The sequence below is a fragment of the Scopulibacillus daqui genome (genome assembly GCF_016908855.1).
GTDB classification, from domain to species: Bacteria; Bacillota; Bacilli; order Bacillales; family Sporolactobacillaceae; genus Scopulibacillus_A; species Scopulibacillus_A daqui.
This window is the reverse complement of the sequence record NZ_JAFBER010000002.1, coordinates 1-230,686: the sequence shown is the minus strand read 5'-3', so window position 1 is coordinate 230,686 and position 230,686 is coordinate 1. Positions and strand designations below refer to the sequence as shown.

Here is a 230,686-nt window from a genome sequence, read left to right as displayed (position 1 = left end):
AAAGATATTAAGTACATACCACTTAACGTTTGTTACCCCAGCAATTGCTGGGTCGGTGGCTATATTGCCTGTTTTCAGAGTATTAGGTTTGTGCCTTTATAAGGGGAATAATGTCATAAGTTGACCTGCATGTTGGCTTAAAAGCCTATAGAAAGTTCTATCAGGAATAGCTTATGAGTATTATCCTTGATCCCCATATGCTTCCACCTGCACCTTTCTATTTACTTTAGAAATCAAAATATAAATCTTCCTATGATTTTTTTGGAGAAATCCGTATAAAAATAATGTATGCATCGGCGTAAATTCATAATCTGTAAACTCAACTTCAGAACGTTCTTCCTTCATCATAAATTTCTCCGCCGCTTTTTCTGCTTGAGCTGCTGTTTCTCTTTCACCTTGTTTATGCTTCAAATAAACACCTTCAATCAAAATGATGAAACTAAAACAACAATACCAATAGTTATCCATAGTTTCTTTTTAATCGTCTTCCAACACCTTTTATTGTGAATTAGTTAATTTTACCATTTATTCCAATTTAACTAAAAAGCATTTTTGTGAATTAAAAAAAACAGCCGAGGGATTATTCCTCGACCTTTTCTCCTTACCGCTCGGCCTCTTTACTTGTTCTTATAACGTTGTACAATCAGCAATTTATTAAAAAACTTGAAAAAAACAGCACCAATACTATAATGGTTGAAGAGAGGTGAATTGGCAGGGAAAAGTAAAAAACCGCCCTAATGGGATAAGTTCAATTAAAAAATGCTCGAACATAACGGATACATAATGGCAAGAGTTAGAGGCTCACACCATCAAATCCAAAATCGACACGACAATACAAAGAAAAACCCCCATTAAAACGGCGTACGTAAAAGAAGCATTAGATAGGATTTAGAGGAGATAAACTCCCTTTGCTTAATATAATAATATTCCTGCTATAATAAAATGACAAATAAAAATTTGAACTACTACATGAATCTTCCCTATTCAATTATTATTAAACGCGTAAATGATGAAAGCGGACGATATTATTTCGCTGATATACTGGAATTAGATGGATGTCATAGCCATGGGAATACACCGGAGGAAGCATACAAGAATGTACATGAAGCAATGGAAGGATGGCTTAAAACCAAGTTAGATTTTGGCGATCCGATTCCAGAACCTAAAGAGGAATACAGCGGCAGAATTAACCTAAGGATGCCTAAATCTTTGCATCAAAAATTAGCCATTCAAGCTGAGATGGAAGGCGTTAGCTTAAATCAATATATGATTTATAAGTTAAGTCAATAATTAAATGCCGCCCATTTAATTGGTATATTGCAGGAAATAATAAGTGCTCCGCAGCCTAAACTGCGGAGCAGTCGTTACCCAGATTTATTATCCTTATCTTTCTCCCTAAGTATATCCATAATAACGATAGATAATAACGTTAAACCAACAAATGTAGCCGTATTTTCCGGTTGATCTTTAAATAAAATTGGTAATACAAAAAAATTACTAACAAAAATCGCCATCGCTAATACAACAAGTAATTTATTAACCATTTATTGTTCTCCTTCCACTATTTGTTACGCATGGTATTTTCAATGGTATAAGCCTTATATCCCTGCTTTCAAAATAATAAAAAACGTTATGGGAATGTTCATAAAATGTTTTAATCAAAATAGGAATATCCGTCCATTTTTGAACCAACTTTCCGCTGCCAAAGTAAATAATGATTTCATCCTCATAAAACGAAATTTCATTTTTCACTTTTAACGCTATATAAAACAGCATACTTACCATTCATTTATAAGCTCAAAATCTATTGATTTCCAATTAATTATGATATTGTATTTCTTAGTTCATTGCTAACAGAATTTCTTCCATAAGGCAATCAACTTATAAATCAACGGCATTATCTAAATATTTAGCAGTGGCTTATTGTTCTCAAATTGATTGTTTCACTTGAAGGAAGAAAATCTTAGAGTGATTGTGCCTATATGTATAATGGTTTTTGGGTTTAATAGAAATAATAACACCTCCCTACTCGCTTTTACATTTCACTCTTTTGTTTTTTATTTTTGGGAATTATCAATTTTTATTGATTAGATTTCTACGATTTCTATAATTTACGTAATTTTAGTTTTTTGATATTAATTTTTTATTAAATTGTATAAATACTTATAGAAAACAGCCGAGGGTGTCATTCCTCGACTGCTTTATTTCCTTATTTTTAGGCTCCCCGCCAACTTCATGTTTCGCTGTGTCGTTATAGACGTGTATTTCCAGACATTCTTACAAGGCCTTTTTTGATTCATTGGTCAAATTCACCATTCTTAAATTGTTTTTTCATCGTTCTTATTTTTCATAAATCTTTCCCAAGGCAACAATGAGAGCACTAAAATAATAAGAGTTAAAATATCCAGCCAAGAAATTTTAGAATTTGCAAAAATGGAATAAATAATGTCAAAGACTTTCAATATTAGCAAAATGACAACTGCGTAAAACCATCTTTTTCTTGAATCTGCCAAAAGGAATCTCTCCTTAAACCTAATTTCTTCATCTTTTTTAGAATCTATTAATCAGCATAGGTTTTCTGCTAGGTTAAATGTCCTTATAGTCCTTTCACCTTCTTATTTATTCTTGATCCGCTTGTTCGAATCGAGCTGCTGCATCTTTTAACATCTGCGACTGTTCCTGAATTTTTCCGTATGAAAATATTGAACACTTTTAGCCGATCGGATTGGTCATGTTTAAAAAAACTAGCTTGAAAGCCGCTTTCTTTGTCTTTCGGGAGCCATTTTTTTTATTGGCCCCAATCTTTTTTTATGAATAACACTTATATTATTCGACATATATTCCTCCTCTATTTAATTATCAATTCCATATAAACCAACTTCATACCTAGACCCATTTTTCATCACTTGAATATTAAACTTTCTTTTCTTATCTCCCTTAACATACCCAAATAAATGAATTCCCCCCATTGGCGTGATTTCATAATTAGTAACAACAATATCAACCTTTTTTTCCTTTTTTATATAATCTTTAGCAACTTTTTCTGCCTGCGCAATCATTTCTCTTTCACCTTGTTTATGCTTTAAATAAGTACCGCCTATCAAAATGATGAAAGTTAAAACAACAATACCGATAGCTGCCCATAGTTTCTTTTTATCCTTCATTCATTAAACACCTTTTTATTATCATTAAGTTAATTTTACCATTTGTTCCAATATAGTCAAAACAGCTGCTATCCAGTATCCAGAGTGACTACTGATATTTGTTGTAAAAGAAACATCTTAAGGAAACGTTGTTGAATTATTTCTAATCATGTTTCGATATTTTCAGATAAAAAACCGCCAATTTTGGCGGTTAATCCGCCGGGCTTTGCACGAACAAAACTAAGTATTCTTATTGTTCACCTTCCAAAACCATATCTTCCTATAGAGAAAAGAATCGGTTCAATTTCCAAAATGATATATTAATATTTTTCTTTATTGAAAAATACAAACAGCAGCCACAGTTCCAATAAAAACTATAACCAAAACCGTCATTAATTTAATAAAACCTTTCTTAGTAAGGGATTTGTCTTGATTAAAATCCTTTCTAATAAATAAGTATAATAGTATAAATAATGTTAAGAATATAAGAAATGCGTAAAAACTCCCCATTAACAGACCGCATCTTCCAGATAATTATTATAAATGTCTCTTTTAATAAATTTTTGATAATACAACCCATGATAAAAAAACAGTAATGATCATTAAACTTACGATGATATCAAGAACCTGCATTGCAGATAAATCCAAAAAACCAGATTCAATAAGAAAAGACAAGATTAAGCAATAAATTAATATAGCAAAGTAAGAAATGTACATACCTTTCTGTCTAATTAGTTTTGTACGCTCATCATTTTGTTTAAATTGCGGGAATAAATAGCTTAAACAAAATCCCATAATAGCTAGTGCAAAAAAGATATATGATTGTGATGGCGGCATTTCTTTTACCATCATTGAAGACATAATTTCAATTCCACTCATAAAAATAAACATAATGCCTACGATTAGATAAGCAATTCTAGAATACACTTTAAACACGCCCTTTCGTATTGGACTTTAAATCACTATCCTCAAGTATAAAGATATTTTCTATGGCAACATCAAAAATCTTACCGATTTGTAGGGCTAGGGGAAGGGAAGGATTGTATCTGCCCTTCTCAATTGAAATAATTGTTTGTCTTGAGACCCCAAGCCTTTCTGCTAGTTCATCTTGAGACAACCCTTTCATTTTCCTATATTCCATTAATTTATTTTTCAATTTTACCCTCCCCTTATCCTTTAACATTATTTATTAACATTGTAATGTACAAAATTAACATATATAAAACCAAAAACTTGTTGAATCCTCAAATTGGAGAATCAACAAGTTTTTGATTTAAGCCTGACTAATAAACAACCAATAATTGCACCGCCGCCCGTTTTAAAATTTTTCGAAATTTTTTCGGTCAAATTTCGGTCGTTGAAAATATAATATTAATTTATAAGATATTGTCCAAAAAATATAAACCCCTCAACACCACTGGTATCAAGGGGTTCAGCTATTAATACGTGCTCATATATTGTTCGCGTTCCCAAGGATGAACTTGTGTGCGGAACATATCCCATTCAATCTCTTTCGCTTCGATAAAGTGAACTAGCGCATGTTCGCCTAACGCGTCTGTGATAACTTTATCTTTAACCATGACATCTAATGCTTCTTTCAGCGTCGCTGGAAGATCGTGAATGCCTTCTTTTTCGCGTTCTTCTTTATCCATGACATAAATATTTCTGTCAACCGGTGCCGGCGGCGTTAATTTATTTTTAATGCCGTCTAATCCGGAAGCAAGCATAGCAGCCATTGCCAAATACGGGTTAGCTGATGGATCGGCGCTTCTTACTTCGATTCTCGTGCTTACGCCGCGGGAAGCAGGGATGCGGATTAATGGACTTCTGTTTCTGAGCGACCATGCGACATAACAAGGCGCTTCATAACCTGGCACAAGACGTTTATATGAATTTACTGTCGGGTTAGTCAGCGCAGTAAATGCACGTGCATGCTTAGTGATCCCTGATAAGAATTGCAGAGCAGTCTCGCTTAATCCGTTTTCTGCTGATTCGTCGTAGAACGCATTTTCCTTGCCTTTAAATAATGACATATTAGCATGCATGCCTGAACCATTGACACCAAATAAAGGTTTTGGCATGAAAGTCGCATGAAGACCATGTTTGCGGGCAATCGTCTTAACGACCAATTTAAAGGTTTGGATGTTGTCGCATGTTGCTACTGCATCTGCGTATTTAAAGTCAATTTCGTGTTGGCCGGGCGCTACCTCATGGTGGGAGGCTTCGATTTCAAACCCCATATCTTCAAGCTCAAGAACGATGTCGCGGCGGCAATTTTCTCCTAAATCGGTAGGCGCTAAGTCGAAGTAGCCGCCCTTATCATTAAGTTCAAGCGTCGGCTCGCCTTTTTCATCCATTTTGAATAGGAAAAATTCCGGCTCCGGACCGATGTTAAAATGAGTAAAGCCAAGTTTCTCCATTTCTTTGAGCTGGCGCTTAAGAATATAGCGAGGATCACCTTCAAACGGTGTGCCGTCCGGATTGTAAATATCACAGATCAAGCGGGCAACCTTGCCTTTTTCTGAAGTCCACGGAAAAACAACCCATGTATCAAGGTCAGGATACAAATACATATCGGATTCTTCAATTCTCACAAAACCCTCGATGGACGATCCGTCAAACATCATTTTATTGTCTAAAGCCTTAGGCAATTGGTCGACCGGAATTTCAACGTTCTTAATAATTCCCAGCAAATCTGTGAATTGCAAGCGGATAAAACGCACATTCTCCTCATCAGCCATTTTAATAATGTCATTGCGAGTGTATTTAGCCATCTAAAAAGCTCCTCCCCAAACCTTCTTATTTTATGGGTGTTCAAAAATTCCGGCAAATCCCTATGCAGAGTCTCCTCGCGGTTTCCGTGATTTGACTCGTCTGCCCTTATTTTGAACACAATGATATATACAAAAGGGGATCAATGGAAAAATCGTGAAAGTTCCCCTTGTATTAACGATGATTTGCCATACTTGCCGGCCTCAATAAGTTCTGTTTTCAAATATTTCATAACGTCTGCATTAGATAAATCTTTTTTCGGATGCTCACTTCTAGAAGAGGGATGCTCATTCTCGAGCGGTTTCATATTTAATACATGCTTAATTCCTGCCAAATTCACGCCTTCATCTAACAAAGATTTGATTTCAAGAAGTCTTTCGACATCATTGAGCGAAAACATGCGTCTGTTTCCTTCTGTTCTTTCTGGATGAATTAATTGATGCTGTTCGTAATAACGAATTTGACGGGCGGATAAACCAGTTAACTTTTGTACAATACTCATTGGAAATACAGGCATTGTACGGCGTATTTCTTTATCCATTGCCATATCCCCCTTTCTTTCCTCTTCAGTTTATTATATGGAATTATAAATGTCAAGGCATGTTAGGATTTCTTACATCATTTTTTTATAAAATATAGGCATATCTGACGGCATTTTATATTTAGACTTTTAAACAGCCTCTTATGACGTATTGCTGTTAAAGCATTAACCATATGATTATTCAAAAAAGAGTTTGATAATGAAAAACCCGCCAAATGGCGAGTTTTAAACATGCACAAGTTTTTTATCTATTAATGCATCCAACGCAGATAAGACAGCCGCTTTTACATGAGCAAATGTCAGTCCGCCTTGGACAAAGGCTGTATACGGCGGCCGTATGGGTCCGTCCGCTGATAATTCAAGGCTGGCGCCTTGAACAAAAGTTCCAGCGGCCATGATGACTTTGCTATCATACCCCGGCATGTCGCTTGGATATGGCTTAACGTGCGAGTTAATCGGAGAAGCTTTTTGAACTTCCTGGCAGAACAGCACCATTGCTTCCGGGTCTTCAAAGGTAACTGATTGGATCAGATCGGTACGGTCAGCATCCCAGGACGGCGTCGTTCTCATTCCCAGCTTTTCTAATAATGCAGCGGTAAATACAGCGCCTTTTAGCGCCTGGCCTGTGACATGGGGGGAAAGAAAGAAACCTTGGTAAATATCTAACAAATGCCCCATCGTCGGACCGACTTCCCTGCCGAGGCTTGGCGCTGTTAATCGTTCGGCGCATTGGTCAACAAGCGTTTTATTCCCTACTATATAGCCGCCCGATTTTACAAGGCCGCCGCCGGGATTTTTAATTAAAGACCCCGCCATTAAATCCGCCCCAACTTGAGTGGGTTCCCTATCTTCGGTAAATTCGCCGTAGCAATTATCGGTAAATACAATGATATCCGGGTGAATGGATTTAATTTTACGAATAGCCTCGCCGATTTCTTTAATGGAAAATGATGGACGCTTATCATATCCGCATGACCTTTGAATAGCTATCATTTTGGTTTTGCTGTTAATAGCTTGTCCAACACTGTCAATATCAATCTTGTTTTCTTTAAGAGGGATGACTTTTGCAGTAATGCAGAAATCCTTTAAAGACCCGCTGCCGCTGTCATTTAATCCGATAACGCCTTCGAGCGTATCATAAGGTTTTCCTGTTATATAGATCAATTCATCGCCTGGCCTGAGAACCCCGAACAATGCCGTTGTTATGGCATGTGTCCCGGAGATTAATTGGGGACGGACAAGCCCGGCTTCCGCTCCGAATACATCCGCGTATATCGCTTCTATCGTATCCCTGCCGAAATCATCGTAGCCATAGCCTGTTGTTCCATGAAAGTGCGCATCTGAGACTTGATGCTTTTGAAAACTTTTTAAAACTTTAAATTGATTGGTCTCAGTAATCCGATCAATTTTGCGGAAAACAGGCTGAATTTGTTCCTCTATCTGTTCAGCAATCTCTTGCAATTTGGCTCCGTGTTTTAATTGTTCATACATGCTATCTTTACTCCTTTAAATTGTTGCTGTCAATGATTGTGTTCAGCAATGGCGACTTCTCTGAGATATACCCTTTATATTCATAACAATCATCAATTTCATTATAACGGTTTTCTATGACAATGGTTTGTGTTTTAAGCAATGACATCAATTTGCCGTTTTGGGCACTGATTTGCGTTTGATAAGGGATCATTTCCTCGGTGATTTTTTCTTGAATGGCCATCCGGACCGTTTCTAAGTCGGTATTATCAAACACTGATACAAGCAAGGCATTTTTCGGCGTTATAAAGCTTTCAGTTAATAAATCTCTTTTATTATAAATAATCAGCTGCGGAATATGCGAAGCCTCAAGGTCACTCAAAATGTTGTTGACCGTTTTTTCATGTTGACGATGGTCCGGGTGGGAAACATCAATAACATGAATGATCAAATCAGCTTGTCTGACTTCTTCTAAGGTTGAACGAAAAGCCGCAACAAGCTGGGTCGGCAAATGCTGAATAAAACCGACTGTATCGGTTAATAACGGGATGAACCCATTCGGCAATTTGCATTTTCGCGTCAATGGATCAAGAGTGGCAAACAATTTATTTTCTTCAAGTGATTCTGCCGCCGTTAATCTATTAAACAAAGTTGACTTTCCGGCATTCGTATAACCGACGAGAGCCATTTGAAATTGCTCTAAGTTCTTGCGGCGTTCCCGGTACCGCTCACGATGTTGAACGATAACCTCCAATTGTTTTTTTATATCTTCTATCCGTCTGCGAATATAGCGGCGATCTGTTTCCAATTTGGTCTCCCCGGGGCCTCTTGTGCCTATGCCGCCCCCAAGGCGGGATAAGGAAACACCTATCCCGCTTAACCTTGGCAGCATATATTTTAGCTGCGCAAGCTCAACTTGCAGCTTTCCTTCTCTTGATCTTGCTCTCATCGCAAAAATATCCAAAATCAATTGCGTACGATCAATGACTTTGGCTTCTAATTGTTTGGATAATTGCAGATGCTGGCTTGGAGAAAGTTCATCATTAAAAATGATTGTATCTGCTTCAACTTCTTGTTCAAGCGCTATCAGTTCGTTTATCTTCCCTTTTCCTATGTAAGTGCCGGCTTCAATGCGTTCTCTTTTTTGCGTAACAGCTGCCAGCACCATGCCGCCTGCAGTTTCAGTTAATGATGCTAATTCATCCATGGAAGAATGAAAAACATCATCATTGACATGCCGCAGTTGGCAGCCAACCAGTATTACTTGTTCCATGTCATCCCTGCCTTTTAAGAAGATGTTTAAAATATCCGTAAGAATAGCGTACCCGGGCGCTTATGCTAGAGAAGCCATTCCATTTATCGCCGCAGCCCCGAGCAATATTTAGTGTTTCACTACTCGGTGCTTCTGCGCAATGAAGTATAGGGGTCTTGCTTTCATCCAGCAGCGATTCTGTTTGCCTTCCCTTTTTAAACACGCCCATAATTATCTTTCAGCTCTTTCTCCTCAGTCACAAGGTCAGAGGCCCGCAGCGTTAATAACGATTCACGGTCATAAGAGCCCTCCCTCAAGAGCCTTACTGCTTGCTGGCGTATCATTTTTTCTATAAGGTTTCTGACATAGCGGCCATTGCTGAAAGAATGATCGCATTCACTGACCTTTTGCTTTAAGTGTCTGGCTAGTTTCCGGTTTGCCTCAGTCGTTAACTTATAATCACGCTCTTGCAGCATCTGTTCAGAAATTGTCATTAATTCAGTTTCAGTATAGTTTGGAAAAGAAATAATGATCGGAAACCGGGATGGCAAACCGGGATTAAGACTTAAAAATTCCTCCATTTCATCGGAATAGCCAGCGAGGATAAGTACGAATTGATCTTTCTTATCTTCCATTTGTTTCACTAACGTATCGATTGCTTCCTTCCCAAAGTCCTTCTCGCCGCCGCGTCCCAGTGAGTAAGCCTCATCAATAAACAAAATGCCTCCGAGTGCCTTTTTCACTAATTCTCTCGTTTTTTGTGCTGTTTGGCCAATATACTCGCCGACAAGATCGGCGCGTTCCGCTTCAATCAAATGCCCCTTAGGCAGTATCTCCATATCCCTGAATAATTCGCCTAACAGACGGGCGACAGTAGTTTTTCCGGTTCCGGGATTGCCTTTAAAAAGCATATGCAAAGAATGAGCGTTTACTTTCAAATGCTGTTCTTTTCTTTTTTTGCAAATATACAGCCACGCGTAAATTTCTTTAACCGTGCGTTTTACCTCATCTAAACCAACCAGCCGGTTTAGCTTAGCTTCCATTTGCTCAAGGGGCTGATGATTTGTTCTGTCTTCTTTAGGCGAAAAAGGCATGTCGATTTCTTTTTCTTTCTTATGGCTGAAAACCACGTTAATTTGGCCCTTTTGCTTAAAAGTATAGGTTCCCGACACTAAGCTCACCTCACTGTTCCTTTGGTATATTATACGCTGTGAAATGATCTTTCGTGACAAACGCCTATAAATAATAGCTATTATCCTTTATAAATTGGCAATTTTATTGTAAAACATGTTCCTTTGGAAGGTTCGCTTTCAATATGTATTTTCCCATTCATAGACTCAACAATTTGGTAGCATACCATTAAACCAAGCCCTGTTCCCGATTCTTTTGTTGTATAAAACGGCATGCCCGCTTTTTCAATCTGATCTCTGGTCATTCCTTGTCCATAATCTCTAATCTTTATTAAAATATGCTTTTTTTCTTTTAGAATGTCTAAGTCGATGACACTTTCTTTAGGCGATGCTTCAATTCCATTTTTTATAATATTAACCAATAGCTGCTGTGTTTTTTCAATACTGCCCTTAACATAATATGATTCTTTCACACGGCAATTAAGCCTCATATCATTAATGACTGCGTAAGAATGCAATGTATGGCATACAGTATGAAGCTGTTCAGTGATATTAATGATTTTCGCCTGGCCCTCTTGAGGTTTTGCCAGCGATAAATAATCATTAATGATGCCCGTCGCTCTATCAAGTTCTCTCTCCATTGTTTGCAAATAATCGTGATAGCGCCCAGATAATTTCTCATCATGCTGTATTAATTGCATAAACCCTTTGACTACAGTAATCGGGTTTCTCACTTCATGAGCGACGCTGGCAGCTAATTGGCCGACGATATGTATCTTTTCCGAACGGGCCATTTCTAATCTGAATTTATCGTTGGCTTGAATCGCTTCAATTAAAAAAATAACCAGCCAATTTGCAAGCACCGGGATAATAACAATCGCGGCAATAAGCCACTTTGAATTTATAAGCAATTCCCGATGATTTATATATATTACAAAAAGTGTAAAAGCATCATAAAGTAAAATGATACAGGTCGTACATTTTAACTTATTAAAATAACTGTTATTTTCGAACCTATTCTTAATCAATAAAATGAAGATGAGCATCATCGTATATAATATGACGGCATAACCAATTCCCATTTGGCTATCAAAAAGTTCGTAGATAACCATGACTAGCGTAACAGGAATGCCTACAGAAAGCCCCCCGTATAAAAACGACACTATCCATGGAATCACTCGTAAATTGATAATGGGATCTGAATGATATGTAACCGGAAATGACATGCATAAAATGATAATTAAGCTGTTAAAGAAAAACAAAAAAACGAGTTTCTTCTTTGTTAACCTTGGATGGAGCCTTGTCCAAGCAAGGTATAAACTGAGTATCGTAAGCACCAAAAAAATTTGAATACAAAATTCCACAAACATCGGGTATCCTCCTGACCAACACTTGCAATTAAGGATCTTCCATTAGAACGGCTCACCTCACTCGTATTTTCCTATCCAATCATATCATAATACAAGTCAAAGAATGACGATAGTAGAACTTTAATGCAAAAAATAAAAACCGGACAAAGAAGAACGCCCGGTTTTTACCTGCCATTCAGTCTTTCAGCTAAGTCCACAAAAAATTCCAGCGAATCCGGATTGCTCAGCGACCCTTGATTAACGGCTTTTTCAAGCGGTGTACCCATAAGAATTTTTTTAACTGGAACTTCTAATTTTTTGCCATTCAAAGTTTTTGGAATATCTGCGACTGCAAAAATATCGTTCGGTACATGGCGCGGCGAACAGTTTTCCCTGATACGATGTTTAATTTTATTTTTTAATGATTCGTCTAATTGTACATTTTCTCGCACAACAATAAATAAAGGCATAAAAGATTCACCATCAGCATTTTGAACGTCAACCACCAAACTGTCGGCCACCTCTTCGACCCCTTCAACAGCATGATAAATTTCGCTTGTCCCCATGCGGATACCGCCGCGGTTAATCGTCGCATCTGACCGTCCATAAATGATACATGACCCGCGGGATGTGATTTTAATAAAATCACCGTGGCGCCAAATGCCCGGATACATATCAAAATAGCTGTCCCGATAACGCTTGTTGTCAGGATCGTTCCAAAAATAAATCGGCATGGAAGGCATCGGTTTTGTGATCACCAATTCACCGACAGCGTCAATTAAAGGCCGTCCGTTGTCATCAAAAGCCTCTACTGCCGCACCTAGTGTTCGGCATTGGATTTCTCCCGCATGGACGGGCAGCAGCGGCGACCCGCCGACAAAAGCTGTGCATAGATCAGTCCCGCCGCTTACTGATGCCAGCCACAAATCTTTCTTCACATGCTCATAAACCCATTGAAAACCGTTGACAGTCAAAGGCGAACCCGTTGTGCCCACGGCTTTTAGGCTTCTGAGGTCAAATATTCTCCCCGGTTCAACCCCCGCCTTTGCACAAGATGACAAATAGCTGGCACTCGTGCCAAAATAGGTCATACCGGTCTTTTCTGCAAATTTCCATAATGTGTTCATATCTGGATATCCAGGATTGCCGTCATAGAGGAGAACCGTCGCTCCTGCAAGCAGACCGCTGACGAGTACATTCCACATCATCCATCCGGTTGTCGTAAACCAAAAAAACCGATCATCCTGATTCAAATCCATTTGCAGCGCAATCGATTTTAAATGCTCAAGCAATATGCCGCCCTGGCTTTGAACGATTGCTTTCGGTATACCCGTTGTACCTGATGAATACAAAATCCATAATGGATGATCAAAGGCTACCTGTTCAAACGATAATGGCGCGTTCCGATGCTGATGAACCACCTTTTCCCATTTTATAACATTTTTCAATCCGCTTATATTTAAATCAGGATGATCATTAAGGCAAGGAATAACAATGGTATGATTTAGCGTCGGTATAGCTTTTTGTATATTTGCAACGGTTTTCAATCGATTGTAGCTTTTTCCCCCGTACTTATAGCCGTCAACGGTAAACATCACTTTCGGTTCGACCTGATTAAACCGATCTATGACGCTTAAATCGCCAAAGTCCGGGGAACAGCTCGACCAAACAGCGCCAATGGATGCACAGGCAAGAAAAGCAATCAGTGTTTCAGGAATATTCGGTGCATAACTAACGACTCGATCCCCGGGTTTAACGCCAAGCTGTTTTAAGCCTTCGGCTATGCTGGCTGTCTGTTCATAGAGATCCTTCCAAGTCAATGCACCATCAGCCCTAGATTCTGAAGCGTGAATAACCGCCGTTTTTTCTTTATTAATATGGCGGAAAATATGTTCGGCATAATTTAATTTTGCTCCTTTGAACCATTTAGCGCCAGGCATATCAGCGTCTTCTAATACAGTTGTATAAGGAACTGACGCCTTTACATCAAAGAAATACCATATCGATGACCAAAAGTCCTCCAGGTGTGTGACAGACCATTGCCATAACTCATCATAAGAAGAAAATTGATACCCTCTATTTTCTTTTAGCCAATTCATATATCGCACCATTGCAGATTGCTTTATTGCATCTTCAGGCGGTTCCCATAAAAGGTTCCCTTCTTTAATCGTTGCTGCCATTATTTCTCCCCTCCCATTAACAGTGATTTGGAATCGTTTAAACAATCCCTTATTTTATATTATAGATAATATTCTATATATTAAAAACCCAAAGGGACATTTTAACATCACATGAGCTTGGCAACACAGATGCCGCGCCAAGTTTGTTTCTGCCATCATGTCCCTTAAAAAGCGTTTAATATTCAATTTCCTCATAATCTTTAGGCTGCGGCAAAGGCCTTTGTTCCTTTGAGATCATATTGTTTTTTGGGGATTTAGCATGGTTTTTATTTTCTTTAGCCGCCTTCTTCTTTTCCATTATATCACCACCTCTTAACTTAATTTTTGATAAGATTAAATTTTTATACGCATAAGTAACATATGGTTGAATATTTCGACAATGATGCAGTTCTTTTTTATGTTATTTGTCGACTTATGCGCTTGCCGGGGAAATATTTATATTAGTGTTTAAAAATGTTTCCCAAAAAAGAACCTCCTAATCATTGGCGATCAGGAGGCGGCATTGATTCAGAGACTTCAAAGTTCCTTATTCTTTATTCTTCTTGTACATTCAAATTGACAGGACGTGCTGGAGAAAAAGTTGATATCGCATGCTTAAATATCAATTGCTGCTTGCCATCTGTTTCAATAAGCACGGTAAAATTATCAAAAGCTTTTATTGTTCCTTTTAATTGAAATCCATTAAGAAGGAAAACCGTTACAAATGTTCCTTCCTTACGCAGCTGGTTCAAAAACGTATCTTGAATATTAATGCTTTGTTTCATGGCCATGATCCTCCTCTTTTTCTCTATATCAGTTATTTCGACTCTTTTGCAAACTTTCCTGCTACAAACGCAAGGATTTCTTGCGCTTTTTGTGAAAAATTCGATTGATAATCTGTCATATCAAACCATGTGATATCCATTTGGCGCTTAAACCATGTAAATTGCCGCTTGGCAAATCGCCTTGAATTGCGTTTAAGCAGGCGAACAGCCTCATCTAATGAACATTTGCCGTCAAAATAGAGATAAAGCTCTTTATACCCGATGGCTTGAACTGACTGGGTATTCTTAATGCCAAGGTCATACAAGTGTCTGGCTTCTTCAATCAACCCTGCTTCAATCATTTCGTCGACACGTTGATTAATTCGTTCATAAAGCATGTCTCGATCCATCGTTAAGCCAACAAGCACCATATTATAAAGCGGTTTCGGCTTTTCATTTTGCTGATGCCGGCTGAATGGGACGCCCGTAGTATAGAAAACTTCTAACGCCCTGATCACCCGCTTGACATTGTTGGGGTGTATTTTTTCCGCTGAAACAGGATCGACGTCTTGCAGTTTATGGTACAAAGACTCAGCCCCTTCTATACGTGCAGTATATTCGAGTTCTTGCCGCAGCTCAGGCTGTGAGTCAATGTCAGAGAACTGATAATCATATAAGGCTGCTTTTATGTATAACCCTGTCCCGCCAACAAGAACAGGCAGCTTGTTTTGTTCATTAAGCTTATGAATCCATTGCCTTGCACCAGCTTGGAAATCAGCTACTGTATATGAATGATCAGGAGGCAAAAAATCAATGAGATGATGAGGAATGCCCCGTCTTTCATGAATGGGTATTTTGGCTGTTCCAATGTCTAAACCTTTATAGACTTGCATAGCATCCCCATTGATAATTTCTCCATTCAAGCGAGCCGCAAGCTCTAGGCTCAGAGCTGTTTTTCCGACAGCTGTCGGCCCGACAACAGCAACAACTTTCCCCTTTTTTTTCATTGCTTGATTCATGTTATTTACCTTTCTCTCCGATAATCTTCTCTTCTCTATCATAACCCGGGGAACATTCATTTAAAAACGGCCTGATAAAGCGCCGTCAGTTTTTATTAGGGTTCCCCTGTCTCAATGGGCAGAGCCGGATCGCTGCTCCATTCATACCATCCGCCGTCAAAAATAGAGATATTATCCCATCCCATTAAATAAGCGCAAAAGAATGCCACACTTGCTCTCCAGCCTGTCCCGCAATAGAAAATGACTTGTTTATCGGGGGTGATACCCCATTTTTTCCAATTGCCAGCCATTTGCTGAGGATGGCGCATTTTTCCGTTTTTGTCATGATAGTCTTGCAAATGATAAGCATCTGAGCCAGCGTGTCCCCATTTTGCTCCTTTAATGCGGCCTCTCTTATTAATATAACTATAGCCGCTTGTTTCCCCAATATATTCCTGCCAACTTCGTATATCACTAAGGACGGTCTCAGCATTATCATAACAGCTTTTAAGTTTGTCTATACTTGTAAAATAGTTTGGACACGCAGGCATGCCCTCCCCGAAATCATTCACTGGTTCGGGAAAATGCGGTATGTTATCAATTTTATATCCTTCAGAAACCCACGCCGGATAGCCGCCGTCTAATAAGCGGACATCCTTAACACCCGCATACATGAGTATAACAGCCGCACGAGCAGCTGCCATCGTATTTTTACTGTATAAAATCATTGTCTGATCGCAGGTCATTCCGTTCTTTTCAAAAACTCTTTTGAGTTCTTTATCTGACTTGCGGTTCCAAAGCGGTTTCTCTTCAATCTCATTCGTATCTAAATAAAAAGCTCCGGGGATATGGCCCTGATGATAACTATCTAAACCTTGCCAACCGACTTCAAAAATCTTAAAGCCGTGACATTGACTATCAGAGTTTTTATCCTCGATGAACTGTTTGAGCTGGGATGGCTGAAGCAATTTCTCATCGAGCGGCAGAGGTGTTCTTAAGGATTTCCTATTCTTATCCAATCTTAACTTCCCCTATTTTTCATCATGAAAGCGATCTTTAAAATTCTGCGAGTGGTTGATGTAAAACGTTTTAAATGATTCTATTTCATAAGACGGCATAAAGCTTAAAAAGTTTGATTTAAATGATTTTCACCGAGAGGAATATCATAACAATAACATGATGCCGCGTGTTTTTACAACTATATGCGGCAAAAATGGACAGCTGATAAAGAAAGAGCCTCTTGGTTCAACTACAGGACCGTTTTCTATTTTCCCAAGGCATATAGCATCGCTTCACAGTATATTTCTTATTCATCATAACCATGCAGAACAGCAGCAGGACTCAGCATTATAAAAACAGGACTCTAAAAAGAATCCTGTTGTTTTTAACACTTGCATAATATCAGTTATATCATATTAATCTTCCATGAATCCGTCATGGCTTACGATTTTCTTCTGCGCTTTTCTTCCTCTTCAGCTTCCGCTTCAGCAGTTGTGCTGTTATTGATACGAATATTGACACGGGAATTTCCGCTTTGAATAACTTCAGCTGTATTTTTATTTTTGTCAGTCATAGTGTTCTTTTTTTCCTTTTCTTTCATTGTTGGTTTTTCAGCAGACTTGTGACAATTGCAGCTTTGATGTCCCATCACTTTCCCTCCTTAAAAAATATATAATATTTATATTCTCTTTTTAAAAGAAGGGAATGTATCAATATATTAATATATTAGACTTAATTTTTTCAGGTAGAAAAAGGAAAAATTTACAGCTTATATAAACGTATCGACAGCTGGATGATGATCAGAGCTATTAAATTAAACGCCTAATAATGAAAACAAAATAATAATCTCGGCAATACGAATGATTAGCCGGCGCAATCGGCCGTTAGTGCGGACCTGCAAAACAAGCGCATCATCGCCGACAGCTAACAGTTTACCAGTGTAATTTCCGTTTTCAGTGATCACACGAACCTTTTGTCCAATTAAGTTTTTCGCCTCGTGAACGAAATCAATCATTTATAACTCACCCTTCATAATCTTTAGTTTCCAGTCTAAAAATTTTCTAATCTTTCATCTTCTTGATCGAAAGTATTATTTTCTTCATAGCTGTAAACTTCTTCATAGCATCCGTCTGTTAATACGCGCAATAGTGCAACGATCAGAGCTAGACGAATGATAAATCTAAAAGTACGATTTCGTATTCTTACACGCAAAACTAAGAAGTCATCGCCAACAGACTCTAAAATCCCCGTCACTGCGCCAATAGTAGTAACTACTTTTACACGGCTGCCAACGAGATTATTGGCTTCTCTTTTAAATTTAGATTCCATTTAATGCGGCTCCTTTTTATAAATGTCTTTTTGTTAATAGTAAATGTACAAAGCGCTGTTTTTGCAACGGACAATTATATTCAGTTACATAACACGTTCATTTAAAGGTCAAATGAGCATTCATTCTCCTCTTTTTAGCGATTTTCAGCTCATAATTGAATAATCTATCCTTTTCACTGCAAAAAAAACTGCCTCTATACTGCAGAAAACAGTACCGAGGCAGTTATGTATCCAAAGGATTTATAGATTTAACCATAATATTTAAGGGAAGCAAAAGGAATATAAGAAATCGAACGGCAATAAGGCAGACAAATTTACAATCAATGAGGGTATTGATTCGGTTATAAAGAAAAACGGCAAAATGCTGGAAAATAACCACGCTAATCCCCATTACATCACGCGTTTAAACAGCTTTTCCATTTCATAGCTCGAAAAATGAACAATAACAGGGCGGCCATGCGGGCATGTGAACGGATCTTCCGCCAGTCTTAACTGTTCCAGCAGGGCTTCAATTTCATCATCGCGCAAATATTGATTGGCCTTGATTGACTTTTTGCAAGACATCATGATCGCTAATTTTTCTCTTAATTTTTTTATAGATACATGATTATTTTCCAAAAGCTGTTGGACAATATCTTCGATGGTCTCCTTTTCTTTTCCTTTTGGAAACCATGTTGGATGTGACCGAACAATAAAAGAATGCTGGCCAAAAGGTTCAAAGTCCAATCCCAGTTTTTTTAAATAATCATGATATTCTTCAATAATGGCATATTCTTTCGCGGTAAATTCAAATGTTATGGGCACGAGGCATTCTTGAACTTCATGTTCGGTTTGCGCTACTTTTTCCCGGAAAAATTCATACTTTATTCTTTCTTGAGCCGCATGTTGATCGATGATATAAAGTCCGTCTTCATTTTGGGCAAAAATGTAAGTGCCATGCATTTGACCGATTGGGTAGAGCTTCGGCATCCGCTTCTTATTTGGAGAAACCAATGCCGGATCTTGCGTCGCTTCTTCCGGCGCAGCAGGCTCCGGTTCGTCAGCCGGAGGAATCACCTGATCATTGTGATGAACGGTGATTTCATTATTTAATGACAATTTCTCAGTTTCCGCAGTTTCTGGATGATGACCCGGTTCACGAATAACTTCCTGAGTATGCCGGGGCTCCTCATAATGGGCGCTGCCGCTCTCTTCGCCGGCATGATTGTCCGTTGCATTCAAAGCATCTGTTTGTTGATCGTGAGAAACTGTTTTTAACTCGGAATCTTTTGCCGGCTGTCTTTGCGAAAATAGAGGTTCGCTGAAATCAAACATTTGTTGGTCTGATTTTAATCTTTCAGGTTTATCTGTTTTCTTAACTGCAGGAATCAGCCGCTCTTTGTGAAACGTTTCTTTAATCGTTTTCTCAATGAGTCCGCACAGTTCCTTCTCTTTGCTTATCCGCGCTTCGAGTTTGGCGGGGTGGACGTTAACATCAATTAATGTTGGATCCATTTCAATATGAATAACGGCGATTGGATAGCGGCCGATTGGCAGCAAAGTATGACATCCATTAATAATAGCATTGAATATCGGATAGTTCTTGATATACCTGCTATTAATCAATATATAGACATATTGTCTGCCGGCTCTTGTAATTTCTGGTTTCACAATACGGCCATAGATTTTAAAGTCTAAAGATTCGCCGCTGAAAGGCAATGAGAGTTTGGCTGTTTGCATGCCATAAATGGCTGCAATCACTTGCCTTAGATCGCTTTTGCCGTTTGTGTTTAATAGCGTTTTATGATTATGCGTAAGATGAAATCGCACATCTGGATGCGCGAGTGCTAACTTATTCATCGTATCGGTTATATTTCCAAGTTCCGTATGAATGGTTTTTAAATGTTTTAAGCGCGCCGGTGTATTGTAAAAAAGGTTTCTCACTGTAATTTCAGTACCGCGGCGGCTGTCTGTATGCCCTTGCTGGATCACGTGGCCGCCTTGTAAAATTAAGTGGCTCCCAGGGCCATCGCCAGTGCCTGTCTTCAATTCGACATGTGAAACGGAGGCGATGCTTGGCAGAGCTTCTCCGCGAAACCCAAGCGTGCGTATATGAAACAGATCGCTTTCTTCTGATATTTTACTCGTGGCATGACGTTCGAAGGCGATACGGCAGTCTTCAGGCGCAATGCCGTGACCATTATCAGTAATTTTTATTTTGCTGAGACCGCCCTCTTCAACATCAACCTGAACCTTAGTGGCCCCGGCGTCTAATGAGTTTTCTACTAATTCTTTTACAATTGATGCCGGCCGTTCAACGACTTCTCCTGCAGCTATTTTATTAGCCAGCGGCTCATCCAGTTTGATTATTTTTCCCATAGCGGCCCTCCGTATGGTTATTTTTTCAATAATGTCTGCAATCTATAAAGCTCGTTCATCGCTTCCATAGGATTCATAGCTAGAAGATCAATGGATTTCAAGGCTGTTATGATTTGCTTTTCCTTTGAGTCGGCTGCCGGCCTTTCTTGTTTATTAGACGTCTCATTTGCAAAAAAAGCCAGCTGTTCACTGTTCTCAGATATTCTATTATGGGACGGTATAGGCAAAGTTTTTTCTTCTTCTTTTCCTTCTAAATCATTTAATATCACATTAGCTCGGTCAATCAATGCGTCTGGAAGGCTGGCCAGCTTGGCCACATGAATGCCGTAGCTTTTATCGGCTTGTCCTGGCAATACTTTATGCAAGAAGACAACCTTGCCATCTTCTTCCATAGCAGTGACATGAACATTTTTTAATCGGGACAGCTGCTCTTCTAATTGCGTGAGCTCATGATAGTGGGTTGAAAATAATGTTTTCGCAGATATATGATCATGGATGTACTCAACGATGGCCTGAGCAATGGCAATCCCGTCATAGGTCGATGTCCCTCTTCCTATTTCATCTAATAAAATTAAACTATTTTGTGTCGCGTGCGACAAGGCGTACTGGGCTTCCATCATTTCAACCATGAAGGTGCTTTGTCCGGAGACAAGATCATCAGCCGCCCCAATCCGGGTAAAGATCTGATCAAATATCGGGAGCACGGCATGTTCAGCAGGGACAAAGCAGCCCATTTGCGCCATGATAGCCGACAGCGCCACCTGCCTCATAAACGTACTCTTTCCGCCCATATTCGGTCCGGTAATCAAGAGCATATCACAAGATTCATCCATTGATAAATCATTTGCTACGAACACATTATTTTCTATTACTTGCTCTACAACCGGATGACGAGATTCCTTAAGCTCAATCGTTCTATCGTCTGAAAAAACCGGCTTCGTATATTGATTATTTTCACTTACGACAGCGAAGCTTTGCAGAACATCAATCCGGCTGATCAGCTGTGCCAATTCTTGCAGTCTTATTGAATGCTCTTTAATAAGGCTTCTAATCTCTTGAAACAGTTCATATTCCAAATCAACCATTTTCTCTTCAGCTTCTAGAATTAATTTTTCTTTTTCCTTCAGCTCCGGAGTGATGAACCGTTCAGCATTTGCCAGCGTTTGTTTTCTTTCATAGCGGCCCTCAGGCAAATACTTCAAATTAGCTTTCGTGACTTCAATATAATAGCCGAATACTTTATTATAGCCGATTTTTAATGACTTAATTCCTGTATTTTCACGCTCTGCTTGTTCAAGTTCGGCAATCCAAGCTTTACCGTTTTGACTGATATCGCGATATTGATCCAGCTTTTCATGATATCCGCTTTTAATAATTCCGCCGTCAGTAATCGAGATCGGCGGATCATCAATGATCCCCTTTTCAATGATCTCTTTCACGTCAGCACACGGATCCATTCTTTCCGCCAATTGTTTAATGACATCATTGTCAATATCATTTAATGCCTGAATAACTGCAGGCACTTGCGCCAATGATTGCTTTAATTGAATTAATTCGCGGGCATTAACATTGCCAAAAGCAACACGGCCGACAAGCCGTTCTAAATCGTATACTTTCTCTAAACTCTCTCTGACCGTTTCCCTTTCAAAATAGTGATCTATCAATGATTCGACACAAGAAAGTCTTTCATTTATTTTTTCTTGATTTAAAAGGGGCTTCTCAATCCATTGTTTGAGCTTTCTTCCGCCCATTGCCGTTTTTGTTTTATCCAAAAGCCATAATAACGATCCAAATTTCTTCTTTTCTTTCATAGTGGCTACAAGTTCAAGATTGCGTCTTGAATTCGGATCAATTGCCATATAATCTTGCACCGCATAAAATTCAGCGGGCTGCAGATGGTCTAAAGAGCGCTTTTGCGTTTTGACCAAATATTGCAGCAAGCGCCCGAGAGATTTTTGCATCTTTGCTTGGTCAATCGCGTCAGCCAATTTCTTTAAAGCATCTGGAATCTCTTCATTTTCTTCAAATGAGACGGTGACGCTTAGTCTTTGTTTCAATTCATCCAATACAGTTTCATCAAAGGAGGGAGCAACAACAACTTCCTTTGATTCATAAGCCGCAAGTTCTTGAATGACACTTTCCCAGCTGGCAATACTCGTTACCTTCACTTCGCCGGTTGTGAGATCACAAACGGAAAACCCAAATGTATGATCACTAAATGCCGATATTGAGGTAAGATAGTTATTCTCCTTAGGGGTCAAAGACTGGTTATCCATCACCGTTCCTGGTGTAATTAGTTGGATAACTTCTCTCTTGACAACACCCTTTGCGGATTTCGGATCTTCAACCTGTTCACAAATGGCAATCTTATAACCTTTTTCTACTAGAACTTTAATATATTGATTCGCAGCATGGTAAGGCACGCCGCACATCGGTATTCTTTCATTTTGCCCGCCGTCCCGCGAAGTTAACGTTATTTCTAATTCGACCGACGCCTTTTTCGCATCCTCAAAAAACATTTCATAAAAATCACCGAGGCGAAAAAATAAAAAGGCATCCGGATATTGTGCCTTAATCGATAAATATTGCTGAATCATTGGAGTATATGCCATACTTTTTTTGTCCACTCCTAACAGTGACTATATTCGACAAGTATTATATCATAAGATGCCGGTTATAAGACAAAGAAATGGGAATCATGAATTTTAGAAATAAATGATCAAAACATAGAGGGCCAATTAAAAAAACAAAACGAGGAAGAAGATCCTCGTCTTCTCCCCCGCGGTATTATTCTTCTATTTCGCCGACCAAAAAGTCAGAATCTAAATCTTCAAAGGCTTCCTCTAATTCGTCTTCCCAATCATCGTCTTCTTCAAACAAATCATCTTCGTCAACTTGAACTCTTACTTTTGTTTCACCAATCACCTCAACCAGGAATTCCCTTTCTACTTGAGCAACAATTTTATTGCCGTTTGGAGAAATGTTGGCTTCCAGACAATTTGGCTCTTGCAGAGTTCTTGCCGCCACTTCAAGGTGATCTGAAATGACTTTTTTATCTTTTATCGTTAATGCAACTTGATCACGATATGTTACTGTTTCAGTCACTACCTCTGTTTTCGTATTATTGCTGTAAGAATACCAAATGTTCACATCATAAGAACCTTCTACGATAACGCAATCCTTTTGATAATGGGTTTTATATTTATGATTGATCACCCAACAACCAAGAATACTAGAAGGTTTATGTGATGGTGAAATAGTATGTGCTGTTTGACTGAACTTTTTCCCTTTGCCGCAAATAGCCTTTGTTATAATTTCTCTATAGCCGTTTTCAGCCACGAGTCCAAACCTCCTCTTTGCCTTCTTCTCTGTCATCGTATGCGGGACGAATGACCAGTGTGCTAAAATTTATTGCTTTTGTCCCGAGATACTTTCTTATACAGACTATGAATCGCAAAGGCGGTTTGGCACTAACCACATTTTAGTTTACATAATATAATTATAGGTGATTAATTTCTTAACAATCTTAATATAATATCTCAAAACAAAAAAACTGCTGACCACTCATGTCAGCAGTTTTTTTTCGCTTCTAATGCGGAGCCGGTTTGTCCCGTCAATAAATCTCCGCCGGTTGATTTAATGATTGCTTCGGTGACTTTGTTGGAAATCGTATTGGAAATTAATTGCAATAGATCATTGACATCTTCTTGAGATTGTTTAAATGATTGAACAACCGGAATACTGTCAAGCTCTTTTAAGAGTTTGTCAATTTTTTCTTCATTTTTCTTTAATGCTTCATGTTTTTGATAATGCTGTAAGTTAACGGATTCTTTTTGGTAATGTTTAATTTGCGCAATGAGATTTTGAACCTTTTCATTCTTATTGATTTTCTCTTCTGCGCGTTTGAAAAAATCGACTTCCTCTGTTGCTGCAATCATCTGGGCAATTTCTTGGGCCTTTGCAATAACTTCCTCCCTCGTATATTGTGTCATTTGACACTTACACCCGCCTTCTCAACAAATTCACCATCTAACGTCCACGTTTTGGTCTCAGTGATGCGAACATTAACCAATTCGCCAATCAGCGATTTTGGACCGCGAAAATTAACCACTTTATTTGTTCTTGTATGCCCGGACAGCACTTCAGGATTCTTTTTGCTTGTACCTTCAACAAGCACTTCTACGACTTGATCTTGCAATTTCGCATTGCTTTTTGCCGCAAGCTCATTAACAAGCGCATTTAAACGCTGGAGCCGTTCCTTTTTCACTTCCATTGGAATGTTGTCTTCCATTCTAGCCGCCGGCGTACCTTCGCGCGGGGAATAAATGAACGTGTATGCCCCGTCAAACTGACATTCGCGAACTAAGGACATCGTATCTTCAAACTGCTCGTCTGTTTCATTTGGGAAACCGACGATGATATCAGTTGTAAATGAGGCATTCGGAACAGCTTCTTTAATTTTATAAAACAATTCCAAATATCTCTCTCTTGTATATTTCCGTCCCATGATTTTCAATATATCTGAGTTCCCGGACTGAACCGGCAAGTGAATATGCTCGACAAGGTTTCCGCCTTTTCCAAGCACTTCAATAAGGTGATCATCGAAGTCTCGCGGATGGCTTGTTGTAAAACGGACACGCGGAATATCAATCTTGCGAATTTCGTCCATTAAATCGCCTAAACCGTAATTTTCAACGGAATCTAGGTCCTTCCCGTAAGCATTAACGTTTTGGCCGAGAAGCGTAACTTCTTTGTATCCTTGACGGGCAAGCTCACGAACCTCGTCAATGATTTCTTTTGGATGACGGCTTCTTTCCTTGCCGCGCGTATAAGGGACGATGCAGTATGTGCAGAATTTGTCGCAGCCGTACATAATATTAACCCATGCTCTAATATTGCCCTTTCGCATTCTAGGCAAGTTTTCAACAACATCGCCTTCTTTTGACCATACTTCCATAACCATCTCTTTACTTAAGAGCGCCTCTTTCAATAACTGAGGAAGACGATGGATATTGTGCGTACCAAATATTAAATCCATATGCTGGTGTTTTTCTAATATGCGGTTAACAACAGATTCTTCTTGTGCCATACATCCGCAAACACCAAGGATTAAATCAGGATTCTCTCTTTTTAAATTTTTAAGGTGGCCGATTTCGCCAAACACTTTATTTTCCGCGTTTTCCCTGATTGCGCAAGTGTTTAATAGGATGATATCCGCCTCTTCTTCTTTATCTGTAGCTGTATAACCGATCTCGCTTAAAATACCTGCCATGACTTCTGTATCATGTTCATTCATTTGGCATCCGTAGGTGCGGATCAAAAACTTTTTGCCTTTGCCGATACCTTTTATATCTTCAGGAATGCTGAAATCATTTATAATTTGGATAGTTTTTTTTCTGCGCCTTCTCGCTTCTTTTAATGAAGGCGGCTTAAAAGTCGTTTGAAAGTATTTAGAATAATCCTTTTCGGTTTTATTATTTTCTTTAGTCTGACTCATGTTTTAGAAGCCTCCTTTCAAAGGTCTCAGTTCATCATGGTAACTTGTTTATTATAGCAAAGATTAGCTTTATAGAAAAGGCTATTACAGCGTACTTGCGGATTGCAGCCTGCTCTATACTATCTAAAATCGGCCGCTGAAAACACGCTTAACGTATATTGAAATCCCCCTCAAAATATTTTTGAGGGGGTTTTATTACATAAATTCTCCGACTAACGCTTTGAATTGATCTTCTGTTAACTGTATATTGGTGTCGGCAAGGGGCTCTTGACTATATCCCGGAGCAATGTCTTGATAAGACTTTTTCTCATTGTCTTGATAGATCAGCCCCTTAACAAGCCCGTTATGTGCCATTAACGTTTGCATCGCTGCCACTCTATTATGCGGATCATAGTCTTCAATATCATTAAGGTCGATCAAATGTTCTTTAAACCAGTCATACGTGTTCACCTTGTTATACGTGACGCAAGGACTGAATACATTAATGAGGGAAAAACCTTGATGCTGAATGCCTTGTTCTATAAGAGAAGTCAAGTCTTTCAAATCACTTGAGAAACCTTGAGCGACAAAAGTTGCACCGGCAGTCAATGCCATTTCCATAATCGAAAGCGGCGATTCAACGGAGCCGGCCGGTGTGCTTTTGGTTTTAAAGCCCATGTCGCTTCTCGGTGATGTTTGCCCTTTCGTTAATCCGTAAATTTGATTATCCATGACAATATAAGTAATATCGATGTTCCGGCGAATCGCATGAATCGTATGGCCCATGCCAATCGCAAAACCGTCGCCGTCACCGCCGGCGGCAATCACGGTTAAATCACGGTTGCCCATTTTTACCCCTTGGGCAATCGGCAATGCCCGTCCGTGGATGCCGTGAAAGCCGTAGGAGTTGATATAACCGGATATTCTCCCGGAACAGCCGATGCCGCTGATGATAGCGAGCGAGTCAGGGGTTAATCCTAAATTCGCTGCGGCTCGCTGGATTGACGCTTGGACGGAGAAATCCCCGCACCCTGGGCACCAGTTCGGCCGAACCTTGTTGCGAAAATCTTTAAACGTGACTGGCATGACTAACAACTCCTTTACACTCTTTATACACTTCTGCCGGCTTAAATGGGTTGCCGTCGTATTTAAGAACGCTGGATATTTTATCCCTGCCGCCGACGTTAAGTTTGACCAGACCAGCCAGCTGCCCTGTCGCGTTTTGTTCAATGACAACCACGTGACGGGCTTTTTCAATGAGCGGTTTCATCTCTTCAGCCGGGAACGGATGAAGCAGGCGAATATGAGCGTGGTTAACGCTGACGCCCTCATTTTCCAGTCTCATCATAGCTTCTTCAATGGCCCCGCGAGTGGATCCTATGCCGATTAATAACAGGTCGGGACGTTCATGTTTGGCATCTATATGAACAGGTGTTTCAAATTTAAGATGACGAAGCTTTCTTAACCGTTTATCCATTTGGACTTTGCGGTTATCTGCCGTCTCAGACGGTTTGCCGGTTTCGGCATGCTCGACGCCTGTTACATGGTGCAGGCCGTTTTTCATGCCTGGAAGCGTCCGCGGGGAAATACCGTCCGGTGTATTTTCATAGCGTTTAAAGCCTTCGTTTTTATCGATTTCAGGCAGCGATTCATTCATTAATTTGCCGCGGCGAATCTCAATTCGATTATAATCAAACGGATCAACACTTTGCTTGCCTAAAGAAAGCTGCAAATCAGACAAGAGAATGACCGGACATTGATATTCCTCGGCAATATTGAACGCTTCAACCATATCATAAAATGCTTCTTCAACAGTGCTTGGCGCCATAACGACTTTCGGGATTTCCCCGTGAGTGCCGTAGATCATCGCCATAATATCAGATTGTTCCTGTTTTGTCGGAAGACCGGTGCTTGGACCGCCGCGCTGTGTATCGACGACAACGAGCGGGGTTTCTGTCATACCGGCCAAACCGATGGACTCGGCCATTAGCGACAAGCCTGGTCCCGCAGAAGCCGTAAATGCCCGGACGCCGCTGTAATTAGCGCCGATGGCCATCGTCGCGGCAGCGATTTCGTCTTCCGTTTGGATAACCGTGCCGCCGAATTTCGGCAGTTTATCAATCAGGTATTCCATAATTTCACTTGCCGGTGTGATCGGGTAAGCGCTCATGATGCGGACGCCTGCGGCAATAGCCCCCATAGCAATCGCATCATTGCCGATCATATACATCCTTTGCTTGCCGTCCCCCGGCGCCAAAGTAAAGTCGTCAATAGGCCCGCCGGCTTCACGATTGAAATATTCAGCGCCTTTTTCAATCGCTTGAATATTGCTCTCTACGACTTTGTCGCCTTTACGTCCGAAAATCTCTTTAACAATAGGATGATAGTTTTCTAGAGGAATGCCCAAAGCAGCACTGGAAGCGCCGACGGCGACCATGTTCTTCATCAGCGATGTTCCAAGTTCTGTTGCAATCTTTGTAAACGGAACGACACATAGCTTGGCCTTCGTGTCGTCAGGATTGACAGGTTTGAATTTTTCATCAGCAATAATGATGCCGCCTTGACGCAATTCTTCAAAGTTAACATCGATGGTTTCTTGGTCAAACGCAACTAAAATATCCAAGTCGTCCGACACAGAACGGATTTTTTCGGTGCTGACCCGGATTTTATTGTTGGTATGACCGCCTTTAATACGTGAAGAAAAATGACGGTACCCATACAGATGGTAACCTAGGCGGTATAAAGCTTTGGCGAAAATTTCGCCGGTGCTTTCAATGCCTTCCCCCTGTTGGCCGCCAACTTTCCACGAAAGTTGATTGATCATTTATCTTTCATCCCTTCTTGACTTCGGTAGGTACATGAATGAATGGTTGGTATAGCAGGATTATCCTTATATTAAAAATGATAAATCTTTTATTCGTACCACCTTTAAAATGTAACCCTTTGAAAAAATTTTTTCAAGTTTATTGAGGCAATGCCCGATAAAAATGCTCAAAGAAAAATCCCCGTACAAGCTTTTCCGGATAATATTTCAAACAAGCCTCTGCTAAATAATGATAATCCGCAAAAGATCTCAGTTCTTTTGGTGTTTCGCTAATGCCGTCAAAGTCGGAGCCAAAAGCTATAATATTCTCTCCGCCCAGTTCACACACATGTTCAACGTGTCTGAGAATATCGTTAATATCAGCTTCAGAACGATCTGTCAGAAAATCAGGAACAAAAGTAATTCCCATGACGCTGTTCTTATCAATAAGCGCTTTGATTTGTTGATCCGTTAAATTTCTTGGGTGATCGCAAAGTGCCCTGGCATTGGAATGGGAAGCGATCGGATAATCCGCTGTTTCAATAACATCCCAAAAACTTCTCTCTGAAAGATGGGAGACATCGGTCCAAACCTTATGAAGATTATTTTCCTTAACAACTTCAAATCCAAATCCGGTTAATCCCCCTGCTCTTGGTTCAGTTGCACCATCGGCCGCTGCGTTAGCATGATTCCAAGTTAAACCGACAGATCTTACGCCCAATCGAAACAACGTACGCAATTTAATCATATCCTTGCCAATGGCATCACAGCCTTCAAGCGTTAACAGCGCCCCAGTTTGCCCTTCTTTTAAACGATCAATGTCTTGCTTTGATTTGACAAAAACCATATCATCGTAAGGTTCTATCACTTGCTTATGAAAGATATCAATCATTTCTAACACCGCTGAAAATCTGGATTCCTCAGGTACATCGTCGCTGACGAACAAGGCAAAACACTGCACTTTGCCCCCTGACTTTTTCAGCTTTTCATGCGTAATATGTAACCCATTATCTTTAGCAAATGATAAATGACGCTCAGCTTTCAGCCTGTAAAGCACATCACAATGACCGTCAAAAATTTTCATCGCTTATCTCCTCTCATGCGAAAAGCCTGTCTGTTCTTTTAAGAACAAACAGGCCGCGTTTCTATCAACTTGTTATCTCGGCTCTACAATTAATTTAATAGCCGTTCTTTCCTCACCTTCAATCATGATATCCGTAAAGGCTGGAATACAAATAAGATCAACTCCGCTCGGTGCAACAAATCCTCGCGCAATAGCTACCGCCTTGACCGCTTGGTTTAAGGCACCTGCACCAATCGCTTGAATTTCTGCTGATCCTCTTTCGCGAAGGACACCAGCAAGTGCGCCAGCTACAGAGTTAGGGTTTGATTTTGCTGAAACTTTTAATATATCCATTTCTGTACCTCCTTATAGATTGTCATCCCATACTAAATATATTCCCTACTCATGCTGGTATTCCTTCTATTTAAAAATAATTTTCTAAGAATTCAAAAACACTAATCATAAAATGGGTGGTCATCATTAATGAGCCTTCTTTGAATATGTGTGGCTTTGCCCGTTTGCTCGTCAATATCAATAATAACGCTGCTTAACTGGCCGCGGCCTTTTTCACTTTCAAACCGAACAGGCAGATTCGTTAAAAATTTCTTGATGACAGCTTCGCGCTCAACGCCGATAATGCCGTCGTAAGGACCTGTCATCCCTACATCAGTTAAATAGGCTGTACCTTTAGGTAAAATTCTCTCATCTGCTGTCTGAACATGGGTGTGTGTGCCTACGACAGCTGATACACGTCCATCCAAGTACCACGCAAGCGCCATCTTCTCACTTGTTGTCTCAGCATGAATATCCACAAAGATCATCGGTGTTCTTTTTCTTGCTTCTTCAATCAGATGATCAGCAGTCCGGAACGGATCATCAAGCGCAGGAAGAAAAGTCCTTCCTTGCAAGTTAATAACCGCCATCTCCAACTGATTTATTTTTAAATACTGCATACCGACACCTGGTGTTCCTTCTGGGAAGTTAGCAGGACGAACAATCCGGTTGACATTGTCAATAAACTCGAAGATATCCCGATTGTCCCATGTATGATTTCCCATCGTGATCATATCTGCGCCTGAATCCATCATTTCCCGATAGATTTTTTCGGTAATGCCTTTTCCATGGGCCGCATTTTCGCCATTTACGATAGTAAAAGTCGGTTTATAGCAGGCTTTTAATTTTTGCAAATATTCCTTAATCATTGTCCTGCCCAATTTACCGTATACATCTCCAACAAACAAAATTCTCATGATGATTCTCCTTAACATGCTAAGTGTTACTTTATAAGATGTTCAAAAAGTCCCTGAAAAAAGTTTTCCTTTTGAATACATCGATCATCCGCTTAACCTTATCAACAAATATGAAAAAAAGTGGCGAAAAGCGCCACTTTTTATTTTGCATATTCAACAGCTCTTGTTTCACGAATAACAGTTATTTTGATATGTCCTGGATAATCCAATTCGTTTTCAATCTTTTTCGTAATCTCACGAGCAAGTTGATAGGATCCAGCATCATCAATTGTATCCGGTTGAACCATAATGCGAATTTCCCTACCAGCTTGTATAGCGTAAGACTTTTCTACGCCCTCAAAGGATTCAGAGATTTCCTCCAGTTTTTCCAGGCGACGAATATAAGTCTCAAGCGTTTCCCTTCGCGCTCCAGGTCTCGCAGCTGATAAAGCGTCTGCTGCAGCAACAAGTGTCGCAATAACGGATGTTGCCTCTGTATCACCATGGTGCGAAGCAATACTGTTAATGACAACAGGGTGTTCATTGTACTTCGTCGCTAATTCAACGCCGATTTCAACATGACTTCCTTCAACTTCATGATCAATGGCTTTGCCGATATCATGAAGCAATCCGGCACGGCGGGCAAGCGTCACATCTTCACCAAGCTCAGCCGCCATCAGCCCAGTTAAAAATGCGACTTCTACTGAATGTTTAAGCACATTCTGTCCATAGCTTGTTCTAAATCGAAGACGTCCAAGTATTTTGATCAAGTCAGGATGCATGCCATGTATGCCCACTTCAAATGTTGTCTGTTCGCCGTATTCACGAATCATTTCATCTACCTCTCGGCGAGACTTCTCGACCATTTCTTCAATTCGCGCAGGATGAATGCGTCCGTCTTGAACGAGTTTCTCCAAGGCCACCCGGGCAACTTCCCGTCTAATTGGATCAAACCCGGATAAAATAACAGCCTCAGGCGTATCATCTATAATAAGGTCTATACCAGTCAGGGTCTCAAGAGTACGAATGTTTCGTCCTTCGCGTCCTATAATACGGCCCTTCATCTCGTCATTTGGAAGATTTACAACTGAAACAGTTGTCTCGGCGACATGGTCTGCTGCACATCGTTGTATTGCCAGCGAAAGAATATTCTTTGCCTTCTTATCCGCTTCTTCTTTAGCGCGGGTTTCGATTTCTTTTGCCAGCTGTGCTGCTTCGTGCGCGGCTTCCTGTCTGACTTGATTAAAAATAATCTCCTTGGCTTCTTCATTGGTTAGACCGGAAATGCGTTCGAGTTCCGCTTGGTGCTCTCGCAGCAGTTCCTCCACTTTGCTTTCCATCTCTTCAATTTGTCGTTGTTGCTTTCTAAGAGAATCCTCCTTTTTATCCAGTGAGTCTTCCTTTTTATCAAGCGTTTCACTTTTACGGTCAAGCAAATCTTCTTTTTGAACAAGTCGATTTTCTTGTCTTTGAAGTTCATTTCGACGCTCGCGTATCTCGCTTTCGGCCTCAGTACGCAATGTATGAATCTCGTCTTTTGCCTCAAGAAGGGCTTCCTTCTTAGTTGCTTCCGCATCACGTTTTGCGTCTTCAATAATATGCTTAGCCTCATTCTCAGCAGTTGCAATCTTGGCCTCTGCGATCGACTTTCTAATAAAATAGCCTATAAAAAGACAAACTATAGAGATCAGCGCAATGGAGATGATTAACCATACAGTCATCATATTCACCTCCTTGCTCCCACAAGTTCAGTTTAAAAAGACATGCAGAAGTCTCAAACGACTTCTTTTAAAAGCTTTTCAAAATGTCATTGATTTTTAAAGAAAGGTTAAATATACAACTTAATTGTATATTTGGAAAAAACGCTTGTCAACCTAACGGCCCGCTATATTATAAAAAAGAAGGTGTCCATCAAAAGCTAGGCTTTTGGGACACCCTCCTTTTTATAATAGTTCACTTTGCTCATTATCAGATTCTGTTTCAGGTTCTGTTTGCTCATTTAAATTGTAGTGGTTCCTGATCTGCTGAATAATTTCATCACGAATGTCTTCATTTTCCTTTAGGAATTGCTTGGCATTCTCACGACCTTGGCCAAGCCGTTCTTCATTAAATGAATACCATGCACCGCTTTTTTGAATAATATCAAGCTCTGAACCGATATCGAGAATTTCGCCTTCTTTTGAAATGCCTTCGCCGTACATAATATCGACCTCAGCTTGTTTAAACGGCGGCGCTACTTTATTTTTCACAACCTTAATTCTTGTTTTATTCCCAACCATGTCGTTGCCTTGCTTTAATGATTCGGCGCGGCGCACTTCCAGCCGGACTGATGAATAGAATTTGAGCGCCCGGCCGCCTGGTGTCGTTTCCGGATTGCCAAACATAACGCCTACTTTTTCGCGCACTTGGTTAATGAAAATAGCCGTTGTTTTTGATTTGCTGATTGCGCCTGAAAGTTTCCTTAATGCTTGAGACATTAAACGCGCTTGCAAACCAACATGTGAATCGCCCATTTCTCCCTCTATCTCAGCTTTCGGTACAAGTGCAGCAACAGAGTCAATGACAATAATGTCAACCGCCCCGCTTCTAACAAGCGCTTCAGCAATTTCCAATGCTTGTTCTCCTGTATCAGGCTGTGAAAGAAGCAGCTCATCTATATCAACACCGAGCTTTTCCGCATAAACAGGGTCTAAAGCATGTTCAGCGTCTATAAATGCAGCTTGTCCGCCGCCTTTTTGCGCTTCGGCAATAGCATGAAGGGCAACGGTGGTTTTACCTGAAGATTCCGGTCCATAAACTTCAATAATCCGCCCGCGCGGGTAACCCCCGACGCCTATAGCAATATCAAGCGCCAAAGATCCGGTGGAGACAGTGGATACCCTTTGCTCAGCTTGTTCACCAAGTTTCATTATGGAACCTTTTCCAAATTGCTTTTCTATTTGTCTTAACGCCATATCTAAGGCTGCTTTGCGATCGCTCATGAAATCACTCCTTTAAGGGATCGTTTAAAAAGTTAGGGAACCCCCGTCCTTTTTAAACGCACATTTGATCTATTTATTATCATAGCTTTTTTTTGTGGTTTTGCCAATAGGTTTTGCGAACATTTATTCGTCTTTTTTCAAAACGCTTTGGAAGCTGGAAAGCTTTCTCTAAATAAGCGCTCTGGCTTGCCTTTTAACGTAATATTAGGTCAAAAGCAAGCGCCGAATGAGGTCGAAACCCGTCTTGGCGGTTTTTGCCCGAATAGCCGCGCGTGTGCCGCTGAATTGATATTTAAAGCTTTTGACTTGGTTTTGATCAGCTAAACCAATATATACCGTACCCGGTTCTTTTCCTTCGCTTTTATCAGGTCCGGCTACTCCTGTAAAGCTTATGCCAAGATCCGAGCCGCAAAGTTCCCTTATATTTTTGGCCATCGCTTCCGCACAAGCCTTGCTGACGGCCCCTTCCGACTCCAATAAAGGACGCGGAACATTCACTTGCGTTTCTTTCACTTGATTGGTATAACAAATGACCGAGCCGTTGAGCACGCTTGAGGCGCCGGGTAAGTCTGTTATCATTTTGCTGAATAATCCACCGGTTAAACTCTCGGCCGCCGAAAGCGTCTGATTGTGTTTCTTTAAGAGCTGAAAAGCAATCTCATGTAATTGAACGTCTCCGTACCCGTATAAATATTGGCCGACACGCTCTTTAATTAAAGCTTCTGTTTCATTTATCAAGCGTTCCGCTTCTTCCTTTTTCTGATGCTTAGCCGTTAATCGAAGCGTCACTTCGCTTTCTTTTGCCAAAGGGGCAATCGTCGGATTCGTTTGATTTTCAATTAAATCGATAATTTTTGTTTCTAAAGCTGATTCGCCAATGCCAAAAAACCTTAATACCCTTGAGACAATATGTTCTGAATAACGCTTAGATAAGTAAGGATTTACAAAATCAGTATACATCGGCCTCATTTCAGACGGCGGGCCTGGAAGAAGTATGTATGTTCTGCCCTTGGCCTGGATGATCATTCCCGGCGCCATGCCGCGGCGATTTTCCAGAACTTGGCTGCCTTCAATGACAAGCGCCTGTTTTCGGTTATTTTCCGTCATGTCGCGTCCTGTTTTTTTAAAATACTCTATAATGCTGTCTAACGCACTTAGATCGTAAACAAGGGGTTTCCCTACTATTTCGGCTATGGTTTCCTTTGTTAAATCATCTTTGGTAGGACCTAATCCGCCTGTGAAAATAATCAAGTCGGCGCGGGATTCCGCTTGCTTAACAGCCATTTTAAGCCGTTCGGCATTATCGCCGACAACTGTATGAAAATAGACATTTATTCCTAGAGCGGCTAGTTGTTCCGAGATAAATTGCGCGTTTGTATTGGCTATCTGGCCCAGCAGCAGTTCAGAACCTACAGCTATTAATTCCGCATTCATATCATTCACCCCAATTTTTAAAGCCCTTTGCCGGCTGAAAAATTATTTTGACCTTAAAATAATCTCACGGTTTTTATAAAAATAATCCCATCCGGATATAATTGTCATTATAACGGCTAGCCATAATAAGATGTCTGCCAGCGGGAATCCATGTAAACCAAACGGTAAATTATTAAACAAATAAAAAATAATGGCGAGCATTTGAAAAGTTGTCTTCCACTTAGCCGCCTTGCTCGCAGCAATCACGTCTCCTTCGCCTGCAGCCACCAAACGAAGCCCGGTTACAGCAAACTCTCTTGCCAAAATAATAATAACCATCCAAGATGGAATGTAATGGAAACCAACGAGCGAAATCAAAGCGCTTGTAACAAGCAGCTTATCCGCTAACGGATCAAGAAACTTCCCAAAGTTTGTCACAAGATTGTACTTTCTTGCCAGGTAACCATCAAGCCAATCCGTGCATGAGGCTAGGATAAAAATAATGCCGGCGATAAATTGGCTGACCGGAATTTTGGCGTGCCATATTGTAATAGTGCCCAGATGCATCGGAACAAGTAAAAAGATGAGAAACACAGGAATCATAATGACTCTTGATAGTGTTATTTTATTTGCTATGTTCATTTTAATACCTCCAGATGAATAGAAAAGAGTCACCATGATGATGACTCTTAGGTGAGATGCTAATGTTGTTTACGCTTTTTTAAATGTAATATAGATCGTTTGTGTTGTTGTGCTTTTGTTTGGCAGCTCTAAAGTTTTTCCATTCACTTTGATTTCTGTATCAGGAGCATTGCCTGCTTTAATATAAAGCTTTTCGGTATTCGAAGCATCAAATTTAAATTTATTTTCTTTTGAACCGTTTTGGGCTATGCCATAAGCAAATTTTTTCCCGCTTTGGCCGCCGTCCCTTGCCTCGATCCACGTTTGTTTCTTAGGCTTGGCTGATATTTCAACATTAAATTTATTGGTGCCTGACAAAGTAAAATATGACGTATTTCCTTGTGACTTATCCATTGATAAGTGCTGCTTTTCATGAGCCTTGTCTTTTTTGGACTTTTGATCTTTTTTGTTATCCTTTGTTTCTGATTTTGCTTTTTGATCTTTCTGTTTCTTTTCGTCCGCTGCGCTCTTTCCTGAGTTATTTTCATCCTTTTTATAAACAACATCAGGGCTTGTATGATTTGTCACGGCCGATTTATCGCTTGATTTAAAATGTTGAGCTAACAGCCAAATGCCGATTAAAATCAATAAAAGAACAACAATAATGATTATTTTCGGCAATAAAGAATTAAATTGTGAATCGGTTTGCCGTCTCTTTGCTGATTTAAATGACAAACCGGCACTTTGCCTTGTTCTTGACGGCAGAATAACTTGCGACGGCTCTTGGCTGCTTTTTGGGATCTCATGACCGTATTCATTTAAAAGAACATTAGGGTCAAGTCCAACCGTTTCAGCATAATTCTTTATGAAAGCCCTTGTATAAAAATTGCCGGGAAGTTGATCAAACTCTCCTTCTTCAATTGATTGGAGATAGCGCTTTTGAATTTTTGTTTTGCTTTCAATATCTTCTAATGTCATCCCCTTTTCTTGACGCGCTTGTTTCAACGCTGTTCCTAGTTCACTCAATGCTTAACACCTGCCAATAAGATTTAGAGGATGTTCAAAAAAACACTGTTTTCCTCATTTTGAACAACCAGTTTAAAAGTCAAACGGAGACATTTCATCCTCTTCCACGATATCGTAGACGATTTCTTCGTCGCGGTCATTTCGAAGTTCAATAATATAATCAAAGTCATCAAGACAGTACTCCGTGCTTTGAACAAAGACATCCGGATGTTCGACAACTTTGGTTACCGGCATTCGCATAACCTGACGCAAGAGCTCCCAGTGACGATCCGATGACCGCTTTGTCGAAACAATACCGTCAATAATAAATATGTGTTCATCAGAAAATTCATCTTCTGCCAATTGGCTTCGAACCGTCTGCCTTAATAATGTGGAAGAAATAAAAAGCCAGCGTTTATTCGCACAAACACTAGATGCGACAATCGATTCCGATTTCCCGACGCGCGGCATGCCTCTGATGCCGATTAATTTATGGCCTTCTTTCTTAAATAATTCAGCCATAAAATCGACAAGCAGACCTAATTCGTCTCTGACAAATCGGAATGTTTTTTTGTCATCTGCATCTCTCTCAATATAGCGGCCGTGGCGAACGGCCAAGCGGTCGCTTAATTTTGGTTCTCTTAATTTGGTTACATTAATATTATCCATTGTTTTCACAATGGCGATAAGCCGTTCAATTTGGGCATCGTCTTCTGTCCGCAAAAGCATGCCCCTTCGTTCATTATCAACACCGTTAATGGTTACAATATTAATTCCCAGCATACCTAATAACGAAGCGATATCACCCAATAATCCGGGGCGGTTTCTATGTATTTCATATTCCAAGTACCATTCTTTCTTTTCCATAGCATAACCCCTTTTGAACACATATCATTATAAATTTATAATAAATGATAATATCTTTCAAGAAAAGGTACTTTTTTGCGGAACTTTTTCCCTAAAGCAAAAAGGAATGCCTTTGTGACATTCCCTTCCATCATTTATTGCGCTTATGCTATATTTTTTATTGTTTGTTTGTACCGTTGTTTTCCACAAGTTTTATCATCATATTGGCAATCGCGTGCTGTTCGTCTTTATTTGCAACACTCCACAAATCAGAAAGCACTCTTTGCTGTTCGTTTTTTGGATCAACTTTATCAGCAAGATATCCGCCAATTTCTGTTGCGAAATCGGCAATAGCATTTTGGCTGACGCCTTTGGCTTTTGCTTTATTCAAACGATCGCCAAGGAAGCTCTTCCAATCATCCCAATTATTTAAAACAGACATTGTGATTCCTCCTTTTTGTCTTACACAATTTAGGATGCGCGCGGCGCAAAAAAATATGCATGGCATTTAACAATGCCATGCACCATTAATGGATATCACCTGTCCGTTAATATAATCTGATTTTGGAGAAGCTAAAAATCCGATTAAGTCGGCAACTTCTTCAGGGCGGCCAAGACGTCCCATCGGAATGCCCTGTTTGATATACTCAATTTCTTCCTCGCTGAATTCAGACATCATTTTCGTGTCTACCGCACCGGGAGCAACGGCATTTACGGAGATGCCGCTCGGCGCCACCTCTTTGGCAAGAGCTTTAACAAAACTATTTTGCCCGCCTTTGACCGTTGAATACAGAACTTCCATCGATGAGCCTGTCACGCCCCAAATAGAAGTAACAAAAATAACTTTTCCCTTCCGCTGATTAATCATGTGAGGAAGGAAATGCTGAACGATCTGAAAAGGACTGGCTATATGCAGCTGCATAAAACGATCAAGTTCAGATTCCGGAACTTCCGTTATTAATGAAATCAAACTCTTGCCGCTGTTATAAACAATGCAATCAAGAGGATCCCCGATTTGTTCAATCAGTGAATGTACGCCTGTTTTTGTTGTCAAATCAGCCTTGACGGATGTAAATTGTTGATCAGGATACTGATGGCTTAATTCAGTTACAAGGGTGTCAATGTTTTCTTGGCCTTCGTTATAGTGCAAATAAAGCGAATAGCCGTCTTCGGCAAGGCGTTTTGAAGCAGCTTGGCCAATACCGCCGCTTGCGCCTGTGATAAGTGCAATATTCATTTAAACCACCTTACTTTTTAACAACAGCACACATTGTCATCGCTTCATCGCTAAAATGCTCGTGAAGCGTTTTATGAAGAGATTCTGTTGTTAATGATTCTAATACAGGTATAAGATCGAAGAGATTTGTCTTATTAAAATAATACCGCGTAAATTGGTTTGCAATAAATTCTGGAGAATTAAAGGCTCGAAGCAAGCCGCCGATGCGTTTCTTGCGGGCCCGTTCCACAGCTTCTTCATCGAGTCTGCCCGACTTATATTCATCGATAATTTGTTTTAGTCTGTTTTGAAGCCTTTCCGGCTCTTCTGTATTCCCCCCTATCGCTGAAAAACCAAACTCATATTCCTCAGTATATTCAAAAGAAAACGTTTCATCAATTAATCCGTCTTCAATTAAGGATTTGTAATTCTCGGTCCCTTTGCCGAACATGAGCTCCAAAAGCAGCTGCACTGAAAGCTCATGTTCCATAAATTCTTTGCCGGAGCGGTGAACACGGCGTTCTTTAAAGCCGATTAAACTTTTCGGCGTTTGAACACCCATTTTAATAACAGATGATTTTTCGGAAACACCCTCTGGCTCCTTGGGATATTTTCTTTCAATAGGCTGTTGATCGGTATAGCTTTTGTCCGCCTGATTTTTTACAACAAGCTCCATGATTTTATCGGGATTTTCAGGCCCGACGATAAATAGCATCATATTGCTTGGATGATAAAATGTTCTATAACAATCATACAGTAAATCGGCAGTGATATGACTGATTGATTCAATCGTTCCGGCAATATCAATCTGGATCGGATGATGGTGATACATATTGCCGATTAAACCAAAATAGACCCGCCAATCAGGCGTATCATTGTACATGCGAATCTCTTGCCCTATAATGCCTTTTTCTTTTTCAACGCTTTCTTTTTTAAAAGAAGGCGTTTGTACAAAATCAATAAGCGTTTCTATATTTTTTTCAACATTTGATGTACTGGAAAATAAATAAGCGGTTCTTGTAAAAGACGTAAAAGCATTTGAGGATGCCCCTTGATTTCCAAATGCTTGAAACGCATCGCTCCCGTCAGGCATCTCAAACATTTTATGCTCAAGGAAATGAGCAATACCATCAGGAACCTTTAACCAATCTTTTTGATTGAGCGGTTTGAAATGGTTATCAATTGAACCATAATTTGTTGTAAAAATAGCATAAGTTTTATTGAAGCCTTTCTTTGGCAAAATAAAAAGCTCGAGCCCATTATCACATTTATGATGATATACTGTTTCTTGCAATTGGTCAAAATAAATTTGCTTCATTTTACTCGGCCTCCTCACCTTGTAAAAAATATATGGTGTCCAGCGTTGTTTTTTCAGCAACTTTGATAATATCTTCTTTTCGGACTTGGTCAATCGCATGAAGCCAGTTTTCCGCGGTTACCGGCTGGCCTGTTAATACTTGGCGATAAAGAAAATCTGTCAGTGATGCCGGATTATCTAATGCTTCCAAAACTGCATTTCGCAATAACGCCTTTGTTTGATCAATATCATGTTCGGTAAAATCGCCGTTTTTCACTGCCTCCAACTGTTCTTTAATAATATCGACAGCTTTATCATAGTTTGAAAATTCTATTCCGCTCATCACAATCATTAATCCTTTGTAGCTTTCATAACTTGAGGAAGCATAATATGCAAGACTTTCTTTTTCCCGCACATTCATAAATAATTTCGAATGCGGAAACCCGCCGAACAACCCATTAAAAACTTGGGAAGCGTAATATAGAGGGTCCCCGTAAATGATATTTGTCCGGTATCCTAAATTCAATTTCCCCTGCTCAACGTCTTGATTTTCTTTAACAACTTTGATCTCATTTGGAATAACCGGATTAAAATTGATGCGTATATCTCTTGTTTTATTTTGCCGCTTATCGAACGGCAATGCCGATTGAATCGTATTTAAGATATGACTTTGTTTTTCTTGAATATCGCCAATGATATAAAGATCAACTTGATCCTCTGCCATCATTTTCTTGTAATATTCAAATAAACCATCCGCTGTCACCTGATCGAGTTCTTCTGAATACCCGTATGTATGTAGCCTGTAGAGTTCATGCTGGCACATTTCATCAATTAACCTTTGGCTCGCATAGCGCATTTTATCATCATATATGGACTCGAGTCGGGCTCTTAGTGACCGCTTTTCCCTCTCAACAATTTTTTCATCAAATTGGCGATCGGATGCCGCCGGCTCAAAAACCGCTTCAGACAAGAGCTTTACAGATTCATCAAATAACTTAGCAGAAGCCCCTGAGATAAACCGTTCATTGGCAGCGGTCATGTATAATGTCAGAATATGATAGTCCCCTTTTTTAGATAGCATCGATGCAAAACTTGCTCCGTACAAATCATCTAACCTTTTTTGCAAGTCTTGAGCTGAAGGCGAATGTTTAGTTGAACTCTTAAGAACATAAGATAAAAGCGCACGCTTAGTCACGTCTTTCTCGTTAAGCGGTGAACAAAATTGCAAAAACATGGTTACTGTCTTAAATTTATCGGTCGGTATCAAGTGTACTTTTAATCCGTTAAATTCATGGATTTGTTCATTGATGTACGGCATGTTCTCAACCCCTTTTTCTATCATAAATTCTCTCTTTCATTGTACCCTATCCCCTGAATCCCTAACCAGCCGCAAGGTATGCCGGAATAAAATAAAAATGGACAAAAGCCGGCCGCCTTTGTCCAATTATTTTATGCGTATATCATGCTTTGTAATACTTATTTATCCGTTTTCTTTATAGGTTAGAATGTTTAGATTGGCAGCAAAGCTATAACATGAAACAGCAGCTTTGCGGCGAGAAGGGGATATGCTTCCATGAGTCTTCTTCGGCGCAGGAGCACACTTACTATCTTGCGCGTTAGGCTCGCCAATCGGCAAGTATTCTTTATTGTGATGATGCTTCATCATCTTGGTTGCTGATAAGAACCGCCCGAGGCTTGCTGCCTTCATAAGGACCGACAATATTCCGGTCCTCCATGGCATCAATGAGCCTTGCCGCCCTTGTATAGCCAATACGAAAACGCCTTTGCAGCATTGAAACGGACGCTGTTTGCATTTCAATAACTAACTTAACGGCTTCATCAAACAGTTCATCGTCAACCTTATCGACCGGCTTTTCCGCTTCATCAGTTGGTATCATGTTCTCCTGATATTGAGCCTTTTGCTGGCTGACACAGAAATCAACGACTTTCTCAACTTCATCATCTGAAAGAAAAGCTCCTTGTATCCTTGTCGGTTTCGATGCACCGATTGGCAAAAATAGCATATCGCCCTTACCTAACAGTTTCTCAGCGCCTCCCGTATCCAAAATGGTTCGCGAATCCGTCTGCGAAGAAACACTGAAGGCAATTCTTGAAGGAATATTAGCTTTAATAATACCAGTGATAACGTCAACCGACGGCCGCTGTGTTGCAATGATTAAATGAATGCCTGCAGCCCTTGCCATCTGCGCCAGTCTTGTAATCGCATCTTCTACATCTTTTGAAGCCACCATCATAAGATCAGCAAGCTCATCAATAATGACAACAATATACGGCATGTATGGCTGATTATCGTCATTTTCTTCATTATAGCGGCGAACATAATTATTATAGCTTTCTAAATTGCGCGTACCGCTCTCGGAAAACAGTTCATAACGCCTTTCCATCTCGCCGACAACTTTCTTCAAAGCCTGCGAAGCCTTTTTTGGATCGGTAACGACAGGAGTTAATAGATGGGGCACCCCATTATAAACGTTTAATTCAACCATTTTAGGGTCTACCATCAGCAATTTAACTTCATGGGGCTTTGTTCTCATTAAAAGGCTTGTAATGATACCGTTAATGCACACACTTTTGCCGCTCCCGGTTGCTCCGGCAACGAGCAAGTGAGGCATCTTGCTTAAATCGGTGAGAACTGGTTCTCCGGATATATCCCGGCCTAAACCAATGGCCAACTTAGATTTTTGCCTTTGGGCAAAATCAGATTCTAAAACTTCCCTTAAGCTGACCATCGCCACCTCTTTGTTCGGAACTTCAATGCCGACCGCTGATTTTCCGGGAATCGGCGCTTCAATTCGGATTTCTTTTGCTGCCAAAGCAAGGGCCAGATCATCGTTAAGGTTAACAATCCGGCTCACTTTTACGCCGACATCAGGATAGACTTCATATCTCGTAACAGCGGGTCCTAAATGGACTTTTTTTACTTTGGCTTTAACGCCGAAACTTTCAAAGGTTTTCTCCAATTTGCGGACATTGTCAGCGATATGCTTTCGTTCATTAGACTGAGAATTAGATTTCGACCGTTCCAACAAATCAACCGGAGGCAGCTGATAATCTTCATTCTCTATTTCCGGCGTTGAAAATGAAGGCTGTACTTGTCCCTCATTCTCTTCTGATTTATCATCGATAACTTCTTCTCGGTGTTCTTCCGGCTGGCCATCTTTAGGATAAGGCAATTGCTCCGGCTGATGTTCATTAAAATCATGAATAATAGGTTCTGGTTCCATATCATCGTAAAGATCATTCTCAGCTATATGTTTTGCTCTTTCAGCCTCATTTTGTTCCTTGCGCGATTCTTTCTTTTCATTGACAGCTTCTTTAATCTTTTGCAATTTTTCTTTCTGGATATTTGCCATGCCTTGTCCAGCCTTTTTGAAGCGGCCCAATATTTTATTCATTGAATCCCGCAATGATTTTCCGGTGATCAGTATAAGGGAAACAATAATAAGAAACACGGCCATAAACATCGTGCCGGTCGCAGAAAATAATTTATAGAAAAACGCGAAACCGACAGCACCTATCATTCCTCCGCCCAGCTGATCGCTGGAAATTGCGCCTGAAACTTGTCCGTTATACAAAGCCAGAGTGTTGGTAATCACCGAAGCGTTTTGCCATCTATTATGCTGCGATAAATCCTCAAAAAGTCTCACGTGGCTTAATAAAAGCAGGGCAAAAACAAATAAATAAACACCAACTAAACGCCTTGTAAAGTAAGAGGGCTGCTGACGCATCCATATGTAATAGATTGATAGAATAAGAGTCCCAAGAAAAATAAGCATATACCAGTTTCCTGTTAGAAACCTTGCCGCTTCGACTAACACTTCCCCAACAATGCCAAGCTGTGAAATAGCAATGCATGTAAGTGAAAAAATCAACAGGCCGGATATTTCATAAATAAGCGTTTCTTTCCAGCCTTTCTTCTTTTGGCTTTTTCTTGTTTTTTTCTTTGCCATGGTGTCACCTCGAAACCCATTGAATAGATAACAAGCAGCAATATTGCTGCTTGTTAAAATCATAATGATAAAGCAGTATTCTTATCCTTTGATGGTACAGTTAATTATAATGTTACTCAAGTTGCTGATGGGAGTAAAGGTTTCATTGTTAACTTTTCGCCGGGTTGATACCGGGTGTCCAAGAAATGCTGCGGGTCAGAACTGATTAACTGGATAATTTCATATTCATTAACCCCTGATTCTTCCACAATCAGTTTCACACCGTTTATTTCCATTGTTAACTTTTTGTCGTTTTTTTTGTTTTCTTGCTCTAAGACATCTTCTAAAGGGCAGATGGTGTGCAGAATCATTGAACCACCTTCTGTTCTCTGTTATGGCCTTTATGTTCCTCTATTAATTCATTTAACTTGGACAAAGCTTGGCCCAGACCGCCTAATTCATCAATGAGACCGTATTTGACAGCATCTTTTCCTACTACATTTGTACCAATGTCCCTGGCAAGATTCCCTTGGCTGAACATCAGCTCTTTAAATTTTTCTTCGGAAATATTTGAGTTTCTCACAACAAATTTGGTTACACGATCCTGCATTTTATCCAAGTATTCAAAAGTTGAAGGTACGCTAATGACTAACCCGGTTAAACGGACAGGATGTATGGTCATTGTTGCCGACTCAGCGATAAAGGAATAATTAGAAGCCACAGCAATCGGTACGCCAATGGAATGCCCGCCTCCTAAAACAAGCGACACTGTCGGCTTTGAAAGGGTTGAAACCATTTCAGCAATGGCCAAGCCTGCTTCGACATCTCCCCCCACCGTATTTAAAATAATAAGCAGCCCCTCTATTTGATCATTTTGTTCTACCGCAACAAGCTGGGGAATCAAGTGCTCATATTTTGTTGTTTTATTTTTGGGCGGCAGCGCCATGTGCCCCTCAATTTGACCAACAATGGTTAAACAATGGATATTTGAAGGCGCTGCTTGAGGGATTTTTGTTTCACCCAGGTTTTGAATATCATTCATCATTGTCTTTTGCTGTTCGGTTTCTTGTTGTTCTTGTTCAAAATCAGTTTGTTCGTCAGTCATCACTTTCTCTCCTTTCATTTATAAAGGATGTTCAAAAAGTCTGGGAAACAGTCGGCCTGTTGTCCTTCTTTTTGAACACGCATTATTGCTCATTAGTATTTGAAGGAGAGAGTCATTTGATGCAAAAGAAAAAAGCTATCATCACCCAAAGGTGATGCCAGCTTTTTTATATTTCCATAATAATTGGTAATATCATTGGACGGCGTTTTGTTTTATCATATAAATATCGGCTTAAAGAATCTCTTATATTATTTTTCAGGGAAGACCATTCTGAAATATTTTGCGTTAACGATTGTGATAACACTTCTGAAACAATATGATTAGCATCTTCGATGAGTTCTTCAGATTCCCTAACATAAACGAATCCGCGCGTAATAATTTCAGGCCCTGATAAAATTTTCTTTGATTGTTTGCCAAGGGTGACAACAACAACAAGTGTTCCGTCTTGGGCAAGCAAGCGGCGGTCACGCAATACAATATTTCCGACATCACCAACACCCAGCCCATCCACAAGCACTTGCCCGGCAGGCACTTTTTCGGTTTGCCTTGCTTCGCCTTTTGTAAAGGATACCACGTCACCCTTATCTAACAGGAACACATGATGAGGTTCCATGCCAGTGGCGACCGCAAGATCTTGATGGGCTTTGAGCATTTTAAATTCACCATGAATCGGAATGAGATATTTCGGCCTGGTTAATTGAAGCATGAGCTTAATTTCTTCTTGCTTCGCATGGCCGGATACATGAACACTGTCGCCATATATCACTTTAACTCCGATTCTCATGAGGGAATCAATCGCTTTTGTAACGCTTTTCTCATTAACAGGTGTAGATGAAGCCGCAAAAATAAAGAGATCATTTTCTTTAAGTGAAAGACGCTTATGTGAATGATTAGCAATTTTAGTAAGGGGTGTCATTGGGTCGCCTTCGGGCCCTGATGTCAAGATGGCTATTTCATTTTCATTTCTTTTGTTGATTTTTTCTAAACTTGTAAAAGTGCCTTTTGGTACTTGGAGATAACCTAATTTTGTTGCCATACCGATCACACGTTCAAGAAAGCGGCCGTCAATCGCAACTTTGCGTTTATTTTGAATGGCTGCGTTGATCACTTGTTGAATCCTGTGAATATTGGTTGCGTATACAGCCGTAATGACTCTTCCTCTGGCAAAGTAAAAGATATCGTCTAAGTGTTCGCCAACTTCCTTTTCTGAGCGTGCTTTACCTGGGAATTCAGCATTTTTGCTGTCTGACAGCAAACAGAGAACACCCCTGTCGCCAATGCGAGACAGCTTGCTGATATCCGCTTTCTTATTGTCAACAGGTGTATAGTCAAATTTAAAATCCCCGGTATGGACAATTGCACCTTGAGAGGTATAAATAGCCAAACCAATAGAGTCGGGAACGCTATGATTTGTTCTGAAAAATGTAATCGTTCTGTAACCGATCTTTAAATCTTTTCCCGGCTCAATAACATTAAGCTTAGCTTTCTTTAATACACTCTTATCTCTGATCATCTCTTCAAGGAGAGCAAGCGTGAACTTTGTACCATAGATTGGTGCACGCAGCTCCTTGATTAAATAAGGTAGTCCCCCAATATGAGCGAAATGACCGTGTGTGAGGAAAATAGCCTTGATACGATCCTGATTTTCAACCAAATAAGATGTATCTGGAATAACAGTATCAACGCCAAGCATATCATCTTTTGGATGCATTACCCCAGCATCGATAATAAATATTTCATTATTAACCTCAATGACTGTCATATTATTTCCAATTTCGCCAACGCCGCCCATTGCATAAACCTTAACCTCATCTTCTTTACGTTGTTGCAATGAGCATTCCTCCTATTTAATTAAACAGCCATCAATTCACCCGAACTAATCATTTCTTTTATTATAACCGATCTAATTAAAAATTTACAAGTTGATTTTTCCAAAGAAACTTTATCGAGATTTTATAATGACTTATTATCTGTTATTTTATTAAAGAAAAACTCGCCAATTTTGGCGAGTTCTTCTCCTTAAAGTTCGTTAAATATTTTTGTTAACGATGCTTTCTCTTCTTCCGTTAATTCGACCATTGGCAGTCTGACGGGACCTGCATTAACCCCTATTTCAGTTAACAAAGTTTTAACGGGAACCGGACTTGGCGCTCGGAACAATTCCCTCATGATAGGAAGGTATTTCAGATGAAGCTTTGCAGATTCGGTGTGATGACCTGAAGTAAAGGACTGAATCATATGTGACATCTCTTTGCCGATAACATGCGAAGCGACGGAAACGACACCGTGGCCGCCGATAGAAAGAACCGGCAAGGTCAGACCGTCGTCACCGCTGTATAAAATAAAGTCATCACTTGTCCCTGCTATAATGGATGCCATTTGATCGAGATTGCCGCTTGCTTCTTTGACAGAAGTAATATTATCAATTTCAGAAAGACGAATGATTGTTTCAGCGCTTATATTCACTGACGCCCGGCCGGGAATATTATAGATCATGACTGGAACATGCACATTCTCGGCAATCGTCTTGAAGTGTTGATATAAGCCTTCCTGATTAGGTTTGCTGTAATATGGGGAAACAACCATGATTCCGTCGACACCCAAGGCTTCCGCTTGACGGGAAAACTCAACGGATTCGGCCGTGTTATAACTTCCTGTTCCAGCAATAACAGGAATACGGCCATCAACGATTTTAACAACATGCTCAAATAGCTTAAGCTTTTCATCTTTTGACAGTGTCGGCGATTCTCCTGTTGTCCCTGCGACAACCAGTCCTTCTGTTTGATGTTCAATTAAATGTTCAACGAGTGCTGTTGTTCTTTCTAAGCTGAGTTCACCTTTATCATCAAAAGGTGTTACCATCGCTGTTAATAATCTGCCGAAATCGGCCATGTCTACCTCTCCTTTAAATATGTGTTCATAAGGTTTTTGAACATCTATTATAACTGATCAGCTATAATTTCATTATCCTCTTTCTCTAATTCAAAAGCCTTGTGTAAGGCAATGACGGCTTGTTTTAATTGGTCTTCCTTAACAAGCACCCAGATGGTTGTATGAGAATCTGCGGATTGCAAAATTTGAATGCCTTCTTGAGTCAAGGCATTAACAATCTTAGATGTTACGCCCGGAACACCTGTCATGCCCGCGCCAACTACTGATACTTTGGCACAACCTCTAAACACCAAAGGATCATAACCTAAAGATTGAAGGGTTGATACGGCAAGATCAGTCATTGATTCGGTAACGGTATAAATCACGCCTCTTGGGCTGATATTAATAAAGTCAACACTGATTTGATTTTCTGCCATTGCTTTAAAGACTTTGGCTTGAAGATCATAGTCGTCTTTTTTTGCTTGGACTTTTATTTGCGAAACATTTTGGACATAAGCGATACTTGTTATTAAACGCTCTTGTACGTCCTGGCCTTTATTTTTCTTTTTTATCGATGTAACGAGCGTACCGACATCATCCGTATATGTGGAACGGATGCGGAGCGGTATTTTGGCGTTCATCGCAATTTCCACAGCTCTAGGATGAATAACCTTGGCTCCTTGATAGGCCATGTTGCAAACTTCATTATATGTTAAAACAGACAACTGGCGCGCATCAGAAACAATTCTCGGATCAGCTGTCATGACACCTGTAACATCAGTAAAGATATCAATCCATTCAGCATCCAGAGCGGCACCCAGCGCAGCAGCCGAAGTATCGCTGCCGCCGCGGCCGATTGTTGTTATTTCACCGGATTTTGATTGTCCTTGAAAGCCGGCAACGACAACAACATCAAGTGTATTAAGCATTTTTTTAATTCGATCACATTTCATCTCAAGAATGCGCGCTGAATTAAATACTTCATTCGTACGAAATCCCGCTTGGCCCCCGGTCAACGCTTCCGCTTTGATGCCGGCTTCCTTCAGCAAGCTGGAAAAAACAATTGAAGACATGATCTCGCCGCAAGACATAAGCAAATCGGTTTCTCTGCTGCTTACATATTCGCGGTTGACAAGACTAAGTAAAGTGTCAGTTGCATAAGGATCGCCCGTACGTCCCATAGCTGAGACTACAACAACGACTTTATACCCTTCCTCTACAGCTTTTATCACATGTTTTCTGGCACGAATCCGATCTTCATTCGTTTTAACGGATGTTCCTCCAAATTTCTGGACAATAACTTTCATTAATGAACGCCTCACTTAAGTTTAAGAATACCAAGTTTGACTAGACTTTCGGCTATTTGAACCGAATTCCACGCTGCACCTTTTAACAAATTATCAGAGACAATCCATAGGTGGAAACCATTTTTGACATCAGGATCACGGCGAATGCGTCCTACAAACACATCTTTCTTCCCTACTGAATCTGTAGGCATTGGATAAATTTGATTTCCCGGATCGTCTTGCAAGGTGACTCCAGGAGCCTCTGATAATATGTTTCTCAAATCATCTGATGACACATCATCGCTGTCTATCTCAATATATACAGATTCCGCATGACCAGTGACGATTGGCAAACGAACACATGTCGCAGCCACATGAATATTAGAATCATCCATGATTTTTTTTGTTTCGTTAATCATTTTCATTTCTTCAAAAGTATAATCATTATCTTGGAATTTATCAATTTGCGGAATCGCATTAAAAGCAATTTGATAATGTTTCTCATCGCTTTTAACAGGTAAAATCTCAGGTTTAACAGCTTCATCGTTCAGCAATTGCTGCGACTGATGACGAAGCTCTTCCACAGCAACAGCTCCCGCCCCGGAAACGGCTTGATACGTTGATACAATGATGCGTTTCAAACCAAAATGCTTTCGAATCGGCTCTAGCGCTGCAACCATTTGGATCGTTGAGCAGTTTGGATTAGCGATAATGCCTTGGTGGTCAAATAGAGCCTGCTCATTAACTTCCGGCACGACTAATGGCACATTTTCGTCCATGCGAAATGCACTTGTATTGTCAATGACAATCGCACCTCTTCTGGCAGCTTCGGGGGCAAGTGCTTTTGAAACTGAACCGCCGGCGCTGAACAAGGCAATATCTACGCCTTCAAATGCTTCTGGCAGGGCTTCTTTAATGACAATTGTTTCCCCTTTAAATGCAATAGTTTGTCCCGCTGACCTTTTCGAGGCAAGGCATGTGAGTTCTCTAATAGGCAGCGCCGTATCCTTTAACATAGTTAGCATTTGTTGTCCTACAGCGCCTGTCGCTCCGACAACAGCTACATGAAAACCTTGATCATTATTCAATTTACGGTTCCTCCTAATCTCATCTGTGTACTTTAATCTAAATTTCTAAAATGCATTTAGTGTTAAATTTTAAAAGAAGGAGAAACCAAAGAAATTTCCCCTTCTTAAACTTTTGCTTACTATTTTATCATACTATGTTTTTTTAGGAAGATGAATGGGTTAATGTCGGAATTTCTCAATAAGTATGGGTTGGCATTGTTTTCCATCTAATGCTGCTTCGACAGTTTCTTTCATGAGCGGCATATGCGAGACAAGCGACGTTGGTTTTCCTTCGGGATCATCTTGGCCAAATGGAATAAAGTAAATGTGTTTCGAGGAAAGCAGCCTTGCAATATTAGTGCCGTTGAGACCTAAGCCGTCGTTTGTTGAAATGCCTAAAACGACTGGACGGCGGTTTCTTAATGTTGCTTTGGCCGCCATTAATACAGGGCTGTCAGTCATGGCGTTCGCGAATTTGCTGATAGAATTCCCCGTCAATGGCGCAATCACCATACAATCGAGAGGGGTTTTTGGTCCGAAGGGTTCTGCTTCAACAATGGAATCTACAACTTTATTTCCGGTTATTTCTTCAACTTTATTAACCCAATCTTTTCCGTCTCCGAAACGAGTCGCTGTATTTTTAACCGTATAAGTAACGAAGGCTGTAACTTTCGCACCTGCATCAAGCAATGATTGAATATGAGGGACAACTTGATCATACGTACAGTGTGAACCCGTAATGCCTAGTCCGATATGCTTGCCGTTAAGATCCATCGGCTACTCATCCTCCCCAGAAAATTTATCTAATAATAATTCTGATAAAACATTGGCAATGATTCTTCCGGCTGATTTAGGTGCAACCATGCCCGGCAGACCAGGCGTCAGCAATGCTTTAATACCCCTTTTCTCAGCATATCGAAAATCTGTGCCGCCTGGTTTTGAAGCTAAATCAACAATCAGCGCATTTACGGGAACATGAGATAAAACTTTGCTGCTCAACACTTTGGCAGGGACGGTGTTAATGATAATATCAACATCTTTAATATGCTTTTCTATATCTTTCATATAAAATGGTTTTAAGCCCATTTCAGTGATTCTTGCAATATGTTCGGGTCTTCGTGCGCCCACTTTTACATAAGCCCCTAATGCATCGAATGTTCGGGCAACAGACATTCCCGTTCGCCCTAATCCCAATACTACGACATTGGATTTATGGATAGTAATGTCAGTATTTTGGATAACGATCATAACGGCGCCTTCAACAGTCGGCACGGAATTATAAATGGCAACATCATCACGTTCAAATAATTTAATGAGTTCTTTATTGCATTCTTTAATTAAAGCATCCAAAAAAGGTGTGCTGATCCCGCTGTAAATTGTACAATGATCCGGAGTTTTAGCTAACCAATCCTTCGATACTTTAATCGTTTTATTTGAAAAAATAGTTTCAACAACACCGTCTTCATTAGCTCCGGAACTTGGTAATATAATGCTGTCAACACGCGAAAAGTCAATCTCATCTAAATCAACTTTTGACGTGCCCGTTAAATGCTGATCCAATTGATCAAAGCCTACTAATGAAAGTTGGGCGTCAAGTTCATTTAATTTCTTAATAACTTCCAGTTGCCTTGCATCTCCGCCCAAGATTACAAGATGCTTTCCAGTTAACATTTCAAGCACATACTCCCCTCCGTTTGATATAAATGATTGAGGGGCTTTCGCCCAATTCCTAGGTTATCTTATGACGGTAAGGCTAGTATGGTGAAAATAATAAAGAAACCCGCCGATCGGCGAGTTTAAAGTATGATGATATTCATTGGGTCAAATGTTAAATGGTTGAGCGCTTCAGCGGTTTTGGAATTTCTCCTTTTGGGCTAATGACTGAGCATGAAAAGTCTTGGGTAAACAAGACTTTTGTCAATTGATGGATATCGCTTAAAGTCACTTCATTAATTTTTTTTATCATTTCATCTAAAGAACGATGCCGGCCAAGAAGAAGCTCATTTTTTCCGTTCCGGCTCATCCTGCTGCTTGTACTTTCAAGGCTTAGCATCATATTGCCTTTTATTTGTTCTTTGCTATTCTTTAATTCTTTTTCTGTTAGACCATTTTCAACAAGGTCATCTAAAACATGTAAAATCGTGCTTGATAACTTTTCAACCTGATCGGCGCCCGTTCCGCTATAAATCGTTAGCATACCGCTGTCTTTGTAGGACGTATGGTAAGAAAAAACAGAATAGGCCAATCCTCTTTCCTCTCTGACCTCTTGAAAAAGCCGGCTGCTCATGCTCCCGCCTAATACATTATTCATAACCATTAGCGGATACAGCTGCTCATCTCCGATAGACAGGCCCTTAAATCCAATGCACAGATGGGCTTGTTCGGTATCTTTTTTGCGCGCCAGTTTCTCATAGTGATATTCCGGAACGTCAAAATTAGGTTTGCAGCCGTTCACATGGTAACTTGAAAAAATATGATCGACAGTTTCAATCAATGATTCATCAACATTTCCGGCAATAGAAACCACGATATTTTCCGGCCGGTAGTGATCATTCATATAAGATCGCAAATCATCGGGCTGAAAAGTTTCGAGAGTACCCTCTTTCCCAAGGATAGGGTAGCCGAGCGGATGGCTCCCAAAACTCGCTTCGCTCAATAAGTCATGAACGAGGTCATCCGGAGTATCTTCATACATTTTAATTTCTTCATAGACGACTTGCTTTTCCTTTTCCAACTCTGTTTGGTCAAATATTGAATGAAATAGCATATCGCTTAATACATTGACTGCATACTCGGCGTGTTCATCTAACACTTTAGCATAAAAACAAGTGTATTCTTTTGAAGTAAAGGCGTTTACTTGACCGCCGATCTGATCAAAAGCTTCGGCAATTTCCCGAGCATTCCTAGTTGCCGTGCCTTTAAAGAGCATGTGCTCAATAAAGTGTGAGATCCCATTATTTTTCTCTGTTTCATGGCGCGAGCCTGTACCAACCCAAATACCGATCGTCGCAGAACGTACAGATGGTATTTTCTCTAAGATGATACGTACGCCATTTGAAGCGGTGTGCTTTGTAATCAAAGATGTCTCCTCCATTCTCAAATCTCCGACTATGGAATACTATAACATTTAATTATTGTAACGACAATTTAAGAGGAAGGCCAAAAGAGTCCGGGAAAAGCTGCCGCTATATCCGTTATATCACCTGTCATACAGGTGTCGCAGTGATTGATTGTCATTATTGTGTCACTCTTTCCCGCCGATAATTGAAGTTTTCCAAGAAAGCGGCGATCATTTTAATGGGTCGATACGTTTTTCGCTCATTAATTGAGATACAGTGCCAAACTTATATCCTTTTTCTTGAATGCCGTTAATGATTTGTTCTAGCCCTTCGGCAACAGGTTTTGTCGGGTGCATTAATATCATCGTCCCAGCTGTGGTTCTAGGAACGACGCGCCTTACCATTTCCATCGTTTGCGGTTTTTTCCAATCAACTGTATCTACTGTCCATAGAATTGTTTTCATCCCTAATTTATGGGCAACATTGACCGTTTGCTGTGTAAAGCTGCCGCTTGGAGGCGCAAACCATTTTGGCTTAACATCTAACGTGGCTTCAATGACATCATTTGTTTTCTTTAATTCATTAAATGTTTCTTGCTCAGATCGCTGTTTTAAATCTGGATGACTGTATGCGTGATTGCCGATTTCATGACCTTGTTCACTTATCATCATTGCCAAATCAGGGTATTTTTTTACCCAGCTGCCATCAAGAAAAAATGTTGCTTTTATATTATACTTATTAAGCACCTTTAAGATTTGCGGTATATATTCGTTCCCCCAAGCCACATTGATAAGCAAGGCCACCATCGGCTTCTTGGGATTGCCCCGATATATAGGTGAAGGCGGCAAATCGCTCAAGCTTTTCGTTGGAGGGACCTCCTTATAAACAATATCATTCTCATTAAATTTATGCTTCGCTTTCATTTTTTGATAACTGGCATTAATATCGACAGCTAATCCGTTATAGCCGGGCGTCGCCTTCCAAACTCTATCATTGACTGCATCAATAGGTTTAATTTCATGTTTCTTTGAAAATACTTCAATTTTCTTTAAGAGTGAATCTTGATGATTTCCTGCCGATACAGCAGGCACTGCAGCCGGAGTTGACTTAGGCGTTAAAAAAGCGTTCATATACGGATTTTCCATGATCGTGCCAAATGTTAACATTAATAAACAAACAAAAACGATAAAATGCCATTTTTGCTTTTGCATGACAAGCCCTCCCCCCTTGTACAACTTATGCATTGTACTAAGGAAGGTAGAACTTAAGTTTAACAGTTGATGCTAAAGAGGCAGCGCAAAACTTCAAAGGCTGTTAAAGACATAAAAAGAAGCGGGTCAGTTTTTGACCTGCTTCTGTTCTTAGTCTTTCGCTTTTTCTTCTTTTTCGCTATTTTGATCTTTGATCGCTTGTTTTCTTGATAATTTAACTCTTCCTTGCTTATCAATATCAATGACTTTAACCAAAACTTCATCACCAATATTCACAACATCTTCTACCTTATTCACACGTTTTTCATCAAGCTCGGAAATATGAACAAGACCGTCCTTTTGGCCAAATAACCCAACGAAAGCGCCAAACTTTTCGATGCGTTTTACTTTACCTAGATAAATGTCGCCAACTTTAACTTCACGAACGATATCTTCAATAATCTCCTTCGCTTTCTCATTCATAATTGGATCTGTTGAAGCAATAAAGATCGTGCCGTCTTGTTCAATATCAATTTTGACGTTTGTTTCCTCAATGATTTTATTAATGACTTTGCCGCTTGGGCCAATGACATCTCTAATTTTCTCAGGATCAATCGCCATGGTTAAAATCTTTGGCGCAAACGGTGAAAGTTCCTGTCTTGGGACGTTTATTGTAGAAAGCATATGTTTAAGAATGGTCATACGCCCTTCACGAGCCTGCTGAAGCGCAGTCTCTAAGATTTCACGGTTAATTCCCGAAATCTTAATATCCATTTGCAGCGCTGTCACACCTCTCTCAGTGCCGGCTACTTTAAAGTCCATATCTCCCAATGCATCTTCCATACCTTGAATATCAGTTAAGACGACAACATCATCTTCGTGTTTGACAAGCCCCATCGCAATACCGGCAACAGGTGATTTAATCGGAACACCTGCATCCATCATGGCCAATGTACTGGCACAAATGCTTGCTTGCGATGTTGAACCATTTGATTCTAAAACCTCTGAAACTAAGCGAATCGTATAAGGAAAGTCTTTTTCAGATGGTATAACAGGTTCAAGAGCGCGTTCGCCTAAGGCTCCGTGGCCAATTTCCCGGCGTCCCGGGGCTCTCATTGGGCGTGCTTCACCGACACTGAATGGAGGAAAATTATAATGATGCATAAATCGTTTTGATTCTTCAATGTCCAATCCATCGAGAATTTGAACATCACCGAGCGCACCCAGCGTACAAATGCTTAAAGCTTGGGTTTGTCCGCGTGTGAAAAGGCCGGAACCATGTGTTCTCGGAAGCAAACCAACGCTTGAGGACAGCGGTCTGATCTCGTTAATCTTTCTGCCGTCGGGGCGAATTTGATCAACGACAATCATGCGTCTGACTTCTTCTTTTACAATTTTATGTAAAACTTCTTGAACGAGCGGGACTTTTTCCGCCTCTTCCTCATTCTCCTCAAAGACTTCCACAACGGTTTGCTTGACAGCTTCAATAGCTTCTTCGCGCGCTTGCTTGTCTTTCGTAAAAATGGCTTCTTTCATGCGTGAGCCAACCATATCGCGAATACGCGCCTCAAGTTCTTCTTCAGGTTTGAAAAGAACAACTTCCATTTTTTCTTTGCCGATTTCATCAGCAATTTTTTCTTGAAAAGCAACAAGCTTTTTGATTTCTTCATGCCCGAATAGAATCGCATCGAGCATCACTTCTTCCGGTACTTCATCCGCACCGGCTTCAACCATATTAATGGCGTCTTTTGTTCCGGCGACAGTTAAGTGAATATCACTTTTTTCAGCTTGCTCAACCGTTGGGTTAATGACAAATTCTCCATCTACGCGGCCAACGATGACGCCGGCAATCGGTCCTTCAAATGGAATATCTGAAATACAAAGAGCCAAAGATGAACCAAACATAGCCGCCATTTCTGAAGAACAATCCTGGTCAACGCTCATAACCATGCTGACAATTTGCACTTCGTTTCTAAATCCTTCTTCAAATAACGGACGAATCGGCCGGTCTATTAATCGGCTGGCAAGAATCGCTTTCTCGCTTGGGCGTCCTTCTCTTTTGATAAATCCGCCGGGTATCTTGCCAACGGCATAAAGCCTTTCTTCGTAGTTAACCGTTAACGGGAAAAAAGGCAAATCTTTAGCATCTTTTGATGCAGTCACAGTTGATAATACTACCGTATCACCATAGCGGACTAAAACTGAACCGTTAGCTTGCTTGGCCAATTGGCCGACTTCAAGGGTTAACGGTCGCCCAGCCCAATCCATGGTAAACACTTGCTTTGTTTCTTCCATGATTATAGGTACCCCTCTCATTAAATTACTGCTTGAGGATGTTCAAACAAGATGAACACGTATGTCGTGACCAAATCATGATCTATAAAAATTCTGATCATTTATGGCTAACAAAAAAGCGGGTGCTTCCCCGCTTTTTGACTCATATTATCGACGTAATCCAAGCTTATTAATAAGCTCGCGGTAACGCGTAACATCCTTATTACGCAAGTAAGTAAGAAGATTTCTACGCTTACCGACCATCTTAAGCAGACCACGGCGTGAGTGGTGATCTTTCTTGTGTGTACGTAAGTGATCGTTTAACGTGTTGATTTGTTCTGTTAGGATAGCAACTTGCACTTCTGGAGAACCAGTGTCGCCTTCATGAGTTTTGTATTCGTTAATTAATTCATTCTTACGTTCTTTAGTTAAAGCCATCCTTTTCACCTCCCTATTCAAATCCCCGCCAGCCCAGCGAACCGCCGGTGAAATCTCGTGTTGCCAAGCTGCGGTTTTACGTACAAAAATAAGCATACATGTTTTTAATATAAAATTCAAGTTGTTTTATCCGCGAGCTGCGAAAAATATTCAATCGTTTGCTGTTTGTCTTTTTCAATTTGAGCGACTAACGCATCAATACCTGAAAATTTCTTTTCATCACGCAGTTTTTTATGCCAGACAATTTTAATATCCTCATCATAAATATCGCCATCAAAATCAAGCAAAAAAACTTCGACGGTAATCGGCTGTTCATTGTCATAGAATGTTGGGCGCTGGCCAACGTTGCAAACGCCATTGTACCAGCCGTTTTTCAATTGGCACTGAACGGCATAAACGCCTTTTGCGGGGTAGACGTATGGTTCATCGCATTTGACATTGGCTGTTGGAAATCCAATTGTTCTGCCTCTTTTATCACCGTGAACAACCGTGCCCGAGATTTGATAATGCCTTCCTAAGCAGCTGACGGCATCATCAACTTTCCCTTCCGATATAAGCGATCTGATTTTTGTTGTACTGACTTTTTCGCCAAGGCACTCTACTTTCGGAACAACCGTGTAAGTGAACATCTTTCGGGAATACTCATCGAGATTATTCATCGTGCCTTGGGCCATCCGTCCATAAGTAAAATCAAAACCAGCAACAATATGTTTGGCATGAAGTTTAATAATGTATTCATCAATGAAGCTTTGTGGAGACAGCCGGCTGAATGCCTCATCAAATTTAACCAGATATAATAAGTCGGCGCCAAGCTCTTGAATAAGTTCAGCTTTAGCCTCCGGCGGAGTTAAATAATTATCCCTTTTCTTTAATTGCTTTAAAACAACAGACGGATGCGGGTGGAAAGTCATGACAGCCGCTTCAAGCCCTTTTTCTCTTGCGTAGTTAACAGCTGTTTTTATCACTTTTTGATGACCGATATGTACGCCGTCAAAATAGCCTAAGGCTATGACCTTTTCTTTGGCATCCTTATTTCCAATCTCAGGTGGATGCGTTAAAAATATCTTTTCCATAGATGCCACCTTCTATTAGTTATTAGCTAAAAAAATAAATCACAACGCGATCAAAAAGACAACTATTATATAAGTACTTTTACTGGTTTGATATACTGCTTCTTTTTAGGATGCTGTTTATAAATGGCTAAACAATCGCCAAATCTATTATAAACGGCAAAGACATCATTTTGAAAGTCTTTAGTTTTGGGCAATACAGCCCCGTTTGCTACAAGATCCGCCGTTTTATCATCAACAACCCAAGACGCCATGAATGCTAAACCTTTGCCAATGCTCGTTAAAATGCTTTGCACGTTATTTTCTTCTGCCGCTTTTTCTATCCTATCAAAAGTATAGCATTCTTTTAAATGAAAAGGACCTGAGCGCGTTCTGGTCAATTTGGCAAGATGCGCCGGATAACCGAGTGACCTGCCGATATCAACCGCTAATGTTCTGACGTAAGTCCCCTTACTGCAATCAACAAAAAAAGGAATCTCTTTCTCAAAATAGTCTTTTTCATTATCTGTCATCTGCAATTGGTAGATCGTGACGCTTCTGACCGGACGTTCTACTTCAATGCCTTCCCTCGCATATTCATAAAGTTTTTTCCCTTTAACTTTAACAGCAGAATACATAGGCGGCTGCTGTTCAATATGGCCTGTAAACTGTTTGAAAACATCTTCAACTTTTTTCCGCGGGATTGGTTCGGCAACATTTTTTTGTTCAATAATATCTCCCGTTTGATCCTCTGTCGTGGTTGCTGTTCCAAGACTAATCACACCATCGTAGCTTTTGGGATAGGCTGTTAAATATTCACTTATTTTCGTTGCCCGTCCAATACACATTGGCAGGACACCATCAACTTCCGGATCTAACGTACCGGTATGACCGATTTTTTTTGTATTCAGCAATTTGCGCAGTTTAAATACACAATCATGAGATGTCATTCCTTTTGGTTTATAAAGCGGAAGAATACCATGGTAATCAGTCAACGGTCGTGCTCCTTTCAATAAATATAAAAAAGGCCGAAAAGCTTAATCTTCTATATTTCAATATCAAATTCATAGTTAAAATAACCTTAGAAAATGAAAAGGATAGACAAAAACATGCCTATCCTAGTTACATTGTTAATCATTATCATTGTTTAAATCATGTAATAGGCGGTTGATACGATTACCATATTCAATCGAATGATCAAACTTAAAGTTAATATCAGGCGTTTTTCTCAAGCGAATCCTTTTTCCAATTTCGGATCGAATAAATCCCTTCGCTTTGAGAAGGCCGTCAAGTGTTTCAGCTTTTTTCTCGTCATCACCCAGAACAGTAATATATACCGTCGCTTGCTGCAAATCGCCGGTAACATCCACACCGGTTATCGTTACAAAACCGATGCGCGGATCTTTTAATTGATTATTAACAATGTCGCTCAGCTCTTTTTTAATTTGCTCAGCAACTCGATATGCACGTACATTTGACATGGTGCCACCTCACTTTACAACCACTCAAAAACAGTATCTGTTCTTTCTATTCCATCATGTTGATCAATAAGAGACAGTGAACGCTGCAATTCACGCTCGACAAACACTTTTGAATGTGATACGGCTGCAAAAGCCAGCTCGGTCCGCTGCCAAACGTCTTGATAGCCGATCTCGCTGGCAGATACATTAAAGCGCTGCTTTGCTTTTGTTAGAATGCTTTTAATAACAGCACGTTTGTCTTTCAGTGAATGTGCATGATATATAAAGCATTCACATCTTACAACACCGATGATCACCGCTTAACTTCTTCCATGATAAAGGCTTCCATTTCGTCGCCTTCTTTGATGTCATTGAAGTTTTCTAGAGTTACGCCGCATTCATATCCAGCAGTGACTTCCTTAGCATCGTCTTTAAAGCGTTTAAGCGTATCTACATGTCCTTCATAAATGACAACGCCGTCTCTAATTAAGCGAATCCCTGCATCTCGGGAGATTTTACCGTCAGTTACATAACAGCCGGCGATTGTTCCTACTTTTGATACTTTAAATGTCGTACGCACTTCTACGTGGCCGATAACGGATTCTTTGTATTCAGGATCCAGCATGCCTTTCATTGCAGCTTCCATTTCATCGATGGCATCATAGATGACCCGGTATAGCCGGATTTCAACTTTTTCAGCCTCTGCAGTTTTCTTAGCATGACTGTCTGGACGAACATTAAAACCGATAATAATAGCATTAGAGGCTGATGCCAGGATAACATCAGATTCAGCAATAGCTCCGACACCGGTATGAATAATGTTAACTTTAACACCTTCTACATCAATTTTGCGAAGCGAGCCTGCAACAGCTTCAACAGAGCCTTGGACATCCGCTTTAATGATCACATTGATTTCTTTCATATTGCCTTGTTGAATTTGTTGGAATAGATCATCCAAGCTAACTTTGGATGATTCGTTTCGTTCAGCTGCAAGCTGCCTTTCAGCCCTGGCTTCTCCGACTTGACGGGCTTTCTTCTCATCTTCAAACACCTTAAATTGATCGCCGGCATTTGGCACATCATTTAAACCGGTTATTTCAACAGGCGTTGAAGGAGATGCCGATTTCACGCGGCGTCCCAAATCATTAACCATTGCTCTGACACGGCCAAAAGTATTGCCGACGACGATAGGATCGCCGACGTGAAGCGTTCCGTTTTGAACAAGCAATGTTGCGACAGACCCGCGGCCTTTATCAAGTTGCGCTTCAATGACAGTTCCCCGAGCTTTTTTATCAGGGTTTGCTTTGTACTCGCCCATTTCAGCAACAAGGAGAATCATTTCAAGGAGCTCGTCAATGCCCTCGCCTTTGATAGCTGAAAGTTTAACAAAGATCGTATCTCCGCCCCAATCTTCCGGAACAAGTTCATGTTCTGTCAATTCTTGCATGACCCGATCAGGGTTTGCACCTTCTTTGTCCATCTTATTGACAGCAACAATGATAGGAACATTGGCAGCTTTGGCATGATTAATGGCTTCTACCGTTTGCGGCATCACACCGTCATCGGCAGCAACAACCAAAACCGTAATATCCGTAATTTGAGCGCCGCGCGCCCGCATTGTTGTAAAGGCAGCGTGACCTGGCGTATCCAAGAAAGTAATCTTCTTGCCATTATGATCAATTTGGTATGCTCCGATATGCTGAGTAATTCCGCCCGCTTCTCCTGCTGTAACCTTTGTATGGCGAATGGAATCTAGCAACGTCGTTTTCCCATGGTCGACGTGGCCCATGATTGTAACAACAGGCGGTCTTGTAACTGCTGTTTCTTCATCAATTTCAATATCGTAATCTTCGAATGATGTTTCATCGAAAACAATTTCTTCTTCAGCTTGAACGCCGTAATCATCCGCAATAAGCTCGATGGTGTCTTTGTCAAGGTCTTGGTTTCTCGTAGCCATAACGCCTAAAGCCATCAGCTTTTTAATAATTTCTGTAGATTCCCTGCCAAGTTTATCGGCAAGTTCTGCAACTGTTAAAGAACCTGTAAAAGTAATTTTTTCAGGCAATTTCTTTTCTTTTCGCTGCTGCGGCGGATTTTTATGTTGATTGTTTTTATGGCCTGAATGAGCATTTTTATTTCTTGATTTTTTCTTAGGCTTAAAGTTTGAGTTTTTCTTTTGGTTGTCCCGAGTGCTTTTGTCGTCATTTTTAACATTCTTATGTTTGTTTCTTGTATCTTCTTTCACGTGTACCCCTTCATCTGCTACCTTTGGTTTGCTGTTATTTGATTTAAAGCTTTTCGCTTTATTAGTATGGCTGTTTTGGTTTGAATGATTTTCTTTATTTTGCTTTTGTGGTGATTTGGACTCTCGATTGTCTTTCTTTCGATTGTAGCTATTGTTTAATTTATTGACTTGATCATTATCAATAACCGCCATATGACTTGATACTGTGTATCCTAAATCTTTTAATTTTGAAATGACTTCTTTACTTGTCAATTTATTTTGTTTAGCGAATTCATAGACACGCATTTTACTCAATACGTTCACCCCCGTAGTGATTGATCTATTAAAGCGATCAATTTATCACCAAAGCCTTTATCCGTGACCGCCACAATGACCCGTGCCGGTTGGCCGATCGCTTGACCAAGCTGCCGGCGGTCTTCGACAGTGCGAAGCGGTACGTTATAGTAGCGGCATTTATCGGTGATAGTCTTCCTTGTACGTTCTGATGCATCAGCGGACAGGATGACAACCGCTGCTTTATTCTGACGTACAACCCGTAAAACAGTCTCTTCTCCCGAAACGACTTTTCTTGCCCGGTTTGCCAACCCCAGAAAGGATGCCCATTTTTGATTAGCCATTCTCAGATGGATGCTCCTCTAAATAAGCAAGCATTTCTTCAAAAACTTGATCATTAACATCTACTTGCAGGTGACGAGACAATAAGTTTTTATCGCGGGCTTTTTCTATACATGCTTTATTTTTTGATAAATAAGCGCCTCTGCCGTTCTTTTTACCGGTAAGATCTAATGAAACCTCCCCTTCAGGAGAGCGAACAATTCGGAAAAGAGCCTTTTTTTCTTCTGAATTTTGACAAGCGATACACTTACGCATTGGAATCTTGCGTTTCTTCATGCGCATACACCTACCCTATTCATTATTTTCTTCAAGCTCTTTTAATTCTTCAAATGTTTCGCTTTCTGTTTCAACCTTGCGCTCTTCTGTTAGTTCTTCATTAAAATCCGCTTGTTCTTGCGGTTCTATTTCATCGAAAGTATTTTCATCTTCTTGGCCAAGCAGAAGGTCTCCTGCTTCAGACTCGCTTTTAATATCAATTTTCCAACCTGTTAATTTGGCTGCCAGCCTTGCATTTTGACCTTTCTTGCCGATGGCAAGCGACAGTTGGTAATCAGGAACAACAACAGTTGTTGCCTTCTCCTCTTCATCAACAAGGACTTTAACAACCTTAGACGGGCTTAGTGCATTTGCCACATATTCAACAGGGTCGCTGGACCAGCGGACAATATCGATTTTTTCACCTTTCAGCTCGGTTACAATCGCTTGAACGCGCGAACCTTTTTGACCGACGCATGAACCAACAGGATCGACTTCCGGATCTTCAGCGTAAACAGCTATCTTTGAACGGTCGCCGGCTTCCCGGGCAATTGATTTAATTTCAACAGTCCCGTCATAAATTTCCGGAACCTCAAGCTCAAAAAGTCTTTTGAGCAGGCCGGGATGGGTCCGTGACACCATCACTGACGGTCCCTTCGTCGTATTTTCAACCTTTGTAATATATACTTTAATACGATCATGCGGGTGATATTGTTCATTCGGCATTTGTTCAGATGCTGGAAGGAGAGCCTCAACTCGTCCCAAATCAACGTAAATAAACCGATGATCAATTCGCTGTACAATACCTGTCATGATATCATCTTCGCGATCAATGAATTCTGAATAGATAACGCCCCGTTCAGCTTCGCGCACACGCTGGGTAACGACTTGCTTAGCCGTTTGCGCAGCAATGCGGCCAAAGTTCTTAGGCGTTACTTCTATTTCAACAATATCGCCTATATCATACTGCGAATTAATCTCCTTTGCCTGCTCCAAGGAGATTTGTAAGCGGGGATCGACAACTTCATCAACGACGTCTTTACGGGCAAGTACTTTAATGCTTCCCGATGCTTCATTAATGTCGACACGCACATTCTGTGCTTGATTAAAATTTCTTTTATATGCTGAAATTAACGCAGCTTCTAAAGCGTCTATCAAGACCTCTTTACTAATTCCTTTATCTTTCTCCAGTGCCGAAATAGCATCTAAAAGGTCACTAGCCATTTTATTTTATCTCCCCTTCTTATATAGAAAACTTAACTAAAAACGGCTTCAAAAAAAGGGGGGCGTCCCCTTAGTTTTGAACACCTTAAAAAATAATTGCAAGACGTGCGCTTGCAACCTTTTCAAATGGTATTTCTACCGTTTCAACTTTGTTTTTTTTCTTGATCGCAAGCACTATTTGATTATCGCTTACTTCAGTAAGCTCTCCCTCAAACGCTTTTTCGCCATTAATGGGTTCGTAGGTTGTGATGCGGACATTTTTATTCACAGCCTGCTTATAATCTTTTAAATTTTTTAAAGGTCTTTCGGCCCCTGGAGATGATACTTCAAGATAATAAGGCTCCTTAATCGGATCTTTCTCATCTAAAGTTTCACTTAACCTTTCACTGACAGCTGTGCATGTGTCCAAATCCACGCCTTCAGGCGAATCAATAAATACACGAAGAAACCAGTTCTTACCTTCCTTTACATACTCAACATCGACAAGCTCTAGATCAAGGTCGCTGAGTATCGGTTCAACAAGTTCTTTGGTTAATTCTGCAACTTTACTGGCCATAAAAAGCCTCCTTTCACGAAAAACGAAAGAGTGGGAAAATCCCCACTCTTTGGTAACGACCTATTCACTAGTATCTCCAAATTTAATATATCATACCCTATTGTGTAAGGCAACATTTTAGAATTTGTTGAACGCGGCTGAAATTTTACCGTTCAGCTTTATTTAGTTTGGCTATGACGCATCACTTTAGAATAGCGAAAGTTGATTAGCCTCCGGCATCCCTTCTAAACAGCCGTGTTGATCAAGATATTCGATAACTGTCCTTGAGAGCTTCGCACGTTTTTGCAAATCTTCTTTGGATAGAAATTCACCCTCTTCTCTTGCTTTAACAATATTAATGGCCGCGTTGGTTCCTACACCTTGCAAAGCATTAAACGGAGGAATAAGCGAATCTCCATCGACGACAAACTCAGTCGCTTTTGACCGGTACAGATCGACTGATTGAAAACTGAATCCTCGTTCACACATTTCCAGAGCCAGTTCTAAAACAACTAACAAGTTCTTTTCTTTTGGAGAAGCATCTAATCCTTTGCCTTCAATTTCATCCATTTTTGCTCTTATAGCGTTAGAACCCCGACGCATCACATCTATATCGAAATCATCAGCCCTTACCGAGAAATAAGTTGCGTAAAATAATATTGGATGATGAACTTTGAAATGGGCAATTCTTACTGCCATGAGCACATACGCTGTGGCATGGGCTTTCGGGAACATGTACTTAATCTTTAAGCAAGAATCAATATACCAGTCAGGAACATGATGCTTTTTCATTTCTTCGATCCATTCATCAGTAAGGCCTTTGCCTTTCCTTACAGATTCCATAATCCTAAAGGCAAGAGACGGTTCCAAACCTTTATGCATTAAATAAACCATAATATCATCCCGACAGCCAATCACGTCTTTTAACACACACGTCCCATTATTTATCAGTTCTTGAGCGTTTCCTAACCATACATCCGTTCCGTGCGACAATCCGGAAATTTGGACAAGTTCGGCAAATGTTGTCGGCTTCGTATCCTCAAGCATTTGTCTGACAAATCGCGTACCAAACTCAGGAATGCCCAGCGTACCCGTTTTGCAGCGGATTTGCTCTTCTGTTACACCAAGAGACTCTGTTGAACTGAAGATTTTCATCACTTCGGGATCATCAGTAGGAATCGTTTTCGGATCAATTCCGCTTAAATCTTGCAGCATACGAATAACGGTCGGATCATCGTGACCCAGAATATCTAACTTCAAAACATTGTCATGGATAGAATGGAAATCAAAATGAGTCGTCCGCCATTCAGAGGTTTTATCATCCGCTGGGTACTGAATAGGCGTAAAATCATGAACATCCATATAATCAGGAATAACAATAATACCGCCCGGATGTTGTCCAGTTGTTCGTTTGACACCTGTACATCCCGATGCCAGCCGGTCAATTTCTGCGCCGCGGAAGTGAAGGTTATGGTCGCCTTCATACCCTTTCACGAATCCATACGCTGTTTTATCTGCGACTGTGCCTATTGTTCCAGCTCGGTAAACATAATCTTCACCGAATAATTCTTTGGTATAGGCATGGGCGGTTGGCTGATATTCACCTGAAAAGTTCAAGTCAATATCCGGTACTTTATCACCTTTAAAGCCTAAGAATGTTTCAAATGGAATGTCATGACCGTCCTTTTTATAATCAGCCCCGCACTCTGGACAAGCTTTGTCAGGCAAGTCAAAACCGCAGGCAACCGATCCGTCTGTAAAAAATTCAACATGATGACATTTAGGACATACATAATGAGGCGGCAGCGGATTAACCTCGGTAATATCCATCATCGTCGCCACAAATGAAGACCCTACAGAACCTCTGGATCCAACAAGATAGCCATCTACAAGTGACTTTTTAACAAGCTTGTGAGAAATAAGGTAAATGACGGCAAAGCCGTGGCCTATGATGCTCTTCAGTTCTTTTTCCAAGCGCTTTTCAACAATCTCGGGAAGCTCGTCGCCGTAGATAGAACGGGCTTTCCGATAACTCATATTCCTAACTTCATCATCGGCGCCTTCAATTTTCGGCGTATATAATTCATCAGGTACAGGGGCTATATCATCAATCTGATCCGCAATATGATTAGGATTTGCAACGACCACTTCTTTTGCCTTTTCTTCACCTAAGAAACTAAAACACGCCAGCATTTCATCAGTCGACCGGAAATGAACTTGCGGCTGTGTTTGCCTGTTTAAAGGATTGCCGGCTTGCGAAGCTATTAATATTTTGCGGTACAAATGTTCATGGGGATCAATGTAGTGAACATTCCCTGTCGCGACGACCGGCTTATTCAGCTTTTCGCCGAGTTTAACGAGATTGCCGACGATTTGTTTTAAAGCCAACTCGTCGTTGACCAGTTCTTTTTCAATAAGATGAGCATAATTAGCCAGCGGCTGAATTTCGATGTAATCATAAAATTTAGCGGCATCTTCTGCTTCATCTGCTGACTTTTGCATCATCGCTTCAAACACTTCGCCCTTATCGCAGCCCGAACCAATCAACAGCCCTTCCCGATGCTTTTCCAGCTGCGACCTCGGTATTCTTGGCACACGGTAGAAGTACTGAACATGCGAAAGCGATACAAGCTTATAAAGATTTTTCAAGCCTGTCTGGTTTTTTGCAAGTATAATCACATGACTCGGCCTTACCCTCTCGAAGTTGCCTTGCCCCATATTATCATTAAGCTGATCATGATGGGTAATGCCTTTCTCTTGAGCATCGCTGATCATTTTCCAAAGTAAGTAACCTGTCGCTTCTGCATCATAAATCGCACGGTGATGCTGGGTTAAATCAATATTAAAAGCTTTACACAATGTATTAAGCCGGTGGTTTTTCATATCAGGATATAAAAACCGGCCAAGCTCTAGGGTATCGATAACCGGATTTGTTAATTTCTCATAGCCGATCCGTTCATAATTGGCATTCATAAATCCCATATCGAAGCTTGCATTATGCGCAACAAGAATAGAATCACCAATAAATTCATAAAAATCCTTTAGCACCTCTTCAATTTCCGGCGCATCTTGAAGCATGTCATCCGTAATGCTGGTTAGTTCAATAATTGTTTGCGACAGAGATTCATGCGGGTTAGCAAACCTTTCAAACCGATCAATGATTTCTCCTCTTCTTACCTTTACAGCTGCCAATTCGATAATTTTATGGTAAACCGCTGAAAGACCTGTCGTCTCAACATCGAAGACAACATAAGTATCGTCGTTCAGAAGCCGATGACTTTCATTGTAAGCAATCGGCACACCATCATCTACCAGATTCGCTTCCAATCCATACAGCACTTTCACGCCATGTTTTTTCCCGGCGGCATATGCTTCAGGAAATGATTGGACAACACCGTGATCAGTAATAGCGATCGCCTTATGTCCCCATTCACCTGCCCGAGCGACGAGCGACTCAGCCGAAGCGACGGCATCCATTTGGCTCATAGCGGTATGAGCATGCAATTCTACACGCTTTTCGCCTTCTGGTGCTTGATCTTGCCTTCTTTTTGGCTGGATTTCTTCAATATCGTTGGCAATCATTACTAAATCTCTGACAAATGTGTCGTTTTGAACACCGCCGCGAACCTTAACCCATATTCCTTTTTTAAGGGCAGTGATTTTTTGCGCGTCTTCTTTATCTCTTGAAAAATATTTCACTAAAATAGAACTTGTATAATCTGTTATTTTGAATAAAAGCAGCGTCCGGCCGCTTCTTAGTTCCCTTATATCAACATCAAACACGTAACCCTGAACAGCAATGCGCCGTTCTTCATCTTCAATTTCTTTCAATGTAACAGGCTCGTCCTTAATTTGATAACCGATTAATAACGGCCCTTCTTGCGGTGCTTCTTGTGACTTTTCCTGTTTTTGCTTTTTCAGTTTTTCCTGTTCTTCCATTGCCGCAATAACTTTTAATTTATCTTCTTCATCACGCTGCTTTTTAAATTGCTCATAGGCTTGTTCAGGCTCTTCAACACGGACCTCTAAATCAACGCACGGCAGCCCAAAATCTGAAAGGTATTCTTTGAGACTTGAAGCTAGTTTTCTTTTTACAATCATTGCTTCCGCATTATTTTTCACCGACATTATGATTGAACGATTTTCAATAACCGGCTTATGATTTTTCAAGAAGTTTTTAAAAGCTTCGGATATGCCTTCAACCTTTTCAATGAGCTTTTCCCAATATTCAATAATGTAGTGAATATCATCATCCGCATGCCGGCTTTTGATTGAAAATGATACTTGAGCAATATGTTGAAAATGATGTATCAATTGTTTTTCCAGCCATTGATAAACATGCAAGGGCAGGCAGTGATCGAACAAAAAAGTAAAATGCCAACGGCGCTCTTTCTGGTGTACAGTTAACCTTTCAATTGTGCCATTAGCCATATATTTTTCAAGCAACTCATCAGGTGTCTCTATTTGTTCGAGAAGAAGCATGAACCGTTCTTGTCTTGATTTGCCTTCAACCACGGGTTATTTCTCCTCTCATCACTATCTTTCTAAAGTATACATCTATCAGCTGTACTCATCCATAACAAAATTTTCAAAGAAAATGGCACTCCGTAAAAGGAGCACCATATTTCTTTTTAATCATTTAGATGAGCGGATATCACGTGATCTAACTCATCAACCGAACATTCGATCACTTCACCGGTTTTTCTGACTTTAAGTTCAACAACACCATCTGTTGCTTTTTTTCCGACTGTAATGCGTAAAGGGCAGCCGATAAGATCCGATTCAGCAAATTTAACGCCTGCACGTTCTTTACGGTCATCAAGCAGCACTTCGTAACGTGCGCTGTACTTTTCATACAATCGATCGGCCAGCGTCATTTGTTCTTCATTTTTTGCATTGACTGCAATAATATGCAGCTCAAACGGCGCAACGGATACAGGCCAAATTAAGCCGTTTTCATCATGGCATTGTTCAGCGACAGCTGATAGTGTTCTCGAAACACCAATGCCGTAACAACCCATGATTAATGGTCGAGATCTGCCGTTTTCGTCTAAGAAAACAGCGTTCATAGATTCACTGTACTTCGTTCCCAGCTTGAAGATTTGTCCAACCTCAATGCCGCGGGCGAATTTAATGCGCCCCTTCCCATCAGGAGATGGATCACCTTCTTTAATAAATCTCAAATCGTGGTAAACGCTGACGCCTAGATCGCGTTCTGGATTAACATTAATATAATCCTTGTTTGTTTCTTCAACATGTAACGTCCCGTTAACGACGTTTTTGACCCCATTGTCAGCCAGAATAATGGTTTCAGAATCCGATTGGAATGGATCAAACCCTGTTTCTGCTCTCTCTTGATCGCTTAATACTTCAATCATATCAGCTTCTAAAACATTTTTAACTTTTACATCATTAATCTCATCATCTTCGCGAACATAGACGACAACCAGTTTCTCGTTTGCTTTAAAGCATACATATTTTAGACCGGTGCGCTGCCCGTTATCTTTGCCTTCAGTTAAAGGAAGCATGTCAACATTCGGACGTTCATCGGCAGTTATTACTTCAGCCATTTCAATGTTAGCTGCATAATCTGACGAGTCGGAATAAGCAATGAGATCTTCGCCGACAGAGGCTAAGGCTTGGAATTCATGTGTATCTTTACCGCCCATAGCTCCGGAATCGGCAATAACTGCGCGAAATTCGAGACCGCATCTTTCAAAAACTTTTGTATATGCATCGTACATGATCTGGTATTGCTTGTCCAAATCCTCTTGATCAGCATGAAAAGAATAGGCATCTTTCATGATAAATTCCCGGCCTCTTAACAATCCGAATCTTGGCCGCTTTTCATCACGGTATTTAGTTTGAATTTGATATAATGTCATCGGCAATTTTTTGTAAGAATTTAATTCATCGCGGACATTGCTTGTAATCAATTCTTCATGGGTAGCGCCAAGAGCAAAATCACGGTTATGCCTGTCCTTCAAGCGCATTAGCTCAGGTCCATAAACATCCCATCGGCCTGTTTCATGCCAAAGTTCAGCTGGCTGAATTGCCGGCATTAACAGTTCTTGAGCACCGGTACGGTTCATTTCTTCTCTAATAATCTTTTCTATCTTTTGCAGCACTCTTAAACCTAATGGCAAGTAAGAGTAAATACCTGAAGCATTCTGACGAATAAACCCTGCACGAAGCAAAAGCCGGTGGCTGGCAATTTCGGCATCGGCAGGCGTTTCCTTTAATGTAGGAATTAACATTTGACTTTGTTTCATCCAAAGAACACCCCCATTGCACAATGATAATCTTTCAAAATCTACAACAGGAGGACAAATCAATTGTCCTCACTCTTGATCATTTACAGAAAAATCTTTTGGATATCATTCCATGTAACGACAATCATCAATAACATCAATAAAGCAAAGCCAATAAAATGAACCAATGATTCCCGTTTTGGATCGATCGGCTTGCCCCTTAATGCCTCAGCGATAATAAAGAGAAGACGGCCGCCGTCAAGAGCCGGAAGCGGCAATAGATTAATAATGCCCAGGTTGACACTTAATAGAGCCGTCCAGCTAAGTATCATTAGAAAACCATGTTTGACAAACTGGCCTGTCATTTGATAAATGCCAACAGGCCCTGACAGCTGATTAATGCCTAAAGCTCCTGTAACAAGCATTTTTAAAGCAATGAGCTCTTGTTTAATGAAGAAGAATGTCTGCTGAAAACTGTTCGTGACAGCGCCCAGGAAGGATTTTTTCGTTGGTCCATAAACGCCGATATAACCTTCCTTGCCGTCTTTTTCAACTTTTCGCTCATTGGTCATGACAGCAACTTGCTTAATTTGGCTGTTGCGCTGAATCGTAAATGTTAATGATTCTTTCGGGTGGTCACTCACATAAGTCTGAACATCTTTCCATGAATGAACTGAATGGCCGTCTATCTTTAAGACACGGTCTCCTTGATGCAAGCCGGCAGCAGCAGCGGGATCACCTTTGACTATTTGACCCAGCTTAGGCGCATCGGAGGGAACACCTTGTATCATAAAGAAAATGATGAAAATGATAATCGCCAGCAAAAAGTTCATAAATGGACCAGCAAAAATTGTCAAAAACCGGTCTAATATTGACTTTGAACCGAATTGCCGATCAAGCGGCGCAATTTGATAAGCTTGTTCGTCAACGACATAGTCGGCTTCTCTGTCCAAATCATAGGTTATTAATTCTCCATCTTCTTGTTCGTAACCTTTAATAAATAAATCTTTTTCTATATCAGCCTCTTCAACCGTGACTATTTTTGCATTAGGATATTTTTCAAGATGATTAATAATAATCTTTGAAACAAGACCATGTGAATTAAATATCAGCCCGACGCGGTGTCCTGGCTTAATTTCAATAAGCTCGGGATCTTCTCCGGCCATTCTGACGAAACCGCCGATCGGCAAGAGACGAAGTGTATAGACCGTTTCTTTCTTTTTAAATGAAAATAATTTCGGACCGAATCCTATAGCAAATTCCCGGCACAATATACCAGCTCTTTTGGCTAAGAGTAAGTGTCCAAGTTCATGAAAAGATATAAGCAGTCCAAAAATAATGACGACTGTAATAAATGTTTCCACTTTGTAACCACCTCTTTTGTTCATTCACTTGTTTTTTGAAAGAGGATGTTCAAATATTGTCATCCTTCTTGAACATATACGCTAGGTTAAATGTCAGCAGCTTTATCATTGATGAAGCGGCGAGTTTGGCTGTCAATTTCTTCTATCGTTTCAAGATCAGGGTTCTTAATGACTTTATGTGCTTCAAGCGCTGATTCTACAAGTGACTCGATATCAAGGAAGGCAATTCTGCCTTTTAAAAAGTGCTCGACAGCCGCTTCATTGGCTGCGTTAAGTACGGTAGGCAATGATCCCCCGGTTCGTCCGGCTTCGTAAGCTAATGCCAAGCTTCTAAACCGGTTCATGTCCACTTTTTGAAAATGAAGGGTACCTGCTTCCCATAAGTTTAACCTTTTTACATCTTTAAGTTCAAGTCTTTCAGGATATGACAAGGCATATTGAATCGGCCCTTTCATATCCGGATTTCCCAGCTGGGCAATGACGCTCTTATCATAATATTCAACAAGTGAATGAACAATGCTCTCTTTATGGATTACCACATCAATCTTTTCATAAGGCATATTAAACAGCCAATGAGCTTCAATAACTTCTAAGCCTTTGTTCATTAAAGTAGCGGAATCAATGGTTATCTTTGCACCCATTGACCAGTTTGGATGGTTCAAAGCATCCTGAACGGACACATCCTTTAATTCTTCTCGTGTACGATCCCGAAAACTGCCTCCCGATGCTGTTAAAATCAACCTTGACACATCTTCGCAGCGATGGCCTTCAAGAGATTGAAAAATTGCAGAATGTTCACTGTCAACCGGAAGAAGACGGACACCTTTTTCGTTAGCTTTCTCCATAACAAAATGTCCGGCAGTTACTAAAGTTTCTTTATTAGCAATCGCAATATCTTTTCCGGAATGAATCGCAGCCAGCGTCGGTTTTAAACCAACGCTTCCCATCACAGCGTTTACTAAAATATCAGCGTTCGGATAAGTGGCTGCCTCAATTAATCCTTCTAACCCCGATACAACACGAATATTATGTAGAGATAAGGCATGAAGAAGCTCATCTTTGACTTGTTCATTTTTTACCGCAACAAGCTCCGGTTTAAATGCTTTAATAATGTCTATACCGCGTTCGATATTTTGTCCAAAAGAGATTGCTGCAATATTAAAACGGTCAGGATGTTGTTTTACAACTTCCAGTGTTTGAGTGCCGATTGAACCGGTCGCACCAAGAAGAGTAATGTTCTTCATTTTTTAGTACACCTTTCATTAACCAATCACATTAAAAATAAATAAAATTGGCAGGATAAAAATTAAACTGTCAAAACGATCCAGCAGGCCTCCGTGACCTGGTAAAATATTTCCCGAATCTTTTACACCGTAATATCGTTTTATCGCGGATTCCACCAAATCGCCGAGCTGACCAAAAACGGAAATGACCACACTTATACCCAATAGTATTCCCCATGATGGAAAGAGCGAACCGGGAACGATCAACTCAATGATAATCGCTGCTATCGCTGCTATAACGACCCCGCCTATCGCGCCTTCAACTGATTTATTTGGGCTTATATGCGGCGAAAGTTTCCTTTTGCCCAGTTTTCTTCCGACAAAATATGCGCCGCTGTCTGTACACCAAATTAAAATCTGCACGAAGAATACTTCAGCTAAACCGCTGTAGCGAAGTTGAACGAAAAGGTAAAAGGAGAATCCGATATAAAAAGCTGCTAAGAAAATATGTGCCGCCTGATCGAAGCTGAATCTATTTTTGGAAAATACCATATAAATCAGCATAATAATGATAAAAATAGCTGATAGTCTAATCAGCGGCAAATACTTAACGAATTCAAATAGGCTTGCCTGCAAAACAAACATGACAACGAACAGCGCTCCGATGATTGCAGGCACGGATGACGGAGATATCTTCTTCATGGCACAAAGCTCCATGAATGCTATTGCGGCAATTAACGCGATAAATAAAGCAAATGGGAATGAGCCAATTAATATAAAAATGATATAGAGCGCACCAAACCCAATTGCCGTCAAAATTCTTTGTTTCATTTTATCCTCCTTTAAACCCCTCCATAACGGCGTGTACGTCTGCTAAAATGAGCAATCGCTTCGTGTAAATGTTCTTCATTGAAGTCGGGCCAATAAACATTGGTAAACCACAATTCTGTATAAGCGAGCTGCCATAGCATGAAATTGCTTAAGCGAATTTCGCCGCTCGTTCTTATCAGCAAATCAGGATCAGGCAATGCACTGGTTAATAAATAATTTGAAATGACATCCTCAGTTATATCGTTAACATTTAAATGGCCTGCCAAAATATCTTCAGAAATATTTTTTAAAGCCATTGTCATTTCATAGCGGCTCCCATAATTCAGGGCAAAATTAAGAATCATGCCATCGTTGTCTTTCGTGCGTTCTTTGGCAATATTGACAGCTCTTAATGTATGAGGAGGAAGCTGCTTCGTATCTCCCATAATCCGAACTTGCACATTATTATCTATTAATTCCTTTAAGTACGTCGTTAAAAATTGTTCAGGAAGCTTTAAAAGAAATTCGACTTCATCCTTGGGGCGTTTCCAATTTTCTGTAGAAAAAGCGTACATGGTCAAAACTTCTACACCAAGGCGGCTCGCTTCCCTGACAATTTTTTTGACAACCTTCATGCCTTCGCGGTGACCGGCAACTCTCGGCAATCCACGTTCTTTTGCCCATCTGCCGTTGCCATCCATAATGATTGCGATATGTCTTGGAATGTGAAGTTCGCTTTTGGCTGTATCCTTATTTAAATCGTTATCCCGCTTATTTTTTTGTTTAGCGCCTTTAAAGGAAAATTTTTCGAACATTTTGTTTCCTCCATTATTAGTGGCGTTCAAATCGAACAACCCCTATTAGACTTAACAAAAAAACCCCCTAAATAAGAGGGTATCTTCACTTATTTTACATTGAAACGCGCTAAACTTCCATGATTTCTTTTTCTTTATTAGAGACAATGCTGTCAATGTTGGAAATATACTGGTCAGTGAGTTTTTGCACTTCATCTGTTGTACGATGCAATTCGTCTTCGGTCATTTCACCGTCTTTTTCAAGCTTCTTAAGCTGATCATTAGCATCACGGCGAATATTTCTAACTGCTACCTTTGCATCTTCAGCAACTTTCTTAACTACCTTAACAAGTTCTTGACGGCGTTCTTCCGTTAGGGCTGGAATAGTAATGCGGATGACCTCACCGTCATTCGTTGGTGTAATGCCTAAGTCAGACTTTAAAATAGCCTTTTCAATATCAGCTATTGCCGATTTATCATAGGGGCTGACTACAAGCAGACGAGCTTCCGGCGTCGTAATATTGGCCAACTGATTAAGAGGCGTCGGCGCACCGTAATAGTCAACTTGAACTTTGTCTAAAAGCGAAGGATTTGCCCTTCCCGCACGAATCGTAGCGAGCTCTTTTTTTAGAGACGCGATGGCTTTTTCCATCCTGGCTTTTGTATCATTGATTACTTCGGTTGTCATTTTCATTTCCCCCTTACAATTGTTCCAATTTGTTCACCAAGCACTACGCGTTTGATGTTTCCTTTTTCTGTGAAAGAAAAAACAATAAGCGGAATGTTATTATCCATGCATAGTGATGAAGCTGTAGAATCCATCACTGCTAAACCTTCATTCAATACATCCAAATAGGAGATCTCTTGATATTTTGTAGCGTTTGCATCAATCTTTGGATCCGCACTGTAAACACCGTCGACATTATTTTTTGCCATAAGGATAACTTCCGCTTCAATTTCGGCAGCTCTCAAGGCTGCAGTTGTATCTGTAGAGAAATACGGATTGCCTGTTCCGGCAGCGAAAATAACGACGCGTTTTTTCTCAAGATGGCGAATCGCTCTTCGGCGAATATATGGTTCGGCAACTTGACGCATTTCAATTGACGTTTGAACACGGGAATCTACACCTATATTTTCTAAGCTGTCTTGAATGGCAAGTGCGTTCATCACAGTAGCCAACATACCCATGTAATCGGCTGTCGCACGATCCATTCCCATTTCGCTTCCTGTTTTTCCTCTCCAAATGTTTCCTGCGCCTACAACAACGGCAACTTCAACATTCAATTCAACGATTTCTTTGATTTGTTCTGAAATGGAATGAATGATTTTTGGATCAATGCCAAAGCCCGCCTTTCCGGCCAACGCCTCACCGCTGAGCTTTAGAACCACTCGCTTATATTTTGCTTTTTGTGACATGCTCATCTTCGCCCTCTCATGTATATCTTAAAAGAGGGACACTTTTTGGTGTCCCTTTATTTGTACTATCAGCAATTATATCTTAGCTACTTGGAAGAAGATTTGGCATAGATGCTAAGATCAAATTGATAGCATATGCACAACCAGCCTAATCGCCGCCTTTTTAAAAGGCTTGCCGATCGGCAGGTTTTCTTTATACTGTCAAAAGCATATCCCGACAACCGAGAAATCGGTTCAATGGGTTGTCTAAGATAAGGCAGACAATATAAGTGCCGCTAGAGCGATCCTGGGCCGGCGCTATTCAGCGGCGCATCTCCGATTTCCCCTCGGCAAAGCGATCAAGGGGCTTCTCTAAACGTCCGCTTCCCTTTTCGCGCCTTTTCAGGATTGCCAATCAGCAAGTTTCCATTATTTTTTCATTTGCGCTTTAACTTCTTCAGCGAAATTATCTTCGCGCTTTTCCATGCCTTCGCCGACTTCATAACGAACGAAGTTCTTGATCGTTAAGCCTTTATCACCTAAATACTTTTTCACTGTCATATCAGGATCTTTGACAAAAGGCTGTTCAACAAGGCAAATTTCTTGGAAGAATTTGTTCAAGCGGCCTTCCACCATTTTTTCAACAATCTTTTCAGGTTTGCCTTCATTTAGGGCTTGTTGCTTAAGCACTTCTTTTTCATGCGCAACTTCAGATTCCGGCACTTGGTCTTGAGAAATATATCTAGGGTTGACAGCGGCGATATGCATAGCAACATCTTTTGCAGCAGCTTCGTTATCGCCTTCAAGCTGTGTCAATACGCCGATGCGGCCGCCCATATGAAGGTAAGCGCCGAATGTTTCGTTATCAGCTTTTTCAAGAATGGTAAAACGGCGCAATGAAATTTTTTCTCCGATTTTAGCAATGGCTTCATTAATATATTCGCTGACTGTTGCATCCGTACCATCTAATTTTTGTTCAAGGGCTTCTTCAACAGTCGCTGGAGTTGTACTTAACAAGTGTTTAGCAATACTGTCAATCAGATTAATAAATTGCTCATTTTTTGCAACAAAGTCTGTTTCTGAGTTAACTTCTACGATAACAGCTTTATTTCCGTCAATTTTAATTTGAGCCAAACCTTCAGCAGCAACTCGGTCAGCTTTTTTCGCTGCTTTGGCGATGCCTTTTTCTCTTAAAAGGTCAACGGCTTTTTCAATGTCTCCATCAGTTTCTGTCAGTGCTTTTTTGCAATCCATCATACCTGCACCTGTTTTTTCACGTAGCTCTTTAACAAGTTTTGCGCTAATAGCCAATTTACTTCCTCCTTAAATTATGTAATCTATAGTTTTATATTATCAAGATAACTCAGCTTATATCAGCGAGTAACCGATGCACAACTATCGGTTAAACTTGACAAGCATTCAAAATGCCATGCTGATAGTGTAAAAAAAGTGATAAGGGTTGATCACCCCTTATCACCCTATTTTTCACCAAAATTATTCTGCAACTTCTTCTGCTTCTTGTTCTTGCACTTCTGCAGTTTTCTCTTCAGCAGCTGCTTCAGCTACTTCTTCGCCTTGATTAGCTTCAAGCGCAGCATCAGCCATTTTACTTGTAAGAAGTTTTACCGCGCGGATAGCATCGTCATTACCAGGGATGACAACATCAACTTCGTCAGGATCACAGTTCGTATCAACGATAGCGATAATCGGAATATTTAATTTGCGCGCTTCAGCAATAGCGATACGTTCTTTGCGAGGGTCAATAACAAACAATGCATCTGGAAGGCTTTCCATATCTTTAATGCCGCCCAAGAATTTTTCAAGTCTTTCAAGCTCTTTGTTAAGACCAACGACTTCTTTTTTCGGAAGAACGTCGAAAGTGCCGTCTTCGCGCATTTTTTCAATTTCTTTCAAACGGTTGACACGTTTTCTGATTGTTTGGAAGTTAGTTAATGTACCGCCTAACCAGCGTTGGTTAACATAATACATCCCTGAGCGGATCGCTTCGCTTTTCACAGATTCTTGCGCTTGTTTTTTCGTACCGACGAATAAGATTTTACCGCCGTCAGCAACGATATTTCTTACAAAGTTAAAAGCCTCTTCAACTTTCTTTACTGTTTTTTGAAGGTCGATAATATAAATACCGTTTCTTTCAGTAAAGATATAAGGCTTCATTTTTGGGTTCCAACGGCGTGTTTGGTGACCGAAGTGAACACCAGATTCCAAAAGTTGTTTCATTGAAATAACTGCCATTTTGTTTTTCCTCCTAGTTTGGTTTGTTCCACCGCTCGTATCATTTTCAAGTACGACTGTTTTGTGACAGCACCAATACTTGAATTAACGAACGTGAGTAATGACACCATGGGTAAATATATCATAAAGCTTACCCATTGACAAGATCATAATAAACATTTTATAAGGGGTGTTGAAAAAGTTGTTCCTATTTAAATTCGCATTGAAGCGTTTATCTTTAGAAGAAAGTCTATTTCTCCCTTGCTTCTATTCAATTTTTTCGCAATATCATCAACATTATACCCCTTTTTTTTCAATTTAAGCAGTTGGGATGTGAGCGTTTCTTCGTAAACATCCCCAATACCCTCAAGGCAATAAGCTATCCGAATGCGGTTCCTCTTATTATTCTTTTTAAGGCCGGCTTTTTGTTAAAAACCTTCCTTATTAAAGCAGTTTTTGCTCTTAAGGTGCATTCTGGTGAAGAATTGTCTTCTGGCTTCACTGATTGATGTGCGCGTTCTGTTCCGCAGTCATTGCCGTTCTTTTATTAATCTGTGATTTTCTTCTTGGCCCCCACCGATATATGGCGAAGCGTCTTTGCAATTCCCGCTTCAGCGTTTCTGGATCATATTTTGCAGTTCTCTAACCCTTTCCCCCCAGTTGCAAGATAACCTATCAAACTCATCATTATCCATGCAGCCATTATAAGATTGCCTCTATCATCCTGTCTATGCTATTGGATTTAAAAGAGACTTTCTTAGCTTAAATAACGCTTTCGAATGGATTTGTGATATTCTTGAAGTCGACAGTCCAAGCACCTTCCCTATTTCAGTTAAAGTCAATTCTTCATAGTAAAATAAACTAATGACAATCTGTTCCTTTGGATTAAGCTCAACAATTTTTTGGGCTAATTCAGCCTCAGTTTCCTTATTGATCAATTGATCGTCTGGAGAAACTGAATCTTTATCTTCAATAATATATGCCGGTTGTTCCTTTTGACTATTTTTTAAATCATCATCAATAGAAACTAAGTTGGAATACAGACTCTCGTAAACAATCGACGAAGCCTCTTCGATAGAAATGCCCATCTCTTTAGCCACTTCTTCTAAACTTACATGTCTCATATATTTTTGTTCAAGCTGCTCGGTTATCGCATCCAATTTTTTTGTTTTTTCTCTTAACGCCCTTGGCATCCAATCTTCTTTTCTGAGACCGTCAATAATTGCTCCTCTGATTCGAAATGAAGCATAAGTATCAAACTTCAAGTCGCGTGTGATATCAAACTTATAAAGCGCATCATACAATCCCGACATACCGTAACTTTTCAAATCATCCTTATTTATATTATTAGGTATACCAGCGCTGATACGTTGAACATGATAATTAACAAGGGGCATGTACATACATATAAGGGCGTTTACCGCTTCTTCATCTCTATGATTTATCCAATTTTCCCAATATCTTTTTTCTTCCTCCGGCGCTGACATTTGTTATCCCCCCTTGATTCAATTCATTAAACGATAAAGTCTCTTAGAAATGCCTTGTTCATCTAAACGTTTTTTTACACTTAAATACAGTTTGCAAACACTTCCACTCTTTCTTTTTCATTTTCATGCTGCCCCAACCGCCCCTATACTTTGAACCTCTACATCAGGTTCCAGCTCGTTATATGACAACACCGCAACATCAGGATGATACCGTTCAATCATTTGTCTTACATACATACGAATAGCAGGAGAACAAAGAATGACAGGATTCTCATCATAGTTAACCCATTGTTGAGCAAATGCTGATATTTGCTCAACAATATGCTGTGTATCCTCTATATCTAATGTTAAAAAACTGCCCTGTTCCGTTTTTTGGATTGAATCGGCAATTTCCTTTTCCAATTTAGGATCTAACGTCATCACTTTAAGAAATTGATCATCTCCGGCAAATTGCTGGGTGATTTGCCTTGACAAAGCTTGCCTGACATATTCAGTCAGCAAATCAGTGTCCTTCGTTAATTGACCGACATCAGCAAGCGTTTCAAAAATAACAGGCAAATTTCTAATAGATATTTTTTCTTTCAACAAATTAACAAGCACCTTCTGGATTTCTCCTACATTTAAAGGTTCCGGCGTCACTTCTTCTACGAGCGTTGGATATGATTCTTTTAAGTGGTCAATTAACTGCTTCGTTTCTTGCCTGCCTAATAACTCAAAACTGTGTTTCTTAAAAACTTCTGCTAAATGGGTAGAAACAACAGAAGACGGATCGACAACCGTATAACCGGCAAGTTCCGCATTTTCTTTCATATCTTCACTGATCCATAGAGCCGGAAGACCAAACGCAGCTTCTGTTGTTTCAATGCCTTTAACGGCTTCATCTTCAATACCGGGACTCATCGCCAAATAATGATCGAGAAGCAACTCGCCCTTCGCTACCTCTGAACCTTTTATTTTTATTCGATAGGCATTGGGATCAAGTTGAATATTGTCTCTAATACGAACAACCGGCAGGACAATGCCCAGTTCAACCGCCAATTGCCGCCGGATCATAACAATTCTATCCATTAAATCGCCGCCTTGATCAGAATCGGCAATGGGAATCAGTCCATAGCCGAATTCAAATTCAATCGGATCCATTTGCAAAAGCGAAATAACATTTTCCGGTTTTTTAAATGGTTCTTCGTCGATAGCTTCCTCATGAGCAGGTTCTTCAGTGGTTTGCATACTGTTTTTTCTAAGCAAATAACCCCCGATAAAAAGAAGGAGAGCAATCGGCAATGTGACAACTAAGCCAATCGGCGTTAACCCAAGCAGCAATATAACGCCGCCAGCCACTAATAACATCGCCGGATATCGCAACAGTTGTTTTGAGACATCTTGACTTAAATTGCCTTCAGATGCCGCTCTTGTTACAACAATTCCTGTAGCTGTTGAAATGAGCAAAGCCGGTATTTGGCTGACAAGACCGTCTCCTACCGTTAACAGCGTAAATGTTTGCGATGCATCGCCTATGGACATGCCTTTTTGCACCATGCCAATAATCATCCCGACAATCAGATTGATAGTGACGATAATAATGCTTGCGATCGCGTCGCCTTTAACAAATTTACTCGCACCATCCATAGCCCCGTAAAAATCCGCCTCTTGTTCTACCTTGGCTCTTCGCTTTCTCGCTTGCTGATCATTGATGAGACCGGCATTCAAATCTGCGTCAATGCTCATTTGCTTACCCGGCATGGCATCCAATGTAAAACGAGCAGCAACTTCTGAGACCCTTTCTGATCCTTTAGTGATAACGATAAATTGAATAATAATGAGAATAAGGAAGACCACAAAGCCAACAATCGGGTTACCGCCAATGACGAACTGTCCAAATGTTTCAATGACCTTTCCCGCATCTGCATTTCCTAATATAGACCTTGTCGTTGAAACGTTAAGCCCTAATCGAAAAAGGGTCAATAACAGTAATAACGAAGGAAAAATAGAAAATTGAAGCGGCTCATTCATATTCATGGAAACAAGCAAGACAATCAAAGCCAAAGATATATTTATAATGATAAGCAGGCTTAGAATAAACGGCGGCAAAGGTATGATCAGCATTAAAACAATTAAAATGACACCAGACAATACAATTAAATCCTTAGCCTTCATTGATTCCTCCTCATAAATAGATTTTTGCTCCGCGGCAGGGCTTTTTGAATAAATCAAACTTTGCCTTTAAGGCGGTAAACATATGCTAAAATCTCGGCAACAGCCTTGAAAAAATGTTCCGGGACTAAGTCGCCTGCATCTAATTGTTGATACAAGGCTCTTGCTAAACTTCGCTTTTCGACAATGACAATATCATGAGCCTTCGCTATTTCCCGAATTTTAAAAGCAAGATAATCAGCGCCTTTAGCAATCACCATAGGGGCAGACATTTCTCCATCAGTGTATTTTAACGCTACGGCAAAGTGCGTCGGATTAGTAATGATCACATCGGCGTTAGGCACTTCCTGCATCATTCTCCTAGCTGCCATTTGCCGTTGTCTTTCTTTTATTTTTGATTTGATTAAGGGATCCCCTTCGGTCTTTTTATATTCATCCTTAATATCTTGCTTCGACATACGGATGCTTTTTTCAAAATCGAATTTTTGATATGCATAATCAAGGGCACCTAAAAATATAAGAAATACCGAAGCCGCCAGCCCCATCTCCAACGTCACTTTTCCGACGAGTACGAGACCTTCTGTGACCGGTTTTTCTATGGATAAGACAATCTTCTCTCCGTTGAGCCATATCACATAAAAAGTGATCATACCGATGCTGAAAATCTTCAATAATGACTTTATTAATTCAACGAGTGCTTTTATCGAGTAAATTCTTTTAAAACCTTTAAGCGGATTTATTCTTTCCAACTTAAATTGAACAGCACTGGGCGAAAAAATAAACCTTGTTTGAAATAAGTTGCCGGCCACACCGATCACTAAACTTACAGCAAAAACAGGAGCAACCGCAAAACATGTTTGAATGACTAGACGCGTGAAGAGCTGATGTATATTTTCTTCTGTAACCGCCATCGCCAAGTCTTTTTTATAAATAATAAACATCATCCCAAATAATTTTTTGCCGATGATTCCCGCCAAGAATATAAAAGATAAGAATATCGCTAAAAGACTAATCGCCGTATTTAAATCCGCACTCTTCGCCGTTTGTCCTTTCTTGCGTGTTTCTTCCCTTTTTCTTGGGGTCGCTTTCTCGGTCTTTTCTCCTGAAAAAAATTGCAAATCCAGTTTAAAAATTTGTTTATGTAACGTCATGCTAGGAACTCCCTAATAATTGCATATAGATTGAAACAGCTTCTTCCATTAATTCAAAAATCGTATGAAACAGCGTAAAAAACATTGGCATTATCATTAATAAAAGAGCAAAGCTAACAATGATCTTTAATGGGAAGCCTACGACAAACACGTTAACCTGAGGTACAGTTCTAGCTACTATTCCCAACGCCACATCTACTAGAAAAAGGCACGCTAGAATCGGCATAGCCATTTGAAATGATATGCCTGCCATCTTTAAAAAAACGTTCACAATAAAATGAGCTGTTGAACCTTGCAGCAAAGGAACTGATAATTCATTAATTTTAATCATCCGAAAACTATCCAAGATACCATTAATAAGCATTAAATGGCCGTCTAATGCTAACATTAACAGCAAGGCTAGAACATTTAAAAACTGCCCGGTCAGCGGCGTTGTTACACCATTTTCCGGATTAATCGCATTGGCCATCGAGAGCCCCATTTGTACGTCAATATAATAGCCTGCCATTTGCACAGCATAGATTAATAGGCCAGCGACAAATCCTATAGCTAATCCGACAATCGACTCTTTAATAATGAGCAGCAAATAGAAAGTATCTATAGCCACTTCCGGAGGGTGATGCAACATTGTTGTTGTTGCGATTAAGGATAGCAAAGCTGCTAATCCGACCTTAACCCGCGCCGGTATAGTCCGGTAAGAAAAGATTGGCATTGTTACAAAAAAGCTGGCAAGCCTCACTAAAACCAAAAGATAAATCGGCAAAGCATTAAATAGATTCATATCAACCCACAAAATGATTCAGATTGCCGAATATATTTTGAGTAAATGTCAGCATTTTTGATAACATCCAAGGCCCGAATAAAATCAGAACGAGCAATACAGCAATAATTTTAGGGATGAAAGCCAACGTTTGCTCTTGAATTTGAGTAGTCGCTTGAATAATGCTGACGACTAAGCCGACAATAAGAGCGACAGCGAGCAACGGTCCAGCAACAAGAAGTATTGTCATCACACCTCTTTCAGCAAGGGTTATGATAAATTCCGAACTCATAGGACTCACCTTCCATATTATGAATAACCGATTAACAAAGATTGAACAACAAGGTACCAGCCGTCAACCATAATAAACAGCAGTATTTTAAACGGCAATGAAATAATGACCGGCGGAAGCATCATCATCCCCATGGCCATCAGTACACTGGCAACAACCATATCAATAACTAAAAACGGGATAAAAATCATGAATCCCATTTCAAAGGCTGTTTTTAATTCGCTGATCGTGTATGCCGGAACCAAAGCCGTCATCGGAATATCTTTCACTGTTTTCGGCTCTCTCAAGTGCCCGAATTCCAGAAAAAGGTTTAAGTCTTTTTTCCTTGTCTGTTTGGCCATGAATTCTTTAAAAGGATCTTCCGCCCTGGCCATAGCTTCCTTTTCCGAGATTTGTCCTTTTAAATAAGGCTTTAGCGCATCGTGATTGACTTGGGAGAACACTGGAGCCATAATAAACATTGTTAAAAACAATGCGAGTCCGATTAACACTTGGTTCGGCGGTGTCTGCTGGGTTGATAATGACGTGCGGACAAATGACAGGACAATCACGATTCTAGTAAACGATGTCATTAAAATTAAAATAGACGGCGCCAAAGACAAAACCGTTATTAACAACAGCAGCTGAACGGATGTTGCAACGTATTGCGGCTGATGAGATAAAATGTCCGCTATGCTATTATTCATGGTTTCTTTCCTCTCGAATTGCCTTGTCTATCTGATTAGACCAGTCTTTTCTTATTGGTTCCAACTGCCTTTTTAATACACTATTAAAGTCGTTCTGCATCTCTTGTTTGTTATGGTCTTTTTTCGTTTTATCAACCGTCCAATTCAGCATTTTTTTCATGTTGACTTGTATCGGATCCGGCTCATCAGCCTTTTTAAGCAGTTCCTCAACTTTTGGCTCATCGGTGACTTCTTTCAGCAATTGAACATTCTCGCCGACGCCGATCACCAATATTTTACTGCCGACCCTGACAAGTTGAACAGACCGGTTAGGCCCGACCGAAACACCGCCGATATTTTTTATGGCACCGTACTCTTGAAAAGCTTTCGTTCGTTTTCCAAGCACTTTATACAAAAAGTAAATTAATGCAATAACAACCGCTAAGGCACCTAGAAGCTTTAAGAAAACGACGATTAAATTTGACCGTGATGACGGCAAGTTTTGTTGTTGTTTACTTCCAACATTATTTTCCTGCCCGACTTCGGCTTTGCCATGATGCTCGCCTTGCTTAATGGCTTCTTCAACCGTTTGGCTGTCTCCCGATGTCTCAGCCTTAGCCATCATCCCCGGTCCATAACACAAGACGATTAAAAATACACACGCTAAAAGCTTTATTCGCATCAAATTTTGCACCTCTTACATTCAGTTAACCTGCTACTTGCTTAATGGCCTCATTTAAACGATCAGCTTGGAAAGGTTTTGCGGCATCATTTTTTCTCCAGCCCGAATCGCCAAAAACTCCATTTACTTCCCGCCGCCAAACACATAATGATATAGGTCCGGGGCCGATTTTACAGGTTTTTCAAACTTTTTACCTTGTCCATCTTAGGTATGTAATGTTCATCTTCAATGACTCGGCGAAATTTCATGATATCCTTCGACTGCTTCTTGAACGACCCCATCTTTTCCCCAAACCAAATAATCGTTTTTCAACATTAGTCATTAAAACTCTAGCATCATCAACTATTAAAATACGATTTCCCATATCACCTCAAAATCACATTTTCCGATAGTTGAGCTGCTAAATTGTTTTTAATCGATCTCTTTGATTGATGATCTCCGTGATTCTGACTCCAAAGTTCTCATCTATAACAACGACTTCACCTTTGGCTACGGGACGGTGATTAATTAATATATCTACCGGTTCGCCAGCTAACTTGTCCAACTCAATAATTACCCCTGGACTCAGTTCCAAAACTTCCTTGATTGTTTTCTTCGTTTGACCGAGTTCGACACTGACTTGAAGCGGTATGTCAAACAGCAGTTCAAGGTTTTGTTTTTTAGGAACTTGCTGAGTTTCTTCATCAAACTCTGGCAATGCAACGGCTTGCACATTTAAATGAGACAAATCAGACTTTAATGGATCCTGCTCAGTTTGCGCTGGCCCAGGATCACTTTCTCTTGTTTTAAGCTGCTCTCCGGGATTAACATCTTCCTCTTCATCAGGCAATGAAGATTCCGTTCGGATATCTTTTGCACTATCGCCTTCTTCTTTCTTATTAAGAAAGCGATTAGCCAATTCCTGGCCAAAGTCAATTGGGATAAGCTGCATCATGCTGGAATCTATTAAATGCCCGACAGTTATATGGAATGATACTTTTAACATCTCATCATCATCAGGAATAATAGATGTCAGCGGATCATCTTTAAGAATTGTTGGCGGCGCTGTCTCTATCTTTCTATCAAATAGAGTCGACATCGAAGCTGTTGAAGAGCTTATCATTTGCTTCATGACTTTTTGAAAAGCATTTAACTCCATCTCTCCAATTTCTTCCTGAGGACTTGATCCATCACCTCCCTTTATTAAATCTGCCATAACACAGGCATCGCGAGTTTTTACCATAAGAATATTGGAACCTTGAAAACCTTCAGTATAGTTCACGAGAACAGCAACATACGGCACTGGGAATTCTTTTTCAAGATCGTCTTTTTGAACAATGGAAACAGCCGGGGCCGTTATCTCTACTTTTTGGTTTAATATGTTTGATAAAGCTGCGGCGGCACTGCCAAATGACATATTGAGTATTTCGCTGAGTGCCTCTTGTTCCATTTCATTAATAATCTTGTTTTTGGATGTTATATTTTCATCAGAATAATCGCTTGTATGATCAATTAAAGCGTCCAATTCTTTCTGGGAAAGCATCCCGTCTTCACTCATCACTCTCATCTCCTTCATCAAAAGTATTTAAAATTTGCACAGCTAAACGTTGACTTCTTTTACCAAACTGCCCGTAAAATTTTGGATATCCGCCCACTTTAATGATATTTGGGTCTGTCACCTTTTGTTTAAGCATAATAACATCCCCAACATTTAAATCTAGGAATTCCTTTACAGTCATTTCAGACTGACCCAATTCAGAAACGACCGGTAACAGCGACTTTTTAATGCTGTGCGCAAGTGACCTCCGATCTTCTTGTGAATATTCGACTTTTTTCTCATTCAAGTCATCTTGCGCAGACAATTTTTGCAAAATCTCCTCTAAGGGAACATACGGAAAGCAAATATTAATCATGCCGCTGACTTCACTTATTGTCGTTTCCAGGGAAATTACAATGACTGTTTCGTTAGGCGAAACTAACTGCATAAAATGCGGATTCGTCTCTAAATCCAATAACTTAGGTTCGATATCATCGATAGCAGCCCATGCTTCTTTAAGCAATATCAGACATTTATCAAATAATTTATTCATGAGTTTTGTTTCAATCTCGGTCAAGTTATCAGCCTTATTTATGCCGGCTCCTAATCCGCCCAATAGTCTATCAAGCATTGCATAGGCTACATTAGGATTGACTTCAACAGCCATTTTGCCTTTCAGAGGCGGTGATTCAAAAATGTTAAGGATCGTCATACTTGGGATTGACCTCACAAACTCCTCATAAGGCAACTGTTCAACAGAAGCAACATTAATATGGACATCCGTACGAAGATGGTTAGACAAATAAGACGTTAATAGCCTTGCATAGTTTTCATGAATTTTAAATAGACGTTGGACTTGATCTTTAGAAAATCGGAGCGCCTTTTTAAAATCATAAACATTTATTTTTTTGGCCTGATCCTCCTTTTTTAATTTGCTGCCTGTTGAAATGGATGAGAGTAACTTATCAATTTCAGATTCGGATAACATCTTATACAATTGCAGCCCCCCTCGCCACACGCGATATGCAATTACTGAATGATTTTTTCTGTTGTATAAACATGGGTCACTTGGCCGCTTTCAAGGTATTGATTAACCTTATATTTTATTGAATTTTCAAGGTTCTTAAGGCCTTTAGGTCCTTGCAAGTCCCGGGGTGTTAACCCGGACAAAATATAAATGATAGTATTCTTAACTTGGAATGCCCTATCCGTCAATTCTTCTTTTGCCTCTTTGTTTGATAATTGAATTTTGAATTGGACTTTCAAGTAATGGTTATCTTTCATGTTGGTTGTCATTTCATCGGTTTCAAAGGTCAGTTTATTAACAATATAGTTAATGTCATCTTTTTTATCTTTGGCTGAAACGCCCTTATTCGAATCGATAAAATAAAACCAAATATAAACGCCTAATCCGATTACTATTAAAATAAAAACAGTGGCAAATAATATTTTTATTCCTTTGCTTCTGAACACGAAGACATTCCCTCCCTGGCCGCAGTTAAAGATACAAGCGGTATCTTACGTATAAAATCCCGCGCTTTTTTCGAAACGTCGTCAAGCGAATCCTTCACAACGATTTTCTTGCCGTTAGTTAATGTAATCGTTGTATCTGGCAGCGACTCAATTTGTTCTATTAATAAAACATTTAATATAAACGTGCGGCCATTCAGACGGGTGAGTTTAATCATGGTATATAGACCCAAGCCTAAATGCTTGGCCAAGCCTCCTTTAATTTAACGTTTCAAATTAACAAGTTCCTCAAGGATTTGATCTGAGGTTGTAATCACTCTAGCATTCGATTGGAATCCGCGCTGAGCTTCAATCATCGATGTGAATTCTTCTGACAAATCAACATTCGACATTTCCAGCTCGCCTACTGCAATTTCACCGGCGCCGTTTTCTCCAGGCATGGACAAAATTGCATTTCCCGAATTAGGCGACGTTTCAAACAGCGTACCTCCTGCTTTCTTAAGGCCTTCCGAATTATTAAAGTTAGCGAGTTGAATCTGACCTAAAAAGACTGTTTGCCCATTTGTATTTACTCCTGTAATTTCTCCAGACTTTCCAACCGAAAAATCTTTTAACCCATTTTTATCAATTTGTATGGCTCCGTTTGTGCCCAGCAATCTCATACCGTCAGCATTAACGATATAGCCATCTCTATCAAGATAGAAATTTCCAGCCCGTGTATAATAGGTTTGATTTCCGTCTCTAACAATAAAAAAGCCGTCTCCTGATATCGCTAAATCAAGCTTTCTCCCGGTATTTTGCAAACTTCCTTGACCTTGTATGTTGTCTATAGAAGCAGCGTCAACCCCAAGGCCAATCTGTTTGGCATTGGTTCCGCCGCGATCGTTTTGAGGACCGTTCGCGCCTTGTGTTTCCTGGCTGATCATATCTTTAAAGGTTATTCTCGCTTTTTTAAATCCATAAGTACTGACATTAGCAATGTTGTTGCCGATCACATCTAATTTTGTTTGAAAGTTTTTCATACCGCTGATCCCTGAATACATTGATCGAAGCATGTTTATTCCTCCTTAAAAAAATATATTAAAAACGAATCGCCCTTTGTTTTGCTGAAATCGAAATTATTTGACCAGGGTCTATCGTTTCTCCTGTATCAGATACGTATTTAACCTTGCCGTCTTTGACAGCAATGCCTGTGACCAGACTGATGATTTGGTCAATAACATGGCTGCTGTCAGCATCTGTGAACGACTTATTCCACGTGATATGCTTTCCTATCATATTAACCTGTGAGGCCAGAAGATTTTGAGACTGCATATTTACAAACTTATCAATCGACCCGCTCATATTTTGTGTTTGTTCCAGAGATGTAAAAGCTGCCATTTGCGAAATAAGATCTTTATTATCCATCGGCTGCATTGGGTCTTGATTCTTCAATTCTGTGATAAGCAGCTTAAGGAAATCATCCTTTCCCAAGTTACTGTTACTTGTCAATTTCTTTTCATCTGGTTTATTTTCCAAATATAAATCATCGGCAATTTTCAACTGTCACACCTCCTTAGCTAACTGCTCAAAAAAGCTTAATTTCTCGTCATTTGATATCCCTTTCTCATCTTGATTATCATGACGTTTGGAATGACGCTCTTGCCCTTTGCCCGATTGATCTTTTTGGCCATCAGAGAAACTGGATTCATGACGGCTGTCCATCGTTGAAAGATCGATTTCTACCTTTTGCATCGGTATGTCCGCGGCGATTAAGCTTTGTTTTAAATGATGAAGCTGCGACTGCAACATCTGTTTGGCTTCGGATGTCGAGGCCAATATTTTCGCTGTTAAACTGCCCTTTTCTGTATGAATCAATATCTTCAATTCTCCTAAATGATCCGGGTACAGTTTTATTGAGAATTCGTGTCCGCCATTTTTGATGATCAACAAACGGTTAGCTGATAAATATTGACTTATTTGCTCAACGATTGATTGATTGTTTGCCGTCTTCGGCTGATTGATTTCATGAATCATCAATTGCTGCCATTTATTCATCGGTCCTGTATGAAAGGATAAAACAGGCGGCTTCTCTGTCTGCAGCGGTTTCGGCTGTTCCGATTCTGTTTTAACATGAATGGTTTTAAAAAGCTTATTTTGTTCTTTCGGCATAAGAGATAATAGGGCTTTGTCATTAGCTTGAACCGAACGGCCAAACAATTGTTTCACCGCCGGCCTATGATGGGGACTTGGCCTTTGCCCGCTTATTTGTTGCCGTTTCTCAGTCAGCGTTTGTTCTTGTTCTACAGACGCTAGGGCATCTAATTGTTTAATAAAATTTAAACCATCTGAATTTGGATATTTTGATTGCCCGTTCATATGCTTCTCGAAATGAGTCAATAATTGATTGAGTTCCGCTTCTATTTTCAAGACCATTTTTTGATCTGGCATGATTTGAAGCATATTCTTCAAATGATTGACCAGGAAGTTCCGCCTATCGTTGCTTTCCAATTGATTCGGTTGTTTATCTTCGCTATAGTCAGTAAATAATTGGTTTATCAATTGGTTTATTTGATTAATAACTTGATCATTTGTTTCGGATTGGCCATAATCGTTTTGAATCGAGAAAGGCGGCTCACTTTTTCGAAGCTGCTGTTCAGCATGCTTATCCAAATAAGCGATGTTCTTATATCGAGAAAAATCCGGTTTCGATCGAACGCCTTCTTGAACGCCCCCGTGGTGTGGGTTATTTTGGCTGTTATTCTGATTTTGAATTCCGGATGGGTTATAGTTGCTGAGTGCTTTTCCAAAATATTGAATGAGTCGGGTTGGCCATTCATTCTGATCAATTTTTTCAAAGTTTAATTTTAAATCGGCAATCTTTTTACAGTATGTTTTGAACGTTTCGCCGCTTTTGTTAATATATTGCGATTCAGTTGATATATCAGGCATGTTACGCTGCCGTTCAGAGCATTTTTCCCCAGCCATTTGGCTTATTATGACAGCAAACGGAGACACTATTTCGCCAGACTCGCTGGAATGAGTAGATCTTTTATTGCTGTTTTCTGAATTAAAGTTCAATGAATTCGATACGGACAGCATCCTAATGCTTACTCCCCTTCATTTGGTGCAGAGGATTCGCTGTTATCAAGATTGCCGCCGTTAGCACCTTTATTGTTTTGAACAGGCTTTTGCTGCGCCTTTAATAACGGCGTAATGCTTGCTGCTTTTTTGGCAGGCAAGTTCTCTAAAACAGCCGCTTTGGTCTTGTCATCCAGCATATTTATATATAAGGCAGCCCTTGGGTTCTTCATTTCTGCAAAAATAGCGGCGGCTTTTTCAGGATCCATATTTTTATAAGTTTGTTGTATCATGTTAGCCCTTTGTTGCTTTTTCTGTTTTTTCGCGTCGGTTGCCTGATTCTTCTCTTCCGCTTTTTGCTGTTCTAAATCATTTTCCAGCTGATTGATTTTATCTGACTTTTCTTTATTTTGATCGTTTAAGTCCTTAATGGTCTTTTTTTGTTTTTTTACTGTCTCTTTTAAAGATTCTATTTCAGCTGTCAATTGATTTTCGGATCCCTCATTTGAACTTGGCAGGATATCAGAAAAGCTAAATCCGGAAACTTTCATTAAAAATATGATGGCAGCTGTTAACAATAGCAGTACGAACCCAGCAACAAGAAAAACCTTTAAGACTTTTGATTTGCGTTTCGTTTCTTCCATTTTTCACCCTGCTTTGACGCTTATTAATTGATGAAATGAAGCAATGCCGTTTCGTCCATCAATTTCATTTCCCGTTTCTTTTCATCCTTTAAATCATTGATCCGCTTTTGCTCTTTTAATGTCTCGTATTTTTTTATTTCTATCATCTTTTCTTTGATTAACGATTGAAAGAACTCTAACTTTCCCCTCGCTTTCTCATATTTAATCTGCTGCTCCTCAATACGCCTTTCAAGGCTTTCAACATAATCGATTTGCCATTTGATGCTATCGACAGTGACCATAGTTTGCAGTGATTGCTGCAGTCGGGTTTGAACCTCTTCTTTCTTTTTCATCAGTGATAACAATTTATTAGCCAGTTTTTCAAAGCCTTCATAAATCAATTGGTATTCTGACTCAAGCTGTTTCTTTTCATTTTCGGAAATATTTAATACTCTTTGCAAAGAAAACTTATACGGCACCTTATCCTGTCCTCCTTCCAAATTGTTCAATAAGCTGGTTTACGGCCTCTGCAAGACTTTGACTTTCGTTTCGCGGCTGCTTTAAGTAAGACTGGATAATAGGGTGAAGCCGGATGGCTTCGTCAATTTCCTTTGAAGATCCAGGTTTATAGGCGCCAATATTGATGAGATCTTCTGATTCAACATATTCGGCTAAAAGTTCCCGAAATTGATGAGCCGCGCCTAAATGCTCATCAGATACAATATCATTCATCACACGGCTGATGCTTTGCAATATGTTAATAGCAGGATATTGGCCTTTTTGAGCCAATTCCCTATCAAGAATGATATGGCCATCCAGAATCCCGCGGGCAGCATCAGATATCGGCTCATCAAAGTCGCCGCCATCAACCAATACTGTATAAAATGCTGATATGGACCCGTTCATATCCGTTCCGGTTCTTTCCAGCAATTTTGGAAGCATAGCAAAAACAGACGGTGGATAACCTTTTGTTGTCGGCGGCTCCCCTGCGGCCAGGCCAATTTCGCGCTGAGCCATAGCTACCCTTGTCAATGAATCCATCATAAGCAGGACATTCTGCCCCTCGGATCTGAAATACTCAGCAATCGATGTCGCCGTTAAGGCGCCTTTAATTCTCATAAGAGCCGGCTGATCGGATGTTGCGACAATTACAATTGATCTTTCAAGACCGTCGGGACCCAAATCTCTTTCAATAAAATCCCGGACTTCTCTCCCCCTTTCACCAATAAGCGCGATAACATTTAAATCGGCAGAAGTATGGCGGGCGATCATACCGAGAAGCGTGCTTTTTCCGACACCGCTGCCGGCAAATATCCCCATACGCTGACCTTTGCCGACCGTTAATAAACCATCAATCGCACGAATACCCGTTGCCATAGGTTCTGTGATTCTGGGGCGCGTCATTGGATCCGGCGGTTCATTAGATGTTGGCATCCTCGGCATAGGCGTTTGCTTTAAATACCCTTCCATTGGTACAGCTAAGCTGTCACAAACACTTCCAATCAAATCATGGCTGACTTTAATTTCTAGCGGTTTACCTGTCGTTTCAACAAGACTCCCTGGTGATATATGGGCAGCATCAGTATAAGGCATTAATAATACGTGTTCTTCCTTAAATCCTACAACCTCCGCCAAGACAATTTGCTTTTCTTTTTTTAAATGAATGCGGCAAACATCGCCAATTGACGCGATTGGTCCCCTCGATTCAAGCAGCAGCCCAACAGCCCTTGTGATTTTCCCAAACCTTTTGTATGTATCAATTGTGCTGATTTTATCAATTAGCTGAATGGCTCTCATCCTTTTCTGCCTCCATCATTTCACTAAGCGTCTGCTTCATTACCTTTAATTGAGAATCAATACTCGCATCAATTTTTCCAAACGGTGTTTCAATATGGCATTCATGGCTGTCCAATTGTTCATCAGCAAAAACCTGCAGATTTGCACCGCAAACTAATGATGATAGTTCTTTTTGATGATCCAATACCAACTTAAACCGTTCAGGAGGCACCGTAATTGTTATTGATTTTTGCTCTTTAACCTTTGCTACCGCCTTTTTAATTAACGGCATCCATCGCTCGGGCTCCTCTTCTAAAGTCGTATTAATAATCGATTCTGCTATTCGTAAAGCGATTCGCATAATTTCCGGTTCAGCTTTTGATAAATATTCGCCATAAGCTTCTTCTGCATCGGAAATCAACTGATTGGCCTGATTTATTTTCTCTTTATATAATGCTTGCCCTTCTTTTTTCCCTTCGAGTAAGCCATCATTATAACCCTTCTGACGCTGTTCCTGATAAGCCGCCTCGCATTTTTCTTTAAAGGCGGCTTGCATTTGCTTATATTTTCTCTGCGCCTCTAAATCAATTTTTTTGACTTGGCTATGATCATTTGATTCAAACATTTCAGCCTTGCCGGCATTTTCCCCATTTTCAAACTTATCATGATCTACCTTTGTTAAGGATAGCTGCCTTTTACTTCGAAGAAAGATCGGCAATTTTAACACGTTAGACAATGACACCATCTCCGCCGCTCCGGGCAATGACAATTTCACCAGCATCTTCAAGTTTTCTGATGACATTTACAATACGGGTTTTCGCTTCTTCAACTTCCCGCAATTGCACCGGCCCCATGAATTCCATTTCTTCCTTAAGCGTTTCTGCCATCCGCTCTGACATATTTTTAAACAAAACTTGTTTAAGTTCATCACTGGCTGTTTTTAGTGATAACAGCAAGTCCTCATTATTAACTTCACGAACCAAACGCTGAATGCTTCGGTCATCGAGAGCGATAATATCTTCAAAAGCAAACAGCCTTTTTTTGATTTCTTCCGCAAGGTCTGGATCTTGAGCATCCAAATGCTCAAGAATTGTCTTTTCAGTCGTTCTATCAACCCCATTTAGAACATCAACAACTGTTTCAATACCGCCGGTCTGAGTATAGTCGTCTGCAACTGACAGCTTTTGCTTTAAAATATGTTCTACTTGGCTGATAATTTCTGGAGATGTACGATCCATCAGCGCTATTCTTCTCGCGACATCAGCCTGAATGTCTTCCTGAAGCTCAGATATAATTTGTGATGACTGTTGAGGCTCAAGGTAAGAAAGAACCAGCGCTATGGTTTGCGGATGCTCGTTTTGAATATAGTTCAGAATTTGTTTAGGATCAGCCTTCCTCATAAAATCAAACGGCCTCACTATAGATGTCAGCTTGTTGATAATAATCATTGCTTCATCCGGCCCTAATGCCTTTTCTAAAATTTGTTTTGCATAACTCATACCTCCTTTGGAAATATACTCCTTAGCGAGAGCCAGCTGATAAAATTCAGCAATCACTTGATTTTTTGTTTCTTTATCAATGCTTCTTACATTTGAAATTGAGAGAGTCAGTTCTTCAATTTCCTCCTCGGTTAAATGTTTATATATTTCCGCCGAAATATCAGCGCCTAGTGAAACAAGCAGAACAGCCGCTTTATCTTTGCCATTTTGCTGAAGTTGTTTTTGCCGTGTCATAAAACCCTCCTTTAATCTTCAGAAAGCCATGTCCTTAGTAATTTAACAAAATCATCCGGCTTTTCTTTTGCCATTTCTTTCAACTGTTTGTATTTATCTATTTCTGATTTAACTGGTTTTTCGCCATTTCCCAAGCTTCCGCCGGCAACATTAAATTCCGGAAGGTCGATAGCATTGTCTTTCCTGCCTTTTTTGAACCTTTTAATCAACCAGATCAATAAGATGATCACCATTACAAGGGCAATGCCTATTAGCAAATAAACCCACCATGGCAAACCTTTATTTTGTTGATTTTGATCAGGGACTTTGCCATTGAACTTTTCTACCGCAACGATTGTTTTCTGATCGACATCATTTTGATTTAACTCTTGACCGCCTTGATCCTGTAATGTCGTTCGAACAACTGTATTAAGTATTTGTTTAATATCGTCAATACGATCTTGCGGAAGCGAAGCAGGGTTATCAGGATTAGGCGGCTCAACCATGACCTGTATGCCCATGTCTTTGAGTGTATAAGGCGCTTTGACTATTGTATTATGTATCCGATTAAATTCATTATTGATTCTTTCTTCTTCACGCTTGAAATCACCATTTTCACCATCGCCTGCTTGATATCCCGGCACATCGTTATCACCTGTCCCAGCTTTGCCGCCGGCACCTTCGCCTGAATATGTTTCTTTAATGTGTTCAGCGCTGACTTGGACACCGTCTAAGCTGTTTGGGTCGACGGGTTTAATTAAGTTTTCTTTCGTCTTTTCCTTTGTAAAATCGATATCGGTCGTGACATTCACCATGACTTTTTCGCTGCCCATCATCATCCCCAACATTCGCTGCACTTGCTCACGAATGTCTTTTTCTATATCATGCTTAATTTCCCTTTGCTGTTGATAAGCGGATAATTCAGATGAGCTGCCGGAACTTTTTTTGTCATAGTAATTAAAAAATTGATCCATAATGACAACATTATCTGCAGGAAGGTTTGGCACGCTTTTGCTGACTAAATGATAAAGACCTCGAACTTGTTCATCATTCAATTGATACCCGGGCTCAAGCTGAAGCACGACGGATGCCGATGATTTTTGCGGTTTGTCGCTTACCCACACACTTGATTTGGGCATGTTAATCATCACTTTCGCTGAATTAACACCTTTAATTTGTGATATTAAGTTGGAAAGTTCAGTTTCCATTGCTTCTCTTTCCATGACATCAAATTGCTTATCTGTCATTCCAAAGCCTGCATTCTGACTAAATACCGAATAGTCTATTTCACCGGTTTGCGGTATTCCGTCGGCGGCCAGCTCAACTTTTAAATTATCAACCTGATCCTTAGGCACGCTTATTGTCGTTCCGTTATCAGACAGCTTATATTTAATCCCTTTACTGTCTAGAGTTTCTTTAATTTGTCCAGCTTCACTGGATGACAGGCGGCTGTACAAAGGTGCATAATGCGTGATAGAAGTTAAAACAGAAACAATAGCAATAATCAAAACAATGGCTGAACTAAGAATAATCAACCCCAATTTTTGTTTTTTAGTCAATTGCTGCCAAAAATCTTTTACTTTTTGCAAAATGTTATTAAGTTTACCTTTCATCATATCCTCCAATCGAAGCCGTTGCCAACGAGCAGATCTTCTCCAATGACTGCTGGCTGCGGCAAGAAGCAGAAATGCACCATTGATTACCATTCAACGAAGAATACCATCACTTCTAACCTTTCTAGATTTCCGCTTCCCCGACCAATAAAAAATTTAATAGATGACTAGATTTGCATTCTCATAATATCCTGATAAGCATCGATTACTTTATTTCGTACCTCTACAGCGGTTTGGAGGAGAATATTAGATTTTTGAATATTGATCATTTCATTATGTAAATTTTGTACTTTGCCTGAAGCTATTTCAGACATGCTTTGATCCGATTTCGCCACGGCTTGATTCAATTTATCGATCGCATCATCCAACACTTTTGTAAAAGCTGTGTTTTCTTTAGACGTTAATGATTGTTTATTTGATAATGTCTGAGTATTTGCATTGCTAACTGAGATGGTCTCCATTACTTTTCACCTACTTTCCAATGTCAAGCGCTTTTAACAGCATATTTTTATTGGCATTAAGCACAGTTACATTCGCCTCATATGACCGGGTAGCGCTCATCAGGTCAACCATTTCTTTCAGAGGATCAACATTCGGCATTTTAACATAGCCGTTTTTATCCGCATGAGGATTATCCGGCTGATAAACTTCTTTAAAAGGCGTTGGATCATCGGTAATGCGTTTGACTTTTACTCCGCCCGGCGAGTGATTTTCAGCTTGCTGCAAGAATGAACGAAACTCAGGTTTCGCCTGTTCCAAATGGATTTCTTTGCGCCGGTAAGGCTGCCATTCGCCATTTACTCTTTTACTTCTCGTTGTATCCATATTAGCCATATTCGATGAAATAACGTCCATTCTAAGCCTTTGAGCTGTAAGCGCCGAAGCGGAAATATTCAAACCGTCGAACATTCCCATAAATTATCTGCCTCCTCCCAAGACTATTTTATATTGTTGAAACTTTTGATTTATTGCTGCCACTAAAGCCTGATAGTTAATCTGATCTCTCGCCAACAGTGACATTTCTTTGTCGACATCCACATTGTTTCCATTGTTTTGAATTGATGTTGAAGCGTCAACAGTAACTTTTGGCTCCTCTCCATTGTTTTTAAAAGACATATGTTTAGGGTCCGTTTTATAAGCTTGCAGGGCGCTCTTCAATTCATTTTGAAAGTTTACGTGCCTCGCTTTATAATTTGGCGTATCCACATTAGCTATATTTTGACCTATGACTTTTTGACTATCTGCTGTGTTATCCAATGCCTTTTCAAGTAAATAAGTCACATTTTGCGTTTGGATTTTCATCACATCCCCTCTTTATAATTATTTTATATGACACATTTCAACAAAATATGACACGAAGTAACGGCTTTTTTCTCCATAAACTTCATTATTCATCATTATTCTCTAATTTTAATTCAATTTCCATAGGTCTTTTTTACTATTTAGTATTTTTTATTCACTATTTTACAAATTTTTTATGACTATTATCTTACTTGATTACAATTATAGGGAAATTAAATGTGCGTGTTTGATAAAATTCGCGGAGAAAAATTGAAGATTTTTGCTAGAGATGCTTATGGGGGCCAGCGAAAATAATTTTTAACAAATCAAACGCTACTCTATATAAAAAACAGCCCAGTATCAAATGTGCGATGATACTGGGCTGAACAATAAATTATTCGCCTTTAATTCTGTTCAGTTCAACAAGAAATTTATCGTTAAGTACTTTAATATAAGTACCTTTCATACCAAGTGAGCGTGATTCAATGACGCCGGCGCTTTCTAATTTTCTTAAAGCGTTAACGATAACTGAGCGTGTGATGCCTACACGGTCAGCAATTTTACTTGCAACAAGAAGGCCTTCTTTGCCGTCAAGTTCCTCAAAAATGTGTTCGATTGCTTCCAATTCACTATAGGACAAAGAGCTGATGGCCATTTGCACGATTGCTTTTTCTCTTGCTTCTTCTTCAATTTCTTCTGTTTTCTCACGAAGAATTTCCATGCCTACTACCGTAGCACCATATTCACCAAGAATTAATTCATCATCTTGATATGGATCACCGATGCGCGAAAGGATAAGCGTACCCAATCGATCTCCGCCCCCCACAATAGGAACAATTGTCGTTAAGCCGCCTGCAAACAGCTCTTTGTTCTCAACTGGAAAAGCGGTTAATGGGTGATTAATATCAAGGTTTGGAGATGTTTCATTAATTGTAAATAAATTTTGCGTATAGTCTTGCGGGAATTGTCTCTCTTCAAACATATGTTTCATACGTTCATTTTCAAATTCCAGCTTAAGTGCCATACCTAATAATTTACCGCGCCGGCTAACGACTAAGACGTTAGAATCGATAACATCGCGCAGTGTTTCCGCCATCTCATTAAAATTGACTTGTGCTTTCGTTCTTTGCAGCATATTATTAATTTTTCTTGTTTTTTCTAAAAGTTCCATGATAAAAAATCCTCCTATATCTTCTTATAAAATATATTGACTCAAATCTCTGTTTTTAACGATAGACGCTAGTTTTTCATCGACATATTCCGGTGTAATTGTTATTTTCTCTAAAGTAATATCCGGTGCCTCGTAAGATAAGTCTTCGAGCAATTTTTCCAGAATGGTATGCAGACGCCTGGCGCCGATATTGTCTGTTTCTTGGTTTACCTCATAAGCAATTGTAGCAATTTTACGAATAGCATCGTCAGAAAACTCAATATTTATACCTTCAGTTTTCAATAAAGCTTGATATTGCTTTAAAAGAGCATTGCTAGGCTCAACTAGAATATTGACAAAATCATCAACAGACAAGTTAGAAAGCTCAACCCTTATTGGAAAACGGCCTTGAAGTTCAGGAATAAGATCTGATGGTTTAGACATATGAAAAGCACCGGCTGCGATAAATAAGATATGGTCCGTTTTGACAGTGCCATACTTAGTCATAACAGTTGATCCTTCAACAATTGGCAGGATGTCTCGTTGAACGCCTTCTCTGGAAACATCACCGGAGTTTTGATTTTTTCCTGTGATCTTATCAATTTCATCGATAAAGATAATTCCCGACTGCTCGGCGCGCATAACAGCTTCTTGCGTGACCTCATCCATGTCAATTAACTTTTGCGCTTCATCTTGAGTCAGTACTTTTCGAGCTTCCTTAACCGTCAATTTTCGACGTTTTTTTCGTTTAGGGATGAGATTGCCCAACATATCCTGCATGTTCATGCCTAATTGTTCCATACCCGCTCCTTGGAACAAATCAAACATGCCTTGCTGCTGCTGCTCTTCAACTTCTACGGTCACAATGCGATCCTCTAATTCGCCAAGATCCAACAATTTTCGCGTTTGTTGGCGTTTTTCCCGAACGGATTGTTCTTCTTTCGGTTCTTCACTTTCAGTATTTTGGTTTTGGCTTCCAAAAAACATATCAAACGGGTTTTTCATTTGTGATGTTTTTTTCTCAGAAGGAACAAGCAATTTAACAAGGCGTTCATTTGCCAATTCTTCGGCCTTGGCCTTTACTTTAACCATTTGTTCTTCTTTAACCATCCGAACTGATGTTTCTACGAGATCCCTAACCATCGATTCAACGTCACGTCCAACATACCCCACCTCTGTAAACTTGGTTGCTTCAAGTTTTACAAAAGGGGCACCGGCCAACTTTGCCAAACGCCGAGCTATCTCTGTCTTTCCGACACCTGTTGGGCCGATCATTAAAATATTTTTCGGAACGATTTCTTCACGAATTTTTTCATCTAAAAGCGATCGGCGATAACGGTTTCTAAGGGCAATGGCAACAGATTTTTTTGCCTTTTCCTGCCCAATAACAAATTGATCAAGCTGCTCAACAATTTGTTTCGGTGTCAAAGCTTTAGACATCTAGACATCCTCCTCTTTTACAGCTCTTCAACAATAATATTATTGTTGGTGAATACACAAATGTCACTGGCAATTTCTAAAGCTGTTTTGGCGATTTCCTTTGCAGAAAGATGCTCGTTATGACGTTTGAGAGCTCTGCCGGCTGCAAGGGCATAATTGCCGCCTGATCCAATAGCCAGTATACCATCGTCTGGCTCAATGACTTCACCAGTGCCAGATACAAGCAAAAGGCCGGTTTTATCCATGACAATAAGCATTGCCTCTAACTGTCTGAGCATTTTATCGCTTCGCCATTCTTTTGCTAATTCAACAGCTGCTCTTTGCAGATTACCATTATACTTTTCCAAACGGCCTTCAAATTTTTCATACAAGGTAAAAGCATCGGCTACTGAACCCGCAAATCCTGCAACGACTTTATTGTTATATAATTTACGAACCTTTCTGGCCGAATGTTTCATTACAACTGATTGGCCAAGCGTGACTTGACCGTCTCCGGCCATGGCGCATTTACCATTATGATGAATGGCAAATATCGTTGTTGCATGAAATTGACTCAAAAATGCCCCCTCCTTGTTATGCACGAGGATGATGGTTTATATATGTTTCTCGAAGTTTCTCCTTCGTAACGTGCGTATAAATTTGTGTTGTTGAAAGCTCAGCATGACCCAGCAGTTCTTGAACCGAACGCAAGTCAGCTCCGGCATCGAGCAAGTGCGTCGCAAATGTGTGCCTAAGGGTATGCGGACTTATTTTAATCGTCAATGAAGCTTTTTCTATTTGCTTATTAAGTATGTTTCGCACACTTCTTGCTGAAAGTTGACCGCCGCGATAATTGACGAAAAGAAAGTTTTGTTTTTTGTCACTTTTTATAAGCTTTTCTCTGCCATCCCCCAGATATCTTTCAAGAGCATCGCAGGCAAAGCTCCCTAATGGTATGTAGCGCTCTTTCCGGCCTTTTCCTTTTACTAAAACAACACCTAAATCAAGGTCCAGGTCCGCCACCCTAATGCCTACGCATTCACTGACCCTGACACCGGTACCGTAGAGCACTTCTAAAATCGCTTGATTCCGCTGCCCCAGCGGATGTGTTAAATCTTCAACATCAAACAGCTTAGCCAATTCTTCTTGATATAAAAACTTCGGCAGCCGATGTTCCTGTTTAGGAAGGTTAGTGAGCGCAAATGGATTATCAAACACAATGCCTTCTTTAACCAAATAACGGTAAAAGCTTCTCAAGCTTGATACTTTCCGAGCAACGGTTCGCCTAGAGTAACCCTTTGAAAGCATTTCTGTAAGAAAAACCCTTACTGAAGCATAGGAAACAGCAGCAACACCTTCAAGCGCTTGCTGCTTCATGAATAGGGAAAACTCCTTAATATCCTTGGTGTAATTCAGAATGGTATGTTCAGAGGCGCGCTTCTCAACTTCTAAGAAGCGGACAAACATATCCAGATACTGATTCATTAAGATCACCTATTCCCTACCTTAGAAGGCTCCTAAATATTATCACAATTTAGGAGCCATGACAATAGATTTTACAATTTTGTAACAAAATTCTGAATTGTTCCCAATGCTCGCTCAGCATACTTTTCATTGCGCTCTTTTTTATTTTTAATCTTTTCTTCAAGCGGCGGAAACAAACCAAAATTTGCGTTCATTGGCTGAAAATTATCCGCGTTAGCAGTTGTAATATATTGAGCCATGCTGCCAATCGCCGTTTGTTCTGGAAAGACAACAGGTTCTTGTCCTTTTATAAGCCGGGCTGCATTAATGCCAGCAGCAAGTCCGGAAGCCGCTGATTCAACATACCCTTCTACACCCGTCATTTGTCCGGCAAAGAATAAGTCCTCCCTGCCTTTGTATTGATAAGTTGGTCTTAACAGCTTAGGCGAGTTAATAAATGTGTTCCGGTGCATAACACCATACCTAACGATATCAGCATTTTCCAAACCGGGTATCATACGAATAATTTCTTTTTGCGGACCCCATTTTAAATGCGTTTGAAAACCAACAACATTATATAATGTACCAGATGCATTATCTTGACGCAATTGCACCACAGCATAAGGGCGTTTCCCCGTCTTCGGATCTTCTAATCCAACGGGTTTCATCGGGCCGAAAAGCAGTGTTTTTTTGCCGCGTTTAGCCATAACTTCTATCGGCATGCATCCCTCAAAAAACACTTCTTTTTCAAAATCTTTAAGCGTTACCGTTTCCGCGGATACAAGCGCTTCGTAGAACCTGTCAAACTCCTCTTCGGTCATCGGACAGTTGAGATACGCTGCATCTCCTTTATCATAACGGGATTTTAAGTAGACTTTGTCCCTGTCAATACTATCGGTTTCAATAATCGGCGCAGCTGCATCATAAAAATATAAATAATCTTCCCCTGTTAGCGATTTTAATGAAGCTGAAAGCTTATCCGATGTTAATGGACCGGTCGCTATGATTGTCGGCCCTTCCGGAATATCGTCCACTTCCTCATTGAACACCTTTACAAGCGGGTGTTCTTTTACCTGCGCTGTAACGTTTGCGGCAAATTCATGGCGGTCAACCGCTAAAGCACCGCCGGCTGGAACCGCGCATTTGTCTGCTGAAGAAATAATAACCGAATCCAGTCTGCGCATTTCTTCTTTTAAAACGCCTACAGCATTGGTTAATGCATTAGATCTCAGTGAGTTTGTACATACAAGTTCTGCAAATTTATCAGTATGGTGGGCAGGCGTTTGCTTGACAGGCCGCATCTCATAAAGATGGACTTGTATGCCGCGCTTTGCCAACTGCCACGCGGCTTCACTTCCGGCAAGACCTGCACCGACCACCGTGACGTGTTGTGTAGTCAAAATCATTCCTCCGTTTATGATTGCTCTTCTTGATAATCACATGATGAACATTGAACTGTTTTGCCTTTTTTCGATTTTTTCTCAACGAGATATTCGCCGCATTTCGGGCAAGACCTAGAGAGCGGCTTATCCCAAGAAACAAAGTCGCACTCCGGATATCGATCACACCCGTAGAAGATTCTGCGTTTCTTGCTTCGGCGCTCGACAATTTCCCCTTCTTTGCACTTTGGACAGGTGACGCCGACTTTTTTTAGTATCGGTTTCGTATTGCGGCAGTCTGGGAAATTGGAACAAGCCAAAAACTTGCCGTATCTCCCCATTTTATATACCATTTCTGAACCGCATTTGTCACATTCTATGCCTGCAGGTTCATCTTTAATTTCAACTTCTTTCATTTCTTTTTCGGCTTTTTCAAGATGCTTCTCAAAATCAGCGTAAAAGTCAGAAACAATTTTAATCCAGTTTGTTTCTCCTTCTTCTATAGCATCAAGATCATTTTCCATTTTTGCTGTAAAATCAACATCAATAATTTCCGGAAAAAATTCAACAATTAAATCGAGAACGACCTCACCAAGCTCAGTAGGAACAAATTTGCGATCATCAATCACAACATAACCGCGCTTTTGTATTGTATCAATTGTCGGCGCGTATGTCGACGGCCTTCCAATACCAAGCTCTTCCATTGTCCGGACAAGTCTGGCTTCCGTGTAACGCGGCGGCGGCTGTGTGAAATGCTGCTTGGGTTCTAATTTTTCCTTTTCAACTTTCATACCTTCAGCGAGTTCCGGAAGAAAGTTTTCTTCCTCTTTTTTGTTGTCATCGTTACTTTCAATGTAAACTTTCATAAACCCTGGAAATTTAATTTTAGAGCCTGTTGCACGAAACACAACGTCTGATTGTACCAAATTAGCTCTTACAGTGTCCATAATGGCAGGAGCCATTTGGCTGGCAACAAACCGTTCCCAAATAAGTTTATACAATTTGTATTGATCCCGGCTTAGGTACTCTTTAATTTCTTTAGGCTTATTCATAACAGATGACGGCCTGATAGCCTCATGGGCATCTTGTGCATTTTCTTGTTTTTTCTTTTTCTTCGGCTTCTCTTGGCCGACATAATTGCTTCCGAAGGCGCTGGTAATGTATTCTCTGGCTTCTTGCTTGGCAACATCTGATATACGAGTTGAATCCGTTCTCATATATGTAATTAGACCGGTCGTTCCTTGTTTGCCAAGATCTATTCCTTCGTACAATTGCTGAGCAATCATCATTGTTTTCTTTGCTCTGAAATTTAATTTTCTTGCAGCCTCTTGTTGAAGCGTTGATGTAATAAATGGCGCTACCGGGTGACGCGCCCTTTCTTTCTTCTGGACTTTTGCCACTTCAAATTGCTTATCACGCAATTTCTCCATGACTTTGTCAACATCATCTTTATTTTTTAGTTCAACTTTTTTATTTCCTATCCCGTAAAAGCTTGCATCAAAAATTTCATCGCGGACTTTAAATTTCCCTGGAATTGTCCAATATTCATCAGGCTTAAAGTCTTTGATTTCCTTTTCTCTTTCAATAATCAGTTTAAGCGCTACTGATTGCACACGTCCGGCACTTAACCCTTTTTTAACCTTTTTCCATAGCAAAGGGCTGATATTATAGCCCACAAGGCGGTCGAGCACTCGGCGGGCTTGCTGGGCATCGACAAGATCCATATTAATCGCTCTCGGATGTTTGAATGCATCTTTGATGGCTTGCTTTGTTATTTCGTTGAATACCACTCTGCATTCAGAACTAGAATCAATGTCCAAGCTATGAGCTAAGTGCCATGCAATCGCTTCACCTTCACGGTCAGGGTCGGCAGCCAGATAAACTTTTTTGACTTTCTTTGCTGCCGATTTTAATTCCTTAAGAACCGGCCCTTTTCCGCGAATGGTGATATACTTTGGCTTGAAATGATTGTCTATATCTACTCCCATTTGGCTTTTTGGGAGATCTCTAACATGCCCCATAGACGCTTTAACTTCATATTTTTTTCCGAGATATCTTTTGATCGTTTTAGCTTTAGCGGGAGATTCAACGATGACAAGATAATCTTCCATACTTGCTTTCTCCCCTTCTTAAATTGTATGTTCAAAATAAAAATATAAAAGAACCGGAACCCTTTTGGCTATGCATTCATTTCTCTGTAGCTCCGGGCTTTTGATTCCCTTTGAAAAGAATAATCAAATCTTCACTAATATTAAATACTGAAGAAAAGTTTGTCAAACACAAGGCTATAAATTTTTTACTATTTTTGATAAACATATGATAATTTTACCTTTGGACTAGGATATTCAATAAAACTTCAGTTCATTCAAAATATCTTCACTCGATAAAACCAGTTTTGCGCCTTGCTGGATCAGTTTGTTCGTGCCCAAAGCATTATCATCTAATATAGAACCCGGCAGCGCAAAGACATCTCTTCCCTGTTCAAGAGCCTGATCGGCTGTTATCAGAGATCCGCTTCTTTCCTTCGCTTCAACAACGAGCGTCCCTAAGGAAAGGCCGCTGATAATCCTATTGCGTTCGGGAAATCGCCATTTTTGCGGAGACGTGTGAGGGGGATATTCGCTGATTGCAGCATGATCAGAAATGATTTTATTAAAAAGGGCGCGGTGTTGCCTCGGATACGGGCAATAAAGTCCGGATCCCAAAACGGCAACGGTGTAAGACGACAAACTGAGCTGATGCGCATAACCGTCAATACCAAGCGCCAAGCCGCTGACGATCGTCCACTTTCTGTCGACAAAAGGCGCCAAAATTTTCTCCAAGCTTAACAGGCCAAGTTTCGACGGTTTTCGAGTTCCGACAACACTTAGAATGTTATGATGGTTTAACAAGGAAGGTTGGCCCATTCCATATAAAACCCAAGGAGGATCATAAATCTCCTTTAAATGCGATGGATATTCATGATCAAAAATTGTTATAATGAAGATGCCATCTTTTTCGTATTCTGACAAAAGGGTTGACATGTCAAGTTGATGAAGATCTTCGAAAAAAACTTTTGCATGATGGGGCAGCATTTGTAAATAGGTACAAAGATCTTCAATAGACATATGATAAATATGTTTTAATTCTGGATCATGGACAAGCAGCTTTTTTATCGTTTTCCAGCCTGCACCGCGGCAATGATGGATATGAATAAGCTTATCTCGTTTGTTCAATTTATCCATTCCTTACTATAATATAATGTTTGCTTATATCATGCCTATTAAAAGAAGCTCCCGTTTTGGGAGCTTTTCATTTATCACTTATTTAATTTAATTAGACATTTTTCGTATAAACCCTTTTCTTTAAGGACAGAAATTAATGTCTCACCGATAACAGAAGGCGTATCAGCCACTTTAACACCGCATTCATTCAGCTTTTTAATTTTTTCGGAAGCTGTTCCTTTACCGCCGGCAATAATGGCACCCGCATGGCCCATACGTTTTCCCGGAGGTGCTGTTTGACCGCCGATAAATCCGACAACCGGTTTCGTCATATTAGCTTTGATCCATTCAGCTGCCTCTTCTTCCGCCGTACCGCCAATTTCACCGATCATAACGACAGCATAAGTTTCGTCATCTTCATTGAATGCTTTAAGCACATCAATAAAGTTAGTGCCGTTGACTGGGTCGCCGCCAATACCAACAGCTGTAGATTGGCCAATGTTGGCTTGGGAAAGTTGATGCACCGCTTCATATGTAAGCGTACCGGAGCGGGAAACAACGCCAACGTGACCTTTCCTATGAATATAGCCAGGCATAATCCCGATTTTGCACTCTTCAGGTGTAATAACGCCAGGGCAGTTCGGACCAATTAGTCTTGTTTTCTTACCTTCCATATAGCGTTTTACTTTTACCATATCAAGAACCGGAATATGTTCTGTGATAGCAATAACGAGATCAAGTTCAGCGTCTACGGCTTCCATAATAGAATCTGCGGCGAAAGCCGGAGGAACATAAAGAACGGAAACATTAGCGCCTGTTTTGTCAACAGCTTCTTGAACCGTATTAAAAACAGGAACACCTTCTACTTCTGTCCCGCCTTTACCAGGTGTCACACCGCCAACAATTTTAGTTCCGTATTCAATGGCTTGTTTTGTATGAAAAAGGCCTGTAGAACCAGTGATGCCTTGTACGATAACTTTTGTATCTTGATTGATAAAGATACTCATCAGTCGTTTCCCACCTTTCTATTTTACTAATGAAACGATTTTTTCTGCGCCATCAGCCATTGATTCCGCAGCAGTAATATTTAAGCCGGAATCTTCTAGGATTTGTTTTCCGATTTCAACATTTGTTCCTTCCAATCTAACGACAAGCGGAAGCTCAAGCCCCATTTGTTTTGTAGCTTCAACAATGCCGTTTGCAATAACATCGCATCTCATAATGCCGCCGAAAATGTTAACAAATATCCCTTTAACATTTTCATCGGAAAGAATAATTTTAAAGGCTTCGGTAACTTTTTCCGTTGTAGCGCCGCCGCCTACATCAAGGAAGTTTGCCGGATCGCCGCCATAGTGCTTAATAATGTCCATTGTTGACATAGCAAGTCCAGCACCGTTAACCATGCAGCCAATGTTGCCGTCTAAAGCAATGTAGCTGAGGCCGTATTTTGATGCTTCGATTTCTTTTTCATCTTCTTCAGAAAGATCGCGAAGTTCCATGATGTCTTTGTGGCGATACAGCGCGTTGTCATCAAAGTTTAGCTTTGCGTCAAGCGCCATCACTTGACCATCGCCAGTAATGACTAAAGGATTGATTTCTGCAACCGAGCAGTCTTTTTCTACGAAAACTTGATAGAGTCCTGTCATAAATTTAACTGCTTTATTGATCAGTTCTTTAGGAATGTTAATATTAAAAGCGAGCCTTCTAGCTTGGAACGGCAAAAGTCCTACCGCAGGGTCAATCGTTTCTTTAAAGATCTTTTCAGGCGTCTTAGCAGCGACTTCTTCGATTTCAGTTCCGCCTTCTTCTGATCCCATTAAAACGATTCGAGATGTCGCGCGGTCTAAAACAAGACCAACATAAAATTCTTTTTTAATATCGCTTCCTTCTTCAATAAGTAAGCGCTTAACTTCTTTGCCTTCCGGACCTGTTTGATGGGTAACCAGCGTTTTTCCCAATAATTCTTCGGCGTATGTACGGACTTCATCAAGCGACTTTGCCAGTTTAACACCGCCTGCTTTCCCGCGGCCGCCGGCGTGGATTTGCGCTTTAACTACTTTAATATCTGAATTAAGCTTTTTGGCTGCTTCCACAGCTTCTTCAGGCGTAAAAGCAACATAGCCATTTGGTACAGCTACTCCGTAACTTCTCAAGAGTTCTTTGCCTTGATACTCATGGATATTCACTTATAGAACCTCCTATCATTGTTGTGATCACTGCCTTTATCATTGTATATAAAAACGCATTCATTTGTCTACCATTTAAGACATGATTGATTATTTCAAGACAATTTAAAAAAACCTGCCGATTGGCAAGCTATAAAATCCGTTCTGACAGTCTATTAAACAAATTTAAAATAGAACGCCTACGATTGCTCTTGTTTGTCAACGAAATAGATAAAGGCAAAGATCTCTGCAACTGCTTGGTATAGTTCTGGCGGAATCGACTGATTTAAATCGAGTTCAGAGAGGATCGCGACCATGCTGGGATCTTCTGAAATAGGGATGTGTTCTTTTTTTGCAATGTCAATGATCTTTTCTGCCGTTTCTCCCGAGCCTTTCGCTATCACTCGAGGCGCTTCATCAATTTGATTTTGATAAGCCAGCGCAACTGCCTTTTTCATATTTTCACATCCAGATGACTTTTATCGATTATCATATCCGTCAAAATATCATCTCTCTTACCTTCTTCCAATTGAACTTGCGACAACGAGACCAGCCTAAACCCCGCTTCTTCCAGACGCATTCGAAGAAGATCCTCCCATTTCCTTAAAGCCGTTCCAAGCCCTGTATAGTTATTATGAATTTTAATGGTCATATTTTTCTTTTGTATTCGAATATGCACAAGCATTTCATTCAATTGATTAAGGTCAAGCCTGCAGAAAATCTGACAGTTGCCGGAGTCTATCTGGCCGCTGCGGCTTCTTTTCCCTTCCCAATATATAGATACATTGTCAAACTTGTCTTTTGATCGGATCGGCAGCTGCATCAATAATTGGACCAGCGTTTCATCATTGCTCACCATTTGTAATTGTTGGCCGGTAATTGATTTGAGCATCATTTCCGCGGCGGGCTTTAATTGCGAAGGGGTTTCCGTATCTTGGATGAGCTTTAAAACAAGTGACTTTAAGGTTTCGTTTAATTGATTGTTCCCTTTGTTATTTGACGCAAATGACGATAGCAAGTTTTCATGCTGAAAACCTATTTTATTAACAAGCATGTCCAGCCAATTGCTTGACTCATGGTTTGCAGCAGGCAGGGAATGCAGAAAACGCGCCAGCGCCATCATAGCATTTGTTCTATTTGGCATTGGCATCATTTGATGGAGCAGGCGGTTGGCATGTGTTGATAAGTGTTCTTCCTGAAACAAACTTTCAACAGATTGAAAAAAATCCTTTTCCAGCGGCAGCCGATGACGGACCATCCATTCAACTGTTTTTATTCCTGATTCTAAAGAATGGGATTGGGCAAGTAAATGTTTTGCCGAAAGAAGCAGGTCTCTAGTGATTGGTATATCTGCTTTTATAAGCGATTTAATCAGCATTTCAATAACTGGGTCATCTTTCAGCTTTAATATGTTCATCATTTGGCGCACTTCAAACTGAGTAGAATTGTCTTGATCTGCGCCATTATTTAATACTTGCAGCACAGGCGGTTCTTTATGCTGCTTTACTTGAAAAAGATAGTCCCTTCCCCATTCAAGCCGTGTATTAACGGTTGCAGTCAATTGCCGCTGGCCAACGATAATCTCCACCTTATCGTCTGAAATGATATTGACAACCTTGCCTTTTAATATTTGCCCGTTTCCAACAGCAAAATCGAGATTAATCTTTTGCACGGCTTTGTCAATTCCATCAATATGCATATAAACACCATCATTTCGATTGAAGTGGCGCAAATGATAGCCGGTGCTCGGGGCAGGGTCCCAATGCTTCAATAGCGGCCAGATGCTGTTTGGTACCATAGCCGGCATGACTTGCAAAGTGATAGCCGGGATATATATGATCGAGTTCAGCCATGATGCGATCACGTTCTTCTTTTGCAATGATTGATGCAGCCGCAATCGAGATGCTTCGCTCATCGCCTTTGACAATAGACGATTGCGGCACATTCGTTGGAAGAGTCATAGCGTCTATAAGCAAATAGTCCGGAACAATGTTAAGTGAGTCAACCGCTTTTCTCATCGCTAGTTTTGCAGCTTGATAGATATTTATGCTGTCAATTTCACGCGCGCTGACGATGCCTATGCCAACGGAAACAGCCTGTTCGTATATCTTTGCTGCAAATTCTTGCCGTTTCTTTTTTGACAATTGTTTTGAATCATTAATCCCGTATAAGGCGGTCTTGGGTTTTAGTATAACAGCCGCTGCTACAACAGGACCCGCTAACGGTCCTCTGCCGGCTTCATCGATGCCTGCAATATATTGACAGCCTTTTTCATATAGCTGATTTTCAAATCGCATCATTTCTTTATAACGGCTGATCATTTGCCTTTTCTTAAGCTGACGCTGATCCCATCGTTTAAGAAGATTATGTACGCCTTTTCTGTCATCATCCTCAAGCGCTTTTCGCTGTTCATCCGAAAGCTCTTCTAATTGGGACAGCTTTTCTTCAAGTGCTTTAATAGATAATTTTTTCACTTGCATTTCCCTTTCAATACTAAATATCGGTTTCTTTTATAATATCCTTTAGCATTGTACCAAAAACGAAGAAAATCTTCAGTGTCTAATAAAAAATATTGCCGATTGCAAAAAACTAACAAACATGGCTAAAATCCCATTTTTATGCTTAACTGAAAAAACCACAGCTTTTATAAAACTGTGGCAGACAAGAACTTAAAATTCGTATATACAGTGTTGTAAGGCAAAACATTGGGCACACCCTTTACATCCCTTGAAGCGGGCGTCTTCTGTCGAGAAATGATAAATATTCATTACTTACAGTGTTTCTTCCGGTGATTCTAATGTAAGCTTTCCTAATTTCTGTGTACGGAACTCCCTGATCACTAATTCAGCGGTTCTATCATAATCAATATTTCCGCCGCCAATGACGCAGCCGCGTTTTTTGCCAATCGCGTCGAAAAGGGCAACGATTTCTTCAATGGCCGGTTCATTGCCTTCGTATGAAATCTCAGCAAGACCGTATCTTTCTTTTAATGCATGAGGATACCTTACCATTAAAACCTTTAAAAGGTAGACGGCCACATCTTGAAAATCAATCAATTCATCTTTAATAGCTCCTGTAGCTGCTAATTTCAAACCAACTTCAGGATCTTCAAATTTTGGCCATAATATACCGGGAGTATCTAACAACTCCATTGTTTTGCCGACTTTAATCCATTGCTGGCCCTTAGTAACACCTGGACGATCGCCGATTTTGGCGATTTTTCTTTTAGCTAATCGATTAATCAAAGTTGACTTTCCAACATTGGGAATGCCAATGATAAGCGCACGATCGGCTCGTGCCCGGAACCCTTTGCTTTCTACCTTTTCTCTTTTTGCGGCGGTTAATTCATGAACCCATTCAGAAATATTCTCGGAGCCTTTACCGGTTTGAGCATTGACAGCATGAGCTGAGTAACCTTTATCTTTAAAATAATTGATCCATTCAGCCGTTAATTGCCCATCAGCCATATCTGTTTTATTCAAGATAAGCAGCCGGGGTTTATTCGCCGCAATGTCATCAATTAACGGATTTCTCGAAGAAAACGGAATTCGCGCATCCACTAATTCTATCACGACATCTATCAGCTTAATTTTCTCAATCATTTGGCGTTTGGCTTTCGCCATATGACCCGGATACCATTGTATCGTCAAATAATCACCTACTTTACTGCTCGGAAATGCGATAATGGCCAAAAAGTCACTTCTGCTTTTCCGACAATTTTATTTATTGGTACAGGACCGAAAATACGGCTGTCACGGCTGTTGCGCCGATTATCTCCCAGAACGAATATCGTTCCTTTTGGCACTTTTTCCTTAAAGTCGTAAGTGAGCGGTCCTATTGATTGCCTCTTCAAAGACCGCAAATAAGGCTCATTCATTTTTTTCCCGTTCACAAATAAATGATCATTCTTATATTGAATCACATCACCGGGCAGCCCAATCACACGTTTGATATAATCAGACCTCTTGGTGGCATGGAAAACAATGATATCAAACCGCTTCGGCTTTGATAATTTATAACTTAGTTTATTGATGATCATATGGTCGCGATTATGAAGCGTCGGCACCATTGAATGCCCCTCAACAACAATATGGGCAAATAAAAAATATCTCATCAAAAAAGCTAACATCACGGCGACTAAAACAGATATCAAAATGCCCCAATAATTTTTATATTTTCCCGACATAAGGCCTTGTTCTCCCTTAATTTAAACGAAGCCAAAATGAACATCACTTTTAATGGTGTAAAAAAGGAGCTTGAATATACAAGCTCCTTTTTCCGCAATTATCGACTTTTAATACGAGCCGCTTTACCGCGAAGATTACGCAGATAGTAAAGTTTCGCACGGCGCACTTTACCTTGGCGTACGACTTCGATCTTATCGATCTTTGGTGAGTGAACTGGGAATGTTCTCTCTACGCCGACACCATAAGAAACCTTACGAACAGTAAAGGTTTCGCTTATGCCGCCGCCGCGGCGTTTGATAACCACACCTTCAAAGACCTGAATACGTTCACGTTGTCCTTCAACAACTTTAACGTGTACTTTAACTGTATCACCAGGACGAAATTCAGGAAGATCTGATTTCAATTGTTCTTTTGTAATTTCAGCTAAAATGTTTTGCATAAATGCCCCTCCTTCCCTACAAATGCTCTTGTGATACTTAACAAGGCTTAAAACCCAAACCTAACCACAGCGGAACATCGTATTGACTGGCATTTGCCACAAAAAATATCATAGCATATCCTATACCATCATGCAAGAATCCTTTTAAAAGATGTTCAAAAAATCCTGGAACCAGATGCTTGCGTAAACAGCGGGAAGCTTATGCAAAGATCTTGCAAGCTCGCAGCCGTTTAAGAGGCCTTCTTGGCCGCCCTTTTTTGAACTTCGTTTCGAGATCCTTTTAATCTTTATTTTTTATTTCTTGTTTTATTTCTTGAAGCCATTCTTTTTCTTTATCAGTTAAGATGCGGTTTTCTAGTAAATCCGGGCGTCTCATCAGGGTCCGCCTTAGTGATTCTTTATGCCGCCATTCTTCAATGAGTTTATGATTTCCGGATAATAAGACATCAGGCACCTTCATACCTCGAAAGTCAGCCGGCCTTGTATATTGCGGGTGCTCTAACAGCCCATTAGAAAACGAATCAGTGTGAGCCGATACTTCATTTCCTAATACTCCGGGCAAGAGCCTGATTACACTATCCATCACCACCATGGAAGCCAGCTCACCGCCCGTTAGGACATAATCTCCTATTGAAATTTCATCTGTTACAAGCGATTGCCTTATCCGCTCATCAAACCCTTCATAATGACCGCACAGAAAAATAAGGTGATCTTCTTTGGCCAGTTCTTCTGCATATCTTTGATTATAACGGGTTCCCTGTGGAGTCATCATTATAATTCTGGGTTTTGTTCCTGTGTCCTTTGTGACGGCTTCTACAGCATCAAAAATAGGCTGGGGCATTAAAAGCATGCCTGCACCGCCGCCATATGTATAGTCATCAACACGCTGATGTTTATTATCGGCGTATTGCCGAAAATCGGTAATACGGCAAGTGAATGCGCCATTATCTGCCGCTTTCTTTAAAATAGAATGCTCCAGAACCCCTTTGTACATCTCAGGAAATAGACTTAAAACATCAATCCTCATCGTCCACCAACCCGCTTATAAGATGTACGGTTACTTTTTTATTCTCAACGTCAACCGCCTTCACAACATCTTCAATATAAGGCAATAGAATATCTTTGCCGTTTGTTTTGACAACCCATACGTCATTTGCCCCAGGGGATAGTATCTCTTTAATGACACCTAGTTCTTCGCCGTTGTCTGCAAAAACACGGCAGCCGATAATTTCATGATAGTAGAAGGCATTTTCCTCTAATGGGGCAAGCTGTTCCTTAGAAACATAAAGATGACTGCCCTTTAACGGTTCTACATCATTAATATTATCCAGACCTTCAATTTTCAAAAGAATAAATTGTTTATGTTTACGATATCCTTCTACAATAATCGGTTCATACTGCGCACCTTTGTAACGGCTGATGTAAAGGGTTGTCCCCGGTGCAAAACGTTCTTCAGGGAAATCCGTGTCACTTATGACCCGCACTTCGCCCCTTATGCCGTGAGTGTTGACGATTTTCCCAACATAAAGCCATTCAGTCATATCATCTTTCCTTTCGTTGTTATCATCATCACGTCTCCCTTGATTTCAATAAAGCCAAACAGAAGTGTCCCTATATCTCATAGCATTGTAAAAAGGAGAGGGGGTAAAATTATCCCCCCTCCCCTTATTCTTGGATGGTTAGCTGAACGTCTTGCTGATGAGCTCGCCCTGCGGCGTGTACAATGGTTCGTATCGCACTGGCAATACGCCCCTTCTTGCCAATTATCTTTCCCATATCTTCCTTATTTACCGACAGGATATATGTTAAGCCCCGCTCATTTTCTTCACGGGATACTTTAATATCCTCAGGAAACTCCACTAATGGCTCGACGATCGTTCTAATTAGCTCATCCATAGTATTCACCTGAACCAAGCCTTATTTTTGTGTTTTAGATTGATGAAATTTCTCCATCAAACCTTGTTTAGAAAATAAGTTGCGCACTGTGTCAGATGGTTGAGCGCCTTTTTTCAACCAATCCAATGCTTTGTCTTCGTTAATTTTAACTTCAGCTGGGTTTGCAACAGGATTGTAAGTGCCGATTTCCTCGATGAAACGTCCGTCACGCGGAGAACGGGAATCAGCTACTACTACACGATAAAAAGGACGTTTTTTTGCTCCCATACGTTTTAAACGAATTTTTACTGCCATATTAAACACCTTCCTGATTAGTATATTGTTAAAGTATCTATGATAAGAGTCATCAACCAATGATGACACCTGATCACATAAATGGTAAGTTAAAAGGATTTTTCTTTTTCTTTCCTTTGGTCATGCCCATCATTTGCTTCATCATTTTCTTCATGTCTTTAAATTGCTTCAAAAGCCGGTTAACTTCTTGGATCGATGTCCCGCTTCCGTTTGCAATTCGCTTTTTGCGGCTTGCATTAATAATATCGGGATCCGTTTTTTCAGCCGGGGTCATCGAACGAATAATCGCTTCGATATGACTAATTTGCTTTTCATCGATTTTAAGGTTTTTCATGCCTTTAATCTTATTGGCCCCCGGCATCATGCCGAGCAGTTCATCGAGCGGGCCCATGCTGCGAACCTGAGAAAGCTGTTCAAGAAAATCATCAAACGTAAAGCTCATTGTTCGCATTTTCTTTTCCATTTCTTTCGCTTTCTCTTCATCAACGGTTGCCTGCGCCTTTTCAATGAGCGTTAAAACATCTCCCATTCCCAAAATCCGAGAAGCCATCCGTTCTGGATGAAACGGCTCCAGAGCATCGAGCTTTTCGCCCATACCGGCAAACTTAATCGGTGTTCCGGTAACCGCCTTAACAGATAAAGCTGCACCGCCGCGGGTATCACCGTCGAGCTTTGTCATAATAACGCCTGTTAATCCGAGCCTGTCGTTAAAGCTTTCGGCAACATTAACAGCATCTTGGCCTGTCATGGCATCGACAACAAGGATGATCTCATCCGGCTGAGTGGCTTCTTTGATATTTTCCAGCTCTTCCATCAGCGCATCATCTACATGCAGCCGGCCGGCCGTATCGATAAAAACAATGTCATTATGATCTTCTTTTGCCTTTGCGACCGCTTGTTTGGCAATGTCGACGGGGCTGGCATCATCGCCCATGGAAAACACAGGCATATCAAGCTGGCCGCCGAGTGTCTGCAATTGTTTAATGGCTGCTGGACGGTAGACATCGCAAGCGGCTAATAATGGTTTTTTATTTTGCTGCTTACGAATATAATTTGCGAGTTTGCCAGTTGTGGTTGTTTTCCCGGCACCTTGGAGACCGACAAGCATGACAACCGTTGGGGGCTTAGCGGACATGCGAAGCTTGCTTTGTTCACCGCCCATAAGCTCCGTTAGCTCCTCTTGGACAACTTTGATCACTTGTTGTCCGGGCGTCAAACTCTTCAGCACCTCTTGTCCGACAGCACGCTCCTTGATCCGATTAATAAAATCCTTAACCACCTTAAAATTAACATCCGCTTCAAGCAAAGCAAGGCGAACCTCGCGTGTCATCTGCTTAACATCCGCTTCTGACACTTTTCCTTTGCCGCGTATTTTTTTAAAGGTTTCCTGGAGTCGATCAGCTAAATTTTCAAATGCCATGCTGCAGCCTCCTAATCTAAATTCTCAAGCTTATATATGATATTCATTATATCATGCGACTCTCCAAAATGCGCGCGAACAATCGATTTTAACTCAGTCAACAGCTTAAGTCTTTCCTGGTATTTTTTGTACAAGCCTAATTTTTCTTCAAAAGACTCCAGCATCGATTCCGTTCGCTTAAGATTATCATAGACAGCCTGTCTTGAGACATGAAATTCCTCAGCGATTTCGCCTAAGGAAAAATCATTCAAATAATATAAGTCCATATACTGCTGTTGCTTAGCTGTGAGCAATAATTGATAGAAATCATAAAGGGCATTAACTCGCATTGTTTTTTCCAACATATGAAGGACCCCTTGTAAAGGACATTCGCTTTACACAATAGCTATCATACTTGCACCTGTTTCATTTGTCAAGTTTTTTTCTTAACATCTTCTATTAATTATTTTCTTCTGCATGATCCTCCCCGTTTTCAGATTGGAACATTTCTGAGAAGAGACCGTAAACAAAAGTATCGGAATCAAACGGCTGAAGATCATGGATGCCTTCGCCAAGCCCGACAAGCTTGACCGGCAAATCCAGCTCATGACGGATAGCCAGTACAATGCCGCCCTTAGCTGTTCCGTCTAATTTAGTTAAAACAATACCCGAAACATCTGTGGCTTCTCCAAAAATTTTTGCTTGCGTCATTGCGTTTTGCCCTGTGGTCGCATCAAGAACAAGCAATACTTCATGAGGCGCTCCGGGAACCTCTCTGGAAATGACCCGCTTTACTTTTTCAAGTTCTTTCATTAAGTTAACTTTATTTTGCAGCCTGCCTGCTGTATCGCAAATTAAAATATCAACACCCCTTGATTTGGCAGCCATGATAGCATCATAAATAACAGCCGCAGGATCAGAGCCTTCATTGTGTTTTACTACCTCAACGCCGGCCCGTTCCCCCCATACTTCAAGCTGTTCAATGGCGCCCGCTCTAAACGTATCGCCGGCCGCAAGCAGTACAGATTTCCCTTCTTCCTTGAACTTATAGGCCATTTTTCCGATCGTTGTTGTTTTTCCAACGCCATTAACGCCGACAACTAAAATAACTGTTAATCCGTCGTTTTGGATCGCGATAGCGGCATCTTTCTCATCTTCAGTCAGCATATTTGACAAAACTTCAATAATAACATCTTTAAGCTGTTCCGTTTCTTTAATGTTTCGGGTGCGGGCCTCATCTTTAAGCTTTTCAACCAATTCCAGAACGGTATTGACGCCTACGTCAGCGCTGATCAAAATTTCTTCCAATTCTTCAAAGAAATCTTCGTCTACTTTGCGGTAGCGTTTGACGAGATTATTGACACGCGCAGCCATTGAATGCCTTGTTTTCGCTAATCCGTCTTTAAATTTATTAGTGACTGTATCGGTTTGGCCAGTGATTTTATATTTGAGTTTTTTAAAAAAGCTCATTATTTTTCCCCCTATGTTGTTTCCATTAATTCCTTTGTTTCTTCTAAGCGAACAGAAACTAACTTTGATACGCCTGATTCTTGCATTGTTACACCGTAGAGGACATCAGCCTTCTCCATTGTCCCTTTGCGGTGTGTGACAACGATAAATTGCGTTTCCCGGCTGAAATTTTTCAAATAATCGGCATATCTGTCAACATTGGCATCATCAAGTGCCGCTTCTACTTCATCAAGTACGCAGAAAGGCACAGGCCGAACTTTTAATATAGCAAATAATAACGCGATTGCCGTTAACGCTCTTTCACCGCCTGAAAGCAGTGATAGATGCTGGAGTTTCTTTCCGGGCGGCTGAGCCAAAATATCGACACCGCTGTAAAGCAAGTCATCGGGGTCGGTCAACTGCAAATCTGCCTTGCCTCCGCCGAACAACGCTTTAAATATCTCTTGAAAATGCTCACGGACCTGGATAAATGTTTCTTTGAAGCGATGTTTTACCTCCTGGTCCATTTCTTCAATAACATTCAATAAAGTTGCTTTGGCATTAAGGAGATCTTCTCGCTGTTCTGTTAGAAAGTTTAGTCGTTCTGATACCCTTTCATACTCGTCAATCGCACCAATATTAACGGTGCCAAGCTCTTCAATTGCCCTTTTTGTGAGTTTGACTTGCTTTCTAGCCTCATCTGGCTCTAATTGGAGCGGATATTTAGCCTTCGCCGTTTCAAAGCTCATTTCATAATCTTCTCTTAAGGCGTTCAATAAATTGTCTAATTGGACATCCAGTTTACTTAAAGCGATTTCTTCCGCTTGCAGACTTTCGATAACCGCCTGTTGTTTCCGTTTATCTGTTTTAAGAGAAGCATCCTGTTGATCAAGCTGTTCATAAAGATCCGAACGCATGGCTTTTCTGATTTTCAGCCATTCGCTGAGCGCCTGCTTATCCTTCCGGCACTGTTCAATTTTCTCACCCATTGTTTCTTGATCAACGACTTGGTTGTTTAAATGATTGTCAAGGTTTTCAACCGCATGCTTTGCTTCATTAAGATCGAACGATATGGCTTCAAGCTGCTCTGTCATTCGTTCTGTTTTATCTCTTTGGTGTTTAACAATCTGGTGCTGTTCTGCCACTTTTATTTTAAGCTCGGTGACTTCTGATTGAATCTGCTCTTTTGACGATTGCTGGTGCTCTTTTTGTTTCGATAAGGCAGTGATTTCCTGATTCATTTCATCTTCTTTTTGCCGGTTTTCTTTTTGTTTCATTTCAAGCTCGCCTATCCGCGCTTCAATCTTGCCGAGCTCTTCTTCAAAATCAGATTCTTCCCGCTTTAGAACACCGCTTTTCTCAAAGATGTTTTTCTCTTCTATTTCAATTTCGCGCAAAGAACTTTCTTGGAGTTGTTTTTCATAGGTTAATTTTTGAATATCATCGCGGCATTCTTCAAATTTTGATTGGTTAGCTGTTAATTGCTGTTTTAGCGCGGCAACATTGCCTTCAAGCTCTTGTTTTTTGCCTTTCATTTCATTTATTTGCCGGCTAAGCTGATCTATTTCACGATTGCGCCCAAGCAGATTAATGCTTTTCTGCTTTTGGCTTCCGCCTGTCATCGCTCCCCCCGGACTGACGACATCACCTTCCAGCGTAACAATGCGGTAACGGTATCCCAAAAGACGGGCAAGGTCGTTTGCGCCTTTTAAGTGTTTGGCTATGATAATATGCCCTAAAAGATGATGAACAATATTTTCATAGACAGGCTGAAATTGCACTAGGGTGCTCGCCACTCCGACGAATGCTTCATTTGACTGAACAATTCCCAAGTCATGACTAGACACCCGCCGCGGTTTAACGACAGACATCGGCAGAAATGTTGCTCTGCCGGCCCGCTGTTGTTTCAAATATTGAATAGCTCCCCTGGCATGAGATTCTTCCTCAACAACAATATGCTGCATTGTGCTTCCCAAGGCCGTTTCTATAGCAGTTTCAAAATCTTTGTCAACCTTTATGATTTCCGCTACTGCGCCGTGAATGCCTGGAAGCCCTTGATCCTTTGCTTTTAGAACTTTTTTAACCCCTTGAAAAAAACCTTCATATTCCTGGCTCATGGCTTCCAGCATTTCTTTTCTTGATGACGCTTGCTGGATATAGGAAGCTACTTTTTGCAAAGCTTGACTTTGTTTATTATAGCTTTCCTCATCATCAGCCAGGCGGGTTCTTAATTGATTGTGTGCCGTTTGTTTTTTCTCAAGTTCTTGATTAAGCGAACGGAGTAAAGCAGTTAAGCGGTTTTTTCGTTCTTTAACATCAGCTATCACTTGCTTTATATCCGATGTTTGCTGTTCCAGCCGTTCTTTCTTTTTTTGAATTTGCTCCTTTTGTTCCGTCAAATAACGAATTTCATTTCGGACAGTTGCCTGATCGTTAAGTACATCAATATAATCCGATTTCAATTGGTCAATGATGTCGTCAAGATCCTGATTATAATAGTCATATTGCTTAGACTTTTCTTTGAGCTGTTTTTGAAGCTTCCGCCATTTTTCTTCTTCATTGCGAAGGTTTTTTTGCTCAATGTCGAGCGCCTTAATACTTTCTTCCTGCTTCCTTTCAAGCTGGTCTATTCTTTCTTGAAGCTGTTCGGCGTTATCTTTCGCATTCTTTTGCCTCTCTTCAAGAACATTCTTCTGACCTTCAAACTTTTCCAGTGTTTCACTTGACAGCAAAAGGGCTTCTTGCAGCTCCTCTATAGATTCATCTAATGCTTTTAAATAGTCCTGTTGTTTTTTATACAGCCGCTCTTTCTTTTTAATCTTTTTTGACCATTCGTTCTTCTCGCTTGTCAGGCGATTGATCTCTTTGTTTTTTTGTTCCCACATTTGATGGGTTTGTTCAATATCGTAAGCAAGCAGCCCGACTTCTACATTTTTTAGCTTGTCTTTTTTTTCTAAATAATCCTTGGCAATTGAGGCTTGTTCCTCCAGCGGACCGACTTGGTCTTGAAGCTCATAAAGAATATCCTCAACACGGTGAAGGTGATCTTGAGACTCGCTCAGCTTTTTCTCCGCCGCGTGTTTTCTTGTTTTATACTTCAATACACCGGCGGCTTCTTCAAAAATCTTTCTTTTTTCATCTGCTTTACTGTTTAAAATATCGTCTATTTTACCTTGACCAATAATAGAATATGCTTCTCTGCCCACGCCTGAGTCCATAAATAACTCAACGATATCTTTCAGCCGGCAAACCTGGCCGTTAATTAAAAACTCGCTGTCGCCCGAACGATAAACACGGCGGGTGACGCTGATTTCGCTGAAATCGTAGGGCAAGTATTGATCGCTGTTGTCAAGAATGAGCGTTACTTCAGCCATATTTAAAGGCTTTTTTGAATCGCTTCCGGCAAATATAATATCTTCCATTTTCGAACCGCGCAGCGACCGTGCTGATTGCTCGCCAAGCACCCATCTAATCGCATCGGTGATATTGCTTTTTCCGCTGCCGTTCGGTCCTACTACAGCTGTGACGCCGGGAACAAAATCAATAGTGGCTTTTTTGGCAAATGATTTAAAGCCCATTACTTCTAATTGTTTGAGGAACATCAAAAAATCCTCCCTAATTCTATTAACTCATATATTTTATCATAAGTTTTTCACGGATATTTCCGAAAACCCGTCTATTTGGTACAATAATAATTAACGTGTCTGTAAATGATAATATTCGGGAGGCTACAATGGATCTATCTGTTAAAAACAGCGAAAATATCGAATTTATGCTGGACGTTATTAAAAAGAAATTACAGTTGGTGAATCAGGATATTTTAAAGCCCGATCATTTCTCAACGGAAAACTATGAAGAGCTTTATGATATTTATCAACTTGTCAACAAGCAGACCTCATTCAGCGTCGGTCAGATGGAAGGCATATTAGACGAATTAAGGGCTATAAGAAAATAAAAGGCTTGCCGAAATGGCAAGTCTTTTATTTTAATCCTTCCAACGCTTGTTGGGCCGCATGCTGTTCAGATTCTTTTTTGGAGCGGCCGGATCCTTTACCAATGACTTCTCCATTTAGCCGAACGTTGGAAATAAATTCACGATGATGGGCTGGGCCGCTTTCAGAAAGCACTTCATATTGCAGCGTCCCAAGATTTTTTCTTTGAACTGTTTCTTGCAGTTGACTTTTAAAATCCATCACATGGGAAAAAGCACCATCTCTAATTTTTGGATAAACGATTTTTTCTAAAAAGCTGTTTACGACGTCTAAACCTTGGTCTAAATATAAAGCGCCTATAAACGCCTCAAACACATCAGCTAATAATGCAGGACGTTCTCTTCCGCCTGTGGCTTCTTCGCCTCTGCCAAGAAAAATCATTTGGCCGAAAGAAAGTTCTGTTGCAAATTGAACAAGCGAAGGTTCGCAGACCACTGCAGCACGCAATTTTGTCATGTCTCCTTCACTCATTAACGGATAACTTTTGTAAAGATATTGCGAAGTTAAAAGCTCGAGTACCGCATCACCCAAAAATTCTAACCGCTCATTATCCTCAGGTACTTGATGACGATGCTCATTCACATAAGATGAATGGGTAAAGGCTTTTTTCAGCAACGCTTCATCTGTAAAATTCAACGATGCTTCTTTTAAAAAATTCCGCAGCTTTTTCAGCTTGTCCTGCTCATAACGGCGCATTCTGCTATCTTTGGACATCGCTTGTACCTCCCTCTTACAAAATAGAAACATTCAGCGGTTTCTCTTAGCAAAAATATATAAGTTTAAAGCCCCGCTTTAAAAAACGGGACTTTATAACAAAAATTATTGATGGCTTTTTATGTAGTCAATCACATCGCCAACAGTAACAATTTTTTCAGCATCTTCATCAGAAATCTCTATATCAAATTCATCTTCTAGCTCCATCACTAACTCCACAACATCAAGGGAGTCTGCATCTAGATCTTCTTTAAAAGAGGCTTCTGGTTTTACAGCTGCTTCATCAACGTCAAGACGTTCAGCGACGATTTTTTGAATACGCGCTAAAATATCTTCTGCCATATCATTCACCTCCCCTCAAGGGTATTGGCCCTTATATAAAATATCAAAAAGTGGCCATAGACGTAAAGATAATTTTTATACATTTAGAAAGTATAAATTGGAAACCGTGCAGCCAATTACTGCATGACCATGCCGCCGTCTACTCTAAGGACTTGTCCTGTCATGTAAGCACTCGCGTCGCTTGCAAGGAAGGCAACGACTGAAGCGACATCTTCCGGCGATCCCATACGGCCCAGCGGTATTTGGCTTAGCATTTGCCCTTTGACATCTTCTGGCAGCACTTCTGTCATATCCGTTGAGATAAAGCCAGGAGCAACCGCGTTAACTGTTATATTTCTTGAAGCCAGTTCACGAGCGGCTGTCTTAGTCAATCCGATAACTCCCGCTTTAGCTGCAACGTAATTGGCTTGACCGGCGTTTCCTGTAACACCGACAACAGAGGCCATATTAATAATCCGGCCGCTCCGCTGTTTCATCATTTGCCTTGATACGGCTTTTGTTGTATTAAAGATGCCTTTTAAGTTAGTGTTAATGACAGCATCCCATTCTTCTTCTTTCATTCTCATCAATAAATTATCTTTCGTAATACCCGCGTTATTTATAAGGATATCTAAACGTCCGAATGTTGATACAACAGATTTTATCATATCTTGAACAGCATCGGGATCGGATATGTCACATTGGTAACAAGCTGATTCCCGGCCTAAATCTTGTATTTCTTTTACAACTTCATTGGCTGCTTCAACACTTCCCGCGTAGTTTACTGCTACATTGGCGCCAAGCCGTGCCAGTTCCAGCGCTACTGCCCGGCCAATGCCCCTCGAGGCACCTGTGACAAGCGCCGTTTTTCCTTCTAACATTACGCTCTCTCCTTTAAAGCTTGTACTGTTTGTTCAAACGTTTCCAGGCTGTTTACTTGATAAATCGCAGCCCTGCGGTCCACTTTTTTTACAAGGCCTGACAACACATTGCCGGGGCCAACTTCAACATATGTATCCACGCCGAATTCTTTCATTTTTTCTACAGATTCAACCCAACGGACAGGAGAATACAGCTGTTCAATAAGGTGTTCTTGAATATCATTTGCTTCGGTAACAAGATCGGCTGTTACATTAGCAATGAGAGGAATTTCTGCATCGTGAATGTCAACAGCGCTGAGCACACCTTCAAGTTTCTCGGCAGCCGGTTTCATTAGAGAAGAATGGAACGGTCCACTGACATTTAATGGAACTACCCTTTTCGCTCCTGATTCTTTCGCTAATGCCGAAGCCTTCTCCACTCCTTCTTTGGTACCGGAAATAACGATTTGACTTGAGCTGTTCAAGTTAGCCAATTGAACAGTATCACCGTCTGCTTCGACTTTCTCGCATACCTCTTTTAACTTATCAGCTTTCATGCCAAGCACCGCTGCCATTGTCCCAGCGCCGGCAGGAACAGCCTCCTCCATGAACATGCCGCGTTTCCTGACCGCAAATACCGCATCTTCAAAGCTCAGCGCTTTAGAGGATACGAGAGCGCTGTATTCGCCTAAACTGTGTCCAGCCGTATAATCAGGCTGCAAACCTTCTTCCTCCAAAAGCTTCAAAAGGGCGCAGCTGACTGTTAATATCGCGGGCTGAGTATTTTCTGTCAGCGTTAATTTGTCTTCAGGTCCGTTTAGAATGATCTCAGACAATGGGTAATCCAATCTTTGATCAGCTTTTCTAAATATATCAGCCGCTTCACTGTATTTTTCGATGATATCTTTTCCCATTCCAACTTGTTGGGAACCTTGACCCGGGAATAAGAAGGCGATTTTGCCCATAGTACCCCTCCTATTTTTTCCATTCTTCATTTGTTTTAAGAATCAGGTCTTCAATAGTTTTGACAACATTCTTTTCTACAATCAGTTGAGCTTGTTCAATGGTTGTAAAAATAGCATTAGCATTGGATGAACCATGCGCCTTAATGACGGGCGCCGTCAACCCAAACAAGCAAGCGCCGCCGTATCCGGAATAATCCATCGTTTTTTTCAAGCCTTTTAATTTAGGATATAAAAGACCCGCTATCATTTTTGAAAAAAGTGAGCTTGTTAATTCTTTTTTTAATAAAGAAAATAAAGATAAAGCCACACCCTCAATGGATTTTAAAACAAGGTTTCCGGAAAAACCGTCGCAAACAACAACATCGGCCGCCCCTTGCAGCAATTCACGCGCTTCAACATTGCCGATAAAATGTATCGGCGCATCCTTTAAAAGTTCAAAAGCTGATTTGCTTAATTGGTTGCCTTTTCCGGGTTCTTCGCCGATATTCAGCAATGCTACGCGCGGTCTTTCATTTCCTAATACTTTTTCAGCGTATATTGAGCCCATTATCGCATATTGAAGAAGATGCTCAGGTTTCGCGTCCATATTTGATCCCGCATCCAAGAGCAGGAACCCTTGACCTTGATTAATCGTCGGCAGGGTCGGAGCCAAAGCCGGGCGGTCTATCCCTTTAATTCGTCCAGCAATAAACAGACCCGCCGCCATCAGCGCTCCCGTATTGCCGGCTGAAATGGCTGCATCAGCACGGCCCTCTTTGACTTCCTTAATGGCAAGCACCATTGACGCTTCTTTCTTCTTTCGCACCGCCTTAACCGGTGCATCTGTCGGCTCAATGATTTCAGTTGTATGTAGTATATCAAACTTTGGATGTTGATCTAACAAAGGCTCTATTTTGGCCTTATCACCAACCAAAGTAAAATGCATATCCGGAAATTTCTCGGCAGCTAAAAGCGCACCTTTGACAATTTCCAATGGGGCATTATCACCGCCCATCGCATCTATAGCTAGTCTCATCTATTATGTTTCCCCCTTCCAACTGGGAGCGATACATCGTAAACTTCCCCCGAAAAACACGTTCTTTTCCAACAAAACTATTCACTTCAACAATCGTTCGATCACCTTCGACTTTTGTGACCTTTGCCTTAGCTACTACTCTTTCGCCAACAAGAACCTGTCTTGTAAAATAAAGATTCGATTTAGCAGTCAGAGCCAGCTCATCATCAATCACAGCGACGGCAAGAGAGTTTGCTTGTGCAAAGAGATGATGTCCTCTAGCAATGCCGGTGCGTGAAAAAACATGCTCTTTCTTGATATCCAAAATCGATATCGCGCTTTTATCTAACTGAAGATCTACGATTTCGCCGATAACTTCGTCCAACGGGAGCGCTCTTATTTCATCAAATTGTTTTTGGGCGACATGCTTAATCCGCTCTCTCAATTCGGGAATAGATAACTCCATTCGGTCAAGCCGGATCGTTTGAACACTGACATTGAATTTCTCCGCTAATTCCTCATCGGTCACAAAAGGGCTGTTCTCAATCGTCGTTAAAAGTTGCTTTTGTCGTTCCCGTTTGCTCTTTCTCATCCTTGACACCGCCAATTTTCATCCCGACGTGTTGTGCTCCTGAAGATTATTCTAAGCAGCAGTTCACTGCTTAGAGAAAAAACATCCATACATGGCCGTTTGATTTTATGACTAGGTACTAATAGTAGTATATAAGTTTAATTATATTATTTCAAGATGCTAATCCAGACGTTCTTTGTTCAACACGCCTGATTCAGCCAAAAATTGGCGCAAATGTTTGTAAGCGTCATCTTTCCAAAAAGCTTTCGAACGGACCATAGCAGAGGCATCATCCCTTGCAGTATCCAAGATCCGATAATCATGAACAACATCAGCCAATTTAAAATCGGGCAATCCGCTTTGTTTTTGGCCAAAAAAATCGCCTGGCCCGCGCAGCTCCAAATCATATTCGGAAAGTTTAAATCCATCGGCAGTCTCTGTCATGATCCGCATTCTCTCTTGACTGACTTCTGATTTTGCATCTGCAATTAAAATGCAATAAGATTGCTCATCTCCTCTTCCGACCCGTCCGCGCAGCTGATGGAGCTGGGCTAAGCCGAATCTTTGCGCATCATAAATCAGCATAATCGTCGCATTCGGCACATTTACGCCTACTTCAACGACTGTTGTCGATACTAAAACTTGAAAGCGATTCTCTTTAAAGCCGGCCATAATATCGTCTTTTTCCTGGGCGCTTAAGCGGCCGTGCATTAATCCAACGCGAAAGTTTTTAAAATAATGCTGAAGCTGGGCATGCACATCTATAGCATTTTGGACGTCAAGCTGCTCCGATTCTTCAATTAATGGACAAATGACGTATGCCTGTCTCCCTTTTTTAAGTTCCTTTTCTACAAAAGCAAGCGCTCTATTTAACATGTCATGCTTTATCCAGTATGTTTCAATTGATTTTCGCCCTTTAGGCAGCTCATCAATCGTAGAAATATCCATATCGCCAAATGCCGAAATGGCTAGCGTTCTTGGTATGGGCGTTGCGGTCATATACAAGACATCGGGATTGTCGCCTTTGGTTCTAAGGGTCCTTCTTTGTTCCACACCAAAGCGATGCTGTTCGTCCGTTATGACTAACCCTAACCTCTTGAATATGACATCCTCTTGTATCACTGCATGGGTTCCTATAAGAATGTCAATCTCGCCTGCTTCTAATCTTGTTAAAAGCTCCTGCCTTCGTTTTCCTTTTACTGAGCTTGTCAAAAGGGACACAACAATGTCATGCGGCGCTAACAACTCTTGCAAACTTTCAGCGTGCTGTTCGGCCAATATCTCAGTCGGCACCATCATAGCCCCTTGAAATCCGGCTCTAGCCACAGCATATAAATTGATAGCTGCAACAACCGTTTTTCCGGAGCCTACATCACCTTGGAGCAAACGATTCATTCGAAAGGGGCTTGATATATCAGCCAATATTTCGTTTGTCACTCGTTTTTGCGCTTGAGTCAGAGGAAACGGCAAATGCTCTACAAAATAATCAACATCTTCTTGAGATATTGGGATGGCTGTGCTTTTCTCGTTTTCTCTTTTCATCATTTTAAAGGCTTGCATGCGGAGCTGAAATAATAGCAATTCCTCATAAACCATACGGCGCCGCGCTTGTTTCAATTGATTGTAATTCAACGGAAAATGAAGCGCCTTAAGAGCGCTGACCCGGTCAACTAACCGGTATCTTTCTCTTAATGCCTGGGGCAGAGGATCAATGATAAGTGATGAAAATTGCTGAAAAGCTGTCACCATAAATTTCCGAACCTGCTTAACCGTGACTTTCCCCTTTACAGGATAGACAGGTTCAATCAGCGAGGAACGCTGCTGCCGCCCTTTTTTAAATTCCGTGGCAGCAATCGTCGCCCGATGCTGATCCCATTTTCCTGTCAGTGTGATCACATCGCCAATTTTTAACTGTTTTTTCAAATACGGACGATTGAAGATAACTGCGGTTACTAAGAAACGGTCAACGAATACCCTGACAGTTAACCTTGACTTTTTTTTCGAAAAATAACGGAGAGAAGGCTCGCTATGAACCTTCCCTTCAACAGTGATTTTTTCGTCATGTTTGACTGTCTCCAGATCTCTTAATTCATAATTTTCATATCGATACGGCAAATACTCGAACAGATCTTCAACTGTTTTGATGCCAAGCGCTTCTAAGTCACGGGCTGTTTCGGGACCTATCCCTTTTATTTCAGTAATATTGATGCCAGTCATTATTTATTTCTGACCGTCCTTGGCAAAACCGAAAATTTTCGCCTCAATTTCTTGAGCCGTCGGCGTCATTGCTAAGCCTCCCATGGCCGTTTCTTTTAGAGAAGTTGGCATCATTTGCCCGACTTGATGCATGGCATCAATGACCTCGTCACATGGTATCCGGCTTTTCACGCCGGCGAGAGCCATATCGGCTGCAACAATAGCTGTTGAAGCGCCGATTGCATTTCTTTTCACGCACGGTACCTCAACCAAACCTGCAACAGGATCACAAACTAAACCAATCATATTTTTAAGCGCGATTGCCATGGCATGAGCGGATTGTTCCGGTGTACCTCCTGCCAGCTCTACTACTGCTGCAGCGGCCATTCCCGTCGCAGAACCAACCTCTGCCTGGCACCCGCCTGCAGCACCCGAGATAGAAGCATTATTGGCGACAACGTAGCCAAAGGCACCTGATGTAAACAGAAAACGTATCATTTGTTCTTTAGAGGGATTCAGTTTCGGCTTTAAACCGAAAAGCACACCGGGAACAACACCGGCAGAACCTGCTGTCGGTGTGGCGCAAATCGTGCCCATTGCAGCATTAACTTCGTTGGTGGCAACTGCCTTGCTGACTGCATCGAGCAATGTTTCTCCAGAAAGCGCCTTGCCTGTTTGAATATAGCTTTGCAGCAGGACAGCGTCGCCTCCTGTCAAGCCTGAATGGGATTTAACACCTTCTTTAATTCCGCGCTCTACAGCATCCTCCATGACTTGTAAATTTTTCGCCATTTGTTCAAATATATCTTCACGGGACTTTCCCGTTTCATCAATTTCTTTTAATATCATGACTTCTGATATCGGCATATGCTTTGTATCAGCAATTTTCACTAGTTCTTCAACTGTTCGGAACAATTTTAAGACCCCCCTGTAAGTAGTCTAAGCCAATACAGCTACGTTTAGCATGTGCGGCTGGACTTCAATTTCTTTTGCTATTTCATCGGCTACCTCTTGGTCCGTTTCAATAATCATTAAGGCAATATCGCCTTTGACTTTTCTGGAAACTTCCATGTATGAAATATTAATTTCATGCTTAGCCAAAATGCTTGCCACGGCAGCCACCGCGCCGTAACGGTCATGATGGACAACCAATAATGCAGGCTGGCTGCCTGATAGGGAAATGTCAAAACCGTTTAATTCAGTGATTTCGATTTTCCCTCCGCCAACTGAAACGCCGACGACTTCAAGTTTATTATCTCCATCTTCAAGCAAAAGACGTGCCGTATTCGGATGATCGGCCGCGGCGTCATCTTCAATAAATTTAACTTCCATGCCTGCTTCCTCGGCAAGCGACAATGCATTAACGATCCTTTCGTCAAAGGTGTCAAAATCCAAAAGACCGCCGACAAGGGCAATGTCTGTGCCGTGGCCTTTATAAGTTTTTGCAAAAGACCCGTATAAATGAATGGTCACCTTTTTCGGCATATGCCCAAATAGCCTTCTTGCAACACGGCCGATTCGTGCGGCTCCTGCCGTATGGGAACTGGATGGCCCAATCATCACCGGACCAATAATATCAAAAACACTGCGGTATTTCATGTTGATCACCTCTTATTTTTAAAATAATAAAAACTATCAAGTTCATAAATATGATAATGTAAGCGTTTTAAAAAGTAGTTTTTTGTTTAAGAATGTCGCATCAAACGTCCTCAATCATGCGGACGCCTTGAACAAAAATATTAACGGCATAAGCCTTTATCCCAAGCATTTGCTTAAGCTGTTCATTGACTTTTGTTTGTACAAGGCGCGCTACATCAGAAATCTTCGTCCCGTAACTGACGATAATGTACATATCAATCGTTAAACTTCCTTCTTCTTCACGTACGACTATTCCCCGGCCTAAATTATCCCTTCCCAATAATTCACTTAGACCGTCTTTTAATTGACGTTGCGAAGCCATTCCTACAATGCCGTGACAATCAACCGCAGCACAACCTGCAATCATCGTAATCACTTCAGAAGACACATTGATCTGTCCATAACTCGTATCGATATCTATACTCATAAGGAACCTCCTCTATCGTACTTACATACCTATGTTTATTTTACTATAAGCTGGTTTCTTTTTAAAGTTTCAACCGTCCCTCTGCAACGTTTCTATTGCGCAAGAGCTAAAGACATGGTAACATTATGTCGTATTTGTTATTTTCGCGGCAAGGAGGTTGGAATAATGGGACGTAAATGTTATGTAACTGGTAAAACGACAAAGTTCGGTCAAAATCGTTCATTTGCTGAAAATAAGTCTAAACGTAAATTTAAAGCAAATTTACAAAAAGTGCGTATTCTCGTTGATGGTAAACCTAAACGTGTTTATGTTTCTACAAAAGCTTTAAAGGCTGGGAAAGTAGAACGCGCATAAAAAAAGCACCTCATCGGGTGCTTTTTTTATGCTTTCTTAAATGACTTGCCGCTTGTTTTATCCTTTGCGAAACGAACCGAGGATAACTTTGACAAACCCGCCAAGGAACTTCGGTAATTTAATGGTGTAAAATTTCATAGTCCTCCTCCTTGCATTTCACGCCATTCTCCATCTATAAACCTATAAAAACAGAGCTTCTTGTTACTAGTATATTCATTAATTTAAAAATAGTACCCTTATCATCCGATTTTTTGGATGTCCCGGTCACAACTTTTTATCATCAGCAATAATCCATTATCAAAAGCAACCGTCCCTTTAGGTTCGATTAATTCATTGCTTATGCACAATGATGAGCCTAAATGAAGTTCGGCATTTTCTAAAGGATACTTGAATCCTTTTAAATGAATGCCTGTGATTTTTTTAGAAAACGGCACAAAAGAAATATATGGGAACTCATTTTGTTTACTGACATGATATGAGCCGGGTTTTAAAAGCGTGATTTCATTTTGCTTGTCAAGGATTTTAAAATTCACACCAGCTTGTAATCCTTTATATAGCAGTTGTATGTTCAAAAGACCATGATCCATTCTTCCTCCGGTAGCTCCAAGAAGGTAACAATGTTCCGGCTGCTGTTCTATTACCCAATTAACGGCTATCTCCATATCAGTGAAGTCTTTCTCCGCAGGATAAACGGTTAACTCAATGTGTTCTTGATCAATCCACCGGCGCTCTGCTTTAGAAATGGAATCAAAATCGCCAAAAGCGCGGATTGGACGTATCCCCGCCTTTAATAAATAATAAAGTCCTCTGTCAACACCTACCCATTCGCAGTCTTTCAGCTGATCGCTGTCAAACGGCGGAACAAGGTTTTGCGGGCCGCCGGCTAAAATAGCTACTTGTTTCATTTATCTTTGCCTCCTTATTAAGAGCGGAGCGGTCAAAAACATTAAAATAAGGACAAATAAAGCTATGATATAGGATGGGCCGATATAGCTAATATTGTATATAAAGGCATATAAGGCTACCGGCTGCCCTTTAGGAGCAGACGAACCGAAGAAAATCATAGCTGATGCGAAATGACTGACAAACCTAGCAAAGCATCCGATAGTGACGCCCGCTATCAATTTAATTAATGCAAGAACCTTTGTTTCGCTTTCCTTTAAAATAAAAATCCCCGATAAACCAAGCAGTCCAAAAGCAAGCGGATAATCCAAAATAAGCTGAACAGGATGCACATAATACGGATTAAACATAAAATTGATTAGCCCGTAAATGACGCCGGCTGCCATACCCCATTTGACACCTCGACGAAATGATAAAATGATTAACGGCACCATTTCTAAAGAGATTGAGCCGCCGGCTGCCCACGGTCCTCTAATTTGGATAAAACTAAGCACAACGCTTATTGCCGTCATTAATGCCGTTTCTGTCATGATACGGATCTGTGTTTTCTGCATTAACGTTTGCTGCCCCTTTCTTATACCGCGAGTTCAATATGAAAATAAATGTCAACGAACACTTGCCGTGAAAACCAATGCGTAAATAAGCTGTACACCTCTGGCTAGGCGTACAGCTTATTTACACTAAGCACCCCGGAGCTGTTCTATCGCAGCCTTGCGATCTTCATGATTAAAGATCGCCGATCCGGCTACAAATATGCTTGCACCTGCTTCTTTGCATTTCTGCAATGTTTCGGGATTAATGCCCCCGTCCACTTCGATTTTTACATCTAACCCTTTGGCATCAATGATAGATTTCACTTCTTTGATTTTCTCAAGCATGGACTCAATAAAGCTTTGCCCGCCGAAACCTGGATTAACGGTCATAATCAAAACAAAATCTACATCCGGCAAGATAGTTTTGATAGATTCGACAGGTGTGGCCGGATTCAGGACAACACCGGCTTTAACACCGGCCTGCTTAATGAGTTGAATCGTCCGATGCAAATGAGGACAGGATTCAACATGAACGGAAATCATATCCGAGCCTGCTTTTATAAAATCGGGGATATAGCGATCGGGATGTTCGATCATTAAATGAACATCTAATTCACATTGTGTTTTCGGCTTCAGCGCTTGTACAACATTAGGTCCCATCGTGATATTTGGAACAAAATGACCGTCCATCACATCGATATGCAATAGGTCTACATAGGGTTCAACATCTTTTACTTCATTTTCCAGATTCGCAAAATCTGCTGCTAATATTGACGGTGCTATCCGCATATTAATAACGCCTCTTTCTATTTTTTATTTCCTCATAAAATTGTTTATAGTGTTGGTAACGGTGTTCACTTATTTTTCCGTCGGAAACGGCTTCCTTTACCGCACACTGAGGTTCTGCTAAATGGGTGCATCCCCTGAATTTGCATTCAGCACTTAAGTTTCTCATTTCCGGAAAACAGAGAGACAGCTCATTTTCGTCAATGTCCGTAAATTCCAACGAACTGAATCCCGGCGTATCAGCAATATACCCATTTCCAATCGGAAGTAATTCAACATGGCGCGTGGTATGCTTTCCTCTTCCCAAATGGCGAGAAATTTCATCCGTTTCAATGTTAAATGATGAATCCAGCGTATTCAACAAGGATGACTTGCCTACACCGGATTGACCGGCTAAAACACTGATCTTGCCGTCAAAGTATTGTTTGAACTCATCTATGCCTTTTTGATCTTTGCTGGACGTCAATACAACAGGGTAGCCGATATTTCGATAACAGTCAGCATAATGAGCAATGGTTTTCTGATGATGACCGCTGACTAAGTCAAGTTTAGTTATGCAAATAATGGGTTGAATGTCTTTCGATTCAATGTGAACCAATAGGCGGTCAAGCAGCACATCATCAAAGGCCGGTTCGCAAGCCGACATGACAAGAACCGCCTGGTCAACATTGGCAATAGGCGGCCTATTCAATTCATTTTTCCTGTCTTTAATCTCGAGAATATAACCATCTGTCGGCTGTTCCGCCTCAAATGTTACAAAATCCCCGACAAGAGGGGAAACCTTCTTTTTCCGAAAGTTTCCCCGTCCGCGGCACTGTATGATTTCATCATTGTATTCTACATAATAAAAACCGCTTAATGCCTTGATAATTCTTCCTTCCGGCATAAAACCCTCCTTATATTATTTATTTTTTCGCTTCATCATAGTCCACTGTCTCTTCCTTTTCTGCCTTTCCATCAACCAATACTTTATAATGAGCGCTTTCGTGCGGCTTAATGGTTAAAGGCAGCTTATAAGTTTTCGACTTCTTGATTGTCTCATCAACAAAAACATCATGATCATGCTCTGCATCACTATAATATATTTGCACATGAACAGGTTGGACAGATTTGTCATCTTTTTCATCATCACTCTGTTTTTTATGATGATCATCGTCTTTAGAATGATTCTTATCTTTATCATCAGGATCAGCTTGCGCTGGCTCATCAACAGTTACTTTAATTTTTTTGGTTATTTTTTGCGGTTCAAGCTTTTCTCCTTTTGACAAATAAACAGTCACTGTTGAGTTTTTGCCGGCTGATTCCCCGTTTGCCGGCTGCTGTTTAAGCACATGATCCTTTGAGACAGAATCAGAATAGTCGCCATCTTTAAAGTCAGGACGCAATTGGCTGTTATTAAGCGCCGCCTCTGCGTCAGCTTTTGACATCCCGTGCAGATCAGGGACAGTGACTTGCGGCGGGCCGGTGCTGTATGTTAATTCTAATACTGTGTCAGGTCCGACAACTTCAGATCCCGGCGACGGGTTCTGCTTCATGACTTCACCTTTAGAGACAGTGTCTGATGCTTCCTTTTTCCAAATGATATCTTTATACTTCCTGCCCTTTAAAAGTTGTTTGACAGTGTCTTTTTCATAACCAACATAATCGCCTACATGTATTTTCCTCGGCCCTTCACTAATGTATAAAGTCACTGTGGAGCCTTCTTTGACCACCGAGTTTTCTTTTGGATTTACTTTTATAACATGATTTTTTTTAATTTTATCATCAGGGATATCCTTCCGATCAATATATAAATGGCGTTTTTTAAATTCATCCATCGCCTGCTGATACGTTTTGCCTTTAACATCAGGTACAGTTGTATCTTTAACATAAAAGATATTAGGCATAACCGTTATTGACAGAATGCCGGCGCCAATGAGCAATAAAAACACAATAATCGTGATCCACAGTATCTTTTTAGTCTTTTTCTTTCTAGTTTTTCCTTGATCGGTTTGCGGCGGATCTTTATTTATATTCTTATGGGATTCGTCTTGATTGTCTTTAATTGCCGGGATGATCTTTGTTTTCTCTTCATCATTTTCATAGTCTTCCTCTAATATAAGCCGCGGTTCATTCTGCCTGTTTGGATCCAATGCCGTTTCAAGATCCTGATAAAACTCGGACATATTTTCGTAACGGAATTTGGGGTCTTTAGCTGTCGCTTTTATAACAATATTTTCTATGCTTTGCGGAATATCAGAACGATATTTGCTCGGAAGCGGCAATGGCTCATTTAAATGCTTTAAGGCAACTGTCACAGGCGACGTGCCTGGAAATGGAAGCTGTCCTGTTAATAATTCATACATTACAATGCCTAATGCATATATATCGGACTTAATTGTTGCCTTGCTGCCTTTAGCTTGTTCAGGCGACAAATAATGCGCTGAACCCATAATGGAATTTGTAAAAGTAATCGTCGCTGAATTCATCGCAACCGCAATGCCGAAATCAGTAACTTTAACGATTCCTTGTTCATCGATCAAGATATTGTGAGGCTTTATATCCCGGTGGACAATCCCGTATTCATGGGCATGTTCAAGGGCTGATGCCATTTGTTTCAAAATATAAACGGCTTCGGAGATTGCTACGGGCGAATGTTCTTTAATAAAATCCTTTAATGTTTCGCCGTCTACATATTCCATTACAATAAAATAACAATCTTCTTCCTCGCCAATATCGTAAATACTGACAATATTAGGATGCGAGAGACTGGAAACTGATTCTGCCTCTCTTCGAAATCGCCGGATAAAATCTTCGTCATTAGAAAATTCGCTGCGCAAAACCTTAACTGCGACAAGCCTTTCCAATATGAGATCCTGCGCTTTATAAACAATGGCCATGCCGCCGTCCCCGAGCCGGGAAATGATTTCATACCTTCCGCTTAATCTTCTGCCAATCATAAAGCCTCACCATCTGTTTGTTCGACAATAACTAATGTAATATTATCCTCGCCTCCAGCGTTATTGGCATATTGAATAAGCGCTTCAGCCTGTTCTTCGAGTGACGCCTGTTCACTTAAAATATTTTGCAGATCATCATCCGACAATTTATTAGATAAACCGTCCGAGCATAATAATATTTTACAGTCTTTCTCCCATGTCAATTTAACTGTATCAATATTGATTTCCGGCTCAGTGCCTAACGCCCGCAACAGGACATGTTTTCTCGGATGGTATTCGGCATCTGCTTCCGACAGCTGGCCGGATTTCACCAATTCATTAACAAGAGAGTGATCTTCTGTTATTTGACTTAGCTCGCCATTAGATGTCATAAAATAACAGCGGCTGTCTCCGACATGTGAGACTATCAAATGTTTGTCTAAGCATAAAGCGCAAACAATTGTTGTCCCCATGCCGCGGCACTCCTCATGTTCAGACGCATAATGATACAGCTCTTGATTAGCGGACACAATGGCTTCATTTAGCCATTCAGCCGCTTCAGCCGCATCTAATTTGCGCTCATCAATTTGTTCCCATTTTTCTTTGATGTGCTTTATAGCTAGTTGGCTGGCTACATCTCCAGCGCGGTGGCCGCCCATCCCATCAGCAATAACAGCCAATAATCGTTCAGATTGTTCGAAAATGCCGCCGCTGTCTTCGTTATGCGTTCTGACTTTCCCGCAGTCTGTCTTAAATACCGCTTTCAATATGCCACCTCCCTAGGCGCTCCAAAAATGTCAAACTTTTTTCAGGCAACTGATAAAAAATCCATCTGTCTCAAATTGGTGAGGCAATATTTGTACCATCCCGCGGTTTTCCCATTGCCCGTATTTTTGAACAACAGCGGGCATCCTTTTATAAAGGGTTTCATCGACCTCAAAATCAGCATGGTCTTTTAGAAAACGCGTCACCGTGTCAATATTTTCCTTTTGGTCTATCGTGCACGTACTATATACGAGTTTGCCGCCGGTTTTTACAAGCGGCGCAACTGCATTGAGAATATCTGCCTGGACTTTTGCAATTTGTTCAACGTCATTTGCAGTTTTCTCCCATTTTATTTCAGGTTTGCGTCTAATCACGCCGAAGCCCGAGCACGGGGCATCGATTAAAATGCGATCAAAGCTTTTTTCAGAGAAAACGCGTGCTGCTTCTCTGGCATCGAGGGCTTTTGTATGTATGATATCAATCCCTAACCGTTCTGCTTGCTGATCGATAAGTTTCGTCTTATGGGCATGTAAGTCAAGGGCGTGAATAGATCCACTGTTAGCCATTTTCTCTGCAATATGCCCTGTTTTCCCGCCGGGTCCGGCACAAGCATCCAAAACATCCATGCCGGGTTTTACATCCAAGGCATGTGCGACAAGCATCGAACTCTCGTCTTGGATGGTAAACAGCCCTTCCCTAAATGCCTTAGTATCAGCCGCAGGACCGCTTGCAATCGACACAGCTTCCGGAGCGACATGACCTTCATGTGCCTCTATGCCGGCATCCGCCAGTGTTTGAATCAGCATTTCTCTATTTGTCTTCAGTTGATTGACTCGCAATGTAACGGGCGCAGGCTGGTTATTCGTCTCACAAACAGCCAAAGCCTCATCTTCGCCATAGAGCTGAATCCATCTTTCAATAAGCCAATAGGGATGACTGTACTTAATAGACAGACGGTGACTTTTCGAGTCAATGTCCGAAAGATCCGGAAATCCTTTTCTCATCATTTGTCTAAGCACACCATTTACAAAGCCGGCAATCCCTTTATGTCCACGGCGGCGGGCGATCGTAACCGCTTCATTAACAACAGCATGGTCAGGTATTTTGTCTAAATATACCTTTTGATAAATAGATAAATAAAGCAGCCATTTGACCCAAGCAGCCATTTTCTTTTTCTTATCAACATAAGCATGCAAATAATAGTCTAATGTTAATTTTCGTTGCAGCACACCGTAGACCAGCTGGGTCAAGAGTCCGGTATCTTTTGGATTTAACGGATGGCGTTTAATCGTATCATGAAGCAGCAGCTGACTGTATGCATGGTTTTTTTCAACTTTTATTAATATATCTAAAGCTAATTCTCTAGGATTTGTGATTGATTTCGCCATATTAACCACCTAGTTTAATGCCGGGGGATAAGGCTTGGCCTCTAAGGAACTGTTCACAGCTCATCCTCTTTTTGCCCGCCGGTTGACATTCTAATATTTTTATTGCTGTCTGATTTCCTGTTGCAACCGTAAAGCCGTCTTTATCGACTTGCACGATTTCTCCGGCATCGGCCGTTTCTTTTAGCGGCACCTTCTTTGAGCGCCATATTTTAAATACTTTATCATCTAATGTTGTATAAGCCCCAGGGAACGGATCTAAACCTCTGATCAAGTTATAGACAGCTTCGCCCGGCAAATGCCAGTCAATTTTCTCATCTTTGCGGGTGATTGTCGGAGCAAAAGTAGCTTTCTCATCATTTTGGGGCACGGGCGTTATTTTCCCTTCAATTAAATCAGGGATCGTCTGAGATAACAATGCCGCACCTGCAGCACTGAGCTTATCATGCATCGTTCCAACATTGTCGTCTTCGCCGATCGGCACTTCCACTTGTGATAATATATCCCCGGCATCCAAAGCTTTGACCATATACATAATCGTTACACCTGTCTTATTCTTGCCGTCAATAATCGCCTTGTGTATCGGTGCGCCGCCGCGGTACTCAGGCAAGAGAGAAGCATGGACATTAATGCACCCGAAGCTTGGTTCATTTAACAATGATTCAGGCAGTATTTGTCCATAAGCCGCCGTTACAATAAGATCTGGTTCATAAGATAATACGGCGCGAACAGATTCCGCATCTTTTATTTTTTCTGGCTGAAGCACCGGGATTTGGTGTTTCAGCGCCAATTGTTTAACCGGTGTTGCCATCAGTTGTTTTTTTCTGCCTTTTGGACGATCCGGCTGTGTGACAACCGCTTTAACGGAATAACCGTCATCTATCAACTGCTGCAATACTGGTACAGAAAAATCAGGCGTTCCCATAAAAACGACGTTCATGTAATCATCCTTTTTCAAAAGTTTGTTTCTATATTACTACATCAATAAATACGGATTAATATCTATTGTTACTTTTAAAGCGTCTTTCGAATGAATATCTTGAAAATGATTTTGGCATTCCTTCAATACATTTATTAAATTGGGCTCATTTCTATATTTTATCATGCACTGATAACGATATCTATCTTTGATGCGCGGTATTGGCGGGGCAACCGGACCCAAGATAATGGCTTCATTAGACAGCCTCTGTTTTAAATATCGGGCGATTTTTTCCGTAGCATCAACAACTTTCGTGAAATCAACATGAGAAACGGTAATTAATGTTAAATAGAAATATGGCGGATACTGTCTTTGACGGCGCGCGAGCATTTCCTTTTGATAAAATGATTGATAGTCATGATTTCCGGCATCGACAATCGCATAATGATCAGGGGTATAGCTTTGTATAACAACTTCACCCTTCAGCCGATGGCGTCCGGCACGTCCCGCTACTTGCGTTAACAATTGAAAAGTTTTTTCTGAAGCACGAAAATCGGGAAGATGCAGCATCGAGTCCGCGGCAAGCACCCCGACCAGTGTGACATTAGCGAAGTCCAAACCTTTTGCAATCATCTGTGTGCCGAGTAAGATGTCCGCTTTGCCGTCGCCGAAAGCTTTAAGCAAGTTTTCGTGCGCACCTTTTTTATTCGTTGTGTCAACGTCCATCCGGATAACCCGCGCCTCAGGCAATAATTGTGTCAGCGCTTCTTCCACCTTTTGTGTTCCGGTGCCAAAATATCGCATATATTCGCTTTGGCATGATGGACAATGGTCTGGAAGCATTTCCTCATACCCGCAGTAATGACATTTGAGCCGGCCTTGGCGCCGGTGGTAAGTGAGAGAAATATCACAGTGCGGGCACTGAACCACATATCCGCAGTCACGGCACATCACAAAGGTGGCGTAGCCTCTTCGATTTAAAAACAATACGCTCTGCTCGCCTTTTTCCAGCCGATCGTTCAATTTTGAAAAAAGCTGTTTGGAAAACATTGAACGATTGCCGCTCCTTAATTCCTCACGCATATCTACCATTGTCACTTCAGGTAGGGGCTGCTGATTAACGCGGCTGTACAGAGGCGCTAACTGGTAAACGCCCTTTTGTGCACGGGCAAAGGATTCCAGAGAAGGTGTGGCGCTTCCCAATACAACAGGACAACTATGATATCGCCCGCGGAAAATGGCGACATCACGCGCATGGTATCTTGGACTTTCTTCTTGCTTATAGCTGGTCTCATGCTCTTCATCAATAATAACAATGCCAAGGTTTTTAAAGGACGCAAAGACAGCCGAACGGGCGCCGACAACAACACTGACCTCGCCGCGGTTGATTTTGCGCCACTCATCGTATTTTTCACCGCGGCTTAGACCGCTGTGGAGAACAGCGACATCTGAACCGAAGCGCCCTTTAAAACGATGAACCATCTGCGGGGTTAAGGCAATTTCCGGTACAAGGACAATGGCCTCTTTTCCTTTTTTAATGACCTTATCAATCGCTTGCAAATAAATCTCGGTTTTTCCGCTGCCTGTAACGCCATGGCAAAGGTATACTTGATGTTGATGTTCTTCAATATCACGAACAATCGGTTCCAAAACCTTTTGTTGTTCAATTGTTAGAGGAAGCGGTTCAGTGCTTTTAATGTCGGAATGACTGTAGGGATCGCGAAATTGTTCAACATCCTTTTCTAAAAGCAGCCCTTTATCTATCAGACTTTTGACTGACGATCGACCTACACCTGTCTCTTCGAGAAAGCGGGCCAAAGGGATAAAATGGCGCTGATCTTGATTGATAAAATAAGCGAGCGCCTCCCTTTGCTTTTTTGCCCGCTGATCTAATTGATCATAAGCCTTCTCAAGCTCAGCTTTCGAAAGCTCAGTGCCAATCGATTTTATTCTTTTGGATGTGCTTTGATCGCCAACAGCTTGCTCTAGAACCGCCCAGCCCTCTTGAAGCGCTTTTTGGATAATGATCAGCTCATCCTCAGTGGCTTTTTTTAGAATTTGACCCCATTCTTTGTTATAATAGCCGTTTAAAAAAGATAAACTCTCCGGCCAGCGCTCATGTAACTCCTCAGGATGGACAATCCTTAAATACTTTTTATAGCTTGCTTTCATGGCTGCCGGAAGCATGGCTTGATAGGCTGTGATTTTCAAACAAAGCGCGGTTTTAGACAGCCAGCCGCCCAGTTCGATGAGTTCATTCGTCAATACCGGCTCATGATCAATCATTGAATCAATTTCTTTTAAATTCGTCAGTTCGGATTCTTTTTTGATCCGAATGACAAATCCCAGCCGCTTTCTATTGCCAAAAGGAACAACAACTCTCATTCCGGGCTGAATTAAAGACAAAAATGATTCCGGGATTTTATAATCAAAAGGTTTGTCCGTTTGCTTAACAGGAATATCAACAATGACTTCAGCAATCATGCTGCTCTCTCTCTTCAAACAACGAAATAAGAGCGTCGGCCAAGTGATTGGCTACAACATTTTTGGAGAGAAGTTCAAAACTCTCAGTTTTTCCGTGACGATAAAAGAAAGTCACACGGTTTGTATCTGACTGGAAGCCTGCATCAGCTTCTAAGACATTATTGGCAACAATCATGTCTAAGTTTTTATTCTCTAATTTTTTCTTGGCATAGTCAGCAACGTCTCTTGTTTCAGCGGCAAACCCAATCAAAATTTGCTGTTCCTTTTTCTCGCCCAATTCTTTTAAAATATCGGGATTGCGAACCATTTCAATTGTGACTGGCCCTTCTGACTTTTTGACTTTATGCTGGCTCGTGTGTTTTGGCCTATAATCGCTGACCGCCGCTGACTTGACAACTGCATCAGCCTTCGGATAGCGTTTCATGACTTCTTCATACATCTCCAGCGTAGATTCGATATAAACCACTTCGACATCGTCCGGCGGCGTTAACTGAGCAGGACCGGAAATAAGCGTCACATCTGCGCCTTTATCCCGAAGCGCTTGAGCTATTGCATAGCCCATCTTGCCGGAAGAATAATTTGAAAAATAGCGGACTGGATCTATGCTTTCACGAGTCGGACCAGCTGTCACTAGGATGTTTTTTCCCTTGAGAGGACCCTGGTTTTGATTAAAATACGCCGCAATCATTTGATAAATGGCTTCAGGTTCTGCCAGCCGGCCTTGTCCAACCCATCCGCAAGCCAGCAGCCCTTCACCCGGTTCAATCATCTTATAGCCGATGCTTTTTAAACGTTCAATGTTTTGTGTGACCGCCGGATGCTGATACATATTGACATTCATCGCCGGTGCCACCCAAACCGGCGCTTTTGTTGCCAATATTGTCGTTGTTATCATATCATCAGCAATGCCGTTGGCCATTTTCCCAATGATATTTGCAGTTGCCGGCGCTACGATGACTAAGTCAGCACGATCGGCTAAATCGATATGAGCAATCTGATCGGCCTGATGTTCTATAAATATATCGTCATATACCGGTTCCCTCGACAATCCTTGAAATGTTGATGCGCCAATAAAGTGCTTTGCCGATCTAGACATTAAAATCCGGACATCAGCCCCCGCTTTTTTCAGCATGCTTGTCAGAATAGCTGTCTTATACGCCGCAATGCCTCCAGTTACACATAATAAGATGCATTTATTTTTAATCGACATTCCTATCTCTCCTTACTGCGAAGAATCCGGCATCAAGCGGTTGTTCATCATGCCAGAATACCGCTTAGAAATATAGTCATATGAAAAAACAACAACCTATGAGGTTGTTGCCGATCATTTGTTTCCTAACGTTATTAAACCTTCATTAATTTCCTCTAACGCTTTGCCTATATACTTATCCGATTTTGTATTTTCAAGCAAAGGGGCATTATCGTTAAGCAGCTCTCTCGCACGCTTCGCCGATAAAGTAACAAGTGTATATTTGGAATCAATTTTTTCTAAAAGATGATCCAAAGATGGATATAACATCATTGTTAGTCAACCTCCGACAATTTTTTGTATTTTTCTATCAGGCGCTCTCGTTTGCAATGCTCTGCCGTTACAATGGCTTCAATACGATCGCATGCCCTTTCAACTTCATCGTTTTCCACAACATAGTCATAGTGTTTCATCATTTCAATTTCTTCTTTTGCGACTTTCAAACGGTTTTCAATTAAATCAAGCGATTCCGTACCCCTTGATTGAATACGTTTTTTTAACTCTGACAGGCTTGGCGGCGCAAGAAAAATAAACGTTCCTTCAGGAAAGTTTTGCTTTACTTGCATCGCCCCTTGCACTTCAATTTCAAGAATAACATCCTGACCTTTATCAAGGGTTTCTTTTACATAATCTATTGGCGTTCCATAATAGTTGCCGACATACTCAGCCCATTCAAGCAGCTTCTTGTCTTCAATCATCTTTTTAAATTCTTCTTTTGATTTAAAAAAATAATGAACGCCTTCTTCTTCGCCCTCACGCGGCGCGCGCGTTGTAACAGAAATAGAGTACTGCAAATCAGTGCCGCGGCTTCTGAGCGCCCGGCACACAGTCCCTTTCCCGACGCCTGATGGACCTGATAAAACAACGAGCAATCCTTTTTCCTTAAAAGCCATATTTAATCCTCCAGTTATTAACTCTCTTCACTGACATCTTCATGTTGAATCAGCCTTTGCGATACGGTCTCCGGCTGTACCGATGATAAAATGACATGATCGCTGTCCATAACGATTACCGCCCGCGTTCTGCGCCCGTATGTCGCATCAATTAATTTATTTTGGTCGCGGGCGACTTTTATTAATCGCTTGATCGGTTGAGATTCCGGACTCACAATTGAAATAATCCGATTGGCTGAGGCAATATTACCGAAGCCTATATTTATTAAATTTATCATAAATTTTACCCCCAATAACTACTTATCGCCTATTCAAGAAGTTCAAAAAGACCGGCGGAACAATTTCTCGTCCGGCTCTTGCAGCATATGTCGAGAAGCATCCTTCGCGGCTTCGGTCCTCGAGACGCCGTACCTCTGGTTCCGCAGCTGTTTTTTGAACAATCTTATTCAATATTTTGCACTTGTTCTCTTATTTTCTCTAATTCACTTTTTATATCCACAACATGACGGCTAATGGCGGCATTATTTCCTTTCGAGCCAATCGTATTAATTTCCCGGTTCATTTCTTGAATAAGAAAATCAAGCTTGCGTCCTACCGGTTCCGTTTGAACCATAAAAGCCGCAAATTGGTTAATATGGCTGTCAAGCCTTGTTAATTCCTCATCAATGTTAGATTTATCGCTAAAGACAGCCACTTCATTATAAAGCTTTTGCTCGTCAATTTCAGCATGGCCTTCCAGAAATTCTTTCACATGTTTTTCAAGCCGTTGTTTATATTGCTCTTTAACATGCGGTGCTTCGTCCTTTAGCTCATTCAATTTTTTCTCTAAAAGGCCGAGGCGCCCGGAAAGGTCTTCAGCGATATTTTCCCCTTCTTTTTGCCGCATAGCACACAGCTCTTCAACTGATTGATGAACAACTTTTAGAATATCATTCTCTACATCATTTAAATCTAACGCCGTTTCGTTAGCTATAAATATATCTTGACATTCAAGAAAATGGGACATTTGGATATTATTTTTAATCGAATAACGGTCTTCCAATTGGTGGAAAGCCTCTATGTATTGTTCAACAAGGGGCCAATTAACATCAACCTTTTGCGATGATAAAGGTTCTCCGTCAATTGTTAAGTATAAATAAACTTTGCCTCTTTTAACAGACTTTTTAATGATTTGTTTCATTTTATCTTCCAAGTAGATAAGCTGTCTAGGTATATTAAGCGATATATCCAAATATCTATGATTAACCGATTTAATCTCTGCGCTGATCCGGTGTTTCCCGGTATCATTGAACGCCCTTCCGTATCCCGTCATACTCAGCAACATATTATCACATCCACGATATTATTTTATACAACTTTACGTTTACCAACAAGTCAGAAGGAATTCCCCTCAATCTATACAAATGCTAAGCCATGTATTGATAACAATGGCATGCTATAATAAAGTATAGCAATGGCACTTGAAAAATCCGCGCCGGCCTTCTATCATACGATCCGGCAAAAAAAGGAGAGATAACAAATGGCTTATGATGGCATTGTCACTCGGGCGGTAACAGAATCATTGCAGACATTGTTAACCGGAAGCAGAGTGACTAAAATTTACCAACCGAATAAGACAGATTTATTATTTCATATCCGCTCCCAAAGGAAAAACTATAAACTATTATTCTCAGCAAATGCCCAATTTGCAAGGTGCCATCTCATTACTGCCGCAGCGGAAAACCCAAAGGAGCCATCGATGTTTTGCATGCTGCTTCGAAAACATTTAGAAGGCAGCATCATCGAAGCTATTAACCAAAACGGATTTGAAAGAATCATTCATATAGATTTCCGCACTCGCGACGAACTTGGAGATATCATCTACAAAAGGTTAATTATTGAATTAATGGGTAAACACAGTAATATTATTTTAACAGAGAAGGCATCTGGACGCATCATAGACAGCATCAAACACCTATCGCCATCGGTGAATCGTTACCGGACTGTTCTGCCTGGACAAACTTATGTGTCTCCTCCGCCGCAAGATAAATTTGATCCGCTCGAAGCAGCCGAACAAGACTTATTAAAAGTTCTCGATTTCAATGCCGGAAAAATTGATCGTCAGCTCGTTAATCATATCGGCGGATTTTCGCCGCTTTTATCTAAAGAGATATTGCACCGGGCGGGCCTGCCGACGAGAGATGCCGTTTTAAAAGCTTTTTTTGAAGTGCAAAAGGATATTAAACAAAGTGATTACAAGCCGAACATTATCTACCAAGACCAAGGCAAAGACCAATTCCATGTCCTTGACATCACCCACTTATCGGGTCAGCGGAAGTTTTATGAAAACATCCATCAAATGCTCGAAGATTATTATTTGATAAAAGCAGAATCGGATCTTGTTAAACAGCGCGCCGGCGATCTCAGCCATTTTATAATGAATGAACTTAAAAAGAATCAAACAAAACTAAAAAAATTATACCGGACGTTAGAACAATCAAAAGAAGCAAAAACATATCAGCTGTACGGCGAGCTGCTGACTGCGCATATGCACATGATTAAACAAGGCGATAAGAATGTAGAAGTGATTAACTACTATGATGAAAATCAAGATAAAATATCAATCCCGTTAAATCCAAATCTATCACCGTCGGAAAACGCCCAAGCTTATTTCAAAAAATATAATAAAGCTAAAAACGCCAAAATAATGGTTGAGCAGCAAATTGAAAAGACAATAGAAGAAATTGACTATTTTGAACGTCTTTTGCAGCAAATTGAATCAGCTTCTTTGAAAGACATTGATGAAATTCGCGAAGAATTAGAAGACGGCGGCTACCTTAAAAGAAAGAACAGAAGCAAACCCAAAAATAAAAAATCCAAACCTGAATTGGAGAAATATTATTCAAGTGATGGCACGCTTATTTTAATCGGCAAAAACAACAAACAAAACGACTTCTTAACAACTAAAGAAGCCAACAGTCATGAAACATGGCTGCATACAAAGGATATTCCGGGTTCTCATGTTGTTATCCGGAGCAAAGATTTTTCGCAGGAGACATTGATGGAGGCCGCAAATCTTGCCGCTTACTTCAGCAAATCAAGATTATCAAGCCGCGTCCCGGTCGACTATACACTGATTAAACATGTCAGAAAACCCAGCGGCGCAAAACCTGGCTTTGTTATATACGATCATCAAAAGACGGTCTATGTCACACCTGACGAACAGCTTGTGATGAAAATGCGCAAAGAGCCATCCGCCCATCCTCAGTCTTGAGGAAGCGGATGGCTTTTCTAGTTGCCTGTTATTTTTTTGCAATGGTTATATAAGCTAAGCCATCTAACACGGGACAGTGCTCAGCCTCTTGAAACCCATAATCATTTAATAAGGCATTAAGCGCCGCTTCATCATAACTGTGACGCTTCGCTGCTACTTTGGACCATTGTTTCATGGTTGTTTTTTCAAAATCCTTAATTTGATGTTTGCTGCAATAATCATCAACCGCGTGTTCAGTCAAGTAAACTGACGGATTCAGCATAGCCGCTTTCCCGCCGCGCTTAATGACTCGCGCTATCTCGCTAATGCCTCTTTCGGGTTCAGGAAGCAAAAACATCACGCATGTTGATAAAGCCAGATCAAAGCTTTCAGCGCTAAAAGGTAAATCATAAGCATCTCCGACAAGAAATTCGCAATGCTGATAATCCGCTTCCTCAGCAATTTCCCGGCACCTGTCAATCATCCTGCTGGATAAGTCGATACCCGTTAGTTTTTCTGCGTTTTTTCCGCCTTTTAACAAAAGGCGTCCTGTCCCGCACCCGACATCCAAAACATTCAGGCCGCTCCATGAACCTGTTCGGTGAATAAGCTCCTTATGGATAGCACTCAGCCATTTCGTTTGTGCCATAGCGTCAAAGAAATCAACGAGCTTATCGAATTCCTCCCCCGGCATTTTCCGCAAAATACCACTCCTCGCTTTCAGGATTTTGATGCCATAATTTCAATTGTTCCAGCTGCTGTTCATCTACTATTTTCTTATTAACGGCAAGTTCAATCAAGTGCTTAAAGTCTGTTAACGTCGTCCAATTTAATCCGGCTGCTTCGAGGTTTTCGGCAGCCTTGGGGAGCTGATAAGAAAAGATCGCCGCAACGCCAAGAATCATTGCACCGGCTGCTTTTAGAGCTTCTGCTGCTTTAATGACGCTGCCTCCGGTAGAGATTAAATCTTCAATAATGACAACTTTTTGTCCAGAGAGCACTTGCCCTTCGATTTGTTTCTTTTTCCCATGCCCCTTAGCGGATCCGCGGACATAAGCCATCGGTAAATCCAAGCGCTCGCTGATCCATGCCGCATGAGGAATACCTGCTGTCGCTGTCCCGGCAATCACTTCGGCTTCAGGATAATTTTCTTTAATCACTTTAACGAAACTATCAGCAATCATTTTTCTGGTCTTTGGATAACTAAGCGTCAATCGGTTATCACAATAAATCGGCGCCTTTAAACCGGATGACCATGTAAAAGGATCGTTGGGCTTTAGAATAACTGCATTAATGTCTAGAAGCTTTTCAGCAATTGTCATTTGTTCATTCATGATCATTCCTCCATTCTTCTAAAACGCGGCTATACGCTGCTGAAGGTTCAGGCGCCTGCGTTACACTTCTGCCGACAACGATATAATCACTGCCGAGCATTCTCGCTTGTTTTGGTGTTGTGACACGTTTTTGATCGTTCGAATCATCGCCTTTTAGGCGGATTCCGGGTGTAACCGCTAAGAAGTCTTTAGATATATATTCTTTAACTTTTCCAGCTTCTAAAGGCGAACAAACAACGCCATCCAAGCCAGCTTCAAACGTTTTTCTTCCATAAGTTAAAATGACTTGTTCCAGAGGCTGATGAATAAGGATATCATTTTCTAATAACGCTTGATCTGTACTCGTTAACTGCGTCACGGCAATGCAAAGCGGGCGTGTCTTTCCGGATGGCGTTCCTTCATCCAGCCCCTCCAGCGCCGCTCTCATCATTTTTTGTCCTCCGGCGGCATGAACATTAACCATATCAACATCAAGCTTGGCAAGCCCCTTCATCGCTTTGTATACAGTTGTCGGAATATCATGCAGCTTTAAATCAAGAAAAATATCATGTCCTTGGTTTTTTAACGCTTTTATCAGTTCAGGGCCTTCTTGATAATACAGCTCCATGCCAACTTTGACATAAAGTTGCTTACGGTCAATCTTTGTTAATAAAGATGATACCTCTTGATGGGTCGCAACATCTAGCGCGATGATGACGTTTTCTGACATGACCGCCAGCTCCTTCCTTTTAGATCATTGATATGGTTAACATTCATTTCTTTCAGCTTATCAGGGAGTGCTGAAATGATTTTTGGACAGCAAAGCGGATCAATAAAATTAGCGGTTCCGACAGCAACTGCACTCGCCCCGGCTAAGAAAAACTCAACCACATCATCGGCGTTTTCAATACCGCCCATGCCAATGATTGGTATGTTTACATGTTGACTGGCTTCATAAATCATTCTAATGGCAATGGGCTTGATTGCAGGGCCGCTTAGTCCGCCCATTTTATTTGCTAAAATCGGCTGGCCGGTTTTTAAATCAATTCTCATCCCAAGTAAAGTGTTAATCATCGACAACCCGTCGGCACCAGCCTCTTCAACTGCTTTTGCCATGGCTATTATATCGCTCACATTCGGAGACAGCTTAACATACACCGGCACTTCGGAGACGGCTTTAACTTTTTCCGTTAAATCAGCAGCAATCTCAGGAACAGTACCGAACGCGATGCCGCCTTCCTTTACATTCGGACAAGAAATATTAAGTTCAAGCGCGCTTACCCGGCTGTGTTTGGAGAGCTGTTCCGCCGTATAAACATAGTCTTCAATCTGTGAACCGGCAATATTTGCGATAATCGGCGTTTCAAATGATTTCAGCCATTCAAGCTCTTCGCTGATGATTTTATCCACACCAGGATTTTGCAGTCCAATCGCATTAAGCATGCCGCCTGGCGTTTCAGCCACCCGAGGCGTCGGATTGCCGAACCGGGCTTCTTTAGTCGCTGCTTTGATAGCGATCGCACCAAGTTCATTAAGATCGTAAAAATTGTTGAACTCACGGCCGAAAGCAAAACATCCGGAAGCCGGCATGACAGGGTTTTTCATATTTAGTCCTGGCAATGATACATTTAACATGGCAGAATCACCTCTCCAGCTTTAAATACTGGTCCGTCGCTGCATACTTTCCTGTATCCTTTTGAATCAGTTCGGTCTTGCGTTTCACAAACACAGGCGAGACAAGCGCCAATGGCACATCCCATCCGCTGTTCCAAGGACAGGTAAAGGGGTTTTCCATTATAATTTGTTTCTAATGCCTTTAGCATCGGTATCGGACCGCAGGCATACATCACGTCATAAACAAAATCTTGTTCCTTTAATACATCTGTTACGAATCCTTTTGTTCCTTTCGTTCCATCTGCCGTCGCTACATAAGCCGGGCCTAAGTGATTGAATTCTTTTTCATAGAAAACAATCTCTTCTGTTTGGAAACCGAGAATATGGGTCGCTTGCACACCTTTTTCTTTCAATTGCTTCGATAGATAGTAAAGCGGGGGGACGCCAACTCCCCCGCCGACTAAAATGGCGTGTGCGCCGGCTTTCACCGTTTCAATAGGAAAGCCATTGCCTAACGGGCCTAATATCTCAAGCATTTCGCCTTCGATACACTGTGACAATCTTTTCGTCCCCTTGCCGTCAGTACGATATATCATTGTCAGCACATGGCTGTCTTTATCAACATCACAGATGCTGATCGGGCGCCTTAACATAGCATCGATAAAGTCGCCGATTTTGATATGGACAAATTGCCCGGGCGCCTTTACGTGCGATGCGAGTTCGCCTTGTACTTTAAGTTCAAAAATATTTTCAGCTATTGGGCTATTTTGGATCACGAGCATCTTAGCATTGATCATGTTAGACTGTCACTCTCTTTTTTGTTTCAAACTTTGGCATCCAATTTGCAGAGAAAGATAAGGATTCAAGCACTCTCAGCAAAGCTTCTGCAGTATCCAGGGAGGTTAAGCAGACAACGCCGTTTTCAACGGATTCTCTCCGGATTCTGAAGCCGTCTCTAGCCGGCTGTTTCCCTTTCGTTAGTGTATTAATGACAAACTGCGCTTCTCCTTGCTTAATGACTTCAAGCAGATTAGGACTTTCACCCCCTACCTTATTCACTGTTGTTACAGAGATACCCTGTGATTGAATAAACTTTGCTGTTCCTTCGGTTGCCATAATGTTATAGCCGATATCCGCAAACCGCTTAACCATTGGCAGCGCTTCTTGCTTATCTTTATCAGCGATCGTGAACAATACCGAACCATGAGTTGGAATAACAATTCCGCTGGCTAAAAGCCCTTTGTATAAAGCCTTTTCTAACGTGAAATCTCTGCCCATCACTTCGCCGGTTGATTTCATTTCCGGTCCTAAAGTGATATCAACATCTCTTAATTTTGCAAAGGAGAAGACTGGCACTTTAACAAAAACTTCGTCCTGTTCAGGATGGCAGCCTGTTTCATAGCCCATTGACGGCAGGTCTTTGCCAAGAATCGCTTTCGTTGCCAAATTAGCCATTGGCACGCCGGTAATTTTACTTAAAAATGGCACCGTGCGGCTCGATCTTGGATTGACTTCGATAACGTAAACTTCATTATCATGAATGACAAACTGTATATTTAAGAGACCGACAATTTTGAGGCCGCGGGCAAGTTTAATGGTTGTATCAATGATTTTTTGTTTTAATTCGGCTGTTAAGCTTTGCGGCGGATATACAGCGATTGAGTCGCCTGAGTGAACGCCTGCCCTTTCGATATGCTCCATAATGCCCGGTATATACACATTTTCGCCATCACAGATACCGTCAACCTCGATTTCAATGCCAGTCAGATAACGGTCAATTAAAACCGGATGGAGCGGATTGACTTTAACCGCGCTTGTCATATAATGTTCAAGCTCTTCTTTGCGGTAAACAATCTCCATTGCGCGTCCTCCCAAGACATAAGACGGACGAACCAATACCGGGTAGCCGATGTTTTCAGCAATACGCAAGGCTTCAGATGTTGAAAAAGCTGTCCTGCCCTCAGGCTGAGCGATGTTTAAATCTTGAAGCAGACGTTCAAATTTATCACGGTCCTCCGCTTGATCCAACGATTCAAGAGACGTTCCCAAAATTTTCACTCCGCGGGCGCTGAGTTCCGAAGCCAGATTAATCGCTGTTTGTCCGCCGAATTGGACGATGACGCCTACCGGCTGTTCCAGGTCAATGACATGCATGACATCTTCTGCCGTCAAAGGTTCAACATAAAGCTTATCTGAGACACTGAAATCCGTCGACACCGTTTCAGGGTTATTATTAATAATAATAGCTTCATAGCCAAGTTCTTTAATGGCCCAAACCGTATGAACCGTTGCATAGTCAAATTCAATGCCTTGGCCGATGCGAATCGGACCGGACCCAAGCACTAAGACACTTTGCTTATCGGTTTTGATTGATTCGTTTTCTTCTTCATACGTGCTGTAATAATAAGGGGTTTCTGATTCAAATTCTGCCGCGCAAGTATCAACCATTTTATAAACCGGCATGATTTGGTTGTTTTTACGCGTTTCATAGACTTCTTGTTCAGACATATGCCACAGTTCGGCGATGGTTTTGTCAGAGAAACCAAGCTGTTTGGCTTCGAAAAGAACAGCCATATCACCGATGTTTTCGGCAAGTTCCCGCTCAATTTTTATGATGTTCTCTATTTTTCTTAAGAAAAAGCGGTCGATTTTTGTATGCGCCCAAAGCGCTTCGACATCATAGCCTCTGCGCAATAGTTCAGCAAGATAGAACAGCCGTCTGTCATCAGCTTCTTCAATGCTTTGGATCAAAGCATCATCAGTTTGGTTTTGTGCATCCTCTATCGACAGATGTGACACGCCTGTTTCTAGAGAGCGCACTGCTTTTAGAATAGACTCTTCAAACGTCCGGCCCAGGGCAAGCACTTCTCCAGTCGCTTTCATTTGTGTGCCTAACCTGCGGTTTGCTGAATCAAATTTATCAAACGGCCAGCGCGGAATTTTCGTAACAACATAATCAAGCGCAGGCTCAAAGCTTGCATAAGTCGTTCCTGTGACAGCGTTCTTGATTTCATCTAAGTGATAGCCGACTGCTATTTTTGCCGCTACTTTAGCGATTGGGTAACCTGTTGCTTTTGAGGCAAGCGCAGAAGAACGGCTGACCCTTGGATTAACTTCAATAATATAATATTGGTCGCTGTTTGGATCGAGGGCCAACTGTACGTTGCAGCCGCCTTCGATTTTTAATGCTCTTACTATTTTCAAAGAAACGCTGCGAAGCCTTTGCACATCGCGGTCACTAAGTGTCTGGCAAGGCGCGGTTACAATAGAGTCGCCTGTATGAATGCCGACAGGATCGAAGTTTTCCATGTGGCAAACCGCAATGGCGCCGTCATTTGCGTCTCGCATGACTTCGAATTCGATCTCTTTAAACCCAGCAATGCTCTTTTCAATCAAGACTTGGTGAACCGGGCTTTGTTTCAGACCGTTTGCCGCAATGGTCTTCAGTTCTTCCCAGTTGCTTGCTATACCGCCGCCCGTGCCGCCAAGCGTATAAGCTGGACGGATTATAAGAGGGAAACCGATTTTTTCCGCAAATTTATTGGCTTCTTCTAAGTTTGTTACAATTTCACTGTCTGGAACAGGTTCTCCAATTTCATACATTAACGCTCTAAATTGATCCCGGTCTTCCGCCTTTTCAATTGATGCTAAATTCGTGCCTAAAAGCTCGATGCCGTATTCTGATAAAATGCCTGATTGACTCAGCTGTGTTGCTAAATTAAGCCCTGTTTGCCCGCCAAGTGTTGCAAGTATGCCATCCGGGCGTTCTTTACGGATAATCTTGCTGACAAATTCAAGTGTTAACGGTTCAATATACACCCGATCTGCCATCTCTGCGTCAGTCATAATCGTCGCCGGATTCGAATTGATTAAAACCACTTCATAGCCTTCTTCTTTTAAGGCTTGGCAAGCTTGTGTACCTGAATAATCGAATTCCGCTGCTTGACCAATCACAATTGGTCCTGAACCAATGACTAAAATCTTTTGGATATCGTGTCGTTTAGGCATATTGAATCCCCGCTTTCTTAAATGTCTTGATGTCTAAAAGGAATTGATCAAACAAGATTGAGCTGTCTTCCGGCCCTGGTGATGCTTCGGGATGGAACTGAACGCTGAACGCAGAATATTTTGTGTGCCTCATGCCTTCAATCGTTCCATCGTTAACAGCGATATGCGTGACTTTTAAGTCCGTGTCTTTCAGTGATTCCGGCCGGACAGTAAAGCTGTGGTTCTGCGATGTCATCATAAATTTTCCTGTCGTTAAGTCTTTGACAGGGTGGTTTGACCCCCGATGGCCGAAACGCATTTTCTCGGTATCCCCGCCGCAAGCAAGAGCAAGCAGCTGATGACCGAGGCAAATACCGAAGATCGGAACTTTGCCTAATATGCCTTTAACCATTTCGATCGCATGCGGGACATCTTTCGGGTTCCCCGGACCGTTGGAAAGAAGGACGCCATCCGGCTGTAATCTAAGTATTTCTTCAGCAGTCGTATGGTGCGGAACCACAACGACGTCAAATTGTTGTTTAATACAGTCTCTTAAAATGCCTTTTTTGGCGCCAAAGTCTACGAGAACCACCCGCGGACCATTGCCTGGGCTTGTATAAGAAGCTTTTGTGGATACTTTTGAGACTTGATCTGTCGGCAGAACGGTTTGCTTAAGCTCTTGCACCGCTTCATTGACATCAATGTCCATATCGCAGATGCGGCCTTTTAAAGTGCCGTGAACACGAATGATTTTCGTTAACCGCCGAGTATCAATGCCTTCTAATCCTGGAATATTTTTATTTTGCAGCAATTGATCAAGCGACATTTCACTTCGCCAATGAGAGGGAACATCAGCCGACTGCTTAACAATTAATCCAGCCACCGCAGGGTTAATCGATTCAAAGTCATCCCGGTTAATGCCGTAGTTTCCGATCAGCGGATAAGTCAATGTCACAATTTGCCCGCAATATGAGGGGTCTGATAAAATTTCTTGATAGCCGGTCATGCCCGTATTAAAGACAACCTCGCCATCGTTTGTACACTTCGCTCCGATTGCTTTTCCAATGAATACTTCACCGTTTTCTAGTATAAGTTGACGTTTCATGCATAAGTCCTCCCTTTATCCCAGACGATTTCTCCTGATGCTATTGTAAGTACAGGCCAGCCTTGGCATTGCCAATCCGTAAAAGGTGTGTTTTTGCCTTTTGAAAGAAATTCATTTGTGTTGATCACTGATGTCTGTTCAAGATCAATGACAACAATATCTGCGGTTTCCCCTGCCTTGACCGTGCCATATGGAAGCCCAAAGGTCTGAGCAGGCTTTTCAGTCATTCGATCCAGCAGCGTTTCTAGGGTTAATACGCCTTTTTTGACCAGATGTGTATATAAGAGCGGAAAAGCCGTTTCCAGACCGACAATGCCGAACGGTGCTTTTTCTATCGGTTCCGCCTTTTCAAAAGCTGCATGCGGCGCATGGTCAGTAGCGATAAAATCAATTGTACCGTCTAATAAACCGTCAATTAACGCTTGGCGATCCTCTTTCGATCTTAACGGCGGATTCATTTTATAGTTCGTATCAATACCCGGAATATCATCTTCTGTTAACAGCAAGTGATGCGGTGTAACTTCCGCCGTTACACGAATGCCGGCTCTCTTTGCATCCCGAATCGTTCGTACGGATTCTTTTGTACTGACATGACAAACATGGTAATGAGCGCCTGCTGCTTCTGCTAAAAGGACGTCCCTTGCAATTTGTACAGCTTCACATATACTTGGGATGCCGTTTAATCCGTGTTTTTTGGCAAAAGCGCCATCATGAACACACCCGTTGTATATCAATGTATTATCTTCACAATGAGCCACTATCGGAACATTCAAACTTGCGGCGTTTTTCATTGCTTCATACATCGTAGAGGCCGGTTGTACCCCGACGCCGTCATCAGTGAAGGCAAAGGCGCCGGCATCATGAAGACGTTTTAAATCTGTCAGTTTTTTACCTTTTAAACCTTCAGTAATAGATCCGTACGGCAAAACCCGAACTTTCGCGTCTTGTTTGATTTTATCCATCAGTTCGCGGACAACTTCCGGACAATCGGGTACAGGGTTTGTATTCGGCATGCAGGCAACAGTAGTGAAACCGCCCTTGGCTGCCGCCATTGTACCTGTTTTAATTGTTTCTTTATGTTCACCGCCCGGTTCTCTTAAATGAACATGAAGGTCAATAAAGCCGGGAGCAACGATTTGATCCGCTGCATCGATGATTTGATGATTGCCGCCGTCAATCCTATCCTCTACCGCAGCGATTTTACCTTCCTGAATTAACACATCTTTCTGTTCCAGATTACCGTTTGAAAAGACTTTACCGTTTGTTAGCAGTATACTCATGCCGCTTTGCCTCCTCGGTTTGATTGACAGCCCATTCCAATACAGCCATCCTGACAGCAACGCCGTTGTTGATTTGCCTAAATATTCTCGAACGCTTCGCTTCCACTAATTCGTCAGCGATTTCTACGCCCCGGTTAACGGGAGCCGGATGCATAATAATGCTTCCTGGCTTCATTAAGCGTTCCCGTTCCAGCGTCAATCCGTACTGCTTGTGATACGCTTCTTTAGAAAGATCCATGCCATCTGTATGCCTTTCATGCTGAATGCGCAGCATCATCACAATATCTGCCGTTTTTACAGCTTCATCAATGCCGACATATTCCCCCGGCAGTTCACTATTCATCCATTCCTTTGGTCCTGAGAGAAGAACCTTTGCGCCCAGCCTTGTTAATACCTCGGCATCTGAGCGAGCAACACGGCTATGCCGCAAATCTCCAATGATTGCTACTGTTAAATCTTTGAACGAAGAGAATTCTTGCTTAATTGTCATTAAATCCAAGAGTGCTTGAGTAGGATGATCGCTGCACCCATCGCCGCCGTTAATGATTGACAGAGACAATCGGCCGCGAAGATCTTCATAATATTTATCTTGCCTATGCCGGATCACTGCCGCTTTCACGCCAATTTCCTCTAATGTTCTTAACGTGTCGTATAAGCTTTCACCTTTTTGCGTACTCGAACTTTCATCACTGAAGTTTAGGACATGGTACCCCAAGCGCTTTTCAGCTGCCTCAAAGCTAAATCGCGTTCTCGTACTCGCTTCAAAAAATAAATTGGCACAAATGATATCTTGCTGTATACAATAAAGATTTTGAATTTGTATCTCTTGCGCTCTATTCAGAATGTCATTAATTGTCCCAATTGATAAATCTGATAAGGTAAGCAGGTGCGGCATTTAAATCCTCCTCAAATTCGAATGATAAAACAAAAACCTCTTTGCCAGATACTGACAAAGAGGTTTACAGGTACATACTTATAGTTACAGCTATACCTAAATAAACCCTTTATCAGCCTCTCTGGACTGCCTGTTAAAAGGGCAATATATTATTCGATGCTGACAGCGTCGCTCTCGTCGACTTCTTTCAGCTTTACAGAAATGACTTCGTTTGTTGACGTTGGAACATTTTTCCCGATAAAATCCGGACGGATCGGCAGCTCGCGATGTCCCCGGTCGATAAGAACAGCAAGTTGTATACGTGACGGCCGGCCCAAATCCATAATCGCATCCATCGCCGCCCGGGCTGTTCTGCCCGTATAAAGGACATCATCAACAATAATGACTGTTTGGTTTTCAACCGTAACAGGGATATCCGTTCCTTTAAGCTCGGGCTCCTTTGCTTTTGTTTTTTCAGTCAGATCATCACGGTAAAGAGTGATATCAATTTCACCTAATTGTACCGTTTCGCCTTCAATCTTTTGGATCTTTTCGGCGATTCTTTTGGCCAAATAGATCCCTCTGGTTTTAACGCCAGCGAGCACGACTCGGTCAACACCCTTATTCCGTTCGATAATCTCATGCGATAACCGTGTTAGAGCCCTGTCAATTGCTTTTTCGTCCATAATAACTTTTCCGCTCATTTGGTTCGCCCGCTTTCGTATTTGAAAATTAAAAACCCTCTTACCGAGAGGCAAGAGGGTATACGTCCGCTGTTAGTCACATTCGATATCCCTTCTCAGCCTCTCTGGACTGCATTTAAAGGTTATATTATAATTTCTTTCTTCCTCGTCAATTATATTCAAAGAATCGTGAACTTGTCAATACATTTCTCGGCATTTTTTTAGTTCATTTTCCATATCCGCCGGTATCGGCGCTTTAAATATCATCCTTTCACCTGTCGATGGATGAATAAAGCCTAACTCCGCGGCGTGAAGAGCTTGTCCATTAATGGATAGGGTCTTTTTCGGGCCATACTTCGGATCGCCGGCAACCGGATGTCCGATATAGGCCATATGAACGCGAATTTGATGTGTTCTTCCCGTCTCCAGCTCGCATTTTACAAATGTATATTGACGAAAACGCTCCTCTACAAAAAAGTGAGTCACCGCCTCTTTGCTGTTTTTCCTTGTTACGGCCATTTTTTTTCGGTCTTTCTCATCGCGGCCGATTGGAGCATCAATTGTCCCTTCTTGATGAGACAAGACGCCATGAACGATGGCTTTATAAATACGGTGGGTTGTTTTTTCCTTTAATTGTTCTGCAAGAGACCGATGAGCTTGATCATTTTTTGCAACAACAAGCAAACCTGAAGTATCTTTATCAATTCTGTGGACAATGCCGGGACGCAGCACCCCGTTAATACCTGATAAATCTCGGCAATGATAGAGCAGACCGTTAACTAAAGTTCCGGCATAATGTCCCGGTGCAGGATGAACGACCATTCCCCGCGGTTTATTAACGACTAGCAAATCTTGATCTTCATACACAATATCCAGCGGAATATTTTCCGGTTCTACACTTAAAGGTTCCGGTTCATTTATTTCAACCTTAATGCGGTCGCCGCCGTTTATTTTATAATTTGGCTTAACAGCTTGATCATTAACCGTAATTAATCCGTCTTTGATCATTTCTTGAATTCGGGTTCTCGAAAGGTCTGGAAATTGCTCATGCACCCATTTATCAATGCGCACATGTTGATCATTTGTTATGATGATTTCACTTTTTTCCATGCCGCTTCTCCTTTTTTTCTTCTAAAAACATATAAATAAACACCAAAATAACGCCAATGACAAGCATCGAATCAGCAACATTAAAAGTAGGAAAGCTGTATGTAAAAATATAAACATGAATAAAATCAACGACTTCTCCCCTGAATAAACGGTCTATAAAATTGCCTAATGTTCCGCCGATTATAAGCGCCAAAGCTATGCCTAATAATGGCCGAACCCTGCCGATCTTTTGCATATAATATACAACAACAATGAGCACTATAATTGTCACGATAAAGAAAAAAGCCATTTTTCCTTGTAAAATGCTCCATGCAGCACCTGTGTTTCTGACAGATGTTAAATATAAAAACTTTGGAATGATTTGAAAGCTTTCACCAATATACATATTTTTGACAATCAGCCACTTTGAAAGCTGATCAATCATTAAAACAATGACAGCAAGTCCATAATAAATCAACCGTTTCTCCTCCGTTTACATGATCTATACCTTTGCATTTTAGCATAATGACAATCATAAAGAAAACTGAAGAGATGAGATCACAGCCCGCTTTCGGCCGTGATCTCATTTGCATTTATTCCTCGTCTTCTTCAGCGGCACTTTCTTGGTTCATCCATTTGTCATATTGAATGTTACGGAGAAATTGAACTTGATCATCTCCCTGGTACCCATCAATGCCTGTCGCGCCAATAGCTTCTACAAGCTCAACGTAACCCATGCCGTCTTCGTTGTCCAAGTTAGACGAATCGTCGTATGTCATGCTCGATTCATTAAATGAAGAAACGATATCGTAAGCATTTTGTTCATTATATTCAGTTTCATCGCTGTTCGTCGCCCATTCCTCTTCCATTTGTGCAATGACTTCTTCTTCTATCGGCCTGCCATGTGCCTTATCCTGGTTAGGCGATGTTAATACATTTGTTCTTGCGGTTGGCAAAGCTTCCAGCCGCGCATAAGGGATGGCTTCCCCTGTTTTCTCATCAATTCCGTATGTCCCTTTTTCCATGCGTTCCAGTGCAGCATTAATATCTTCTAATTCCTCTCTTGCAAAGTTCCTGAGCGTTAAGTCTTTTTCACGTTCGTAGAGGGCAGAGCCCGAGTCAGCAGGATGGTTATCATATTGGGAAAGTTCTCCAGATGCTTCACTTGATGCAAAAGGTTCTTCTAAACCAAATTCATTATTTATATTTAACTGTTTTTCAAGCTCCTGTTTTCTTTGGATAAGCTGTTTTTTAATGTCCTCGTATAAGCGCATTTTTTCACCCCCATTGTTGCGGACACATTTTTAGTTTGGTTCACAATCCATAAGCTTAGACGGCATAACTTTTGGCATTTAACGTTAAAAGCGCCAGGCTTTTGCCTGGCGCTTTTTTAAGCATAGTATTTTTTTACTGTTTCAGCACAAGAATCACACAATTCAGTGTAATCTTTGTCTTCTCCTACTGTCGTTGATACTACCCAGCAGCGTTCACATTTTTCGCCTTCTGCTTCTTTAATAACGATAGCCGCTTCATCATATTTTTCGGCTTCTTCCGGCGCTCCATCGATTGAGCCCTTAATATCAACTTGCGACACAATAAATAATTTATCTAAATCTTCTTGGCCGCGAAGCAAGCTTAAGTTCTCTTCGGATGGATATAATAATACAGCCGCTTCCAGAGATTTACCGATCACTTTTGCATTTCTTGCAACTTCAAGCGCTTTAAGGACATCGTCTCTGACATCCATGAGTTTATCCCATTTTTCAACGATTTCTTCTTCATTATCTACGCGCTCAGTCCCCGGCATATCAGTCATTTGAACATAATCTTCAGTAACGCCCGGGATGTAGCGCCATACCTCTTCAGCAGTGTGAGGAATAATCGGCGACAGCATTTTGGTAAGCGCCACAACCGTTTTATAAAGCACCGTCTGAATAGATCTGCGCTTTAAGCTGTTTGCCGGCTCGGTATAAAGCACATCCTTTGCGATATCCATGTAAAAGGCGCTTAAGTCTACAGTACAGTAATTGTGAATAGCATTATAAACCGTTAAGAACTGGTATTCGTTATATGCCTTTAAGACTTTATTGATTAAATGATTTAATTTGATCATCATGTAACGATCACATTCCGGCATATCCTGAACATTAACGGCAGCTTCCGGTTTAAAATCATTCAAATTACCGAGCATAAACCGCAAAGTATTTCTAATTTTGCGGTAAACTTCTGATACTTGTTTCAAAATATCATTAGAGACACGGACATCAGCCTGATAATCAACAGAAGCAACCCATAAACGGATAATATCAGCACCGAGCTGCTTCATCACTTTTACCGGGTCGATCACATTGCCGATTGATTTACTCATCTTCCGTCCTTCACCGTCAAGCGCAAATCCGTGACTTAACACTGCTTTATACGGCGCTTTTCCTGTTACAGCAACAGCTGTTGATAAAGATGAGTTGAACCAGCCTCGATATTGGTCAGATCCTTCAAGGTATAAATCAGCAGGGCGGCGCAGATTTTCCCTTGTTTCTAGAACAGCTTGATGCGAGGAGCCAGAATCAAACCAAACATCCATAATGTCTAACTCTTTTCTAAAGCGGCCGTTCGGACTATGGCTGGACGTGAATCCTTCCGGCAATAAATCCTTTGCATCCCATTCAAACCAAATATTTGAACCGTGTTCACGGAACAAGCCGGAAACGTGTTGAATCGTTTCATCAGTAATAATAGCTTCCCCATCTTCGCCATAAAATACCGGTATCGGCACACCCCAAGCACGCTGCCTTGAGATACACCAGTCTTCACGGTCGCGAACCATGTTATAAAGCCTTGTTTCTCCCCATTCAGGGATCCATTTTACATCTTTGACCGCTTCAAGCAATTCCTTGCGAAAATCTTTAATAGAAGCAAACCATTGTTCTGTTGCCCTAAAAATGATCGGCTTTTTAGTTCGCCAGTCATGAGGGTAAGAGTGCGTCAAGAAATCCAGCTTAATTAACGCTCCGGCTTCTTTAAGCTTTTCTGTTACCGGCTTATTGGCTTTATCATAAAACAGACCTTCAAAACCAGGCGCTTCAGCAGTGAAAACGCCTTTTTCATCAACTGGACAAAGAATATCTAATCCGTATTTTTTGCCGATAAAGTAGTCGTCTTCACCATGTCCAGGCGCGGTATGAACACAACCTGTACCGGCATCAAGCGTTACATGATCGCCAAGCATAACGAGTGAATCGCGGTCATAGAAAGGATGGCGGGCAACAAGATTTTCTAATTCCCGGCCTTTGATGGTTTGTACGGTTTCATTATTTTCCCATTCTAATGTTGATTTCAGCGATTCAACAAGCTCTGAAGCAACAATGAATTTGCGATCATTTACTTTAACGACACTGTATTCAAAATCAGGATTAACCGCAATACCTAAATTGGCCGGAATCGTCCATGGCGTCGTTGTCCAAATAAGAAATTCTTCGTCTCCGGCTAAAACGCCCTTTCCGTCTTTTACTTTAAAAGCGACATAAATTGACGGGGAACGCTTATCTTGATATTCAATTTCCGCTTCCGCAAGCGCAGATTCAGAAGACGGCGACCAATAAACGGTCTTCTTATCTTTATAAATATATCCTTTCTTAGCCATAATACCGAAAACTTTGATTTGTTCAGCTTCGTATTCTTTTTTCAATGTGATATAAGGGTTATTCCAATCACCGCGCACACCCAGCCGCTTAAACTGTTTCTTTTGGCGCTCAATTTGTTCTAATGCATATCCCGCACAAAGCTTGCGGAACTCAGCAACGCTCATTTTTTTTCGGTCAACACCCTTTTTTGTCAGCGCATGTTCAATGGGCAGTCCATGAGTATCCCAGCCGGGAACATAAGGGGCGTTAAAGCCGCTCATGGATTTAAACCGCATAATGATATCTTTTAAAATTTTATTCTCCGCATGGCCGATATGGATGTCACCGTTAGCGTACGGCGGTCCGTCGTGCAAAACAAACAGCGGTTTGTCCTGATTTTTTTCTAAAACTTTTTCATAGACATGATTGGCTTCCCACTCTTCTTGCATTTGCGGTTCTTTATTTGGCAAATTTCCGCGCATCGGGAAATCCGTTTTCGGCATGAGCAATGTGTCTTTATAATTCATGCGCTTTGTCCTCCTGTCATATATATTGTTAATGACGTTACGAAAATCATACTGGTATAAAAAAAGTCTCCCCGCCCCAAAAAGGGACGAGGAGACCCGCGGTACCACCCTAGTAGACAAAAGGGATAAGAAGCCTTTTGCCGCCTTTATATTCGTAACGTGAATACACGCCAATTCTTAATGACTCTTCATAAGCTTTCAGAATGGAACTCCGAGGTGATGTTCCCAGGCAAAACCAATATTCAGGCTTACACCAATCCCTGACTCGCTTAGTATTGGTTTAACCGGTACTGTCCTCGTCATCGTAAGTGCCTTATCTTATTTTAAGTATGTGGTTAGTATATTCAATAATACAGGTGTTCGTCAAGATCTGCAGTTATTTTTGAAGCATCTCTTCTTCCTCTTTTTCAAGAGGTTCAAACATTTTATCCCATTCATCATTCTTAAGCAATTCCAGCTGCGCTTCAATAAGCATGCGGAATCTTGTCCTATAAACATTCGCTTCTTTCTTCAGTTCATCAATATCCAAAGTCAGCTTTCTTGACTTTGCCAACGCTTCATTGATGATGCGATCCGCATTTTTCTCTGCTTCTTTTACAATGAGCTTCGCTTCTTTTTCAGCATTCTGTCTGACATCTTCCGCAGTTTCTTGAGCGACTAAAATCGACTGATTTAAAGTTTGTTCAATATTGGAAAAATGACTAAGTTTTTCTTCTAATTGCTTAATTTTTTCTTCCATTTCTTTTTTCTCGCGAGCTATTGTCTCGTAATCTTTGATCACTTGCTCAAGGAAATCATTAACTTCATCTTCATCATAACCGCGAAAGCTTCGTGTAAACTCCTTGTTATGGATATCTAAAGGTGTTAATGGCAATCGTGCCACCTCCATGTCATTTTCGTGAGTAGTGTTAAATTTCGACATTAATTGATAATAATCCTTCTGCCAATTGACGTTTTTCAGATGAAGCTTAAAAAGCCGCATCATGATATTAATCGGCCGTAACGTATGCGCTGCTTGCCTTTTCTTGTGACTCCCTCGACGGCAAACAAACGGCTTCTTCCCAAACCGCGGACGGATAAGTTATCGCCGGGAGCCAATTCATAAGCTGTTTTTTCAACAGGCTTCCAATTGACTTTTACTTTGCCAGACTGAATATACTGGGCTATTTTTGTTCGTGAAAGGTTATAGATTTCAGAGAGCACCGCATCTAATCTTAACGAAGATACGGTCCCTACAGCTTCCTCCCAATGATTTTCAATATGTAGAATATCTGAGAGCGGCATTTCTTTGCATGAAACTTTAACATTGCCGACATGCGTTAAATGAGTTAAGACAAAATCGGCAATTTCTTGTGCAGCAACAAATTGGACGCGATCATCTTTGAATAAGAGATCACCGAATTTGTCGCGAACAAGCCCCAATCCCGTTAAAGCCCCCAGCATCTCTCTATGTGTTATTTTAGCAAATTTCTTCGGATATTGAAGTTCAAAAAGGGTTAATCCAAAGTCTTCCTGCCGAACATGAAAATATTCGGGAACAAGCAGCGCCCTTTTTCTTTCTGCCGCTTCAAACCCCCCGCAAAAATAAGTGCGAACTTCCCCATGCTGACCGATGATTAAGTTTAATATTTCCTGCTGGCGCGGGTCTAAGAAATCGGTGCATTTGGGCGCATATCTTGATATAACAAAATCTTGCCAGCCGAAAACGGCATCAATAAATGGTTTCTCATCGTCTCTAAAATGCTCATAAATAGACATAAAACAACCTCATTGAAACAGGTTTGGGAATAGCATCGGCAGAGAGTTGATCCCTCTTGAAGCCAGATGCAATACAATAAATGCAAGCCATGGCGAAATATCAATCATGCCGCCAATCGGCGGGATAATTTTTCTAAACGGCGCTAAGAACGGCTCGGAAATCCTCGCCAAAAACTGCCCTATAGATGAGTCTCTCATTCCCGGGAACCATGACATTAAAATGTATATAATCAAAACCCATGAATAAATATAAATTAACTCAGAAAGAATTCTTACAATCTGAAGCAGTACCATTACTTCACCTCTATGTCTTCTTTTTCAGCATTTCAGTGTCAATGCCGGATATATCAACATGTTCCGGCGCGCACATAAATGTATCTGTCCCTAACTTTTGCATTTGTCCATCAAGCGCATAGATGCTTCCCGCCAAAAAATCAAGCGTGCGCTGCGCTTCGTCTTCCGGAATGCGCTGCATGTTAAGAACCACCGTTTTGCGGTTTTTAATATGTGCTGCAATATTCTCTACATCGTTAAATGTTCTTGGCTCCACCAATATAACTTTTGTTTGCTGATGAATGCTTTGAAGCGAAACAACATTTTGTTTTCTTGCAGCTTGCAGCCGCGGCAAATCAACCGGCTGCGAGTCTCTGTCTCTGCTGTTTCTGTTCTCCTTATGGTCATATTCTTCTTCAACAATTTCTTCAGACTCATCATCGAGGTCAAAAAAACGTTTAAAAGTCGTTTTAATTCCCATGCTTTATTCCCCTTTACTCGTCTTTTCCAACCAGAGCCGTTCCTATACGTATATAAGTAGCGCCCTCTTCAACAGCGATTTGATAATCATTGGACATGCCCATAGATAATTCGGTGCATGGCGCATGTTCCCAGTTTTTGCTCTGTATATAGGTTTGCCGCTCTTTTAGCCGGCGAAAAATTTGACGAATCTCTTGCTCATTATCGGTAAAGGGAGCCATTGTCATTAAACCTATGACTTTAATAGACTCAAAATCCTTTAACCGGCAGATGAAATCTTCCAGTTCGGATTCTTTCAGTCCATGCTTCGATTCTTCGCCGGAAATATTAACTTGCACAAAACAACGGATTGTTTTTTTGGCGCGCTTATTAATTTCCTCAGCCAAGGATAATCGGTCAAGAGAGTGCAGAAAGTCAATATGGTCAATCACATCCTTAACCTTCCGGGATTGCAGCGACCCGATAAAATGCCAGATTACTTTATCATCCGAAAGAGCTTGTCTTTTATTCAGCAAACCTTCTTTGCGATTTTCGCCTATATGAAGCACGCCGGCATCGACGGCTTCCTGCGCCCTCTCGCAACTGACATATTTCGTGACTGCGATGATGTTTATGTCTTCATATCGCCTGTTTGACCTTTTGCATGCTTCAGAAATATTTTCTTTTATGATTGCCAAATTATCTAATACTGCCACGATGCCTATCACCCTTAATCAAACCAATATAGCTAAGTATCCTGCCGGTTTTTCCATTCTCCGCACGGTATGAAAAAAACAAATCATTACGACAGCTTGTACAATAAGAGCTGACTTGGATATGGCTTTCAGGAACCCCGGAGGAAAGCAATATTTGTTTATTTAACTCTTTTAGATTTAACATATAATGATTATGGTCAACTTGTTCAGCAACCGTCTCAAGGCTTACATGTTCAATGTCTCTAATATGCTGGATAATACGTTCGTCCACTTCATAGCAGCATTGTCCGATGGACGGACCAATAATAGCATGGATGTCGCTTGGCATGATATCAAGCTCACGTTCCCAAGCTTTCACCATTTTTCCTGCGCCCTGACCGACAGTCCCTCTCCATCCTGCATGCAAAAGGCCTGCCGCGGGCTTCTTTTCAGAATAAAAGTAGATCGGTACACAATCGGCGTAGCATGCTGTTAAAAGAACATTGTCCTCAACAGTGTACAATCCGTCAGTATCTTTAACCGCCGAAGCCATATCCTTAGCCCCTTTTCCGGTATCCTGGGAAGTGACCCGGACCAAGTTCGTGCCGTGAACTTGCTCCGCAGCCACCCAGTGTTCAAGTGAAATGCCTATATCTTCTGCCAGCCTTTTGCGATTTTCTAATACTGCATGATGATCGTCATGTACATGAAAGCCCATATTTAAGCTTTCAAATGGTTTATTGCTGACGCCGCCCCTTCGAGTGGTTATCCCCGCAACAATCGTTTGATGATTATCTAATTTGACAGGCTTCATTTCCAGCGACATTTTTGTTTCTACAGAAAAAGGTTCTGACGTCATTGTTGTGACACTCCCTTATAACATTCGTACAAAGTTGCTTTCATTTTACCATATGTGATGGCTAATTTGGTGATAATCTATCATAAATCTATGAATCTTTGTTCTGCTCATAATCGTCGGAGGATGACTCATAAAATCGAACTAAAATAACATCTGCACCAATGCGGACGATATTGCGCCATGGTATTGTCACATCATTATCGCGGCCAAGCAGACCCATCATTTTTCCTGCCCCCGGAATAATCAAGCTTTCAATTTTGCCTGACGTTAAATTGACATCCAAGTCCCCAATGTGGCCTAACCTCTTGCCATTTTCGACATTGACAACTTCTTTTGCTTGAAAATCAGATATTTTCGCCATTATCTCCGCCTCACTTTCTAATTTAAATATATGGTCCCTAAGCATAAAAATGAATAAAATACATCGTTCGTTAATCCATTTTTGAAGATATTTCATATCTGAATTTTCCGTTCTGATCAGCCGATAATGATTTTGAAAATATTTTTAAAAAATTTAAAAATATCATTGACGAAATCAAGCCTACTGTTATAGTATAGTATCAGAAATTACAAATTCTGTACTACAACAGTTAATACCAAAATTAAGGAGGCTATTTCGAATGAATTGCCCGAAATGCAATGGTAACGGCGAATTGGAATGTACAAAATGCAAAGGTGAAAAGAGCAAAAAACAAGGAAATTCGTCATGTCAATGCTATAACGGTATTGTTATTTGTCCTACATGCAGCGGAAACGGAACCATTGAATAAGGGAGGTTATACAATTGACGACAACAATTCAATATAAAGAAGCGGAAGTTACAAGCGAGTTTCAAAATCACATTAATCAGATTTTAACACCCGAGGCGATAGCCTTTTTAAAAAAATTGCATGAAAAATTTAATGATGAGCGAATGCGCTGCCTTAAACAAAGGGAAGTCCGCCAACATGAAATCGATAACGGCAAGATGCCTGACTTTTTGCCGGAAACCGAGTCTATACGTCAGGGCAACTGGACAGCAGGCTCTATACCGGATGATTTAAAAGACAGACGGGTAGAAATTACCGGACCTGCAAGCGACCGAAAAATGGTGATTAATGCTCTTAATTCCGGGGCTTATACTTTTATGGCTGATATTGAGGATGCAACTTCACCCACTTGGGAAAATATTATTCAGTCGCAAATGAATTTAAAAGATGCCGTTAACCGCAGCCTCAGTTACACCAATCAGGACGGCAAACAATATACACTCAATGAAAACATTGCGACATTGATCGTTCGGCCCAGAGGCTGGCACCTTGATGAAAAGCATTTCTTGGTTAATAACGAAAAAATGTCAGCCAGCCTTTTCGATTTTGGTTTGTATTTATTCCATAACACAGCACAATTACTAAAAAATCATTCCGGCCCTTACTTCTATTTGCCTAAGATTGAAAGCCGCGAAGAAGCTCGGCTGTGGAATCAAGTATTCACTTTTTCAGAACAAGAATTGGGCATCGAAGAAGGCACGATAAAGGCAACTGTCTTAATTGAAACGATTTTAGCCGCCTTTGAAGCCGATGAAATCCTTTATGAACTTAAGGAACACATTGTAGGTCTCAACTGCGGTCGTTGGGATTATATCTTCAGTTACCTTAAAAAATTTCGAAATCATCAGGAATTCATTCTTCCTGACCGATCACTTGTGACAATGACAGTCCCGTTCATGAAGGCGTATACCGAATATGTTGTGCAAATATGCCATAAAAGAAAGGCGCATGCGATCGGCGGGATGGCGGCGCAAATCCCAATAAAAAATAACCCCGAGGCGAATGAGGATGCACTCAATAAAGTTAGAATGGATAAGACAAGAGAAGTCATGAACGGGCATGACGGCAGCTGGGTGGCTCACCCTGGCCTAGTGCAAGTCGTCCTCGATGTTTTTAATGAATACATGCCTGAGGCTAACCAAATAGATAAGCCAATGGCATTTAAAACAATCACGGCAAGCGATTTGCTGGAAGTTCCAGCCGGCCCGATTACTGAGAAAGGTCTCCGAACGAACATTCATGTTGCCATTCAGTATATAGCGGCTTGGCTTAATGGAAAAGGAGCAGTACCTATAAACCATTTAATGGAAGATGCAGCAACAGCTGAAATATCCCGTGCCCAAGTATGGCAATGGCTCCGTCACCCAAAAGGCTTCTTGGATGATGGCCGAAAAATTACAGAAAGCCTAGTCGAACAAATGATAGCTGTTGAACTGATTGATTTGAAAAATAGACTTGGTGAAGATGCTTTTCACGAAGGCAAGTATAATCAAGCCGCTGAGTTATTCTCAAAATTGGTCTTTAGTGATGAATTTATTGAATTCTTAACTATACCTGGGTATGACCAATTAAGTTAGGATAAAAGGAATTGGGGGAATCTATGATGGATCGAAAAGAAAGAATGTCGAAAATGGAAGAAAGATGGAATTCTGAAAGGTGGAAAGGAATCACCCGCCCCTATACTGCAGAAGAAGTCGTTAATCTTCAAGGGTCCATTAATATTGAGCATACACTCGCTAAAAGGGGTGCAGAAAAGTTATGGCATCTTCTTCACTCTGAAGACTATGTTCCAGCACTAGGCGCTTTAACCGGAAATCAAGCCGTTCAGCAAGTCAAAGCCGGTCTTAAAGCTATATATCTCAGCGGCTGGCAAGTTGCGGCTGATGCCAATCTAGCCGGTCAAATGTATCCAGATCAAAGCCTTTATCCGGCAAACAGCGTCCCTCATGTTGTTAAAAGAATAAATCAAGCCCTTCAGCGCGCTGATCAAATCGACTATGCAGAAGGAAAAACTCAAACTGACTGGTTTGCTCCGATTGTTGCCGATGCAGAGGCCGGCTTCGGCGGACATTTAAATGTTTTTGAATTGATGAAGGCAATGATAGAAGCAGGTGCTTCCGGTGTACATTTTGAAGATCAGCTGTCTTCAGAGAAAAAATGCGGTCATCTTGGCGGAAAAGTTCTGCTTCCTACGCAGCAAGCGGTAAAAAACCTTATTTCAGCGCGGCTTGCGGCTGATGTTTTAAATGTGCCGACAGTGATCATAGCAAGAACGGATGCTAATGCTGCCGGACTTGTGACAAGCGATATTGACCCGTACGATCATAAATTTTTAACCGGCGAACGTACCATTGAAGGTTTCTATCGATCAAAGGCGGGACTGGACCAAGCGATTTCCAGAGGCCTTGCTTATGCCCCATATGCAGACTTAATTTGGTGCGAAACATCCGAACCGAATCTTGAAGAAGCTAAGAAATTCGCAGACAGCATACATGAAAAATTCCCAGGCAAACTGTTGGCTTATAATTGTTCCCCATCATTTAACTGGAGAAAGAAATTAGATCACGAAACGATTTCTAAATTCCAAAAAGAACTTGGCAAAATGGGCTATAAATTTCAGTTTATTACCTTGGCCGGCTTCCATGCCCTTAATCACAGCATGTTTGAATTGGCGCGGCAATATAAGGAAAGCGGCATGACAGCCTACGCTAATCTTCAGCAAGCCGAATTTGACAGTGAAAAGAATGGCTATACCGCAACAAAACACCAAAGAGAAGTAGGGACAGGTTATTTTGATATGGTCGCCCAAACCATTTCCGGAGGAAAATCTTCCACAACGGCGCTTAAAGGTTCAACAGAAGAAGAACAATTTTCAACCTTGTCATAAAAAAAGCGCCGAAAAAGCTTTGATAATAATAAAGGGGATGTCCCTCAAAAGCTTAGAGCTTTTGGGACACCCTCTTAATTTTTGATGTTTTTATTCATTTCTTTAATCGCGGCTTTTTCCAACCTTGAAACCTGAGCCTGCGATATACCTATTTCATCAGCAACCTCCATTTGTGTTTTGCCATGAAAAAAACGCATCGATAATATGTTTTTTTCACGTTCATCAAGCCTGGTCATCGCTTCCTTTAAAGCTATTTCTTCAATCCAATTAATGTCTTTGTTTTTATCGTCACTGATTTGATCCATCACAAAAATTGGATCGCCGCCGTCATTATAAATGGGTTCAAATAATGAAACAGGGTCTTGAATAGCATCTAAGGCAAAGACAACATCTTCAATTGGCAAATCCAGCTCCTCGGCAATTTCGGCAGCGGTTGGTTCCTTAGCATTTTTCGATATTAATTTCTCTTTCACTTGGAGTGCTTTGTAAGCAATATCTCTAAGAGAACGCGACACCCGTATAGGGTTATTGTCTCTTAAATATCGGCGAATCTCACCAATAATCATTGGAACCGCATAGGTTGAAAACTTTACGTTTTGACTTAAATCGAAATTATCAATAGATTTCATAAGTCCTATACATCCGACTTGGAACAAATCGTCGACGTACTCACCTCTGTTGTTGAACCTTTGAATGACACTCAATACGAGTCGTAAATTGCCATTAACAAGTTTCTCCCTTGCTTCATGTTCGCCATTTTGCATTCTTACAAATAATTTTCTCATTTCTTCGTTTTTTAGAACTGGCAATGTAGCTGTGTCAACACCGCATATTTCTACTTTATTTCGTGCCATTTGATTCCCTCCTAATCGGAGCATTGTTCAAAGTAAAGTATCTCCTAAGGAGGGAATTTTATGCACTTAATCAAGACGGGTTTTATTATAAAAAATTTCCAACAAATGAATAAAAAAACAGACCAGCGCCAACCTTTTATCAATTAGCGGCATGAAGTCGTCTTTCAAAATTTAGACGATATATTCGCAAAAATAAAGCCCGGCATAAGCCAAGCTTTTTAATATCCGATAACTCGTCAGTTTAAACCATCTTATTAAATTCCTTTTGCAGCCTTTTAATAATTCTTTTTTCCAGCCGAGAGATATAGGATTGGGAAATGCCAAGCTGATCCGCGACATCTTTTTGAGTTTTTTCCTTACCGCCTGATAAGCCAAAACGCAATTCCATAATTTCCTTTTCACGATCATTTAACATGAGGATTGCTTTTTGCAGCAATGAACGATCGACTTTCCTTTCCATATCCCGTGTAATAATATCTTCATCAGTCCCTAGAACATCGGACAACAGCAGTTCATTTCCGTCCCAGTCAACATTTAATGGTTCATCAAAAGAAACTTCCGCCTTTGTCTTATTATTTCTTCTCAGATACATTAAAATTTCATTTTCAATGCATCTGGACGCATAGGTTGCCAGCTTAATTTTTTTTTCGGGATTAAATGTATTAACAGCCTTGATTAAACCGATTGTCCCTATACTTATAAGGTCTTCAATATTAATTTTAGTATTTTCAAATTTCCTGGCAATATATACAACCAGACGCAAATTACGTTCTATTAAGGTAGACCTGGCCTCCTCATCGCCTTCTGGAAGTTTCTTTAACAACTCAGCTTCTTCTTCCTTTGAGAGCGGCGGAGGAAGCGCTTCGCTTCCTCCTATATAATATATTTCATCAGATTTGATACCGAGTTTGTTCAGTATTCTGTACCACAATGACAAAAGAGCAAGTTTGAAACGCCGCATACGAACGCTCCCCCCTGTCAAAATTACGATGCGCTTTCAACCGTTTTTCCTTTAAGCATCATATCGGGATGTAAAATGCAATGGAAGTCCCCTTCACCAGATAAACGAGTGTTTGTTAAGGCTATAACGACTTTAGGACTTTGTATCGTTTTTCCTTCATGATGGATATATACATTATCTGGCCTTACAGCTGTTATAAACTGTTGTCCGCCGCTTACCGTCTGATATGGAATCATTGTTATCCTGCTTGCAAGATCCTTAGTTATTTCAGATTGGGCGACTGAATATTGATTCTGCCATCCCTCAAATAAACATTTCGGAAGAACACCCTGTGCACCTGAATAACTGAGAAACATCACAGGAGTTCTTGTTAAAGGATCATACAGTTTATTGCCGCTGTCTATTAAACCTTTGACAGTTATTGTTTTTCCCATAATGATGATTTCTGTTTTGACTTGTTGAGACCCCTGCCATTTTCGGATGACAAGATGATCCAAGCGTTTCTTTGAAAAGTACCATAAAATCGGAAAGCCGACGACAACAAATATCCAGCTGATCGGATCTCCATAACTCAAAGTACTAAACAAGTTTTCAGGCGCATATGATTGACTGGATTCAAAAAAGTAATGTGCAGCAAACAACCCTCCTCCTATCATAAATGCCGAAAAATAAAAGGTTAAAAAGCTTTGAACAAATAAAAAAAACTTCCTATAACCAAAAACAATAAAAACAATCAATAATGAGAACAAAAATTTGCCTAACGGGTTATAGAAAAAAGGAGAAAGAGGCGTAAAAAGAAAACAGACAATACTGGAAGCCACTAATGTTCCGATCGCCAGCCGAAAAGGATGGACCGGCCGTTTTAAAATGATTGATGTCATTTTAAACAGCATAAAATCAATCATTAAATTTAACAGCCAGACCGCATCCAGGTAAATGGTCATACCACCACCTGCCAAAAGTATTTTTGATTAGTATAACTGCTTATCCCGATAATGTCTGTCAATTGCTGACGGAAACAAACTTGTTATTTTGAAGGAATTTCCTTTATTTTGTCAAATGTTTTAAGAAGGGATTTTTCGAATATTATCATTTAATTGGGAATATACATATAAAAACTATTAGGAGGTTTTAAATCTAGTGAAAAATAAATATATTATCCTAATAGGAACCGGACTAATCTTATTCATCGCAAGTGTGATTGTTTATTTTAACTGGCATACAAACACCACAGAGGTAACAAGCAAAAATATGTATGAAGGACAGAACAATAACATCGATGAAATGCCGGTTATAGAACTATCAAAAAAACAGTTGAATGATATACATACCAAAACGAATAAAATAGTTCAAATGTTGCATAAAGATTTGCAGGACTCCAAAAGTTTTAAGAACATTAACTTAAAATCCGTTGAAAGTTCGCCTAGCAATAAAAAGTTAAATAAAAAGCTGGCTTTTTTGATAACCATTAATGTACAAGCACCTGTTAAAAAGCCGGATAAACAAGCTAAAAAACTCGGACATGATGTTGAAACGTCAATTCATCAATTAATGGAATCGAAAAAAATGAAGGCTGTTCTTAAAAAGGATACATACGTGATTAAAGTCTACAGCAAAGACGGTAAACTATTAAATTAAAAAACGGCCAGCTCATATGAACTGACCGTTTTTCTTTATGACACAGAGTCCGTTTTGAAGTTGTCATCATTAACGGCGCCGGTTGCGATTTCTTAAGAAGGCCGGGATATCTAATGTATCTTCAACATCGGAAGATTGCGGCTGATGCGATACGCGCTGATTGATATTTTCTTGCTCTTCCCACTGCGGCGCCGGCTTCGTTTGCGGTTGGGCCGCCGGCCGCGGTTGGCGGGTGCGCTGTTGACTGCTGCCTCTATCTTCAAATCCTGTTGCGATGACCGTAACAACAATTTCATCTTTTAAATCTTCGTTAATTCCAGAACCGAAAATCATATTCACTTCTTGATCAGCAGCCGTTGCCACAATGTCAGCCGCTTCGTTAACTTCATATAGACTGAGGCTTGTGCCGCCGGTAATATTCATAAGTACGCCCTTCGCACCGTCAATGGATTTTTCTAACAGCGGGCTGTTAATAGCCTTTTTCGCGGCTTCTGCAGCACGGTTTTCCCCTGTTGCGATGCCTATTCCCATGAGTGATGATCCGCCTTCAGTCATGATTGTTTTGACGTCCGCAAAGTCAAGGTTGATCAGACCCGGAACGGCAATCAAATCGGAGATGCCTTGTACGCCTTGACGCAGAACATTATCGGCTTCCCTAAACGCTTCAAGCATTGGTGTGTTTTTATCGACTATTTCTAACAGGCGGTCGTTTGGAATGACGATTAAGGTATCAACCTTTTCTTTTAAAGTAGAAATACCGTTAGCCGCCTGTGTCGCACGTTTTCTTCCTTCGAATGTAAATGGGCGTGTCACAACGCCGACCGTCAGTGCGCCAAGTTCTTTGGAAATTTCCGCAACAACCGGAGCAGCACCAGTCCCAGTGCCGCCGCCCATTCCAGCGGTAACAAAAACCATGTCAGCGCCTTTCAGCGCTTCCTCGATTTGTTCACGGCTTTCTTCGGCGGCTTTTTTTCCTATCTCAGGATTGGCTCCTGCACCCAGTCCTCTTGTTAACTTTTCTCCTAATTGAAGCGTTACGCTTGCTTTTGACATTTTTAATGCTTGCGCATCGGTATTGACACAAATGAATTCAACACCTTGAATACCGCTTTCTATCATACGGTTGACCGCGTTGCTGCCGCCCCCGCCAACACCGATAACTTTAATCTGTGCAAATTGTTCCATTTCCATATCATAATCTAACATGATTTGTTCCTCCCATTTCATAATTCACAGCAGCCAGTATTAATCAAAAAACAATCCGAACCAGTCTTTAACCTTTTTGGTCATACCTGCTCGTTCTCGTTCTTGCTGGCTTTCTTTTTTCTGTTTTTTTCTAGGTTTAGGCGGTGTTTCTTGATGATTGTCATTGGCGACTGCTGCCGCGACTTCCTTTCCTTGAACTTTAACATTATGGTAGGCAAATTGAATAAGGCCGATTCCGGTCGTATATTGCGGTTCGCGGACACCGATATAATCCGGAATCGCTACCCTTACATTGCTGTCCAGTTCATGTTGGGCAAGGTCGAGAAGCCCAAGCATAGCTGTCACACCGCCTGTCAAAACATAACCTCCAGGCATTTCATAAAAGCCCATTTTCTTTAATTCAGTGCGAACGAGCTCGAAGATTTCTGCAATCCGAGGTTCAATGATATAGGCTAGATCCTGCTGACTATATTCCTGGCTTGAGGAACTACCTATCTTTGACGCTGTAAATGTCTCTTCAGGCGAAGCAGTGTCGATAAAGGCATGTCCATATTTAAGCTTTATTTCTTCAGCCTCTTCCGTTGGTGTCCTTAATCCAATAGAAATATCTTTCGTAACATGGTTGCCGCCAATCGGCAATACGAACGTAGCCATTAATGTACCTTGGTCAAATACCGCAACATTTGTCGATCCGCCGCCAATATCAATGAGCGTTACGCCAAGATTCATTTCATCTTTGGACAGTGCGACTGAACCTAAAGCTAACGGCTGCAAGCAAATATCGGCAACTTCCAAACCTGCTTTTTCCACGCAGCGCAATAAATTATGTAAAATCGTTTTTGAACCTGTAATAATTGTGCCTTCCATTTCCAGCCTGACACCAACCATGCCCCTTGGATCGTTAATTTCCTCCAAGCCGTCAACAATAAATTGGTGCGGAATGACATCAATTATCTCTCTTTCAGGCGGAATCGGCATAACCTGCGCGGCATCCATCACCCTGGCAATATCCTCATTTCCGATTTCCCGGTTTTCACTGGATACGGCTACAATACCATGACATGATTGAAGTTGAATATGGTTGCCGGTAATCCCGACTATCACACTTTTTATTTGTAAACCTACCATTCTTTCAGCTTGTTCTACCGCCTTTTGTATCGAACGAACAGTTTCATCAATATCCACTATCGAGCCTTTTTTGATACCCTTGGATGTTGATTTTCCTATTCCAATGACATTCAAATTTCCACCGGTCATTTCCCCGATTATTACCTTAACATTGGATGTACCGATGTCTAAACTAACATAAATGTCTTTGCTGTTCATTCTCTGGCACCTCCTTTACATGATCGTATCTATTAAAGATCATTGTCGATGAATAGATTTGTGACATAAGAATGTATTCAACACTTTGAGACCTATCACCTTTTTTTGCAAACAATTAAATCAATAACTCCTTTTGGTTTCTTTATCCATATAAAGAAGCAACTGTATAATAGTAAATCTTAAATCTACTTATTTATTATTATAGCTGATAATTATAAGTCTACACCAAGATAAACACATAGAAAAGTTAAACTGGCATAAAGCTTTACTCAAAAGATTTTCGGCAAGCAAAGCAGTTTCTGACGTTACCGGAGCATTTATTACAACGATTTAACTTATATAAAACATAAGTAACATGAATGTTGTCTTTTTTCGCTTTTCAATGGATCTATTTATGGTTATCATCAGGCGTTTTGGCCTTTTTCTTTCCCTGTTTGTAAGGTTCGAAGTACGAACCTACCTGCAAATGAATCACGCCTTGCGTATTTTTAGGTATTTTCTTAACAAGTTCCGGATATTCTGTTATTTTTTTTGAAAAGGTGCTGATACTAGCCAGCACTTTAAAACCATCATTCATATATAATGTAATTGAATCTGAACCGGAATTCGCTGCACCCGGGTATATCTCAGATATTTGGCTGATAATGCTGGGCGGTGTCTTAGATAACTGCTTGGCCATTTCTTTTAATTGATGATTGTTCTTCCAGCCGATCAAAATCGGAGCGCTGACCGGCAAATGCTGATCATTCTTTTTTGTCAGCAGTGCGCCGTTTTCCAAAATAGGTATGTATTTATTGTCCTTTTTTAAATAAGCAATTCGATGATATTCTTTAAGATTAATCACAACTTTGTTAGGAAATACTTTTTTGACGTGAGCAGAAGAAACTGTTGGAAGCTTTTCGATTCTTTTTTCAACATCGCGTGTATCAATATCCCAATAATGATCTTTTGTTGTTAATCCGCTTGCTTTAACAATCTTGCCATTATCTATGAAATGCTGGCCCATAACCTTAATTTCACGAACTGTGCTCAAGGGTGACTGCAAGTAAATGACGATCAGAATTAACATAAAAAATATAACGATGTAAAAAATAAATCTGCGATTTGACTTTTGTTTGCGCTGCTCTTTTAATTTAGGTATACGATCCTCTATCGGTATGACTTTTTTATCGGTCATTGTACAAAAGCTCCCCAACCATTTATTCTAATTTTATAAATTTTTAATGTTAGATTCATAAATGTTCATTCATATAATGAAACAAAACGACATGAAAAAATGTCGTTTTGTTTCATTATATCATAAATTTAATTTTAGTTACTCTCTTGTGAAAGAATAATTTCAATTTCCGTATGCAAATCAATACCGCTATTGTCATTTATTGTCTTCTTAATAAATGAGATGAGATCTCTCACGTTTTCCGCTGTAGCATCACCCGTATTAACAATAAAATTTGCGTGCAGCTCAGAAATTTGCGCTCCGCCAATTTTATAGCCTTTGAGGCCTGCTTCTTCAATTAATCTCCCGGAATGCTGCGGAAGAGGATTTCGGAAAATACTTCCGGCGCACGGCATATCATACGGCTGTGTTCGATGGCGATAATCCTTAAATGATTTCATATCATTATAGATTTTCTCCGGATCGCCTTTGGTCAGTTTGAATTTTGCCTCAACGCAAATACCGCCGTCGAATTGTAAAGCTGATGTTCTATAGCTGTAATTCAAATCTTCTTTGGACACCCATTTTAATGTGCCGTCTGGGTACAGTACCCGAGCTTCAATGATAATTTCTGAAATATCGGAGCCGTGGGCGCCGGCATTCATATAGACAGCTCCTCCGACAGATCCTGGGATGCCGCCGGCAAACTCAAAACCTGAAAAACCTTTTTTACTCATTATCGTTGCAAGAGGCACCATTGGATAACCAGCACCTACTCGAAGTACATCATTTTCGATTTCTAAATGATTAATTCCTTTGCCAAGTTTGATCACAACGCCTCTGATGCCCTCATCATCAACCAACAGATTAGACCCTCTGCCGATCACACGAAAAGGTACATCGGCCTCACGGGCAAAGCGCACCGTTTTTTCCAAATTCTCAATGCTGTTTGGTTCAACAAAAATATCAGCAGGTCCGCCGATTTTCATCGTTGTATGTTTAGATAACGGTTCGTTCAGACGAATTTTACCGATTTGTTCATTTTCTAGTTTTTGATACAATTCTTTCACCGCGACCTCTCCTTCACTGGTTTACTTATTGGCCAATTCATTCATAAGCTTTCGAACTCTAGCCGCCGCATCAGGCATGCCTTGGCTGATTGATGCTTCATGCATCTTCTTCCAATTTTGTTCATTCTCTAATATTGAATCGATTTCTTTCAACAGCTTTTGACCATTCAAATCATTTTCTTTAATGATAATAGATGCGCCGTTCTTAGCCAAAGCTTCCGCATTCTTTTCCTGATGATTATTCGTGACATAAGGGCTTGGTATTAAGATGCTCGGCACCCCTAATGCCGTTAATTCAGCAATCGTCGTTGCGCCGGCCCGCGAGACGACCAAATCAGTGCCGGCCAGTAAATCCGGCATATTATGAATAAATGGTTTAATGAAAACATTTGACGGACTGCCCGCTTGTTTAACCTTTTCCATAACATTCTCGTAATGGACGTTGCCGGTAATATACAGCACTTGGTATTTCCTGTTCGCAAATGCCTGCAGCATGCCGACAACAGCATCATTAATTGGCCGCGCGCCCCGGCTTCCTCCAAAAATTAATACTGTTTTCTTATCTGAAGACAGTCCGGCCTCTTTCTTTCCTTTAACAGCATCGCCGTTTAATACTTCAGAAGCTCTAGGGTTTCCAGTTAAAATGACTTTATGCTTAGGAAAAAAAGCCTCTGCGGCTTTAAATGATACAGCAACTCGATCCACATAACGACTTAAAAATTTATTCGTCAAACCAGGTATACTATTTTGCTCATGGATAATAGTGGGAACACCGAGCTTCGCTCCGGCATAAACAACAGGGCCGCACACATACCCGCCTGTACCAATAATAACATCCGGTTTAAAACGTTTGATTAATTTTTTACTTTTTGATACACCCCGCAAAAAGCGCGTGATCGTTTTCACATTTTCAAACGATAATTTTCTTTTAAAGCCTGTAATATGCAGCGATTCAAAAGGGATATTTTCCCTTTTTACGATATCTTGTTCAAGTCCATTTTTGGCTCCTACATACAAAAATTCAGCATCAGGGTCATGCCGTTTTATTTCATTGATGACAGCGATTGCCGGGTATATATGCCCGCCGGTTCCGCCGCCGCTTAACATCACTTTCATCCAACCCACTCCTTATACATACAATAGACCCTGTTCTGTTAATAAAACAGGGCCCATCATTTACAGTTAATTTTTTTACTAAAAGCGGGAATACCGGCTGATATTAAGTAAAACACCGACTGAAACGAGCATCAGCGTCAGTGACGATCCCCCATAACTAAGAAACGGGAGGGTGATCCCCGTCACCGGCATGACGCCGGTAACGACCGCTATGTTAATCATGACTTGTATCGCAATCATGCCGATAATCCCAATGGCAAGCAAACTTCCATATAAATCTGGAGCGCCTATGGCAATCCGGATTCCCCGCCATAATAGCAGACAAAATAATAATAAAACAAATGCTGCTCCAATAAAACCTAATTCCTCAGAAATAATCGCAAAAATGAAATCTGTCTGCGGTTCAGGGAGATACTGGAATTTCTGGCGGCTTTGTCCCAGTCCAAACCCCAGCAGCCCGCCTGGGCCTATGGCATAAAGCGATTGAATAATTTGAAAGCCGCTGCCAAGCGGATCAGACCACGGATCCAAAAAAGAAGTAATTCTCTTAATCCGATACGGTGCAGAGATGACGAGTCCTGCAAAGCCGAGCACGCCTATCAGCCCCATATAAACAAAATGCTTGATGCGTGCTCCTGCTGTAAATATCATCGTCATACAAGTGCCGACCAGTACAGTACCCGTCCCTAAATCGGGTTGAAGCATAATAAGGCCAAAAGCTAAAAAAACTAATGATAATGACGGCAAAAGCCCTTTTGTAAGGCTTGTGACATATTTTTGCCGCTCGGAAAGGTACTTAGCCAAAAAAGCTATCAAAGCCATTTTTGTAAATTCTGACGGCTGTATGGAAAAAGCTCCAACTCCGAGCCAGCTGCTGGCACCGCCCCTTACTAATCCGACGCCGGGAATTAATACCGCGATCAGCAGGAGAAAACATATGAGCAATGCCACCTTTGACCACGAACGCCATGTCCAATAGTGGATATTCATGACGAAAAACATGGCAATAACGCCGATAACAGCAAACAATAATTGCCGCTTAGCGAAGTAAAAGGCATCGTCAAATTTATACGAGGCCCAAACCGCACTGGCGCTATAAACCATTATTAAACCGATAGATAATAAAACAAGTGTGACAGCTATAAGCAGGAAATCTGGTGCTGCTTTGGATTTTGGCATACAAAACACACCTCGATCAAGTTGATAACACTTCCTACTTAAGCATATGCACCTGTTTTATAAACATGTCCCCTCTTTGTTCAAACGTCGCAAATTGATCCCAGCTTGCACAGGCTGGGGAAAGCAAAATAATGTCGCCGGCAGATGAAAGCTGATAAGCGCAAGGAACAGCTTCCTCAAGATTATCAACGATTTCAACATGTTTAACGCCAGCCGTTTTGGCTGCTTCATTTATTTTGCCTTTTGTTTCTCCAAAGGCTACAACAGCTTTGACGTTCGTCAAAGAAGGTATTAAATCTTCAAAGCCGTTGCCGCGGTCAAGGCCGCCGGCCAAAAGAATGACAGGGTCTTTAAAAGCATTCAGCGCCTTCTGTGTTGCCAAAATATTTGTAGCCTTAGAATCATTATAGAAGCGGCGGCCATTTAATTCTTTAACAAACTCAAGGCGATGTCTGACTCCTTGGAAAGTCATCAAAACTTGGCGCAAATAGTCATTAGAGACGCCATATACCTTGGCTGCAGCTACAGCGCTAAGCGCATTTTCAATGTTGTGAAGTCCCGGCATGGCCATCTCATCTTGTGAAAGGATTGTTTCACCTTGGTAATAGATATATCCTTGGTCAAAATAAGCACCGTCTTTTGTGTTTCCTGAAAAAGAAAACGGTATTTTCTGTGCTTTTGCGTCTTTGAGTAATGCTGTTATGCGCTTGTCGTCAGCATTATAAACAATGACATCGTCCGCTGTTTGATTTTTAGCCAGCCTTGCTTTCGCTTGTCCGTACTCATCGATTGATCCATGATAATCCAAATGGGCTTCAAATAAGTTAAGAAATACAGAAACACGCGGATGGAATTTATCAATGCCTAAGAGTTGGAAGCTCGATAGTTCAGCTACAATGACTTGTTCTGAAGTCGCACTTTGCGCGACTTCAGATAAGACTGTTCCAATGTTTCCGGCAACAATCGGGCTGTATTGGCTTCCTTTCATCATTTCTCCAAGCAGCATGGTTGTTGTCGTTTTTCCATTTGATCCTGTAATCCCAATAAATTCAGCCTCGGAGATAAGATAAGCCAATTCTACCTCTGTAATAATCGGAATATGAAGGCTGATTGCTTTTTCTATTAATGGATTGCTGTACGGTATGCCAGGGTTTTTGACAACAGTGAATACTTCTTCTGAAACAAGATGCTCTGGATGGCCCCCGCCGACAACACGAATGCCCATGGCCGCAAGTTCCTGTGCTTGTTCATTTCCTTCAAGTGATGAGCGGTCATTAACCGTTACATTTGCCCCTAGCAAATGAAGAAGTTTAGCAGCTGTATAACCGCTTTTGGCCATACCGAGAACGAGGACGTTTTTATTTTTGAATTGATCAATATTTTTCATATTACAGCCACACCTTTAATAAAATTCCAATCACTGCAAAGATAAGCCCGACAAACCAAAACGTTGTAACAATCCGCCATTCCGACCAACCAGACAACTCATAATGGTGATGAAGCGGACTCATTTTAAAAATGCGTTTGCCAGTTGTTTTGAAGAAAAACACTTGAAGCATAACGGATAATGTTTCAATCACAAATATACCGCCAATAATAATGAGCAGAAGCTCTGCTTTCGTTAAAATTGCAACACCGGCTAAAGCGCCTCCGAGCGCCAATGATCCTGTGTCTCCCATAAACACTTTTGCAGGATGAGCATTAAAGATCAAAAAGCCTAATAACGCCCCTGCAACGGCTGCCGAAAAGAGGGCAACATCAACATCGACATGGTTGTAGGCAATGATAGCATATGCGCCAAAAGCGATAGCTCCTGTACCTGTCAATAACCCATCCATGCCGTCGGTAAGGTTGGTGCCGTTGGACGTTCCCAAGAGCATAATAATAACCAGAACGATATATGCCCAATGTAAATTAAAGCTGATATGGGTTCCCGGGATACTAATGCTTGTTGAAAAATGGGTCTTCATTAAAACTATGAAAAAAATCACTGCCACTATTAATTGGCCGATTAATTTTTGCTTTGAATTCAACCCTAGATTTCTCTTCATGACAACCTTAATAAAGTCGTCCAAGAATCCGATAAGACCATATCCGATGGTTATAAACAACAATAAATATGTGTCAGTTGTCAATAAATGATATTTAGCAGCAACAATGATTGTAGAAATAATAATAGCAAGAACAATGATAATACCGCCCATTGTAGGTGTTCCCGCTTTTTTCTGATGGCTTTCAGGCCCTTCCTCACGAATATATTGTCCAAATTTCAATATTCGAAGCATAGGAATAAATATCGGCGCAAATACTAATGCAATTAGAAAAGCTAAAGCCATGCTGAATAATATAACATATGTCATGATAATCGCCCCTCTCTATGCTTCCAGTTGTTCCACAAGCGACTCAAGCTGAGCGGCACGTGAAGCTTTGATTAATATTACTGTTTTATTGCTTAATAATGATTCAATGAATGGCAAGGCTTGAGCTTTTTCAGTATAAGAATGTACAGAATATGATGGTGAATGTTTAGAAGCTTCATCGGCAATCCATTGCGCCTTTGTTCCGATAGTAATCAAGTCTGTAATCGGTGCTTCAATCGTTTGGGCAACTTGACGATGGAGGTTTTCCTCATCTGGGCCAAGTTCATGCATATCACCTAAAACAACAACCTTGCGATTGTAATCAGGCAGGTTTTTTACCGTCTCTATGGCAGCCATCATCGATGTTGGGCTGGCATTATAAGAATCATTAATCAGCATGGTCCCCATTCGGCCTTTAACTGTTTCAAGACGCATGCCGGTGACAGAGAGCTGTTCAAATCCTTTTTGTACAGACGGTGCATCAATATTTAAAGACTGTGCAACGGCTAGAGCATAAGAAGCATTCTTAACATTATGTCTTCCTAAGAGCGGAATATGATAAGTCATATCTTCGCCGTTTATTGTAAAAGAATAGCCTTTAATATGGGCTTTCACATTCCCAATTCGCAGCCCGTTATCATCGCCGTAGCCGCAAGTCACCGTATGGAAATCATCCAAATTAAACGACCTGAGCAGAGGCTCATCGCCATCAATAATTAATAGGCCGTCTGTCTTTAAACCGTCGACGATTTCCATTTTTGCTTTGGCGATCCCCTCTCGGCTGCCTAGAAATTCAATATGGGATTCACCAATGTTTGTAATAACGGCAATATCCGGTTCAGCAATCCGGCTGAGCAAAGAAATTTCGCCAAAATGGTTCATGCCCATTTCTAAAATCATCACTTCACAATCGTCCGGACTATCAAGAATCGTAAGCGGCATGCCGATATGATTATTAAAGTTTCCCTTTGTCTTATGTGTTTTATATTTGGTGCTGACAACACTCTCAATAATATCCTTTGTTGTTGTCTTGCCGTTGCTGCCTGTAACAGCAACAATTTTCGGCTGCCTCTCTTTCAAAACAAGCTTTGCCATGGTTTGCAAGGCGCCTAGCGTATCATCAACATAAAAGATAGGAAAATCTGCCGGCACCTCTTCGGGCAACTGTCTATCCTTCATCCATAAAGAGGCAACCGCTCCCGCTTCAATCGCCTTGGCGATAAATTCATGGCCGTCAAAACGTTCGCCAACAATAGGCACAAAAAGGCCTTGTTCTGTTTGTTGGCGGCTGTCTGTAAAAACATTTAAATCATTTAAATGGTCTGTGCTGCCCCTGTAATGAACAGCGGCTTTTTTTATAATGCCAATATTAACACTCATGCTTCGTAACGCTCCTTTATCGCTTCCAAAGCTACTTTTCGATCATCAAAGTCGATTTTGTCCGTACCAATGATTTGGTACGTCTCATGTCCTTTGCCGGCGATTAATATAATATCATGAACTCGGGCTTGCCGCACGGCATAATATATGGCTTCTTTCCGATCAACAATTTTTTTGTAGGCCTCTCCTTTAACTCCCTCTTCCATATCAGAAAGAATTTGCTCGGGATCTTCTGTCCTTGGGTTATCGGACGTAAAAATAGCCAGATCACTATATTTTACAGCTGTCTTAGCCATTGCCGGCCTTTTCGTCCTGTCGCGGTCACCTCCGCAGCCGGCTATTGTAATGATTCGGCCTTGAGCAAATTCTTTTATCGTCTGCAAGGCATTTTCTAAACTGTCAGCTGTATGGGAATAGTCAACAATGACGGTAAAATCCTGACCCCCGCGAACAGCTTCAAAGCGCCCGGCAACACCTTCAACTTTTTCGACAGCTTCAATCATTGTTTCTACGGAAAGACCTTTTAAGTATCCAGCCGATAACGCGGCCAAAACATTGTATATATTGAACTTGCCTATTAATTTCATATGAACTGGCCAGCGTTTATTTTTAATGACTAAATCGAACGCCGTTCCCGTACTTGTAATCCGGATATTTTCCGCTTTTAAATCCGCTTGATGATCAATGCCGTAAGTTAACACATGGGCTGCTGTCATATGCTTTAACGTTTCGGTGGCCGCATCGTCTTCGTTTAACACAGCCGCTTTCAAACGATCAGTATCATATGTATTACCCAATTGTGAAAAAAGAAGGCTTTTGGCATAAAGATAGTCCTTCATGGTTTCGTGGTAATCCAAATGATCTTGCGTTAAATTTGTAAACACAGCAATGTCATAATCAATGCCGCGCACCCTTCCTTGATGCAGCGCATGCGAAGACACTTCCATAACAGCTGATTCTACACCGTTATCAAGCATCGTGCGAAATTCTTTTTGCAAGAGGGACGATTCTGGCGTTGTATTGGCAACTGGAACCTCTTTGCCATTATATTTAATCCCCATCGTTCCAATAAGACCTGTTGAAAGTCCGGCATGGTCTTGGATGGCTTTAATAAGATGGGTGACTGTTGTTTTTCCGTTTGTGCCTGTAACGCCGATCATATGAAGTTTTCGGCTGGGCTGCCCATAAAAATAATCAGAAATGACAGCAAGCGCCCGCCGTGTGTCAGAAACGTAAATAACCGGGACTTTCACCTGAATCGGCTTCTCGGCTACGATCGCCCGGGCGCCAAGTTTTTCCGCTCCTTCAGCAAATTGATGCCCGTCTAATTGGGTTCCGCTGATACAAAAAAATAACGCTCCGGGTTGAACTTTTCGTGAATCAATCTCTAAATGTGTAATGTCAGGATCGCCGTCACCCGACAATGTGTAATCCATTAACGGTTCTATGCACTTTGACAACTTCATAAACTCACATCCTATACCTCTGATTCAGTTAGTGCTCAAAAACTCATATATTTTTCCGAACTTTGCAACTTCCTTTTTTCAGTAAAAGAAGCCAAGGCACAAGCACTTGGCTATCAAATCATATCCATTGACTATTTTAATCATCTTTTCACTATTTGTCACCTAGATATATTCTAATTGTTGACCCAGCTTTCACTTTTACCCCCGGTTTTGGTGATTGCATAACTATTTTATCACCAGTTCCCGCTGCATCAACCTTTAAATCATCAATATTTTTTTCAAGTTCATCTTTGTTTAAGCCGACAAGGTTAGGGACCTCAACGGATGGTTCATCATTCCAATTCAGTTTCTTCTCCATACCGCCTTTTTGTTTTGGAACACCCATCGCTTCTAAGCTGTTGCTGATTATTTTCCCGGCAATCGGCGCGGCAACCGTTCCGCCGAATTGAACCGTGTCTTTTGGATGGTCAACAGCAACGTAGACGACGATTTGCGGGTCATTTGCAGGTGCAAAGCCCATAAATGATAAAATATAGTTATTTTTCATATAGCGGCCATTTTTGACTTTTTGTGCGGTCCCCGTTTTCCCGCCTATCCTGTATCCATCAACATAAGCAGAACGGCCGGTTCCTTTAGCAACGACACTTTCAAGGGCATAGCGCACTTTTTTTGATGTTGCTTCTGAAATCACCCGCCGCTTAAGCTGAGGTGTATTTTGGCTAATGACCTCCCCAGTATCAGGGTTCGTCCATGCTTTCGCTATATACGGCTGGTAAAGGTATCCGCCGTTAATTGCTGCGGAAACAGCGGCTACTTGCTGTATAGGGGTAACAGAAACCCCTTGCCCAAACGCTGTTGTCGCTAACTCAAGCGGGCCAATTTTATTAGGTTTAAATAAAATCCCTTTAGCCTCTCCTTGCAAATCAATACCCGTTTTTTGCCCGAACCCAAATTTATGAATATATGAAAATAACCTTTCTTTGCCTAAGCGTTCTCCAAGTTTTACAAATCCGGGGTTACATGAATTCTGAACAACTTGCAAAAAAGTTTCGCTGCCGTGGCCGCCTCTTTTCCAACAATGCAGCTTTGTTCCGGCGACCGATATGTAGCCGGGATCATTAAAGTGATCGTTCTTAAGATCCACCAGGTTTTCTTGAAGGGCCGCAGCTAGTGTAATAACTTTAAATGTTGAACCCGGTTCATAAGTTTTCCATATCGGCAAGTTATGATTATATATCTCAGGCGGAACCTTTTGATAGTTTTCCGGGTTAAAATCGGGTTTTGAAGCCATGCCTAAAATCTCGCCTGTATTTGGATTCATAGCAATGGCTATCTCGCCTTCCGGATGATATTTCTGTTCGGCGTTATCAAGTTCCCTTTCTATAATGGACTGGACTCTTGAATCAATGGTAAGCATAAGGTTATCGCCGTCTTTTGGCGGGATATATTTATCCTTCAAGCTGGACATGCGATTGCCTTGGGCATCGGAGTAAAAGGCAACATGTCCTTTTCTGCCTTTTAATGTGTCATCATAATAGGATTCCAGACCGGTTAAGCCTTGATTATCAATGCCCGCAAAGCCAAGTACGTGAGACAGATATTTCCCTTTCGGATAATGCCTTTTAAAATCCTCAGCTATAAAAACGCCGGGAAGTTTCAAATTTTTTATTTCCGCCGCTTTTTCGTTGCTTATCTTCCGGCCTTCCGGAGTGATGCGAACTATAGATTGTTTTTTTGTAATATCTTCGTAGGCTTGTTTTTCAGGCATGCCCAAAACCTCTGAAAGCGCCCTAGCTGTTTTCTGGGGGTTGCGAATCTGCTTAGGTACAACAAGAACGGAAGGACGGCTTATGTTAGTTGCCAAAACCTTACCGTTACGGTCAACAATATCTCCCCGCTCCGCTTCATAAGGTATTTGCCGGCTCCAAGAATCCAGCGCTTTCTTAGACAACTCTCCATTTTTAAAAAATTGCACATAGCCTAATCGAACGATAAAAAGACAAAAAACAACGATGCCTATGATAAGTATAAATATTAAGCGCTTCCGGACAGTAACATTTGATACACGCACATCAGGCCCCTCCTATTCCAGTGCTTGTTTAACTATATGCATTGGACAGGAGGGGTAGAACAAGCCTGATTGTACGCATTAAAGAGAGATTAGTTTTCCGACGGCGGTTTCTTTGTCTGTTTATCTGATTTATCAGTTTGTGTCATAGAATCAAGCTTTAAAGTCAAATGATCTCCTTCTTTAACCTGCGATCCTGGAGCTGGTTTTTGATCTGTGACATATCCGTTCCCAATCATATCCGGCTTCATCGATAAAACATCAGCCAATTTCAAAGCATCCGCCATGGACCATCCCGTTAAGTCAGGCATTTTTTGTTTTCCTTCACCAACTAATATGACCTTGCCCGCTTCTAATAACTTAGTGCCTGAGAAAGGCGTTTGCTTTGTAACATTGCCTTTGCCGATTGCCACAACATCAAGCCCCTTAGCTTTTAATGTTTTCTTGGCCTCATCCATCGGCTGTCCGACAACATCCGGCAATTTTACCGATTGGCTTTCGGCTTTTTGAATGTCGGTTTTTTGACTGTCTTTTTGATTAGGCGCCATATCAATATATTGCAATCCATTGCTCATGACAGGATTAAAAATATCTGCAACCGGTTCATCTCCGTTTTCTGTTGGTTTTAAATGGGGCCGGTCAACAGCCACATAGACGATGAGCTTCGGATCTTTCTTTGGAGCCATACCCAAAAATGAGAAGATATAGTTATTTTTGCCCTTTAAATATTTGCCTTTCTCTGCAATTTGCGCTGTTCCTGTTTTTCCAATCACATCATAGCCTTTGATGTTATAAGGGTGTCCGGTGCCATGCTTGCCTGTCACAACGGACCTTAACAATTCTCTTTCTTTTTCGGCTGTTTCTTTGGTAATCGGCCGTCCGACAATTTCCGGCTTGTGCTCAATCATGGTCTTATTCGTATTCGGATTTTCAACTTTATCAATGATGTAAGGCTTCATCATCTTGCCGTCATTTGCAATGGCTGTTGCTGCTTGCACAATTTGGATGGCTGTAAAAGCTGAAGATTGTCCAAAGGCTGTCTCTACTTGATTCGCTTTTTGGTTCCAATCCATAATACTGCCGCTCTCGTTTGGCAAATCAATGCCTGTCTTTTTGTCAAAACCAAACCGCTTAAGATAATCGTGCAGTTTATCGGTGCCAAGCTGTTTATCGGCTATAATTGAAAACCCGACATTTGACGATCGTTCCAAACCATCATTAAAGGTAATCTTTCCCCAGCCTGATTGGTTCCAGTCGTGTATATTGACACCGCCGACTTTATATGTCCCGGACTCATATTTGTCATCGCCGTTATAAACACCTTCATTGATCGCTGCGGCCAGAGTGAAAATTTTCATTACTGAACCGGGTTCATAAGGAGGAGAGATAGCAAAGTTCGTATAATTTTTAATGCTGTTTCCATTAGGATTAAAGGTTGGTCGATCGGCCATTCCCAAGATTTGTCCTGTTTTTGGATCAGCTGCAATGGCAATCATTCTTTTCGGCTTATATTCTTTTTCCACTTTACTCATGGAACTCTCCATGATAGCTTGTATTCTATTATCTATCGTCAAGTAAACATCATTGCCGTCGTGAGGTTTTTTCATATGCTCTTTGGAATTAGGCATCATCACACCGTCACGCGCGCCGTAATAACTTACCACGCCATCTTCTTCAGTTAAATACTTGTTTAGTGACTTTTCAATGCCAAGGACTCCATGTTGTTTGCCAGTATCAGGATTTTCCCGAGTTGTGCCGATGACTTGAGAAGCAAATTCTCCATTTGGGTAGTATCTTTTGGAGTCAGTAATGAAACCAATTCCCGGCAGATGGAGTTTCTCGATTTGTTTCTTTTTGGCATAAGAAAGTTTCGTTCCGGCAGAGCCGAACTGCACTTGAAAGGCCTTTTTGTTGTTTAAAATTTTTAATATTTCATCTTGGCTCATGTCCAGAATCGGCGCGAGCTCTCTCGCGGTTTTTTCTTTATCTTTCACATATGAAGGGGCTTTATGGCTTAATACCGCATAAAGGGTATAGGCAGGAATATCCTCGGCGAAAACCTCGCCGCCTCTTCCATAAATGTTTCCCCTGTGGGCATCAACCACCTTCACATGTTTCCATTGTTTCTCTCCAAGATCAACCAATTTATGTCCAGCGCTTTCTTTAGCTATCGATAAGTAAGTAAAACGTCCGATAACAATACAAAAGAGCAGCAAGAAGGCTGAAGCGACAATTGCTGCCCATTTGTTTATTGATTTATTTTTATGCTGCATATTTAACCACTCGCTATGCTAAGGAAGTACTTTTACGTTGTTAATGTTCAATTTAAGACCTAGTTTATCTTTTGCATATGTCATAATACGTTGAGGTGAGCTTAACTGATTGACTTGTTCTTTAAGCTGGTTGTTAATTTTCGACTGATGATCAAGTTTATCTTGTAAATCACTTGCCGCGCGCGATGAATTATACAACTTCGCTTGGTTTGAAACAATTGTGATGGCAAGTGCAAAAATAATCACTGCGCCGATTGTCCAAAGGCATTTTTCGCCTCTTGTAATCTTCCTTTTATTCGGCACCTTTGGTGTTGCTTGATGCTCTTTTCGCTTGGGCAGTATAACATGGTCATTTTGATTTAAATTTCTCGCTGCTTGATTCACTCCTCATTTCCCCCATCTTATTTAATTTAATTTTATTTTTTCCGCGATTCGAAGTTTGGCTGAACGGGCTCTCCGATTCTCACTGACTTCTTCATCACTCGGCATCACAGGTTTACGTTTGACAAGCTTTAATAGAGGCTGCTTTTCATCAGGGACAACCGGCAGTCCCGGAGGTACATCTGGTTGTTCGCTATAGGATTTAAAAATATTTTTGCACAGCCGATCTTCCAATGAATGGAAGGTAATGACCGATAAGCGTCCCTCTAAGCCAAGTAAACCAACAGCTTGATGCAGCGATTCTTCAAATGCCGACAATTCATCATTAACCGTTATTCTTAATGCTTGAAAAACTCTTTTAGCCGGATGACCTCCTTTTCTTCGCGCCGGAGCGGGAATGGCTTCTTTAATAATCTCAACCAGCTCCCCGGTAGTATGTATTGGGTGCTCCTGGCGCACGCTTTCTATTTTTCTTGCCACTTGCTTGGAAAACTTCTCTTCCCCATATTTAAAAAAGATATGAACCATATCCTGGTATGGCCAATGATTAACAATATCATAGGCAGTCAGCGTTTGGCTGCGATTCATTCTCATATCCAGCGGGCCGTTATGCTGGTAACTAAATCCCCGTTCAGCCTCATCAAATTGCGGCGACGAAACGCCTAAATCATATAAAATCCCATCAACTGAAAAAACTTGGTGCTTGCTTAATTCATTTTTTAAATAACGAAAATTCGATTTAATAAAAGTGACTTTTTCTTTGTAGGGGCTTAGCCGTTCTCTGGCAGCTTCAATCGCATAGTCGTCTTGGTCAAAGGAGTAGAGGTGGCCGGATGTAAGCTTTTTTGCAATTTCTTCGCTATGCCCGCCTCCGCCTAAAGTACAATCGACATAAATGCCGTCAGGCTTAATGTTCAAGCCTTCGACAGCTTCTTGCTTTAATACTGTTACATGATCAAACATGACGCTTTCCTTTCGTTAAAAGGTTTTTAGAACTTTTTCAAACACGATTTAATGCCATTCCATGTTCGGGTCCAAAAACCCAACAACATCTTTCTTAAAGGTCAAAGTCTAATAAACTCTCAGCTATTTCACCAAAAGATGCTTCGGATTCTTCATAATAACTATCCCAAACTGGTTTGCTCCATATTTCGATGCGGTTGGAGACGCCTATAATCGCGCAATCCTTTTCCAATTTAGCATAATCCCTCAATTGTTGGGTAATGGTAACTCTTCCCTGCTTATCAAGCTGACAAATGCTTGCGCCAGAGAAGAAGAAGCGGGTAAAAGCTCGCGCATCCTTTTTTGTAAACGGCAGGGCTTTAAGCTTTTGTTCAATTTGCTTCCATTCGTCTAAAGGGTAACCAAAAACACATTGATCTAATCCTCTCGTCAATACAAAACTCGAACCAAGATCTTCTCGGAATTTGGATGGAATGATTAATCTGCCTTTATCATCAATGTTGTGTTGGTATTCACCCATGAACATGGTAGCTGCCCCACTTTCTACCCCTTACTCTACCACATCGCCCCACTTTGTACCACTTTCATTTTATTATTCGTTTAAACAAAAAAAAATCCTGCCATAGGACAGGATTTTTTTTATATTCATATTTTTACCACATGCTGCGCACCATTGAATTGATAGGTTTGCGCCATCAACTTTCCTATGAGATCAAAACCGTAAGCATTGATGAAGCAGAAAATGCTCCATACCCGTTCTTGAGGCTGACCCATCGGCATGACGGCATCGTTGATCCAATCGAATTTATCTAACTCTGTTTTATACTGTTCCTTAATGGTGCCTTTCATTTTTTTCTCAATATAATCAATTTGGCTCACGATCAGCTGCAAATTCTTTTGACTCATTTTTTCGAGGCCCCGGCTGATTTCAACAGCCAATGCCTGAACCGGCTGGTGGGCTTCTTCAATCTTCTGGCGCAGCTCGCCAATCACGCCGTCTACATTCCATTCATGCTGTTTATTTAACCAATTCTTTTTATGCTCACCCAAATGGTTATTTAAAACTTCTTCAATGTCTACATTTTTTTCTTTCAGCCATTTTTCAATCCGCCTGTCAACCAAAGTCAGGTTAAGCCGCGGCACGATAAGAGGCATTCGGATATCAAAACATCGAAACGCTTCTTTTAAAGCGGACCAATAAGCGATCTCTCCCGGGCCGGCGATAAAGGCTAATGTCGGCAGCAATAGATCTTGCATAATCGGCCGGGTCACAACATTATTGCTTAAAAGCTCAGGGCGATTTTCAGCCGCTTGCAATAACTGGTCATAATCAAGCGATACCGCACCGTTTTTTCCGACAAATTTTCCTTCTTTATATTCAAGAAGCTCCCTTTGCCCTTGTTCCTCATAAAACAAATTAACACTGCCGCTGCTTTGATCCAGCGCCACTTCATAGCCCCGGCTCTTAAGTACATTGAGCTGGGACATAACGTTTTCGTTAATGAAATGATGGTTGTGAATAAAGCGTTTGAAATAATCGGATTCAATTCTTCTAACATCGGGATCAGCAGAGTCGATAAGCACTAGGCCATATTGGTCGAACAAGCGGTGGATGAGAAAAGCAAAGAAATCTACAATCGTCTGGGATTGATCAATCATCCGCCTTATCTCAGAGACAATATCCTTTGTAAATTCTGTTTCACCATAAGATTGAAAAATCGTTTCTACCCAATCAGACAGTTCTTTTTGATCAATGTCCAATTTTGATACAGAGGTCTTATTATTGCTGAGTGATGGCTTGTATGCGTATTTTTTTAAAACATCGTTCTTTCTAATATAGACATGATTAATTTCATCAAAATCATGGTCCTCTCCAGCAATCCAAAACACGGGAACAATCGGCATGCCAAGCTGTTCTTCTTTTTCTTTGGCGAGTTTGATGACAGATAAGCATTTATGTATCGTGTAAGCCGGACCGGTTAACAAACCGGCTTGCTGGCCGCCGACAACTGCCGCAGCGTTTGCTTTTTTTAATTTTTCAATATTATCGAAGACGCTTGGATGCTGTGTATATTTTTGGTTAAATTTCGTTAAAACGGAAGCTAAACGGTCACGCTGATACTTGCGGCTTATAATTTCATCCATTCGTTTTTGAGAACTGTCCTGCTTTTGGTATTTATAATCAAAAAGTGATGAAATTGTTTCTTTGTTGTTTATATAATCATTAACAAGCTTCGACGAAAGCGGAATTTCAATCATTTTGGTATCCATTTTTTACTCTTCCTCTCTGAACTGCGCAAATTGCCAGTTTGAGTATAGCAAATTTTATACTGCTAACCAAAAAGTGTGCTCAAATGGGCTTCTTTTTTATCATAAGCGAAAAGATGATGAATAAAACGAACAAACTGTAAAGAAGTACAAGGAACAATAAATGAAATGATGTTAGTCATCAAACCCCTCCTTTTTTAAATATTCATGTTCAATGCCTAAAATGCTATTGTAGAGCCATCTTGTCAGCGGACATGGTTTCCCGAGCCGTTCAGCTTCTTTTATTAAATACCCGGATATGGCTTCAATTTCTGTTTTCCTGCAGGCATCTAGATCTTGGAGCATTGACGAGCGGTTTTTCGATGTGTTTTGGCAAATGCTGATCAGCGCCTCCCAATATTTAGCTTTGCTGTGCGGCGGAGAAGAAAAACAGCGCTTTTTCGAAAATAAAATATCCGCTGTTTCTTGAAAGACTTGCTTCATAGTTTTGCAATAATATGGATTATTGATAAGCTGCCCGTTTTCTGCACGGTATAGAGCGGTTAGGGGATTGATAACAGCATTGACCACGAGCTTCTTTGTCAGCATTTCTTTCCAATCCGTGTGTGTTTTAAAAGGAAACTGAGGAAGGCATAACAAATCATGAATGATTTTAAAATCACCTCTAAATGCTGCGATTTGGGTACGGCCTGCGCCATTGTGGGCAACATGATTGTCGGATGACTTCTTAGCGCCGTGCTCAACCACACCCAAAAAGATGTGATGGTGATGTAAATGCTTCAGTCCATCAATATGCCCCATGCCATTTTGAATAAACAAAAGACTTTGATCCGCTTTCGCTTTTTTATTTATTGATGCCATCATGTCCATTAATTCAGGCTGTTTAACAGCAAAAATAAGCAAATCGCCGCTCCATGGTTCATGGGAATATGCCACCCGCGGACGGCTGATAAATGTTTCATCATTCATTTGTATTTGGATACCATTTTCTTTAACAGCCTGAAATTGCTCATTTCTTCTTACGTATAACGTTGTTTGAAAATCGCGCGCAAGATACCCGGCAAATAATAAGCCAACGGAGCCCCCTCCTATAATTGAAACTTTCATAAATACCCCCCTTACAAAAATTCAGGCACTATTAAAATCTTATCATATTTTCTTCATCAGCCAGATTAAAGAAACCTTGCGAAAACACCTCCGGCTTTCTTTTGTATAGTCATCTTCGCAAGAGGCCTCTAAACTGACTTATCCCATCAGCCTTATCTTGGAGCTGCTGCGCCAAAACTTCATGTAAAAGGTCAAGCTGCACATCAATATTAAAAAAACGGCCGTTTTCTTGAACGGCCGTTGTCATGATTAAACCGGATAAACAGGATGTTTCCTTTTGCTAAACACCATCTCTTTTGAGGAATAGACATCAAAGCGGTCAATAAGCACTTCTCTAAGCTCATCACCATCAACAATATCATCAATGATAAGCTCAGAAGCAAGTTTATATATATCAATCGTTTCTTTATATTCCTGATGTTTCTCTTGCACAAACTTTATACGTTCCTTTGGATCTTCAATAGCTTGGATTTTGTTTGAATAAACAGCATTAACCGCCGCTTCCGGACCCATGACAGCAATTTGCGCTGTCGGTAAAGCAATACAGCAATCAGGTTCAAAGGCCGGTCCTGCCATCGCATAAAGACCTGCACCATATGCTTTTCGGACAATCACGGATATTTTCGGAACTGTCGCTTGACTAACCGCGGCGATCAATTTGGCGCCATGACGAATGATGCCGGCGCGTTCAACCTTTGTTCCGATCATGAACCCGGGAACATCTGCCAAAAATAAAAGCGGTATCTGAAAAGCATCGCAAAGCTGAATGAACTTCGCACCTTTATCTGCCGAATCTACAAATAAAACCCCGCCCTTTACTTTCGGCTGATTGGCGATAATGCCGATTGCTTTGCCGTTTAATCTTGCAAATCCTGTGATAAGCTCTCCTGCAAACAGTTTTTTAACCTCAAAAAAGGAATCGTTATCTACCAGTCTTCCAATAAGTTCATACATATCAAACGGAGCGTTCTGGTGTTCCGGTACGATTTCTGATATCGGCCTTCCCTCTTTTGGCGGGATGGCTTCCTGCTCAGGCGGCTTTTTCTCAAAGTTTGCTGGAAAGTAAGTTAAATATTGCTGCGCTTTTTCAATCGCTTCTTCTTCTGTGCGGGCGAGAATATCACCGCATCCGCTCGTTGTACAGTGCATCTTGGCCCCGCCCATTTCTTCAAGCGTGACTTTCTCGCCTATGACCTTTTCCGCCATTCGCGGCGATCCTAGATACATTGATGCATTATTTTCAACCATAATAACAGCATCGCAAAAAGCGGGAATATAAGCGCCGCCAGCCGCTGATGGGCCAAAAAGCAAACAAATTTGCGGAATCATGCCGGATAATTTTACTTGATTATAAAAAATGCGCCCCGCCCCGCGGCGGTTGGGAAACATTTCTAGTTGGTCCGTTATTCTTGCTCCCGCTGAATCGACCAGATACAGTAAAGGAACCTTGAGCTTTTCGGCTGTTTCTTGAATACGAATTATTTTTTCAACTGTTCTGGCTCCCCAAGAACCCGCTTTGACGGTAGAATCGTTAGCCATGACACATACTGTCCGGCCGTCCACTTTTCCGACGGCGGTCACGACACCATCCGCCGGCAAATCTCCAGCTTTAAAATTGGCAAAGCGACCGTCCTCAAGTTTGAACCGGCCGTCATCAAACAGCTTAACTAAACGATCGCGAACAAACATTTTAGATTGTTTTTTTAATTTTTCATGGTACTTTGGCGCACCGCCGGCCTTTATCCGATCAAGACTCTCTTTGAGCAGCGTCTGTTGTTTAGTCGTCATTGCGTTTCTCCCTTCCCTTAGAAAGAATGAGCGCTCGTTCATTTAAAAATCACACACAAAATCTTTCTATTCTAATGTTATTAAAGGATCCCCTTCATTAACAAAATCGCCTGCATTCACTTTCACGTCAGAAACAACGCCATCTTCTGTGCTTTCAATCGGGATTTCCATCTTCATGGATTCTAGCATCGCTATTTGATCTCCGGCCTTTACTTGATCGCCTTTAGCAACAAGTATATTGAGTACTGTGCCAGTCATATTTGATTGGATATTTTTCATGAAGTTCAGCTCCCTTTTCAGATTATTGATTCACGCCAGCTGTCAGAATAAAAAGTTTGAAATGGCAAAAAATCATTTTAACAGCCTTGTTGTATATTGACCTTTATAGAAATCTCCAGATTGGACGAGTTTTGCAAACAATGGATAATTGGTTTTAATTCCTTTAATATCGCACTCATTAAATAAGCGCGCCGCCTTTCTTAAAACATCCTCTCTATCGTAACCGCTTACAATGATTTTGGCTATCATCGGATCATAATAAGGCGTAACGGATAGACCCGCTTCATAACCGGCATCGATACGAACACCTTCGATATCAGGAAAGGCAAATGCCGTTAAGCGTCCCGGTGACGGCAAAAACGTTTCCGGATCTTCAGCGTACAAACGAAATTCCATACTATGTCCTTTATAAGTGATATCGGATTGTTGCAACGGAAGTTTTTGGCCATCCGCTACCATCAGCTGCCACTCAACTAAATCTAATCCGGTCTGCATTTCGGTAACAGGATGTTCCACCTGCAATCTCGTGTTCATCTCCAAGAAATAAAAATTTTCTTCTTCATCCATGATAAATTCGACCGTGCCCGCATTTTTATAATTAACAAATTTGGCAGCTTTGACCGCTGCATCAGTAATGGCTTTTCTCGTTTTTTCTGAAATAAACGGCGAAGGAGATTCTTCTATTACCTTTTGATGGCGCCTTTGAACTGAACAGTCTCTTTCATATAAATGAACAATATGGCCAAAAAAATCTCCAAATATTTGCACTTCGATATGCCTTCCATTTTCAACAGCTTTCTCAACAAACATTTTCGAATCGCCAAAATATGTGCGTGCCCTGGCTTGATTTGATGCAAAGGCTTTTATCAGCTGTTCCTCATTGCGGCACAGCTGCATGCCGATCCCGCCGCCGCCGGCGCTTGCTTTCAGCATAACAGGATAACCTATTGTTTCAGCGACAGCCTTGGCACCTTCAACATCAACCGCCCCGCCGGACCCCGGCACAATAGGAACACCCGCTTGTTTCATTGTTTCTCTGGCTCTAATCTTATCTCCCATTAAAGCAACAACTTCAGCATCAGGCCCGATAAAAGTTAATCCAAGGGAATCAACGGCACGAACAAACCCAGCGTTCTCTGATAGAAAGCCGTAGCCGGGGTGAATAGCATCTGCGCCGGTTTGTTTGGCAGCCTTTAAAATGGCTTCTTGATTCATATACGACTTTTGTGCAGGAGGTTTGCCAATGCAAACAGCTTGATCAGCTTTCTTTATATACGGCAATTCCTTATCGGCTTCAGAGTAAACAGCAACCGTTTCGATATTTAAACGCCGGCATGTGCGAATAATGCGGTCAGCGATTTCTCCTCGGTTTGCAATCAAAACTTTTCTCATTTTATTCCTCCTCTCCTATCCCTTGGCTTCAAAATACATATTCGACAATTTTATTTATTTTCCCTTTAAAATCTTTTATGCATAAGCAGAAATTTTAGTTATTTTATACTATAATAGATGTGTATCAGCTATTTGCTTAAATTGGACCAAGGGGGAAGCAACATGTACAATCCGTATAACGTTGAGCGACTAAACATTAATTTTAAAACGCTTGAAGAATTCAAAAACTTCCAGTCATACGGTGCTCAAGAACTATCGATGGAAGAGGACCTTAAAGCCAATATCATTGAAAACGACAGCGAATCACCTTTTTACGGTATTTATTTTGGCGGCAAGTTAGTAGCAAGAATGAGCTTATATAAAATCAGCCAAAAATTCGACCGTTATTTTGAACCTCCTCAAGATTATCTTGAACTCTGGAAACTGGAAGTGCTTCCTGACTATCGAGGCAAAGGCTATGGAAGAGCGTTAGTTGACTTTGCTAAGTCATTTAACTTGCCAATTAAAACGAATGGACGCAATAACTCTCATGACTTTTGGGATAAAATGGGTTTTGAACCAGCGACTTATAACACTGAAAGGGATAGAGGCGAAAACCCATTTGTTTGGTTTCCAAAAGGCGTCAGCGAACAAACGCTGTAACCTGTAGAAATCAGGCTGAGCCCACACTTGCTTGAAGGATTTGTCGTATTTTAACAGAGTAAAGAAAAGTTCCCTATATAAAATAGGGAATTTTTTTCATTTATTAACTTTTTCAAAGCTCTTCGATGCATCAAACTCAAAGCTCATCCGTTCTCTGGAGCTGTTTTCATCTGTTGCCGCCAATTTTCTTGCACGCTCCATAATAGCCAATAGCGCCTTGTAATCTTCTTTAATCGTTTCATAATCTTTCTTTAACTTCTGATGGGCATTAGTCAATTCATTATATTTTTTTTCTGTATCCTGCAATGCTTCTTTTAGATTTTTAATTTCTTTTTCCAAACCATTGGTCTCCAAAGAACGGTCTCTTAAAACTGTAAGATAATTGATCACTGTTTCTAGATTGACTTCCGGCTCATGATGTTTCGTTTTCGAAGACGTACTTTTAGATTGAATATCATGTTGTTCATTTATGACGCTGCCGCGTTTTTCTTTAAAGGTTTGAGTCTTCTTTTGCCCTTGGACAGCTTTTCTTTGCTTTTTCGCCAATGCAACGGCGGATTCATAATTTTTTCTCACTAAAGAATTCCATCGGAAGCCGCAAGCTGCCGATGTTCTTGATAATTTCTGCCCCACTTCTTCAAAGGCTGCTAACTGTGTGCTGCCCTCTCTTATATGTCTTAAAACCGTTTCCGCTAACAATAGGTCTTCATCATGACTCCATGCGTCTTGACGAATTGTAGACATTGAACCCCTCCAATCTCAACTTTTTTCTTATCATATGCATTTAATAGTTAAGATAGACTTTATATTCTATTATTTTCTCTGCGGAGGAGCCGTGTTATTCGGTTTTTAAAGACAAAAAAGCAAGGAGAACATATCTCCTTGCTTTCTTAATTGGTGACAATTTATTTTTCAACTACTTCTTCACCTTTGTATGAGCCGCATTCTGGACAAACACGATGAGCTAATTTGTACTCACCGCAGTTATCGCATTGCACCATACCTGGTACACGAAGTTTATAATGAGTACGACGCTTATTTTTGCGAGTAGTAGAAACTCTTCTTTTTGGTACTGCCACGGTTCACACCTCCTTGAAGCATTTATTCGTCAAAAAACTTTTTTAGTTTTTCCAACCTAGGATCAATGCGTTTCTTCCGTTCCTCTTCAGTTACAAAATCCCAGCCTTCACCGGAGTAACGGGGATTTTCATTTCGATCACTGACAATGCGAATCGGTTTCTCAACCAATATCGCTTCTTTAATAAACGGAATTAAATCAATCGTATTCTCTTCAATATCATGAACAACTTCATGATCAGCTTCTTCAATTTCAGCCGAATGATTCAAAAGGAAGGTTTCAGACGTATGAATATGAAACGGATAGTTAACATCCTCGAGAGTTACCGAATCAGGCAGAACCATTTCGCCTTTTATCGTTAAATGAAAAGTGATTGCTTCCTTCGAAAATTCAACAACCCCATTAACATCAACAGGAGAAACGCCTCGCACTTCAGAATCCAGACTTGGCAAATCAGTTAAATGAATCGTTTCATCCAAAGTTAAACCTTCGCTTTTATATTGAAGAAGTTCTGGTACTGTCCATTTCAATGCCATTACAATACCACCTTTAAGACAACAATTGTAATTATAGTCTTAGTCTATTTAATTGTCAATATACAAACTTGACTTCGCCTTGTTTCCAAACGGCTTGTAACATTATAATAAATTGACTGATAATATTTATAAATGGAGGGATTTCATGAAAGCCGCCGGTGTCATTGTCGAATACAACCCGCTTCATAACGGCCACTTGCACCATATACAAAAAACAAGAGAACAAACTCAGGCTGATGTCTTGATTGCTGTGATGAGCGGCTATTTTTTGCAAAGGGGCGAACCTGCACTTGTTTCCAAATGGTTAAGAACTAAATTTGCGCTTCTTGCAGGGATAGACATTATCATTGAACTGCCGTACGCTTTTTCGACACAAAAGGCAGAAATATTTGCGAACGGCGCCGTTTCTATTTTGGGAGCTTTAGATGTTTCAGACATATGCTTCGGGAGCGAGCAAGGAGAAATCACGCCTTTCGAAAACACAGTGGCATTAATTGACCAACTCGGAGACCAATATAACCACCAATTAAAGACATACCTTAAAGAAGGCTACAGTTATCCAAAGGCTCATGCTCTTAGTTTCCAGACGCTGGCACCGTCTGCTGCCTCCCTCGTCGACCTTTCACAGCCTAATAATATACTTGGGTATCATTACTTAAAATCTGTCAAAGATCAATCCCTGCCAATTAAAGTGTCGACGATTAAAAGAATAGGCGCAGGCTATCATGATATGTATATGAACAAAGGAAACATCGCCAGCGCAACAAGCATCCGGAAAGCCATCTTTGAACAACAAAGCATCGATGAAGCGGCCCGCGCGATTCCGTCTTCTACATACCTTCATTTAAAAACAGCGTTTGAAAGAAGACAGATTTACCGATGGGATGATTTCTTTCCTTTCTTAAAATACCGTCTGTCCACCGAAAATGCCGAATCCCTGTCTTCTATTTATGAAACTGAAGAAGGATTAGAGCATCGCATGATTAAAATCATCCGGGAAGCAAATCATTTCAATAGTTTTATGGAAAAACTTAAAACTAAAAGATATACATGGACCCGCTTGCAGCGGCTGTGTACTCACGTCTTAGTAAACGCCAAAAAAACGGAAATGATGCAAGCGTTAGAAGAGAAAAAAGCCCCCTATATACGGCTTCTGGGCATAAACCAAAATGGCCAAGCCTATTTAAACAAAATCAAAAGCCAATGTCCATTGCCAATTATAACTAAGCAAATAAAAGACAGCAGCCCATTAATGACACTGGATACGAAAGCTGCTAAAGTCTATGAACTGGCCGGCCTGAACCGCCGAGATTACAAAATCATCAGCAACGAAATAACTCAGCCTCCGCTTCGTTACGATGAATTCAATCAAAACTTTCTTTTAGACATTATATAATATAAAACTCGCCCAAAGGCGAGTTTTAGTTATTTTTTCTTTAACTGATGCAAATAGTTTAAAGCATCGTCAAATGTTTTGACTGGCACAACCTTCATACGAGTGCCGATGTCTTTTGCCGCTTCTTTGGCTTGTTTGTACTCATCATCCGCAACAGGCGCAAAGAATATATCTGCCCCTGATTTGCTGGCGCCGACAATTTTTTCTTGAATACCGCCGATCGGCCCAACGGTATCATCTAAATTAATTGTCCCTGTGCCGGCAATTTTATAGCCTTTAGCTAAATCTTCCTTCGTTAATTGATCATAGATGGCAAGGGTCATCATTAACCCGGCAGAAGGTCCGCCTATATTTTTAATATCAAACTTAATATCAGGTTTAACTTTGACATGAAATTTGTCTGTCTGCATGACGCCAATGCCATATTTTTTTATGCCTTGAGACAGTTCTTTAGGATATTTGGTGACCTTCACTTTCGCATTTTTTATTTTTCCGTCCCGTTTGACCTTCAATAAAACGGTATCCCCCGGTTTTTTATCTTCCAGCACTTTTTGCATATCCATTATTGTGCTGATTTTATTGCCGTTGGCTTCAATAATGACGTCGCCCGGTTTCAATACTTTAGCGGCAGGCATATCGGAAAAGACGTTAATGATAAGCGCGCCGTCTTTAATTAATTTTGGATCTTTGCCGGCATGTTTATAAGCGACATATGCAGCCGTATCCTGTGCGGTTTCCATATAATTTTCTTGACGAAGGTTATATTCTTCGTTCGTTTCATCAGGCAATTTGACCTCTTGCGGCTTCATCAGTGTTGTATATTTGTTGCGGTCATATTTTGTCCATAAATATTGATAAATGTTAGCCTGCCCGACGTAGACATAGACGAGCATGAAATCACCATTTATTTTATGGCCGTCTTGCACCTTTACGACAGGGTTTATTGACTCTGCCGCCCCGGGCTTTTCCACGTAGACAGGCAGCCTGTAAAAGTAGAGCCCGATAGCAATAATTAATATAATCAATACCGAGTAATATGTAATATTTTTAGTTCTTCTGCTCAAACTCAACGCTCCTTCCAAGATTCAATCGACTTGTATATTAATGGCAGCTGCTGTCTGGCTGTTTCTTCCCCTATTTTAATGATCTCTTTCATGTTCGTAAACGCTTTAGAATTAAATTGGTTAACAGGCGGCCGAATAATCACGTCAGCATGCAATTCTTGATGACGCACGATTTCTTCTTGCATGATATCAATACTCTGTAAGATGACATCGAAAATGGACGACACCTGCGACTCGCCGTTAAACGTTGCCACATCAACCGCTATAACAATATCCGCTCCCATACTTTTCACAACGGAAATGGGGAGCCGGTCAATCACCCCGCCATCTACTAAAATTTTCCCTTTTGATTTGACAGGAACTAGAATACCCGGAATAGAGATGCTTGCACGGACGGCCTCGTATAAATAACCTTCGCCAAAAGTGACCCTTTCACCTTTAATTAAATCAGTGGCAACAATTTTAAGAGGCACTCGAGCCTCTTGAAATGTTTTGCAATGCGTAATGGTTTTCAGAAGAGACGTTATTTTTTTACCGGAAATAAAGCCCATTTTGGGAATAATGAAATCCATAAAATATTGTCTTTTAAAATTGACAGCCATTTTATACATACTTTCATATGTATGACCAACGCCGTATAAGGCCGCCGCCAACCCTCCCATGCTGGAACCGGCTATCATGTCAATGGGGATATTTTCGTCTTCAAATACTTTTAGAACACCGACATGAGCAAACCCTTTCGAACCGCCGGAACCTAGTGCAAGGCCGATTTTTGGTCTTTGCATGGCCAGTATCCTCTCCTTTAGGTCTAATTCATTCTGACAAGCGTATATTTAGTCTTAAGGGACAACTTTATGCTCCCTATAGTCATCATTATGCTCTCATTACAGAAGCGATGTTCGAACTCGGAAAGAGAGGAGTATGGTCATTGAGTTCCGCAAAATTAAAAACAATAATTTTAGCTATTACAGCTCTTTTTCTCGCTGTTTCCATTATTGCTTTTCCAAAAGTTTCCGTAGACGCTTCCCTCAACGGACTGAAGTTATGGTGGAATGTGGTCTTTCCATCGCTCTTACCTTTTTTCATCGTATCGGAGTTGATGATTGGGTTTGGCATCGTCACATTTATCGGTGTGCTGCTTGAACCGATTATGCGGCCTATTTTTAAAGTGCCTGGAGCAGGAGCGTTCGTTTTCGTCATGGGGCTCGCTTCAGGCTTTCCAGCAGGAGCCAAGATCACATCCCGGCTTTATGAAGAAAAAAAATTAACAAAAACTGAAGCTGAACGGCTCGCCAGCTTTACAAACTTTTCAAATCCGCTGTTTATTTTTGGCGTCGTGGCTTACGGGTTTTTCCACCAAGCCGCTTTGGGAATCGTATTTGCATTATCTCATTATTTAGGAAATATCTGTGTCGGGCTAATCATGCGGTTTTATAGACCTAATGAAAGATCGCTGTCTGAAAAAGAACGGGCAACACCAGCTATTTTTATTAAAGCATTAAAACACATGCACAGAGAACGCATCAGAAACAAACAGCCTCTCGGCAAAATGCTCGGTGATGCTGTTCAGACTTCAGTCAGTACATTGCTCATGGTCGGCGGATTTATTATTTTGTTCTCAGTTTTGAATCAGCTGTTTGCCCGATTACACATTACCGATTCTATCGCCTATGTGATAAAACACCTTCTGCTCTTGCTTCACTTTTCACCGGACTTGAGCAAAGGCATTGTTCCCGGCTTATTTGAAATCACCGTTGGAGCCAAAAACATAAGCAGCCTCCAAGCGCCGCTGTTGCAGCAAGTCATTGTGGCATGCTTTATACTCGGATTTGCTGGATTTTCTATTCAGGCCCAAGTGGCCAGCATTCTAGCTGACGCAAAACTAAGCGCCAAACCGTTTTTCATAGGCCGTCTTATCCACGGGACAGCCTCAGCTTGCGCTGCCTTTGTGCTATTCCAGTACGTCGATATTAAACAGTCAAGCTTCCAAGTGAATGCCGTTGTTGAATCGCTTGAAAACCATATCCTTCCTGAAAATTGGACTTCATATTTGCAAATAGGCTCTTCCGTGACGCTGATCACTCTAATTATCTATATATTAACCAAGGCTTATGCTAATATGAAAAAAATTTGATAAAATCATTTTTAACAGCATAGATAGAAAAGGATTGAAAAACCCCGCTGCTACTCAGCACGCGGGGATAAATATTTTTCTTTGAGCGCCCTCTCAACAGGTTCCGGCACCATCTCAGAAACAGAGCCATGATATTTGGAAATTTCTTTGACAATACTCGAACTTAAGAATGAATAATGGCTGTTTGTCGGCATAAAAAATGTCTCAATGTTCTCATCTAGCTTTTTATTTGTTAATGCTAATTGAAGTTCATACTCGTAATCGGAAATTGCTCTTAATCCGCGTAAAACAGCGTTGACTTTCTTTTTTTTCGCAAAGTCAATCATTAATCCTTCAAACCAATCGACGGATACATTCGGCAAGTCTTTTGTAGACTCTTTCAAAAGTTCTACGCGTTCTTCAACCGTAAATAGCGGATTTTTGCTGGAGTTGTTTAACACCGCTACAATGACTTCGTCAAATACTTTTGCGCCCCTTTGGATAATATCCAAATGTCCGTAAGTGACAGGATCAAAACTTCCGGGACAGATAGCAATGCCAGCCATATGTTTACCTCCTACTTTTGCTTTTCATAAATTGATACTGCTGTTTTTCCATGATATGTATGATGTTTTACTCTAATAAGCGCATCATTAAATTCTCCCGGCAAGCAGACGGTATCTTCGTGTTCAACTATTATTTTACCATCTTCCTCCAACAAGCGGTGATATATAATGGATTCAATATCTTTTACAATTTGCTGTCTAGCATAAGGAGGATCCATAAAAATCAAACGAAAGCGCGCTTGTTTCTTTCCTAAAATGGACAGCGCCCGGCTAACATCATTCCGATATACTTCAGCACGGCTTTCCAGTTTGCAAAGTTGAATATTCTTCTTAATCGTGCTGATTGCCGGTCCATATCTGTCAATAAAAATAGCATGACTGATGCCGCGGCTTAAAGCCTCGATGCCGAGCCCGCCGCTGCCGCTGTATAAATCTAACGCCTGTCCGCCGTCAAAAAATGGACCGATCATATTAAAAATCGTTTCTTTGACTTTATCAGTCGTCGGCCTTGTTAATTGGCCGCGGACAGATTTTAAAGGTCTTCCTTTACATTCCCCAGCTATTACTCGCACGCTGATCATTCCTTAAACTTAAATATAAAATGTTAAGATATGTTTTATCCTACCACAAATGCTGCAAATCAAAAAATAAATTTAGTATTTTGAGACGTATAGCCGGCTGAATGCCTGTCTATAATATGGTTAACAACATCTCATATGATGTTGTTCCAACCGCGGAGACTTACGTTTCCCCATAAGTTTTTCCGCCGGTTTCTCCTCTCCCATTGTCTTGGCATACAATCGTATGCGTAAAGACCAACCCGCAGGACAAATGCCTGCGGGTTCTTTTTTTTACACAAACCATCGTCACGAAGAATAAAGCAGCAGCCGTGTATAATTAAATCCCTTAGGCCTGTCAGAAATGGGACGACAGCGTTTTTTGTTGATAAGCCATTTCCTCAATTTCTTTGCGGAATTTCTTTTTGTCATATTCCGTTTTAATTTCATGTAAGCAAGATACACTGACGTCTTTAATATATTTTAACGATTTAAGTTCAGATAATATATTTTCTATTTTTTCACGGTCACAATAAATAACTACATATTTCATATTTTTTGATACGTAATGAATATAGCCGAATCTTCTTAACAATTTAACATGCTTTAAATGATGCAGCCATACGATAAGTCCCCTTCTCCGTCCCACAATCATAATCATTTCTCCTCAAACTTCTGTATTCGGTTTCAAAACCTTTTTGAAAGAAAACTTGGCTTGCCGCCAAGTCTTCTTAATGTCCCAGCAGTCTATTCATCGCCTGCAAGCGATGATCACATGCATTAGTGGCATCCGCATTTTCCGCCTGTACCGCAGCCGCCGCAGCCTCGATCAAAGAACGGATTTCCAGTCGGTACTTTTATTGAATCCGAAACTGCCCGTGCGATTTCCAAGCTGATGTCATTCAGCAAACTTTCCATCTGCTCTTCTGCTTTCTTATAAGCAGCGATGGTATCATTTAAGTCTATATCCCTTTTGATATCCATCATCTCTTGAATCACTTGTTTATAATCAGGATGATACTTACCGAACCGTTGAACCTCATCATACTTTTCCCTTACTTTAACAAATTTGCGCATAAGGGTTTGCGCTTCCTGATCCTTCCGAAGCTCGTCCTTCATATGACGATAATGTTCAAACACATCGCAGTGTTTAAGCATGCCGATAAGTCCATCCGTTTCTTCAAGAACAGAAACATGCTCCATTGTGGCAATCATATCATATCACCTCACCACTATTTTATCATTTGCCACAAAAATTACCACTCTTTTGAAGCAGACCGGGCATTATCCTGCTGAAACATCCGCGCCGTTCTGCTTCAATCAGCCGCTTTCAGCATTGATGCACTTAATGATGCAGCCAAAAAAAAACTAACCAAATGACATTGATTAGCTCTTTCAATCGTTTGTTATTTCATTGTTATCTTTTTCATTATTGCCCATTGATTTTGCCATCTCCATAAACATAGAGATAAGATCAAGCTGCTGACTAAAACGTTCGATTTTTTTATTTAAGGTTCTTCCGTAAAATTCATCTGCCGCTTCTTTTAATCGGGAAACATCGCCCGGATATCTTCCTAACCGCCTGTACCAAACGGGATGCATCCTCATATAAAACTTTAAATCAGAGTTTTGGTCGAGGTAATATTGAATTTCTTTTCTCATCACCGATTAATCCTTTTTATTTAAGTATTGAATAGGCTGAGGCGGTTGCTGAATATAGCGCTGATAAGGCGGAAATGGCCGGTTCTGCATATTCAGCGGCATATGTTGGGGAGAGTTTTGCGGCAACGGCGGTGTATTTTGCGGCGGCGGCTGCTGCTGAAACTGGCCAATCAGTTCTTGTATGCTGGTCAACGCGCCATTCAATTGTCCCAAACGTTCTTCTAAATTTTTTGCATCAATGCCATTTATAAAAGAAATAATTTTTTTCAGCGGATCCGGTTTCGGCTTTTGTTTTTCCATTTTTACACCGTATGTTTCCCATACCTCATTATCTTCGCCGTACAGCACCCACTCATCAAATATATCATTCCAAGTCTTGCCTTGTTCTTTAATGCCCTTAGCCAATTCAGGATGTTTCCGTACAAACTCTTTGAAAGCTTTAACCGAGTCAGCTGTTTTGTGAGCCATATTCGACCCTCCTACAATGTCAAACTCACCTAATTTATTATAAGTGTTTTAAGATCATGATGTGCGCCCATTTTCTTATTAACTTTTTGCCAAGCTTTGATAGCGCAAACAGAAATAAACTGATATGATTTAAATGAATCGTGCGACAAAGGAGCTATACATATGTGCGAAGATAAAAAGAAAGAGATCGAACGGCTGCTCGCTGATAGCCTTGCTAATGCTGCGCCAGAAGATCTTAATGTTTTGGAAAATTTGCTTCACGGCATTAAATTAAAACAAAACAAGCAATCTAGAACCTATCTTAACGGCGTCTTAAACTATCAAGGACAATTAACAGGAGAAAAGACATATGAGGCTGAAATAACCCTTACACCATTTGCTCTAAATCCGCTGAATATTGTTCATGGAGGCATCACAGCCGCCTTCTGTGACACAGTTATGGGAACGCTTGTTAATAAAATATTGCCGGACAATCAGACTTGCGTCACTTCTGAATTAAAATTAAATTATTTAAAACCGGCTAAAGGCAGCAAATTAATATGCAAATCGGAACTCGTCCACCGGGGAAACAACATTTGCTTTGTCACTGCACAAGTACTGACAGAAGATCATGAGATAGCTGCTTATGCTGCAGGGTCTTTCTTTATCATTCCAAAACCCAAGCATATTCAAAAATAGAGGACATCGCATAAAATGCCTGTCCTCAACACTTTTTTATTGACTGCCGGCTATTCATTTAAAAAATGAAAAGCCGCATGAACAAAAATGTTAACGCCTTTTTCTAAAGCTTCTTCATCAATTGTAAATCTTGCATGGTGATGAGGGTAAATCATCCCTTTGTCTTCATTGCCGGCTCCTATATAGAAAAACATTCCTGGTGCAGCTTGTTGATAAGCTGAGAAATCTTCTCCAATCATACTCGGCGCCATATGCTTAATTGAATCAGATCCATAGACGTTCTTGACGGTTTTCTCAACTATCTTAGTGACCTCAGCGTGGTTAATGACCGGACGGTAACCTTTTTCATAATTAAACTCATAATCCGCACCATGCGCTGATGTAACTCCCTTAATAACCCTCTCCATCAACTCAGGCACTTGATCCCTTAATTCAGGATTAAAACTTCTTATAGTCCCCGTTAATTCAACTGAACCGGGAATCACATTATGAGCCGTGCCGCCGATAAACTTTGCGACTGATAAAACCAGTGAATCAAGCGGATTTGTATTTCTGGAAACGACATGCTGAAGATTCGTTACAACTTGTGAAGCGACCGCAATACTGTCAATCGCAGCATGAGGGATCGCCGCATGCCCGCCTTTGCCTTTGACAACGATATGAAATGTATCCGGAGCTGCCATCATCGGCCCATAGACAATACCGATTTTCCCATATTCCAATGGAGACCATAGGTGCGCACCGATCACCCAGTCCACGCCATCCATAACTCCAGCGTTGACAAGCTCCTCTGCTCCGCCTGGAAACAGCTCCTCTGCATGCTGAAAAATCAGTCTGATTTCACCGCGCAAATGCGCTTTTAATTGAGATAATATCTTCGCTGCCCCAAGCAGCATAGAAGTATGTCCATCATGACCGCACGCATGCATCACTCCAGGATTTTTTGAGGCGAATTCAAAAGTATTTTCTTCCTTGATAGGAAGGGCATCCATATCAGCACGAATCGCTAATGTTTTCCCGGGAAAATCACCTTTTATTTTCCCGACAACACTTGTTTTAGTTGGCCGAGTCAATTCGATATTACCGAAGCTTTTTAATGTTTCAAAAACAAAGCCGGCCGTTTTTTCCTCTTCAAAAGACAGTTCCGGGTTCGCGTGCAAATGGCGTCTCCATCTTATGACTTCAGGTGCAATGTCCGCAACGAGTTGTTTTAAATCACCGCTTAGTTCGGTTGTCATACTAATCGCCCCTATCTGAAAAGACATAATATTTAAGTAATGACTATTATATCATAAACAGCCCTTTCTGATTAAAAACAAAAAACCAACTCTCAAAAAGAAAGTTGGTTACTGATTATATTAAAGCGGCGTTACAAAGTCTTGAGTATAATCATCCTTATAAACACCCACACCCAAACCAGTGAACATATTGCTCAGCAAGTTCTTTCTGTGGTCTTCACTATTAAGCCAGCCGATCACTGCGGCAATCCCATCTGTATACTGAGCTGCAATGTTTTCGCCAGCTGCCTGGAAATTAACGCCTTGTTTTTGCAAACGTTGGCTTAAGTCTCCCTGAGTTTTTGAGTCATGGGAAAAATAGTGATTTTCTTTCATATCTTTACTATGCAAATAAGCCGCCTTTTTCGCTTGATTATTCCATTTTAATTGATTAACGTTATACCTTTTCCTAAGAACATTAGTGATATCAAATATTTCTTTGCTTTCGCCTTCATTTATTGACTGCCATTCCGATGATGTCGGTTCCGGAGCTGCCGGCAATTGCCCTCTGTATGTCAAAGTATATGGCTTTTGCTTGACCAGCACTTCTGGAGTTAGATAGCGAACACTAACTAAACGATTCGTAAAATGATCGAAATATAATTGAACCCAAACATCGCCAAATTTTAATAATGGCCGAACCATAAGATCCTCTTCGTTAAATTCAAATTCGACATGGGTATCGCCAATATTCAATGACGCAGTATCTGACATCGGCACCTTCTTATAAATGTCATGCGCAGCTTTGCCAATTTTAAAAGGGGATGTATCAAGATTGTTTCCTAACGCATAAATCGTTACAACCTTATTATCTTCAATGCCGATTTGGACGTATTTTTCTGTCCCCCTGCCATATATCCACCACTCATAGCCATATTGAGTCTGATCGATACGCTCCGGTTTCCCGAATTTTTTTTCAATATCTCTTTTTGTGTCTCCAATATATGTGTATAGACCTTTTTTCGGTACTTTGAATTTTGATTGTTGTGGTGCGCCTGCTATCGACTCAGATTCCACTTGAGTCTCTTTCCTGTTTGGATGACCTGAAATATTGAATAAAAATGTAAAGATAAATACGCAAACTGCCAGAGCAAAAATAAAGACATTCATTTTCCGCAAGACGCTCACTCCTTTTTCATCCCTATTATATCAGTGTCCCGTCCAAAAAAGACACTTTAATGCAATATACCATTATTTTCTCCACACTGATACCGGGATAAACTTCCTTTAATTCCATGATTAACTCATTAAAATAATATCTATTATTGCATCAGATGACTTTTCGTACTATTATAAAAATAACAAAACTTCTGTAATGCTGGGAGGTCGGCATGTGAAATTTACAGACACTGGTTTAGAAGGCATGATTGTTCCATTTGCTGTTTTGGAAGCTATGGCCAAACGGGTAGGCTTAATCCGCGGAGGCCATTGGGATTATGAACGTGTGACTTATGATTTCAAATTTGAAAATACGAAAAATGGACATATTCATTACTTAAGGTTACCTGGTGTTGCCGTTGAAGGAGAAATTGAACAATCGGATGCAAAAGTCAAATTACTTGCCCCTTGCCTTGGCAGGTATTACTATCCGCACGGTGTAGAATATGAAAATGAAGAATTCCCGGAACGCGTCGTCAACACTTGTAAAGAACGCCTGTCAAAACTTAAGGCGCTTTTAGAAGATTTAAAGGAAACGTCTGCCGCAGATTAATTGAACAGCCAAATGAAAAAAGGTAATGGCCCAAACGGCCATTACCTTTTCAGTAGTTTCCCCATATAAAACTCATCGACGTGTTCATTGTCAATCATCAGCGCACCTCTCCTCATTCCTTCAATATGATATCCCATTGAATGGTACAAACCAAGCGCACGGCGGTTGCGGGCCATAACCGTTATTTCCAAACGCTCCATCCGATGTTCACGGGCCCACTCATCAACAATTTTGAGCAGATTTTTGGCGATACCTTGGTTTTGGTAGTCTTTGAGTACCCCTATAACAACAAAAGCGCGATGACGAATATATTTCAAATGATTGCCAAATAATGCAGCAAAACCAATCAGCTTATCTTCTGATTCCGCTACAAAAATCATTGAACAACCGCTGCCGATGATTGATTGGATCTTTTTTTCTTGTTCCTCAATGGAATCTATTTTTTCACCTGGTTTATAAAACATAAAGTGCGTTTCCTTATCTAACTGCTTGCGCAAGCGGAGATAAGCCTCTGCATCATTGATTTGAATTTGCCTAATTTTCATCCGGCTTTCACCCTTTTATCGTTTTGGCGTCCTATATGAAAAGATGTATTCTGCAAAGGGCTTTGTCATGCCTTAAAATTCCGGGTCCTGACTTATATTGACTAATCGGAGACGATACCATAAAAAAACACTTTAGTTCCGCTTTAACTTCTTAGCAGGGGATACTTCTAAATATTTATATCCTTTTATATCCATTGATGCTTCCCTTCTGTCTTGTTCTTGCTGTTTTTTCATCCATTGATAAAAAACTAAGCCAAGGGCCAAAGCATTAACAATTTCTTGAACGATTTTCATAATGGTTCCGCCGAATTGTTGGTCTTCAACGATTGAGAGATGGGGCAGGATATGCGGCGTATGCTGATAAAATTGATAAAGCGGTGTACTGCCAAATATAATTAATGCACATGCCGGAGTAAGAAGAACACTATTGGCAAAAATGCACCCCATTTTCTGAAGTTCTGATAAATAATCTTTTTCAGGAACCGGACAAATAATCGGCCACCACAGAAAATAAGACAACACGGTTAATATCAAATTAAAAATGACATGAAAAGGAGGATGCATTGCTGCGGTATTAAATATTAAAGGCACATGATAAAGCGAAAAGAACAAATTAAAAAATATAATGATAATAAGCGGTTTAGTCATAAATGTTATTATTCTATCAGCAAGCGGAATACTAAGCAGTTTTCTAACCGGCCAAGCCGGCATTCCTAAAAGCAATAACGGCGGTATAACTAAGTAATCAAGAGCCATTCCAGCCATATGTGCGCTGAACAAATAACTCATGCCTATGTCATGAAGCGGTGTTGCTTTTGATATAAATACAAAAAACAACCCAATAAAAAAACAAGTTTTACGATAAATCGAAAGCGAGTCATCTTTTTTTCCGTATTTTTCGTTTAACGATCCAGTTGCTGCGAGGTATAAAAAAACTAAAATAATAAGAATGGCCACCCATTCAAAATGCCATCTCACCGCCATTTGTCCGACCAATGGATCGCGCATCGTTCCCGGCCCCTTTCATTTCATAAATTCTAAAAGGTCCCTCTCGCAAAAGGCAATCCAGCTTATTATGGAGGGACCTTTCAGATGCGGATATTTATTAGGAAATCCAAACAATTGAAACAAAAGCAAGGACTGTTATAAATGCGACAAAAGCTCCGCTGTATATAAATAGTGCAGGCATGCCATGATTTTTATCTTTTAAATGCATGAAATAGTATAGTTGAAAAGCAACTTGTATCACCGCCAACGTCACAATAAAAAATGCTGTGAAATGTTTTTCAATGCCTTTCATAGCAACCGCCGCAAAAGACAGTCCTGTAAGCAAAAGCATCATGAAAAACGAAACCAGATAATATGTCAATTCCCGTTTGCGCTTTTGCCGCTCCATATACAATGATGTGTTTGATGGTTTTGACAACCTCATCACCTCCCTGCAATGCCTAGAAGATAAACAACTGTAAATATAAATACCCAAACAACATCAATAAAATGCCAATACAGACTCGCGACATAATACTTTGGAGCAGTTACCGTTGTAATGCCTTTTTTGAAAGCTTGAATCGTTATTGTTGAAATCCATAAAACACCAAACAAAACGTGGCAGCCATGGGTCCCGACCAACGTATAAAATGATGAGGAAAAAGCGCTCGTTGAATATCCCAAATGTTCGTGCAAATATTCCTTAAACTCTGTTATTTCCAAAACCAGAAAAGCGATGCCGAGCAAAACCGTGATCAAAAACCAGAATTGCATTTTGCCAACAGCACGATCTCTCATGGCCATCACCGCAAAAACACTTGTTAAACTGCTTACTAACAAGATAACAGTTGCAGCAAATACTGTTGACAAGCTAAAAAGATCATGCGCCGCCGGACCGCCGTTTGTTTTATTTCTTAATGCAAGAAACGTTGCAAACAAAGTGCCAAATAACACTGTTTCTCCGCCAAGGAACAGCCAAAATCCAATAAACTTATTTTTCCCTTCCAAAGTTGCTGTTTCAGGGTGAGCTGGTATGGTTTCCACATTTTCTGCTTTACTCATTTACTCATCCCCTTTTCCGTTTCAATAATTTCTTCTTTGTGGATATGAAAACCCGAATCATCCTTAATTGATCGAACTAACATGCAGCCGAGCATCATCGCAATACCTATTCCCGCAACTGCAAACGACACTGTTCGATGGACGCCTTTGTCGCTAAAGATAAAGCCAAAGCTAACGATTGTCAGACTGATTGACATCAGAAACGGCATGATCGATGGCGAAGGCATATGGACATCGCCTAACGGCTCGGCTGCCGTAACCTTTTTATTTCCGTCCATCTTCTCTTTCCAATACGTATCAATGCCTTTAACCAATGGCGTTTGTGCAAAATTATACTCTGGGGCCGGAGAAGGAATAGACCATTCGAGCGTCCGTCCTGTCCCCCAAGCATCTCCTTCCGCTTTCTCCCCTTTTACAAAGGTATAAACAATGTTCACGACAAGGGTGATCACACCAATCGCCATGCCGATGGCGCCGATTGAACTTACTACATTTAATGTTGTTAAATGCTCGCCCGGCAAATAAGTAAAATAGCGCCGCGGCATGCCCATTAACCCTAAAAAATGCTGAGGAAAGAAAGTCACATGGAAGCCGATAAAAAAGAACCAGAAGTTTATTTTTCCAAGCGTTTCATTCAAACACCTGCCGAACATTTTCGGCCACCAATAATACAATCCAGCAAATAAACCTAATATAACGCCGCCGACAATAACGTAATGGAAATGAGCAACAACAAAATAACTGTCTTGAAACTGAAAATCTGCGGCAGGAATCGCCAGCATCACGCCTGTTACTCCGCCCATAACGAAGGTTGGAATGAAGCTGACAGCATATAAATTTGCTGTTGTAAAACGAATTTGACCGCCCCACATCGTAAAAATCCAGTTGAAAATTTTAATACCGGTCGGAACGGCAATAGCCATCGTCGCCAAAGCAAAGATAGTATTAGCAATCGGCCCTAAACCAACAGTGAACATATGGTGAACCCAAACCATAAACGCCAAAAAGCCGATCAATATAGTAGCGAAAACCATCGAGTGGTAACCGAACAGCCGTTTTTTCGAAAATGTACTGATAACTTCTGATAATATCCCAAAACTTGGCAATATCAATATATATACTTCCGGATGCCCAAAAATCCAAAAGATATGTTCAAAGATGATAGAATTGCCGCCATTAGTCGCATTAAAGAAGTTTCCGCCAAAAAGCCGGTCAAAGAATATTTCAAACAAACCGACTGTCAGCGCAGGAAAGGCGAAGAGAATCAGCGCCGAAGTCACGAATGCTGTCCAAGTAAACAACGGCATGCGCATAAAAGTCATTCCAGGCGCTCTCATGTTAATAATGGTTACAAGAAAGTTGATCCCGCCCATCAGTGTTCCTGCACCAGCTACCTGTAAACCAAGAACATAAAAGTCCATGCCTCTGCCTAAGTATTCGGTTGATAACGGTGCATAAGCCGTCCAACCGGCTTCCGGAGCACCGCCTAAGAACCAGCTGAGGTTAAGAATAATGCCGCCTAAGAAAAACAGCCAGAATCCAAGGGCATTCACAAATGGAAAAGCGACATCGCGCGCGCCGATCTGCAATGGCACAACCGCGTTCATGAACGCAAAAATCATCGGCATAGCAACAAAGAAAATCATTGTTGTGCCATGCATCGTCAACACCTGATTATATGCTGAGCCCGTTAAAAAATGGTTTTCAGGCGCTGTTAATTGGAGCCTGATCAGCATAGCCTCAATCCCGCCGATAAGGAAGAACAGCCCTCCGCCAAAAAGGTACAAAACAGCTATTTTCTTATGGTCTACCGTCGTTAACCATGTTTTTAGCCAAGAGAATAAGCCATTTTTTTGATTGGGCTGCATAAGACTTTCAGCATTTACAGACACATGAATAACCTCCTTTTAAAAAATTCTGTCTATTGTTTGACTGATAATGTAAATAAATAATCCGCCAAAGCATTGATTTGGTCATCGGTTAACTTCTTGCCAAACTTAGGCATTTTCGCTCCAGGCTTAATACTTTCCGGATCTTTAATCCACTTTTTCACTTCGCTTTTCGTATGTTTCTCAAAACCGCCGATATTGTCCCTGTCAGCAAAGTTCGTCAGGTTAGGACCAATTTGACCGCCTTTATTGCCCACTGCATGACAGCTCATACAATTGTTTTTAAATACTTCTTCGCCTTGTTTGGCAGAAGCAGTTAAAACCCGGTCTTTGTCAGGGGCGGATTTCATACCGGCCTTCATGTCTTTAACCCAATGCTTAAATTCTTTATCGCTGACAGCCTTTACATTAAAATACATAAGAGCGTGGCTTGATCCGCACAGTTCCGCGCACCGTCCCTTGTATGTACCCTCTTTGTCCGCTTTTAGCCATAAATGATTCGTTTGGCCAGGATTAGCATCTTGTTTTCCGCCGAGTGCCGGAACCCAAAAAGCGTGGATAAGATCTTTTGATGTAATGTCAAACTCAACTTTTTTGCCGACTGGAATATACAGATCCTGAGCTGTCGTTATTTTTTGATCTGGATATTCAAACTCCCACCAAAATTGATGACCTGTGACTTTAATTTTTAACACATCACTCTTCTTAGAAGTATTATTATCTGAAAGTGCGAATGTTTTGGAAATTGTAGGGACAGCTAAAATACATAACAAAATAATCGGAATGATCGTCCATGTCAGTTCGAGCTTCGTATTTCCTTCAACTTGTTTGGGAATATAATCTTCTTGACCAGGCCGTTTGCGATATTTAATCATTGCATAAGTAAAAAGAAAGCCAACGACAAGCACGACAACAATCATAATCAGCAGGCTGATTAACATTAATGACGCTTGCTCTTTAGCCACTTCACCTTCAGGCTTCAATGCAGATACGCCTTCTTTGCCGCATCCAGAAAGCGCGAGCGCTGCCAGGAACAACGGCAATAGCCTCAATGACTGACGCCATTTCTTCATGTGTTGAAAACCTCTCTTTCTATATTTTTTGATTATAAAATAAAATTGACTGCAAACCCATGTACATGAACTTGTTTCGATTGTAAGTTCTGTCAACACACGAGCTGCAGTCAATCATTACACTTAATGACGGGCATTCTATATAACGGCGAAAATCATAACGGCAAATAATATCGTCATATAGTTCAGCGAATAAACAAACATAATTCTTGACCATTTAATTGTATCTTTCATAAAGAACCCGGCAATGCTTACCGCTATCCATCCCAAGCCTAAAATGATTGCAGCGGCAAGGTACCATGGGCCTAATGTATATAATAATAACGATGCCGGGAATAATGATGCGACATAGATGATCATTTGTCTTTTCGTCGTCTCAAACCCGGCAACGACCGGAAGCATCGGAATACCCGCACGCCGGTATTCTTCTGCATATTTTATAGCCAGGGCTAAGAAATGCGGCGGCTGCCATAAAAACATAATTAAAAACAGTATCCAAGGTTCATTTGAACTGAGAGCCGGGTCAATCGCAGCCCAGCCGATAACAGGAGGAAGCGCTCCTGAAATGCTGCCGACAATGGTATTAATAGAGTGGGTCCTCTTCAGCCACCATGTATAAACAACAACGTATACAAACAGGCCCAGCAAACCGAAAGCGGCTGCTGCAAAAGAGGCTTGAAGAAGAACAACGGCTCCGAGTACGGACATTATAATGCCGGTCCACAACACTTGTTTGCCTGTAAGCGTTCCTGCTGCAGATGGACGGTTCTTTGTCCTTTTCATCAATTTGTCAATATCACGATCAATATAATTATTTAAGCAGCATCCGCCGGCAACAATTAAAGCGGTGCCTAATAAAACAAATATTATTTTCCATATATTATCAAGAAATGACTGGTTTGTAAATTTAAGCGCTAACCATACCCCTGTAAAAGTCGTTATTAAATTTGAATTTACAATACCCATTTTTGATATCGTCAAAAAATCTTTCCAGGTGCCTGCCGGATTTGAATCAGCTATAGTCCTGGAGTCTATAACCCTTGATGTATTATAGGAATTCATCGGTTTACTCATGTTAAATTCCTTCTTTCAATTTTATATCTAATAAAATGGTGTGTACAATATGCGATTGCACGCTTTTTATAAAGCTGTCCTTATCAGTCACATCACAATGGATTTTATAGGAACTGACCAGATTATCATCACCTTTGAAATTGGCGATAATGGCTTTGAAGGATAAAATTGTCTCATCCTGTTCACAAATAAGGCCTGCTTATAAAAACTAACTATGTTACGATAATAAAGGAATTTAACACTTCTTCTGATTTCATTATATACGAATTGCAATGGTTTGTATACTTTGTGAACGATTGACATAAAATCTTCAAACTTACGAAGGTTATATATTTGCTCTTAAAGCCCTTATTTAAATTTAATAGCGCAAGAAGGTGTATAAAAAAATGAAACAATCAGAACGACTTATCAGATGGCTGAGCATCCTCACATCTTTGGTGCTGCTAATGGTTGTTATGCAAGGGGCTCTTGTAACCAATACAGGTTCACAGGACGGATGCGGAAGTTCTTGGCCGCTTTGTTATGGGCAAGTGATACCTCAGAATGCTCAAAAACAAACAATTATCGAATTGAGCCATAGAGCCGTTTCTGGCCTTGCAGCCATTCTAGTTGTCATCCAAGCGATTTGGATATGGATAAAATTCCCTAAAGTAAAAGAAACTAAATTTCTTGCCATTGTGTCAGTATTTTTCTTAGTGCTTCAAGCATTGCTTGGTGCTGGCGCTGTTATTTGGAATCAATCATCCTTAGTTCTTGCTCTGCACTTTGGCATATCACTGATATCTTTCGCTAGCGTCCTTCTGATAACCATATTGGTTTTCGAAGAAACATGGTGGCATAAAAGAACCATCCCTGCTATAGGCAAGGGGATGCTTGTCAATGTCGTCTTGCTATGTATTTATTCTTATATAGTGATTTACTCAGGTGCATTTGTAAGACATACCGACTCTAGTATGGGCTGTTTAGATTTTCCGCTATGCAACGGCACACTTATCCCTGATTTATACAGCAGAGCCGGCATTCAATTTATTCATAGACTTCTGGCAGGCGCTCTAGTGGTTTGGGTATTTATTACCTTAGTTATATCTATAGTACGCTACAAACATTCTCCGAGTATTTTAATCGGATTTTTGCTTTCCCTTATTTTTATTTTATGCCAAGCAATATCAGGCATTCTCGTCGTTTTAACTCGCATGCAGCTGACATTCTTATTGCTGCATTCATTCTTTATTACTTGTTTCTTCGCCGTTTTAACGATACTGTTAATGTTTGTATTGCGGCGAAAAGAAAAGCAGCCTTGATCAACAAAGCGGATCAAGGCTGTTGTTTTTTTTATTAAACTCTTACATGGGACTGCTGCTTCATTTCTATTAAGAGATCCCCTGAGGCGATCGAGTCATTTTCTTTGACATAAATCTTTTCGATCGTACCATCAAAAGGCGCTTGCAACGTTGTTTCCATTTTCATTGCCTCCGTGACCACCAGATGATCGCCTTTATTTACTTTCTCACCCTCTTCTACAAGAACCTTAATCACAGTGCCGGGCATTGATGCACCGAGGTGTTTTGGATTATTTTTATCAGCTTTTTGCCTCGCCGATTCATCAGTCTTTATATTTTCATCCTTAATCACCACTTCTCTCGGCTGGCCGTTAAGCTCAAAATAAATGGTTCTTGTACCGTCTTTTTGCGGTTGTCCTATCGATACAAGCTTAACAATTAAGGTCTTGCCCTCTTCTATTTCTACCTCAACCTCTTCTCCTAACCTTAATCCATAAAAGAATGTCGGGGTATCAAGCACGGATACATCGCCGTACATATCACAAAATTGCTGATACTCCAAAAATACTTTAGGGTATAAAGCGTATGAAAGGCAGTCTAAATCTGTCACTTTTTTGTTTAATTTTTCTTCTAGCATTCCTTTAATGCTAGAAAAATCAACAGGCTCCATCAGTTTACCCGGTCTGTCGGCAATCGGTTTTTGCCCTTTTAGAATAATCCGCTGCAGTTCTTTAGGAAAGCCTTGATACGGCTGGCCTAAGTCGCCTTTAAAAAATGAAATGACGGAGTCAGGGAAATCAAGCGTTTCTCCCTTTTCATAAAGGTCATCTTCTGTAAGATTATTTTGAACCATGTATAGCGCCATATCGCCAACCACTTTCGATGAAGGCGTTACTTTGACAATATCGCCGAAAAGATGGTTGACACGCCGGTACATGTCTTTAACTTCTTCCCAGCAGTCACCAAGCCCAACAGCTTGCGCCTGCTGCTGCAAGTTGGTATATTGGCCGCCCGGCATTTCATATTTATATATTTCTGAATTTGAGGTTTTCATTCCGTTTTCGAAAGGCGCATAATATTTGCGGACGTCTTCCCAGTAATGGTTGAGACTTTCCAGAGATTCAGGGTTAATTTTCGGTCTGCGTTCGTGATGATCTAAAGCATAATAAAGCGAATTAAGGCTTGGTTGACTCGTCTTTCCCGATAAGGCTTCAATGGCAGTATCTATAATATCCACACCAGCTTCAACGGCTTTGGCATACATGTAGTTACCGTTGCCGCTTGTATCATGCGTGTGCAAATGGATTGGAATATCTACCGTTTCTTTCAGAGTCGAGATTAAGCGATAGGCGGCCTCTGGCTTAAGCAATCCGGCCATGTCTTTGATCGCAAGAATATGAGCGCCTGCCGCTTCAAGCTCTTTAGCCATGTTTTGATAATATTTAATATCATATTTTGTTCTCGACGGATCCAATATATCGCCTGTGTAACAAATCGCAGCTTCCGCTAACTTGCCGTTTTCACGAACGGAATCAATAGCTAGCGTCATCCCCGGAATCCAGTTCAGGCTATCAAAAATTCTAAACACATCTATGCCTTGATTTGCCGCTTCCTTAACAAAACGTTTGATAAGGTTATCCGGATAATTTTTATAGCCGACGGCGTTAGCGCCGCGAAGCAGCATTTGAAATAATATATTCGGTATCTTTTTTCGAAGAACCCGCAGTCTTTCCCAAGGGTCTTCTTTTAAAAAGCGGTAAGCTGTATCAAAAGTCGCCCCGCCCCATACTTCTAAAGAAAACAGCTCCGGCAATAAACGCGAGGTGTGCTCGGCAACCTTCTTTAAATCATGGGTCCTCATTCTTGTCGCAAGCAGGCTTTGATGGGCATCGCGGTACGTTGTATCTGTCAAAAGCACTTCTTTTTGCGATTTAATCCAATTAACGACACCTTCCGGCCCTTCTTGATCTAAGATTTGCTTCGTTCCATCAGGCGCCTTTTCCGAAAGCTTAACATCCGGCAGTTTCAAGCGGTTAAAAACCGGTTTTTTCATTTTTTTGATTCCAGGAAAGCCATTAACAGTGACATGAGCGATATTGGTAAGCATTTTAGTGCCGCGGTCCAAAGACTTCGGAAAAACAAACAGCTCTGGCGTTGAATCTATGAATGAAGTATTCACGTTTCCAGCTAAAAAGGTTGGGTGCTTAACGACATTTTCCAGAAAAGCGATATTTGTTTTAATTCCCCTGATTCTAAATTCACGCAAGTTTCTTAACATTTTAGCTGCAGCTTTCTCAAAGCTTAGAGCCTGTGTGGAAACTTTGACGAGCAAGGAATCATAATACGGCGTAATGACCGCGCCTTGAAAACCATTCCCGGCATCTAATCGAACCCCAAAACCGCCGCCGGTTCTATAGGCCATGATTTTTCCTGTATCCGGAACAAATTGCTGACTCGGATCTTCGGTTGTTACACGGCATTGTATCGCAAAACCATTTGTTGAGATTTTTTCTTGTTCAGGGATGGACAACGGATAATCATAAAGGCTGTGCCCTTCCGCAATCATAATTTGCGATTGGACGATATCGATGCCTGTCACCATTTCGGTAATCGTATGTTCTACCTGCACTCTCGGATTAACTTCGATAAAGTAAAAGTTGCCATCTTCTGTAACCAGATATTCGACAGTGCCGGCATTGACATAACCTACGCTTTTCATAAGCTGCACCGCAGAGCGGCAAATGTCCTCTCTTAATGCTTTGCTAAGCGACCGGCTCGGGGCAACTTCAACGACTTTTTGGTGACGCCGCTGCACTGAACAGTCCCTTTCGTACAAATGCACAGTCTGCCCATAATTGTCGGCAAGAATCTGAACTTCAATATGTTTTGGATTTTCAATAAATTTTTCAACGTAAATGTCGTCTTGCCCAAAAGCTGCCCTTGCTTCGGATTTCGCCCTGTCATAAGCATCAGGAAGCCCTTGCTCGCTTCTGACGATTCTCATGCCGCGGCCGCCTCCGCCGAGAACAGCTTTTATCATGATAGGATAGCCGTAAGCATCAGCGAAATCGCGCACTTCTTCTATGCTCTGCACAACGCCGCCGCTGCCGGGGACAACAGGCAAACCGGCTTTCACAGCAGCCTCTCTTGCTTTTGCTTTATCGCCGAATATCAAAAGATGTTCGACTTTAGGTCCGACAAAAGCAATATTCTCTTCTTGACATCTTTTCGCAAACTGAGCATTTTCCGCTAAAAGCCCATAACCGGGATGTATGGCATCAACATGATGGGCTTTGGCAATTTCAATAATCCCCTCAATGTCTAAGTATGCATCGATTGGCTTTTTCCCTTCGCCGACTAGATAAGCCTCATCGGCTTTATAGCGGTGAAACGAACCTGAATCTTCCTTAGAATATATGGCAACTGTACGGATGTTCAACTCCGTACAGGCACGAAATACTCTAATAGCAATTTCCCCGCGATTGGCAACAAGCATTTTTTTAATGGGCTTGATGTGCAACATTTCTCTCCTCCTTGTTTTTATGTTTTTTTCTTTTCATATTAACAAAAGATGAAATATTCACTAATACTCCCATTGTAAACATCATCATCACTAGAGAGGTGCCTCCGTAACTGACGAATGGAAGTGTTACCCCTGTAACCGGCAATAATCCTGTCATAGCTCCCAAGTTTATAATGGATTGAATGGCTAATAATCCTGAAATGCCGATGGCAAGCAGACTGCCGAAAACATCTTTGCAGCGGATGCCGATAACAAATCCTTTAAAAATCAGGTAAGCTAAACAAAGGATGACAAATAGAACACCGATGAGGCCGAGCTCTTCTGCAACAATTGCCATAATAAAATCGGTATGCGGCTCCGGCAAAAATCCGGCTTTTTCAATGCTTTGCCCCAATCCTTTGCCGGTAATTCCTCCGCTTGCAATGGCAATATAGGAATTGATCAATTGTAAGCCATGGGAATCTGCAACTGTAAAAGGCTTATATGCTGCTGTAAAACGCGAAGCTTGCTGGCCGGTTAACAAAAAGAGGGAAAGCGCGCCAATGGCAGTGACCGCCAAACCTAACAGCCACATCAAATGTTTCGTTCTCATGCCGGAACATAATATAACAACCGAGGATATGCCGGCAATGATCATGCCGTTCCCCAAATCCGGCTGTATGGTGATTAACAAGAAGATAAGCAGAATCATCACAAGCGGCGGAAGAACACCCGTTTTGAAATCAGATATAAAAGACTGTTTATTCGAAAACACGCTTGCTAAATAAATAATGACTGTCATCTTGGCTAATTCCGCCGGCTGGATTTGGATCGGACCAATCACAATCCAAGATTGGGCATTATGCGAGACTTTACCGAACAGCAAAACAAAAATAAGCATCAAAATGGTCAATAGCGTGATCGGCTTAACCAATGCCTTATACATTTTATAAGGAATTAACATGCCCACGATTCCAGCGGGAATAGCAACAAAACACCAAAATAGCTGCTTTTTAAATATGTATGAGCTCGCTTGCCCCAATTGCATCACAGACCAAACCATACTGGCGCTGTAAACCATTATGACCCCAAAAGCGGTAAGCAGCAATGTCGTTACAATCAGTGAATAGTCGTAGTTTCGAAAAAGTTTTTTTAACATCCTACTCCCCATTTTCGTTACATTAAATTTTATATTTCTACATATATAGCTTCGTTTCCTGCCAAATTTTTTTGTTTGTAGATCTTAAACTTTTGTGTATGAAAAAGAACCCAAACTATCTTGTTCGCTCGATAGTTTGAGCTCTTTTTATTTATTGCGTGTAGATGCGTCGTGCAATGCCGTTAATTGCCTTTCCAATGACTCGAGGAGTTCTTTGCCGTCTTGTTCTTGAACAAGACCCAGACGAACGGCAAAATCAATTTCCCTGGAAAGGCCAAACATTTGAGTGTCCAATACTTCTTCGTATAACGGACATTGCGGCATCGTTAAGTTTTCCATTTGAACTTCTATTAATTTAAGGATCTTATGAGCGTCAGCTTTCAGCAATTCATAAGCTTTCTCACGATGTCCTGCTGCAATCTCAGTCGACAAGATGATCCCCTCCGTCTCATTCACCATCCTCCTTTCATATTAGCGGTTATAACATAAAATTGCAAGGCATTATCACCAATAGCCCTTTAACTTTTTGGCCAAAGTAGTTTATACTTTTTATAGACTAGGATGGAGGGATAGACTTTGCAGCATATGTTAAATATTACCGGGCAAGTGAAATTTACAATTACTATGGATCCAACAAGCTTTCTTTTCGACGATCGGAAAATTAAGTGGGAAGATTTTTTACATATGATCGACAACAACATCGACTTCCTTGCTGAGGAAAAGGACGATGATACACCGCCTTTTAAAAAGAAACGCAGAAAATATAGAAGAGAAGATTTGTTAACCGAATCATTTGTCATTCCAACCAAACCATTTATTGAAAATGCTGAACCGTTGGAAGATGCTTCAAAGGTTATTTTTGAACTCCGCGAAGGGGATCAATACGAACTTCCTCTATCTGAAGCGAAACAAGGCGTCTTCAGGTTTTCAAACAAAGGGAAAGCGCTTATTGAGGACGGCCCTTTATATTTTTATTATGGCGATGGATCAAATAGGGACCACCCTGTTAAAGGCATCCAAAAAATTGTTATTAAATGATTTAAAACTCCGCTTGTATTCAGGCGGAGTTTTAAATTATCGATACTCGGTAACAAACGCCGGCAAACATACAATCAGCCAATCACCTGACATTTTTGTGCAACACCTATCAGGTTAACCCCCGCATAAGCGTTATTTTATAAAATATCGGCAGCTATTTGAGCAAGACTTGACCGTTCACCTTTTGATAGTTTGATATGTCCGCTAAATGACTGGTCTTTCATTTTTTCTACCACATAAGTGAGGCCGTTGTTGTACTCGTCTAAATACGGATGGTCAACCTGCTGGGGGTCGCCCATTAATACAATTTTCGTCCCTTCTCCTACCCTTGTTAAAATCGTTTTCACTTCATGCTTCGTTAAATTCTGAGCTTCATCAATAATCATAAATTGTTCCGGAATGCTTCTGCCTCTAATATAAGTAATGGCTTCTACCTGAATAGAGCTTATCCCCGCTAGAATTTTATCAATCTCGCCAGATGTTTTTGTATTAAACAAAAACTCCAAGTTATCATATATCGGCTGAAGCCATGGTCTGAGTTTTTCTTCTTTTTCGCCAGGCAAATAACCGATGTCTTTCCCAACCGGCAAAACCGGACGGGCAATCATTAATTTTTTATAAAGTTTTAAATCTTCGGTTTGCAGCAACCCCGCCGCGAGTGCCAAAAGCGTTTTCCCTGTTCCTGCTTTTCCGACCAGGGTAACGAGTTCAATATCCTCTCTTAACAAAAGCTCAAGCGACATAATTTGCTGAACATTACGCGCTTTTATTCCCCATACAGTGTCTTGGCCAAATAAACACGGTTCAAGCTTCTTGCCTTTTTTATCAACGATAGCAATCGCTGAAGACTGATTCGTGATGCTCTTTAATATGACAAATTGGTTCGGGTAAAAAACCCCTTTAGGCAATTCTTTTAATTGCAATGATTTATTTAAATAAAACTGATTAATGCTTTCTTCGGGAATATACATTTCTTTGTAGCCTTCATAAATATTATCGAAATTGGTTACCCTGTCGCTTAGAAAATCTTCTGCTTGTAACCCTAAAGCATCGGCCTTAATTCTGACGAGCGCATCTTTACTCACTAAGATTACCGGCCGCGGGTTCGGTTTGCTTTCTTCTTCTTCTTTTAAATTTAAGGCAACAGCGATGATCCGATTATCATTAGTTAATTCTAAAAAAGTATCCTTTAAACACTGAAATGAACGATGATTCAACTCAACCCTTATCGACCCGCCGTTATCGAGCTGTACATTTTGATGAAGTTTTCCTTTAACTCTTAGATTGTCCATTAAACGGGCAACTTGTCTAGCGTGACGCCCTATTTCATCCATGTTGCGTTTTTTTGAATCAATTTCTTCTAAAACTGCGGCGGGTATCACAATTTCATTATCTTCAAAAGTATAAATCGCATAGGGATCCTGCAACAGAACATTGGTATCAAGTACATATATTTTAGCCAACTTGTCGCCCCCTGTTTAATTGATCATCAACCTCTGTACAAATCATCCAAAAGTCTGTTTTTAATCAATGTATGAAAAAAAGAATAAAGATAGACGACGTTACAAAAAATACCTTCAAAACAATCCATGAAAGTAGGTGTCAATATGAACAAACGACTTATTGTTTTGTTAATAAGCGCGCTTGTTTTAACCGGTTGTTCGGCTAATCGCGGCAACAACAAAACCGGACAGTCAATAAACCAAAATAATGTTCAAATGGGTCAAAGCGTTAAACAAAATAAACGCCTAAGCAATCAGCAAATTGCTTACCGCCTCGTTAATATCGCCCAAAGAACTCCCGGTGTACGGAATGCAACAGCCGTTGTCCTCGGCGACTATGCTGTTGTCGGCATCGACTTAGATAAAAACCTTGACAGAGAACGAGTAGGAACCATTAAATATTCTGTGGCCCAGGCGTTAAAAAATGATCCTTATGGCGCTAATGCAGTAGTAACCAGCGATCCCGATATGATTCAAAGGCTAAGAGAAATGGGACAAGGCATTCGGGAAGGAAAACCTGTAAAAGGAATTGCTGATGAATTGGCAAACATGGTTCAAAGGCTAATGCCTGATACTCCTAGAAACGTGCAAAAACCGAGCCAAAACGTTAAAAACCCGCAAACGCCAAACATTAATCGCTAAAAACCCCTGACATCATTTTCTTCATATTAAAAAGCCCGCTAACAATCGCGGGCTTTTTAAATGTTGTGCTATCATCTATAATATTGTTAAAAGGTGGTGGGGTCAGTGCGCGTTAAATGTGCTATTTGCGATAAAGTCGAAAACATTGATGATGAAAGCTCGGTTGCCAAGCGCTTAAGAAACAGACCGATTCATACATATATGTGCGAGGAATGTTATCAAAGAATTGCCGAACGCACAAAAGAAAGATGGGCGACTGGCAAATTTCATATTTACCGGGGAGCAGACTCTTAAGCGCAGGCTGATGGCTGCTTGTCGATTTTAAAACAAGGCTCTACAATATTTGTTGGGGTATGAGAAAAATTAAAACAAAAAAATACACGCAAGCTCCTTAATCCTTTACACTTGAATTGACGAGAAACAAGAAAAGAATA

231 protein-coding genes and 1 other annotated feature are annotated in these 230,686 nt (G+C 40.9%); of the genes, 17 read left to right on the top strand and 214 right to left on the bottom strand.

Annotated features, from left to right (window positions below; translation table 11 throughout):
* Positions 1 to 180: 180 nt before the first annotated feature.
* A complete protein-coding gene (locus JOD45_RS03150) occupies positions 181 to 411 on the bottom strand; it encodes a hypothetical protein (protein WP_205002407.1) in 231 nt (76 codons plus the stop codon).
* 531 nt (positions 412 to 942) lie between these two features.
* On the opposite strand from JOD45_RS03150, the gene JOD45_RS03145 reads away from it, so the two are divergent.
* A complete protein-coding gene (locus JOD45_RS03145; protein WP_205002406.1) occupies positions 943 to 1,290 on the top strand; it encodes a type II toxin-antitoxin system HicB family antitoxin in 348 nt (115 codons plus the stop codon).
* A 74-nt stretch (positions 1,291 to 1,364) separates the two neighbouring features.
* Here JOD45_RS03145 and JOD45_RS03140 read toward each other — a convergent pair whose 3' ends face one another.
* From JOD45_RS03140 to smc, 119 genes are all read right to left on the bottom strand, one after another.
* On the bottom strand, positions 1,365 to 1,544 hold the full coding sequence (locus tag JOD45_RS03140; RefSeq protein WP_205002405.1) for a hypothetical protein: 180 nt from the start codon (positions 1,542 to 1,544) through the stop codon (positions 1,365 to 1,367).
* 774 nt (positions 1,545 to 2,318) lie between these two features.
* On the bottom strand, positions 2,319 to 2,513 hold the full coding sequence (locus JOD45_RS03135) for a hypothetical protein (RefSeq protein WP_205002404.1): 195 nt from the start codon (positions 2,511 to 2,513) through the stop codon (positions 2,319 to 2,321).
* A gap of 339 nt (positions 2,514 to 2,852) precedes the next feature.
* A complete protein-coding gene (locus JOD45_RS03130) occupies positions 2,853 to 3,164 on the bottom strand; it encodes a hypothetical protein (RefSeq protein ID WP_205002403.1) in 312 nt (103 codons plus the stop codon).
* A 312-nt stretch (positions 3,165 to 3,476) separates the two neighbouring features.
* Positions 3,477 to 3,653 carry a DUF3976 domain-containing protein gene (locus JOD45_RS03125; RefSeq protein WP_205002402.1) on the bottom strand — a complete coding sequence of 59 codons (177 nt, stop codon included), beginning with the start codon at positions 3,651 to 3,653 and terminating at the stop codon, positions 3,477 to 3,479.
* A 42-nt stretch (positions 3,654 to 3,695) separates the two neighbouring features.
* Entirely contained in the window at positions 3,696 to 4,022 is a 327-nt protein-coding gene (locus tag JOD45_RS03120) for a permease (RefSeq protein WP_239549034.1), read from the bottom strand.
* A 49-nt stretch (positions 4,023 to 4,071) separates the two neighbouring features.
* On the bottom strand, positions 4,072 to 4,299 hold the full coding sequence (locus JOD45_RS03115) for a helix-turn-helix transcriptional regulator (protein WP_275583917.1): 228 nt from the start codon (positions 4,297 to 4,299) through the stop codon (positions 4,072 to 4,074).
* Between the two features lie 283 nt (positions 4,300 to 4,582).
* Positions 4,583 to 5,917 (bottom strand): type I glutamate--ammonia ligase, encoded by a 1,335-nt coding sequence (gene glnA, locus JOD45_RS03110; protein WP_205002400.1) that lies wholly within the window; start codon positions 5,915 to 5,917, stop codon positions 4,583 to 4,585.
* A 140-nt stretch (positions 5,918 to 6,057) separates the two neighbouring features.
* On the bottom strand, positions 6,058 to 6,456 hold the full coding sequence (locus tag JOD45_RS03105; RefSeq protein ID WP_205002399.1) for a MerR family transcriptional regulator: 399 nt from the start codon (positions 6,454 to 6,456) through the stop codon (positions 6,058 to 6,060).
* A 225-nt stretch (positions 6,457 to 6,681) separates the two neighbouring features.
* A complete protein-coding gene (locus JOD45_RS03100) occupies positions 6,682 to 7,947 on the bottom strand; it encodes a methionine gamma-lyase family protein (protein ID WP_205002398.1) in 1,266 nt (421 codons plus the stop codon).
* A 7-nt stretch (positions 7,948 to 7,954) separates the two neighbouring features.
* Positions 7,955 to 9,199: a GTPase HflX gene (hflX, locus tag JOD45_RS03095; RefSeq protein ID WP_205002397.1), complete on the bottom strand. Its 1,245-nt coding sequence runs from the start codon at positions 9,197 to 9,199 to the stop codon at positions 7,955 to 7,957.
* Positions 9,200 to 9,393: 194 nt separating this feature from the next.
* Positions 9,394 to 10,350: a stage V sporulation protein K gene (gene spoVK, locus JOD45_RS03090; RefSeq protein WP_338056015.1), complete on the bottom strand. Its 957-nt coding sequence runs from the start codon at positions 10,348 to 10,350 to the stop codon at positions 9,394 to 9,396.
* Between the two features lie 80 nt (positions 10,351 to 10,430).
* Positions 10,431 to 11,678: an ATP-binding protein gene (locus tag JOD45_RS03085; protein WP_205002396.1), complete on the bottom strand. Its 1,248-nt coding sequence runs from the start codon at positions 11,676 to 11,678 to the stop codon at positions 10,431 to 10,433.
* A gap of 164 nt (positions 11,679 to 11,842) precedes the next feature.
* Positions 11,843 to 13,837: an acetoacetate--CoA ligase gene (locus JOD45_RS03080; protein WP_205002395.1), complete on the bottom strand. Its 1,995-nt coding sequence runs from the start codon at positions 13,835 to 13,837 to the stop codon at positions 11,843 to 11,845.
* A gap of 175 nt (positions 13,838 to 14,012) precedes the next feature.
* Entirely contained in the window at positions 14,013 to 14,135 is a 123-nt protein-coding gene (locus JOD45_RS16720; protein WP_275583916.1) for a hypothetical protein, read from the bottom strand.
* Between the two features lie 235 nt (positions 14,136 to 14,370).
* Positions 14,371 to 14,601: an RNA chaperone Hfq gene (gene hfq / locus JOD45_RS03075; protein WP_205002394.1), complete on the bottom strand. Its 231-nt coding sequence runs from the start codon at positions 14,599 to 14,601 to the stop codon at positions 14,371 to 14,373.
* Between the two features lie 32 nt (positions 14,602 to 14,633).
* A complete protein-coding gene (gene miaA, locus JOD45_RS03070) occupies positions 14,634 to 15,599 on the bottom strand; it encodes a tRNA (adenosine(37)-N6)-dimethylallyltransferase MiaA (protein WP_380898409.1) in 966 nt (321 codons plus the stop codon).
* A 95-nt stretch (positions 15,600 to 15,694) separates the two neighbouring features.
* Positions 15,695 to 16,597 carry a sulfurtransferase gene (locus tag JOD45_RS03065; RefSeq protein ID WP_205002393.1) on the bottom strand — a complete coding sequence of 301 codons (903 nt, stop codon included), beginning with the start codon at positions 16,595 to 16,597 and terminating at the stop codon, positions 15,695 to 15,697.
* A 422-nt stretch (positions 16,598 to 17,019) separates the two neighbouring features.
* Positions 17,020 to 17,226 (bottom strand): hypothetical protein, encoded by a 207-nt coding sequence (locus JOD45_RS03060; RefSeq protein WP_205002392.1) that lies wholly within the window; start codon positions 17,224 to 17,226, stop codon positions 17,020 to 17,022.
* 165 nt (positions 17,227 to 17,391) lie between these two features.
* On the bottom strand, positions 17,392 to 17,592 hold the full coding sequence (locus tag JOD45_RS03055; RefSeq protein ID WP_205002391.1) for a DUF2642 domain-containing protein: 201 nt from the start codon (positions 17,590 to 17,592) through the stop codon (positions 17,392 to 17,394).
* Between the two features lie 35 nt (positions 17,593 to 17,627).
* The gene (locus JOD45_RS03050; RefSeq protein WP_205002390.1) at positions 17,628 to 17,906 is read right to left on the bottom strand and encodes a DUF2642 domain-containing protein; all 279 of its coding nucleotides are present in this window, start codon (positions 17,904 to 17,906) and stop codon (positions 17,628 to 17,630) included.
* A 390-nt stretch (positions 17,907 to 18,296) separates the two neighbouring features.
* The gene (mutL, locus tag JOD45_RS03045) at positions 18,297 to 20,264 is read right to left on the bottom strand and encodes a DNA mismatch repair endonuclease MutL (RefSeq protein ID WP_205002389.1); all 1,968 of its coding nucleotides are present in this window, start codon (positions 20,262 to 20,264) and stop codon (positions 18,297 to 18,299) included.
* A gap of 17 nt (positions 20,265 to 20,281) precedes the next feature.
* Entirely contained in the window at positions 20,282 to 22,876 is a 2,595-nt protein-coding gene (mutS, locus tag JOD45_RS03040; RefSeq protein ID WP_205002388.1) for a DNA mismatch repair protein MutS, read from the bottom strand.
* A 175-nt stretch (positions 22,877 to 23,051) separates the two neighbouring features.
* Positions 23,052 to 23,603 carry an outer spore coat protein CotE gene (gene cotE, locus JOD45_RS03035; RefSeq protein WP_338056014.1) on the bottom strand — a complete coding sequence of 184 codons (552 nt, stop codon included), beginning with the start codon at positions 23,601 to 23,603 and terminating at the stop codon, positions 23,052 to 23,054.
* A gap of 230 nt (positions 23,604 to 23,833) precedes the next feature.
* Positions 23,834 to 24,256: a YlbF/YmcA family competence regulator gene (locus JOD45_RS03030; RefSeq protein ID WP_205002386.1), complete on the bottom strand. Its 423-nt coding sequence runs from the start codon at positions 24,254 to 24,256 to the stop codon at positions 23,834 to 23,836.
* Positions 24,253 to 25,761: a tRNA (N6-isopentenyl adenosine(37)-C2)-methylthiotransferase MiaB gene (miaB, locus tag JOD45_RS03025; protein ID WP_205002385.1), complete on the bottom strand. Its 1,509-nt coding sequence runs from the start codon at positions 25,759 to 25,761 to the stop codon at positions 24,253 to 24,255. Before miaB ends, JOD45_RS03030 begins: the two co-directional genes overlap by 4 nt.
* 195 nt (positions 25,762 to 25,956) lie before the next feature.
* Positions 25,957 to 26,826, bottom strand: a complete 870-nt coding sequence (locus JOD45_RS03020) for a 2-oxoacid:ferredoxin oxidoreductase subunit beta (RefSeq protein WP_205002384.1) — start codon at positions 26,824 to 26,826, stop codon at positions 25,957 to 25,959.
* Positions 26,810 to 28,564 carry a 2-oxoacid:acceptor oxidoreductase subunit alpha gene (locus tag JOD45_RS03015; protein WP_205002383.1) on the bottom strand — a complete coding sequence of 585 codons (1,755 nt, stop codon included), beginning with the start codon at positions 28,562 to 28,564 and terminating at the stop codon, positions 26,810 to 26,812. Before JOD45_RS03015 ends, JOD45_RS03020 begins: the two co-directional genes overlap by 17 nt.
* A gap of 139 nt (positions 28,565 to 28,703) precedes the next feature.
* Entirely contained in the window at positions 28,704 to 29,627 is a 924-nt protein-coding gene (locus JOD45_RS03010; RefSeq protein WP_205002382.1) for a dipeptidase, read from the bottom strand.
* 72 nt (positions 29,628 to 29,699) lie between these two features.
* Complete coding sequence (gene spoVS, locus JOD45_RS03005) at positions 29,700 to 29,960, bottom strand: stage V sporulation protein SpoVS (RefSeq protein ID WP_205002381.1); 261 nt, start codon at positions 29,958 to 29,960, stop codon at positions 29,700 to 29,702.
* 101 nt (positions 29,961 to 30,061) lie between these two features.
* A complete protein-coding gene (locus JOD45_RS03000) occupies positions 30,062 to 30,856 on the bottom strand; it encodes a TIGR00282 family metallophosphoesterase (protein WP_205002380.1) in 795 nt (264 codons plus the stop codon).
* Between the two features lie 140 nt (positions 30,857 to 30,996).
* Positions 30,997 to 32,559: a ribonuclease Y gene (gene rny, locus JOD45_RS02995; RefSeq protein ID WP_205002379.1), complete on the bottom strand. Its 1,563-nt coding sequence runs from the start codon at positions 32,557 to 32,559 to the stop codon at positions 30,997 to 30,999.
* A gap of 219 nt (positions 32,560 to 32,778) precedes the next feature.
* Complete coding sequence (gene recA / locus JOD45_RS02990) at positions 32,779 to 33,816, bottom strand: recombinase RecA (protein WP_205002378.1); 1,038 nt, start codon at positions 33,814 to 33,816, stop codon at positions 32,779 to 32,781.
* Between the two features lie 204 nt (positions 33,817 to 34,020).
* Positions 34,021 to 35,250 (bottom strand): competence/damage-inducible protein A, encoded by a 1,230-nt coding sequence (locus JOD45_RS02985; protein WP_205002377.1) that lies wholly within the window; start codon positions 35,248 to 35,250, stop codon positions 34,021 to 34,023.
* Positions 35,251 to 35,292: 42 nt separating this feature from the next.
* Positions 35,293 to 35,871 carry a CDP-diacylglycerol--glycerol-3-phosphate 3-phosphatidyltransferase gene (pgsA, locus tag JOD45_RS02980; RefSeq protein ID WP_205002376.1) on the bottom strand — a complete coding sequence of 193 codons (579 nt, stop codon included), beginning with the start codon at positions 35,869 to 35,871 and terminating at the stop codon, positions 35,293 to 35,295.
* Positions 35,872 to 35,940: 69 nt separating this feature from the next.
* The gene (locus JOD45_RS02975; protein ID WP_205002375.1) at positions 35,941 to 36,876 is read right to left on the bottom strand and encodes a helix-turn-helix domain-containing protein; all 936 of its coding nucleotides are present in this window, start codon (positions 36,874 to 36,876) and stop codon (positions 35,941 to 35,943) included.
* A gap of 72 nt (positions 36,877 to 36,948) precedes the next feature.
* Complete coding sequence (locus tag JOD45_RS02970) at positions 36,949 to 37,722, bottom strand: DUF3388 domain-containing protein (protein WP_205002374.1); 774 nt, start codon at positions 37,720 to 37,722, stop codon at positions 36,949 to 36,951.
* 157 nt (positions 37,723 to 37,879) lie between these two features.
* Positions 37,880 to 38,143, bottom strand: a complete 264-nt coding sequence (locus tag JOD45_RS02965) for a DUF3243 domain-containing protein (protein ID WP_205002373.1) — start codon at positions 38,141 to 38,143, stop codon at positions 37,880 to 37,882.
* A 66-nt stretch (positions 38,144 to 38,209) separates the two neighbouring features.
* Positions 38,210 to 38,938, bottom strand: a complete 729-nt coding sequence (gene ymfI / locus JOD45_RS02960; protein WP_205002372.1) for an elongation factor P 5-aminopentanone reductase — start codon at positions 38,936 to 38,938, stop codon at positions 38,210 to 38,212.
* A 10-nt stretch (positions 38,939 to 38,948) separates the two neighbouring features.
* A complete protein-coding gene (yfmH, locus tag JOD45_RS02955) occupies positions 38,949 to 40,235 on the bottom strand; it encodes an EF-P 5-aminopentanol modification-associated protein YfmH (RefSeq protein WP_205002371.1) in 1,287 nt (428 codons plus the stop codon).
* A 1-nt stretch (position 40,236) separates the two neighbouring features.
* On the bottom strand, positions 40,237 to 41,532 hold the full coding sequence (gene yfmF / locus JOD45_RS02950) for an EF-P 5-aminopentanol modification-associated protein YfmF (RefSeq protein WP_205002370.1): 1,296 nt from the start codon (positions 41,530 to 41,532) through the stop codon (positions 40,237 to 40,239).
* Positions 41,533 to 41,694: 162 nt separating this feature from the next.
* Positions 41,695 to 41,877, bottom strand: coding sequence for a hypothetical protein (locus JOD45_RS02945; RefSeq protein WP_205002369.1), 183 nt, complete (start codon positions 41,875 to 41,877; stop codon positions 41,695 to 41,697).
* Entirely contained in the window at positions 41,858 to 44,185 is a 2,328-nt protein-coding gene (locus JOD45_RS02940; RefSeq protein ID WP_205002368.1) for a DNA translocase FtsK, read from the bottom strand. Before JOD45_RS02940 ends, JOD45_RS02945 begins: the two co-directional genes overlap by 20 nt.
* Before the next feature lie 116 nt (positions 44,186 to 44,301).
* Positions 44,302 to 44,535, bottom strand: coding sequence for a YlzJ-like family protein (locus tag JOD45_RS02935; protein WP_205002367.1), 234 nt, complete (start codon positions 44,533 to 44,535; stop codon positions 44,302 to 44,304).
* The gene (locus tag JOD45_RS02930; protein WP_380898553.1) at positions 44,532 to 45,209 is read right to left on the bottom strand and encodes a ClpP family protease; all 678 of its coding nucleotides are present in this window, start codon (positions 45,207 to 45,209) and stop codon (positions 44,532 to 44,534) included. The genes JOD45_RS02935 and JOD45_RS02930 overlap by 4 nt, the downstream gene beginning before the upstream one ends.
* 226 nt (positions 45,210 to 45,435) lie before the next feature.
* A complete protein-coding gene (locus tag JOD45_RS02925; RefSeq protein WP_239549032.1) occupies positions 45,436 to 47,100 on the bottom strand; it encodes a ribonuclease J in 1,665 nt (554 codons plus the stop codon).
* A gap of 188 nt (positions 47,101 to 47,288) precedes the next feature.
* A complete protein-coding gene (gene dapA / locus JOD45_RS02920; RefSeq protein ID WP_205002365.1) occupies positions 47,289 to 48,161 on the bottom strand; it encodes a 4-hydroxy-tetrahydrodipicolinate synthase in 873 nt (290 codons plus the stop codon).
* Positions 48,162 to 48,208: 47 nt separating this feature from the next.
* The gene (gene dapG / locus JOD45_RS02915; protein WP_205002364.1) at positions 48,209 to 49,447 is read right to left on the bottom strand and encodes an aspartate kinase; all 1,239 of its coding nucleotides are present in this window, start codon (positions 49,445 to 49,447) and stop codon (positions 48,209 to 48,211) included.
* Positions 49,448 to 49,458: 11 nt separating this feature from the next.
* Positions 49,459 to 50,514: an aspartate-semialdehyde dehydrogenase gene (locus JOD45_RS02910; RefSeq protein WP_205002363.1), complete on the bottom strand. Its 1,056-nt coding sequence runs from the start codon at positions 50,512 to 50,514 to the stop codon at positions 49,459 to 49,461.
* Positions 50,515 to 50,673: 159 nt separating this feature from the next.
* On the bottom strand, positions 50,674 to 51,267 hold the full coding sequence (locus tag JOD45_RS02905; protein WP_205002362.1) for a dipicolinate synthase subunit B: 594 nt from the start codon (positions 51,265 to 51,267) through the stop codon (positions 50,674 to 50,676).
* Between the two features lie 3 nt (positions 51,268 to 51,270).
* The gene (gene dpaA, locus JOD45_RS02900) at positions 51,271 to 52,164 is read right to left on the bottom strand and encodes a dipicolinic acid synthetase subunit A (RefSeq protein ID WP_205002461.1); all 894 of its coding nucleotides are present in this window, start codon (positions 52,162 to 52,164) and stop codon (positions 51,271 to 51,273) included.
* A 157-nt stretch (positions 52,165 to 52,321) separates the two neighbouring features.
* Positions 52,322 to 53,572, bottom strand: coding sequence for a M16 family metallopeptidase (locus JOD45_RS02895; protein ID WP_205002361.1), 1,251 nt, complete (start codon positions 53,570 to 53,572; stop codon positions 52,322 to 52,324).
* Between the two features lie 210 nt (positions 53,573 to 53,782).
* Positions 53,783 to 54,763, bottom strand: a complete 981-nt coding sequence (locus JOD45_RS02890; RefSeq protein ID WP_205002360.1) for a polysaccharide deacetylase family protein — start codon at positions 54,761 to 54,763, stop codon at positions 53,783 to 53,785.
* A gap of 150 nt (positions 54,764 to 54,913) precedes the next feature.
* On the bottom strand, positions 54,914 to 57,037 hold the full coding sequence (gene pnp / locus JOD45_RS02885; protein WP_205002359.1) for a polyribonucleotide nucleotidyltransferase: 2,124 nt from the start codon (positions 57,035 to 57,037) through the stop codon (positions 54,914 to 54,916).
* Positions 57,038 to 57,184: 147 nt separating this feature from the next.
* Positions 57,185 to 57,454, bottom strand: coding sequence for a 30S ribosomal protein S15 (gene rpsO, locus JOD45_RS02880; RefSeq protein WP_205002358.1), 270 nt, complete (start codon positions 57,452 to 57,454; stop codon positions 57,185 to 57,187).
* Between the two features lie 116 nt (positions 57,455 to 57,570).
* The gene (gene ribF, locus JOD45_RS02875) at positions 57,571 to 58,527 is read right to left on the bottom strand and encodes a riboflavin biosynthesis protein RibF (RefSeq protein WP_205002357.1); all 957 of its coding nucleotides are present in this window, start codon (positions 58,525 to 58,527) and stop codon (positions 57,571 to 57,573) included.
* Positions 58,528 to 58,592: 65 nt separating this feature from the next.
* Positions 58,593 to 59,498: a tRNA pseudouridine(55) synthase TruB gene (gene truB, locus JOD45_RS02870; RefSeq protein WP_205002356.1), complete on the bottom strand. Its 906-nt coding sequence runs from the start codon at positions 59,496 to 59,498 to the stop codon at positions 58,593 to 58,595.
* Between the two features lie 135 nt (positions 59,499 to 59,633).
* Positions 59,634 to 59,984: a 30S ribosome-binding factor RbfA gene (gene rbfA / locus JOD45_RS02865; RefSeq protein WP_205002355.1), complete on the bottom strand. Its 351-nt coding sequence runs from the start codon at positions 59,982 to 59,984 to the stop codon at positions 59,634 to 59,636.
* Positions 59,985 to 59,998: 14 nt separating this feature from the next.
* Complete coding sequence (locus JOD45_RS02860; protein WP_205002354.1) at positions 59,999 to 60,280, bottom strand: DUF503 family protein; 282 nt, start codon at positions 60,278 to 60,280, stop codon at positions 59,999 to 60,001.
* Entirely contained in the window at positions 60,277 to 62,502 is a 2,226-nt protein-coding gene (gene infB, locus JOD45_RS02855) for a translation initiation factor IF-2 (protein WP_239549031.1), read from the bottom strand. Before infB ends, JOD45_RS02860 begins: the two co-directional genes overlap by 4 nt.
* A 5-nt stretch (positions 62,503 to 62,507) precedes the next feature.
* Positions 62,508 to 62,825, bottom strand: coding sequence for a YlxQ family RNA-binding protein (locus tag JOD45_RS02850; RefSeq protein WP_205002353.1), 318 nt, complete (start codon positions 62,823 to 62,825; stop codon positions 62,508 to 62,510).
* The gene (rnpM, locus tag JOD45_RS02845) at positions 62,818 to 63,099 is read right to left on the bottom strand and encodes an RNase P modulator RnpM (RefSeq protein WP_205002352.1); all 282 of its coding nucleotides are present in this window, start codon (positions 63,097 to 63,099) and stop codon (positions 62,818 to 62,820) included. Before rnpM ends, JOD45_RS02850 begins: the two co-directional genes overlap by 8 nt.
* 15 nt (positions 63,100 to 63,114) lie before the next feature.
* Entirely contained in the window at positions 63,115 to 64,302 is a 1,188-nt protein-coding gene (gene nusA, locus JOD45_RS02840) for a transcription termination factor NusA (RefSeq protein ID WP_205002351.1), read from the bottom strand.
* Between the two features lie 85 nt (positions 64,303 to 64,387).
* Positions 64,388 to 64,858, bottom strand: a complete 471-nt coding sequence (gene rimP, locus JOD45_RS02835) for a ribosome maturation factor RimP (protein WP_205002350.1) — start codon at positions 64,856 to 64,858, stop codon at positions 64,388 to 64,390.
* A 186-nt stretch (positions 64,859 to 65,044) separates the two neighbouring features.
* The gene (locus JOD45_RS02830; protein WP_338056013.1) at positions 65,045 to 69,352 is read right to left on the bottom strand and encodes a PolC-type DNA polymerase III; all 4,308 of its coding nucleotides are present in this window, start codon (positions 69,350 to 69,352) and stop codon (positions 65,045 to 65,047) included.
* A 116-nt stretch (positions 69,353 to 69,468) separates the two neighbouring features.
* Positions 69,469 to 71,109 (bottom strand): proline--tRNA ligase, encoded by a 1,641-nt coding sequence (locus tag JOD45_RS02825; protein ID WP_205002349.1) that lies wholly within the window; start codon positions 71,107 to 71,109, stop codon positions 69,469 to 69,471.
* A gap of 83 nt (positions 71,110 to 71,192) precedes the next feature.
* Complete coding sequence (gene rseP, locus JOD45_RS02820) at positions 71,193 to 72,452, bottom strand: RIP metalloprotease RseP (RefSeq protein WP_338056012.1); 1,260 nt, start codon at positions 72,450 to 72,452, stop codon at positions 71,193 to 71,195.
* Positions 72,453 to 72,538: 86 nt separating this feature from the next.
* The gene (locus JOD45_RS02815; RefSeq protein WP_205002347.1) at positions 72,539 to 73,696 is read right to left on the bottom strand and encodes a 1-deoxy-D-xylulose-5-phosphate reductoisomerase; all 1,158 of its coding nucleotides are present in this window, start codon (positions 73,694 to 73,696) and stop codon (positions 72,539 to 72,541) included.
* An 18-nt stretch (positions 73,697 to 73,714) separates the two neighbouring features.
* The gene (locus JOD45_RS02810; protein WP_205002346.1) at positions 73,715 to 74,506 is read right to left on the bottom strand and encodes a phosphatidate cytidylyltransferase; all 792 of its coding nucleotides are present in this window, start codon (positions 74,504 to 74,506) and stop codon (positions 73,715 to 73,717) included.
* A gap of 11 nt (positions 74,507 to 74,517) precedes the next feature.
* Positions 74,518 to 75,300, bottom strand: a complete 783-nt coding sequence (locus JOD45_RS02805) for an isoprenyl transferase (RefSeq protein WP_205002345.1) — start codon at positions 75,298 to 75,300, stop codon at positions 74,518 to 74,520.
* A gap of 109 nt (positions 75,301 to 75,409) precedes the next feature.
* A complete protein-coding gene (gene frr, locus JOD45_RS02800; RefSeq protein ID WP_205002344.1) occupies positions 75,410 to 75,967 on the bottom strand; it encodes a ribosome recycling factor in 558 nt (185 codons plus the stop codon).
* A gap of 2 nt (positions 75,968 to 75,969) precedes the next feature.
* The gene (gene pyrH / locus JOD45_RS02795; RefSeq protein WP_205002458.1) at positions 75,970 to 76,695 is read right to left on the bottom strand and encodes a UMP kinase; all 726 of its coding nucleotides are present in this window, start codon (positions 76,693 to 76,695) and stop codon (positions 75,970 to 75,972) included.
* A 408-nt stretch (positions 76,696 to 77,103) separates the two neighbouring features.
* Positions 77,104 to 77,985 (bottom strand): translation elongation factor Ts, encoded by an 882-nt coding sequence (gene tsf, locus JOD45_RS02790; RefSeq protein WP_205002343.1) that lies wholly within the window; start codon positions 77,983 to 77,985, stop codon positions 77,104 to 77,106.
* Between the two features lie 183 nt (positions 77,986 to 78,168).
* A complete protein-coding gene (gene rpsB, locus JOD45_RS02785) occupies positions 78,169 to 78,927 on the bottom strand; it encodes a 30S ribosomal protein S2 (RefSeq protein ID WP_205002342.1) in 759 nt (252 codons plus the stop codon).
* Positions 78,928 to 79,634: 707 nt separating this feature from the next.
* Positions 79,635 to 80,393: a FliA/WhiG family RNA polymerase sigma factor gene (locus JOD45_RS02780; RefSeq protein ID WP_205002341.1), complete on the bottom strand. Its 759-nt coding sequence runs from the start codon at positions 80,391 to 80,393 to the stop codon at positions 79,635 to 79,637.
* Between the two features lie 123 nt (positions 80,394 to 80,516).
* On the bottom strand, positions 80,517 to 82,547 hold the full coding sequence (gene flhA, locus JOD45_RS02775; RefSeq protein WP_205002340.1) for a flagellar biosynthesis protein FlhA: 2,031 nt from the start codon (positions 82,545 to 82,547) through the stop codon (positions 80,517 to 80,519).
* 53 nt (positions 82,548 to 82,600) lie between these two features.
* The gene (flhB, locus tag JOD45_RS02770; RefSeq protein ID WP_205002339.1) at positions 82,601 to 83,695 is read right to left on the bottom strand and encodes a flagellar biosynthesis protein FlhB; all 1,095 of its coding nucleotides are present in this window, start codon (positions 83,693 to 83,695) and stop codon (positions 82,601 to 82,603) included.
* Between the two features lies 1 nt (position 83,696).
* Complete coding sequence (fliR, locus tag JOD45_RS02765) at positions 83,697 to 84,476, bottom strand: flagellar biosynthetic protein FliR (protein WP_205002338.1); 780 nt, start codon at positions 84,474 to 84,476, stop codon at positions 83,697 to 83,699.
* A 1-nt stretch (position 84,477) separates the two neighbouring features.
* A complete protein-coding gene (gene fliQ, locus JOD45_RS02760) occupies positions 84,478 to 84,747 on the bottom strand; it encodes a flagellar biosynthesis protein FliQ (protein ID WP_205002337.1) in 270 nt (89 codons plus the stop codon).
* Between the two features lie 17 nt (positions 84,748 to 84,764).
* Positions 84,765 to 85,433 carry a flagellar type III secretion system pore protein FliP gene (fliP, locus tag JOD45_RS02755; protein ID WP_205002336.1) on the bottom strand — a complete coding sequence of 223 codons (669 nt, stop codon included), beginning with the start codon at positions 85,431 to 85,433 and terminating at the stop codon, positions 84,765 to 84,767.
* A complete protein-coding gene (locus JOD45_RS02750) occupies positions 85,426 to 86,094 on the bottom strand; it encodes a flagellar biosynthetic protein FliO (RefSeq protein ID WP_239549047.1) in 669 nt (222 codons plus the stop codon). The genes fliP and JOD45_RS02750 overlap by 8 nt, the downstream gene beginning before the upstream one ends.
* Before the next feature lie 400 nt (positions 86,095 to 86,494).
* On the bottom strand, positions 86,495 to 87,631 hold the full coding sequence (fliY, locus tag JOD45_RS02745; RefSeq protein ID WP_239549030.1) for a flagellar motor switch phosphatase FliY: 1,137 nt from the start codon (positions 87,629 to 87,631) through the stop codon (positions 86,495 to 86,497).
* A complete protein-coding gene (fliM, locus tag JOD45_RS02740) occupies positions 87,624 to 88,598 on the bottom strand; it encodes a flagellar motor switch protein FliM (protein ID WP_205002457.1) in 975 nt (324 codons plus the stop codon). Before fliM ends, fliY begins: the two co-directional genes overlap by 8 nt.
* Before the next feature lie 41 nt (positions 88,599 to 88,639).
* Positions 88,640 to 89,083 (bottom strand): flagellar basal body-associated FliL family protein, encoded by a 444-nt coding sequence (locus JOD45_RS16845; protein WP_205002333.1) that lies wholly within the window; start codon positions 89,081 to 89,083, stop codon positions 88,640 to 88,642.
* Positions 89,062 to 89,298: a flagellar FlbD family protein gene (locus JOD45_RS02730; protein ID WP_205002456.1), complete on the bottom strand. Its 237-nt coding sequence runs from the start codon at positions 89,296 to 89,298 to the stop codon at positions 89,062 to 89,064. Before JOD45_RS02730 ends, JOD45_RS16845 begins: the two co-directional genes overlap by 22 nt.
* A 45-nt stretch (positions 89,299 to 89,343) precedes the next feature.
* Positions 89,344 to 90,135, bottom strand: a complete 792-nt coding sequence (gene flgG / locus JOD45_RS02725) for a flagellar basal body rod protein FlgG (protein ID WP_205002332.1) — start codon at positions 90,133 to 90,135, stop codon at positions 89,344 to 89,346.
* A 25-nt stretch (positions 90,136 to 90,160) separates the two neighbouring features.
* Positions 90,161 to 90,622 carry a flagellar hook capping FlgD N-terminal domain-containing protein gene (locus JOD45_RS02720; protein WP_205002331.1) on the bottom strand — a complete coding sequence of 154 codons (462 nt, stop codon included), beginning with the start codon at positions 90,620 to 90,622 and terminating at the stop codon, positions 90,161 to 90,163.
* Between the two features lie 3 nt (positions 90,623 to 90,625).
* On the bottom strand, positions 90,626 to 92,161 hold the full coding sequence (locus tag JOD45_RS02715) for a flagellar hook-length control protein FliK (protein ID WP_205002330.1): 1,536 nt from the start codon (positions 92,159 to 92,161) through the stop codon (positions 90,626 to 90,628).
* 8 nt (positions 92,162 to 92,169) lie between these two features.
* On the bottom strand, positions 92,170 to 92,784 hold the full coding sequence (locus tag JOD45_RS02710) for a MotE family protein (protein ID WP_205002329.1): 615 nt from the start codon (positions 92,782 to 92,784) through the stop codon (positions 92,170 to 92,172).
* A gap of 23 nt (positions 92,785 to 92,807) precedes the next feature.
* The gene (gene fliJ / locus JOD45_RS02705; RefSeq protein ID WP_205002328.1) at positions 92,808 to 93,242 is read right to left on the bottom strand and encodes a flagellar export protein FliJ; all 435 of its coding nucleotides are present in this window, start codon (positions 93,240 to 93,242) and stop codon (positions 92,808 to 92,810) included.
* A 1-nt stretch (position 93,243) separates the two neighbouring features.
* The gene (gene fliI, locus JOD45_RS02700; protein WP_205002327.1) at positions 93,244 to 94,560 is read right to left on the bottom strand and encodes a flagellar protein export ATPase FliI; all 1,317 of its coding nucleotides are present in this window, start codon (positions 94,558 to 94,560) and stop codon (positions 93,244 to 93,246) included.
* Positions 94,538 to 95,266 (bottom strand): flagellar assembly protein FliH, encoded by a 729-nt coding sequence (gene fliH, locus JOD45_RS02695; protein ID WP_338056016.1) that lies wholly within the window; start codon positions 95,264 to 95,266, stop codon positions 94,538 to 94,540. Before fliH ends, fliI begins: the two co-directional genes overlap by 23 nt.
* A 1-nt stretch (position 95,267) precedes the next feature.
* Complete coding sequence (gene fliG, locus JOD45_RS02690) at positions 95,268 to 96,272, bottom strand: flagellar motor switch protein FliG (RefSeq protein WP_205002325.1); 1,005 nt, start codon at positions 96,270 to 96,272, stop codon at positions 95,268 to 95,270.
* A gap of 11 nt (positions 96,273 to 96,283) precedes the next feature.
* Positions 96,284 to 97,864: a flagellar basal-body MS-ring/collar protein FliF gene (gene fliF / locus JOD45_RS02685; RefSeq protein ID WP_205002324.1), complete on the bottom strand. Its 1,581-nt coding sequence runs from the start codon at positions 97,862 to 97,864 to the stop codon at positions 96,284 to 96,286.
* 167 nt (positions 97,865 to 98,031) lie between these two features.
* A complete protein-coding gene (gene fliE / locus JOD45_RS02680; RefSeq protein WP_205002323.1) occupies positions 98,032 to 98,325 on the bottom strand; it encodes a flagellar hook-basal body complex protein FliE in 294 nt (97 codons plus the stop codon).
* Between the two features lie 10 nt (positions 98,326 to 98,335).
* On the bottom strand, positions 98,336 to 98,779 hold the full coding sequence (gene flgC, locus JOD45_RS02675) for a flagellar basal body rod protein FlgC (protein ID WP_205002322.1): 444 nt from the start codon (positions 98,777 to 98,779) through the stop codon (positions 98,336 to 98,338).
* A gap of 3 nt (positions 98,780 to 98,782) precedes the next feature.
* Positions 98,783 to 99,166, bottom strand: a complete 384-nt coding sequence (gene flgB / locus JOD45_RS02670; protein ID WP_205002321.1) for a flagellar basal body rod protein FlgB — start codon at positions 99,164 to 99,166, stop codon at positions 98,783 to 98,785.
* A 373-nt stretch (positions 99,167 to 99,539) separates the two neighbouring features.
* Positions 99,540 to 100,316 (bottom strand): GTP-sensing pleiotropic transcriptional regulator CodY, encoded by a 777-nt coding sequence (gene codY, locus JOD45_RS02665; protein ID WP_205002320.1) that lies wholly within the window; start codon positions 100,314 to 100,316, stop codon positions 99,540 to 99,542.
* A 24-nt stretch (positions 100,317 to 100,340) separates the two neighbouring features.
* Entirely contained in the window at positions 100,341 to 101,735 is a 1,395-nt protein-coding gene (hslU, locus tag JOD45_RS02660) for an HslU--HslV peptidase ATPase subunit (protein WP_205002319.1), read from the bottom strand.
* 17 nt (positions 101,736 to 101,752) lie between these two features.
* A complete protein-coding gene (gene hslV / locus JOD45_RS02655; RefSeq protein ID WP_205002318.1) occupies positions 101,753 to 102,292 on the bottom strand; it encodes an ATP-dependent protease subunit HslV in 540 nt (179 codons plus the stop codon).
* Positions 102,293 to 102,308: 16 nt separating this feature from the next.
* Positions 102,309 to 103,199, bottom strand: coding sequence for a tyrosine recombinase XerC (gene xerC, locus JOD45_RS02650; RefSeq protein ID WP_205002317.1), 891 nt, complete (start codon positions 103,197 to 103,199; stop codon positions 102,309 to 102,311).
* A 71-nt stretch (positions 103,200 to 103,270) separates the two neighbouring features.
* Positions 103,271 to 104,578 carry an FADH(2)-oxidizing methylenetetrahydrofolate--tRNA-(uracil(54)-C(5))-methyltransferase TrmFO gene (trmFO, locus tag JOD45_RS02645; protein ID WP_205002316.1) on the bottom strand — a complete coding sequence of 436 codons (1,308 nt, stop codon included), beginning with the start codon at positions 104,576 to 104,578 and terminating at the stop codon, positions 103,271 to 103,273.
* Between the two features lie 14 nt (positions 104,579 to 104,592).
* Entirely contained in the window at positions 104,593 to 106,668 is a 2,076-nt protein-coding gene (topA, locus tag JOD45_RS02640) for a type I DNA topoisomerase (protein ID WP_205002315.1), read from the bottom strand.
* Positions 106,669 to 106,902: 234 nt separating this feature from the next.
* The gene (gene dprA / locus JOD45_RS02635) at positions 106,903 to 107,781 is read right to left on the bottom strand and encodes a DNA-processing protein DprA (RefSeq protein ID WP_205002314.1); all 879 of its coding nucleotides are present in this window, start codon (positions 107,779 to 107,781) and stop codon (positions 106,903 to 106,905) included.
* A 74-nt stretch (positions 107,782 to 107,855) separates the two neighbouring features.
* Positions 107,856 to 108,767 (bottom strand): succinate--CoA ligase subunit alpha, encoded by a 912-nt coding sequence (gene sucD, locus JOD45_RS02630; protein WP_205002313.1) that lies wholly within the window; start codon positions 108,765 to 108,767, stop codon positions 107,856 to 107,858.
* 18 nt (positions 108,768 to 108,785) lie between these two features.
* Positions 108,786 to 109,946, bottom strand: a complete 1,161-nt coding sequence (sucC, locus tag JOD45_RS02625) for an ADP-forming succinate--CoA ligase subunit beta (protein ID WP_205002312.1) — start codon at positions 109,944 to 109,946, stop codon at positions 108,786 to 108,788.
* Positions 109,947 to 110,125: 179 nt separating this feature from the next.
* On the bottom strand, positions 110,126 to 110,383 hold the full coding sequence (locus JOD45_RS02620; RefSeq protein WP_205002311.1) for an EscU/YscU/HrcU family type III secretion system export apparatus switch protein: 258 nt from the start codon (positions 110,381 to 110,383) through the stop codon (positions 110,126 to 110,128).
* Complete coding sequence (locus JOD45_RS02615) at positions 110,380 to 111,732, bottom strand: hypothetical protein (protein ID WP_205002310.1); 1,353 nt, start codon at positions 111,730 to 111,732, stop codon at positions 110,380 to 110,382. The genes JOD45_RS02620 and JOD45_RS02615 overlap by 4 nt, the downstream gene beginning before the upstream one ends.
* A complete protein-coding gene (locus JOD45_RS02610) occupies positions 111,635 to 112,399 on the bottom strand; it encodes a ribonuclease HII (RefSeq protein ID WP_205002309.1) in 765 nt (254 codons plus the stop codon). Before JOD45_RS02610 ends, JOD45_RS02615 begins: the two co-directional genes overlap by 98 nt.
* A gap of 297 nt (positions 112,400 to 112,696) precedes the next feature.
* On the bottom strand, positions 112,697 to 113,575 hold the full coding sequence (gene ylqF, locus JOD45_RS02605) for a ribosome biogenesis GTPase YlqF (protein ID WP_205002455.1): 879 nt from the start codon (positions 113,573 to 113,575) through the stop codon (positions 112,697 to 112,699).
* Between the two features lie 8 nt (positions 113,576 to 113,583).
* Complete coding sequence (lepB, locus tag JOD45_RS02600) at positions 113,584 to 114,111, bottom strand: signal peptidase I (RefSeq protein ID WP_205002308.1); 528 nt, start codon at positions 114,109 to 114,111, stop codon at positions 113,584 to 113,586.
* A 98-nt stretch (positions 114,112 to 114,209) separates the two neighbouring features.
* Positions 114,210 to 114,551 (bottom strand): 50S ribosomal protein L19, encoded by a 342-nt coding sequence (gene rplS / locus JOD45_RS02595; protein ID WP_205002307.1) that lies wholly within the window; start codon positions 114,549 to 114,551, stop codon positions 114,210 to 114,212.
* A gap of 280 nt (positions 114,552 to 114,831) precedes the next feature.
* Positions 114,832 to 115,578, bottom strand: coding sequence for a tRNA (guanosine(37)-N1)-methyltransferase TrmD (gene trmD / locus JOD45_RS02590; RefSeq protein ID WP_205002306.1), 747 nt, complete (start codon positions 115,576 to 115,578; stop codon positions 114,832 to 114,834).
* On the bottom strand, positions 115,568 to 116,092 hold the full coding sequence (gene rimM / locus JOD45_RS02585) for a ribosome maturation factor RimM (protein ID WP_205002305.1): 525 nt from the start codon (positions 116,090 to 116,092) through the stop codon (positions 115,568 to 115,570). The genes trmD and rimM overlap by 11 nt, the downstream gene beginning before the upstream one ends.
* Before the next feature lie 124 nt (positions 116,093 to 116,216).
* Positions 116,217 to 116,447: a KH domain-containing protein gene (locus JOD45_RS02580; protein WP_205002304.1), complete on the bottom strand. Its 231-nt coding sequence runs from the start codon at positions 116,445 to 116,447 to the stop codon at positions 116,217 to 116,219.
* A 21-nt stretch (positions 116,448 to 116,468) separates the two neighbouring features.
* A complete protein-coding gene (gene rpsP, locus JOD45_RS02575) occupies positions 116,469 to 116,741 on the bottom strand; it encodes a 30S ribosomal protein S16 (protein ID WP_205002303.1) in 273 nt (90 codons plus the stop codon).
* Between the two features lie 73 nt (positions 116,742 to 116,814).
* On the bottom strand, positions 116,815 to 118,161 hold the full coding sequence (ffh, locus tag JOD45_RS02570) for a signal recognition particle protein (RefSeq protein WP_205002302.1): 1,347 nt from the start codon (positions 118,159 to 118,161) through the stop codon (positions 116,815 to 116,817).
* Between the two features lie 11 nt (positions 118,162 to 118,172).
* A complete protein-coding gene (locus tag JOD45_RS02565; protein WP_205002301.1) occupies positions 118,173 to 118,505 on the bottom strand; it encodes a putative DNA-binding protein in 333 nt (110 codons plus the stop codon).
* Between the two features lie 94 nt (positions 118,506 to 118,599).
* Complete coding sequence (gene ftsY, locus JOD45_RS02560; RefSeq protein ID WP_205002300.1) at positions 118,600 to 119,610, bottom strand: signal recognition particle-docking protein FtsY; 1,011 nt, start codon at positions 119,608 to 119,610, stop codon at positions 118,600 to 118,602.
* A gap of 11 nt (positions 119,611 to 119,621) precedes the next feature.
* Entirely contained in the window at positions 119,622 to 123,191 is a 3,570-nt protein-coding gene (gene smc, locus JOD45_RS02555; RefSeq protein ID WP_205002299.1) for a chromosome segregation protein SMC, read from the bottom strand.
* 131 nt (positions 123,192 to 123,322) lie between these two features.
* Here smc and JOD45_RS02550 point away from each other — a divergent pair, with 131 nt between their 5' ends.
* A complete protein-coding gene (locus JOD45_RS02550; RefSeq protein WP_205002298.1) occupies positions 123,323 to 123,544 on the top strand; it encodes a DUF1128 domain-containing protein in 222 nt (73 codons plus the stop codon).
* 25 nt (positions 123,545 to 123,569) lie between these two features.
* Here the strand turns inward: JOD45_RS02550 and rnc are convergent, their stop codons facing one another.
* From rnc to JOD45_RS02500, 10 genes are all read right to left on the bottom strand, one after another.
* Positions 123,570 to 124,295 (bottom strand): ribonuclease III, encoded by a 726-nt coding sequence (rnc, locus tag JOD45_RS02545; protein ID WP_205002297.1) that lies wholly within the window; start codon positions 124,293 to 124,295, stop codon positions 123,570 to 123,572.
* A gap of 105 nt (positions 124,296 to 124,400) precedes the next feature.
* Positions 124,401 to 124,637, bottom strand: a complete 237-nt coding sequence (acpP, locus tag JOD45_RS02540) for an acyl carrier protein (protein WP_205002296.1) — start codon at positions 124,635 to 124,637, stop codon at positions 124,401 to 124,403.
* A 116-nt stretch (positions 124,638 to 124,753) separates the two neighbouring features.
* On the bottom strand, positions 124,754 to 125,497 hold the full coding sequence (fabG, locus tag JOD45_RS02535; RefSeq protein WP_205002295.1) for a 3-oxoacyl-[acyl-carrier-protein] reductase: 744 nt from the start codon (positions 125,495 to 125,497) through the stop codon (positions 124,754 to 124,756).
* Positions 125,497 to 126,441, bottom strand: a complete 945-nt coding sequence (fabD, locus tag JOD45_RS02530) for an ACP S-malonyltransferase (protein WP_205002294.1) — start codon at positions 126,439 to 126,441, stop codon at positions 125,497 to 125,499. The genes fabG and fabD overlap by 1 nt, the downstream gene beginning before the upstream one ends.
* Positions 126,442 to 126,451: 10 nt before the next feature.
* Positions 126,452 to 127,456: a phosphate acyltransferase PlsX gene (gene plsX, locus JOD45_RS02525; RefSeq protein WP_205002293.1), complete on the bottom strand. Its 1,005-nt coding sequence runs from the start codon at positions 127,454 to 127,456 to the stop codon at positions 126,452 to 126,454.
* Positions 127,425 to 128,027 (bottom strand): transcription factor FapR, encoded by a 603-nt coding sequence (gene fapR, locus JOD45_RS02520; RefSeq protein ID WP_205002292.1) that lies wholly within the window; start codon positions 128,025 to 128,027, stop codon positions 127,425 to 127,427. The genes plsX and fapR overlap by 32 nt, the downstream gene beginning before the upstream one ends.
* A gap of 159 nt (positions 128,028 to 128,186) precedes the next feature.
* On the bottom strand, positions 128,187 to 130,223 hold the full coding sequence (gene recG / locus JOD45_RS02515) for an ATP-dependent DNA helicase RecG (RefSeq protein WP_205002291.1): 2,037 nt from the start codon (positions 130,221 to 130,223) through the stop codon (positions 128,187 to 128,189).
* A 3-nt stretch (positions 130,224 to 130,226) separates the two neighbouring features.
* On the bottom strand, positions 130,227 to 131,117 hold the full coding sequence (gene sdaAA, locus JOD45_RS02510) for an L-serine ammonia-lyase, iron-sulfur-dependent, subunit alpha (protein WP_205002290.1): 891 nt from the start codon (positions 131,115 to 131,117) through the stop codon (positions 130,227 to 130,229).
* A 24-nt stretch (positions 131,118 to 131,141) separates the two neighbouring features.
* On the bottom strand, positions 131,142 to 131,801 hold the full coding sequence (gene sdaAB, locus JOD45_RS02505; RefSeq protein WP_205002289.1) for an L-serine ammonia-lyase, iron-sulfur-dependent subunit beta: 660 nt from the start codon (positions 131,799 to 131,801) through the stop codon (positions 131,142 to 131,144).
* 100 nt (positions 131,802 to 131,901) lie between these two features.
* Positions 131,902 to 132,267, bottom strand: a complete 366-nt coding sequence (locus tag JOD45_RS02500; RefSeq protein ID WP_205002288.1) for an Asp23/Gls24 family envelope stress response protein — start codon at positions 132,265 to 132,267, stop codon at positions 131,902 to 131,904.
* Between the two features lie 165 nt (positions 132,268 to 132,432).
* On the opposite strand from JOD45_RS02500, the gene rpmB reads away from it, so the two are divergent.
* Complete coding sequence (gene rpmB, locus JOD45_RS02495; protein WP_205002287.1) at positions 132,433 to 132,621, top strand: 50S ribosomal protein L28; 189 nt, start codon at positions 132,433 to 132,435, stop codon at positions 132,619 to 132,621.
* Positions 132,622 to 132,678: 57 nt separating this feature from the next.
* Here rpmB and spoVM read toward each other — a convergent pair whose 3' ends face one another.
* From spoVM to JOD45_RS02420, 15 genes are all read right to left on the bottom strand, one after another.
* A complete protein-coding gene (spoVM, locus tag JOD45_RS02490) occupies positions 132,679 to 132,759 on the bottom strand; it encodes a stage V sporulation protein SpoVM (RefSeq protein ID WP_205002454.1) in 81 nt (26 codons plus the stop codon).
* Positions 132,760 to 132,860: 101 nt separating this feature from the next.
* Positions 132,861 to 133,526 carry a thiamine diphosphokinase gene (locus tag JOD45_RS02485; RefSeq protein ID WP_205002286.1) on the bottom strand — a complete coding sequence of 222 codons (666 nt, stop codon included), beginning with the start codon at positions 133,524 to 133,526 and terminating at the stop codon, positions 132,861 to 132,863.
* The gene (thiT, locus tag JOD45_RS02480) at positions 133,527 to 134,078 is read right to left on the bottom strand and encodes an energy-coupled thiamine transporter ThiT (protein WP_205002285.1); all 552 of its coding nucleotides are present in this window, start codon (positions 134,076 to 134,078) and stop codon (positions 133,527 to 133,529) included.
* Positions 134,079 to 134,204: 126 nt separating this feature from the next.
* Positions 134,205 to 134,846, bottom strand: a complete 642-nt coding sequence (gene rpe, locus JOD45_RS02475) for a ribulose-phosphate 3-epimerase (protein WP_205002284.1) — start codon at positions 134,844 to 134,846, stop codon at positions 134,205 to 134,207.
* Position 134,847: 1 nt separating this feature from the next.
* Positions 134,848 to 135,729, bottom strand: a complete 882-nt coding sequence (gene rsgA / locus JOD45_RS02470; protein WP_205002283.1) for a ribosome small subunit-dependent GTPase A — start codon at positions 135,727 to 135,729, stop codon at positions 134,848 to 134,850.
* 19 nt (positions 135,730 to 135,748) lie between these two features.
* Positions 135,749 to 137,782, bottom strand: coding sequence for a Stk1 family PASTA domain-containing Ser/Thr kinase (gene pknB, locus JOD45_RS02465; protein ID WP_205002282.1), 2,034 nt, complete (start codon positions 137,780 to 137,782; stop codon positions 135,749 to 135,751).
* Positions 137,779 to 138,528, bottom strand: coding sequence for a Stp1/IreP family PP2C-type Ser/Thr phosphatase (locus JOD45_RS02460; protein WP_205002281.1), 750 nt, complete (start codon positions 138,526 to 138,528; stop codon positions 137,779 to 137,781). The genes pknB and JOD45_RS02460 overlap by 4 nt, the downstream gene beginning before the upstream one ends.
* 30 nt (positions 138,529 to 138,558) lie before the next feature.
* Entirely contained in the window at positions 138,559 to 139,914 is a 1,356-nt protein-coding gene (gene rsmB / locus JOD45_RS02455; RefSeq protein ID WP_205002280.1) for a 16S rRNA (cytosine(967)-C(5))-methyltransferase RsmB, read from the bottom strand.
* Between the two features lies 1 nt (position 139,915).
* Entirely contained in the window at positions 139,916 to 140,851 is a 936-nt protein-coding gene (gene fmt / locus JOD45_RS02450) for a methionyl-tRNA formyltransferase (protein ID WP_205002279.1), read from the bottom strand.
* A gap of 36 nt (positions 140,852 to 140,887) precedes the next feature.
* A complete protein-coding gene (gene priA, locus JOD45_RS02445; RefSeq protein ID WP_205002278.1) occupies positions 140,888 to 143,314 on the bottom strand; it encodes a primosomal protein N' in 2,427 nt (808 codons plus the stop codon).
* Positions 143,304 to 144,524 carry a bifunctional phosphopantothenoylcysteine decarboxylase/phosphopantothenate--cysteine ligase CoaBC gene (coaBC, locus tag JOD45_RS02440; protein WP_205002277.1) on the bottom strand — a complete coding sequence of 407 codons (1,221 nt, stop codon included), beginning with the start codon at positions 144,522 to 144,524 and terminating at the stop codon, positions 143,304 to 143,306. Before coaBC ends, priA begins: the two co-directional genes overlap by 11 nt.
* Before the next feature lie 114 nt (positions 144,525 to 144,638).
* Positions 144,639 to 144,833, bottom strand: a complete 195-nt coding sequence (gene rpoZ, locus JOD45_RS02435; RefSeq protein ID WP_205002453.1) for a DNA-directed RNA polymerase subunit omega — start codon at positions 144,831 to 144,833, stop codon at positions 144,639 to 144,641.
* A gap of 5 nt (positions 144,834 to 144,838) precedes the next feature.
* Positions 144,839 to 145,456 carry a guanylate kinase gene (gene gmk, locus JOD45_RS02430; protein ID WP_205002276.1) on the bottom strand — a complete coding sequence of 206 codons (618 nt, stop codon included), beginning with the start codon at positions 145,454 to 145,456 and terminating at the stop codon, positions 144,839 to 144,841.
* Positions 145,457 to 145,473: 17 nt separating this feature from the next.
* The gene (gene remA, locus JOD45_RS02425; RefSeq protein WP_205002275.1) at positions 145,474 to 145,734 is read right to left on the bottom strand and encodes an extracellular matrix/biofilm regulator RemA; all 261 of its coding nucleotides are present in this window, start codon (positions 145,732 to 145,734) and stop codon (positions 145,474 to 145,476) included.
* 164 nt (positions 145,735 to 145,898) lie between these two features.
* Positions 145,899 to 146,780, bottom strand: a complete 882-nt coding sequence (locus JOD45_RS02420) for a YicC/YloC family endoribonuclease (RefSeq protein ID WP_205002274.1) — start codon at positions 146,778 to 146,780, stop codon at positions 145,899 to 145,901.
* Positions 146,781 to 146,975: 195 nt separating this feature from the next.
* On the opposite strand from JOD45_RS02420, the gene JOD45_RS02415 reads away from it, so the two are divergent.
* Positions 146,976 to 148,709, top strand: coding sequence for an Rqc2 family fibronectin-binding protein (locus tag JOD45_RS02415; RefSeq protein ID WP_205002273.1), 1,734 nt, complete (start codon positions 146,976 to 146,978; stop codon positions 148,707 to 148,709).
* Positions 148,710 to 148,737: 28 nt separating this feature from the next.
* Here JOD45_RS02415 and JOD45_RS02410 read toward each other — a convergent pair whose 3' ends face one another.
* From JOD45_RS02410 to JOD45_RS02310, 21 genes are all read right to left on the bottom strand, one after another.
* A complete protein-coding gene (locus JOD45_RS02410; RefSeq protein WP_239549042.1) occupies positions 148,738 to 149,382 on the bottom strand; it encodes a class I SAM-dependent methyltransferase in 645 nt (214 codons plus the stop codon).
* Complete coding sequence (gene pyrE / locus JOD45_RS02405) at positions 149,360 to 150,022, bottom strand: orotate phosphoribosyltransferase (RefSeq protein WP_205002271.1); 663 nt, start codon at positions 150,020 to 150,022, stop codon at positions 149,360 to 149,362. The genes JOD45_RS02410 and pyrE overlap by 23 nt, the downstream gene beginning before the upstream one ends.
* On the bottom strand, positions 150,015 to 150,731 hold the full coding sequence (gene pyrF, locus JOD45_RS02400; RefSeq protein WP_205002270.1) for an orotidine-5'-phosphate decarboxylase: 717 nt from the start codon (positions 150,729 to 150,731) through the stop codon (positions 150,015 to 150,017). Before pyrF ends, pyrE begins: the two co-directional genes overlap by 8 nt.
* A complete protein-coding gene (locus JOD45_RS02395; RefSeq protein WP_205002269.1) occupies positions 150,704 to 151,636 on the bottom strand; it encodes a dihydroorotate dehydrogenase in 933 nt (310 codons plus the stop codon). Before JOD45_RS02395 ends, pyrF begins: the two co-directional genes overlap by 28 nt.
* Positions 151,630 to 152,412: a dihydroorotate dehydrogenase electron transfer subunit gene (locus tag JOD45_RS02390; protein ID WP_205002268.1), complete on the bottom strand. Its 783-nt coding sequence runs from the start codon at positions 152,410 to 152,412 to the stop codon at positions 151,630 to 151,632. Before JOD45_RS02390 ends, JOD45_RS02395 begins: the two co-directional genes overlap by 7 nt.
* Before the next feature lies 1 nt (position 152,413).
* Positions 152,414 to 155,623, bottom strand: coding sequence for a carbamoyl-phosphate synthase large subunit (gene carB / locus JOD45_RS02385; protein ID WP_205002267.1), 3,210 nt, complete (start codon positions 155,621 to 155,623; stop codon positions 152,414 to 152,416).
* Positions 155,616 to 156,707 (bottom strand): carbamoyl phosphate synthase small subunit, encoded by a 1,092-nt coding sequence (locus JOD45_RS02380; RefSeq protein WP_205002266.1) that lies wholly within the window; start codon positions 156,705 to 156,707, stop codon positions 155,616 to 155,618. The genes carB and JOD45_RS02380 overlap by 8 nt, the downstream gene beginning before the upstream one ends.
* Entirely contained in the window at positions 156,704 to 157,987 is a 1,284-nt protein-coding gene (locus JOD45_RS02375; RefSeq protein ID WP_205002265.1) for a dihydroorotase, read from the bottom strand. Before JOD45_RS02375 ends, JOD45_RS02380 begins: the two co-directional genes overlap by 4 nt.
* The gene (locus JOD45_RS02370) at positions 157,962 to 158,882 is read right to left on the bottom strand and encodes an aspartate carbamoyltransferase catalytic subunit (RefSeq protein WP_205002264.1); all 921 of its coding nucleotides are present in this window, start codon (positions 158,880 to 158,882) and stop codon (positions 157,962 to 157,964) included. The genes JOD45_RS02375 and JOD45_RS02370 overlap by 26 nt, the downstream gene beginning before the upstream one ends.
* Before the next feature lie 149 nt (positions 158,883 to 159,031).
* A complete protein-coding gene (gene pyrR / locus JOD45_RS02365; RefSeq protein ID WP_205002263.1) occupies positions 159,032 to 159,565 on the bottom strand; it encodes a bifunctional pyr operon transcriptional regulator/uracil phosphoribosyltransferase PyrR in 534 nt (177 codons plus the stop codon).
* A 177-nt stretch (positions 159,566 to 159,742) separates the two neighbouring features.
* Complete coding sequence (locus JOD45_RS02360) at positions 159,743 to 160,654, bottom strand: RluA family pseudouridine synthase (protein WP_205002262.1); 912 nt, start codon at positions 160,652 to 160,654, stop codon at positions 159,743 to 159,745.
* Positions 160,641 to 161,111: a signal peptidase II gene (gene lspA, locus JOD45_RS02355; protein WP_205002261.1), complete on the bottom strand. Its 471-nt coding sequence runs from the start codon at positions 161,109 to 161,111 to the stop codon at positions 160,641 to 160,643. Before lspA ends, JOD45_RS02360 begins: the two co-directional genes overlap by 14 nt.
* A gap of 115 nt (positions 161,112 to 161,226) precedes the next feature.
* On the bottom strand, positions 161,227 to 161,907 hold the full coding sequence (locus JOD45_RS02350; protein ID WP_205002260.1) for a TraR/DksA C4-type zinc finger protein: 681 nt from the start codon (positions 161,905 to 161,907) through the stop codon (positions 161,227 to 161,229).
* 116 nt (positions 161,908 to 162,023) lie between these two features.
* Positions 162,024 to 164,780, bottom strand: coding sequence for an isoleucine--tRNA ligase (gene ileS, locus JOD45_RS02345; protein ID WP_205002259.1), 2,757 nt, complete (start codon positions 164,778 to 164,780; stop codon positions 162,024 to 162,026).
* Positions 164,781 to 164,859: 79 nt separating this feature from the next.
* Positions 164,860 to 165,092, bottom strand: a binding site (T-box leader).
* A 64-nt stretch (positions 165,093 to 165,156) separates the two neighbouring features.
* Positions 165,157 to 165,654: a DivIVA domain-containing protein gene (locus JOD45_RS02340; protein WP_205002452.1), complete on the bottom strand. Its 498-nt coding sequence runs from the start codon at positions 165,652 to 165,654 to the stop codon at positions 165,157 to 165,159.
* Positions 165,655 to 165,761: 107 nt separating this feature from the next.
* Positions 165,762 to 166,538, bottom strand: coding sequence for a YlmH family RNA-binding protein (locus JOD45_RS02335; RefSeq protein WP_205002258.1), 777 nt, complete (start codon positions 166,536 to 166,538; stop codon positions 165,762 to 165,764).
* Positions 166,539 to 166,547: 9 nt separating this feature from the next.
* Positions 166,548 to 166,832 carry a YggT family protein gene (locus JOD45_RS02330; protein ID WP_205002257.1) on the bottom strand — a complete coding sequence of 95 codons (285 nt, stop codon included), beginning with the start codon at positions 166,830 to 166,832 and terminating at the stop codon, positions 166,548 to 166,550.
* Positions 166,833 to 166,842: 10 nt separating this feature from the next.
* On the bottom strand, positions 166,843 to 167,292 hold the full coding sequence (locus tag JOD45_RS02325; RefSeq protein ID WP_205002256.1) for a cell division protein SepF: 450 nt from the start codon (positions 167,290 to 167,292) through the stop codon (positions 166,843 to 166,845).
* A 13-nt stretch (positions 167,293 to 167,305) separates the two neighbouring features.
* Positions 167,306 to 167,986: a YggS family pyridoxal phosphate-dependent enzyme gene (locus tag JOD45_RS02320; RefSeq protein WP_205002255.1), complete on the bottom strand. Its 681-nt coding sequence runs from the start codon at positions 167,984 to 167,986 to the stop codon at positions 167,306 to 167,308.
* Entirely contained in the window at positions 167,970 to 168,824 is an 855-nt protein-coding gene (pgeF, locus tag JOD45_RS02315; RefSeq protein WP_205002254.1) for a peptidoglycan editing factor PgeF, read from the bottom strand. Before pgeF ends, JOD45_RS02320 begins: the two co-directional genes overlap by 17 nt.
* Before the next feature lie 88 nt (positions 168,825 to 168,912).
* Entirely contained in the window at positions 168,913 to 169,185 is a 273-nt protein-coding gene (locus JOD45_RS02310) for a YlmC/YmxH family sporulation protein (protein WP_205002451.1), read from the bottom strand.
* A gap of 259 nt (positions 169,186 to 169,444) precedes the next feature.
* Here JOD45_RS02310 and JOD45_RS02305 point away from each other — a divergent pair, with 259 nt between their 5' ends.
* The 3 genes from JOD45_RS02305 to aceA are packed head-to-tail and all read left to right on the top strand — an operon-like array spanning position 169,445 to position 172,520.
* Positions 169,445 to 169,594 (top strand): hypothetical protein, encoded by a 150-nt coding sequence (locus JOD45_RS02305; RefSeq protein ID WP_205002253.1) that lies wholly within the window; start codon positions 169,445 to 169,447, stop codon positions 169,592 to 169,594.
* Positions 169,595 to 169,602: 8 nt separating this feature from the next.
* Positions 169,603 to 171,210, top strand: coding sequence for a malate synthase A (aceB, locus tag JOD45_RS02300; RefSeq protein WP_380898562.1), 1,608 nt, complete (start codon positions 169,603 to 169,605; stop codon positions 171,208 to 171,210).
* A 26-nt stretch (positions 171,211 to 171,236) separates the two neighbouring features.
* Positions 171,237 to 172,520: an isocitrate lyase gene (gene aceA / locus JOD45_RS02295; RefSeq protein WP_380898511.1), complete on the top strand. Its 1,284-nt coding sequence runs from the start codon at positions 171,237 to 171,239 to the stop codon at positions 172,518 to 172,520.
* Between the two features lie 74 nt (positions 172,521 to 172,594).
* Here the strand turns inward: aceA and sigG are convergent, their stop codons facing one another.
* The 3 genes from sigG to spoIIGA all read right to left on the bottom strand — a co-directional run bounded on the left by sigG (position 172,595) and on the right by spoIIGA (position 175,279).
* On the bottom strand, positions 172,595 to 173,374 hold the full coding sequence (gene sigG, locus JOD45_RS02290) for an RNA polymerase sporulation sigma factor SigG (RefSeq protein ID WP_205002251.1): 780 nt from the start codon (positions 173,372 to 173,374) through the stop codon (positions 172,595 to 172,597).
* A 241-nt stretch (positions 173,375 to 173,615) separates the two neighbouring features.
* Positions 173,616 to 174,335 (bottom strand): RNA polymerase sporulation sigma factor SigE, encoded by a 720-nt coding sequence (gene sigE / locus JOD45_RS02285; protein WP_205002250.1) that lies wholly within the window; start codon positions 174,333 to 174,335, stop codon positions 173,616 to 173,618.
* A gap of 23 nt (positions 174,336 to 174,358) precedes the next feature.
* A complete protein-coding gene (gene spoIIGA / locus JOD45_RS02280) occupies positions 174,359 to 175,279 on the bottom strand; it encodes a sigma-E processing peptidase SpoIIGA (RefSeq protein ID WP_205002249.1) in 921 nt (306 codons plus the stop codon).
* Positions 175,280 to 175,475: 196 nt separating this feature from the next.
* Between spoIIGA and JOD45_RS16470 the strand changes: the two genes are divergently transcribed.
* On the top strand, positions 175,476 to 175,973 hold the full coding sequence (locus JOD45_RS16470; RefSeq protein WP_205002248.1) for a DUF4030 domain-containing protein: 498 nt from the start codon (positions 175,476 to 175,478) through the stop codon (positions 175,971 to 175,973).
* A gap of 69 nt (positions 175,974 to 176,042) precedes the next feature.
* On the opposite strand, the gene ftsZ is transcribed toward JOD45_RS16470, so the two are convergent.
* The 21 genes from ftsZ to JOD45_RS02170 form a co-directional block, all read right to left on the bottom strand.
* On the bottom strand, positions 176,043 to 177,179 hold the full coding sequence (gene ftsZ, locus JOD45_RS02270; protein ID WP_205002247.1) for a cell division protein FtsZ: 1,137 nt from the start codon (positions 177,177 to 177,179) through the stop codon (positions 176,043 to 176,045).
* A gap of 39 nt (positions 177,180 to 177,218) precedes the next feature.
* A complete protein-coding gene (gene ftsA, locus JOD45_RS02265; RefSeq protein ID WP_205002246.1) occupies positions 177,219 to 178,505 on the bottom strand; it encodes a cell division protein FtsA in 1,287 nt (428 codons plus the stop codon).
* A 388-nt stretch (positions 178,506 to 178,893) separates the two neighbouring features.
* On the bottom strand, positions 178,894 to 179,682 hold the full coding sequence (locus JOD45_RS02260; RefSeq protein ID WP_205002245.1) for a cell division protein FtsQ/DivIB: 789 nt from the start codon (positions 179,680 to 179,682) through the stop codon (positions 178,894 to 178,896).
* A 134-nt stretch (positions 179,683 to 179,816) separates the two neighbouring features.
* Positions 179,817 to 180,731, bottom strand: coding sequence for a UDP-N-acetylmuramate dehydrogenase (murB, locus tag JOD45_RS02255; protein ID WP_205002244.1), 915 nt, complete (start codon positions 180,729 to 180,731; stop codon positions 179,817 to 179,819).
* Between the two features lie 21 nt (positions 180,732 to 180,752).
* Positions 180,753 to 181,847 carry an undecaprenyldiphospho-muramoylpentapeptide beta-N-acetylglucosaminyltransferase gene (murG, locus tag JOD45_RS02250; RefSeq protein ID WP_205002243.1) on the bottom strand — a complete coding sequence of 365 codons (1,095 nt, stop codon included), beginning with the start codon at positions 181,845 to 181,847 and terminating at the stop codon, positions 180,753 to 180,755.
* Between the two features lie 78 nt (positions 181,848 to 181,925).
* Positions 181,926 to 183,026: a stage V sporulation protein E gene (gene spoVE, locus JOD45_RS02245; protein ID WP_205002242.1), complete on the bottom strand. Its 1,101-nt coding sequence runs from the start codon at positions 183,024 to 183,026 to the stop codon at positions 181,926 to 181,928.
* Between the two features lie 34 nt (positions 183,027 to 183,060).
* Positions 183,061 to 184,413: a UDP-N-acetylmuramoyl-L-alanine--D-glutamate ligase gene (murD, locus tag JOD45_RS02240; RefSeq protein WP_205002241.1), complete on the bottom strand. Its 1,353-nt coding sequence runs from the start codon at positions 184,411 to 184,413 to the stop codon at positions 183,061 to 183,063.
* Position 184,414: 1 nt separating this feature from the next.
* Positions 184,415 to 185,389, bottom strand: a complete 975-nt coding sequence (gene mraY, locus JOD45_RS02235; RefSeq protein WP_205002449.1) for a phospho-N-acetylmuramoyl-pentapeptide-transferase — start codon at positions 185,387 to 185,389, stop codon at positions 184,415 to 184,417.
* 12 nt (positions 185,390 to 185,401) lie between these two features.
* Entirely contained in the window at positions 185,402 to 186,766 is a 1,365-nt protein-coding gene (locus JOD45_RS02230; protein ID WP_205002240.1) for a UDP-N-acetylmuramoyl-tripeptide--D-alanyl-D-alanine ligase, read from the bottom strand.
* Positions 186,763 to 188,232 (bottom strand): UDP-N-acetylmuramoyl-L-alanyl-D-glutamate--2,6-diaminopimelate ligase, encoded by a 1,470-nt coding sequence (locus JOD45_RS02225; protein WP_205002239.1) that lies wholly within the window; start codon positions 188,230 to 188,232, stop codon positions 186,763 to 186,765. The genes JOD45_RS02230 and JOD45_RS02225 overlap by 4 nt, the downstream gene beginning before the upstream one ends.
* Positions 188,233 to 188,383: 151 nt before the next feature.
* Positions 188,384 to 190,303, bottom strand: a complete 1,920-nt coding sequence (locus tag JOD45_RS02220) for a stage V sporulation protein D (protein ID WP_205002238.1) — start codon at positions 190,301 to 190,303, stop codon at positions 188,384 to 188,386.
* Between the two features lie 89 nt (positions 190,304 to 190,392).
* The gene (locus tag JOD45_RS02215; protein ID WP_205002237.1) at positions 190,393 to 192,573 is read right to left on the bottom strand and encodes a penicillin-binding transpeptidase domain-containing protein; all 2,181 of its coding nucleotides are present in this window, start codon (positions 192,571 to 192,573) and stop codon (positions 190,393 to 190,395) included.
* Between the two features lie 18 nt (positions 192,574 to 192,591).
* The gene (ftsL, locus tag JOD45_RS02210) at positions 192,592 to 192,957 is read right to left on the bottom strand and encodes a cell division protein FtsL (RefSeq protein WP_205002236.1); all 366 of its coding nucleotides are present in this window, start codon (positions 192,955 to 192,957) and stop codon (positions 192,592 to 192,594) included.
* A gap of 21 nt (positions 192,958 to 192,978) precedes the next feature.
* Complete coding sequence (gene rsmH / locus JOD45_RS02205; RefSeq protein ID WP_205002235.1) at positions 192,979 to 193,917, bottom strand: 16S rRNA (cytosine(1402)-N(4))-methyltransferase RsmH; 939 nt, start codon at positions 193,915 to 193,917, stop codon at positions 192,979 to 192,981.
* Between the two features lie 94 nt (positions 193,918 to 194,011).
* The gene (gene mraZ, locus JOD45_RS02200; RefSeq protein WP_205002234.1) at positions 194,012 to 194,443 is read right to left on the bottom strand and encodes a division/cell wall cluster transcriptional repressor MraZ; all 432 of its coding nucleotides are present in this window, start codon (positions 194,441 to 194,443) and stop codon (positions 194,012 to 194,014) included.
* A 119-nt stretch (positions 194,444 to 194,562) separates the two neighbouring features.
* Positions 194,563 to 196,188 carry a bacillithiol biosynthesis cysteine-adding enzyme BshC gene (gene bshC, locus JOD45_RS02195; protein ID WP_205002233.1) on the bottom strand — a complete coding sequence of 542 codons (1,626 nt, stop codon included), beginning with the start codon at positions 196,186 to 196,188 and terminating at the stop codon, positions 194,563 to 194,565.
* Positions 196,189 to 196,359: 171 nt separating this feature from the next.
* The gene (locus tag JOD45_RS02190) at positions 196,360 to 197,292 is read right to left on the bottom strand and encodes a 2-dehydropantoate 2-reductase (protein WP_205002232.1); all 933 of its coding nucleotides are present in this window, start codon (positions 197,290 to 197,292) and stop codon (positions 196,360 to 196,362) included.
* Positions 197,293 to 197,401: 109 nt separating this feature from the next.
* A complete protein-coding gene (locus tag JOD45_RS02185; protein WP_205002231.1) occupies positions 197,402 to 197,539 on the bottom strand; it encodes a hypothetical protein in 138 nt (45 codons plus the stop codon).
* Positions 197,540 to 197,541: 2 nt separating this feature from the next.
* The gene (locus JOD45_RS02180) at positions 197,542 to 199,080 is read right to left on the bottom strand and encodes an acyl-CoA carboxylase subunit beta (protein ID WP_205002230.1); all 1,539 of its coding nucleotides are present in this window, start codon (positions 199,078 to 199,080) and stop codon (positions 197,542 to 197,544) included.
* Positions 199,081 to 199,146: 66 nt separating this feature from the next.
* The gene (locus tag JOD45_RS02175; RefSeq protein ID WP_205002229.1) at positions 199,147 to 199,359 is read right to left on the bottom strand and encodes a biotin/lipoyl-binding carrier protein; all 213 of its coding nucleotides are present in this window, start codon (positions 199,357 to 199,359) and stop codon (positions 199,147 to 199,149) included.
* Between the two features lie 72 nt (positions 199,360 to 199,431).
* Positions 199,432 to 200,751 (bottom strand): acetyl-CoA carboxylase biotin carboxylase subunit, encoded by a 1,320-nt coding sequence (locus JOD45_RS02170; protein ID WP_205002228.1) that lies wholly within the window; start codon positions 200,749 to 200,751, stop codon positions 199,432 to 199,434.
* Positions 200,752 to 200,913: 162 nt separating this feature from the next.
* Here JOD45_RS02170 and JOD45_RS02165 point away from each other — a divergent pair, with 162 nt between their 5' ends.
* Positions 200,914 to 201,393 carry an N-acetyltransferase gene (locus JOD45_RS02165; protein ID WP_205002227.1) on the top strand — a complete coding sequence of 160 codons (480 nt, stop codon included), beginning with the start codon at positions 200,914 to 200,916 and terminating at the stop codon, positions 201,391 to 201,393.
* Positions 201,394 to 201,489: 96 nt separating this feature from the next.
* Here JOD45_RS02165 and JOD45_RS02160 read toward each other — a convergent pair whose 3' ends face one another.
* The 3 genes from JOD45_RS02160 to JOD45_RS02150 all read right to left on the bottom strand — a co-directional run bounded on the left by JOD45_RS02160 (position 201,490) and on the right by JOD45_RS02150 (position 203,007).
* Positions 201,490 to 202,137 (bottom strand): RsfA family transcriptional regulator, encoded by a 648-nt coding sequence (locus JOD45_RS02160; RefSeq protein WP_205002226.1) that lies wholly within the window; start codon positions 202,135 to 202,137, stop codon positions 201,490 to 201,492.
* A 161-nt stretch (positions 202,138 to 202,298) separates the two neighbouring features.
* Positions 202,299 to 202,472: a 50S ribosomal protein L32 gene (rpmF, locus tag JOD45_RS02155; RefSeq protein WP_205002225.1), complete on the bottom strand. Its 174-nt coding sequence runs from the start codon at positions 202,470 to 202,472 to the stop codon at positions 202,299 to 202,301.
* Positions 202,473 to 202,494: 22 nt separating this feature from the next.
* Positions 202,495 to 203,007 (bottom strand): YceD family protein, encoded by a 513-nt coding sequence (locus tag JOD45_RS02150; protein ID WP_205002224.1) that lies wholly within the window; start codon positions 203,005 to 203,007, stop codon positions 202,495 to 202,497.
* 145 nt (positions 203,008 to 203,152) lie between these two features.
* Between JOD45_RS02150 and JOD45_RS02145 the strand changes: the two genes are divergently transcribed.
* Positions 203,153 to 204,403 (top strand): nucleotidyltransferase, encoded by a 1,251-nt coding sequence (locus tag JOD45_RS02145; protein WP_205002223.1) that lies wholly within the window; start codon positions 203,153 to 203,155, stop codon positions 204,401 to 204,403.
* A 29-nt stretch (positions 204,404 to 204,432) separates the two neighbouring features.
* On the opposite strand, the gene JOD45_RS02140 is transcribed toward JOD45_RS02145, so the two are convergent.
* The gene (locus JOD45_RS02140; protein ID WP_205002222.1) at positions 204,433 to 205,467 is read right to left on the bottom strand and encodes a SepM family pheromone-processing serine protease; all 1,035 of its coding nucleotides are present in this window, start codon (positions 205,465 to 205,467) and stop codon (positions 204,433 to 204,435) included.
* A 2-nt stretch (positions 205,468 to 205,469) separates the two neighbouring features.
* Positions 205,470 to 206,252, bottom strand: coding sequence for a patatin-like phospholipase family protein (locus tag JOD45_RS02135; protein ID WP_205002221.1), 783 nt, complete (start codon positions 206,250 to 206,252; stop codon positions 205,470 to 205,472).
* A 143-nt stretch (positions 206,253 to 206,395) separates the two neighbouring features.
* On the opposite strand from JOD45_RS02135, the gene ylbJ reads away from it, so the two are divergent.
* The gene (ylbJ, locus tag JOD45_RS02130; protein ID WP_205002220.1) at positions 206,396 to 207,601 is read left to right on the top strand and encodes a sporulation integral membrane protein YlbJ; all 1,206 of its coding nucleotides are present in this window, start codon (positions 206,396 to 206,398) and stop codon (positions 207,599 to 207,601) included.
* Between the two features lie 50 nt (positions 207,602 to 207,651).
* On the opposite strand, the gene coaD is transcribed toward ylbJ, so the two are convergent.
* From coaD to ylbD, 6 genes are all read right to left on the bottom strand, one after another.
* Positions 207,652 to 208,146: a pantetheine-phosphate adenylyltransferase gene (gene coaD, locus JOD45_RS02125; protein WP_205002219.1), complete on the bottom strand. Its 495-nt coding sequence runs from the start codon at positions 208,144 to 208,146 to the stop codon at positions 207,652 to 207,654.
* Between the two features lie 11 nt (positions 208,147 to 208,157).
* Entirely contained in the window at positions 208,158 to 208,718 is a 561-nt protein-coding gene (rsmD, locus tag JOD45_RS02120; RefSeq protein WP_205002218.1) for a 16S rRNA (guanine(966)-N(2))-methyltransferase RsmD, read from the bottom strand.
* 343 nt (positions 208,719 to 209,061) lie between these two features.
* Positions 209,062 to 209,358 carry a YlbG family protein gene (locus tag JOD45_RS02115; protein ID WP_239549026.1) on the bottom strand — a complete coding sequence of 99 codons (297 nt, stop codon included), beginning with the start codon at positions 209,356 to 209,358 and terminating at the stop codon, positions 209,062 to 209,064.
* 125 nt (positions 209,359 to 209,483) lie between these two features.
* Complete coding sequence (locus JOD45_RS02110; protein WP_205002217.1) at positions 209,484 to 209,918, bottom strand: YlbF/YmcA family competence regulator; 435 nt, start codon at positions 209,916 to 209,918, stop codon at positions 209,484 to 209,486.
* A gap of 180 nt (positions 209,919 to 210,098) precedes the next feature.
* A complete protein-coding gene (locus JOD45_RS02105) occupies positions 210,099 to 210,365 on the bottom strand; it encodes a YlbE-like family protein (RefSeq protein WP_205002216.1) in 267 nt (88 codons plus the stop codon).
* A 6-nt stretch (positions 210,366 to 210,371) separates the two neighbouring features.
* Complete coding sequence (ylbD, locus tag JOD45_RS02100) at positions 210,372 to 210,833, bottom strand: spore coat protein YlbD (protein ID WP_205002215.1); 462 nt, start codon at positions 210,831 to 210,833, stop codon at positions 210,372 to 210,374.
* A gap of 162 nt (positions 210,834 to 210,995) precedes the next feature.
* Between ylbD and JOD45_RS02095 the strand changes: the two genes are divergently transcribed.
* The gene (locus JOD45_RS02095; protein ID WP_205002214.1) at positions 210,996 to 211,511 is read left to right on the top strand and encodes a PaaI family thioesterase; all 516 of its coding nucleotides are present in this window, start codon (positions 210,996 to 210,998) and stop codon (positions 211,509 to 211,511) included.
* Positions 211,512 to 211,561: 50 nt separating this feature from the next.
* Here JOD45_RS02095 and JOD45_RS02090 read toward each other — a convergent pair whose 3' ends face one another.
* Both JOD45_RS02090 and JOD45_RS02085 read right to left on the bottom strand, forming a co-directional pair.
* Positions 211,562 to 212,749 carry a M20 family metallopeptidase gene (locus tag JOD45_RS02090; protein ID WP_205002213.1) on the bottom strand — a complete coding sequence of 396 codons (1,188 nt, stop codon included), beginning with the start codon at positions 212,747 to 212,749 and terminating at the stop codon, positions 211,562 to 211,564.
* Positions 212,750 to 212,869: 120 nt separating this feature from the next.
* Complete coding sequence (locus JOD45_RS02085) at positions 212,870 to 213,898, bottom strand: CAP domain-containing protein (protein WP_205002447.1); 1,029 nt, start codon at positions 213,896 to 213,898, stop codon at positions 212,870 to 212,872.
* 223 nt (positions 213,899 to 214,121) lie between these two features.
* Here JOD45_RS02085 and JOD45_RS02080 point away from each other — a divergent pair, with 223 nt between their 5' ends.
* A complete protein-coding gene (locus JOD45_RS02080) occupies positions 214,122 to 214,499 on the top strand; it encodes a YugN family protein (RefSeq protein ID WP_205002212.1) in 378 nt (125 codons plus the stop codon).
* Between the two features lie 41 nt (positions 214,500 to 214,540).
* Here the strand turns inward: JOD45_RS02080 and JOD45_RS02075 are convergent, their stop codons facing one another.
* The 7 genes from JOD45_RS02075 to cyoE all read right to left on the bottom strand — a co-directional run bounded on the left by JOD45_RS02075 (position 214,541) and on the right by cyoE (position 221,129).
* Positions 214,541 to 215,044, bottom strand: a complete 504-nt coding sequence (locus JOD45_RS02075) for a GNAT family N-acetyltransferase (RefSeq protein WP_205002211.1) — start codon at positions 215,042 to 215,044, stop codon at positions 214,541 to 214,543.
* A 132-nt stretch (positions 215,045 to 215,176) separates the two neighbouring features.
* Positions 215,177 to 216,052: a cytochrome c oxidase assembly protein gene (locus JOD45_RS02070; protein ID WP_205002210.1), complete on the bottom strand. Its 876-nt coding sequence runs from the start codon at positions 216,050 to 216,052 to the stop codon at positions 215,177 to 215,179.
* Positions 216,053 to 216,149: 97 nt separating this feature from the next.
* Positions 216,150 to 216,440 carry a cytochrome C oxidase subunit IV family protein gene (locus tag JOD45_RS02065; protein WP_239549036.1) on the bottom strand — a complete coding sequence of 97 codons (291 nt, stop codon included), beginning with the start codon at positions 216,438 to 216,440 and terminating at the stop codon, positions 216,150 to 216,152.
* A gap of 35 nt (positions 216,441 to 216,475) precedes the next feature.
* Positions 216,476 to 217,093, bottom strand: coding sequence for a cytochrome (ubi)quinol oxidase subunit III (locus JOD45_RS02060; RefSeq protein WP_205002208.1), 618 nt, complete (start codon positions 217,091 to 217,093; stop codon positions 216,476 to 216,478).
* Complete coding sequence (gene ctaD / locus JOD45_RS02055; RefSeq protein ID WP_205002446.1) at positions 217,090 to 218,961, bottom strand: cytochrome c oxidase subunit I; 1,872 nt, start codon at positions 218,959 to 218,961, stop codon at positions 217,090 to 217,092. Before ctaD ends, JOD45_RS02060 begins: the two co-directional genes overlap by 4 nt.
* A 53-nt stretch (positions 218,962 to 219,014) precedes the next feature.
* Positions 219,015 to 220,055, bottom strand: coding sequence for a cytochrome c oxidase subunit II (gene coxB, locus JOD45_RS02050; protein ID WP_205002207.1), 1,041 nt, complete (start codon positions 220,053 to 220,055; stop codon positions 219,015 to 219,017).
* Between the two features lie 138 nt (positions 220,056 to 220,193).
* Positions 220,194 to 221,129 (bottom strand): heme o synthase, encoded by a 936-nt coding sequence (gene cyoE / locus JOD45_RS02045; RefSeq protein WP_275583914.1) that lies wholly within the window; start codon positions 221,127 to 221,129, stop codon positions 220,194 to 220,196.
* 386 nt (positions 221,130 to 221,515) lie between these two features.
* Between cyoE and JOD45_RS02040 the strand changes: the two genes are divergently transcribed.
* On the top strand, positions 221,516 to 222,430 hold the full coding sequence (locus JOD45_RS02040) for a COX15/CtaA family protein (RefSeq protein ID WP_205002206.1): 915 nt from the start codon (positions 221,516 to 221,518) through the stop codon (positions 222,428 to 222,430).
* 34 nt (positions 222,431 to 222,464) lie between these two features.
* Here JOD45_RS02040 and pyc read toward each other — a convergent pair whose 3' ends face one another.
* From pyc to JOD45_RS02025, 3 genes are all read right to left on the bottom strand, one after another.
* On the bottom strand, positions 222,465 to 225,932 hold the full coding sequence (gene pyc / locus JOD45_RS02035; RefSeq protein ID WP_205002205.1) for a pyruvate carboxylase: 3,468 nt from the start codon (positions 225,930 to 225,932) through the stop codon (positions 222,465 to 222,467).
* A complete protein-coding gene (locus tag JOD45_RS02030) occupies positions 225,910 to 227,070 on the bottom strand; it encodes an FtsW/RodA/SpoVE family cell cycle protein (protein ID WP_205002204.1) in 1,161 nt (386 codons plus the stop codon). Before JOD45_RS02030 ends, pyc begins: the two co-directional genes overlap by 23 nt.
* Positions 227,071 to 227,217: 147 nt before the next feature.
* Entirely contained in the window at positions 227,218 to 227,529 is a 312-nt protein-coding gene (locus JOD45_RS02025) for an Fpa/YlaN family protein (protein ID WP_380898547.1), read from the bottom strand.
* Positions 227,530 to 227,646: 117 nt separating this feature from the next.
* Here JOD45_RS02025 and JOD45_RS02020 point away from each other — a divergent pair, with 117 nt between their 5' ends.
* Positions 227,647 to 228,108, top strand: a complete 462-nt coding sequence (locus JOD45_RS02020) for a hypothetical protein (protein ID WP_205002203.1) — start codon at positions 227,647 to 227,649, stop codon at positions 228,106 to 228,108.
* A gap of 137 nt (positions 228,109 to 228,245) precedes the next feature.
* Here the strand turns inward: JOD45_RS02020 and JOD45_RS02015 are convergent, their stop codons facing one another.
* Positions 228,246 to 229,571, bottom strand: a complete 1,326-nt coding sequence (locus JOD45_RS02015) for a PhoH family protein (RefSeq protein WP_205002202.1) — start codon at positions 229,569 to 229,571, stop codon at positions 228,246 to 228,248.
* Positions 229,572 to 229,715: 144 nt separating this feature from the next.
* On the opposite strand from JOD45_RS02015, the gene JOD45_RS02010 reads away from it, so the two are divergent.
* Together JOD45_RS02010 and JOD45_RS02005 are read left to right on the top strand one after the other, a co-directional pair.
* The gene (locus JOD45_RS02010; RefSeq protein WP_205002201.1) at positions 229,716 to 230,252 is read left to right on the top strand and encodes a YhcN/YlaJ family sporulation lipoprotein; all 537 of its coding nucleotides are present in this window, start codon (positions 229,716 to 229,718) and stop codon (positions 230,250 to 230,252) included.
* A 105-nt stretch (positions 230,253 to 230,357) separates the two neighbouring features.
* The gene (locus JOD45_RS02005; RefSeq protein ID WP_205002200.1) at positions 230,358 to 230,546 is read left to right on the top strand and encodes a DUF2197 domain-containing protein; all 189 of its coding nucleotides are present in this window, start codon (positions 230,358 to 230,360) and stop codon (positions 230,544 to 230,546) included.
* Positions 230,547 to 230,686: the final 140 nt, after the last annotated feature.

Excerpts from the sequence above, each read along its gene's own strand:
- JOD45_RS03145 (WP_205002406.1), top strand. The coding sequence starts at position 943 with ATGACAAATAAAAATTTGAACTACTACATGAATCTTCCCTATTCAATT.
- JOD45_RS03140 (WP_205002405.1), bottom strand. The coding sequence starts at position 1,544 with ATGGTTAATAAATTACTTGTTGTATTAGCGATGGCGATTTTTGTTAGT.
- JOD45_RS03130 (WP_205002403.1), bottom strand. The coding sequence starts at position 3,164 with ATGAAGGATAAAAAGAAACTATGGGCAGCTATCGGTATTGTTGTTTTA.
- JOD45_RS03125 (WP_205002402.1), bottom strand. The coding sequence starts at position 3,653 with ATGGGGAGTTTTTACGCATTTCTTATATTCTTAACATTATTTATACTA.
- JOD45_RS03120 (WP_239549034.1), bottom strand. The coding sequence starts at position 4,022 with ATGAGTGGAATTGAAATTATGTCTTCAATGATGGTAAAAGAAATGCCG.
- glnA (WP_205002400.1), bottom strand. The coding sequence starts at position 5,917 with ATGGCTAAATACACTCGCAATGACATTATTAAAATGGCTGATGAGGAG.
- JOD45_RS03105 (WP_205002399.1), bottom strand. The coding sequence starts at position 6,456 with ATGGATAAAGAAATACGCCGTACAATGCCTGTATTTCCAATGAGTATT.
- JOD45_RS03100 (WP_205002398.1), bottom strand. The coding sequence starts at position 7,947 with ATGTATGAACAATTAAAACACGGAGCCAAATTGCAAGAGATTGCTGAA.
- hflX (WP_205002397.1), bottom strand. The coding sequence starts at position 9,199 with ATGGAACAAGTAATACTGGTTGGCTGCCAACTGCGGCATGTCAATGAT.
- JOD45_RS03085 (WP_205002396.1), bottom strand. The coding sequence starts at position 11,678 with ATGTTTGTGGAATTTTGTATTCAAATTTTTTTGGTGCTTACGATACTC.
- JOD45_RS03080 (WP_205002395.1), bottom strand. The coding sequence starts at position 13,837 with ATGGCAGCAACGATTAAAGAAGGGAACCTTTTATGGGAACCGCCTGAA.
- JOD45_RS16720 (WP_275583916.1), bottom strand. The coding sequence starts at position 14,135 with ATGGAAAAGAAGAAGGCGGCTAAAGAAAATAAAAACCATGCTAAATCC.
- hfq (WP_205002394.1), bottom strand. The coding sequence starts at position 14,601 with ATGAAACAAAGCATTAATATTCAAGATACGTTTTTGAACCAGCTGCGT.
- miaA (WP_380898409.1), bottom strand. The coding sequence starts at position 15,599 with ATGAATCAAGCAATGAAAAAAAAGGGGAAAGTTGTTGCTGTTGTCGGG.
- JOD45_RS03060 (WP_205002392.1), bottom strand. The coding sequence starts at position 17,226 with ATGGGACATCAAAGCTGCAATTGTCACAAGTCTGCTGAAAAACCAACA.
- JOD45_RS03055 (WP_205002391.1), bottom strand. The coding sequence starts at position 17,592 with ATGATTGATTTCGTTCACGAGGCGAAAAACTTAATTGGACAAAAGGTT.
- JOD45_RS03050 (WP_205002390.1), bottom strand. The coding sequence starts at position 17,906 with ATGGAATCTAAATTTAAAAGAGAAGCCAATAATCTCGTTGGCAGCCGT.
- mutL (WP_205002389.1), bottom strand. The coding sequence starts at position 20,264 with ATGGGAAAAATAATCAAACTGGATGAGCCGCTGGCTAATAAAATAGCT.
- mutS (WP_205002388.1), bottom strand. The coding sequence starts at position 22,876 with ATGGCATATACTCCAATGATTCAGCAATATTTATCGATTAAGGCACAA.
- JOD45_RS03030 (WP_205002386.1), bottom strand. The coding sequence starts at position 24,256 with ATGACACAATATACGAGGGAGGAAGTTATTGCAAAGGCCCAAGAAATT.
- miaB (WP_205002385.1), bottom strand. The coding sequence starts at position 25,761 with ATGAGTCAGACTAAAGAAAATAATAAAACCGAAAAGGATTATTCTAAA.
- JOD45_RS03020 (WP_205002384.1), bottom strand. The coding sequence starts at position 26,826 with ATGCCAGTCACGTTTAAAGATTTTCGCAACAAGGTTCGGCCGAACTGG.
- JOD45_RS03015 (WP_205002383.1), bottom strand. The coding sequence starts at position 28,564 with ATGATCAATCAACTTTCGTGGAAAGTTGGCGGCCAACAGGGGGAAGGC.
- JOD45_RS03010 (WP_205002382.1), bottom strand. The coding sequence starts at position 29,627 with ATGAAAATTTTTGACGGTCATTGTGATGTGCTTTACAGGCTGAAAGCT.
- spoVS (WP_205002381.1), bottom strand. The coding sequence starts at position 29,960 with ATGGATATATTAAAAGTTTCAGCAAAATCAAACCCTAACTCTGTAGCT.
- JOD45_RS03000 (WP_205002380.1), bottom strand. The coding sequence starts at position 30,856 with ATGAGAATTTTGTTTGTTGGAGATGTATACGGTAAATTGGGCAGGACA.
- rny (WP_205002379.1), bottom strand. The coding sequence starts at position 32,559 with ATGATGACTGTATGGTTAATCATCTCCATTGCGCTGATCTCTATAGTT.
- recA (WP_205002378.1), bottom strand. The coding sequence starts at position 33,816 with ATGAGCGATCGCAAAGCAGCCTTAGATATGGCGTTAAGACAAATAGAA.
- JOD45_RS02985 (WP_205002377.1), bottom strand. The coding sequence starts at position 35,250 with ATGAATGCGGAATTAATAGCTGTAGGTTCTGAACTGCTGCTGGGCCAG.
- pgsA (WP_205002376.1), bottom strand. The coding sequence starts at position 35,871 with ATGAACATAGCAAATAAAATAACACTATCAAGAGTCATTATGATTCCT.
- JOD45_RS02970 (WP_205002374.1), bottom strand. The coding sequence starts at position 37,722 with ATGGAAAAGAAAGAATGGTACTTGGAATATGAAATACATAGAAACCGC.
- JOD45_RS02965 (WP_205002373.1), bottom strand. The coding sequence starts at position 38,143 with ATGTCTGTTTTAAATAATTGGGATGATTGGAAGAGCTTCCTTGGCGAT.
- ymfI (WP_205002372.1), bottom strand. The coding sequence starts at position 38,938 with ATGAATATTGCACTTATCACAGGCGCAAGCGGCGGTATTGGCCAAGCT.
- yfmH (WP_205002371.1), bottom strand. The coding sequence starts at position 40,235 with ATGAAGCAAATTTATTTTGACCAATTGCAAGAAACAGTATATCATCAT.
- yfmF (WP_205002370.1), bottom strand. The coding sequence starts at position 41,532 with ATGCCGTACATCAATGAACAAATCCATGAATTTAACGGATTAAAAGTA.
- JOD45_RS02945 (WP_205002369.1), bottom strand. The coding sequence starts at position 41,877 with ATGAAGCATCATCACAATAAAGAATACTTGCCGATTGGCGAGCCTAAC.
- JOD45_RS02940 (WP_205002368.1), bottom strand. The coding sequence starts at position 44,185 with ATGGCAAAGAAAAAAACAAGAAAAAGCCAAAAGAAGAAAGGCTGGAAA.
- JOD45_RS02935 (WP_205002367.1), bottom strand. The coding sequence starts at position 44,535 with ATGATTCTGCACACCATCTGCCCTTTAGAAGATGTCTTAGAGCAAGAA.
- JOD45_RS02930 (WP_380898553.1), bottom strand. The coding sequence starts at position 45,209 with ATGATGAATGATATTCAAAACCTGGGTGAAACAAAAATCCCTCAAGCA.
- dapA (WP_205002365.1), bottom strand. The coding sequence starts at position 48,161 with ATGGCCGATTTCGGCAGATTATTAACAGCGATGGTAACACCTTTTGAT.
- dapG (WP_205002364.1), bottom strand. The coding sequence starts at position 49,447 with ATGAAAGTTATTGTCCAGAAATTTGGAGGAACATCCGTTAAAACGAAT.
- JOD45_RS02905 (WP_205002362.1), bottom strand. The coding sequence starts at position 51,267 with ATGGATCTTAACGGCAAGCATATCGGACTAGGCATTACGGGTTCACAC.
- dpaA (WP_205002461.1), bottom strand. The coding sequence starts at position 52,164 with ATGTTAACTGGAAAGCATCTTGTAATCTTGGGCGGAGATGCAAGGCAA.
- JOD45_RS02890 (WP_205002360.1), bottom strand. The coding sequence starts at position 54,763 with ATGCAAAAGCAAAAATGGCATTTTATCGTTTTTGTTTGTTTATTAATG.
- pnp (WP_205002359.1), bottom strand. The coding sequence starts at position 57,037 with ATGGAAGAAACAAAGCAAGTGTTTACCATGGATTGGGCTGGGCGACCG.
- rpsO (WP_205002358.1), bottom strand. The coding sequence starts at position 57,454 with ATGGCTTTAACTAAAGAACGTAAGAATGAATTAATTAACGAATACAAA.
- ribF (WP_205002357.1), bottom strand. The coding sequence starts at position 58,527 with ATGGAAAAGATATTTTTAACGCATCCACCTGAGATTGGAAATAAGGAT.
- rbfA (WP_205002355.1), bottom strand. The coding sequence starts at position 59,984 with ATGTCAAATGTACGTGCATATCGAGTTGCTGAGCAAATTAAAAAAGAG.
- JOD45_RS02850 (WP_205002353.1), bottom strand. The coding sequence starts at position 62,825 with ATGGCTAATCAAAAATGGGCATCCTTTCTGGGGTTGGCAAACCGGGCA.
- rnpM (WP_205002352.1), bottom strand. The coding sequence starts at position 63,099 with ATGAAGAAACGCAAGATTCCAATGCGTAAGTGTATCGCTTGTCAAAAT.
- nusA (WP_205002351.1), bottom strand. The coding sequence starts at position 64,302 with ATGGCTAGTGACCTTTTAGATGCTATTTCGGCACTGGAGAAAGATAAA.
- rimP (WP_205002350.1), bottom strand. The coding sequence starts at position 64,858 with ATGGCCAGTAAAGTTGCAGAATTAACCAAAGAACTTGTTGAACCGATA.
- JOD45_RS02825 (WP_205002349.1), bottom strand. The coding sequence starts at position 71,109 with ATGAAACAAAGTCAAATGTTAATTCCTACATTAAAGGAAACGCCTGCC.
- JOD45_RS02815 (WP_205002347.1), bottom strand. The coding sequence starts at position 73,696 with ATGAAGAACATTACTCTTCTTGGTGCGACCGGTTCAATCGGCACTCAA.
- JOD45_RS02810 (WP_205002346.1), bottom strand. The coding sequence starts at position 74,506 with ATGAAACAAAGAATTTTGACGGCAATTGGGTTTGGTGCGCTCTATATC.
- JOD45_RS02805 (WP_205002345.1), bottom strand. The coding sequence starts at position 75,300 with ATGTTCGAAAAATTTTCCTTTAAAGGCGCTAAACAAAAAAATAAGCGG.
- frr (WP_205002344.1), bottom strand. The coding sequence starts at position 75,967 with ATGACAACCGAAGTAATCAATGATACAAAAGCCAGGATGGAAAAAGCC.
- pyrH (WP_205002458.1), bottom strand. The coding sequence starts at position 76,695 with ATGTCACAAAAAGCAAAATATAAGCGAGTGGTTCTAAAGCTCAGCGGT.
- rpsB (WP_205002342.1), bottom strand. The coding sequence starts at position 78,927 with ATGGCAGTTATTTCAATGAAACAACTTTTGGAATCTGGTGTTCACTTC.
- JOD45_RS02780 (WP_205002341.1), bottom strand. The coding sequence starts at position 80,393 with ATGTCAGCGCCGGAGGAAGAAAAAAGATATTGGGAAAATTGGATAAAT.
- flhA (WP_205002340.1), bottom strand. The coding sequence starts at position 82,547 with ATGAAGGCTAAGGATTTAATTGTATTGTCTGGTGTCATTTTAATTGTT.
- flhB (WP_205002339.1), bottom strand. The coding sequence starts at position 83,695 with ATGACGTTACATAAACAAATTTTTAAACTGGATTTGCAATTTTTTTCA.
- fliR (WP_205002338.1), bottom strand. The coding sequence starts at position 84,476 with ATGAATCTATTTAATGCTTTGCCGATTTATCTTTTGGTTTTAGTGAGG.
- fliQ (WP_205002337.1), bottom strand. The coding sequence starts at position 84,747 with ATGAGTTCGGAATTTATCATAACCCTTGCTGAAAGAGGTGTGATGACA.
- fliP (WP_205002336.1), bottom strand. The coding sequence starts at position 85,433 with ATGAATAATAGCATAGCGGACATTTTATCTCATCAGCCGCAATACGTT.
- JOD45_RS02750 (WP_239549047.1), bottom strand. The coding sequence starts at position 86,094 with ATGCGAATAAAGCTTTTAGCGTGTGTATTTTTAATCGTCTTGTGTTAT.
- fliY (WP_239549030.1), bottom strand. The coding sequence starts at position 87,631 with ATGAGTGAAGACGGGATGCTTTCCCAGAAAGAATTGGACGCTTTAATT.
- fliM (WP_205002457.1), bottom strand. The coding sequence starts at position 88,598 with ATGTTATCCGAATCTGAAATTGATAAGTTACTCTCATCCATTTCAACA.
- JOD45_RS02730 (WP_205002456.1), bottom strand. The coding sequence starts at position 89,298 with ATGATTAAACTCACCCGTCTGAATGGCCGCACGTTTATATTAAATGTT.
- flgG (WP_205002332.1), bottom strand. The coding sequence starts at position 90,135 with ATGCTTCGATCAATGTATTCAGGGATCAGCGGTATGAAAAACTTTCAA.
- JOD45_RS02715 (WP_205002330.1), bottom strand. The coding sequence starts at position 92,161 with ATGCTGTCCGTATCGAATTCATTGAACTTTAATTCAGAAAACAGCAAT.
- JOD45_RS02710 (WP_205002329.1), bottom strand. The coding sequence starts at position 92,784 with ATGGAAGAAACGAAACGCAAATCAAAAGTCTTAAAGGTTTTTCTTGTT.
- fliI (WP_205002327.1), bottom strand. The coding sequence starts at position 94,560 with ATGAGAGCCATTCAGCTAATTGATAAAATCAGCACAATTGATACATAC.
- fliG (WP_205002325.1), bottom strand. The coding sequence starts at position 96,272 with ATGACACGGCAAAAACAACTTCAGCAAAATGGCAAAGATAAAGCGGCT.
- fliF (WP_205002324.1), bottom strand. The coding sequence starts at position 97,864 with ATGAAAGGTAAACTTAATAACATTTTGCAAAAAGTAAAAGATTTTTGG.
- fliE (WP_205002323.1), bottom strand. The coding sequence starts at position 98,325 with ATGGAGACCATCTCAGTTAGCAATGCAAATACTCAGACATTATCAAAT.
- flgC (WP_205002322.1), bottom strand. The coding sequence starts at position 98,779 with ATGGGAATGTTCGACGGTTTGAATATTTCCGCTTCGGCGCTTACAGCT.
- flgB (WP_205002321.1), bottom strand. The coding sequence starts at position 99,166 with ATGAAAATCCAAACGCAAAATGTGACTTATTTACTTGAAAAGGCATTG.
- codY (WP_205002320.1), bottom strand. The coding sequence starts at position 100,316 with ATGGAACTTTTAGAAAAAACAAGAAAAATTAATAATATGCTGCAAAGA.
- hslU (WP_205002319.1), bottom strand. The coding sequence starts at position 101,735 with ATGTCTAAAGCTTTGACACCGAAACAAATTGTTGAGCAGCTTGATCAA.
- xerC (WP_205002317.1), bottom strand. The coding sequence starts at position 103,199 with ATGAATCAGTATCTGGATATGTTTGTCCGCTTCTTAGAAGTTGAGAAG.
- topA (WP_205002315.1), bottom strand. The coding sequence starts at position 106,668 with ATGGAAGATTATCTTGTCATCGTTGAATCTCCCGCTAAAGCTAAAACG.
- dprA (WP_205002314.1), bottom strand. The coding sequence starts at position 107,781 with ATGGATAAATTGAACAAACGAGATAAGCTTATTCATATCCATCATTGC.
- sucD (WP_205002313.1), bottom strand. The coding sequence starts at position 108,767 with ATGAGTATCTTTATCAATCAAGATACAAAAGTTATCGTACAAGGCATC.
- JOD45_RS02620 (WP_205002311.1), bottom strand. The coding sequence starts at position 110,383 with ATGAAAAAGGCAGTTGCGCTGGCTTATCAAAATCAAATTGATGAAGCG.
- JOD45_RS02615 (WP_205002310.1), bottom strand. The coding sequence starts at position 111,732 with ATGCCGGCTATGGTACCAAACAGCATCTGGCCGCTATTGAAGCATTGG.
- lepB (WP_205002308.1), bottom strand. The coding sequence starts at position 114,111 with ATGTCGGGAAAATATAAAAATTATTGGGGCATTTTGATATCTGTTTTA.
- rplS (WP_205002307.1), bottom strand. The coding sequence starts at position 114,551 with ATGCAAAACATTTTAGCTGAAATTACAAAAGAACAATTGAAATCAGAT.
- trmD (WP_205002306.1), bottom strand. The coding sequence starts at position 115,578 with ATGAGGATTGATGTTTTAAGTCTATTTCCTGAGATGTACAAAGGGGTT.
- rimM (WP_205002305.1), bottom strand. The coding sequence starts at position 116,092 with ATGACTGAATGGCTTTATGTTGGGAAAATCGTCAACACTCACGGCATA.
- JOD45_RS02580 (WP_205002304.1), bottom strand. The coding sequence starts at position 116,447 with ATGGATGAGCTAATTAGAACGATCGTCGAGCCATTAGTGGAGTTTCCT.
- rpsP (WP_205002303.1), bottom strand. The coding sequence starts at position 116,741 with ATGGCAGTAAAAATTCGTTTAAAACGTATGGGAGCAAAAAAACGTCCT.
- ffh (WP_205002302.1), bottom strand. The coding sequence starts at position 118,161 with ATGGCATTTGAAAATTTAGCTGATCGACTCCAGGAAACCTTTAAAAAA.
- JOD45_RS02565 (WP_205002301.1), bottom strand. The coding sequence starts at position 118,505 with ATGTTGGAAAAAACAATGCGAGTTAATGCCCTTTATGATTTCTATCAA.
- ftsY (WP_205002300.1), bottom strand. The coding sequence starts at position 119,610 with ATGAGCTTTTTTAAAAAACTCAAATATAAAATCACTGGCCAAACCGAT.
- smc (WP_205002299.1), bottom strand. The coding sequence starts at position 123,191 with ATGTTCCTCAAACAATTAGAAGTAATGGGCTTTAAATCATTTGCCAAA.
- JOD45_RS02550 (WP_205002298.1), top strand. The coding sequence starts at position 123,323 with ATGGATCTATCTGTTAAAAACAGCGAAAATATCGAATTTATGCTGGAC.
- rnc (WP_205002297.1), bottom strand. The coding sequence starts at position 124,295 with ATGTCCAAAGATAGCAGAATGCGCCGTTATGAGCAGGACAAGCTGAAA.
- acpP (WP_205002296.1), bottom strand. The coding sequence starts at position 124,637 with ATGGCAGAAGATATTTTAGCGCGTATTCAAAAAATCGTCGCTGAACGT.
- fabG (WP_205002295.1), bottom strand. The coding sequence starts at position 125,497 with ATGTTAGAAGGAAAAACGGCGCTTGTCACAGGTGCCTCGAGGGGCATT.
- fabD (WP_205002294.1), bottom strand. The coding sequence starts at position 126,441 with ATGGGCAAAATCGCCTTCTTATTCCCGGGTCAAGGTTCCCAACAAGTT.
- plsX (WP_205002293.1), bottom strand. The coding sequence starts at position 127,456 with ATGAGACTAGCTATAGATGCGATGGGCGGTGATAATGCCCCATTGGAA.
- fapR (WP_205002292.1), bottom strand. The coding sequence starts at position 128,027 with ATGAGAAAGAGCAAACGGGAACGACAAAAGCAACTTTTAACGACGATT.
- recG (WP_205002291.1), bottom strand. The coding sequence starts at position 130,223 with ATGACTGGCATCAATATTACTGAAATAAAAGGGATAGGTCCCGAAACA.
- sdaAB (WP_205002289.1), bottom strand. The coding sequence starts at position 131,801 with ATGAAATACCGCAGTGTTTTTGATATTATTGGTCCGGTGATGATTGGG.
- JOD45_RS02500 (WP_205002288.1), bottom strand. The coding sequence starts at position 132,267 with ATGAGTATAGATATCGATACGAGTTATGGACAGATCAATGTGTCTTCT.
- rpmB (WP_205002287.1), top strand. The coding sequence starts at position 132,433 with ATGGGACGTAAATGTTATGTAACTGGTAAAACGACAAAGTTCGGTCAA.
- spoVM (WP_205002454.1), bottom strand. The coding sequence starts at position 132,759 with ATGAAATTTTACACCATTAAATTACCGAAGTTCCTTGGCGGGTTTGTC.
- JOD45_RS02485 (WP_205002286.1), bottom strand. The coding sequence starts at position 133,526 with ATGAAACAAGTAGCTATTTTAGCCGGCGGCCCGCAAAACCTTGTTCCG.
- thiT (WP_205002285.1), bottom strand. The coding sequence starts at position 134,078 with ATGCAGAAAACACAGATCCGTATCATGACAGAAACGGCATTAATGACG.
- rpe (WP_205002284.1), bottom strand. The coding sequence starts at position 134,846 with ATGCGGATAGCACCGTCAATATTAGCAGCAGATTTTGCGAATCTGGAA.
- rsgA (WP_205002283.1), bottom strand. The coding sequence starts at position 135,729 with ATGCCGGAAGGAAGAATTATCAAGGCATTAAGCGGTTTTTATTATGTA.
- pknB (WP_205002282.1), bottom strand. The coding sequence starts at position 137,782 with ATGATTGGCAGAAGATTAAGCGGAAGGTATGAAATCATTTCCCGGCTC.
- rsmB (WP_205002280.1), bottom strand. The coding sequence starts at position 139,914 with ATGGCGAAATCAATCACAAATCCTAGAGAATTAGCTTTAGATATATTA.
- fmt (WP_205002279.1), bottom strand. The coding sequence starts at position 140,851 with ATGAACGTCGTTTTTATGGGAACGCCTGATTTTTCTGTACCAGTATTG.
- priA (WP_205002278.1), bottom strand. The coding sequence starts at position 143,314 with ATGATTGCTGAAGTCATTGTTGATATTCCTGTTAAGCAAACGGACAAA.
- coaBC (WP_205002277.1), bottom strand. The coding sequence starts at position 144,524 with ATGTCGATTAAAAATAAATGCATCTTATTATGTGTAACTGGAGGCATT.
- rpoZ (WP_205002453.1), bottom strand. The coding sequence starts at position 144,833 with ATGTTATATCCATCTTTGGATCATCTTTTAGAAAAAATTGATTCCAAA.
- gmk (WP_205002276.1), bottom strand. The coding sequence starts at position 145,456 with ATGGCTTTTAAGGAAAAAGGATTGCTCGTTGTTTTATCAGGTCCATCA.
- remA (WP_205002275.1), bottom strand. The coding sequence starts at position 145,734 with ATGATAAATTTAATAAATATAGGCTTCGGTAATATTGCCTCAGCCAAT.
- JOD45_RS02420 (WP_205002274.1), bottom strand. The coding sequence starts at position 146,780 with ATGTTGCTGAGTATGACGGGATACGGAAGGGCGTTCAATGATACCGGG.
- JOD45_RS02415 (WP_205002273.1), top strand. The coding sequence starts at position 146,976 with ATGGCTTATGATGGCATTGTCACTCGGGCGGTAACAGAATCATTGCAG.
- JOD45_RS02410 (WP_239549042.1), bottom strand. The coding sequence starts at position 149,382 with ATGCCGGGGGAGGAATTCGATAAGCTCGTTGATTTCTTTGACGCTATG.
- pyrE (WP_205002271.1), bottom strand. The coding sequence starts at position 150,022 with ATGAATGAACAAATGACAATTGCTGAAAAGCTTCTAGACATTAATGCA.
- pyrF (WP_205002270.1), bottom strand. The coding sequence starts at position 150,731 with ATGTCAGAAAACGTCATCATCGCGCTAGATGTTGCGACCCATCAAGAG.
- JOD45_RS02395 (WP_205002269.1), bottom strand. The coding sequence starts at position 151,636 with ATGTTAAATGTATCATTGCCAGGACTAAATATGAAAAACCCTGTCATG.
- JOD45_RS02390 (WP_205002268.1), bottom strand. The coding sequence starts at position 152,412 with ATGATCAATGCTAAGATGCTCGTGATCCAAAATAGCCCAATAGCTGAA.
- carB (WP_205002267.1), bottom strand. The coding sequence starts at position 155,623 with ATGCCTAAACGACACGATATCCAAAAGATTTTAGTCATTGGTTCAGGA.
- JOD45_RS02380 (WP_205002266.1), bottom strand. The coding sequence starts at position 156,707 with ATGAAACGTCAACTTATACTAGAAAACGGTGAAGTATTCATTGGAAAA.
- JOD45_RS02375 (WP_205002265.1), bottom strand. The coding sequence starts at position 157,987 with ATGAGTATACTGCTAACAAACGGTAAAGTCTTTTCAAACGGTAATCTG.
- JOD45_RS02370 (WP_205002264.1), bottom strand. The coding sequence starts at position 158,882 with ATGCCGCACCTGCTTACCTTATCAGATTTATCAATTGGGACAATTAAT.
- pyrR (WP_205002263.1), bottom strand. The coding sequence starts at position 159,565 with ATGAGCGGAAAAGTTATTATGGACGAAAAAGCAATTGACAGGGCTCTA.
- JOD45_RS02360 (WP_205002262.1), bottom strand. The coding sequence starts at position 160,654 with ATGGAAAAAAGTGAAATCATCATAACAAATGATCAACATGTGCGCATT.
- JOD45_RS02350 (WP_205002260.1), bottom strand. The coding sequence starts at position 161,907 with ATGCGCTTATACGAGGACATTAAAAAACAGCTTATCCAAAGAAAACAG.
- ileS (WP_205002259.1), bottom strand. The coding sequence starts at position 164,780 with ATGAATTATAAAGACACATTGCTCATGCCGAAAACGGATTTCCCGATG.
- JOD45_RS02335 (WP_205002258.1), bottom strand. The coding sequence starts at position 166,538 with ATGTCTATTTATGAGCATTTTAGAGACGATGAGAAACCATTTATTGAT.
- JOD45_RS02330 (WP_205002257.1), bottom strand. The coding sequence starts at position 166,832 with ATGGTACTGCTTCAGATTGTAAGAATTCTTTCTGAGTTAATTTATATT.
- JOD45_RS02325 (WP_205002256.1), bottom strand. The coding sequence starts at position 167,292 with ATGGGAATTAAAACGACTTTTAAACGTTTTTTTGACCTCGATGATGAG.
- pgeF (WP_205002254.1), bottom strand. The coding sequence starts at position 168,824 with ATGACGTCAGAACCTTTTTCTGTAGAAACAAAAATGTCGCTGGAAATG.
- JOD45_RS02310 (WP_205002451.1), bottom strand. The coding sequence starts at position 169,185 with ATGGCGAAAATATCTGATTTTCAAGCAAAAGAAGTTGTCAATGTCGAA.
- JOD45_RS02305 (WP_205002253.1), top strand. The coding sequence starts at position 169,445 with ATGAATTGCCCGAAATGCAATGGTAACGGCGAATTGGAATGTACAAAA.
- aceA (WP_380898511.1), top strand. The coding sequence starts at position 171,237 with ATGGATCGAAAAGAAAGAATGTCGAAAATGGAAGAAAGATGGAATTCT.
- sigG (WP_205002251.1), bottom strand. The coding sequence starts at position 173,374 with ATGGCACGAAATAAAGTAGAAATATGCGGTGTTGACACAGCTACATTG.
- sigE (WP_205002250.1), bottom strand. The coding sequence starts at position 174,335 with ATGCGGCGTTTCAAACTTGCTCTTTTGTCATTGTGGTACAGAATACTG.
- spoIIGA (WP_205002249.1), bottom strand. The coding sequence starts at position 175,279 with ATGACCATTTACCTGGATGCGGTCTGGCTGTTAAATTTAATGATTGAT.
- ftsZ (WP_205002247.1), bottom strand. The coding sequence starts at position 177,179 with ATGTTAGATTATGATATGGAAATGGAACAATTTGCACAGATTAAAGTT.
- ftsA (WP_205002246.1), bottom strand. The coding sequence starts at position 178,505 with ATGAACAGCAAAGACATTTATGTTAGTTTAGACATCGGTACATCCAAT.
- JOD45_RS02260 (WP_205002245.1), bottom strand. The coding sequence starts at position 179,682 with ATGACCGATAAAAAAGTCATACCGATAGAGGATCGTATACCTAAATTA.
- murG (WP_205002243.1), bottom strand. The coding sequence starts at position 181,847 with ATGAAAGTGATGTTAAGCGGCGGCGGAACCGGCGGGCATATATACCCG.
- spoVE (WP_205002242.1), bottom strand. The coding sequence starts at position 183,026 with ATGCCAAAATCCAAAGCAGCACCAGATTTCCTGCTTATAGCTGTCACA.
- murD (WP_205002241.1), bottom strand. The coding sequence starts at position 184,413 with ATGAAAAATATTGATCAATTCAAAAATAAAAACGTCCTCGTTCTCGGT.
- JOD45_RS02230 (WP_205002240.1), bottom strand. The coding sequence starts at position 186,766 with ATGAGTGTTAATATTGGCATTATAAAAAAAGCCGCTGTTCATTACAGG.
- JOD45_RS02225 (WP_205002239.1), bottom strand. The coding sequence starts at position 188,232 with ATGAAGTTGTCAAAGTGCATAGAACCGTTAATGGATTACACATTGTCG.
- JOD45_RS02215 (WP_205002237.1), bottom strand. The coding sequence starts at position 192,573 with ATGCAGCATAAAAATAAATCAATAAACAAATGGGCAGCAATTGTCGCT.
- rsmH (WP_205002235.1), bottom strand. The coding sequence starts at position 193,917 with ATGTTTGATCATGTAACAGTATTAAAGCAAGAAGCTGTCGAAGGCTTG.
- mraZ (WP_205002234.1), bottom strand. The coding sequence starts at position 194,443 with ATGTTCATGGGTGAATACCAACACAACATTGATGATAAAGGCAGATTA.
- bshC (WP_205002233.1), bottom strand. The coding sequence starts at position 196,188 with ATGGATACCAAAATGATTGAAATTCCGCTTTCGTCGAAGCTTGTTAAT.
- JOD45_RS02190 (WP_205002232.1), bottom strand. The coding sequence starts at position 197,292 with ATGAAAGTTTCAATTATAGGAGGGGGCTCCGTTGGCTTATTATTTGCC.
- JOD45_RS02185 (WP_205002231.1), bottom strand. The coding sequence starts at position 197,539 with ATGACAACGGCCGTTCAAGAAAACGGCCGTTTTTTTAATATTGATGTG.
- JOD45_RS02180 (WP_205002230.1), bottom strand. The coding sequence starts at position 199,080 with ATGACGACTAAACAACAGACGCTGCTCAAAGAGAGTCTTGATCGGATA.
- JOD45_RS02175 (WP_205002229.1), bottom strand. The coding sequence starts at position 199,359 with ATGAAAAATATCCAATCAAATATGACTGGCACAGTACTCAATATACTT.
- JOD45_RS02170 (WP_205002228.1), bottom strand. The coding sequence starts at position 200,751 with ATGAGAAAAGTTTTGATTGCAAACCGAGGAGAAATCGCTGACCGCATT.
- JOD45_RS02165 (WP_205002227.1), top strand. The coding sequence starts at position 200,914 with ATGTACAATCCGTATAACGTTGAGCGACTAAACATTAATTTTAAAACG.
- JOD45_RS02160 (WP_205002226.1), bottom strand. The coding sequence starts at position 202,137 with ATGTCTACAATTCGTCAAGACGCATGGAGTCATGATGAAGACCTATTG.
- JOD45_RS02150 (WP_205002224.1), bottom strand. The coding sequence starts at position 203,007 with ATGGCATTGAAATGGACAGTACCAGAACTTCTTCAATATAAAAGCGAA.
- JOD45_RS02145 (WP_205002223.1), top strand. The coding sequence starts at position 203,153 with ATGAAAGCCGCCGGTGTCATTGTCGAATACAACCCGCTTCATAACGGC.
- JOD45_RS02135 (WP_205002221.1), bottom strand. The coding sequence starts at position 206,252 with ATGCAAAGACCAAAAATCGGCCTTGCACTAGGTTCCGGCGGTTCGAAA.
- coaD (WP_205002219.1), bottom strand. The coding sequence starts at position 208,146 with ATGGCTGGCATTGCTATCTGTCCCGGAAGTTTTGATCCTGTCACTTAC.
- JOD45_RS02115 (WP_239549026.1), bottom strand. The coding sequence starts at position 209,358 with ATGATTGTGGGACGGAGAAGGGGACTTATCGTATGGCTGCATCATTTA.
- JOD45_RS02110 (WP_205002217.1), bottom strand. The coding sequence starts at position 209,918 with ATGATTGCCACAATGGAGCATGTTTCTGTTCTTGAAGAAACGGATGGA.
- JOD45_RS02105 (WP_205002216.1), bottom strand. The coding sequence starts at position 210,365 with ATGAGAAAAGAAATTCAATATTACCTCGACCAAAACTCTGATTTAAAG.
- ylbD (WP_205002215.1), bottom strand. The coding sequence starts at position 210,833 with ATGGCTCACAAAACAGCTGACTCGGTTAAAGCTTTCAAAGAGTTTGTA.
- JOD45_RS02095 (WP_205002214.1), top strand. The coding sequence starts at position 210,996 with ATGTGCGAAGATAAAAAGAAAGAGATCGAACGGCTGCTCGCTGATAGC.
- JOD45_RS02090 (WP_205002213.1), bottom strand. The coding sequence starts at position 212,749 with ATGACAACCGAACTAAGCGGTGATTTAAAACAACTCGTTGCGGACATT.
- JOD45_RS02085 (WP_205002447.1), bottom strand. The coding sequence starts at position 213,898 with ATGAATGTCTTTATTTTTGCTCTGGCAGTTTGCGTATTTATCTTTACA.
- JOD45_RS02075 (WP_205002211.1), bottom strand. The coding sequence starts at position 215,044 with ATGAAAATTAGGCAAATTCAAATCAATGATGCAGAGGCTTATCTCCGC.
- JOD45_RS02070 (WP_205002210.1), bottom strand. The coding sequence starts at position 216,052 with ATGCGCGATCCATTGGTCGGACAAATGGCGGTGAGATGGCATTTTGAA.
- JOD45_RS02065 (WP_239549036.1), bottom strand. The coding sequence starts at position 216,440 with ATGGAGCGGCAAAAGCGCAAACGGGAATTGACATATTATCTGGTTTCG.
- JOD45_RS02060 (WP_205002208.1), bottom strand. The coding sequence starts at position 217,093 with ATGAGTAAAGCAGAAAATGTGGAAACCATACCAGCTCACCCTGAAACA.
- ctaD (WP_205002446.1), bottom strand. The coding sequence starts at position 218,961 with ATGCAGCCCAATCAAAAAAATGGCTTATTCTCTTGGCTAAAAACATGG.
- coxB (WP_205002207.1), bottom strand. The coding sequence starts at position 220,055 with ATGAAGAAATGGCGTCAGTCATTGAGGCTATTGCCGTTGTTCCTGGCA.
- cyoE (WP_275583914.1), bottom strand. The coding sequence starts at position 221,129 with ATGAGTAAACCGATGAATTCCTATAATACATCAAGGGTTATAGACTCC.
- JOD45_RS02040 (WP_205002206.1), top strand. The coding sequence starts at position 221,516 with ATGAAACAATCAGAACGACTTATCAGATGGCTGAGCATCCTCACATCT.
- pyc (WP_205002205.1), bottom strand. The coding sequence starts at position 225,932 with ATGTTGCACATCAAGCCCATTAAAAAAATGCTTGTTGCCAATCGCGGG.
- JOD45_RS02030 (WP_205002204.1), bottom strand. The coding sequence starts at position 227,070 with ATGTTAAAAAAACTTTTTCGAAACTACGACTATTCACTGATTGTAACG.
- JOD45_RS02025 (WP_380898547.1), bottom strand. The coding sequence starts at position 227,529 with ATGGTGAATGAGACGGAGGGGATCATCTTGTCGACTGAGATTGCAGCA.
- JOD45_RS02010 (WP_205002201.1), top strand. The coding sequence starts at position 229,716 with ATGAACAAACGACTTATTGTTTTGTTAATAAGCGCGCTTGTTTTAACC.